162 protein-coding genes and 3 pseudogenes are annotated in these 206,793 nt (G+C 71.7%); 87 read left to right on the forward strand and 78 right to left on the reverse strand.

Annotation, left to right across the window (positions count from 1 at the left end):
* A pseudogene (locus ACIBA9_RS16865) lies at positions 1-95 on the forward strand (IS5/IS1182 family transposase); the annotation flags it as partial.
* Positions 96-326: 231 nt separating this feature from the next.
* Here the strand turns inward: ACIBA9_RS16865 and ACIBA9_RS16870 are convergent.
* Both ACIBA9_RS16870 and ACIBA9_RS16875 read right to left on the reverse strand, forming a co-directional pair.
* Complete coding sequence (locus ACIBA9_RS16870; protein ID WP_399363632.1) at positions 327-1,028, reverse strand: 2'-5' RNA ligase family protein; 702 nt, start codon at positions 1,026-1,028, stop codon at positions 327-329.
* Positions 1,015-2,376 carry a helix-turn-helix domain-containing protein gene (locus tag ACIBA9_RS16875; RefSeq protein WP_399363634.1) on the reverse strand — a complete coding sequence of 454 codons (1,362 nt, stop codon included), beginning with the start codon at positions 2,374-2,376 and terminating at the stop codon, positions 1,015-1,017. The genes ACIBA9_RS16870 and ACIBA9_RS16875 overlap by 14 nt, the downstream gene beginning before the upstream one ends.
* Before the next feature lie 350 nt (positions 2,377-2,726).
* On the opposite strand from ACIBA9_RS16875, the gene ACIBA9_RS16880 reads away from it, so the two are divergent.
* The 7 genes from ACIBA9_RS16880 to ACIBA9_RS16910 all read left to right on the forward strand — a co-directional run bounded on the left by ACIBA9_RS16880 (position 2,727) and on the right by ACIBA9_RS16910 (position 9,904).
* Positions 2,727-3,620 (forward strand): phosphotransferase, encoded by an 894-nt coding sequence (locus ACIBA9_RS16880; RefSeq protein ID WP_399363635.1) that lies wholly within the window; start codon positions 2,727-2,729, stop codon positions 3,618-3,620.
* 78 nt (positions 3,621-3,698) lie between these two features.
* Positions 3,699-4,949 carry a methionine adenosyltransferase gene (locus tag ACIBA9_RS16885; protein ID WP_399363637.1) on the forward strand — a complete coding sequence of 417 codons (1,251 nt, stop codon included), beginning with the start codon at positions 3,699-3,701 and terminating at the stop codon, positions 4,947-4,949.
* Entirely contained in the window at positions 4,949-5,872 is a 924-nt protein-coding gene (locus ACIBA9_RS16890; RefSeq protein WP_399363639.1) for an aminoglycoside phosphotransferase family protein, read from the forward strand. Before ACIBA9_RS16885 ends, ACIBA9_RS16890 begins: the two co-directional genes overlap by 1 nt.
* Entirely contained in the window at positions 5,869-6,579 is a 711-nt protein-coding gene (locus ACIBA9_RS16895) for a histidine phosphatase family protein (protein WP_399363641.1), read from the forward strand. Before ACIBA9_RS16890 ends, ACIBA9_RS16895 begins: the two co-directional genes overlap by 4 nt.
* Entirely contained in the window at positions 6,572-7,864 is a 1,293-nt protein-coding gene (gene serS / locus ACIBA9_RS16900; protein WP_399363643.1) for a serine--tRNA ligase, read from the forward strand. The genes ACIBA9_RS16895 and serS overlap by 8 nt, the downstream gene beginning before the upstream one ends.
* A 1-nt stretch (position 7,865) precedes the next feature.
* Positions 7,866-8,888 (forward strand): glycosyltransferase, encoded by a 1,023-nt coding sequence (locus ACIBA9_RS16905; RefSeq protein ID WP_399363645.1) that lies wholly within the window; start codon positions 7,866-7,868, stop codon positions 8,886-8,888.
* Positions 8,882-9,904, forward strand: coding sequence for a hypothetical protein (locus tag ACIBA9_RS16910; RefSeq protein ID WP_399363647.1), 1,023 nt, complete (start codon positions 8,882-8,884; stop codon positions 9,902-9,904). The genes ACIBA9_RS16905 and ACIBA9_RS16910 overlap by 7 nt, the downstream gene beginning before the upstream one ends.
* 107 nt (positions 9,905-10,011) lie before the next feature.
* Here the strand turns inward: ACIBA9_RS16910 and ACIBA9_RS16915 are convergent, their stop codons facing one another.
* Positions 10,012-10,743 carry an HAD family hydrolase gene (locus ACIBA9_RS16915; protein WP_399363649.1) on the reverse strand — a complete coding sequence of 244 codons (732 nt, stop codon included), beginning with the start codon at positions 10,741-10,743 and terminating at the stop codon, positions 10,012-10,014.
* 101 nt (positions 10,744-10,844) lie between these two features.
* Here ACIBA9_RS16915 and ACIBA9_RS16920 point away from each other — a divergent pair, with 101 nt between their 5' ends.
* Complete coding sequence (locus tag ACIBA9_RS16920) at positions 10,845-11,126, forward strand: hypothetical protein (protein WP_399363651.1); 282 nt, start codon at positions 10,845-10,847, stop codon at positions 11,124-11,126.
* 92 nt (positions 11,127-11,218) lie between these two features.
* Here the strand turns inward: ACIBA9_RS16920 and ACIBA9_RS16925 are convergent, their stop codons facing one another.
* A complete protein-coding gene (locus ACIBA9_RS16925) occupies positions 11,219-11,878 on the reverse strand; it encodes a hypothetical protein (protein WP_399363653.1) in 660 nt (219 codons plus the stop codon).
* A gap of 468 nt (positions 11,879-12,346) precedes the next feature.
* On the opposite strand from ACIBA9_RS16925, the gene ACIBA9_RS16930 reads away from it, so the two are divergent.
* From ACIBA9_RS16930 to ACIBA9_RS16945, 4 genes are all read left to right on the forward strand, one after another.
* Positions 12,347-12,541: a hypothetical protein gene (locus ACIBA9_RS16930; RefSeq protein WP_388967310.1), complete on the forward strand. Its 195-nt coding sequence runs from the start codon at positions 12,347-12,349 to the stop codon at positions 12,539-12,541.
* A 213-nt stretch (positions 12,542-12,754) separates the two neighbouring features.
* Entirely contained in the window at positions 12,755-13,759 is a 1,005-nt protein-coding gene (locus ACIBA9_RS16935; protein WP_399363655.1) for a hypothetical protein, read from the forward strand.
* A gap of 79 nt (positions 13,760-13,838) precedes the next feature.
* Positions 13,839-15,368, forward strand: coding sequence for an amino acid permease (locus ACIBA9_RS16940; protein ID WP_399363656.1), 1,530 nt, complete (start codon positions 13,839-13,841; stop codon positions 15,366-15,368).
* The gene (locus ACIBA9_RS16945) at positions 15,368-16,798 is read left to right on the forward strand and encodes a glutamine synthetase family protein (RefSeq protein WP_399363658.1); all 1,431 of its coding nucleotides are present in this window, start codon (positions 15,368-15,370) and stop codon (positions 16,796-16,798) included. Before ACIBA9_RS16940 ends, ACIBA9_RS16945 begins: the two co-directional genes overlap by 1 nt.
* A gap of 286 nt (positions 16,799-17,084) precedes the next feature.
* Here ACIBA9_RS16945 and ACIBA9_RS16950 read toward each other — a convergent pair whose 3' ends face one another.
* The 4 genes from ACIBA9_RS16950 to ACIBA9_RS16965 all read right to left on the reverse strand — a co-directional run bounded on the left by ACIBA9_RS16950 (position 17,085) and on the right by ACIBA9_RS16965 (position 21,108).
* Positions 17,085-17,870, reverse strand: a complete 786-nt coding sequence (locus ACIBA9_RS16950) for a hypothetical protein (protein ID WP_399363660.1) — start codon at positions 17,868-17,870, stop codon at positions 17,085-17,087.
* Positions 17,871-18,387: 517 nt separating this feature from the next.
* Positions 18,388-19,566, reverse strand: coding sequence for a cytochrome P450 (locus tag ACIBA9_RS16955; RefSeq protein ID WP_399363662.1), 1,179 nt, complete (start codon positions 19,564-19,566; stop codon positions 18,388-18,390).
* 4 nt (positions 19,567-19,570) lie between these two features.
* Positions 19,571-20,761, reverse strand: coding sequence for an MAB_1171c family putative transporter (locus tag ACIBA9_RS16960; protein ID WP_399363664.1), 1,191 nt, complete (start codon positions 20,759-20,761; stop codon positions 19,571-19,573).
* Positions 20,758-21,108: a hypothetical protein gene (locus tag ACIBA9_RS16965; RefSeq protein WP_399363666.1), complete on the reverse strand. Its 351-nt coding sequence runs from the start codon at positions 21,106-21,108 to the stop codon at positions 20,758-20,760. The genes ACIBA9_RS16960 and ACIBA9_RS16965 overlap by 4 nt, the downstream gene beginning before the upstream one ends.
* 28 nt (positions 21,109-21,136) lie before the next feature.
* Between ACIBA9_RS16965 and ACIBA9_RS16970 the strand changes: the two genes are divergently transcribed.
* Positions 21,137-24,892, forward strand: coding sequence for a hypothetical protein (locus ACIBA9_RS16970; protein WP_399363668.1), 3,756 nt, complete (start codon positions 21,137-21,139; stop codon positions 24,890-24,892).
* Between the two features lie 470 nt (positions 24,893-25,362).
* On the opposite strand, the gene ACIBA9_RS16975 is transcribed toward ACIBA9_RS16970, so the two are convergent.
* Positions 25,363-26,892 (reverse strand): UDP-N-acetylglucosamine 1-carboxyvinyltransferase, encoded by a 1,530-nt coding sequence (locus ACIBA9_RS16975; RefSeq protein WP_362152902.1) that lies wholly within the window; start codon positions 26,890-26,892, stop codon positions 25,363-25,365.
* Positions 26,893-27,404: 512 nt separating this feature from the next.
* On the opposite strand from ACIBA9_RS16975, the gene ACIBA9_RS16980 reads away from it, so the two are divergent.
* A complete protein-coding gene (locus tag ACIBA9_RS16980; protein ID WP_399363670.1) occupies positions 27,405-30,200 on the forward strand; it encodes an aconitate hydratase in 2,796 nt (931 codons plus the stop codon).
* A 299-nt stretch (positions 30,201-30,499) separates the two neighbouring features.
* Here the strand turns inward: ACIBA9_RS16980 and ACIBA9_RS16985 are convergent, their stop codons facing one another.
* Complete coding sequence (locus tag ACIBA9_RS16985) at positions 30,500-33,193, reverse strand: SpoIIE family protein phosphatase (RefSeq protein WP_399363672.1); 2,694 nt, start codon at positions 33,191-33,193, stop codon at positions 30,500-30,502.
* A gap of 396 nt (positions 33,194-33,589) precedes the next feature.
* On the opposite strand from ACIBA9_RS16985, the gene ACIBA9_RS16990 reads away from it, so the two are divergent.
* Positions 33,590-36,859 carry a GH92 family glycosyl hydrolase gene (locus ACIBA9_RS16990; RefSeq protein WP_399363674.1) on the forward strand — a complete coding sequence of 1,090 codons (3,270 nt, stop codon included), beginning with the start codon at positions 33,590-33,592 and terminating at the stop codon, positions 36,857-36,859.
* Positions 36,860-36,917: 58 nt separating this feature from the next.
* On the opposite strand, the gene ACIBA9_RS16995 is transcribed toward ACIBA9_RS16990, so the two are convergent.
* Positions 36,918-40,721, reverse strand: coding sequence for a GH92 family glycosyl hydrolase (locus tag ACIBA9_RS16995; RefSeq protein WP_399363676.1), 3,804 nt, complete (start codon positions 40,719-40,721; stop codon positions 36,918-36,920).
* A 341-nt stretch (positions 40,722-41,062) separates the two neighbouring features.
* On the opposite strand from ACIBA9_RS16995, the gene ngcE reads away from it, so the two are divergent.
* The 10 genes from ngcE (at position 41,063) to ACIBA9_RS17045 (ending at position 54,779) form a co-directional block, all read left to right on the forward strand.
* The gene (gene ngcE, locus ACIBA9_RS17000) at positions 41,063-42,508 is read left to right on the forward strand and encodes an N-acetylglucosamine/diacetylchitobiose ABC transporter substrate-binding protein (RefSeq protein ID WP_399363678.1); all 1,446 of its coding nucleotides are present in this window, start codon (positions 41,063-41,065) and stop codon (positions 42,506-42,508) included.
* A gap of 29 nt (positions 42,509-42,537) precedes the next feature.
* Positions 42,538-43,464 carry a sugar ABC transporter permease gene (locus ACIBA9_RS17005; RefSeq protein ID WP_362152917.1) on the forward strand — a complete coding sequence of 309 codons (927 nt, stop codon included), beginning with the start codon at positions 42,538-42,540 and terminating at the stop codon, positions 43,462-43,464.
* Positions 43,465-43,468: 4 nt separating this feature from the next.
* Positions 43,469-44,398 (forward strand): carbohydrate ABC transporter permease, encoded by a 930-nt coding sequence (locus ACIBA9_RS17010; RefSeq protein WP_399363681.1) that lies wholly within the window; start codon positions 43,469-43,471, stop codon positions 44,396-44,398.
* A gap of 226 nt (positions 44,399-44,624) precedes the next feature.
* Positions 44,625-45,824: an ROK family transcriptional regulator gene (locus ACIBA9_RS17015; protein ID WP_399363683.1), complete on the forward strand. Its 1,200-nt coding sequence runs from the start codon at positions 44,625-44,627 to the stop codon at positions 45,822-45,824.
* Between the two features lie 133 nt (positions 45,825-45,957).
* Positions 45,958-47,061, forward strand: coding sequence for a substrate-binding domain-containing protein (locus tag ACIBA9_RS17020; protein WP_393899902.1), 1,104 nt, complete (start codon positions 45,958-45,960; stop codon positions 47,059-47,061).
* 181 nt (positions 47,062-47,242) lie between these two features.
* A complete protein-coding gene (locus ACIBA9_RS17025) occupies positions 47,243-48,031 on the forward strand; it encodes an ATP-binding cassette domain-containing protein (RefSeq protein ID WP_362152926.1) in 789 nt (262 codons plus the stop codon).
* Positions 48,028-49,320, forward strand: a complete 1,293-nt coding sequence (locus tag ACIBA9_RS17030) for a sugar ABC transporter permease (RefSeq protein WP_362152929.1) — start codon at positions 48,028-48,030, stop codon at positions 49,318-49,320. Before ACIBA9_RS17025 ends, ACIBA9_RS17030 begins: the two co-directional genes overlap by 4 nt.
* Positions 49,321-49,462: 142 nt before the next feature.
* Complete coding sequence (dxs, locus tag ACIBA9_RS17035) at positions 49,463-51,391, forward strand: 1-deoxy-D-xylulose-5-phosphate synthase (protein ID WP_362152931.1); 1,929 nt, start codon at positions 49,463-49,465, stop codon at positions 51,389-51,391.
* Between the two features lie 343 nt (positions 51,392-51,734).
* The gene (locus tag ACIBA9_RS17040) at positions 51,735-53,258 is read left to right on the forward strand and encodes an amino acid permease (RefSeq protein WP_399363687.1); all 1,524 of its coding nucleotides are present in this window, start codon (positions 51,735-51,737) and stop codon (positions 53,256-53,258) included.
* Positions 53,259-53,330: 72 nt separating this feature from the next.
* Entirely contained in the window at positions 53,331-54,779 is a 1,449-nt protein-coding gene (locus ACIBA9_RS17045; RefSeq protein WP_399363688.1) for an ArnT family glycosyltransferase, read from the forward strand.
* A gap of 10 nt (positions 54,780-54,789) precedes the next feature.
* On the opposite strand, the gene ACIBA9_RS17050 is transcribed toward ACIBA9_RS17045, so the two are convergent.
* A complete protein-coding gene (locus ACIBA9_RS17050; RefSeq protein ID WP_399363690.1) occupies positions 54,790-55,182 on the reverse strand; it encodes an NTP pyrophosphohydrolase in 393 nt (130 codons plus the stop codon).
* Between the two features lie 154 nt (positions 55,183-55,336).
* Between ACIBA9_RS17050 and ACIBA9_RS17055 the strand changes: the two genes are divergently transcribed.
* Positions 55,337-56,440, forward strand: a complete 1,104-nt coding sequence (locus tag ACIBA9_RS17055; RefSeq protein WP_399363692.1) for a hypothetical protein — start codon at positions 55,337-55,339, stop codon at positions 56,438-56,440.
* A gap of 51 nt (positions 56,441-56,491) precedes the next feature.
* Here ACIBA9_RS17055 and ACIBA9_RS17060 read toward each other — a convergent pair whose 3' ends face one another.
* Positions 56,492-57,592 (reverse strand): LCP family protein, encoded by a 1,101-nt coding sequence (locus ACIBA9_RS17060; protein ID WP_399363694.1) that lies wholly within the window; start codon positions 57,590-57,592, stop codon positions 56,492-56,494.
* 369 nt (positions 57,593-57,961) lie between these two features.
* Between ACIBA9_RS17060 and ACIBA9_RS17065 the strand changes: the two genes are divergently transcribed.
* Positions 57,962-61,855, forward strand: a complete 3,894-nt coding sequence (locus ACIBA9_RS17065) for a CDP-glycerol glycerophosphotransferase family protein (RefSeq protein WP_399363696.1) — start codon at positions 57,962-57,964, stop codon at positions 61,853-61,855.
* A gap of 94 nt (positions 61,856-61,949) precedes the next feature.
* Here the strand turns inward: ACIBA9_RS17065 and ACIBA9_RS17070 are convergent, their stop codons facing one another.
* Positions 61,950-62,861, reverse strand: coding sequence for an endonuclease/exonuclease/phosphatase family protein (locus tag ACIBA9_RS17070; RefSeq protein ID WP_399363698.1), 912 nt, complete (start codon positions 62,859-62,861; stop codon positions 61,950-61,952).
* 94 nt (positions 62,862-62,955) lie between these two features.
* On the opposite strand from ACIBA9_RS17070, the gene ACIBA9_RS17075 reads away from it, so the two are divergent.
* Positions 62,956-64,500 (forward strand): hypothetical protein, encoded by a 1,545-nt coding sequence (locus tag ACIBA9_RS17075; protein WP_399363700.1) that lies wholly within the window; start codon positions 62,956-62,958, stop codon positions 64,498-64,500.
* A gap of 92 nt (positions 64,501-64,592) precedes the next feature.
* On the opposite strand, the gene ACIBA9_RS17080 is transcribed toward ACIBA9_RS17075, so the two are convergent.
* The 5 genes from ACIBA9_RS17080 to ACIBA9_RS17100 all read right to left on the reverse strand — a co-directional run bounded on the left by ACIBA9_RS17080 (position 64,593) and on the right by ACIBA9_RS17100 (position 71,195).
* The gene (locus ACIBA9_RS17080) at positions 64,593-66,722 is read right to left on the reverse strand and encodes a 3-hydroxyacyl-CoA dehydrogenase NAD-binding domain-containing protein (protein WP_362152957.1); all 2,130 of its coding nucleotides are present in this window, start codon (positions 66,720-66,722) and stop codon (positions 64,593-64,595) included.
* Positions 66,719-67,939, reverse strand: coding sequence for a thiolase family protein (locus ACIBA9_RS17085; protein ID WP_399363702.1), 1,221 nt, complete (start codon positions 67,937-67,939; stop codon positions 66,719-66,721). Before ACIBA9_RS17085 ends, ACIBA9_RS17080 begins: the two co-directional genes overlap by 4 nt.
* Positions 67,940-68,142: 203 nt before the next feature.
* A complete protein-coding gene (locus ACIBA9_RS17090) occupies positions 68,143-69,432 on the reverse strand; it encodes a ribonuclease D (protein WP_399363704.1) in 1,290 nt (429 codons plus the stop codon).
* A 147-nt stretch (positions 69,433-69,579) separates the two neighbouring features.
* Entirely contained in the window at positions 69,580-70,239 is a 660-nt protein-coding gene (locus ACIBA9_RS17095; protein WP_362152966.1) for a response regulator transcription factor, read from the reverse strand.
* A 284-nt stretch (positions 70,240-70,523) separates the two neighbouring features.
* Positions 70,524-71,195, reverse strand: a complete 672-nt coding sequence (locus tag ACIBA9_RS17100) for a DUF3000 domain-containing protein (RefSeq protein WP_362152969.1) — start codon at positions 71,193-71,195, stop codon at positions 70,524-70,526.
* A gap of 98 nt (positions 71,196-71,293) precedes the next feature.
* Between ACIBA9_RS17100 and hemE the strand changes: the two genes are divergently transcribed.
* Positions 71,294-72,361 carry a uroporphyrinogen decarboxylase gene (gene hemE / locus ACIBA9_RS17105; protein ID WP_399363707.1) on the forward strand — a complete coding sequence of 356 codons (1,068 nt, stop codon included), beginning with the start codon at positions 71,294-71,296 and terminating at the stop codon, positions 72,359-72,361.
* A 13-nt stretch (positions 72,362-72,374) separates the two neighbouring features.
* On the opposite strand, the gene ACIBA9_RS17110 is transcribed toward hemE, so the two are convergent.
* Entirely contained in the window at positions 72,375-73,196 is an 822-nt protein-coding gene (locus ACIBA9_RS17110) for a rhomboid family intramembrane serine protease (RefSeq protein WP_399363709.1), read from the reverse strand.
* Between the two features lie 92 nt (positions 73,197-73,288).
* On the opposite strand from ACIBA9_RS17110, the gene ACIBA9_RS17115 reads away from it, so the two are divergent.
* Positions 73,289-73,576 carry a hypothetical protein gene (locus tag ACIBA9_RS17115; protein ID WP_362152976.1) on the forward strand — a complete coding sequence of 96 codons (288 nt, stop codon included), beginning with the start codon at positions 73,289-73,291 and terminating at the stop codon, positions 73,574-73,576.
* 15 nt (positions 73,577-73,591) lie between these two features.
* Here ACIBA9_RS17115 and ACIBA9_RS17120 read toward each other — a convergent pair whose 3' ends face one another.
* Both ACIBA9_RS17120 and ACIBA9_RS17125 read right to left on the reverse strand, forming a co-directional pair.
* On the reverse strand, positions 73,592-74,986 hold the full coding sequence (locus tag ACIBA9_RS17120; RefSeq protein ID WP_399363711.1) for an FAD-dependent oxidoreductase: 1,395 nt from the start codon (positions 74,984-74,986) through the stop codon (positions 73,592-73,594).
* 32 nt (positions 74,987-75,018) lie between these two features.
* On the reverse strand, positions 75,019-75,987 hold the full coding sequence (locus ACIBA9_RS17125; protein ID WP_399363713.1) for a DUF4349 domain-containing protein: 969 nt from the start codon (positions 75,985-75,987) through the stop codon (positions 75,019-75,021).
* Between the two features lie 179 nt (positions 75,988-76,166).
* Here ACIBA9_RS17125 and hemG point away from each other — a divergent pair, with 179 nt between their 5' ends.
* Both hemG and hemQ read left to right on the forward strand, forming a co-directional pair.
* Positions 76,167-77,666 (forward strand): protoporphyrinogen oxidase, encoded by a 1,500-nt coding sequence (gene hemG, locus ACIBA9_RS17130; RefSeq protein ID WP_399363714.1) that lies wholly within the window; start codon positions 76,167-76,169, stop codon positions 77,664-77,666.
* A gap of 5 nt (positions 77,667-77,671) precedes the next feature.
* Positions 77,672-78,403, forward strand: coding sequence for a hydrogen peroxide-dependent heme synthase (gene hemQ, locus ACIBA9_RS17135; RefSeq protein WP_399363716.1), 732 nt, complete (start codon positions 77,672-77,674; stop codon positions 78,401-78,403).
* A 37-nt stretch (positions 78,404-78,440) separates the two neighbouring features.
* Here the strand turns inward: hemQ and ACIBA9_RS17140 are convergent, their stop codons facing one another.
* From ACIBA9_RS17140 to zapE, 13 genes are all read right to left on the reverse strand, one after another.
* On the reverse strand, positions 78,441-80,099 hold the full coding sequence (locus ACIBA9_RS17140) for an alpha/beta hydrolase (RefSeq protein ID WP_399363718.1): 1,659 nt from the start codon (positions 80,097-80,099) through the stop codon (positions 78,441-78,443).
* A 148-nt stretch (positions 80,100-80,247) separates the two neighbouring features.
* Positions 80,248-81,039, reverse strand: coding sequence for a TIGR04222 domain-containing membrane protein (locus ACIBA9_RS17145; protein ID WP_399363720.1), 792 nt, complete (start codon positions 81,037-81,039; stop codon positions 80,248-80,250).
* 97 nt (positions 81,040-81,136) lie between these two features.
* Positions 81,137-81,886, reverse strand: a complete 750-nt coding sequence (locus tag ACIBA9_RS17150) for a DUF4142 domain-containing protein (protein ID WP_399363722.1) — start codon at positions 81,884-81,886, stop codon at positions 81,137-81,139.
* A 156-nt stretch (positions 81,887-82,042) separates the two neighbouring features.
* Positions 82,043-83,401, reverse strand: a complete 1,359-nt coding sequence (locus ACIBA9_RS17155; RefSeq protein ID WP_399363724.1) for a DUF692 domain-containing protein — start codon at positions 83,399-83,401, stop codon at positions 82,043-82,045.
* Between the two features lie 129 nt (positions 83,402-83,530).
* A complete protein-coding gene (locus ACIBA9_RS17160) occupies positions 83,531-84,244 on the reverse strand; it encodes a peptidyl-tRNA hydrolase (RefSeq protein WP_399363726.1) in 714 nt (237 codons plus the stop codon).
* Between the two features lie 64 nt (positions 84,245-84,308).
* On the reverse strand, positions 84,309-85,157 hold the full coding sequence (locus tag ACIBA9_RS17165; RefSeq protein ID WP_399363728.1) for a polysaccharide deacetylase family protein: 849 nt from the start codon (positions 85,155-85,157) through the stop codon (positions 84,309-84,311).
* Between the two features lie 93 nt (positions 85,158-85,250).
* On the reverse strand, positions 85,251-86,777 hold the full coding sequence (locus ACIBA9_RS17170) for an FAD-dependent oxidoreductase (protein ID WP_399363730.1): 1,527 nt from the start codon (positions 86,775-86,777) through the stop codon (positions 85,251-85,253).
* A 17-nt stretch (positions 86,778-86,794) separates the two neighbouring features.
* Positions 86,795-87,652 carry a PPK2 family polyphosphate kinase gene (locus tag ACIBA9_RS17175; protein ID WP_399363732.1) on the reverse strand — a complete coding sequence of 286 codons (858 nt, stop codon included), beginning with the start codon at positions 87,650-87,652 and terminating at the stop codon, positions 86,795-86,797.
* A gap of 177 nt (positions 87,653-87,829) precedes the next feature.
* On the reverse strand, positions 87,830-88,741 hold the full coding sequence (locus ACIBA9_RS17180) for a slipin family protein (RefSeq protein WP_399363734.1): 912 nt from the start codon (positions 88,739-88,741) through the stop codon (positions 87,830-87,832).
* Positions 88,742-88,888: 147 nt separating this feature from the next.
* Positions 88,889-90,400 carry a SulP family inorganic anion transporter gene (locus ACIBA9_RS17185; protein WP_399363736.1) on the reverse strand — a complete coding sequence of 504 codons (1,512 nt, stop codon included), beginning with the start codon at positions 90,398-90,400 and terminating at the stop codon, positions 88,889-88,891.
* A gap of 8 nt (positions 90,401-90,408) precedes the next feature.
* Complete coding sequence (locus ACIBA9_RS17190; protein ID WP_362153019.1) at positions 90,409-90,987, reverse strand: carbonic anhydrase; 579 nt, start codon at positions 90,985-90,987, stop codon at positions 90,409-90,411.
* 85 nt (positions 90,988-91,072) lie between these two features.
* A complete protein-coding gene (locus ACIBA9_RS17195) occupies positions 91,073-91,468 on the reverse strand; it encodes a hypothetical protein (protein WP_399363739.1) in 396 nt (131 codons plus the stop codon).
* Between the two features lie 160 nt (positions 91,469-91,628).
* Positions 91,629-92,732: a cell division protein ZapE gene (gene zapE, locus ACIBA9_RS17200; RefSeq protein WP_399363741.1), complete on the reverse strand. Its 1,104-nt coding sequence runs from the start codon at positions 92,730-92,732 to the stop codon at positions 91,629-91,631.
* Positions 92,733-93,057: 325 nt separating this feature from the next.
* Here zapE and ACIBA9_RS17205 point away from each other — a divergent pair.
* The 9 genes and pseudogenes from ACIBA9_RS17205 to ACIBA9_RS17245 form a co-directional block, all read left to right on the forward strand.
* Positions 93,058-93,816 (forward strand): annotated as a pseudogene (locus ACIBA9_RS17205) (pyrimidine reductase family protein); the annotation flags it as partial.
* Between the two features lie 158 nt (positions 93,817-93,974).
* Positions 93,975-94,448 (forward strand): indole-3-glycerol phosphate synthase, encoded by a 474-nt coding sequence (locus ACIBA9_RS17210; RefSeq protein ID WP_399364120.1) that lies wholly within the window; start codon positions 93,975-93,977, stop codon positions 94,446-94,448.
* Positions 94,449-94,531: 83 nt separating this feature from the next.
* Positions 94,532-95,923 (forward strand): UDP-N-acetylmuramate--L-alanine ligase, encoded by a 1,392-nt coding sequence (gene murC, locus ACIBA9_RS17215; RefSeq protein WP_399363743.1) that lies wholly within the window; start codon positions 94,532-94,534, stop codon positions 95,921-95,923.
* A 24-nt stretch (positions 95,924-95,947) separates the two neighbouring features.
* Positions 95,948-96,355, forward strand: a complete 408-nt coding sequence (gene msrB / locus ACIBA9_RS17220; protein ID WP_362153028.1) for a peptide-methionine (R)-S-oxide reductase MsrB — start codon at positions 95,948-95,950, stop codon at positions 96,353-96,355.
* 123 nt (positions 96,356-96,478) lie between these two features.
* Complete coding sequence (locus ACIBA9_RS17225) at positions 96,479-97,768, forward strand: PP2C family protein-serine/threonine phosphatase (RefSeq protein WP_399363745.1); 1,290 nt, start codon at positions 96,479-96,481, stop codon at positions 97,766-97,768.
* 99 nt (positions 97,769-97,867) lie between these two features.
* Positions 97,868-98,998, forward strand: coding sequence for an ABC transporter ATP-binding protein (locus ACIBA9_RS17230; RefSeq protein ID WP_399363747.1), 1,131 nt, complete (start codon positions 97,868-97,870; stop codon positions 98,996-98,998).
* Complete coding sequence (locus tag ACIBA9_RS17235; RefSeq protein WP_362153036.1) at positions 98,995-99,648, forward strand: ABC transporter permease subunit; 654 nt, start codon at positions 98,995-98,997, stop codon at positions 99,646-99,648. Before ACIBA9_RS17230 ends, ACIBA9_RS17235 begins: the two co-directional genes overlap by 4 nt.
* Entirely contained in the window at positions 99,645-100,313 is a 669-nt protein-coding gene (locus tag ACIBA9_RS17240) for an ABC transporter permease (protein WP_399363750.1), read from the forward strand. The genes ACIBA9_RS17235 and ACIBA9_RS17240 overlap by 4 nt, the downstream gene beginning before the upstream one ends.
* Before the next feature lie 146 nt (positions 100,314-100,459).
* On the forward strand, positions 100,460-101,419 hold the full coding sequence (locus tag ACIBA9_RS17245) for an ABC transporter substrate-binding protein (RefSeq protein WP_399363752.1): 960 nt from the start codon (positions 100,460-100,462) through the stop codon (positions 101,417-101,419).
* Between the two features lie 105 nt (positions 101,420-101,524).
* On the opposite strand, the gene ACIBA9_RS17250 is transcribed toward ACIBA9_RS17245, so the two are convergent.
* The 4 genes from ACIBA9_RS17250 to ACIBA9_RS17265 form a co-directional block, all read right to left on the reverse strand.
* Entirely contained in the window at positions 101,525-101,980 is a 456-nt protein-coding gene (locus ACIBA9_RS17250; RefSeq protein WP_362153045.1) for a TerB family tellurite resistance protein, read from the reverse strand.
* Positions 101,981-102,188: 208 nt separating this feature from the next.
* On the reverse strand, positions 102,189-102,845 hold the full coding sequence (locus ACIBA9_RS17255) for a class I SAM-dependent methyltransferase (protein ID WP_399363754.1): 657 nt from the start codon (positions 102,843-102,845) through the stop codon (positions 102,189-102,191).
* 170 nt (positions 102,846-103,015) lie between these two features.
* Positions 103,016-103,477: a DUF6114 domain-containing protein gene (locus ACIBA9_RS17260; RefSeq protein ID WP_399363756.1), complete on the reverse strand. Its 462-nt coding sequence runs from the start codon at positions 103,475-103,477 to the stop codon at positions 103,016-103,018.
* A gap of 5 nt (positions 103,478-103,482) precedes the next feature.
* A complete protein-coding gene (locus ACIBA9_RS17265; RefSeq protein ID WP_399364122.1) occupies positions 103,483-104,175 on the reverse strand; it encodes a DUF6230 family protein in 693 nt (230 codons plus the stop codon).
* 681 nt (positions 104,176-104,856) lie between these two features.
* On the opposite strand from ACIBA9_RS17265, the gene ACIBA9_RS17270 reads away from it, so the two are divergent.
* Positions 104,857-105,516, forward strand: coding sequence for a Tat pathway signal sequence domain protein (locus ACIBA9_RS17270; RefSeq protein WP_399363758.1), 660 nt, complete (start codon positions 104,857-104,859; stop codon positions 105,514-105,516).
* A gap of 18 nt (positions 105,517-105,534) precedes the next feature.
* Here the strand turns inward: ACIBA9_RS17270 and ACIBA9_RS17275 are convergent, their stop codons facing one another.
* Positions 105,535-106,467 carry a lytic polysaccharide monooxygenase gene (locus ACIBA9_RS17275; protein ID WP_399363760.1) on the reverse strand — a complete coding sequence of 311 codons (933 nt, stop codon included), beginning with the start codon at positions 106,465-106,467 and terminating at the stop codon, positions 105,535-105,537.
* A 307-nt stretch (positions 106,468-106,774) separates the two neighbouring features.
* Here ACIBA9_RS17275 and ACIBA9_RS17280 point away from each other — a divergent pair, with 307 nt between their 5' ends.
* Positions 106,775-107,422 carry a ScbR family autoregulator-binding transcription factor gene (locus ACIBA9_RS17280; RefSeq protein WP_362153051.1) on the forward strand — a complete coding sequence of 216 codons (648 nt, stop codon included), beginning with the start codon at positions 106,775-106,777 and terminating at the stop codon, positions 107,420-107,422.
* Positions 107,423-107,444: 22 nt separating this feature from the next.
* Entirely contained in the window at positions 107,445-108,644 is a 1,200-nt protein-coding gene (locus ACIBA9_RS17285) for a damage-control phosphatase ARMT1 family protein (RefSeq protein ID WP_399363762.1), read from the forward strand.
* On the opposite strand, the gene ACIBA9_RS17290 is transcribed toward ACIBA9_RS17285, so the two are convergent.
* The gene (locus tag ACIBA9_RS17290; protein WP_399363764.1) at positions 108,621-109,883 is read right to left on the reverse strand and encodes a cytochrome P450; all 1,263 of its coding nucleotides are present in this window, start codon (positions 109,881-109,883) and stop codon (positions 108,621-108,623) included. The genes ACIBA9_RS17285 and ACIBA9_RS17290 overlap by 24 nt on opposite strands.
* Positions 109,880-110,698, reverse strand: coding sequence for an alpha/beta fold hydrolase (locus ACIBA9_RS17295; RefSeq protein ID WP_399363766.1), 819 nt, complete (start codon positions 110,696-110,698; stop codon positions 109,880-109,882). The genes ACIBA9_RS17290 and ACIBA9_RS17295 overlap by 4 nt, the downstream gene beginning before the upstream one ends.
* Positions 110,699-110,866: 168 nt before the next feature.
* Here ACIBA9_RS17295 and cyc2 point away from each other — a divergent pair, with 168 nt between their 5' ends.
* The 4 genes from cyc2 to ACIBA9_RS17315 all read left to right on the forward strand — a co-directional run bounded on the left by cyc2 (position 110,867) and on the right by ACIBA9_RS17315 (position 116,888).
* Positions 110,867-113,056 (forward strand): germacradienol/geosmin synthase Cyc2, encoded by a 2,190-nt coding sequence (cyc2, locus tag ACIBA9_RS17300; RefSeq protein WP_399363768.1) that lies wholly within the window; start codon positions 110,867-110,869, stop codon positions 113,054-113,056.
* A gap of 944 nt (positions 113,057-114,000) precedes the next feature.
* The gene (locus ACIBA9_RS17305; protein ID WP_399363770.1) at positions 114,001-114,567 is read left to right on the forward strand and encodes a PDZ domain-containing protein; all 567 of its coding nucleotides are present in this window, start codon (positions 114,001-114,003) and stop codon (positions 114,565-114,567) included.
* A gap of 204 nt (positions 114,568-114,771) precedes the next feature.
* The gene (locus tag ACIBA9_RS17310; protein WP_399363772.1) at positions 114,772-115,899 is read left to right on the forward strand and encodes an aminopeptidase P family protein; all 1,128 of its coding nucleotides are present in this window, start codon (positions 114,772-114,774) and stop codon (positions 115,897-115,899) included.
* 53 nt (positions 115,900-115,952) lie between these two features.
* The gene (locus ACIBA9_RS17315; RefSeq protein ID WP_399363774.1) at positions 115,953-116,888 is read left to right on the forward strand and encodes a phosphotransferase family protein; all 936 of its coding nucleotides are present in this window, start codon (positions 115,953-115,955) and stop codon (positions 116,886-116,888) included.
* Between the two features lie 132 nt (positions 116,889-117,020).
* Here ACIBA9_RS17315 and treZ read toward each other — a convergent pair whose 3' ends face one another.
* Positions 117,021-118,769, reverse strand: coding sequence for a malto-oligosyltrehalose trehalohydrolase (gene treZ / locus ACIBA9_RS17320; RefSeq protein WP_399363776.1), 1,749 nt, complete (start codon positions 118,767-118,769; stop codon positions 117,021-117,023).
* Positions 118,770-118,944: 175 nt separating this feature from the next.
* Between treZ and ACIBA9_RS17325 the strand changes: the two genes are divergently transcribed.
* Both ACIBA9_RS17325 and ACIBA9_RS17330 read left to right on the forward strand, forming a co-directional pair.
* Positions 118,945-119,514 (forward strand): FHA domain-containing protein, encoded by a 570-nt coding sequence (locus tag ACIBA9_RS17325; protein WP_399363778.1) that lies wholly within the window; start codon positions 118,945-118,947, stop codon positions 119,512-119,514.
* 89 nt (positions 119,515-119,603) lie between these two features.
* Positions 119,604-120,017 carry an SSI family serine proteinase inhibitor gene (locus ACIBA9_RS17330; protein WP_399363780.1) on the forward strand — a complete coding sequence of 138 codons (414 nt, stop codon included), beginning with the start codon at positions 119,604-119,606 and terminating at the stop codon, positions 120,015-120,017.
* A 104-nt stretch (positions 120,018-120,121) separates the two neighbouring features.
* Here ACIBA9_RS17330 and ACIBA9_RS17335 read toward each other — a convergent pair whose 3' ends face one another.
* A complete protein-coding gene (locus ACIBA9_RS17335) occupies positions 120,122-121,372 on the reverse strand; it encodes a M14 family zinc carboxypeptidase (protein WP_399363782.1) in 1,251 nt (416 codons plus the stop codon).
* Between the two features lie 131 nt (positions 121,373-121,503).
* On the opposite strand from ACIBA9_RS17335, the gene ACIBA9_RS17340 reads away from it, so the two are divergent.
* Positions 121,504-121,680, forward strand: coding sequence for a hypothetical protein (locus tag ACIBA9_RS17340; RefSeq protein ID WP_399363784.1), 177 nt, complete (start codon positions 121,504-121,506; stop codon positions 121,678-121,680).
* Between the two features lie 75 nt (positions 121,681-121,755).
* Here the strand turns inward: ACIBA9_RS17340 and treY are convergent, their stop codons facing one another.
* A complete protein-coding gene (gene treY / locus ACIBA9_RS17345) occupies positions 121,756-124,149 on the reverse strand; it encodes a malto-oligosyltrehalose synthase (RefSeq protein WP_399363786.1) in 2,394 nt (797 codons plus the stop codon).
* 420 nt (positions 124,150-124,569) lie between these two features.
* Positions 124,570-126,681: a glycogen debranching protein GlgX gene (glgX, locus tag ACIBA9_RS17350; RefSeq protein WP_399363788.1), complete on the reverse strand. Its 2,112-nt coding sequence runs from the start codon at positions 126,679-126,681 to the stop codon at positions 124,570-124,572.
* 200 nt (positions 126,682-126,881) lie between these two features.
* Between glgX and ACIBA9_RS17355 the strand changes: the two genes are divergently transcribed.
* The 4 genes from ACIBA9_RS17355 to ACIBA9_RS17370 all read left to right on the forward strand — a co-directional run bounded on the left by ACIBA9_RS17355 (position 126,882) and on the right by ACIBA9_RS17370 (position 131,307).
* A complete protein-coding gene (locus tag ACIBA9_RS17355; protein ID WP_399363789.1) occupies positions 126,882-127,697 on the forward strand; it encodes a Tat pathway signal sequence domain protein in 816 nt (271 codons plus the stop codon).
* 59 nt (positions 127,698-127,756) lie between these two features.
* Complete coding sequence (locus tag ACIBA9_RS17360; protein WP_399363791.1) at positions 127,757-129,103, forward strand: copper amine oxidase; 1,347 nt, start codon at positions 127,757-127,759, stop codon at positions 129,101-129,103.
* 103 nt (positions 129,104-129,206) lie between these two features.
* A complete protein-coding gene (locus ACIBA9_RS17365; RefSeq protein WP_399363793.1) occupies positions 129,207-130,445 on the forward strand; it encodes an SAV2148 family HEPN domain-containing protein in 1,239 nt (412 codons plus the stop codon).
* Between the two features lie 139 nt (positions 130,446-130,584).
* A complete protein-coding gene (locus ACIBA9_RS17370; RefSeq protein WP_399363795.1) occupies positions 130,585-131,307 on the forward strand; it encodes a 3'-5' exonuclease in 723 nt (240 codons plus the stop codon).
* 94 nt (positions 131,308-131,401) lie between these two features.
* Here ACIBA9_RS17370 and ACIBA9_RS17375 read toward each other — a convergent pair whose 3' ends face one another.
* Complete coding sequence (locus tag ACIBA9_RS17375) at positions 131,402-132,268, reverse strand: phosphotransferase enzyme family protein (protein WP_399364124.1); 867 nt, start codon at positions 132,266-132,268, stop codon at positions 131,402-131,404.
* Between the two features lie 249 nt (positions 132,269-132,517).
* On the opposite strand from ACIBA9_RS17375, the gene ACIBA9_RS17380 reads away from it, so the two are divergent.
* From ACIBA9_RS17380 to mgt, 4 genes are all read left to right on the forward strand, one after another.
* Positions 132,518-133,429, forward strand: a complete 912-nt coding sequence (locus ACIBA9_RS17380) for a carbohydrate ABC transporter permease (protein ID WP_399363797.1) — start codon at positions 132,518-132,520, stop codon at positions 133,427-133,429.
* Positions 133,426-134,259 (forward strand): carbohydrate ABC transporter permease, encoded by an 834-nt coding sequence (locus ACIBA9_RS17385; RefSeq protein WP_399363799.1) that lies wholly within the window; start codon positions 133,426-133,428, stop codon positions 134,257-134,259. Before ACIBA9_RS17380 ends, ACIBA9_RS17385 begins: the two co-directional genes overlap by 4 nt.
* Entirely contained in the window at positions 134,259-135,533 is a 1,275-nt protein-coding gene (locus ACIBA9_RS17390) for an ABC transporter substrate-binding protein (RefSeq protein ID WP_399363801.1), read from the forward strand. The genes ACIBA9_RS17385 and ACIBA9_RS17390 overlap by 1 nt, the downstream gene beginning before the upstream one ends.
* A gap of 83 nt (positions 135,534-135,616) precedes the next feature.
* On the forward strand, positions 135,617-136,876 hold the full coding sequence (gene mgt, locus ACIBA9_RS17395; RefSeq protein WP_399363803.1) for a macrolide-inactivating glycosyltransferase: 1,260 nt from the start codon (positions 135,617-135,619) through the stop codon (positions 136,874-136,876).
* Positions 136,877-137,004: 128 nt separating this feature from the next.
* Here the strand turns inward: mgt and ACIBA9_RS17400 are convergent, their stop codons facing one another.
* The gene (locus ACIBA9_RS17400) at positions 137,005-139,248 is read right to left on the reverse strand and encodes an MMPL family transporter (RefSeq protein ID WP_399363805.1); all 2,244 of its coding nucleotides are present in this window, start codon (positions 139,246-139,248) and stop codon (positions 137,005-137,007) included.
* A 425-nt stretch (positions 139,249-139,673) separates the two neighbouring features.
* Here ACIBA9_RS17400 and ACIBA9_RS17405 point away from each other — a divergent pair, with 425 nt between their 5' ends.
* Entirely contained in the window at positions 139,674-140,225 is a 552-nt protein-coding gene (locus tag ACIBA9_RS17405; RefSeq protein ID WP_399363807.1) for a DUF1697 domain-containing protein, read from the forward strand.
* 698 nt (positions 140,226-140,923) lie between these two features.
* Complete coding sequence (locus ACIBA9_RS17410; protein ID WP_399363809.1) at positions 140,924-141,226, forward strand: hypothetical protein; 303 nt, start codon at positions 140,924-140,926, stop codon at positions 141,224-141,226.
* 34 nt (positions 141,227-141,260) lie between these two features.
* On the opposite strand, the gene ACIBA9_RS17415 is transcribed toward ACIBA9_RS17410, so the two are convergent.
* The 15 genes from ACIBA9_RS17415 to ACIBA9_RS17485 form a co-directional block, all read right to left on the reverse strand.
* Positions 141,261-142,001, reverse strand: a complete 741-nt coding sequence (locus ACIBA9_RS17415) for a sirohydrochlorin chelatase (protein WP_399363811.1) — start codon at positions 141,999-142,001, stop codon at positions 141,261-141,263.
* Between the two features lie 6 nt (positions 142,002-142,007).
* Positions 142,008-142,886: an ABC transporter permease gene (locus tag ACIBA9_RS17420; protein ID WP_399363813.1), complete on the reverse strand. Its 879-nt coding sequence runs from the start codon at positions 142,884-142,886 to the stop codon at positions 142,008-142,010.
* A complete protein-coding gene (locus tag ACIBA9_RS17425; RefSeq protein ID WP_362153115.1) occupies positions 142,873-143,676 on the reverse strand; it encodes an ABC transporter ATP-binding protein in 804 nt (267 codons plus the stop codon). Before ACIBA9_RS17425 ends, ACIBA9_RS17420 begins: the two co-directional genes overlap by 14 nt.
* An 11-nt stretch (positions 143,677-143,687) precedes the next feature.
* The gene (locus tag ACIBA9_RS17430; RefSeq protein ID WP_399363815.1) at positions 143,688-144,791 is read right to left on the reverse strand and encodes an aliphatic sulfonate ABC transporter substrate-binding protein; all 1,104 of its coding nucleotides are present in this window, start codon (positions 144,789-144,791) and stop codon (positions 143,688-143,690) included.
* 234 nt (positions 144,792-145,025) lie between these two features.
* Positions 145,026-146,360: a sulfate adenylyltransferase subunit 1 gene (locus ACIBA9_RS17435; protein WP_399363817.1), complete on the reverse strand. Its 1,335-nt coding sequence runs from the start codon at positions 146,358-146,360 to the stop codon at positions 145,026-145,028.
* 2 nt (positions 146,361-146,362) lie between these two features.
* On the reverse strand, positions 146,363-147,298 hold the full coding sequence (gene cysD, locus ACIBA9_RS17440) for a sulfate adenylyltransferase subunit CysD (protein ID WP_399363819.1): 936 nt from the start codon (positions 147,296-147,298) through the stop codon (positions 146,363-146,365).
* Positions 147,295-147,861, reverse strand: coding sequence for an adenylyl-sulfate kinase (gene cysC, locus ACIBA9_RS17445; RefSeq protein ID WP_399363821.1), 567 nt, complete (start codon positions 147,859-147,861; stop codon positions 147,295-147,297). The genes cysD and cysC overlap by 4 nt, the downstream gene beginning before the upstream one ends.
* Positions 147,858-148,571 carry a phosphoadenylyl-sulfate reductase gene (locus ACIBA9_RS17450; RefSeq protein WP_399363823.1) on the reverse strand — a complete coding sequence of 238 codons (714 nt, stop codon included), beginning with the start codon at positions 148,569-148,571 and terminating at the stop codon, positions 147,858-147,860. Before ACIBA9_RS17450 ends, cysC begins: the two co-directional genes overlap by 4 nt.
* Entirely contained in the window at positions 148,568-148,750 is a 183-nt protein-coding gene (locus ACIBA9_RS17455) for a hypothetical protein (protein WP_399363825.1), read from the reverse strand. The genes ACIBA9_RS17450 and ACIBA9_RS17455 overlap by 4 nt, the downstream gene beginning before the upstream one ends.
* On the reverse strand, positions 148,747-150,444 hold the full coding sequence (locus tag ACIBA9_RS17460) for a nitrite/sulfite reductase (RefSeq protein ID WP_399363827.1): 1,698 nt from the start codon (positions 150,442-150,444) through the stop codon (positions 148,747-148,749). The genes ACIBA9_RS17455 and ACIBA9_RS17460 overlap by 4 nt, the downstream gene beginning before the upstream one ends.
* Before the next feature lie 124 nt (positions 150,445-150,568).
* On the reverse strand, positions 150,569-150,652 hold the full coding sequence (locus ACIBA9_RS17465; RefSeq protein ID WP_309486338.1) for a putative leader peptide: 84 nt from the start codon (positions 150,650-150,652) through the stop codon (positions 150,569-150,571).
* Positions 150,653-150,779: 127 nt separating this feature from the next.
* The gene (locus tag ACIBA9_RS17470; protein ID WP_399363829.1) at positions 150,780-151,352 is read right to left on the reverse strand and encodes a GNAT family N-acetyltransferase; all 573 of its coding nucleotides are present in this window, start codon (positions 151,350-151,352) and stop codon (positions 150,780-150,782) included.
* Positions 151,353-151,474: 122 nt separating this feature from the next.
* Positions 151,475-152,809 (reverse strand): hypothetical protein, encoded by a 1,335-nt coding sequence (locus ACIBA9_RS17475; protein ID WP_399363831.1) that lies wholly within the window; start codon positions 152,807-152,809, stop codon positions 151,475-151,477.
* A 158-nt stretch (positions 152,810-152,967) separates the two neighbouring features.
* Positions 152,968-154,311 carry a GAF domain-containing protein gene (locus ACIBA9_RS17480; RefSeq protein WP_399364126.1) on the reverse strand — a complete coding sequence of 448 codons (1,344 nt, stop codon included), beginning with the start codon at positions 154,309-154,311 and terminating at the stop codon, positions 152,968-152,970.
* 568 nt (positions 154,312-154,879) lie between these two features.
* Positions 154,880-156,517 (reverse strand): acyl-CoA dehydrogenase family protein, encoded by a 1,638-nt coding sequence (locus ACIBA9_RS17485; RefSeq protein ID WP_399363833.1) that lies wholly within the window; start codon positions 156,515-156,517, stop codon positions 154,880-154,882.
* A gap of 198 nt (positions 156,518-156,715) precedes the next feature.
* Between ACIBA9_RS17485 and ACIBA9_RS17490 the strand changes: the two genes are divergently transcribed.
* The 3 genes from ACIBA9_RS17490 (at position 156,716) to ACIBA9_RS17500 (ending at position 159,488) form a co-directional block, all read left to right on the forward strand.
* The gene (locus ACIBA9_RS17490; protein WP_362153142.1) at positions 156,716-157,897 is read left to right on the forward strand and encodes a YihY/virulence factor BrkB family protein; all 1,182 of its coding nucleotides are present in this window, start codon (positions 156,716-156,718) and stop codon (positions 157,895-157,897) included.
* A gap of 470 nt (positions 157,898-158,367) precedes the next feature.
* Complete coding sequence (locus tag ACIBA9_RS17495) at positions 158,368-159,231, forward strand: oxaloacetate decarboxylase (protein WP_399363835.1); 864 nt, start codon at positions 158,368-158,370, stop codon at positions 159,229-159,231.
* Positions 159,228-159,488: a hypothetical protein gene (locus tag ACIBA9_RS17500; protein WP_399363837.1), complete on the forward strand. Its 261-nt coding sequence runs from the start codon at positions 159,228-159,230 to the stop codon at positions 159,486-159,488. Before ACIBA9_RS17495 ends, ACIBA9_RS17500 begins: the two co-directional genes overlap by 4 nt.
* A gap of 98 nt (positions 159,489-159,586) precedes the next feature.
* Here the strand turns inward: ACIBA9_RS17500 and ACIBA9_RS17505 are convergent, their stop codons facing one another.
* Positions 159,587-159,790, reverse strand: a complete 204-nt coding sequence (locus tag ACIBA9_RS17505) for a hypothetical protein (protein WP_399363839.1) — start codon at positions 159,788-159,790, stop codon at positions 159,587-159,589.
* A 304-nt stretch (positions 159,791-160,094) separates the two neighbouring features.
* Here ACIBA9_RS17505 and ACIBA9_RS17510 point away from each other — a divergent pair, with 304 nt between their 5' ends.
* Positions 160,095-161,663 (forward strand): carboxylesterase/lipase family protein, encoded by a 1,569-nt coding sequence (locus ACIBA9_RS17510; RefSeq protein WP_399363841.1) that lies wholly within the window; start codon positions 160,095-160,097, stop codon positions 161,661-161,663.
* An 863-nt stretch (positions 161,664-162,526) separates the two neighbouring features.
* Here the strand turns inward: ACIBA9_RS17510 and mmuM are convergent.
* Entirely contained in the window at positions 162,527-163,447 is a 921-nt protein-coding gene (mmuM, locus tag ACIBA9_RS17515) for a homocysteine S-methyltransferase (protein ID WP_399363843.1), read from the reverse strand.
* A 151-nt stretch (positions 163,448-163,598) separates the two neighbouring features.
* Between mmuM and ACIBA9_RS17520 the strand changes: the two are divergent.
* Positions 163,599-165,312 (forward strand): annotated as a pseudogene (locus tag ACIBA9_RS17520) (DUF2264 domain-containing protein).
* Here the strand turns inward: ACIBA9_RS17520 and ACIBA9_RS17525 are convergent.
* The 3 genes from ACIBA9_RS17525 to ACIBA9_RS17535 all read right to left on the reverse strand — a co-directional run bounded on the left by ACIBA9_RS17525 (position 165,257) and on the right by ACIBA9_RS17535 (position 169,638).
* Complete coding sequence (locus ACIBA9_RS17525; protein WP_399363845.1) at positions 165,257-166,006, reverse strand: alpha/beta fold hydrolase; 750 nt, start codon at positions 166,004-166,006, stop codon at positions 165,257-165,259. The pseudogene ACIBA9_RS17520 and the gene ACIBA9_RS17525 overlap by 56 nt on opposite strands.
* Positions 166,003-166,641, reverse strand: coding sequence for a TetR-like C-terminal domain-containing protein (locus tag ACIBA9_RS17530; protein WP_399363847.1), 639 nt, complete (start codon positions 166,639-166,641; stop codon positions 166,003-166,005). The genes ACIBA9_RS17525 and ACIBA9_RS17530 overlap by 4 nt, the downstream gene beginning before the upstream one ends.
* A 78-nt stretch (positions 166,642-166,719) precedes the next feature.
* Positions 166,720-169,638, reverse strand: coding sequence for a glycoside hydrolase family 2 TIM barrel-domain containing protein (locus tag ACIBA9_RS17535; RefSeq protein WP_399363849.1), 2,919 nt, complete (start codon positions 169,636-169,638; stop codon positions 166,720-166,722).
* A 352-nt stretch (positions 169,639-169,990) separates the two neighbouring features.
* Between ACIBA9_RS17535 and ACIBA9_RS17540 the strand changes: the two genes are divergently transcribed.
* The 6 genes from ACIBA9_RS17540 (at position 169,991) to ACIBA9_RS17565 (ending at position 178,672) form a co-directional block, all read left to right on the forward strand.
* A complete protein-coding gene (locus ACIBA9_RS17540) occupies positions 169,991-170,998 on the forward strand; it encodes a hydroxyacid dehydrogenase (RefSeq protein ID WP_399363851.1) in 1,008 nt (335 codons plus the stop codon).
* A gap of 161 nt (positions 170,999-171,159) precedes the next feature.
* Positions 171,160-172,539, forward strand: a complete 1,380-nt coding sequence (locus ACIBA9_RS17545) for a radical SAM protein (protein ID WP_399363853.1) — start codon at positions 171,160-171,162, stop codon at positions 172,537-172,539.
* 166 nt (positions 172,540-172,705) lie between these two features.
* Positions 172,706-174,208, forward strand: a complete 1,503-nt coding sequence (locus ACIBA9_RS17550) for a cellulose binding domain-containing protein (protein ID WP_399363855.1) — start codon at positions 172,706-172,708, stop codon at positions 174,206-174,208.
* Positions 174,209-174,560: 352 nt separating this feature from the next.
* Positions 174,561-175,676 carry a ribosome small subunit-dependent GTPase A gene (rsgA, locus tag ACIBA9_RS17555; RefSeq protein ID WP_399363857.1) on the forward strand — a complete coding sequence of 372 codons (1,116 nt, stop codon included), beginning with the start codon at positions 174,561-174,563 and terminating at the stop codon, positions 175,674-175,676.
* A gap of 1,113 nt (positions 175,677-176,789) precedes the next feature.
* Positions 176,790-178,181 carry a DNA-3-methyladenine glycosylase 2 family protein gene (locus ACIBA9_RS17560; RefSeq protein WP_399363859.1) on the forward strand — a complete coding sequence of 464 codons (1,392 nt, stop codon included), beginning with the start codon at positions 176,790-176,792 and terminating at the stop codon, positions 178,179-178,181.
* Positions 178,178-178,672, forward strand: a complete 495-nt coding sequence (locus ACIBA9_RS17565; RefSeq protein WP_399363861.1) for a methylated-DNA--[protein]-cysteine S-methyltransferase — start codon at positions 178,178-178,180, stop codon at positions 178,670-178,672. The genes ACIBA9_RS17560 and ACIBA9_RS17565 overlap by 4 nt, the downstream gene beginning before the upstream one ends.
* 34 nt (positions 178,673-178,706) lie before the next feature.
* Here ACIBA9_RS17565 and ACIBA9_RS17570 read toward each other — a convergent pair whose 3' ends face one another.
* Entirely contained in the window at positions 178,707-178,832 is a 126-nt protein-coding gene (locus ACIBA9_RS17570; RefSeq protein ID WP_399363863.1) for a hypothetical protein, read from the reverse strand.
* A gap of 169 nt (positions 178,833-179,001) precedes the next feature.
* On the opposite strand from ACIBA9_RS17570, the gene ACIBA9_RS17575 reads away from it, so the two are divergent.
* Positions 179,002-180,189, forward strand: coding sequence for an SGNH/GDSL hydrolase family protein (locus ACIBA9_RS17575; protein ID WP_399363865.1), 1,188 nt, complete (start codon positions 179,002-179,004; stop codon positions 180,187-180,189).
* 55 nt (positions 180,190-180,244) lie between these two features.
* Here the strand turns inward: ACIBA9_RS17575 and ACIBA9_RS17580 are convergent, their stop codons facing one another.
* Positions 180,245-181,234: a helix-turn-helix domain-containing protein gene (locus tag ACIBA9_RS17580; RefSeq protein WP_399363867.1), complete on the reverse strand. Its 990-nt coding sequence runs from the start codon at positions 181,232-181,234 to the stop codon at positions 180,245-180,247.
* 457 nt (positions 181,235-181,691) lie between these two features.
* Here ACIBA9_RS17580 and ACIBA9_RS17585 point away from each other — a divergent pair, with 457 nt between their 5' ends.
* Positions 181,692-183,191, forward strand: a complete 1,500-nt coding sequence (locus ACIBA9_RS17585; RefSeq protein ID WP_399363869.1) for a protein phosphatase 2C domain-containing protein — start codon at positions 181,692-181,694, stop codon at positions 183,189-183,191.
* A gap of 74 nt (positions 183,192-183,265) precedes the next feature.
* Entirely contained in the window at positions 183,266-185,008 is a 1,743-nt protein-coding gene (locus ACIBA9_RS17590; protein ID WP_399363871.1) for a pyruvate dehydrogenase, read from the forward strand.
* A 2-nt stretch (positions 185,009-185,010) separates the two neighbouring features.
* On the opposite strand, the gene ACIBA9_RS17595 is transcribed toward ACIBA9_RS17590, so the two are convergent.
* Positions 185,011-186,372, reverse strand: coding sequence for a helix-turn-helix domain-containing protein (locus ACIBA9_RS17595; RefSeq protein WP_399363873.1), 1,362 nt, complete (start codon positions 186,370-186,372; stop codon positions 185,011-185,013).
* A gap of 181 nt (positions 186,373-186,553) precedes the next feature.
* On the opposite strand from ACIBA9_RS17595, the gene ACIBA9_RS17600 reads away from it, so the two are divergent.
* On the forward strand, positions 186,554-187,039 hold the full coding sequence (locus ACIBA9_RS17600; protein ID WP_399363875.1) for a hypothetical protein: 486 nt from the start codon (positions 186,554-186,556) through the stop codon (positions 187,037-187,039).
* Between the two features lie 306 nt (positions 187,040-187,345).
* The gene (locus ACIBA9_RS17605) at positions 187,346-187,819 is read left to right on the forward strand and encodes an ATP-binding protein (protein WP_362153190.1); all 474 of its coding nucleotides are present in this window, start codon (positions 187,346-187,348) and stop codon (positions 187,817-187,819) included.
* A 269-nt stretch (positions 187,820-188,088) separates the two neighbouring features.
* Here the strand turns inward: ACIBA9_RS17605 and ACIBA9_RS17610 are convergent, their stop codons facing one another.
* Entirely contained in the window at positions 188,089-189,129 is a 1,041-nt protein-coding gene (locus tag ACIBA9_RS17610; RefSeq protein WP_399363877.1) for a DUF2637 domain-containing protein, read from the reverse strand.
* Positions 189,130-189,445: 316 nt separating this feature from the next.
* On the reverse strand, positions 189,446-190,288 hold the full coding sequence (locus tag ACIBA9_RS17615; RefSeq protein ID WP_399363879.1) for a (2Fe-2S)-binding protein: 843 nt from the start codon (positions 190,286-190,288) through the stop codon (positions 189,446-189,448).
* 162 nt (positions 190,289-190,450) lie between these two features.
* On the opposite strand from ACIBA9_RS17615, the gene ACIBA9_RS17620 reads away from it, so the two are divergent.
* A complete protein-coding gene (locus tag ACIBA9_RS17620) occupies positions 190,451-191,257 on the forward strand; it encodes a GntR family transcriptional regulator (protein WP_399363881.1) in 807 nt (268 codons plus the stop codon).
* Between the two features lie 180 nt (positions 191,258-191,437).
* Here the strand turns inward: ACIBA9_RS17620 and ACIBA9_RS17625 are convergent, their stop codons facing one another.
* Both ACIBA9_RS17625 and ACIBA9_RS17630 read right to left on the reverse strand, forming a co-directional pair.
* On the reverse strand, positions 191,438-192,211 hold the full coding sequence (locus ACIBA9_RS17625) for a hypothetical protein (protein WP_362153199.1): 774 nt from the start codon (positions 192,209-192,211) through the stop codon (positions 191,438-191,440).
* Between the two features lie 151 nt (positions 192,212-192,362).
* Entirely contained in the window at positions 192,363-194,036 is a 1,674-nt protein-coding gene (locus ACIBA9_RS17630; protein WP_399363883.1) for a PucR family transcriptional regulator, read from the reverse strand.
* Between the two features lie 345 nt (positions 194,037-194,381).
* Here ACIBA9_RS17630 and ACIBA9_RS17635 point away from each other — a divergent pair, with 345 nt between their 5' ends.
* From ACIBA9_RS17635 to ACIBA9_RS17660, 6 genes are all read left to right on the forward strand, one after another.
* Complete coding sequence (locus tag ACIBA9_RS17635) at positions 194,382-195,275, forward strand: FAD binding domain-containing protein (protein ID WP_399363885.1); 894 nt, start codon at positions 194,382-194,384, stop codon at positions 195,273-195,275.
* On the forward strand, positions 195,275-195,865 hold the full coding sequence (locus ACIBA9_RS17640) for a (2Fe-2S)-binding protein (RefSeq protein WP_399363887.1): 591 nt from the start codon (positions 195,275-195,277) through the stop codon (positions 195,863-195,865). Before ACIBA9_RS17635 ends, ACIBA9_RS17640 begins: the two co-directional genes overlap by 1 nt.
* Position 195,866: 1 nt before the next feature.
* Positions 195,867-198,251 carry a molybdopterin cofactor-binding domain-containing protein gene (locus ACIBA9_RS17645; RefSeq protein ID WP_362153208.1) on the forward strand — a complete coding sequence of 795 codons (2,385 nt, stop codon included), beginning with the start codon at positions 195,867-195,869 and terminating at the stop codon, positions 198,249-198,251.
* Positions 198,252-198,460: 209 nt separating this feature from the next.
* Positions 198,461-199,918 (forward strand): NCS2 family permease, encoded by a 1,458-nt coding sequence (locus ACIBA9_RS17650; protein ID WP_399363889.1) that lies wholly within the window; start codon positions 198,461-198,463, stop codon positions 199,916-199,918.
* Positions 199,919-199,962: 44 nt separating this feature from the next.
* The gene (locus ACIBA9_RS17655) at positions 199,963-201,114 is read left to right on the forward strand and encodes an XdhC family protein (RefSeq protein ID WP_399363891.1); all 1,152 of its coding nucleotides are present in this window, start codon (positions 199,963-199,965) and stop codon (positions 201,112-201,114) included.
* Between the two features lie 65 nt (positions 201,115-201,179).
* A complete protein-coding gene (locus tag ACIBA9_RS17660; RefSeq protein WP_399363893.1) occupies positions 201,180-201,824 on the forward strand; it encodes a LysE family translocator in 645 nt (214 codons plus the stop codon).
* 61 nt (positions 201,825-201,885) lie between these two features.
* Here ACIBA9_RS17660 and ACIBA9_RS17665 read toward each other — a convergent pair whose 3' ends face one another.
* The gene (locus ACIBA9_RS17665) at positions 201,886-202,326 is read right to left on the reverse strand and encodes an SRPBCC family protein (protein ID WP_399363895.1); all 441 of its coding nucleotides are present in this window, start codon (positions 202,324-202,326) and stop codon (positions 201,886-201,888) included.
* Positions 202,327-202,463: 137 nt separating this feature from the next.
* On the reverse strand, positions 202,464-203,282 hold the full coding sequence (locus ACIBA9_RS17670; RefSeq protein ID WP_399363897.1) for a polysaccharide deacetylase family protein: 819 nt from the start codon (positions 203,280-203,282) through the stop codon (positions 202,464-202,466).
* 127 nt (positions 203,283-203,409) lie between these two features.
* Here ACIBA9_RS17670 and ACIBA9_RS17675 point away from each other — a divergent pair, with 127 nt between their 5' ends.
* Entirely contained in the window at positions 203,410-204,051 is a 642-nt protein-coding gene (locus ACIBA9_RS17675) for a phosphoribosyltransferase (RefSeq protein ID WP_399363899.1), read from the forward strand.
* A gap of 45 nt (positions 204,052-204,096) precedes the next feature.
* Here ACIBA9_RS17675 and ACIBA9_RS17680 read toward each other — a convergent pair whose 3' ends face one another.
* Entirely contained in the window at positions 204,097-205,245 is a 1,149-nt protein-coding gene (locus ACIBA9_RS17680) for a magnesium and cobalt transport protein CorA (RefSeq protein ID WP_399363901.1), read from the reverse strand.
* Positions 205,246-205,509: 264 nt separating this feature from the next.
* Here ACIBA9_RS17680 and ACIBA9_RS17685 point away from each other — a divergent pair, with 264 nt between their 5' ends.
* Entirely contained in the window at positions 205,510-206,655 is a 1,146-nt protein-coding gene (locus ACIBA9_RS17685) for a winged helix DNA-binding domain-containing protein (RefSeq protein WP_399363903.1), read from the forward strand.
* The last annotated feature ends 138 nt before the right edge of the window (positions 206,656-206,793 follow it).

Here is a 206,793-nt window from a genome sequence, read left to right on the forward strand (position 1 = left end):
ACAGCACCGTGCTGTCGATCGACCGCATCGCCGCAGACCGGCCGTACTACTCCAGGAAGAATAGGCACCAGGGGATGAACGTGCAGGTCCTCGCCAGGGCGACAGAACCCGGCGTACAGCCCGACTCGTCTGCCGCCACCTGCGACTTTGCCTTGGGAAGGGCCTCCGACCTGCGTCGGAGGCCCTTCCCGATCTCTTAGGAGCTTGCCGTGTTAGGCGGCCGAAAGTCCCTCGGACAGAGCTGAAAGTCCCTGAAAAGTCCCAGGAGCGGAGAGGCGGGGGGCGCCTCTGAGCTGGTACGTCTGCGAAGGGTGCCGGGGATGCGATCAGTTCAGAGCCAATCGATCGATGGTGCGCCAGCGATAGGCGCGGTCTTCGCGACGCAGTTCGACCAGTTCCAGGTGGTCGACCGGGACGCCGACGCTGTCCATGTCGCGGAGCGGGCGGATCGCTTCCCGGACAACGCAGGCATCCGCGGGGCGGTTGCAGTACGCGATGCCGATGTGCGGCCGCAGCACCGCGGTCGGCTTCCGCAAAGGCAGCTGGCATTGCGCGGTGGTGGCGGACAGCTTGGAGTGGAGGTCGAGCACGGGAGTCCACGGGGCGATGCTGTAGCGGACCGCGCCGCGGGATGCGGTCATCGGTATGGCCTGGAGCCGGAACCTGGCTGTAGGTATCGCGGCTGTGGTGGCGAGCAGTGTGTCCAACTGCTCCAGCGTGACGTCGTCGGTGGTGCCGATCCGGCCGAGGGTCAGGTGCAGACCGTCCGCGTCGATGGAGTCGAAGTTCAGGTTTCGGATCTTGTCTTGGCAGTGTCGAGCGTGCTCGGCGAGCGCCGATTCGGCGGGGAAGCTGAGCATCCAGTAGTAGGCCCGCGTCGATGGAGTCCACCCAGCCCGGTCCCAGTGGTTACTCATCTCCTGCACCCGGTCGAAGGCCGCCCAGTCGTGTGTCGCGATGACCTCGGGGTCATCGACGCTCGGCGGCGGGGCGGTGGGAAACGCGCTGGGATCCTCAGTCAGCAGCACTCGGTGCCCTTCTCGTACGGCTATCGCTCAAGCGTGCCATCTTGGCAAAGTTGGTCACCGCTCGGGTTAACGGGGTGGTGTGCCAAGTGCGTAGCGCCTCGGCGTAATCCCTGACGACAGGTAGCTGGTGCCACGATGCTGCACGGGTGTGGAGTTCACCAGCTCGCTGGATGACCGATCGGATCGGCGGGCCACCCCCGGCTTCGAGAACCTGCCTGCCGAGCACCATGGCCTGCTCCACATCCGGCCGAGGCCCTGCGAGCAGAGCAGTGGCCACGTCCAGGCGGACCAAGGCCCGGCTCCAGTCGGAGTCGGACTGCTCTATGAGTTCGTCGACCTGCTCCGCGTACTCGATGACGTCCCGTGTGTTGCCGAGGGCGACATGGGCGGTAGCGGCGTTCGCCAGTGTGCGGGCGATGCTGTACGGGGCGAAAGAGATGCACGGTGTCAGCCCGCCCGGGAGCCGGTGGTTACTGCTGAGGTCCTCGGCCTCTGCGATGGCCCTCTGCGCGCCCACGGCGTCGCCGAGCTTGCCGAGAGCACGTGCTCGGCCGTTAGCAAGCAGCCGGATCGCCTGCGCGTTGTCGCGATCGATGGCCAAGCCGGCATCGGCCCATTCGAGCGCCTGGTCGTAGAGGCCCGCGTAGTACGCGCCCAGAGAACGGGTGCCGAAGATCCACATCATCAGCTCCAGGTCGTCGATCTCCTGGGCGAGCTGGAGGGCTTCGGTGCTGTAGGCCTCGGCGATGGCCTCGTGACCCGCGTTGACCGCCATGTAGCTGAGCAGGCCGGAGGCTTGGGCTGCAAGACGGAAGAGTTCTGCCCGCTGTCCAGGCGGCTGGCGCCCTTCCAGCAGTGTCTGGATGAAATTACGCAACTCGGCAGTCTTGGGGGCGAGTTGGTGCGGACCGTCGGCCTCGTACCGGTCCACTATGGCGCCCACCTGCTGGACCAGCACGGTCAAGGTGGTGGGGTCGGTGTTGGACGAGATGGTCGTGCTCAGGCGCCTCGCCACGTCGAGCGGGCTCTCCCAAGGTTCCCGGGCAGCTGTCTCGCGGACAGGTTCCGGGTGCCGGTGAGCTTCCTCGATCGGCTCGGGAGCGTTCCGAGCAAATAGCTGCGGCAGCGCGTGCGGCGGCACGGCCAGCCGCTCCAGCACGGTCACGATCTTGTCGAAGTTGGTCAGCCGCCTCGAACCGGACTCGAGAGCGGAGAGGAAGGGCTGGCTCAGGCCCGTGAGACGGGCCATCTCCTCTTGCCGTAAGGAGGCCAGCTTGCGCACGCGGGTGAGAGCCGTCCCAAAGTCGCCGTCCCGCAAGGCCATGACGACCTGCGCGTCCTGCCACACGTGGTTAGGCACCCGGACCGGGTCCGGCTCGGCGGCCGTCAGCAACCGGCTGCAAGGGGCACAGCGCGGCTCACGGTTGTACCGGCTCAGCACAAGCCCGCACCCCTCGCACCGTCCTGGTTTGCCTGCCACCGCTACCGCCGCCCCTCCATTGCCACTTTCTTGCGGGCCTTCAAGAGTCTGATCACCCAAGTGATATCACCGCCGGAATGTGCCATCAGCCGGTTCCTGCCACATCGTTGATGGCCACAGCCAGCCCGCATTCCCTGGCCGCTGATCAACACTCAGGTCGTTGCGGACCCCTGCCTGGAAAGGGCGAATGTCAAGACCCTGGCTACAGGAGGTGACTTGTGCCCGACGTTGACACGACGATGCACGCGATCGAGCTCAAGCACGGTCCATTCGGCCGTGCGATCACGAAGCCGTTCGCCAGAACGCGGCGGGCAGTCGACGAACGGTCTCTGCTCAAGGTCTACATGGGGATTGATCCCGAGGGCCGCCGTAAGCGGGAGGTGGAGTCAGTGGAGCGCGCCGCTCACTTGGGTCTGTCGGTCCCCGAGGTCCTGGCCACGGGCACGGGGGAGGACGGATCTTGGACGGTGTTCGGTATGTTGCCGGGCGTGCCCTGTGGGGTGCGTACCGGCCGGGCAATCGAGGGGTACCTTGGTCACGTTCTTAACCTGACCCACCGACTCCACCGGTCTTCGGCCAGTCTTGCACCCGGCCTCGGCTGGGAGAACCGCCACGGTCGCCTTGTGCCCCAACACCGCTTCCTGCTCGACCAGTTCTCTCCACGCTGCCGACTACGACCGTGGTGGGAGGCGTTGACCGAGGCCCTTCAACCGCTTGAATCGCATCCGGTCGTCCACCTGCATGGCGACCTCAAGCCCGAGCACCTCTTGGTCGACGACGACCGAGTGCAGGTCGTGGACTGGGAAGCCAGCGCCCGAGGCCCCGCCGTCGTCGACTACACCGACGTGGTGTTCCACCTTGTACGTGACCTGCTGTACGAGGGCGTGCCACCCCAAGACGTCCCAGTCGGCCTCTTGACCCGGTTGCCGTTCAGCGGTCCTGTGCTGGCCTGGCGCTTGCTGCTCTGGCTCGATCGCCGTCGTCCTGAGGACATCGACCTCGTCACGGCCCGCGAAGTCGGCCGCCTCACGGCCGAGGAGCAGGCTCCAGCTGCCTACGCGGCGTTGGCTCGGACCGTCTCACTCCTGCGTGCCGTCGGCGTACCTCGCTGATTCCTTCGCGCATCGCCCGTCCAGGCGTGCTGACGCCTGCGCTCATTCACCTTTCTGTCCCCCTGAACGGAGTTCGTGATGCCTCGTACGAGCACGATCATCAACAACAGTCACCTCGTCATCGACACCGCCATGGCCAAGCCGGATACGACGACCATCGTCGAGCGGAAGGGCCTCGGACACCCGGACACCCTGGCTGACCACCTCGCCGAGCGACTGTCCCGTGCCTACAGCCACCACACCGTCGCGCGGTTTGGCGCCGTGCTTCACCACAACTTCGACAAGCTCGCCCTCCTCGGTGGGGGCAGCGAGGTCCGATACGGCGCCGGCAGGATGACAGCTCCGGTGCGTGTCCTGGTCAATGGGCGGGCAGCACCCATGTGCGGAGGCGAGAAGATCCCGGTCGAGGAGATCGTCGAGACTGAGGTCAGGGCGTTCTTCGCCGAACGGCTCCCCGAGGTGTCGGACCACCTCGACATCGTCTTCAACATCACCAGCAACTCCAGCCCGGGCGCGGTCCTCACCGGCGACGGGGTCCCGGACCGTACACGCTGGTTCAATCCGCGCTCCGTCGATGACCTGCGGGAGCGGCGGGTGCGGCTGTCGAACGACACCTCACTGGGGACCGGCTGGGCTCCGGAGAACGCTTTCGAGTCGTTCGTCCGTGAGCTGGTGAACCACTTCTCCGGCGAGAGCGTTTTCACTCGCGCCCATGCCTGGTGCGGGTCCGATGTCAAGCTCATGGGCTACTGGGACGGCGATCAGGCCGACGTCGTGCTGTGTGTTCCGCAGAAATCGCGCCACGTCGCCAGCCGGGTCGAATATGTCCGCAACGCGGAGAGCGTCCTGGCCGAGTGCCACCGGCTGGCGGGCCTTCGGCTGCCTGGTGCTCAGGCGCGCTTCCGGCTCAACGCCCGCGACGTGCCGGAGAAGGACGAGTTGTACCTGACCTACACCGGAAGCTCGATCGAGTCGGGGGACGAGGGTGTCGTCGGGCGCGGCAACCGAGTCAACGGCTTGATCACGCCGCTGCGTCCGATGAACCTGGAGGGAGCCAACGGCAAGAACCCCGTTTACCACGTGGGCAAGCTCTACAACATCGCCGCCCAGCGCCTGGCCGAGCGCCTGCACGAGAGCACGAACGGGCACGTGGAAGTGCACCTGGTCAGCACCACCGGGCAGCGCCTCGATCAGCCGTGGCGCATCCTGGTCCGCCTCTCGGCTCCCTACGCCGAGATCGACAAGGTGCAGGCCCTCGTAGCGGAGACGCTGGGAGAGTTCCCGGCGCTGACCGACGAGTTGGTCTCCGACGGGATCGTGCTGAGCTGATGACGAAGCGGACGCTCGGAGAGATCCCCGCAGGGTGCCGACGGCGATTACTTGCGCACTACGGGCCTGCTGCCCAGCGGTGGCTCGATGCCGCGCCGGGGCGGCTGGCACGTGCGGCGGAACGCTGGAAGCTGTCGCTTGTGTCCTATCACGACGCCGGACACGCCTCGGTGATCGCGACGGCGACCTGCCTTGACGGGTGTCCGCTGCTCCTCAAGGCGTGGTTCGATCCCACCCGCTACCGCCGTGAGGTGGACGCGCTACGACTCTGGTCCGGCGGACCGACAGTCGGCGTCGTGGAGGCCGCGGACGACCTGGCTGTCGCCGCACTCGAACTCGTCGGAGGACAACCCGGTGGCGCGGAGTGGCCAAGGCGGGAGATCCAGATCGTGGCTGCGGCCCTCCAGGGGCTGCACGTCTTTGGGCAGCGCAGGCGCCGGCCGGAGAGTCTGCCGCGCCTCGCAGACTACCTCGCGCAGGAAATCCGGCCCCGGATCGAATGGCGGCTACAGAAACTCGATCTCGGCGGCTGGCGCTCCCTCGCCGAAGCCGGGCGCCCTGCTGCCGACCTGGAGGAGGGCCCCCGCCGGGCGACGGTGCTGCACGCGGACCTGTACCGGGAGAACGTACTGTTCGACCGGCTGGGTCACCCCCGGCTGATCGATCCGCTTCCCATGGTGGGTGACCCGGCGTTCGACTGGGCGTTCTGGACCGTCTACTACGACCTGGGGCGCGATACCGACAGGCGGCTGGCCACCGCCTCACGCGTCTCCCGGATTCCCGTCCCGGTGCTCGCACCCTGGTGCCGTCTCCTGGGCGTCGACGGCCTCCTTTTCTACGTGGAGTCCGGCGACCCACGAGCGGACCTTATGGCGGAAGTGCTCACCCACCTCTTGGCGCCAACCTCTTGGAGTGGATCGTGACGACGTACATCCTCCGCCATGGCCAAACGGACTGCAGCAAGCGGTACCTCGTCAACGGCGACCCATCCCAACCCATCCACCTGACCGATGAGGGGCGGCAATCGCTGAGCTTGAGCCGCTCCACTCTCCCCCTCCACACCGTACAGACGTGGTTGACCAGCGAATTCCCGCGTGCCCAGCAGACAGCTTCTCTACTCATGGATGTGTCGGCGGCGGACCTGGTCATCGATCCTCGGTTGAACGAACTCGACTATGGAGAGTTCGAGGGCCGCCCGTTCCTGGAGTACGCGGTCTGGCTTGACGGCCAGGGTCCGGGCGAGCGGCCAGCGGGTGGCACCGAGTCACAGCGCGACGGCATTCGGAGGATGCTCACGGGAGTCCTGGCGGCCCTGGAGCACCCAGGCCCCCGTGTCCTCGTAGGCCACGGCCTTTTGGTCTCCGTACTCCTCTGGCACCAGTGCCGATCGTCGATGGAGGCCATGCCGCTCTTCTTCCCGGAGGCGCCGTACGTCGAGCCGATCGCCATACCCGACGACGAGCTGCCTGACTGGGGCTCGGCGCTGCTGAGCGATCTTGACAGAGATGTTCCCCGAGGTCGCGTCGACCGCGGTGGCGTGGACATATTCCGGATCGACGAGGGCTCGGCGCTTGCTACCGTCGATTCCGTATCCCACCCGCCGGATCAAAAGGATCTTCCTCATGCATGATGCCCGCGCCCTAATCGAAATGGGTGCCGAAGCGGTTCGTCGGCTCGCTCGTCGCGGTTACTCTCTGGACCTGTCCGAGCTGGAGTCCCTCCAGTCTCGTCGAAACCAGAACATCCGTTCGGCTGACGAGCTGCGGGCTGAGTCCAAGCGGGTGGCGAGCGAGGTCCAGCAGACGGCCAAGCAGGGTGGCGACATCTCCAAGCTGAAGGATCGGGCTCGCGAGCTGAAGGAGCAGATCCGGGACATCGAGACCGGTCAGAGCCAGATCGAGGAGCAGCTTCGCGACCTCCTCCTCAGCATCCCGAACCTGCCGGACGAAGCGGCCCCAGACGGCGATTCCGAGGACTTCGCGGTCGAGGTCCGACGGGTCGGTACTCCGCCGGCCTTCCCGTTCGAGCCGAAAGACCACGTTGACCTCGGCGAGGGCATGGGGATCCTCGACTTCGCGCGGGCTACGAAGCTGTCCGGCCCCCGCTTCGCGGTCTCGCGCGGCGCCGGGGCAGCCCTGGAGCGTGCCCTGGCCACGCTCTTCCTCGATCTGCACACTCGTCGGCACGGGTACATCGAGCACGCCGTCCCGTACCTGGTCACCCGCAAGACGATGACCGGCACTGGGCAGCTGCCGAAGTTCGAGGAGGACCTGTTCAAGACCGGCGTCGCCGACCGCGAGCTGTTCCTGATCCCGACCGCCGAGGTGCCGCTGACCAACCTCTACGCCGACGAGATCATCCCTCCGGCCGAGCTGCCGCTGGCGCTCACGGCGCACACGCCGTGCTTCCGGTCCGAAGCAGGCTCGTACGGTCGTGACACCCGGGGCCTGATCCGCCAGCACCAGTTCGCCAAGGTCGAGATCGTCCAGATGGTCGACCCGGTCGACGCGGACGCAACGCTGGAGACGATGGTCGGCCACGCCGAGGCGTGCCTGAAGGAACTCGGCCTCGTCTACCGCGTCGTCAAGCTGGCCGCCGGTGACACGGGCTTCTCAGCGCAGCTCACGTACGACATCGAGGTCTGGATCCCGAGCCAGAACACGTACCGCGAGATCTCCTCGGTCTCCAACTTCGGCACTTTCCAGGCCCGCCGGGCCAACATCCGGACCCGCGGCGAGGACGGCAAGCCCAAGCTCGTCGCCACCCTCAACGGCTCCGGCCTCCCCGTCGGCCGCACCCTGGCCGCTCTCCTTGAGCAGTGCCAGCAACAGGACGGCTCCATCGTCCTGCCCGCATCTCTCGTCCCGTACCTCGGCTTCCGCCGTATCTCGGCGGACGGAACACCGGAGGCATAACGTGCTCGTCGGCGTCTGCGACTTCCCCAGTAGCTACGCCTTTCCACCCGCCGGTTACGGCGGGATCGAACGATGGCTGTGGGCGGTCGCCGTAGGCGCCCGAGCCGCAGGCGCCGACGTACACCTCCTCGGGCCGGGCTGGCTCACGAACCTGGAGAACGACTGGGTTCGTCGGCCGGTCCGCCTGGAGGACACCACCACCGGGTCGCTCGCCTCGCGCGATCTCCGCAGCACCGGATACGACCTCCTGGTCGTGGGGCACGAATACCCGTCGCTGCCGGCCTGGACGCGTACCTGGAACGACCTGGACTGCGACGTTGCCACGTTCCAGCACTCGCCCGTCTTCGAGCACGCCGATGCGGCCTTCGACGGCAAACGGTCACGGCTCTACTGCTACTCGCCTGAGATGGTCGAGCGGTACGCAGACCACCAGCCGATCCCTGAACTCGCTGTACACCTCGGCCTGGACGAGGAAGAGCCGCCGGCCGTCGCCGGTGACGACCTCGTGTGGCTCGGCCGCATAGACGAGGAAAAGGCGCCCCACATCGCTGTCCGAGCCGCCCAGATCCTCCGCCGCCGGATACAAATCGTCGGCCCGGTCTTCGACCAAGCGTATGTACAACGCCACGGACGCCTCTTCAGCGCGGACCACGTGAAGTGGGCCGGTGAACTCGGCGGTCCCGCCAAGACCGCCGCCATCCGCGACGCCTCCGTCTTCGTCTACACCTACGCCCGTACCTACGTGGAGGCCGGCGCCGCCGTTTTCGGCGAGTCCCTCCGCACCGGCACCCCTATGGCTGCGCTCACATGGCGCGAGGGGACCTGCGCCGAGGCGGCCCTGTGTGAACGGACAGGCGTGATTACGGTGGCCGATGCCGACGAGGACGACGAAACCGCTGCGGAGCTTCTCGCCCTCGCGATTGAGCAGGCCGAAGAACTCAACCACACGGAGACCCAAGAGATCGGAATGCATCGCTTCGATCCGGCCCGCCACTTTACGGCGATGTCGACTCGGCCATGCTGACGAGCGGTCTCGGAGAGCTTGCGCCCGGTCCGCCGACCGATACAGAGGGCCGCTTACCTGCGGTCCTGCGCCAAGCTCTGGGACCCCACTGGGAGTTCACCATCGCCGACGGGCGGATTGCAATCGAGCACGCCCAGAGAGGCTCGCCGTACCGTCCGCCCCGCCAAGCCCCGTCGTGGGAGGGGCTGCTGGCGGAACTGAAGGCAAGTTTCGCCGCCCAGGGCGTCCCGCAGGACGCCTGCCTGCCACTTCGGTGGGGCCGCGAGACCGAGCTGACGATCTCGGCCGTCCAAGCCCTCGACCCCCTCCTCAAAGATGGGCGTCCGCTGACCTACCGCAGCGGCTTCCTGCCTCAGCCTGTTGTCCGTTTCACCGGGCAACGCGACGCATCGGGCGACCTCCGGGATGGATTTCTGACCTCGTTCGTCAACGTTTCCCGTGTCCAGCCAATTCAGCGCATGGACGAATACGGTGTGATCCTGGATGGCTGGCTCAGTGTGCTGTCGCGATTGGGTTTCCACGCGCGCCACATCAGCGTCCAAGGAAAGCTGGCAGCATGGCGACGTCGCCAAGTCGAAGGCGTCACCCTTCGCTTCAACCATCTCGACCTGTCTCTCGGCGACATCGTCCTTCTATGGAACGCCGACAACCCTGCGCGAATGGCGGTAGACCTCGGCACCGGATTGGAGCGGTTGGCCTGGGCACGTACGCGGCTGGGGTGGATGGACCTCGTCTTCGGCAGGTTCGCGCCCCTGGCGCCCCCACCGACTCTGGACGCCGTCCGCACCGCCACTCTCCTCCTCGCGCACGGCATCCGTCCCACCGCGCGAGGGGCTGGCGGAATCACACGCCGGGTGATCGGAACGATCGACCCTGATTCGGCGAGGTTGGGCGTCAGCTCCCTGGTTCGTGCCTCGTATCGCTATTGGCGACTGTTCGGTGAGCCGAATGTCCCATGGCCAGCCGTGGCCATGGCGATTGAGGAGGAGCTCGGCACTCCCTCTCTGTCAAAGTAGATCGAGTCAGGCATACTGGATGATTTATTGAGTCGAGGGCGGAGACGCGAGTGCCGGTATCACTCATGTAATACGGGAAGTTGAGGCCCCCTGGCGGGCAGCTGTCATCAGTTGCGGTCGTGGGTCGTTTTGACGATCGCGTCCAGGAGCCGTGGGACGTCTTCGAGACTGTCGAGGACCACGTCGGCTCCGGCCGTGGAGAGTTCGGCGGCGGTGGTCTTGCCGGATGCGACTCCGATCACAGGAGCGCCGCCTTCAAGCCCGGTACGGACGTCTTCGAGGGAATCTCCGATGATGACCGTGTTGGAGCGGCTGAAGGTGGTGGTTCCGTACTTGGCCTGAGCTCGCTCCTGTGCGACGGCGACGAGAGCTGGGCGGTGGTCGTCGTCCGAGGAGTATCCGCCGATCTCCGTGTCAAGGAACCCGTCGAGGTGGAACGCTTCGAGCTTCAGCAGTGCGTTGGGCTTGAGGTTTCCCGTGACGACGGTAGGAACGCAGCCCGGTTGTGCGTGCACGGCCTTGAGCGCGTCCACGGCGCCAGGCAGGAGCACGCCTCGCTCACGAAGGTCGTCGACGTGCGCGGCGAGACGCCGCGGCAGGAGTTCCACCATGCGCGGCACCAGGCCGGGGACGTCTGCCTCGGGGACGCCGTTGTCCAGGAGCAGGGACCGAATCGCGAGGGGCATGGTGACGCCGGTGCCGCGGGCTGGAAGGTGTTCCACGGGACGTCCGACGATCTCCGTGAAGGTCTCCCGGTACACCTGCCGGTCGATGTCACCGACGTACAGCAGGGTACGGTCGATGTCCCACAGCACGAGAATCTGCCTGGCGTCGGTCAAGTTCGGCTCCCTGCTGCTGCCATGGTGGCGCGTCGCTCCAGTACGTCTTGAGCGTACGGGCTGTGGGCGACGGGGCGGAGTTGTTGGATCACGCTCGTGACGTGACTGTCGAACCGTGCCGACTGAAGATTCTCGGCGAGGTCGAGGACCTCGTGTGCCGTGGCGCAGCCGGCTTCGAGGTCGCCCTGCTCGATGTGGGCCGTTGCGGCTCGGGAGAGGAACAGACCTCTGGTGCGGTGGTCCGCCGGGTTGAGTGCCTTCCGGGCCTTCGCGAAGCTGGCGACGGCGCCGCGGGCGTCGCCGAGGTCCAGGTAGCAGCTGCCAGCCTGTCCGTGGATCTCGCCCTCGTTGATCCAGTACAACCACTCGCGGTCGTGCTCTGAGCGCCCTTGAGCGCAGAGTTCAGCTGCCCGTCCCAGCGCGGTAGGCGTCGCTTGCCGCTCGCCGAGTTTCGCGTGTCCGCGGGCCTGTCGGGTCAACAGCATGGCTTCGAGGGCGGGCGTGCCGAGCTGCTTGATTCTTTCGCGGGCTCGTCGTGCTGCGGTGACAGTGTTGTGCGGTGCCCCGGTGGAGTAGCCGTGGATGGGCATGTAGGACAGTGCGTCGGCGCCGAGCCGGATGTCTCCTGAGGCCTTGGCTGCACGGAGCGCGGCATACAGGTATCCGAGCGTTCGGTCGCGCTCGCCGGAGTCGAAGGCGAACCATCCTGTTTGAAGGCGGTGTCGGCGATGATCGCGGCGAGCCGTCTGCCTGTCGCCTCGTCGTACGAGGTCTGTTTCACGAGGCCCTTGAGTAACTGCAGGTGCGCGTCGCCCAGCTCCGTGAGGGTGCCGCTGCCGTCGCTCGCGTCCATGGTCCGCAGGCTGTCGGTGGTGCGCTGGAGGCCATCGAGCAGTTCGTGGGAGAGGCGGCTTCCGCCTGCCGAACGGTGGAGGGGTTCGGTTTCGGTGATGTCCCGTTGGTTCACGAAGGCGGTAAGCGCTATGGACATAAATGCCTGGCTCAGGCCGGTGAGTTGTGCCATGTCGTCCTGCCGAAGGGCGCCGCGTAGTCGGATCAGGCGGCTGGCTCGGCCGAAGTCCCATGCCGTGAGTGCCTTGCGGACGTCTGGATCGAGCCATACGTGTTCCGGCACGATAGGTGTGTGCTCTTCCAGGACCCTGGAGCGGGTGCATGCGAAACACAGGGTTTCGGTGTTGTAGCTGCTTAGTTGGCTACCGCACCGGGCGCAGCTTCGCAGCGACTGCTGATGTACCTTATGCCTCCCCGTGAGTGAGTGTGCGCAACCTCAATTACTGCTGGTGGAGCGGGAATCACACAAGTGATATCACCCTGGGAATGTGTGCGCGGGATGTTTTGCCGCCAGTGTTGGGGGAGTCCCGCAGTACGACATGGAGACGAACTGGCCGAGAGCATGGTCATTCGGCCGAGCTGGAGCTTGTCGTGTTGCAGGGAACGCGAAGCTGTTGTTGCTCTCTTCCAACGGAGTCTACGTTGTCTTCCGCCACACGAGCGGGGTCGGCCCGGAGCCCGCTCCTGTCGCTCCGTCGCCCGCATGATGCAACCCACCCGTCAGGAGTGCACTGTTGCTGGACGGTGTGCGGTGGCCATTAGTATCTCCGCCGTCGTGCTCCTGGGCATTCTCGTTTTCGTCTTCGTCAGGAAGAGTGGCCTGAATGCGGCGCACGCAATTGTGTGCAGCCTCTTCGGGTTCTTCTTGGCGAGTACCTCGATGGCTCCGAGCATCAACCGGTTCGTCAACGGTGTTGCGGACATGATCGGCCAGATTCGCTTTTGAGGCCGTACATCCTGTGGGCGAGGTGTTTGTCGTTCGCCCCGAACCAGTTCGCGCCATCCATTCTGTGGCTCACTCACCCCCCATCCTTCTGAGGCCCCCGATGACATACGCGATCAATTTGAGAAGCCCGTCGCATCGCACCGTCCGTGTTCCTCAGGCGGGCAGTCCTGTTCCTGCTTCAGAACGTCGTCGTTCCCGGTTCGAGGAGCGGTGATGCGTCTCGTGTATCACCCGGCCGGCCATGACGACGAACTCCGTGTCGCCTTGGTCGAACTGCAGGCGGGACGTTGGAAGACGGCGCGGGGACTGCTGTTGGACACGGGCACGCACTGGACATTGCGAACGTCACGTACCCAGCTCTTGGCGGTGGCGGCAGCCCGATCGGATGTGGTCGGCGTGTGGCTTGCGGAAGAGCCCGGTAGTTACGACGCCCAACTGATGGGGGTTCGCGTGGCCGTCGAGCGGGCCTTGCGTGCGCACCGTCAAGAACATCCACAGACTTTGGAGTTCGAGATGAGGGCGCGGCGTGAGGCCCGGCTGGCGGCTCGTCGTGCGCCGCACGATCCCGTGCCGTGGGTGTGCCTTGTCGCGTTGGCACAGATCGACACGCGGCAGCTGCGCCATGAACATCGCCTGAGGCCCGCCGAGCCGATGCTGCCAGCGGGGCCGTGGGGGCTGCTCTACGAGGTCAACCAGCGTGATCCGTACAACCGTGAGGCCTACCACCGCGTCCTGCAGTTCCTGCTCGCCCTTGAGGGGCCGCGCGCGGCTTCCTTGGCCGCGATCTTTGACTTCGGACGGTGGATCGCGTCGCAGCGGCCCGTCGGATCGCCACTGTTGCTTCTGCCCGCGTACGCGCAGATCGAGCAGCGACGGCGATCGCGGGCCGATCCGCTGTGGCGGCGCCAGTGGGCGCAGGAGTCGACGCTCGACTGCACGTTGAACGCCTTCCACGACTGGTTCCAAAAAACGACGGTCAACCAGTGTTCGGTGGCTGATCTGAACCTTCTCGCCTATGCGTTGTGGGCTGGCCACCAGTATCTGGAAGCAGCCGAGGTCTTCGAGGCGATGGACCCGTATGCAGCCCGTGAGCCGTGGACTTCGGTCCATGACGGGGTCGCGGGACCGGACCCCGGCGAGACGCTGCTCCTTCGAGCACGCGCCGAGTCTCTTTCCTTCGCCCGTACCCACAGGCCGCGCACCGGGCGGCACCCGTGATCAGTATCGGCCACCCACCATCCGCAGATTGGCATGAACCTGCCGAGTGTTTCACTTTCTCTGAACCTAGGAGCTGTCCATGTCTCGTGTGAGTCCCACCCACCGTGCGGTGCCTCGAAAGCCGGACGATACGTATCTGCGGGAGCTCGGCTACGAGCCCGTGCTGACCCGGCGCATGGGGCCGTTCGGGAACTTCGCGATCTCCTTCTCCGTCATCAGTGTCCTGTCCGGATGTATGACGCTGTACGGATTCGGCCTGAACACCGGCGGTCCCGCCGTGATGCTGTGGGGCTGGGTGCTCATCGGTGCCATGGTGATGTTTATCGGTGCCTCGCTGGCCGAGGTGACCTCCGCCTATCCCACATCTGGAGCCCTGTACTACCAGGCGGAGCAACTCGGCGGCCGCAAGTGGGGCTGGTACACGGGCTGGCTGAATCTGCTTGGGTTGCTCGGCGCGATCGCCGGCATTGACTACGGGGCCGCCCTGTTCACCGGCGCCTTACTGAACCTGCAGTGGGGCTTCGAGCCGACGCCGGGCAAGATCATGATGATCTACGTGTGCATCCTGGCCCTGCACGCCACCTTGAACCTGTTCGGCGTCCGGCTGGTCAGCATTCTCAACAACATCAGCGTCTGGTGGCACCTGGGCGGCGTCATAGCGATCGTCGGCGCACTGGTGACCGTGCCCTCCCACCACCAGTCCGTCGACTTCATGTTCGGCGAGTTCGTCAACAACACCGGCTGGTCCAGCCCCCTGTACGTGGCGGTGCTCGGTCTGCTGCTGGCCCAGTACACGTTCTGCGGCTACGACGCCTCCGCGCACCTGTCGGAAGAGACCACGGACGCCCAGGTGTCCGCACCCCGCGGGATCATCCATTCGATCGGATGGTCGTGGCTGGCCGGATTCGTCCTGCTGGCCGGGCTCACGTTCGCCATCCAGGACTACGCGGGCACCGTGGGGACAGCCACGGGCGTCCCGCCGGCACAGATCTTCCAGGACGCCCTGGGCCTGGCCGGGGCGAAGGCACTGCTCCTGGTCGTGATCATCGCCCAGTTGTGCTGTGGCAATGCCGAGACCGCTGCCGCCTCTCGGATGGTGTTCGCGTTCTCCCGCGACGGGGCGCTTCCGGGCTCGCACCTGTGGCGGCAGGTCGACCGACGCACCGGTACCCCGCGCAAAGCCGTGCTGCTGTCCGTCGTGTGCGCTGCCCTGCTCGCCCTGCCGAGCCTGTACAGCCCGGTCGCGTACGCGGCGATCACCAGCATCAACGTGGTCGGCATCACGCCGGCGTACGCCCTCCCGATCTACCTGCGTATCAGGAACCGGGACCGGTTCCAGCCCGGTCCGTGGAACCTCGGCCGCTGGGGCGTGACGGTCGGCACGATCGCCGTCATCTGGGTGGTGTTCGTGACGGTGCTGTTCTGCCTGCCCCAGACCCGCCCCGGCGGCGCCCTGGTGTCCGTCGAGACCTTCAACTACGCGCCGGTCGCTTTGCTCGTCGTCCTTGCGCTGGCTTGGGGATGGTGGCGCAAGCAGGGCAGCTCGTACGAAGTCCCGGCGCAGAACTTCGACCGCTCCGCGAGCACGTACGAAGACGAGGTCGTGTGATGACGGGGGCCGCGACGAGCAACGGCGCTCTGGCGCGCCTCAGCGCGGCAGCCGCTCCTGCTTCGGACGGGCGCTCGGAGAAGGCATTCTCGCTGACTGACCTGCGGAACCTCGTCAAGGCCGGCGCGATCGACACCGTGCTGCTGGCCGTTCCTGATCTGCAGGGCAGGCTGAAGGGGAAGCGGTACGACGCGAACCACTTCCTCAGGCGCGTCGCACATCAAGGCGCCGAGGTATGCGCCTACATCCTGGCCACCGATCCCGAGATGAGCCCGGCGGACGGCTTCGCTCTGACCTCGTGGGAGACCGGCTACCAGGATCTGTCCGTGCAACCGGCTCTGGCGACCCTGCGCGTCGTGCCGTGGCTGCCGCGCACCGTCGTCGTGCTCGGCGACGCCGTGCACGACGACGGAACACCCATCGAGATCGCGCCTCGCCAGATCCTCCACCAGCAGATGACCCGGCTGTCCCGGCACGGTCTGCACCCCAGGGCAGGGATCGAAACCGAGTTCGTTCTTTACAAGGGCACGTACGCGGACGCGGACCAGGCCGGCTATCAGGGCCTGCGGCCGTTGACGACGGGGAACCTGGACTACGCCCTCGACCACGACCCTGTGTCCGACCAGTTCTTCCGACGTCTTCAGCGGGCGCTGGCAGGCGCCGGGATGCCCGTCGAAGCCATCAAGACCGAGGCCGGCCCCGGACAGGTCGAGGTGACCTTCCCGTACGGCGGCGCACTCACCGCCTGCGACCGGCACCTGCTCTTCAAGCACGCGGTGCGCACCCTGGGCTCGCGCGCCGGTCTGGCACCCACGTTCATGGCGGCCCCGGAAACCGGCCGAGCCAATGGCCTGCACCTGCATGTGTCGCTGTGGTCGAAGGCCATCAGCCAGCTCAACGAGCCCGGCAGCGAACACGAACTGTCCCGGACCGGTCAGCATGCCGTTGCGGGTCTGCTCGACGGCTTGCCCGAGCTGACCCTGTTCTACGCGCCCAGCGTCAACTCCTACAAGCGGTTCACGCCCGGCTCGTTCGCACCGACCACCTTCACCTGGGGCCACGACAACCGCACCTGCGCGGTCCGCGTCGTCGGCCGCGGCGAAGGCCTGCACCTGGAGATCCGTGTGCCAGGTGCGGATGCCAACCCGTACCTGGCCCTGTCTGCGGTCCTGGCGGCCATCGACCACGGTCTCGAGCGGAGGCTCGCCCTTGGTCCCGAAGAGACCGGTAACGCCTACCGCGCAGGCGGTCCCCCCGTTCCGTCCACTCTCGGCCAGGCTCTGACCGCCTTCCAGAACAGCGCCCTCGCGCAGGAAGCCTTCGGCGCCGAGGCGGTTGAGCACTATGCCCGGCTCGCCCGACTGGAACTCGACCACGACCAGCGCCTGGTCACCGATGCCGAGCGGCAGCGGTGGCTGGCCCGGGCCTGACACCCCCTCTCCCCAGAAAGGATCTACACCCGTGAGTGCCCGACTGACTCGCCCTCCCGCGACGCTGCTTGATCTCACACCGGCACAGCTTCGGATCGCCGACAAGATCGCGCAGGGCCGGAGCACCGAAACGATCGCCTCCGACCTTTCGGGCCCGTGAACTGTACGAACTCCTCTAACTGCCCAACGACGAGACCTACGTGAACACCATCCGAAGCCGCCTGGACCGACTCGTCCGCCAAGGCATCCTCTCCCAACCCGGACGAGGTATCTACCAAAAACGGACTTAACGTTCTTCCAGAGCCCTCATGCCGATGCGCTGGAGAGAGTCTCGACTCGTTGATCCCTCCAGCGACATCTCTTCGCTGAGAACTTCCGGATGAGTTTCGACCATCAACCTGATGCCATTCCGAAGCTGCTCAAGCGTCAGTCCTCCCATTGCGCTGCTCAGTTCGAAGGAGTCGGCGTCATCCGTGATCCGGGCATTGCGCAGCACTCTCAACTGCTCGTCGCTGAACAGCCTGGCCTTCAGGGCCGCGACAAGGCGCTCTCGCGCTTCTGTGCTACTCATATCGACTCGATGTTCTTCGGCCGGGGCTTCGACCGCGGCGTCCGCCGCAACGGCTGCGGAGCGGCTGTCGTCCTTGCGGGCTCTGGCGACTCTGTCCCACGTCGACTTCACGACCGGGAGCGCCTGCTGGTTCCACCACGCCCTGGCCTGGGGCGCGATCCTCTCCGTCCACTTGGCGATGGAGTAGAGAAGCTCCAGGAGTTCGATGATCTCCTCAAGCTTCAGCTGCTCATCGTCCCGTGAATCCGACGCGCGCTCATCGGTGACGTAGACGAAGACCGGCGGCGGATCCGGGATCGAACCGGCTTCATCCTTGTCGTCATCGCCGACGGGAAATAGCGTGGCATGCGTTTCGAGATCATTCGTCTCGACGTCGCGCGCAAGCGAGCTGTATCCACCGGGAGTTCGCGACTTCGAAAGGCGCGTTCCGGCTGGATACTCGACCCACATCTTGATTCGGGTTTTCTCTCCGGCGGATGCGATCGGTTCTTCCAGAGCCATGTCCCAACGGTACTTGCGACCACTGACGATTTCACCCGGATCCATCGATGATCTTGAGCCGGGCCAACCGGTCGCCGGTGTTCCCCGCTGTGATCGCCAACGCCGAGACAGCCGCCGCTGATCCACGCCGGTTCGCCCTGAAGTAGTAAAACACCGCCGACCACGGCGGCAGGTCATGAGGCAGATGGCGCTACTGGCAGCCCTGCGGTTCTGGTCGAACAGCGCGTTCACCGCCTTGCGCAGGTTGTAGGAGCCCGCACCCCCGCTTGCCAGCCGTGTGCCACCCGCTCCAGTTTCCACGCCGTGACCGGCGGTTCGATCAACGCTCACTGATTATCTGTCAGGTCACTGAGATACTCCTGTCGTTCCACGTTTCCATGGCATCGCCCTCGTCCCGGCAGGTGCCCCGAACCTGCGGGTAACCCTCGCTTACAGGCGACGTCAGACCGTCAAGAACAGGACTTAACGCCCTCTCGGATTAGGCACATCCCGTGCCGGAAACCCGCCGACCTCATGACTAGGTCAGGACGGGCAGTGAGGCCAGCCCGCGCACAAGGCGGGTGCGCCGCCGGTCCAGTTGATCAGGCGATACGGCAAGCCGGATCCCAGGGAAGCGGGACAGGATCGCGCGCAGGGCGATGTCGGCTTCGGCTCTGGCGAGGGGAGCGCCGACGCAGCGATGGATGCCGTGGCCGAAGCTGAGGTGGCCGGCGGCTTCCCGGTCCAGATTGAGCTGGTCCGGCGAGGGGAATCGCTCCGGGTCTCGGTTGGCGGCTCCAAGAGCGACCATTACCGGGACACCGGTGGGGATCTTGGCGCTGCCGAGCGTGACGGCTTCCGTGGTGAATCGGAAAGTGGCCGTGCTGACGGGCGAGTCGAAGCGAAGCAACTCGTCCAGCGAGGCAGGGATGTCCTTCGGGTTGCTGCGCAGGCGCTCCAGCTCGGCTGGGTGCTGGAGGAGCGCCAGGGCGGCGTTGCCGAGGAAGTTGGTCGTGGTCTCATGTCCGGCGACGAGCAGCAGCACGCTCAGGGAGACCAGCTCCTCCTCGCTGAGGCGGTCGTTGCCATCGCGCGCTGAAATGAGGCGGTCGAGGAGAGAGCCACCGGGTCGCAGGCGCTTGGCGGCGATCAGGCCGGTCATGTAGTCGGCCACGGCGTGCGAGGCCGCGTCGATGAGGTCGGGCTTTCCGGCGGCGAACAACTCGGCGGACCAGCGCTGGACCTCGGGCCGGTCGCCCTCCGGGACCCCCAGCAGTTCGCAGATCACGATGATTGGTAGGGGCACCGCCAGGCCGGCGACGAGGTCGACCTGCTCGCCGACGGGCCACTCGTCCAGCAGCGCGTCGGTCACCTGGGCGATGAACGGCCGCAGCTCGGCGACAGCGCCCGTCGTGAAGGCATTGGTCACCAACTTGCGCAGGCGGGTGTGCTGGGGTGGATCGCTGGCCAGCATGTTGTGCGCGACCGCAGGGTGCAGACGGCGCCTCGACCCCTTGTTGGCGAAGAAGGCGCCCGTGTTCTTCGAGAGCCGCGGGTCGCTGAGGGCTTGTCGGGCCTCCGCGTATCCGGTGACCAGGTAGCTGCTGTGCCCGTTTGCGCCGGTGGGAACGGCCTGCACGGGGCACGCGGAGCGCATGGCCGCATAGGTGGGATAAGGGTTGTGCAGGAAGCGAGGGTCTTGGATCGGGTTGTCCATGCTGTCAGGCTCCAACTGGTTCCGGGTGGCCGTCGCCGGCGACACGCACCGGGACGTGGTGCACGTAGGCATCGGTGACCTGTAGAAGCCACTGCGTGTCCGCGCGGAGGTCCTTCCGCGAAGCGGCGTCCACCGCCGACGGCGCAGCGACGTCGTCGACGAGGTGACCGACCTGCAGCGCGGCCAGCGCTGCCTTGACGACAACGGCCTCGATGATCGCGGCACCTTCATCCGTTCCGGCGTCGACAGTTCGCTGGGCGGCCTCTTGGACGAGCTGGGAGCGGTAGGGCCGAAGGGCGAGGATGCCGTCGCTGATCTCGATGACACGCCGTTGAAGGCGGAAGTCGGAGTCGCTCGCCGCCTTCTCGTCGAGGCCTCCTGATGGCAGAACGATTTCCGGCATTGCGGCCGAGAGGTCCTGCCAGAGAGGGCCGAGCGCGTTGAAGGAGCGCACCTCCCAGCGGTGGAGGCGGGTCTGACTGATCGGATACACCACGGCGGGCATTGTGAGGCCGAGGCAGATCAGCAGCACGGCGAGCGCTGGGGAGGTCACGCTGAAGACGCAGGGCGATGTGACCAGCGAGGAGCACTGCGCGTGGTCGGGTATGAGGTGAAGGCCCAAGCCCAGAGAGAAGAGGACCGTGAGCTTGTACGCGGCGTAGACCAGGGCGAACGCGCAGCCCGCCGCTGCTATCCGGAGACCGATCCGAACGCTGCTTCTGCGGGTCGACTTCGACTGCCGCACGGCCTGCCGCAGAAAGTCGACGATGGCGAAGCCCAGGTAGGAGATCAAGACGAGCAGGTAGAGCGCGTACACCTGCGGGGAACGGTGCGTCATCTGCTCGTACACGAACAACACCGTCATGCCGAAGACCGAGGCGGCGAGGAGGACGAGGCGCAGGTGGATGCGGCGCCGCGCCTCCGCAGGTTGCAGATTGACCTGGAAAGAGACAGCGAGGACCGAAGTGGCAGCCGACAGAGAGGCGGAGTTGCTCAGGAGCCGAGCCACGTGCGGCACGACTGCCTCAACCGCGTTCTCGAACAGCGGCGCGTAGGAGGCGAAGGCCAGGGCGAACGAGGCGAGGAGAGCACCCATGGCCCACGTTCCGGCGGGGCGAGGTGTGCCCCGACCGAGGACCCAGTAGCTGGCAGCTGCTGCGAGTAGGCAGGCCATGCCAAGAAAGAGGGCATTCATCGTGAGCGGAATCGACCTTTCTTGATGGGCTGGGCGAAGAGTGCATCCCAGCTATCCGATCCTTTTTCGGGTTGACGGGAAGGGGATTCACGTTCGCGGTAGATGCGCTGGCGAATGATGGTCGCCATCAACTCCGCTTCCCGTTCGTCGGCCGTCGAGTAGCTCGTGCGCCCCGACATGCGCATCACCAGCGTGGGATTCACTCCGAGGGAATGAGCCGTTTCGGCGTCGACTTCTAGGCTCCCTGGATGGTCGCAGTACACGTGGCACAGCTCATGCGTGAGAATGTGCCGCTGGTGATGCACGGAAGTCCCCTCCTCGTAATAGAGAAGATCGACTTCCGGCATCTCTAGACGTGCCCGGGGCGCCGCGCTGGTGGGGCTGGCCCGCATCCAGCAGACCGACTGCGCGGCCGTCACCCTCACCGACGGTCTCGGCGGGCGCGACACCGTCCTGCTCATCTCCCCGACGCACCCCCTCCGTGCACTCTGGCTAGCGACCTGGTCGGCCCTGGGCCGGGATTGGGCCGCGCGCCTCGCCGGCGAGGACAAGCGCCGGGTCATCGCCGCGCGCGACTCCTTCCTTCAGGCCCTCTCACCCTTGGGTTTCCCGTTCGCCGTCCCGCGCCAGGACGGCCGACTCATGACAGCTGCGGACAACCTCACCCCGTACTGGGCCGCCTACCTGCCCAGCGAGACCGCCGACCCCCGTGGCCTGCTCGGCCGACTCACCACCGCGTTGCACCTCCCGGCTGTCGGCCCCCGTGCCGCAGGCGGAGCCGGTGCGTTGTCCGGTACGGCGCTCGCCGACCGGATCGAGCGGTACGTACGCCTCCACCCGTACGTCCGCACGCTGGTCATGAACGTCGTCAATGCAGGCCGCGCGGAGATCGTCGCCGACGCCCTCCTCGAACTGCAGCGTCGCACCCCCACCCGGGACCTCACCTACGACATTCGGCTGTGCGTGTCCGACCCGGAAGCCCCCGAGTCCGGTGCGGCGCTGGGTGAACTGATCAGCGCACAGAGCCAGTTCACCTCCACCGAGGCGGAGGCGTTCTTGCATGCCGCGGAAGGCACCCGGAGCGCGAAACTCGTCTACTCCGTCCGCTCGGTGGAGGAATTCAGCGAACCCGGAGCCGAGTTCGACGCCCATCTGACCGTGCTCATCGACGCCTTCGGCGGGGAACAGCACGGTTCTGTCACACGCCACGACATCGCGCACGCCCCAGTCCTCGGCCTGGTACAGGCGACGTCCTCCACGTACGAGGACAACGAGCAGCAGATCGTGTGGCGGACCATGCCACGCCACGGCATCGCCATGCCCGTCGAGGACGCGGAGGACCTTGCCAATCTCCTGAGCCGGCTGCCCGGACTCCTTGCCGGCGCCGCGGCCAACGTCGCCACCGCGGGACAGGCGCCGCGCCATGTGCCGTGCACCGTCCTTTCCCTCGACAACACCGACCGGGCCTTGCTCTACCGGGCCCACCAGGTCGGCGACTGGGTCGTCACCATCGACCGGACCCTCGGCTTGGAGTACTTCGACCACGCCGGACAACGCGACCGACCCGAGTACGTCATCGACTACGCGCCCTCGCTGGACAGCGGCCTCGGCCACCAGATCATGGTCAGCTCGAACTCGGTCGACGAACTGCGCACCCTGCTCGGACCGACCGCCCAGCAGCACGGGCTCGACGTCGAACAGCGCCACCTCAACACCTTCTTCGAGCAACTGCGCCTACTCTCTGGCAGCCTCGCCTTCAAGCTGGCCTCCACCGCCCCCACCCAGCGCACCGAAGTACTTGGCCTCGCCCTGGCCCGTCTCTACCTGGACTACCAGGACGCCCTGCACAACCAGATCGTGGTCCCTCTGGACGCCCACCCCGAGCTGTACGCCGAAGTCCGTCGCCAGGCCCGGGAACTTGGCGACGCCTTCTCCTTCCAGCGCAGCGACCTAGCCCTGTTCCACCTCGACATGCGGACACGGACCGTCACCTGCCGCCTTGTCGAGGTCAAGTGCTATACGGCGCTCGACGACATCGGCGCCTACCAGCGTCTCAAGGCCAAGGTCACTCAGCAGCTCGGACGGAGCCAGACCGTCCTCACGGAGTCCTTCGATCCGACCCACATCAACCCGGACCGGGTGGACCGGCCGGTCAAGAACCTGGCCCTCGGCTCCCTGCTCCGCTTCTACCTGGAGCGGGCGGCACGCCACGGGATCATGGGGCACGCTCCCAGGGCGGAGGCCCACGCGCTGCTAGACAGCCTCGACGACGGCTACGCCCTCCACTTCACTCGCAGCGGCCTGATCTTCGACCTTGCCCGCGAGGGAACCGACCGCGAACTCGATGACGAGGTGGAGTTCCACCGCATCGGCAGCGATCTGATCACCGAGCTGATCAATGCGATTCCCACTGTTCGGCCGGGCGTACCCGCGCCCACGGACCCAGCCGTTGAGGAGCAGGAGGAGAACGGAGCGGCCACCGCTCCCACCCTGGCACTGTCGCAGTTGGCTGTGCCACGGCTCTCCGACGCCGAGTTCCGGGCACCTGACGTACAGCACGAGGGGGATGCCAAAGATGCTCAGGAGGAAGACCGCGGGCAGGCCGGTGGGGGTACGGCAGTGCCCATCCTCGACACGGACGAGGTCGCGAACGGCAACGAGACCACGCCACTCACCGCACCTGAGCGTGCGGGCCGTGAGGCAGGTCCAGCCCAGTCCGTGGCAACTTTGACCGTGCCTGGTGCCGATGCGGCGGGGGCGGTCTCGGTGTCTCTTTCTCCGGAAGGAATCTCATCGGCTGCTCTTCCTCCGGGCGGTACCGGAAATCCGCTGCGGGCGGGCACCGTCCCTGAAAGCCAGGGCTTTCACGAGTCGACGACCATCGATGCCCAGTCCACCTCTGTCACACCGGGATCGGCTTCACCAGAGGGCCTCCCCGAGATCTTCCTCGGCGTCACGCGCCCCTCCCCACAACACGGTGTACTCGGCGAAGTGGCTGGCCGGAAAGTCGCGGTCGATCTCGACGAAACCCACACCATCAGCCTCTTCGGCGTACAAGGAGGCGGCAAGAGCTACACCCTGGGCAGCATCATCGAGATGGCCTCGCTGCCCGCCCCGCCGGTCAACGAACTTCCCCGTCCTCTCGCAACCGTGGTGTTCCACTACAGCCGCACCATGGACTACGCGCCGGAGTTCACTTCCATGGCGCGCCCAAATGATGACCAGGCGCAGCTCCAGGTCCTGAAGGAGCGCTACGGAGCCGACCCCCAAGCGCTGTCGGACGTGCTGCTGCTCGCCCCCGCCGACCAGGTCGCCGACCGCCGACGGGAATTCCCCGGCATCGACGTCCAGCTGCTCGCCTTCTCCTCCGCCGAACTCCAGGCATCCCACTGGCGCTTCCTCATGGGAGCGGTCGGTAACCAGTCAACGTACATCCGGCAGCTGACCCGCATCATGAAGTCGAACCGCAACAACCTGAACCTCGGCGTCATCCGGCAGGGCGTGGCCGATTCCGATATGCCCGACCACGTCAAGCAGCTGGCCCAGGAGCGGCTCAACCTCGCCGAGGACTACATCGACGACAATGCCCGGCTCACCAGCCTCATCCGACCCGGCCGACTGATCATCGTTGACCTCCGCGACGAGTACATCGAGAAGGACGAAGCACTCGGCCTCTTCGTCGTCCTGATGCAGCTGTTCGCCGAGGCGCGCAGCGGGGACGAACACTTCAACAAGCTGGTCGTCTTCGACGAAGCGCACAAGTACATCGACAGCCCGGACCTCGTCGCCGGCCTAGTCGAGACCGTCCGCGAGATGCGCCACAAGGGAATGAGCATCCTGGTCGCCAGCCAGGACCCGCCCTCCGTACCGATCTCCCTGATCGAACTCTCCGACCACGTTATCCTGCACAAGTTCACCTCGCCGGCCTGGTTGAAGCACCTCCAGAAGGCGAACACCGCCTTCGCCAGTTTGCGCTCTGAGCAGATGGCGCAGCTTCAGCCTGGCGAGGCGTACGTGTGGGCGAGTAAGTCCACTGACCCGGCGTTCACTCACGGAGCTGTCCGAATGCGATGCCGTCCTCGGGTGACCCGGCATGGCGGAGGGACGAAGACGGCGACGGGCGGACAGTGAGCTGGCAGCACGTCGTCACAGCGGGTGCTCCCACGAGGTGGGGGCAGGCTCAGCCCGTCACGGCGCCCGTCTACAACAGAGGACCCGCGCCTGCGTGGCGCGGGTCCTCTTCTGCGTGGCGAGGCGGTCAGCCGGAGGACTCGGATGCGCGGTCGGATTCCAGGCTGCGTCGCGAGGCCGGAGACGTCGGGCAGATGGCGGTTCACCTCGTCGACCAGGCATGGTCGGCGTGACACGACCGACATCGGACGTTGTCAGGCACTTCGGCGACAACTCTCCGTGACGGCGGACGGATACTCAAACGTCTCTGACGTACCGTCAACCATTCAAGATCATCTTGCACCTGCGTTGCACAAGGTGTTGAAAAACAACAGTGATCAGTGGAGGGCTGCGAAGGCAGGTATCCGCAGGTCAGCTCGCAGATTGAAGTGTCGTGCCCTTTGCCTCCAAGGGGCACGACACCTCGCCCGTCAGATGTCCCGGAAGATCTCGATCTGGGCGCCGACCGAGTTCAGGCGTTCGGCGAGATCCTCGTAACCCCGGTTGATGACATACACGTTGCGCAGTACCGACGTGCCCTCGGCCGCCATCATCGCCAGCAGGACGACCACGGCCGGCCGGAGGGCCGGAGGGCACATCATCTCGGCGGCGCGCCAGCGGGTCGGGCCCTCGACCAGGACCCGGTGGGGGTCCAGGAGTTGCAGGCGGCCGCCGAGGCGGTTGAGGTCGGTCAGATAGATCGCGCGGTTGTCGTAGACCCAGTCGTGGATCAGGGTCTGGCCCGAGGCGACCGCCGCGATCGCCGCGAAGAACGGGACGTTGTCGATGTTCAGGCCCGGGAAGGGCATGGGGTGGATCTTGTCGATCGGCGCTTCGAGCTTGGAGGGCCGCACCGTGAGGTCGACCAGACGCGTACGGCCGTTGTCCGCGAAGTACTCGGGGCTGCGGTCGTGGTCGAGCCCCATCTCCTCCAGGACCGCCAGCTCGATCTCCAGGAACTCGATCGGCACCCGGCGCACCGTCAGCTCGGACTCGGTCACCACGGCCGCGGCCAGCAGGCTCATCGCCTCGACCGGGTCCTCGGAGGGGGAGTAGTCGACGTCGGCGTCGATGTTCGGCACGCCGTGCACGGTGAGCGTGGTGGTGCCGATGCCCTCCACCTTCACGCCGAGCGCCTCCAGGAAGAAACACAGGTCCTGGACCATGTAGTTGGAGGAGGCGTTGCGGATGACGGTGACGCCGTCGTGCCGGGCGGCGGCCAGCAGGGCGTTCTCCGTCACGGTGTCGCCGCGCTCGGTCAGCACGATCGGGCGGTCCGGGCGCACCGTGCGGTCGACCCGCGCGTGGTACTGGCCCTCGGTGGCCGCGATGTCCAGACCGAACCGGCGCAGCGCGATCATGTGCGGCTCGATGGTCCGCGTGCCCAGGTCGCAGCCGCCGGCGTAGGGCAGCTTGAACTGGTCCACGCGGTGCAGCAGCGGACCGAGGAACATGATGATCGAACGGGTGCGTACGGCCGCTTCCGCGTCGATCGCCGCCATCTCCAGCTCGGCGGGCGGTACCAGCTCCAGGTCCACGCCGTCGTTGATCCAGCGGGTGCGGACACCGATGGAGTTCAGCACCTCCAGCAGGCGGTACACCTCCTCGATCCGCGCGACCCGGCGCAGCACCGTGCGCCCCTTGTTGAGCAGCGAGGCGCACAGCAGGGCCACGCAGGCGTTCTTGCTGGTCTTCACGTCGATGGCGCCGGACAGCCGACGGCCGCCGACCACGCGCAGATGCATCGGACCCGCGTAGCCCAGCGACACGATCTCGCTGTCCAGGGCCTCACCGATGCGGGCGATCATCTCAAGGCTGATGTTCTGGTTGCCGCGCTCGATGCGGTTGACCGCACTCTGGCTGGTGCCGAGAGCCTCCGCGAGCTGCGTCTGCGTCCAGCCGCGGTGCTGCCGCGCGTCACGGATGAGCTTGCCGATGCGTACGAGGTAGTCGTCTGACATGAGGTCGAGGTTATCTCAGATATGAGATGGCGCCTCTTGGGGGGTCCATTCGGGTGACGGCGGTGACGGACCGTCAACGGCCCCTCCGGATACGGGTCCCGTGCCTCCCGAAAGATCCGGGCAAATCAATCGATGTCGTACGACGTCCCGCAATCGCTGTGAGTGTGGAGCGGGCCGTGCGCGGATCCCGGTCTCCCTCGGGTACCCCGGGCGGCCCGGGTGAGGGCGCGGCGCCCGCATCGCGCCGGCGTCCACGGAGGCCGGGCGGCCGCGTCGACCGGTCGGCACTGTGAGCCGCGCCACGGGAATTCGCGCGCGCTCGACCCGGTCCGGGCATGACCATCCAGCGCCCATGTACTAGAGTTATCTCGACATCGAGATATCTGCCGAGGCGCACCGTAGCCGCCACCCCAGTAAGGGTTACCTAACTTAGCCTTACCTTAGCGGATCGGCCAAGCCGGCGTGGCGGCAGGATTGACGGTGGTACGCGCACATCAATGAAGGAGACTGTCGTGTCGGCGAACAGCTTCGACGCCCGCAGCACGCTGCAGGTGGGCGACGAGTCGTACGAGATCTTCCGGCTGGACAAGGTGGAGGGCTCGGCCCGCCTGCCGTACAGCCTCAAGGTCCTGCTGGAGAACCTGCTCCGCACGGAGGACGGCGCGAACATCACCGCCGACCACATCCGTGCCCTCGGCGGCTGGGACTCCCAGGCCCAGCCCAGCCAGGAGATCCAGTTCACGCCGGCCCGCGTGATCATGCAGGACTTCACCGGCGTTCCCTGTGTCGTGGACCTCGCGACCATGCGTGAGGCCGTGAAGGAGCTGGGCGGCGACCCCGCCAAGATCAACCCGCTGGCGCCGGCCGAGCTGGTCATCGACCACTCCGTGATCGCCGACAAGTTCGGCACCCACGACGCCTTCCAGCAGAACGTCGAGCTGGAGTACGGCCGCAACAAGGAGCGCTACCAGTTCCTGCGCTGGGGCCAGACCGCCTTCGACGAGTTCAAGGTCGTCCCGCCCGGCACCGGCATCGTCCACCAGGTCAACATCGAGCACCTGGCCCGCACGGTCATGGTGCGGGGCGGCCAGGCGTACCCCGACACCCTCGTCGGCACCGACTCGCACACCACCATGGTCAACGGTCTCGGCGTCCTCGGCTGGGGCGTCGGCGGCATCGAGGCCGAGGCGGCCATGCTCGGCCAGCCGGTCTCCATGCTCATCCCGCGCGTCGTCGGCTTCAAGCTCACCGGTGAGCTCCAGGCCGGCACCACCGCCACGGACCTCGTGCTCACCATCACCGAGATGCTCCGCAAGCACGGTGTGGTCGGCAAGTTCGTCGAGTTCTACGGCGAGGGCGTCGCCGCCACCTCCCTGGCCAACCGCGCCACCATCGGCAACATGTCGCCGGAGTTCGGCTCCACCGCCGCGATCTTCCCGATCGACGACGAGACCCTGAACTACCTGCGCCTGACCGGCCGCAGCGACCAGCAGGTCGCGCTCGTCGAGGCGTATGCCAAGGAGCAGGGCCTCTGGCTGGACCCGAAGGCCGAGCCCGACTTCTCCGAGAAGCTCGAGCTGGACCTGTCCACGGTCGTGCCCTCCATCGCCGGCCCGAAGCGCCCGCAGGACCGCATCGTCCTCGCCGAGGCCGCCCAGCAGTTCGCCAAGGACGTCCTCAACTACGTCGAGGCCCCCGTCGCGCCGCAGTCCGCCGCCGCGGCCTCCCCGGTCGACGAGGCGAGCGCCGAGTCCTTCCCGGCCTCCGACGCCCCGGCCTACGGCAGCCAGGAGAACGGCGCGGGCGCCCCGCAGCACGGCCAGGGCACCGGCGCCGTACCGTCCAACCCGGTCCGGGTGACCGCCCCCGACGGCAGCACCTACGAGCTGGACCACGGCGCGGTGACCGTTGCCGCGATCACCTCCTGCACCAACACCTCCAACCCGTACGTCATGGTCGCCGCCGCGCTCGTCGCGAAGAAGGCCGTGGAGAAGGGCCTGACCCGCAAGCCGTGGGTCAAGACCACCCTCGCCCCGGGTTCGAAGGTCGTCACCGACTACTTCGACAAGGCCGGTCTGACCCCGTACCTCGACAAGGTCGGCTTCAACCTGGTCGGCTACGGCTGCACCACCTGCATCGGCAACTCCGGCCCGCTGCCGGACGAGGTCTCCAAGGCGGTCAACGACCACGACCTCGCGGTCACCTCGGTCCTCTCCGGCAACCGCAACTTCGAGGGCCGGATCAACCCCGACGTCAAGATGAACTACCTGGCGTCCCCGCCGCTGGTCGTCGCGTACGCCCTCGCGGGTTCCATGAAGGTGGACATCACCCGGGACGCGCTCGGCACCGACCAGGACGGCAACCCCGTCTACCTGAAGGACATCTGGCCCTCCGAGGCCGAGGTCAACGACGTCGTGGCGAACGCCATCGGCGAGGACATGTTCAACAAGTCCTACCAGGACGTCTTCGCGGGCGACGCCCAGTGGCAGTCGCTGCCCATCCCGACCGGCAACACCTTCGAGTGGGACGCGGAGTCGACCTACGTCCGCAAGCCCCCGTACTTCGAGGGCATGGAGCACGAGCCGTCCCCGGTCGCCGACATCGCCGGCGCCCGCGTCCTGGCCAAGCTGGGCGACTCGGTCACCACCGACCACATCTCCCCGGCCGGTGCGATCAAGGCCGACACCCCGGCCGGCCAGTACCTCACGGAGCACGGCGTCGAGCGCCGCGACTTCAACAGCTACGGCTCCCGTCGCGGCAACCACGAGGTCATGATCCGCGGTACGTTCGCCAACATCCGCCTGCGCAACCAGATCGCGCCGGGCACCGAGGGCGGCTACACCCGCGACTTCACCCAGCCCGACGGCCCGGTGTCGTTCATCTACGACGCCTCGCGCAACTACATCGAGCAGGGCATCCCGCTGGTCGTCCTGGCCGGCAAGGAGTACGGCTCCGGCTCGTCCCGCGACTGGGCGGCCAAGGGCACCGCGCTGCTCGGCGTCAAGGCCGTCATCGCCGAGTCCTACGAGCGCATCCACCGCTCCAACCTCATCGGCATGGGCGTCCTGCCGCTGCAGTTCCCTGAGGGCCAGAACGCCGAGTCCCTCGGTCTGACCGGCGAGGAGACCTTCTCCTTCACCGGCGTCGAGGAGCTCAACAACGGCACCACGCCGCGCACGGTCAAGGTCACCACCGACACCGGTGTCGAGTTCGACGCGGTCGTCCGCATCGACACCCCCGGTGAGGCCGACTACTACCGCAACGGCGGCATCATGCAGTACGTGCTGCGCAGCCTGCTCCGCAAGTAACCGGCACGCCACGGTCACCGAGGGCCGCATCCCCGCTTCCGGGGGTGCGGCCCTCGCACCTTTCCCGCCCCCGTGGCGTCTCGTCGGCCGGGGGTGCCGCCCTGCGGCCCGCCACCCCCTTCGGTGCCCCTCGGCCCCACCGCAGTGGCCCCTCACGTCCCCCCACGGCCTCTCGGCGGCCCCGCGCGCCACCCCGCCGGCAACCTGTCGCGGCCTTCCGGCGCAGATCCCTCAGCACCCCTCACGCGGCCTGACGCGGCCTGACACGGCCAGGCGCCACCCGCGGCCGGCGCACCCGTTCACTCCGCCAGGAGCGCGTCCAGGTCCGGGATCGCCAGCTCGGCCCAGATCACCTTGCCGTGCGGGGTGTACCGGGTGCCCCAGCGCTCGGCGAGCTGGGAGACCAGGAACAGGCCCCGGCCGCCCTCGTCGGTCATCGCGGCGTACCGCAGATGCGGCGAGGTGCTGCTGCCGTCGGCCACCTCGCAGATCAGCGTGCGGTCGTGGATCAGCCGCACATGGATGGGATCGGAGGCATAGCGGATGGCGTTGGTGATCAGCTCGCTGAGGACGAGTTCCATGCCGAAGCCCAGCTCGGACAGGCCCCACTCCTCGAGCGTGTCGGACACCGCGAGACGCATGCCCGACACGGCCGCCGGGTCCCGCGGCACGTCCCAGTCGGCCACGCGCTCGGCCGGCAGGGCCCGGGTGCGCGCGATGAGCAGCGCGATGTCGTCCTTGGGACGCTCGGGCAGCAGCTCGTCCAGCACCGCCTGACAGCTCTCCTCCGGCGTTCGGTCGGGGTGTCCGGCCAGGGCCAGGCGCAGCAGCTCCATGCCCTCGTCCAGGTCCCGTGCGCGGTCCTCGATGAGGCCGTCGGTGTACAGCACGAGCTGGCTGCCCTCGGCCAGCTCCAGCTCGGCCGTCTGGAACGGCAGACCGCCGAGGCCCAGCGGCGGCCCGGCCGGCACGTCGAGGAACGCGACACTGCCGTCCGGCGCGACCAGCGCGGGCACCAGATGCCCGGCCCGGGCCATGACGCAGCGGCGCGTCACCGGGTCGTAGATCGCGTACAGACAGGTGGCGCCCACGATCTCGTCGGCCGTCTCCGGACAGGCCTCGTTCTGGTCGATGCGGCCGACCAGCTCGTCCAGATGGCTGAGCAGCTCGTCCGGCGGCAGGTCGAGGGTGGAGAAGTTGTGCACCGCCGTCCGCAGCCGCCCCATGGTCGCCGCCGCGTGCAGACCGTGACCGACGACGTCGCCGACGGACAGCGCCACCCGGCCGCCGGGCAGCGGGATCACGTCGAACCAGTCGCCGCTCACGCCAGACTGGGCGGGCAGATAGCGGTAGCCGACGTCGAGGGCGCTCTGCTCGGGCAGGGCCCGGGGCAGCAGACTGCGCTGGAGGGTGACCGCCAGCGCGTGCTCGCGGGTGTACCGGCGGGCGTTGTCGATGCTGACCGCGGCCCGAGCCACCAGCTCCTCCGCCAGGGACAGCTCCTCCTCGTCGAAGGGTTCCCGTTTGGAGCGCCAGAAGTTGGCCATGCCCAGCACCACACCGCGGGCCTGGATCGGGGCGGCGATCAGCGAGTGGATGCCGTAGTCCAGGATCCGCCGGGTCCGGTCCGGGTCCTGGACCAGCCAGCCCTCCGCGGTCGACAGGTCGGGCACCAGTTCCGAGCGGCCGGAGCCGTAGCCGCGCGCCTGCGGTGTGGACGGCAGGAAGTCGATCAGCCGGCCCTGTTCGTACAGCGGATGGTCGTCCTGGATGCCGCTGACGGCGACGCGCCGCACCTCCGTCGCGGTGGGCAGCGGTTCCTCGCCGTGCAGCACGGCGTCGGCCAGGTCCACGGTGACGAAGTCGGCGAACCGCGGGACGGCGACCTGCGCCAGCTCGTCGGCCGTGCGGACCACGTCGAGGGTGGTGCCGATGCCGAGACCCGCGTCGTAGAGCAGCTCCAGCCGCTCCCGGGTGACCTCCGCCCGGCCCGACACCGCCTGCAGCTCGGTGGAGTCGCGCAACGTCACCACCGTCCCCCGGGGACCGCCGGCGCCGTCCGTGGGCCGCTGGTTGACCGCCAGCAGCCGCCCCCCGGCGAAGTGCACCTCGTCGCTGGCCTCGCGCCCGGAGACGAGCAGCTCGACCGTGGCGGGGTCGAGGTCCGACAGCTCCCGCACGTTGTGCCCCTCGGCCTCGGCGGGCAGCTCCAGCAGGCGTCTCGCCTCGTCGTTGGCGAGCAGCAGCCGCCCGTCGTCACTGACGATGAGCACCCCCTCCCGCACGGAGTGCAGCACGGTGTCGTGGTGCTCGTACATACGGGTCATCTCGTCGGGGGCCAGGCTGTGGGTCTGGCGCCGCAGCCTCCTGCCCACCAGGGCCGTACCGCCGGTCGACACCACGAGCGCCCCGGCGCCGGCGGCCAGGATGATCGGCAGCTGCCGGTCCACCTGGCTGGTCACGTTCTTCACCTTCAGCCCGGCGGAGACCAGGGCGACCACCCGGCCGTGGGCGTCGACGACGGGGACGGTCGCCTGCTCCTCGTGGCCGAGCGGGCCGTGGACGCTCTCCGTGTAGACCTTCCCGGCCAGCGACGGACCGATCGTGCCCACGAACCGCTGGCCGATCTTGCTCGGAATGGGGTGGGTGTAGCGGATGCCCTTGGTGTCCATGACCACGATGAAGTCGACGCCCGCGGTCTTGCGGGCCGCCTCGGTGAGCGGCTGGAGTTCCTTCGACGGGTCGGGGGAGTGCACCGCCTGCACGAGCCCGGGGGAGTGCGCGAAGGTCTGCGCCACGGCTATGGATCGCCGCCTGGCCTCCACGCTGCTGTCACGTTCCGACTGCAGGACGAGAGCGATGACGCCGCAGACGACGAGCAGGACCACCAGTACCACCTGAACGAGCAGCACCTGCCCGGCGACGCTGCGCGGGCTCCTGCCGACCACGGCATGCCATGCCATACGCCTGAATCGGGCGAATCGGTCCGACATGCGGCATTTGTAGCACCGGTACATGTCTGTGACTACGTCGGTCCACGAGATGGACGCAGGTTTTGCTCCCCCATGAACCCCGGTGACTCACTGCTGTCACAGGAGCCACTTCCGTGTCCCTCCCGTGCGGGTGCCGCTACGGAACGCGCTCGGAGCGGAAGCGCGGCTTGTGCGCCGACTTCGTGCGCGACAACGTTGTCTTCTGTTCTGTACATGACCTTACCGCGTCAACCGACAACGATGTCAACCCACTTGGTGTAACCCGACCGGACGGTCCCGGCGCGCGCCGCCGCGGGCGCGGGCGGTCTTCCGTGGTACCGGTGGCACACGCTACTGTCCCTGCGGCTTGTGCGACCGGTGGTGCGCGACCCGTCCGACTCCAGGAAGGGCCGCGTGATGCGTTTCCGACCCATGTCCCTGCTGCTGGCCGCGCTGCTCGCGACCGGCGGCGCCGCGACCCCCGCCCTCGCGGCGACCGCCGCGCCCCCCGGCCTCGTCGGGGACCCCACCCCCTACGTCGACCCGCTGATCGGCACCGCCAACGGCGGTGACGTCTTCCCCGGCGCCGTGGTGCCGTTCGGCATGCTCTCCTGGAGCCCGGAGAACACCCGGGGCGACGCCACGAGAACCGCGGCGCCGGGCGGTTACCGGTACGACGCCACCCGCATCCGGGGTTTCGGCCTCACCCACATGTCCGGCACCGGCTGCGCGGGCGGCGGCGGTGACATCCCCTTCTTCCCGTACGCCGGCGAGGTCACCTCCTCCCCGGCGAGCGACACCGGGGACGCCCTGTACGCCGCCGACTTCACCCACGCCCACGAGACGGCCGAACCCGGCCACTACAAGGTCTCGATGTCCTCCGGCGTCACCGCCGACCTCACCGCCACCACGCGCACCGGCTCCGCCCGCTTCGCCTTCCCGGCCGGCAAGCCCGCCTCGCTGCTGGTGCGCACCGCCAATTCCGAGGTCGGCTCGGAGGACTCGACGATCAGCATCGACCCGGCCACCCGTACTGTCTCCGGCTCGGTCACCTCCGGCAACTTCTGCGGCTACCTCGACCCCGAAGGCCGCCGCGCCTACTACACCCTGTACTTCACCGCCCGTTTCGACCGCGCCTTCAAGGCCGTCGGCACCTGGCGGGACGACAGGCTCGACCCCGGCTCCACCCGGGCCTCCGGCGGCACCGGCGGCTTCTCGCACGACGGACGGCCCGTCGCCGGCAAGGGCGCCGGGGGCTATGTGGAGTTCGCGCCCGGCGAGCGGCCGGTCGACGTCAAGGTTGGCATCTCCTACGTCAGCCGGAAGGCCGCCGAGGCGAACCTCGCGGCCGAGAACCCGCCGGGCCGCTCCTTCGGCGCGGTCGAGCAGGCGGCGCGCCGGGCTTGGCGCGAGCGGCTGGGCGCCGTCCGGGTCGGCGGCGGCACGGACGCCGAGCGCACCACCTTCTACACCGCGCTCTACCACTCGCTGCTGCACCCGAACGTCATCAGCGACGCCGACGGCCGCTACCGCGGAGCCGACGGCCGCCCGCACGCCGTGGGCCGCCGGCAGCACGCGCAGTACGGCACCTTCTCGGGCTGGGACGTCTACCGCGACCAGGTGCAGCTGCTGACCCTGCTGGACCCGCGCACCGGCTCCGACATCGCCCAGTCGCTGTACCAACTCGCCCGGCAGAACGGCGGGGTCTGGGACCGCTGGCTGCACGGCGCGAGCGGCACCCATGTGATGAACGGCGACCCCTCGCCGACCGCCCTGGCCGGCATCCGCGCCTTCGGCGGCACCGGCTTCGACCTCGACGGAGCCCTGGACTCGCTGGTCCGGGCGGCGACTGTGCCCACGAAGCAGGACCTGTCCGCGGCCGGCAAGCCGGTGCTGTCGGTGGGGCAGCGCCCCTCGCTCGACAAGTACCTGGCGCTGCACTACATGCCGAGCGTGTCCAACGCCTGGGGCGGCGCCGCCGAGACCCTGGAGATGTCCACGGCCGACTTCTCGATCTCCCAGCTCGCCCGGGCGGCGGGAAGGAAGGACATCGCCGACGGCTTCGCGCGCCGGGCCCAGTGGTGGCAGAACAGCTTCGACGTCGCGGCCGACCCGGGCGGCGGCTACATCGCCGACCGCAAGGCCGACGGCAGCTGGGTCACCGGCTTCACCCCCGGCACCGGCACCGGATTCGTCGAGGGCACGTCGGCCCAGTACACCTGGATGGTGCAGCACGACCCGGCGGGCCTGTTCGCGGCGATGGGCGGCCGGGACAAGGCCCTGGCCCGGCTGGACGACTTCTTCCACGACGCCGACGGCGACTGGGCCTTCACCGGCCACGGCGGCACCAAGTCCGAGCTGGACAACGAGCCGTCGATCAACGTGCCCTACCTGTACGACTACGCAGGCGCCCCGTACAAGACACAGCAGACCGTCCGCGCGGTGATGCGGCGGTTGTGGTCCACCGAGCCCGGTGGCATCCCGGGCAACGACGACCTCGGCGCGATGTCGTCCTGGTACGTCTTCTCCGCCCTCGGCATGTATCCGCAGGTGCCCTCGCGGGCCGAACTGGTGCTGGCGTCACCGCTGTTCGAGCGGGTGGAGATCCACCGCCCGGGCGGCAACGACATCTCCGTCCACGCGGCCGGGGCCGCGGCCGACGCGCCCTACGTCCAGTCACTGAAGGTCGACGGCCGCGCGTTCGGCCGGCCCTGGCTGCCGGCGTCCTTCGTCCGGGACGGCGGCCGCCTCGACTACACCCTGTCCACCGTCCCGAACCGCGCCTGGGGCGCCGACAGCCCGCCGCCGTCCTTCCGGGAGGGCGAACAGCCGTACCAGATCGGGGTCGGTCCGACCGCCGCCACCATCGCGCCCGGGGGCAGCGCGAAGATCGTGGTCCGGGCGCTGTCGCTGAACGGCGGCACCGGTCCCGAGGTGCGCTTCCGTGTGCGGACCCCGGCCGGCGTCACCGCGACGCCCGACGAGGGCACGGTGACCGAAGGCGCCCGGGAGATCACCCTCACGGCTGCCGGGGACGCCGCCCAGGGCTTCGCCGACGCCCAGGTCACGGTGGTCTCGGGTGACACCGAGTACCGGCAACCGGTCGCCCTGACCGTGGCCGCCCCGGGCACCCTCCTCGCCGCCTACGACACCACCGGCGTCTCCGACGACGAGGGCGACCACGCCGAGGCCGACTTCGACGGCGGCGGCTGGAGTTACTCCCGCCAGGCCCTCGCCGCGGCAGGCCTCACCCCGGGCGGCCGGGGCACGGCCCGCGGCCTCGCCTTCACCTGGCCCGACTCGCCCGCCGGCCGCCCCGACAACGCCTCGGCGTCCGGCCAGACCATCGAACTGACCGCACCCGCACAGGAGTTGTCCTTCATCGGCAGCGCGGTCAACGGCGACCAGCGGGCCGAGGCGACCGTCACCTACACCGACGGCACGACCGGCACCGTCGACCTGTCCTTCACCGACTGGACGGAGGGCGGCGGAGGCGGCGGCGTCCGGTACGGCAACGAGGTCGTCGCCCGGACCGCCTACCGCAACGTCGCCGGCGCGGACAGGGACCCGGTCGCCACCTACGTCTTCGCGACCAGGCCCGTCACCGCCCCCGACGGCCGGGCCTTCCGGAGCGTCCGGCTGCCGCGCGACACGGACCTGCACGTGTTCACGCTCGCCACGCGCTGACCACCGGCACGACGAGGGGGCGGACCCGGACGGGCCCGCCCCCTCGGTCGTGCCCGGCTCAGGCCAGCAGCTCCACCTCCGCCAGCGTGGACTCGCCGTCCAGGACCAGGCGGTAGCGGGTGTACGTCCCGGGCGCGGCGATGCCGAAGGCCCGGGTCTGCCGGTCCCAGGCGAACGTCTCGCCGGAGCGATGGTCCAGGGTCCGCCAGGCGGTGCCGTCCGTGGAGCCCTGCAGGGTCCAACCGGTCGGCGCCTTCGTGTGGTCCGCCGCCGAGGTCAGCGTGTACTGCACCGGCCGTGCGGCGCCGGAGACCGGCAGATCCACCGAGGTCACCGTCGCGCTCGTCGCCGAGGTGTTGTCGGACAGGGCTCCGGCACCCTCCACGATGTCCGCGCGGGGCGTGGGCACCTTGTCGTCCCGGGTGATGGAGACCGGGGCCGCGTCCTTGCCCGTACCCCAGGTGGAGGGCTTGTCCCCCATGGAGAACTCCAGCACTCCGCCCTTGGACAGCAGCGAGTGCGGCAGCGAGGTGGACCTCCAGGGACGGCCGTCGAAGCTCACCCCCTGCACATAGACGTTCTTCGCGCTGTTCCGCGGAGCCTTGACCACCAGGTCCCGGCCGTTCTCCAGGTGCACGGTGACCTTCTTGAACAGCGGGGAGCCGATGGAGTACTCACCGCTGCCCATGACCAGCGGATAGAAGCCGAGCGCGGAGAACAGGTACCAGCCCGACTGCTCGCCGTTGTCCTCGTCCCCGTGGTACCCCTGCCCGATCTCGCTGCCGGTGTAGAGGCGGGCGAGCGCCTCGCGCACGTACGCCTGCGCCTTCCAGGGCTGGCCGGCCGCGTCGTACATGTAGATCACGTGGTGCGCGACCTGGTTGGAGTGGCCGTACATGCCCATCCGCACATCCCGCGCCTCGGTCATCTCGTGGATGACACCGCCGTAGGAGCCCACGTAGTCGGGGGAGGCCGTCTCCGGTGTGCCGAAGTACTCGTCCAGCTTGTCCCCGAGGGCCTGCCGCCCGCCGTAGAGGTTGGCCAGGCCCCGGCTGTCCTGCGGGGCGGTGAAGGCGTAGCCCCAGCCGTTGGTCTCCGTGTAGTCGTAGCCCCACACCCGCGGGTCGTACTTCGAGGAGTCCACGCGCCAGTCGCCCTTGGCGTCCCGGCCCTGGAAGAAGCCGGACCCGGAGTCGAACAGCTTCACGTAGTCCTGGGCCCGGTTGAGGAAGTACCGCGACTCCTCCCGGTAGCGCTTCTCGCCCGTCTCGCGGTACAGCCCCTCGCCCATCCTCGCGATGCCGTAGTCGTTGACATAGCCCTCCATCGCCCACGACAGGCCCTCGCCCGTGTCGGTGCTGGTGTAGCCGAGGAAGGGCGAGGTGCTCATGCCCTTGCGGCCCACCCCGGAGGCCGGCGGGACGACGGTCGCGTTCTTCACCGCCGCGTCGTAGGCCGCCTTCGCGTCGAACTTCACACCCTTGACGTACGCGTCCGCGAACGCCACGTCGGAGGAGGTGCCGGTCATCAGGTCCGCGTAGCCGGGGGAGGACCAGCGGGAGGTCCAGCCGCCGTCCTTGTACTGCTGCACGAACCCGTCGACCATCTCGCCCGCCTGCGACGGTGTCAGGAACGAGTACGCCGGCCAGGTGGTCCGGTACGTGTCCCAGAACCCGTTGTTGACGTACACCTTGCCGTCGACGATCTTCGCCCCGGTGTGCGTGGGGGTGTCCGGACCCGGCATGGGGGAGAACGGCGAGGCGTAGCGGTCCTTGCCGTCGACCTGCTCGAAGCCGGAGTTGGGGTACAGGTAGAGCCGGTACAGGCCGGAGTACAGCGTGGTCAGCTGGTCCGGCGTCGCGCCCTCCACCTCGACCTTGCCCAGCAGCCTGTCCCAGGTGCGCTGGGCGCGTGTGCGGACCGTGTCGAAGGACGTGCCGTCCGGCACCTCCCGACGCAGGTTCTCCTTCGCCTGGTCGATGCCGACGAGCGAGGTCGCCAGCCGCAGGGTGACGGTGCGGTCGGCGCCCGCGTCGAAGCGCAGGAAGCCCTTCACGCCGCTCGACGCGCCGTCCGTCACCGGCTTGTCGAACTCGCCGTACACGAACAGCCGGGTGGCGCCGGCGGACAGGCCCGACTTCACGTCCGAGTAGCCGGTGACGATCCCGTGCTCCTTGTCGAGCGTCAGTCCCGCCTGCTCGGTGACGTTGTCGAACAGGACGCTCGCGTCGTCGCCGGGATAGGTGAAGCGCAGCACCGCCGCGTGGTCGGTCGGTGTCATCTCCGCCTTGAGCCCGTTCTCGAACCGGACCCCGTAGTAGTACGGCCGCGCGGTCTCGTTCTCGTGCCGGAAGGCCAGCTCGCGCGCGTCGCGACCGGTGTCCGGGGTGCCGGACGCGGCCGACGGCATCAGCTGGAAGGTCTGCCGGTCACCCATCCAGGGGCTCGGCTCGTGGCTCGCGCTGAACGCCTGGATCGTCGGCAGGTTGTCGTCGTTGTTCGCACGCGCGTACTCGTAAAGCCAGCTCAGCGAAGACGCGTTGGTCACCGGCGTCCAGAAGTTGAAGCCATGGGGGAGTGCCGTCGCCGGGAAGTCGTTGCCGCGCGAGAAGCTGCCGCTGGAGTTGGTGCCGCGGGTGGTCAGCGCGTAGTCCGACAGGTGCGCCTTGGGCCGCTCGGGCGCCACCGGCCGCAGGGCCACGTCGTCTATCCAGCCGCGGAACTTCGCCGGCCCGTCGGGGGAGTCGTACGCCACCAGGATCCGGTCGACCGTCTTGCCGGCCGCCACCGAGCCGATCCGCGAGGCCACGTCGTTCCACTGGTTGACGTACAGGGACTTCGACGCGCCCTGACCGCGCGGAGACAGCGGGAAGCCGTGCTCGTCCAGCGCGCCCAGGCCGCTGAGGTAGGTGCCGTCGGTGAAGGCCAGGTCGACGGAGACGTTCGTGGCGTCGTAGTCGAGGTCGCCGTCGGCCATCGAGGGGAAGACGCGGTACGACAGCCGGGTGTCGCGGCCGACCCGCACGTTCACGTCGAAGACCTTGTTGTACGAGTACGCCCGGCCGCCCGCCGTGTGCCGCCCGGCGTAACGCAGGGCACGCTTTCCGGTGAAGCCGGCCCGGGCCTTGGCGGTCGGGGAGCCGCTCGGGCCCTTGTCGACGAGGGTCAGCATGTCCTGCGGCACCGGTCCGCCCCCGCCGCCGGTGGAGAACTGCACGTCGGCCAGTTGCAGGATGTCCGGGGCGCCGTTGTTCCGGGTCACCTCCAGCCGGAAGTGCTGGTACTCGGCCGGCTGCGCGAGGTCGTAGGACTTGGTCTGGAACCGCTCGGTGAAGTTCTCGCCCGTGCGGGTGTCGAGGGTCTTCCAGTCCTTGCCGTCGGCGGAGCCCAGCAGGGTCCAGTCCTTCGGGTCCCGGGTGTCGTAGTCGTTGGCCGACGTGAGCGCGTACGTCCGCAGTCCGATGGGTTTGTCCAGATCGAACTCCGCCCAGCCGGTGGGGGCGAAGGTCAGCCATTTGGTCCCGGGCTCACCGTCGACGAGGTTCTCCTTCACCTCGCCGGCGACCGCGTTCTCCCCGCTCGCCCGCACCTCGGTGACATGGTCGGTCACATTGCCCGGAATGCCGGTGCTGTAGCCGCCGTCGACACCCGAGGCGCGCTTGGCGCCGTCCGCCGAGGTGTCCACGGTGTTCAGCCAGTCCGGCGCCGGATCGCCCGCCTCGAACGAGGAGGCGAACTCCTGTCCGGCGGCCGGAGCCTTGGCGGGCAGGGCGACCGCCGCGCCCTGGGCGCCGGCGGCCATGACGAAGGCGGCCGTGAGGACGACCGCCGGACTCCATCTGTGCCGAGTTCTCCGGTGCATCTACGGAATTCCCCTCCTGTGACCGGGTGGACAACGTTGTCAGGATCGGTGCGCAGGAACCAGTAGGTCGTCAAGTGACCACTGATGTCAAGGGTGTTGAGTGAGCCATTCAGGGGCTTGTGTCGCGGATTTTTCCGGCGAAGCGCGCACTGGCCCCTCATATTTCCGAGAGGTCTCAACTCGGAAAAGACCCACCGGGAACCTTGCATTCGATCTTGCTCCGTCGGCGTGAAGTGGACTATACCTGTCGGCGTTTCCCGCATGACCCTGCACTACCCGACAGCGGTGCCGGGGAGGATCCGGTTCACCGCCTGAGTCCTGGAGAAGGCGAGGACTTGAGCATGGGATCCACAGCGCACCACGGTGGGGACGGCGTCGGCCGCCGCGATCTGATCAAGCGTTCGGCCGCGCTCGGCCTGGTGGCCGCCCCCGGCATGGGCCTGCTGTCCGCCTGCGCGAGCAGCGGCGGCGACGGACAGGACAAGGCGAAGGCCGGCAAGAAGAGCGCGAAGAACCCGCTCGGCGTCAACGACAGCGCCCGCATGGAGTTCGTCCTCTTCGACGGCGGTTTCGGCCAGGAGTACGCCCAGGACGCGGTGAAGATCTACCAGAAGGACTTCCCCAAGGCGAAGGTGAAGTTCGCGGCCACCCAGAAGATCCAGTCCACCCTGCAGCCCCGGTTCAATCAGGGCAACCCGCCGGACCTCATCGACAACTCCGGCGCCGAGCAGATGGACATGGGTGTGCTCGTCGGCAAGAAGCAGCTGGCGGACCTCACCCCGCTGCTGGACGCCCCCTCCTACGACGACCCCGGCAAGAAGGTCCGCGACACGCTGCGCCCGGGCATCGTGGAGATGGGCCAGTTCGACGGCAAGCCGGTCTGGATCCTGTACTACGCCTACACGGTCTACGGCGTCTGGTACTCGCAGAAGGCCCTGGACTCGCTGGACGCCACGTACCCCGAGACGTGGGACGAGATGCTCGCGGTCTGCGCGAAGGCCAAGAAGAAGGGCATGGCGGGCTGGACATACGCGGGCAAGTACCCGTACTACCTCCCCTTCTCCCTGTACCCGATGATCGGCAAGGTCGGCGGCCGCGAGGTGCTCGACGCCATCGACAACCTGGAGCCGAACGCCTGGAAGCACCCGGCCGTCAAGGCCTGTTTCGAGGCCTACTACGAGCTCTACAAGAAGGGCTACATCCTGCGCGGCACCCCGGGGCTTGACCACATCCAGTCGCAGACCGCCTGGGCCAAGGGCAACGCGCTGTTCATCCCGAACGGCTCCTGGGTGGAGAACGAGTCGGCCAACGTCATCCCCTCGGACTTCAACCTCGCGGTCTCCGCGCCCACCGGGCTCGACGGCTCCGACAAGCTGCCCTTCGGGACCATCTGGGCCTCCGGCGGGGAGCCCTTCATCGTCCCGGCCAAGGCGGCCAACGGCGAGGGCGGCATGGAGCAGCTGCGCATCATGCTCTCCGAGGCGTCCTCGAAGAACTTCACCGCCAAGGTGAAGTCGCTGACCGCGTACAACGGCGGCACTTCCGGTATCAGCCTCACCCCGGGTCTGAAGTCGGGCGTGGCGGCGCTGGACAAGGCCGGATCGAATGTGGTGAACCCGCGGCTGCAGGACTGGTACGTGCAGTTGCAGAAGGAGAAGATCGGGGTGGCCGGCCTCGGCGAGATGATGGCCGGCCGGCTCACCCCGGCCGAGGCCATCAAGAAGATCCAGGGCTTCGCCGACGAGACGGCCAAGGACACCTCGATCAAGCACTACAAGCACCAGTAACCAGCACCCCCGACAGCACCGGAGTGACGATGCAGCACGGCAAGTACCGGTTCATCGTGGGGTTTCTGGCAGTGCCCCTGGGACTGTACGCGCTCTTCGTGGTCTGGCCGTTCATCCAGTCCATCTACTACTCGTTCACGGACTGGACCGGCCTCAGCCCCGAATTCAAGATGGTCGGCTTCGACAACTACAAGAGGATGTTCCACGACGACATCTTCTGGAAGTCGTTGCAGCACAGTCTGCTGTTCGCTCTGGTGCTGCCGGTGGTGACGCTCGGTCTGGCCCTGTTCTTCGCTTTCATGATCAATGTGGGTGGCCGCCGGAGAAGGGGCGGCCCCGTGGTCTCGGGTGTCCGGGGCTCCTCCTTCTACAAGATCGTCTATTTCTTTCCGCAGGTCTTGTCCATCGCGATCGTCGCGCTGCTGTTCGCCTTCGCGTACAACCCCGACAGCGGCGCGATCAACTCGGTGCTGCGCGGTATCGGCCTCGACAGTGTCCAGCCGCTGTGGCTGGGTGATCCGAGCCTCGCGCTGTGGTGTGTGATGGCGGTCCTGGTGTGGTCCACGGTCGGCTTCTTCGTGGTGCTGTTCTCCGCGGGCATGGCCTCGATCCCGGCCGAGCTGTACGAGGCGGCCCTGCTGGACGGGGCCGGCCGCTTCACCACCTTCTCCCGCATCACCCTGCCCCTGCTGTGGGACACCGTGCAGTCCGGCTGGGTCTACATGGGCATCCTCGCGCTCGGCGCCGAGTCGTTCGCGGTCGTACAGATCATGACGACCGGCCCGGGCGGCCCCGACTACTCGACCACCGTGATGGTCCTGTACGTGTACCAGAAGGCGTTCCGGGACGGTCAGGCCGCCTACGCCACCACCATCGGCGTCGCCCTGCTCGTCGTCACGCTCGCGTTCGCCGCGGTCGTGATGCGGCTGGGCCGTCGCGAGCGGCTGGAGTTCTGAAGCGATGAAGACGACCGAGACCCCCGCCCCGCTGCCGGCCGAGTCCGGCGCGAGCGTCTCCAAGGTGGACACGCCGCCCTCCGCGCGGCCCCCCGCGAAGAAGAAGAGGGAGGGCGGCGTCCTCAACGTCTTCTCCCACGGCATGCTGATCATCTGGGCGATCATGGTGGTCATGCCGCTGCTGTGGGCGGTGATGACGTCCTTCAAGGACGACAGCGCCATCTTCGGCTCGCCCTGGTCGCTGCCGCACAGCCTGCACTTCGACAACTGGTCGCGGGCCTGGACCCAGGCCAATATGAGCGACTACTTCCTGAACACCGTCCTGGTGGTCGGCGGCTCGCTGATCGGCACCCTGGTGCTCGGCTCCATGGCCGCGTACGTGCTGGCCAGGTTCGACTTCCCGGGCAACCGGTTCATCTACTACCTGTTCGTCGGCGGCATGAGCTTCCCGATCATGCTGGCACTGGTCCCGCTGTTCTACGTCGTGAACAACATGGGCCTGCTGAACACGATCCACGGGCTGATCCTCGTCTACATCGCCTACTCGCTGCCGTTCACGGTCTTCTTCCTCACGGCGTTCTTCCGCACCCTGCCCACCTCGGTGGCGGAGGCGGCCTTCGTGGACGGTGCCTCGCACACGCGTACGTTCTTCCAGATCATGCTGCCCATGGCCAAGCCGGGCCTGATCAGCGTGGGCATCTTCAACTTCCTGGGCCAGTGGAACCAGTACATGCTGCCCACGGTGCTCAACACCGATCCCGACAAGCGCGTCCTGACCCAGGGCCTGGTCCAGCTGGCGGTCAGCCAGGGGTACAAGGGCGACTGGTCGGGACTGTTCGCGGGCCTGGTCATGGCGATGCTGCCGGTGCTCGCGGCGTACGTCGTCTTCCAGCGGCAGGTGGTGCAGGGGCTGACCGCGGGGGCGCTGAAATAGGGGCGGCACCCGGCGGGGCGGCCCCCCGCGGGTGTGTGGACGCACACCCTCCGACGCGCACCCTCCCGTCCCCGGGAGGGTGCGCGTCGGAGGGTCCCGGTGTGTCGAGGCTCCCGGAAACGGCTCAACCTCTTGACGGAAGACACCCCGAACGGCTCAGCTTAGAGTTCACTAGTTGGACATACACGGGGCCTCGCCGAAGCGGCCCCGCGCTCAGGAGGTCGTCGTGGAGACTCCAGGGTCGCAGTCATCACTGCACCGAGCCAACCTGGAGCGGGTCGTCCGGGCCGTACGCCTGGCCGGGTCCCTCACGCAGGCGGAGATCGCGCGGACGACCGGTCTGTCCGCCGCGACCGTCTCCAATATCGTGCGGGAACTGAAGGACGGCGGAACCGTCGAGGTCACGCCCACCTCCGCGGGCGGGCGGCGGGCCCGCAGCGTCAGCCTGAGCGGCGACGCCGGCATCGTGATCGGCGTCGACTTCGGGCACACCCATCTGCGGGTGGCGATCGGCAACCTCGCCCACCAGGTGCTGGCCGAGGAGTCCGAGCCCCTGGACGTCGACGCCTCCTCCGCGCAGGGCTTCGACCGGGCCGAGGAGCTGGTCAGCCGCCTGATCGCGGCCACGGGCGTGGACCGCTCGAAGGTGGCCGGCGTGGGGCTCGGCGTGCCCGGGCCGATCGACGTGGAGTCGGGCACGCTCGGGTCCACCGCGATCCTGCCCGGCTGGGGCGGCACCAAGCCCGCCGAGGAGCTGCAGGGCCGGCTCGGCGTGCCGGTGCACGTGGACAACGACGCCAACCTCGGCGCCCTCGGCGAGCTGGTCTGGGGCAGCGGCAAGGGGGTCCGTGATCTTGCCTACATCAAGGTCGCGAGCGGTGTCGGCGCAGGTCTGGTGATCGACGGGAAGATCTACCGCGGCCCGGGCGGCACGGCCGGGGAGATCGGGCACATCACCCTCGACGAGTCCGGCCCGGTCTGCCGGTGCGGCAACCGCGGCTGCCTGGAGACGTTCACGGCGGCGCGCTACGTGCTTCCGCTGCTCCAGCCCGGTCACGGCCCCGACCTGACCATGGAGGGCGTCGTACGGCTGGCCCGGGACGGGGACCCCGGCTGCCGCCGGGTGATCGCCGACGTCGGCCGCCACATCGGCAGCGGCGTGGCCAATCTGTGCAATCTGCTGAACCCGAGCCGGGTGGTCCTCGGCGGTGATCTGGCCGAGGCCGGTGAGCTGGTCCTCGGGCCCATCAGGGAGTCCGTCGGCCGGTACGCGATCCCCAGCGCGGCGCGTCAACTCTCGGTGCTCCCCGGGGCACTTGGCGGCCGTGCGGAGGTGCTCGGGGCGCTCGCCCTCGCGCTCAGCGAGATGGGCGATTCAACCCTTTTGGAGGGAACGCTGTCCGCAGCGGCGCCTGCCTTCACTTAGAGAACGGATGGCACCGTTGCCATCTCGTTAAGGATTTACTTCTTGACGTCGCACGTGTGGCCGAGTTGACTTCCAGCCACCTCGGCCGCAACGACGCGGCCTCGTCAGGGAGGTTTCTGAAGTGAACGCACGTATGCGTCGTGCCGCCGTTGCGGTTGCCGCCGGAGCGATGGCCGTCTCGCTGGCCGCCTGTGGCAGTGCCAAGGAGTCCAAGGGCGGCAGCGACCACTCCGGCTCCGGTTCGAAGAAGGGCGACGCCATCACGGTGGGTCTGCTCCTTCCGGAGAACCAGACCGCGCGTTACGAGAAGTTCGACAAGCCCATCATCGAGAAGCAGGTCAAGGACCTGACGAACGGCAAGGGCAAGGTCGTCTACGCGAACGCCAAGCAGGACGCCACCACGCAGAACCAGCAGGTCGACACGATGGTGACCAACAAGGTCGACGTGCTGATCGTGGACGCGGTGGACTCCAAGGCCATCGCCAGCTCGGTCAAGAAGGCCAAGGACGCCGGCATCCCGGTCGTCGCCTACGACCGTCTGGCCGAGGGCCCGATCGACGCCTACACCTCCTTCGACAACGAAGCGGTCGGCCACACCCAGGGCAAGGCCCTGCTGAAGGCGCTGGGCGACAAGGCCAAGCCCTCCTCGAAGATCGTCATGATGAACGGCGCGATCACCGACCCGAACGCCGCCTTCTTCAAGAAGGGCGCGCTGGCGGAGCTCAAGGGCAAGGTCGACATCGCCAAGTCGTACGACACCAAGGAGTGGAAGCCGGAGAACGCCAACGCCAACATGGAGGGCGCCATCTCCGCCCTCGGCAAGAAGAACATCGTGGGCGTCTACTCCGCCAACGACGGCATGGCCGGCGGTATCATCACCGCACTCAAGGCCGCCGGCATCAACGTCCCGGTCACTGGCCAGGACGCCGAGCTGGCCGGTGTGCAGCGCATCGTGACGGGCGACCAGTACATGAGCGTGTACAAGTCCTACCCGCAGGAGGCCGCCGTGGCCGCCAAGATGGCCGTCGCGCTGGGCAAGGGCGAGAAGCTCGACTCCATCGCCACGAGCAAGGTCGACAGCCCGACCACGAAGCAGGTCCCCTCGGTCATCGTCCCGGTCATCTCGCTGACCAAGGACAACATCAAGGAGACCGTCATCAAGGACGGCTTCTACACGATCAGCGACATCTGCACCGACAAGTACAAGTCGGCCTGCGCCAAGATCGGTCTGAAGTAAGCAGCCGCACCACCCTTACCCCAGGCGCGACTTCCCCGGAGGATCCCCCCGGCGGACGCGCCCGGTGACAAGCCCCTCCGGCGCCCCGCATCCACCAGCCCCGCAAAGCTCGGGCGGGGCGCCGGACGGACCCCCTTCCAAAGTTCTGCACAACCTCCCGCCGGGTCAGGCGGCGAAGGAGATGGTTCACGTGTCCGCTACGCCCGTGCTGGCGTTGCGCGGGGTCTCCAAGCGGTTCGGTGCCGTCCAGGCGCTCACCGACGTCGAGCTTGAGGTCCACGCCGGTGAAGTGGTCGCCCTGGTGGGCGACAACGGCGCCGGAAAGTCCACGCTGGTCAAGACGATCGCCGGCGTGCATCCCATCGATGAGGGTGTCATCGAGTGGGACGGCAAGGCCGTACAGGTCAACAAGCCGCACGACGCCCAGAACCTGGGCATCGCGACCGTCTACCAGGACCTCGCGCTGTGCGACAACATCGACGTCGTCGGCAACCTCTACCTGGGCCGGGAGCTGCGCAAGCGCGGCGTCCTGGACGAGGTGGAGATGGAGCGCCGCTCCCGTGAGCTGCTCACCACGCTGTCGATCCGCATCCCCAGCGTGCGCATCCCGATCGCCTCGCTCTCCGGCGGTCAGCGCCAGACCGTGGCCATCGCCCGCTCCATGCTCGGCGAGCCCAAGCTGGTCATCCTCGACGAGCCCACCGCGGCGCTCGGTGTCGAGCAGACCGCGCAGGTCCTCGACCTGGTGGAGCGGCTGCGCGAGCGCGGCCACGCCGTCATCCTCATCAGCCACAACATGGCCGATGTGAAGGCCGTGGCGGACAAGGTCGCCGTGCTGCGCCTGGGGCGCAACAACGGCGTGTTCGAGGTCAAGTCCACCTCGCAGGAAGAGATCATCTCCGCCATCACCGGTGCCACGGACAACGCCGTGACCCGCCGTGCGGCGCGCAACGGGGAGGCTCAGAAGTGAGCATCGACAAGACCTCCACCCCTGCCGGTCCGCAGACCGCGGAGAACCCGGAGGCCGCGGCCGGTTCGGACGTGGCCGTCGACCCCCGGCTGCTCGTGCGCGAGCAGGGCTTCGCCGGCTACGTCGGCGAGTTCAAGCGCAAGATCCGCGCCGGTGACCTCGGCTCCATCCCGGTCGTCGTCGGCCTGATCGTCATCTGGGCGATCTTCGCGAGCCTGAACTCCAACTTCCTCACCGCGGGCAACCTGTCCGACATCTCCGTGGCCATGGTCGGCACGGGCATGATCGCCGTCGGTATCGTCTTCGTCCTGCTGCTCGGCGAGATCGACCTGTCGGTCGGTTCGGTCAGCGGTGTCGCGGGCGCCACCTTCGCCGTGCTCAACATCACGCACGGCATGGCCGAGTGGCTGGCGCTCATCCTCGCCATCCTCACCGGCGCGGTGGCGGGCGCGATCCACGGCTTCTTCTTCGCCCGGGTCGGTGTCCCGGCCTTCGCCGTCACCCTGGCCGGTCTGCTGTTCTGGAACGGCTTCATGCTCCAGATCCTCGGCAGCAACGGCACCATCAACCTGGACGACAGCGGTCTGGTCGCCAAGCTCAGCGGCTACTACTTCAGCGACGTGGCGGCCGCCTACGGCCTCGCCGTCGTCGCCGTCGTCGTGTTCTTCCTCACCGCGTTCTTCGACAACCGCCGCCGCGAGGCCGCGGGTGTCCCGTCCCGTCCGCTGAGCGAGATCATCGTCCGCACGGTGCTCCTCGCCGTCGTGGCCTTCGCCGCCGCCGCCGTCTTCAACCAGTACAAGGGCCTGCCGCTGGCCGTCGTGCTGTTCCTGGCGGTCCTGGTGATCACGGACTTCGTGCTGCGCCGCACGGCGTACGGTCGCAAGATCTTCGCGCTCGGCGGCAGCATCGAGGCGTCCCGCCGGGCCGGCATCAACGTCGCGGCGGTCCGGATCTCGGTCTACGCGATCTCCGGCACCTTCGCCGCCATCGGCGGCCTGTTCATCGCCTCCAAGATCACCTCGGCCAACCAGGGTGCCGGCGGCGGTGACCTGCTGATGAACGCGATCGCGGCGGCCGTGATCGGCGGCACGTCCCTCTTCGGCGGCCGCGGCCGGACCTGGAACGCGCTCCTCGGCGTGCTGGTGATCGTCTCGATCCAGTACGGCCTCGCCCTGCAGGGCATCGCCTCCCCGGTCCAGTACATGATCACCGGCGGCGTCCTGCTGGCCACCGTCGTCATCGACGCGGTGACCCGCAAGACCCAGAAGTCGGCCGGGCGCGCCTGACACCCGCAAGACCCCAGTGCCCGGCGCCCTTCGGGGCGCCGGGCACTCCCGTGTCTTACACCCGGACACCACCAGCGAAGCCGGAACATTAGACTCGACAGGCCCGGCAAAGCTCGATCAGCTCTACTGCAAGGAGGCACGGGTGCCGCTGCTGACCCGCATCAGGGGACCGCGCGATCTGGACCGGCTCAGCCTGGAGGAGCTGGACCAGCTGGCCGAGGAGATCCGGGGCTTCCTCGTCGACGCCGTCTCCAAGACCGGCGGCCACCTCGGCCCCAACCTCGGCGTGGTCGAGCTCACCATCGCCCTGCACCGCGTCTTCCACTCCCCGAAGGACAAGGTGCTGTGGGACACCGGCCACCAGTCCTACGTGCACAAGCTGCTCACCGGCCGGCAGGACTTCTCGCGGCTGAAGATGAAGGGCGGCCTGTCCGGCTACCCCTCGCAGGCCGAGTCCGAGCACGACGTCATCGAGAACAGCCACGCCTCCACGGTCCTCGGCTGGGCCGACGGCATCGCCAAGGGCAACGAGCTGAAGAAACGGGACAGCCGCGTCGTCGCCGTGATCGGTGACGGCGCGCTGACCGGCGGCATGGCCTGGGAGGCGCTGAACAACATCGCCGAGGCCAAGGACCGCCCGCTCGTCATCGTCGTCAACGACAACGAGCGCTCCTACGCCCCGACCATCGGCGGCCTCGCCAATCATCTGGCGACCCTGCGCACGACCGACGGCTACGAGCGCTTCCTCGCCCGGACCAAGGACATCCTCGACCGCACCCCGGTCGTCGGCAAGCCGCTCTACGAGACCCTGCACGGCGCGAAGAAGGGGCTGAAGGACTTCATCGCCCCGCAGGGCATGTTCGAGGACCTGGGCCTCAAGTACGTCGGCCCGATCGACGGGCACGACATCGAGGCGCTGGAGTCGGCCCTCGCCCGCGCCAAGCGGTTCGGCGGACCGGTCATCGTGCACTGCCTGACCGAGAAGGGCCGCGGCTACCAGCCCGCCCTCCAGGACGAGGCCGACCGCTTCCACGCCGTCGGCAAAATCCACCCCGACACGGGCCTGCCGATCGCCTCCTCCGGCGCCGACTGGACCTCCGTGTTCGGCGAGGAGATGGTCCGGCTCGGCGAGGAGCGCGAGGACGTCGTCGCCATCACCGCGGCCATGCTCCAGCCGGTCGGCCTGGACAAGTTCGCCAAGCGCTTCCCCGACCGGGTGTACGACGTCGGGATCGCCGAGCAGCACGGTGCCGTCTCCGCGGCGGGCCTCGCGCACGCCGGGGTGCACCCCGTCTTCGCCGTGTACGCCACCTTCCTCAACCGCGCCTTCGACCAGGTCCTCATGGACGTGGCCCTGCACAAGTGCGGGGTGACCTTCGTGCTCGACCGGGCCGGTGTGACCGGCACCGACGGCGCCTCGCACAACGGCATGTGGGACATGTCGCTCCTGCAGGTCGTCCCGGGACTGCGGCTCGCGGCCCCACGCGACGCCGACCAGGTCCGCGCCCAACTGCGCGAGGCCGTCGCCGTCGACGACGCGCCGACCGTGGTGCGCTTCTCCAAGGGTGCCGTCGGCCCCGCCGTACCGGCCGTGGGCCGCGTCGGCGGGATGGACGTGCTGCGCGAGCCCGGCACCGACCGGCCCGACGTGCTGCTCGTCTCGGTCGGCGCCCTCGCCCCGATGTGCCTGGAGATCGCCGGCCTGCTCGAACGGCAGGGCATCTCCACCACCGTGGTCGACCCGCGCTGGGTCAAGCCCGTCGACGAGGCCATGGCCCCGCTGGCGGAGCGTCACCGGGTCGTCGTCACCGTCGAGGACAACAGCCGGGTCGGCGGGGTCGGCTCCGCCGTCGCCCAGGCCCTCAGGGACGCGGGCGTGGACGTGCCGCTGCGCGACTTCGGTATCCCGCCGCGCTTCCTCGACCACGCCTCCCGCGCCGAGGTGATGGCCGAGATCGGACTGACCGCGCCCGACATCGCCCGCCAGGTCACCGGCCTCGTCTCCAAGCTCGACGGCCGCTTCGACCGTACGGCGCAAGCGGTGGACTCCGTGGAGCCCGCGCGCGACTAGGGCCTGTCTGACATTCGCGTCGTCGCCCGAAGGGCGGCCGCGCGGCGTCAGGTGCGTGCTCTCGGCGTGCCGGCCGCAGGCCCTTGTACTGGACGTACTCGGGTCTGGGGCCGGTGCGGCGAGTGGGGGTCCCCCCGGCCGAAGGCTGGGGGAGCGTGCATGGCGTCGCGCGGCAGACGCGAATTGTCAGATAGGGCCTAGGTCCTCCGGCTCGTCCGGGCCGGTTCCGCCGCTGTTCCCAGGTGGCGGAACCGGCCCTTCTGCGTGAACCTGCCTGTGCCGGGGCATACGCATCCCGACCCTCTCGATCATGTCGAGGACGACAAGCGTGGGAGGCAGGACAGTGAGCAGCGCGCTCTTTCGGACGAAGAACGTAGAGCAGTCCATCCAGGACACCGAGGAACCCGAGCACTCGCTCAGGAAGTCGCTGACCGCCCTCGACCTGACCGTCTTCGGCGTCGGTGTCATCATCGGCACCGGCATCTTCGTCCTCACCGGCACGGCCGCCAGGAACACCGCGGGCCCCGCCGTCTCCCTGTCCTTCGTCGTGGCCGGTGTCGTCTGCGCCCTGGCCGCCCTGTGCTACGCCGAGTTCGCCTCCACCCTCCCGGTGGCGGGCTCCGCCTACACCTTCTCCTACGCCTCGCTCGGTGAACTGCCCGCCTGGATCATCGGCTGGGACCTGGTCCTGGAGCTGGCGCTCGGCACGGCGGTGGTCGCGGTCGGCTGGTCCGGCTACATCCACTCGTTGCTCGACAACGCCGGCTGGCAACTGCCGGAGTCGCTCAGCGGCCGGGACGGCGCCACCGGCTTCGGCTTCGACATCCTCGCCGCCGCCCTCGTCCTGGTGCTCACCGCGATCCTCGTCGTCGGCATGAAGCTCTCCGCGCGGGTCACCTCCGTCGTCGTCGCCATCAAGGTCGCCGTCGTCCTCGTCGTGATCATCGCCGGCGCCTTCTTCATCCGCGGCGGCAACTACCACCCGTTCATCCCGAAGGCGCAGTCCGCGGCGGCGGCGGGCAATCTCAAGGCCCCGCTCATCCAGCTGATGTTCGGCTGGGCGCCCTCCAGCTTCGGCCTCATGGGCATCTTCACCGCGGCGTCCGTGGTCTTCTTCGCCTTCATCGGCTTCGACGTCGTCGCCACCGCCGCCGAGGAGACCCGCAACCCGCAGCGTGACGTGCCGCGCGGCATCCTGGGCTCCCTGGTCATCTGCACCGCCCTGTACGTCGCGGTGTCGATCGTGGTGACCGGCATGCAGAAGTACAACCTGCTCTCCATCAAGGCGCCGCTGGCGGACGCCTTCAAGGCCACCGGCCACCCCTGGTTCGCGGGCCTGATCAGCTTCGGCGCCGCCATCGGTCTGACCACGGTGTGCATGATCCTGCTGCTCGGCCAGTCCCGGATCTTCTTCGCCATGAGCCGCGACGGCCTGCTGCCCCGCTTCTTCTCGCACACCCACCCCCGCTTCCGCACCCCCTACCGGCCGACCATCCTGCTCGGCGTCGTCATCGCGGTCGTCGCGGGCTTCACCAGCCTCAGCGAACTCGCCGAACTGGTGAACATCGGCACGCTCTTCGCCTTCGTCGTCGTCGCCATCAGCGTGATCATCCTGCGCCGGACCCGCCCCGACCTGGAGCGCTCCTTCCGCACCCCACTGGTGCCCGTCGTCCCGATCGTGTCGGTGTGCGCCTCGCTGTGGCTGATGCTGAACCTGCCCGCCGAGACCTGGCTGCGGTTCGCGGTCTGGATGGTGATCGGCTTCGGCGTGTACTTCCTGTACGGCCGCTCGCACAGCCGTCTGGGCCGGCGCGAGGCCGCCGCGGCCGCCTCGGCCCCGCGGCCGCCGACCGGGAAGACCCCGTAACGCTCCGTCAACATCCCCGGCCCCGTATGTTCCGCTTCGGGCGGACCCGCGGGGCCGGATAGCGTGCTCCCCATGCTCGCCGTCCCGCTCGCCCCCGCACGGTCCGTGACCAACCGAACGGCGTACTGGGGCCGGCTGTCACCCGCGCTCGCCGCACTGGCCTGTCTGACCCGCGTCCCCTCCTTCGTCCGGCCGCTGTGGAACCCCGACGAGGGCTACCTCGCCGTCCAGGCGGGCCTCCTCGCCCAGGGCGGTCACCTCTACGACACGGTCGTGGACCGCAAGCCGCCCCTGCTCCCCTGGCTGTACGAGGCCGCCTTCGCGGTGTGCGGAGCGGGTTCCCTGACGCCGCTGCGGGTGCTGGCGGTCCTCGCCCAGCTGCTCACCGCGGTGCTGCTCGCCTCGCTCGCCCGGCGCCGCTGGGGCGACGGCGCGGGCTGGACGGCCGGGGTGCTGTACCTGCTGGTCTCGGTCGGGCTCAACCCCGAGGACGCGCAGGCGGCCACCTTCGAGGTGTTCATACTGCCCTGCACCGCCGCCGCCGTGTGGTGCGCCGACCGCGGGCGCTGGACCGCGGCCGGGGCCGCCGTCGCCGCCGCGTTCCTCACCAAGCAGACCGGCGGCGCGGTCCTGCTGCCGGTGGTCTGGCTGCTGCACCGCCAGGGCGCCACGCGGACCGGCCTGCCGCGGCTCGTGGCCGGGTTCGCCGTGCCGGTGCTGGGCGCGGCCCTGGTCACCGACCCGGCCGGATTCCTGTTCTGGACGGTGACCGGCTCGGCCGCCTACGCCGCCTTCGCCGGATCCGAACTCCATGTGCTCGTCCGGGCGTCGGTCAACACCGCGATCCTGGGCTGCGCCTCGGCCGGTCTGCTCGCGCCCGTCGTACGGGCCCTGCGGGTCGCCCGTACCGGTGCGACGGACCTGTGGCTGTGGCTGGCCTCCTCGGCCGGCGCCGTGGCCCTCGGACTGCACTTCTTCGGGCACTACTATCTCCAGCTCACCGCGCCGCTCGCGCTGCTGGCCACCTGGGCGCTGCGGATCCTGCCGGCGGAGCGCCGCGTGAGCGCCGTGCTCACCTCGGCCTGCTGCTGTTCCCTCTTCCTCGCCTGGGGCCTGTTCGCCCCGCGCCCCGAACTCGCGCACGCCCAGCGGCTCGCCGGCGCCCTCGAACGCCGTACCGGGCCCACGGACCGCGTCGTCGTCTGGGGGATACACCCCGAGACGTACTGGCTGGCCGGCCGCAGTCCCGCCACCCGCTATCTGACCGCCGGGCTGCTCACCAACTACAGCGGCGGCCGGGACGGCTCGCAGGTCGGTGAGAAGTTCGCCGTCGCCGGGGCCTGGCCCGTCTTCCGGCGGGAGATGGACGCGCACCGCCCGGCGCTGGTCGTCGACGACTCCCGCGGCAAGCCGTACGCCGCCGACCGCGTCCCCAGCCTGCGCCGCCTGCTCGCGGCACGCTACGAGGAGGTGGGCACGGTGGACGGGGCCGTGCTGTACGCCCGGCTGCCCAGGGAGTAGCGGGAGCGGCTCAGCCCAGCACCGCGCGCGGGCCCGCCACCTCGGCGCCCAGTTCGGTGACCCTGCGCCGCAGTTCGCGGTCGGCGGTGATCACCAGCCGGTCCCGGTCGCCGTGCTCGGCGGCCAGTTCCACGATCCGGTCGTCACCGCTGCCGGGCGCCGCCTCCACCCGTACGCCCGGCACCGGCGTCACGTCCCGGGCCGCGCCCTCGACCACGAGCACGATCTCCACCGGTTCCGCGCGGCCGGGCAGCCCCGTCTCGGCCAGCCGGTCGCGCAGCCGCTCGGCGGCCCCCGCGCGGTCCCGCCACCAGCCGTCGGGCCGCGATCCGACGACGTTCGCGCCGTCCACGATCACCAGCAGCGGGTGGTGCGGGGGCGCGGCGTCGCGGGCGTCGTCCATGCCGCCAAGGGTGCCATGCCCGAAGGCTCCGGGGCGGCAGGTCCCGTCAGGGGGACGGCTGGGGAACAGGTGCTCGAACAGCATATGATGTGCCGAGTTTTTTCAGGGTTCCCGTGCCCGTGATGCGGCGGACTTCAGGAAGGTGCACGAGGCCATGCGGAGAAGGCCGGCAGGCCCCGTGGACGCCGTCCGCCCGGCCGGGCGCACGCGCGAGGAGCAGGGACGGTTCGCGTCCGGCGTCGCGTACGGCGACTGGCTCACTCTGGGCAAGGACGGCCGGCTCACGCTGTACGCGCCCACGGACGGCGGACTGCTGAGGTGGACGGAGACCACGGCCGGCGGCCCGGCCTGGAGCGGCCCGCACTTCGTGGCGGTGCCCGGGCTCGCCGAGCTGACCGTGGTGCAGGGCGCCGACACCTATGTGCACTTCCTCGGCCGCCGGGAGCGCACCGCGGCCGACGGCTCGCGCGGCCTCGACGTCGTCCACGCCATCCAGTACCAGACCGGGCTGGCCTGCACCGACTGGCGTTCGCTGGGCAACCCGCACCCGGGCGGGGATCCGGGCCGCCCGGTCGGCGCCGTCGCCCCGGACGGCACGGTGCACGTCTTCGCGCGCGGCGCGCAGGGCGCCCTGATGCTGCGCCGGGAGGCCGCGAACGGCAAATGGCGGGCATGGGAGAACCTGCGCGGCGGCGGCATCGACGCGCCGCCCGCGCCGGTCGCGCTCGCCGACGGCAGGGTGGAGGTCTGCGCCGCCGCGGAGACCGGCGTGCTGGTCTGGCGCCAGTCCGCGCCCGGCGGCGACTTCGGCGGCCCGCGCGGGTTCGCGCTGCGGGCCGCGCCGGGTACGGTCGCCGCGGCGGAGACCGCGCCCGGCCGGGCCACGTTCTTCTGGACGGACGCCGACAGCGGTGCCGCCGCGGCCTGGCGGCTCGGCGGCTGGCCGAGCCCGCTCGGCGGGTCCCCGGCGAAGCGGCCGTACGCCGTGCTGCGCACGCCGTTGGACGGCTACGACTGCCTCGTCCTCGCCTACCGCGACCCCGACGGCTCGGCCGTGCTGGGCATGGGCGGCACCGAGAGCGAGGAGGCCGGCTTCTGGTGGTACGCGCTGGCCGAGTCCTGCCAGGGCGCTCCGGCCCTGGCCCGGGACGGCCACGGGCGCGTGGTCATGGCACTGATCGGCGCCGACGGGGTGCCGAAGGTGGCCCGCCAGGAGGACGGCGCCGGACTCTCCCTCACCCACTGGCAGACGCTGTGAGGCACTGACGGTGCCGGCCGCCCGCTCGGCGGCCGGCCGGCACCGCGGGCGTCAACCGCCCGTCGCCGGTGACTTCTTGGCGGACTCCGGGATCGTGTCGTCGGAGCGGATCGCCTTCCACAACTGCGTGGCCTGCGGCTCGGCGGCCACGACCCGGTTGGGGTCGACCTTGTCGTACGCCACGGGCAGCATGATCGTTTCCATGGTGGACGGGTCGACGCCGTTCAGACTGCGGCCGAACTCCGCCAGCTTGCTCAGCGAGGCGAGTTCGGAGTCGGTGGTGAGCGCGGCGGTCAGTTCGTCGGCTATCCGGTAGGTCTTGGCCGGGCTGCCCAGCAGATCCTGCTTCTTGATCTCGGACAGCAGGGCGATCATGAACTGCTGCTGCAGTCCGATACGGCCGAGGTCGCTGCCGTCCCCGATGCCGTGCCGGGTGCGGACGAACTGCAGCGCCTGCGTGCCGTCGAGCCGGTGCGTGCCGGCGGCCAGGTCAAGGCCGCTGGAGGAGTCGTGGATGTCCCGGTCGACGGTGACGCTCACCCCGCCTATGGCGTCCACCAGCCCCTTGAAGCCGGCGAAGTCGATCTCGACGTAGTGGTCCATGCGGACCCCGGAGATCTGCTCGACGGTCTTGACCACACAGGCCGGACCCGCCTGGGAGTAGATGGAGTTGAACATCACCCGTCGCGCCGAGGCCACTTGGGAGCCGTCCGCCTTGGTGCACTGCGGCCGGGTCACCAGGGTGTCGCGCGGGATGCTGATGGCGACGGCCTTCGTGCGGCCCTCGGGTATGTGCATCACCAGCGCGGTGTCCGAACGCGCCCCGGAGACGTTGCCCGTGTGCAGGGCGGCGTTGGCGCCGGCGCGCGAGTCGGAGCCCAGGATCAGGATGTTCTGGCCCGAGGTCGGCAGCTTCTGCGGGCGGTCGTCGCCGATCGCCTTGTCGATGTCGACGCCCTTGATGTTGTTGTCGAGGTCGCGGTAGAGCCAGTAGCCGACGCCACCGGCGGCCAGCACCAGGACGAGGACGGACAGCAGAACGATCCGGCCCCAGCGTCTCCTTGGGCCCTTGCCGCCCCGCGGCCGGCGCCGCCCCCCGGTCGAGGGGGCCTTGCGGGCACCCCGGGGCTCGGTGGTGGCGCTGTGCGTCATCGCCTTCGGTTCCTCTCCTCACGGGCTCCGCTTCGCGGAGGTTCGGGGGCGGTGGGGGGAGGCCGACCCTCTGAAACTATGAATGCAGTAAGAGAACTATAAGCTTTGCGACTAGGGCATTTGGGGAGTGGGTGGGGTCCGCAAGGGCCGGAGATGTATGGCACATGAATAAGTCTTGACCACAGGTAAGAATCACATAAGATGTGTCGGACCTGTGAACGCCGGTGGAGGGGGGCTTCGCCGCGCTCGCGGGCAGGGCAACGCCGGTCGGCAAGGGAGCCGACGGGGATACGCCGCTGCGAGGGGTGGACATCCGCGCGGAAATCGTTTGTTGGCGCGTCGGGTGAAATGTGCGGGTTGGAGTGCGAGTTGGCGGATCATCCGCGTCTGAGTATCGTCGTCCCCTTTCAGGACGTCGAGATCTACCTGACCGAATGCCTGGAGTCGATCGCGCGTCAGTCGTTCGCCGACTTCGAGGTGATCCTCGTCGACGACGGCTCCAGTGACGGTTCCCTGCGCATCGCGGCCGACTACTGCGCCGCGGACCCGCGCTTCAGGCTGATCCGCCAGCACGCCCACGGACCCGGTCACGCCCGCAACGCCGGGCTGCGGTCCCTGCATCCGCGCGGCGAGTTCCTCGCCTTCGTGGACGGCGACGACGTCATCCCCGAATACGCCTACGAGCTGCTGATCCGCACCCTGGAGGAGTCCGACTCGGACTTCGTCTCCGGCAACGTGCAGATGATGAACTCCACCAAGAAGTGGCAGTCGCCGCTGCACAAGGGCCCCATGCAGAAGAACCGGCGTGGCACCCACATCACCCGGTTCGACGCGCTCATCTACGACCGCACCGTCTGGAACAAGGTCTTCCGGCGCTCCTTCTGGGACCACCACGACATCCGGTTCCCCGAGGGCGTCATGTACGAGGACTCCTGGGTCAACATGTACGCCCACTTCCGTGCCGACAAGGTCGACGTCGTCACGGACGTGATCTATTACTGGCGCCGCCGCGAGGGCGGGGCCGCGCCCTCCATCACCCAGCGCTACACCGAGCTGTCGAACCTGTGCGACCGCGTCTCCGCCGTGCAGTCGGTCAGCCGGTTCCTCGCCGACCGGCGCTCGCGCCAGTACGAGGACAGCAAGCGCAAGTACGACCTCGCCTGTCTGAAGTCCGACCTGATGCTGCATCTGAAGGTGCTGCCGGACGCCGACGAGGAGTACCGGCAGACCTTCATGGAACGGGCCCGGGAGTTCCTCGACGAGGCGGACCTCTCCATCATCGGCGAACTGCCCGCGGACGCCCGGGTCAAGTGGCTGCTGGTGTGGGAAGGGCGGCTGGCCGAGCTGCTCGAGGTCATCGAGTTCGAGCGCCGCGGCGGCCCGATGCCGGTGCAGCGGCGCTTCCGCCGCTATCTGAACTACCCCTACCTGGGGGACCGGCAGGTCGGTCTCGACAAGAAGGCGTACCGGCTGGACAAGGAGTTCTCCCTGCACGGCGCGCTGACCGGTGCCCGCTGGAGCCCCAACGCCGACCTGCTCACGCTGGAGGGGACGGCGTACGTCCGCTTCATCAACGTGCACAAGAAACATATGTCGGTGAAGGCCATCGCCCTGCGCAACAAGAAGCAGGGGCGGATGGTGATCACGCCGGCGAGGACCACGTATGCGCCGCAGGCCACGGAGAACTCGGGGCAGAATCGTTACTGCTACGACTGGGCCGGCTTCGAGACCCGCATCGACACCACCCGACTGAAGCAGAAGGGCAAGTGGGTCGAGGGCACCTGGGACGTGGCGGCCGGCGTGCTCAGCCGCGGGCTGTTCCGCTACCGGGGCATCAGCCGGGGCGGCGCGGGCGGCGCGGCCAATCCGCCCTACCGGTATGTCGACAAGAACACCCGCATCCTTCCGCTGTTCCTGCAGGACAAACTGAAGCTGCGGGTCGAGGTCGTGCGCTGCCGGATCACCGGCCACCGGCTCGTCGGGGACCGGCTGGAGCTGCGCGGCGTCTACCTCGGCCCCACCGTGCCGGAGTGGGGCAAGCTCCGGGTGACCAGCATGAACGGCGCCGGACGGCACGACGCCCGGGTGACCTTCCAGCCCGGCGGCGAGGGCTGGTGCACCTTCACGGCCCGCGTCCCCTTGCGCTCCCTGGTCCCCCGGTTCCGGGCGGACGCCGAGGCGGGCGTGGAGGTCCCCCAGTCCTGGAGCATGGGCAGCAACGGCTGGAAGACCACCTTCCACGTCGAGGGCCGCAAGATGACCATGTACCCGGTCATGGCGGAGGACACGACCGACGGCTTCTACCGCATGCCCACCGCGCTGCAGACCCGCGAGGGCGACCGCGAGATCGTGGTCCACCGCAACGGCTCCGGCTACCTCGTGCTCTTCGAGCGCGCCGCCCTGCCGATCGCCACCCGGGTGGCCTGGCGGGAGGACGGCGCGCTGGAGATCGAGGGCCGCTACGACACCGCCGACCGTCTGACCCCGCAGCAGTACCGCGCCGCCCACCTGGTGGTGCGCTCGCGGGCACACGGAGCGGAACGCGACATCCCGCTGACCTGGGACCGCACCCGCTTCAGCTGTGTCCTGACCCCCGCCGCCATGCACACACTCGCCGGCCGGATCCCGCTCGCGGCCGGCCGCTGGGACTTCTTCCTGCGGCGCCAGGACCTGTCGGCGGTGGCCCGCGAAGACCGGCTCGAAGACCTGATGGTCAAGCTCGAACAGGACCACATCGGCGCGTTCCCGCAGGAGTACGAGCACGCCGAGCGCCGCTACGAACTCCAGGCGGAGGCCTACGACCGGCTGTCCCTGCTGGTCCACTCGGCCATGCCCGACCACGCGCGCGGCCCCTACCGCCAGAAGCAGTTGCGCACCAAGGCCTACCCGGCGGCCCGCCGCGAGCGGGTGCGTCCCGCGGTCCTCTTCGACGCGTTCAAGGGAACCCAGTACTCCGACAGCCCCCGGGCCCTGCACGAGGAACTCGTGCGCCGCGGCGCCGGTCTGGAACACCTGTGGGTCGTGCGCGACGACCAGGTCCAGGTCCCGGCCACGGCGAAGGCCGTCCGTATGTGGTCGCCCGAGTGGTACGAGGCCCTCGCCACGAGCAGATACGTCGTCGCCAACAACCACCTCCCCGACTGGTTCCGCAAGCGGGACGGCCAGGTCGTCGTGCAGACCTGGCACGGCACCCCGCTGAAGAAGATCGGCCACGACATCGAGGCCATCCACTTCGCCGACCAGCGCTACCTGGAGCGGGTCGAGACGGAGGTGGAGAACTGGGACATGCTGGTCTCGCCCAACAGCTTCTCCACCCCGATCCTCAAGCGGGCGTTCGGCTTCCCCGGGGAGATGGTGGAGTCCGGCTACCCGCGCAACGACATCCTGCGCAGGTCCGGCACCGAGGAGCGGGAACGGGAGATCCGCGGGCGCATCGGCCTGCCCGAGGGCAAGCGCGTCGTGATGTACGCACCCACCTGGCGCGACGACCAGTTCCACGCCCCGGGCAAGTACAAGCTGGACTTCCGGGTCGACCTCGACGACGCGCGGCGCCGCCTGGGCGCCGACCACGTCCTGCTGGTCCGCCGTCACCCCAACGTGGTGGACCCGGTGCCGGGCGCGGGCGACGGCTTCGTCTTCGACGTCTCCGACTACCCGGACATGGCCGACCTGTCCCTCATCACCGACGTGATGATCACGGACTACTCGTCCCTGATGTTCGACTACGTCAACACCGGCCGGCCCATCCTCTTCTTCACCTACGACCTCGACCACTACCGCGACACCCTGCGCGGCTTCTACTTCGACTTCGAGAACAGCGCACCCGGGCCCCTGCTGTACACCTCCGAGGACCTGGTGACGGCGATCCGGGACGTCGACCGGATCCAGGACACCTACGCCGAGCGCTACCGCTGGTTCCAGCGGGAGTTCTGCGACCTCGACGACGGATACGCCGCCGCGCGGCTCGCCGACCGCATGCTCGTCGCGGGCGGCGACCTCGCTCCCGGGGACGCGAACGCCCCGGCGGTCGGTACCGTCGACACCCGCCACGCGGCGCGGCCCCTGGCCCCCCTCCCGTGGCAGGGCCAGGCCTGGTTCTCCCCGCAGCACCGCGTCGTGCACCAGCGCCGGCCGGAGACCGGCCACCTGATGGACGCGATGCCCGGGCAGCCCCACCCCGACATCCGTACCGCACCGGCCGGGCCGCACATGCCCGAAAGCCGGACGTACGAGGGCCGGACGTACGAGGGCGTGGTTGTGTGACCGCCGGACCTGCCCGCGGGCACGCCCCCCGGTGAGCGCGCCCGCGCCGGTCCGCACCGACCGGCCGCCGACCGTCCCGTCCGGGTGGCGCGGTTCAGCGCGTCCGCACCCGCAGCACCAGGGCGTAGTGGTCGGAGGCGCCGGTGTCCCGCACCGAGCAACCGGCGCGCGGCAGACCGGTGAACAAGTAGTCGATCTTGTGCCGGGACCGGTGCGTGGGCCGGCCGTAAAGCGACGACGCGGAGGGCTGGTCGCACTCCTCGTAGGCGTGGTACGGCTCGGCCGGCCAGACCCAGGCAGCCGGGTTGTGCGCGGCCGGCGGGTCCACGTTCAGATCGCCGCCGAAGACCGTGCGCCGCGCGGGCACCGCGGAAACCAGCGCCCTGAGCTGGTCGTCCCGCAGTTCCCAGCGCGGATGGGCGCGGTCGCTGCCCGGGGGACTGAGATGGGCGACGCACAGCCGGACGTCCAGCGCCGCGACCGTCGCGCACAGGATGCCGCGGCGCAGGCCGACGGTGGGCTGCTGCGCGGCCACCGGGGCGACGGCCGAGAGGTCGTAGGCGGAGAGCAACGCCGTACCGGCGGCCCCCTGCCCGGCTCCGGCGCACCGCACCGTGCTCGTACGGCCGGCGGCGGTGCGCCAGGTGTAGGCGTGGAACGCGCTGTGCCAGGACGCCCCGAGCCGCGCGCTTACGGCCCGCACGTCACCGGCGCAGGACTCCTGGAGGAACACCACCCGGGCACCGGTGCGGGCGACCAGGTCGCTCAGCGCGCGCCGCTTGACGGCCGGACTCCCGGTGCCCTCGCAGTTCCACCGCTCCACACCGCACATGTTCCAGGTCGCCACGGTGAGGGTCCGCCCGGTGGCGGAGGAGGGGGCCTGCCCGGACATCAGGGACCACGTCAGGGCGGCGGCGAGGCCCAGCAGCGCCCCCACGGCGGCCGCACGGCCGCGCCTTCGCCATCCACCGGCCCGGACCGCCGACTCGGAGCGGGTCGGAAACATCACGTCATCATGTCCGATCAGCCGACCGTACGCCAATCCTCCGGTACGCCGCACCTGACCGGCTTCGAAGCACATCCGACAGTGGAGTGAGTACATGTCCAAAGCGCCCGCGACGGGGCGGCAACTGGTCAACGGGATCGAAGCCTCCGGTGCGTTCCCCGTCGAATACCGCTTCGCCCACGCCAAGAACGGCAACCGGCACCTCGTCGTCGTCTTCGCCAACTTCTCGGCGCCCGACGACTACGGCTGGTCGAACGGTGTCTTCGACAACGTGCGTGCCAACATCCTCTGGATCCGTGACCGCTTCCAGGGCATGAACAGCTACTACCTGTGCAAGGAGATGGACTTCTCGCTGGAGCAGTCCGTCGCCACGCTGATCTTCAACGTCATGAAGGCGCTGTCCCTCACGCCGGAGGACGTCACCATGTGGGGCGGCTCCAAGGGCGGCAGCGCGGCCCTGTACTTCGGGCTGCGCTACGGCTTCCGGAACATCGTCTCCCTCGTGCCGCAGTTCCACATCGGAACGTATGTGCAGAAGGTGCACCCCAAGGTGGCCGGCTTCATGCTGGGCGAGGGCATACCGCAGGAGAACGTGCGGGCCGTCGACGCGATCCTGCCCGATCTGGTCCGCTCCGAGGTCAACCGCACCGCCAACATCTATCTGCTCTCCTCCCCGCAGGACGAGCAGTACCCGGAACAAGTGGAGCCGTTCCTGGGCCTGTTCCAGCGGTACGAGAACTTCAACTTCATCTTCAGCGAATCGCCGTTCATCACCGGCCACACCCAGGTCACCCGGCGCAACGTGCCGGCGCTCATGGGCCTGGTGAACCTTCTCGCCGACGGCATGCCACCGCGCCTGGGCTTCGTGCGCAACGGCTACGAGGAGCCCGACCGCGACACGTCGGCCATCAGCGCCTACCTCTCCGCCACCTCCCAGGTGAAGGACGCCGCGGCCTTCCCGCCCCCGGTGGTGACGAGCCCGCCGTACAACGGGGAGGTGCCGAGGACCGGGGCCCACTTCTCCGGCGTCGCCGTCGGAGCCGTGCGCGTCAGCCTCTGGGAGCACGGCAAGTTCCTCGGCTCGCCCGCCGTGGCGCCCGACGGCAGCTGGACCTGGGAGCTGGGCAGGCCCTGGTCCCCGGGCAAGCACCTGGTCAGGCTGTTCGCGGTGGACCCGGGCGGCTTCCACTCCGAGCGCACCGAGGTCCCCTTCACGGCGAGTGACACGCCGGCCGGGGCCGCGCCGGGTCAACTGCCCGGCGCAGGGGTTGCGATGACGGGCTGGGACGGCGGCCCGGTGCCGGCCACGGTGGGACAGGGCGAGGCCGCGCCGACGGTGCTGGAACCCGTGGCCCACGAGCAGGTGCCGACCGCGCGCGTGGTCTTCACCGGGTCCTCGCCCGGGGCCGCGCAGGTGGGCTTCCGGGAGAACGGCGTGCTGCTGGGCGGCACCGCCGTCGCCCCGAACGGCGGCTGGTCCTGGGACGGGGGCTGGGAGTGGTCGGCGGGCGCGCACGTCGTCGACGTGTTCGCGGTGGACGCCTCAGGCGCCGAATCCCCTTTCACCCAGGTGCCGTTCACCGTGATGGGCGCCTCGGCCGGGGCGCCGGCGGCCGCGTTCTACGGCGGCGGCTACTGACCGGGTGAGCGGACCACGAGGAAGAGGGCCCCCGCGGTGTGCGGGGGCCCTCTTCATGTGTGCTTCAGCGGTGCTTCAGCGGTGTGGTGCGATCACGCCGGGACGGACGCCACACCCGGAGCCAGGAACTTCTTGCCGTTCACGCGCTCGGAGACACCCTCGCGGTCCAGGTACGGCGTGATGCCGCCCAGGTGGAAGGGCCAGCCGGCGCCCGTGATCAGGCACAGGTCGATGTCCTGGGCCTCGGCGACGACACCCTCGTCGAGCATGAGCCCGATCTCCTGCGCCACCGCGTCGAGCACCCGCGCCCGCACCTGCTCCTCGGTCAGCACGACGTCGCCCTGCTTCAGCAGCGCGGCGACCTCCGGGTCCAGCTCCGGCTTGCCGCTGTCGTAGACGTAGAAGCCGCGCTTGCCCGCCTTGACGACGGCCGCGAGGTTCGGGGAGACCGTGAAGCGGTCCGGGAAGGCCCGGTTGAGGGTCTCCGAGACGTGCAGGCCGATCGCCGGACCGACCAGCTCCAGCAGCACCAGCGGGGACATCGGCAGCCCGAGCGGCTCGACGGCCTTCTCGGCGACGGCGACCGGGGTGCCCTCGTCGATGACGTTCTGGATCTCGCCCATGAAGCGGGTCAGGATGCGGTTCACCACGAAGGCCGGGGCGTCCTTGACCAGAACGGCCGTCTTCTTCAGCTTCTTGGCGACCGCGAAGGCGGTGGCCAGCGAGGCGTCGTCCGTCTGCTCGCCACGGACGATCTCCAGCAGCGGCAGCACCGCGACCGGGTTGAAGAAGTGGAAGCCCACGACCCGCTCGGGGTGCTTGAGCTTCGAGGCCATCTCCGACACCGACAGGGAGGAGGTGTTGGTGGCGAAGATCGCGTGCGCCGGGGCGACCGCCTCGACCTCCGCGAACACCTTCTGCTTGACGCCGATCTCCTCGAAGACGGCCTCGATGACGAAGTCGGCGTCCGCGAAGCCCTCGGCCTTGTCCAGCACACCGGTCACCAGCGCCTTGAGGCGGTTGGCCTTGTCCTGGTTGATGCGGCGCTTGCCGAGCAGCTTGTCGATCTCGGCGTGGACGTAGCCCACGCCCTTGTCGACGCGCTCCTGGTCGATGTCGGTCAGCACGACCGGCACCTCCAGGCGGCGCAGGAACAGCAGGGCCAGCTGCGAGGCCATCAGACCGGCGCCGACGACGCCCACCTTGGTGACCGGGCGCGCCAGGTTCTTGTCCGGGGCGCCCGCGGGACGCTTGCCGCGCTTCTGCACCAGGTTGAACGCGTAGATGCCGGAGCGCAGTTCGCCACCCATGATCAGGTCGGCGAGAGCCTGGTCCTCGGCGTCGTAACCCTGCTGGAGGTCGCCGTTCTTGGCGGCCGCGATGATGTCGAGGGCGCGGTAGGCGGCCGGAGCGGCCCCGTGCACCTTGGAGTCGGCGATGAACCGGCCCTTGGCGACGGCCTGGTCCCAGGCCTCGCCGCGGTCGATCTCCGGACGCTCGACCCGGACGTCGCCCTTGAGTACCTGGGCGGTCCAGATCAGCGACTGCTCCAGGAAGTCGGCACCCTCGAAGAGGGCGTCGGCGATGCCCAGTTCGAAGACCTGCTTGCCCTTGAGCTGCCGGTTCTGGTTCAGCGAGTTCTCGATGATCACCGAGACGGCCTTCTCGGCGCCGATCAGGTTCGGCAGCAGGGCGCAGCCGCCCCAGCCGGGGACCAGGCCGAGGAAGACCTCGGGCAGCGAGAACGCCGGGATCGCGCCGGAGACGGTCCGGTAGGTGCAGTGCAGGCCGACCTCGACGCCGCCGCCCATCGCCGCGCCGTTGTAGTACGCGAAGGTCGGGACCGCGAGGCCCGCGAGGCGCTTGAACACCTCGTGGCCGCCCTTGCCGATGGCGAGAGCGTCCTCGTGCCTCTTCAGCAGCTCGACACCCTTGAGGTCGGCGCCGACCGCGAAGATGAACGGCTTGCCGGTGACACCGACGCCGACGATCGTGCCCTCGGCCGCCTCCTTCTCCACCTGGCCGATCGCGCTGTCGAGGTTGGCGAGCGACTGCGGCCCGAAGGTGGTCGGCTTGGTGTGGTCCAGGCCGTTGTCCAGCGTGATCAGCGCGAACCGACCGGCACCGAACGGCAGGTCGAAGTGGCGTACGTGCGCCTGCGTGACGACCTCGTCCGGAAACAGCTCGGCCGCGCCCTTCAGGAGTTCAGCGGTGGTGCTCACTTGTCGCCTCCGTCGAAGTGCGGGTTCTCCCAGATGACCGTCGCGCCCATGCCGAAGCCGACGCACATGGTGGTCAGGCCGTAACGGACCTGCGGCTGCTCCTCGAACTGGCGGGCCAGCTGCGTCATCAGACGGACGCCGGAGGAGGCGAGCGGGTGGCCGTAGGCGATGGCGCCGCCGTACTGGTTGACGCGCTCGTCGTCGTCCGCGATGCCGTAGTGGTCGAGGAAGGCCAGGACCTGTACGGCGAAGGCCTCGTTGATCTCGAACAGGCCGATGTCGGAGATGGACAGACCCGCCTGGGCGAGCGCCTTCTCCGTCGCCGGGATGGGGCCGTAGCCCATGACCTCGGGCTCGACGCCCGCGAAGGCGTAGGAGACCAGGCGCATCTTGACCGGCAGGTTGTTCTCGCGGGCGAAGTCCTCGCTCGCGATGATCGACGCGGTGGCGCCGTCGTTCAGACCGGCCGCGTTGCCCGCGGTGACCCGGCCGTGCACGCGGAACGGCGTCTTCAGACCGGACAGGTTCTCCAGGGTGGTGCCCGGGCGCATCGGCTCGTCGGCCGTGACCAGGCCCCAGCCGGTCTCGCCGGCCTCGGCGTTCGTGCGGCGCACCGAGATCGGCACCAGGTCCTGCTGGATCTTGCCGTTGGCGTACGCCTTGGCGGCCTTCTCCTGCGAGCGCACCGCGTACTCGTCGGCACGCAGCTTGGTGATCTGCGGGTAGCGGTCGTGCAGGTTCTCCGCGGTCATGCCCATGAACAGGGCGGACTCGTCGACCAGCTTCTCGCTGACGAAGCGCGGGTTGGGGTCCACGCCCTCGCCCATGGGGTGGCGGCCCATGTGCTCGACGCCACCGGCGATCACGGCGTCGTAGGCGCCGAAGGCGATCGAGCCCGCGGTGGTCGTCACCGCGGTCAGGGCGCCGGCGCACATGCGGTCGATGGAGTAGCCGGGCACCGACTGCGGCAGGCCCGCGAGGATGCCGGCGGTGCGGCCGAGGGTCAGGCCCTGGTCGCCGATCTGCGTGGTCGCGGCGATGGCGACCTCGTCGATCTTCTTGGGGTCCAGCCCGGGGTTGCGGCGCAGCAGCTCCCGGATCGCCTTCACGACGAGGTCGTCGGCGCGGGTCTCGTGGTAAATGCCCTTCGGGCCCGCCTTGCCGAACGGGGTGCGGACGCCGTCTACGAAGACGACGTCCCTGACGGTACGAGGCACGATGGCTCTCCTCCAGGTGCGGGGTGGCACTGCTGCGTTGCGCTGAGCGCGCGCTCAGGACCCATGCTACTTATGAGTAACGTAGCTGCACAGTCCTGCCGGGGGGAGCGGCGAACGTCACACCACCACCGGCGGCGGGATGGCTTGATTACGACGTACCCCTCGGCGCCCCCGGTCCCGGCCGGCCTGACGGGGGAAAGGCCCTAGGCGCCCGCGGCCGACAGCGCGCCGACCAGTATCGGGGTGACCAGCTCGATCTGCCACGGCCGCGCACCGTACCCGGCGAGCGCGGTGCTCACCGACTCCGCGTCCAGGTCGGCCGGCGGCTCCCAGCAGATGCGTCGCACCGAGTCCGGGGACATCAGGTTCTCCTGCGGCATGCCGAGCCGCTCGGCCAGCGCCGTCACCCCGGCCCGGGCCGCGGACAGCCGGGCCGCCGCGGCGGGATCCTTGTCGGCCCACGCGCGCGGCGGCGGCGGTCCGGTCACCTGCTGCCCGGGCTGCGGCAGCGCGCTCTCCGGGAGCGCCTTGGCCCGGTCGACCGCGGCCTGCCACTGCTCCAGCTGGCGCCGGCCCGTGCGGTGCCCGAAGCCGTTCAGCGCCGCGAGCGCGTGCACGCCGGCCGGCAGGGCGAGCGCCGCCTCGACGATGGCGGTGTCGGAGAGCACCTTGCCCGGCGAGACGTCCCTGCGCTGGGCGATCTGGTCCCGGGTCTGCCACAGCTCGCGCACCACCGCCAGCTGCCGGCGCCGGCGCACCTTGTGCATCCCGGACGTGCGGCGCCAGGGGTCCTTCCTCGGCTCGGCGGGCGGCGCGGCCGCGATCGCGTCGAACTCCTGCCGGGCCCACTCCAGCTTGCCCTGGCGGTCCAGCTCCTTCTCCAGGGCGTCCCGCAGGTCGACGAGGAGCTCCACGTCCAGCGCGGCGTAGCGCAGCCACGGCTCGGGCAGGGGCCGGGTGGACCAGTCGACGGCGGAGTGGCCCTTCTCCAGGACGTAGCCGAGGACGCCCTCGACCATGGCGCCGAGGCCGACGCGCGGGAACCCGGCGATCCGGCCGGCCAGCTCGGTGTCGAAGAGCCGGCTCGGGATCATGCCTATCTCGCGCAGACAGGGCAGGTCCTGGGTGGCCGCGTGCAGGACCCACTCCACGCCGGACAGCGCCTCGCCGAGCGAGGACAGGTCGGGGCAGGCGACGGGGTCGATCAGCGCGGTGCCGGCGCCCTCGCGGCGCAGCTGCACCAGATAGGCGCGCTGGCCGTACCGGTAGCCGGAGGCGCGCTCGGCGTCCACGGCGACGGGGCCGGAGCCGGCGGCGAACGCGGCCACCACCTCGGCCAGCGCGGCCTCGTCGACGATCACCGGCGGAATGCCCTCGCGGGGTTCGAGCAGCGGGGTCGGCGCCTCCGTCACAGAAGATCCGGCGTCGTCCGGAGGTGTGCCTCCGGTGGTGCGCAGGGAGCTGTCTGCTGCGGTGTCTTGGGCGTCGGTCACCTGTCAAGGGTATCGGTGTACGGACGGCGCCCGTCGCCGGAACGTTCCGTCGACGGGCGCCGCAGGGTCGTAAACCAGTCAGGCCGGTGAAACTTCCGGTTCACGCGGGTGAACCGGTGATGCCTTTGCCGTGGCGGTGCGTCGGACTCAGTGGATGATCCCGGTGCGCAGCGCCACGGCCACCATGCCGGCGCGGTCGCCGGTGCCCAGCTTGCGGGCGATGCGGGCCAGGTGGCTCTTCACGGTGAGGGCCGACAGGCCCATGGAGACGCCGATCGCCTTGTTCGACTGGCCCTCCGCGACCAGCCGCAGCACCTCGACCTCGCGCCCGGACAGCTCGCGGTAGCCGCCCGGGTGGCTCGGGGCACCCGGGGGGCGGCGGTGCATCCGGGCGGCGGCGCCGAGGGGGGTGGCACCGGGCCGGCTGGGCAGACCGATGTTGGTGCGGGTGCCGGTGACGACGTAGCCCTTGACCCCTCCGGCCAGGGCGTTGCGGACCGCGCCGATGTCGTCGGCGGCGGAGAGGGCCAGGCCGTTGGGCCAGCCCGCGGCGCGGGTCTCGGAGAGCAGGGTCAGGCCGGAGCCGTCGGGCAGGTGGACGTCGGCGACGCAGATGTCGCGCGGGTTGCTGATGCGGGGACGGGCCTCCGCGACGGACGAGGCCTCGATGACGTCGCGCACACCGAGCGCCCACAGATGGCGGGTGACGGTGGAACGGACGCGCGGGTCGGCCACGACCACCATGGCGGTCGGCTTGTTCGGGCGGTAGGCGACCAGGCTTGCGGGCTGCTCGAGGAGAACGGACACCAGGCCTCCTGGGTGGGGGGACGGGGGGCCGGCTGGTGGGGGAGTCAGCCGGGACGAACCGTGCTTTCAAGGTCACAGTCGTCTTCGGCAGCAAACTCGTCCGCCTTTAGAGAATGATCACGATCTAGTGAGTAACAATCCGTGCAATTCGGACACGCGATCGATCATCCGAAGATCGAGTCGGTTCGTGCGAGTGCCATTCGAGTACGGAAAGTGGCCGTATCGACAAAGACATGGTCAATAAGGCGCCCATGCGAATGATGGCGCCCCGACCGGGCCTCAGGTCACCGTGACTGGGGGTCGCGACGCTGCGGCAGGGTGACCACCGAGGCATCGCCCGGACCGGCCGGCGGCAACCCCCCGACCTGCGCCAGCAGATCGCACCAGGACGCCAGGTGGGCGGCCGTGTCCGGCACCCCGCCCAGGCCCTCGCGAGGTGTCCAGGACGCCCTGATCTCGATCTGCGAGGCGGCCGGCCGCTCCGCCAGCCCGCCGAAGTAGTGCGAGCTGGCCCGCGTGATCGTCCCGCTCGGCTCGCCGTAACCGAGCCCGCGCGCCTGCAGCGCCCCGGTCAGCCACGACCAGCACACCTCGGGCAGCAGCGGATCGGCCGCCATCTCCGCCTCCAGCTCGGCGCGCACCAGCGTCACCAGCCGGAACGTGCCCCGCCAGGCCTCGTGCCCGGCCGGATCGTGCAGCAGCACCAGCCGCCCGTCGGCCAGCTCCTGCTCGCCGTCGACCACCACGGCCTCCAGCGCGTGCGCGTACGGGGCGAGCCGCTGCGGCGCGGGCGTCGGCTCCACCTCGACCTGCGGCCGCACCCGCGCCGTGCGCAGCGCGTCGACCGCCGCCCGGAACGCGGGCGGCAGCCCACCGCCCGACCGCCCCTGCGCGGTGTCCTTCGCGTCGTCCATTCCGTCAGCGCCGTCCGACAGTCGTCCCTGAGCCGCAGCCATGCGGGGAAGAGTAAGGGGAACCGGGCCCGCGTGCAGGGAGGGACACCCCCGAAGGGCAGCCGCACTTCCGCGCCGACGGCCATGCGAGACTTGCCGTCGTGAGTGCCAACGGAAGCCCCTCGGGCCAGCAGCCGACCGCGACCTACGACAGCGCCTTCCTCAAGGCGTGCAGGCGCGAACCCGTGCCGCACACCCCCGTGTGGTTCATGCGCCAGGCCGGCCGCTCCCTGCCCGAGTACCGCAAGGTGCGCGAGGGCGTCCCGATGCTCGAGTCCTGCATGCGGCCGGAGCTGGTCACCGAGATCACCCTGCAGCCGGTGCGCCGGCACGACGTGGACGCGGCGATCTTCTTCAGCGACATCGTCGTCCCGCTCAAGGCCATCGGCATCGACCTCGACATCAAGCCCGGCGTCGGCCCGGTCGTCGAGCAGCCCGTCCGCACCCGCGCCGACCTGGCCCGGCTGCGCGATCTCGGTCCCGAGGACGTCTCCTACGTCACCGAGGCGATCGGCATGCTCACCCGCGAACTGGGGGCCACCCCGCTGATCGGCTTCGCCGGCGCCCCGTTCACGCTCGCGAGCTACCTGGTCGAGGGCGGCCCCTCGCGCACGTACGAGAACGCCAAGGCGATGATGTACGGCGACCCGGAGCTCTGGGCCGACCTGCTCGACCGTCTCGCCGACATCACGGCGGCCTTCCTGAAGGTGCAGATCGAGGCCGGCGCCAGCGCGGTCCAGCTGTTCGACTCCTGGGCCGGCGCCCTGTCCCCGGCCGACTACCGCAGGTCGGTCATGCCCGCCTCGGTCAAGGTCTTCGAGGCCGTCGCCGGCTACGGCGTCCCGCGCATCCACTTCGGCGTCGGCACCGGCGAACTGCTGGGCCTCATGGGCGAGGCCGGGGCGGACGTCGTGGGCGTCGACTGGCGCGTCCCGCTGGACGAGGCCGCCCGCCGGGTCGGTCCCGGCAAGGCGCTCCAGGGCAACCTCGACCCGACCGTCCTGTTCACCGACAAGGACACCGTCGAGGCCCAGGCCGCCGAGGTGCTGGCGGCGGCCGCCGGCCTGGAGGGCCACGTCTTCAACCTCGGCCACGGCGTCATGCCGAGCACCGACCCGGACGCGCTCACCCGGCTCGTGGACTACGTCCACACCGCCACCGCGCGCTGAACCACCGGGAGAACTACCAGGAGTAGTGGGGCCGCGCCCGCCTGCCGAACAGCAGGCCGGGCGGCTCCGGCGGGGGAGGCGTGCCGGGCTTGAGCGGCCAGGCCAGCAGCATGCCGGCCACGAAGCCCATCACATGGGCCGCGTAGGCCACGGTCCCGCCGGAGACGCCGTGCCCGGAGGAGTACATCGCCTGCAGCGCGAACCAGAAGCCCAGCACCAGCCAGGCGGGCAGTCTGAGCGGCAGGAAGACCAGGAACGGGACGAGAACCCAGACCCGCGCCCTCGGATACAGCATCAGATAGGCGCCGAGGACCCCGGCGATGGCGCCGGACGCGCCGATCAGCGGGTCGCCGGAGCCGGCGTTCAGCAGGGCGAAGCCGTAGCCGGCCGCGTAACCGCAGACGGCGTAGAAGAGGAGGTAGCGGATGTGTCCCATCCGGTCCTCGACGTTGTTGCCGAAGATCAGCAGGAAGAGCATGTTCCCGAGCAGGTGCAGCCAGCTGCCGTGCAGGAACATGGCTGTGAAGACCGACAGCGCCGGTGACTTGTCGTAGCCGGGCGGGCTCACGAGACAGCCCGGGCCGTGCGGGCCCACACCCACCCCGCCCGTGGGGACCACCCGGGGCAGCTGGTGGTGGATCAGCTCGCGCGGGATCGCCGCGTAGTGATCCATGAAGGCCTGGAGCCGGCACAGCTGCGAAAGGTCGCTGTGACCCGCCACCGATCCGGCTATACCGGGCGTGGTGATGAACACGAGGACGTTGACGGCGATGAGCGCGTACGTCACCCAGGGGGTGCGGCGCACCGGGTTCACGTCATGGACGGGTATGACCACACAGGAGTACTGCCCGCGATGCGGTGCGCGAATCGGTGAACGCCACCGCCCGGCCGCGCGTATCCCCTGTCAACCGACGTGAGGATCAGGCGATGACGAATGCCGCGCAGGTTCCGGCGATGCACGCTCTGCCCGATGGCGAGGCGGAGCTGTCCTTGGTGATACGGCTTCCCTGGGAGGATGTCGCGCGCCTCGGCCAGGAGGCGGGACGGCTCGCCTCCCAGATGCAGCGCCCGGTGACCCTGGACGAGGCGGTCGGCTACCGGCTGCGCACCACCCGGCCACCGGCCTCGCACGCCAAGCCCGCCGGCGAGCAGCCCGCGGCCATGGCAGCGAGCGCGGCGGTCACCTCGCTGCCCCGGATCAGCGGCTCGGCGTAGACCCGCGCGGGCCCGTCACCCGCCGCGCACCTTCGAGGTCGCCTTCCTCGCCGCGACCAGGACCGGGTCCCACACCGGTGAGAAGGGCGGGGCGTAGCCGAGGTCCAGGGCGGTCATCTGCTCCACCGTCATCCCCGCGGTCAGCGCCACCGCGGCGATGTCCACGCGCTTGCCCGCGCCCTCCCGGCCGACGATCTGGACTCCGAGCAGGCGTCCGGTGCGGCGTTCGGCGATCATCTTGACCGTCATGGCGGAGGCACCGGGGTAGTACCCGGCCCGGCTGGTCGACTCGATGGTGACCGTCTCGAACCGCAGCCCCACCCGACGGGCGTCCTTCTCGCGCAGCCCGGTACGCGCGATCTCCAGGTCGCAGACCTTGCTGACGGCCGTGCCGACGACGCCCGGGAAGGTGGCGTAGCCGCCGGCCGCGTTGGTGCCGATGACCTGGCCGTGCTTGTTGGCGTGGGTGCCGAGCGGGACGTACTGCTCCTGGCCGGAGACCAGGTTCAGCACCTCCACGCAGTCGCCGCCCGCCCAGATGTTCTCGTGACCGCGCACCCGCATCGCGAGGTCGGTGAGCAGGCCGCCGTGGGCGCCGAGGGGCAGACCGGCCGCGCGGGCGAGGGCGGTCTCCGGCCGGACGCCGATGCCGAGGACCACCACGTCCGCCGGGTACTCGGCGTCCTGGGTGGCCACCGCGCGGACCCGGCCGTCCTGCCCGGTCAGCAGCTTGGTGACCTCGGCGTCGTTCACCATGGTGATGCCCAGACCCTCCATGGCCCGGTGCACCAGGCGGCCCATGTCCGGGTCGAGTGTCGACATGGGCTCCTTGCCGCGGTTGACGACCGTCACCTCGAAGCCGCGGTGGATCAGCGCCTCCGCCATCTCCACACCGATGTACCCGGCGCCCACCACCACCGCCCTGCGGCCGCGCGTGCGGGCCAGCGTCTCCAGCAGGGTCTCGCCGTCCTGCAGGGTCTGCACGCCGTGCACCCCGGGGGCGTCGGCGCCGGGCAGGTCCGGGCGGACCGGGCGGGCCCCGGTGGCGATGACGAGCTTGTCGTACGACGTCCACGACTCGGCGCCGGAATCGATGTCACGCGCGCGGACCCGCTGCCCGGCCACGTCGATGGCGGTGACCTCGGTGCGCAGCCGCAGGTCGATGCCGCGCTCCCGGTGCTGCTCGGGCGTACGGGCGATCAGCCGGTCGCGTTCGGGGACCTCGCCGCCCACCCAGTAGGGGATGCCGCACGCCGAGTAGGAGGTGAAGCGGCCGCGTTCGAAGGCCACGATCTCCAGCTCCCCGGGCCCTTTCAGCCGGCGTGCCTGTGACGCCGCGGACATGCCCGCGGCGTCACCGCCGATCACGACCAGTCGTTCCCCGCCGTCCCGCCCACCGCTCATGCTCATGGGAAACACGCTACGGGGTGGGGCGGGTCCGGTCAGTCGCGGTCCGCCTCGCCGGCGGAGCCCGGCACGGGGCGGGCCGACGGCAGCGGCCCGAGCGCGGTCACGGGCGCGGCGGGCGCGGGGCGGGGCCGGCGCGGCAGCCGGGGGCGCACCACCCGCAGCCACAGCAGCGCCGACAGGGCCGCGAAGGCCGCGAACGGCAGGGCGGCGCCCAGCGCGAGGGCGATCCAGCGCAGCGTCGCGGCGAACACGTGCCAGCCCCCCGCGAGCGCGTCCACGAACCCCGGCGTGCCGTCACCGGCCGCCTCCTTGACGGGTGTCTCGGACAGCGTCAGCGTGATGGTGGCCAGCTCCGTGCGGTCCTTCAGGGAGGCCTGCCGGGCCAGCAGTGCCTCCAGATCCGCCTGGCGTCGACTCAACTCGCCCTCCAGCGTGACGACGTCGCCCAGTTTGGCCGCCCGGCCCATCAGCGCCCGGATCCGGTCGACGCCGGCCCGCTGCGACGCGATCCGGCTGCCGACGTCCACGACCTGGTCGGTGACGTCCACCGCCTTGGCGGTGCGGTCGACCAGCCGGCCCGTGCCCTGCAGTGCGGTGAGGACCTCGTCGTACCTGCCGGAGGGCACGCGCAGTACGACCCGGGTGCGCTCGTGGCCGTCGGCGTCCCGGGACGTGTCCTCCTGGCCGACGTAGCCGCCCGCGGCCTCGGCCCTCGTGCGGGCCCGGGCCAGGGCCTTGGGCACATCGCGGGTCTCCACGGTGAGGGACGCGGTGCGGACGATCGCGTCCGGGGAGGTGCCGGGCGCCGTCTTCCCTTTCTCCGCGGCGGGGCCCGACGCGCCGGAGACGTCCGCCCGGCGGCCGTGCGCGCCCGCGTCGGACTTCGCCGAGCCGCCGCCGACGTCACCCCCGCCGCCACACCCGGCCAGCGCGAGCGACGCGGTGAGCAGGACAGCGGCCAGGACGGACGGAGCGGATCGTGGGGAACGCGGTATGCGCATGGGCGGTACTCCCGGGCTCTGGGACGGATGACGTACCTACGACGGCGCGGCCGGCCGGGACGTTGGTGATCCCCGGTCCCGAAGCGGTCACGGTCCGGACTCGGCACGGCCACCGGCCCGCCGCGAGGGCGCCGCGGCTCGGCCGGGGGAGCGCCGGCGGGGTCTGAGAGAGTGGGGGCATGAGCGCAACGGGTAGCCCCGCGGGGCATGTCGTCGTCATCGGAGCCGGAATCGCCGGCCTGGCCGCCGCCCACCGGCTGCTGACACTGGGCGCTCGCGTGACCGTGCTGGAGGCCTCCGAGCGGGTCGGCGGCAAACTGCTCCCCGGCGAGATCGCCGGCGTGCGCGTCGACCTGGGCGCCGAGTCGATGCTGGCCCGCCGCCCGGAGGCCGTGGCCCTCGCCCGCGAGGTCGGCCTCGGCGAGCGGCTCCAGCCGCCGGCCACCGCGAGCGCCTCCCTCTGGACCCGCGGCGCGCTGCGGCCCATGCCCAAGGGCCATGTGATGGGTGTCCCCGGCACCGCCGCCGCGCTCACCGGCGTCCTGTCCGACGAGGGACTCGCCCGTATCGAGCGCGACGCGGACCTGCCCCGCACCGAGGTCGGCGACGACGTGGCCGTCGGCGAGTACGTGGCGGCCCGGCTCGGCCGCGAGGTCGTCGACCGGCTGGTCGAACCCCTGCTCGGCGGGGTCTACGCGGGCGACGCCTACCGCATCTCGATGCGCTCGGCCGTCCCGCAGCTCTTCCGGGCGGCGCGCGCACACGCCTCCCTGACCGAAGCGGTCCGCCGGATCCAGGCCCAGGCGGACGCGGCCCGGCAGACCGGCCCGGTGTTCATGGGCATCGAGGGCGGTGTCGGCCGGCTCCCGCTCGCCGTCGCCGATTCGGTCCGGGCGCGCGGCGGCGAGATCCTCACCGGCACGCCGGTGAGGGAGCTGCGCCGGGACACCGCGCCGGAAGCGGACACCGCGCCCGGGGCGCACGCCGCGCGGCCGGCCTCCACCTGGCGCGTCGTGGCCGGTGACCGGGTGCTGCGTGCGGACGCCGTCGTCCTCGCCGTGCCCGCCCGCGCGGCCGCCGACCTGCTGCGCGCCGAGTCCCCGGAGGCCGCCGCCGATCTCGCCGCCGTCGAGTACGCCTCCATGGCACTGGTCACCCTCGCCTACCGGCGCGCCGAGCTGGACCTCCCCGAGGGGAGCGGCTTCCTGGTGCCGCCCGTCGACGGCCGCACCATCAAGGCGTCGACGTTCGCCTCCCGGAAGTGGGGCTGGATCGCCGAGGAGGATCCCGACGTGGTCGTCCTGCGCACCTCGGTGGGCCGCCACGGCGAGGAGGAGATCCTCCAGCGGGACGACGCCGGCCTCGTCGAGGTCTCCCGGCGCGACCTGTCCGACGCCGTCGGCCTGAACGCCGCGCCCCTGGCGACCCGGGTCACCCGCTGGACCGACGGCCTGCCCCAGTACCCGGTGGGCCACTACGCCCGCGTGGCCCGTATCCGCGAGCACGTCGCCAAGCTGCCCGGACTCGCGGTGTGCGGCGCGCAGTACGACGGTGTCGGCATCCCGGCCTGCGTCGCGAGCGCGAACGCGGCGGCCGATCAGCTCCTCGGCGACCCGACGGCCGCCGAGGAGCTGACCGCCAACCCGGTGCAGAGCCTGCACGGCGGAGCGGGAGAATAGGGACCATGAGTGACGACGCCCCCATCACCGAGTCCGGCAGGATCCCCAACAAGGGCAAGCTGGCCAAGGACCTCAACGAGGTCATCCGCTACACCCTCTGGTCGGTCTTCAGGCTGAAGGACGTGCTGCCCGAGGACCGTGCGGGATACGCCGACGAGGTCCAGGAGCTGTTCGACCAGCTCGCCGCCAAGGACGTGACGGTCCGCGGCACCTACGACGTCTCGGGCCTGCGGGCCGACGCCGACCTCATGATCTGGTGGCACGCCGAGACCAGCGACCAGCTCCAGGAGGCGTACAACCTGTTCCGCCGCACCCGGCTGGGCCGCGCCCTCGAGCCCGTGTGGTCGAACATGGCGCTGCATCGCCCCGCCGAGTTCAACCGCTCGCACATCCCGGCGTTCCTCGCCGACGAGACGCCCCGCAACTACGTGAGCGTGTACCCCTTCGTGCGCTCCTACGACTGGTACCTGCTGCCCGACGAGGACCGCCGCCGCATGCTCGCCGACCACGGCAAGATGGCCCGTGGCTACCCGGACGTGCGCGCCAACACGGTCGCCTCGTTCTCCCTCGGCGACTACGAGTGGATGCTGGCCTTCGAGGCCGACGAGCTGTACCGCATCGTCGACCTCATGCGCCACCTGCGCGCCTCCGAGGCCCGTATGCACGTCCGCGAAGAGGTCCCGTTCTACACGGGCCGCCGCAAGGACATCGCCGACCTGGTCGCCGGGCTGGCCTGACGGGTGCCGCCCCCGGGCGGCCCGGCCGGTCAGGCGCTCAGCGCCGCTCGGCCTCGCCCCTGAGGGCGTCCCGCCGGGACTCCTCGCCGGCCCTCGGGGCGTCCGGCTTCGGCTCCGGGCGCGGCGCGCAGGACGCGTGCCGCGCCGGGAGGCGTCCCTCCAGCAGATAGGCGTCGAAGTAGGCGTCGACGCACTTGTTGGGGCCGCCGCCGATGCTGTGCGTGCCCGCGTCCCGCTCGGTGACCAGCACCGAACCGGCCAGCCGCCGGTTCATCTCCACCGCACCCGCGTACGGCGCGGCCGCGTCCCGCTCGGCCGCCAGGATCAGCACCGGCGGCAGCTCACCCGGCCCGGTCCGCACGTCCAGCGGCTGCCGCCGGGGCGCCGGCCAGTAGGCGCACGGCAGGTTCATCCACGCGTTGTCCCAGGTCTCGAAGGGCGCCACCCGGGCGAGCCGGGTGTTGTCGCGGTCCCACACCGCGAAGTCCGTCGGCCAGGGCGCGTCGTTGCACTCGACGGCCGTGTACACCGCGCGGCCGTTCTCCGCCTCGGTGGCCGTGCCGGGGTGCGGAGCCGCCACCCGGACCAGCGGGGCGGGGTCGCCGTGCAGATAGGCCGACAGGGCGCCGGCCCGGCTGGGCCAGAAGTCGTCGTAGTAGCCGGCCGTCAGAAACGCGTTCTGCAACTGGCCCGGGCCGACCTTCCCGCCGGCCGCCTTCCGGGCCAGCCGCTCCCGGGCGGTGTCGTAGGCGCGCTGCACCCGCCCCGGCGTGGCACCGAGCCGGTAGACGTCGTCGTGGCGCGCGATCCAGTCCCGGAAGTCGGCCCAGCGCTCCTCGAACGCGGCCGACTGGTCCAGGTTGTCGGCGTACCAGACCTTCGCCGGGTCGGGGTTCACCGCCGAGTCCAGCACCATCCGCCGCAGATGCGAGGGGAACATCGCCGCGTACAGCGCGCCGAAGTAGGTGCCGTACGAGGCCCCCATGAACGTCAGCCGGTCCTCGCCCAGCGCGGCCCGCAGGACGTCCAGGTCACGGGCGTTGTCGAGCGAGGTGTAGTAGCGCAGCCTGCCGCCGGAACGCTGGGCGCAGCCGCGCGCGTACTCCTTGGCCCGGGCCACGCGTTGCCGCTTGTACGCCTCAGACGGGTGCGTCGGCGCGGCGCTGGGCCCCTTGAAGAACCCCTTGGGGTCCTCGCAGGACAGCGGTGCCGAACGGCCCACCCCGCGCGGCGCGTAGCCGACCAGGTCGTAGGCGGCGGCGATCCGCTGCCAGTCCGGGAGCGCGCCGACCAGCGGGAAGTACATGCCGGAGGCGCCGGGGCCGCCCGGGTTGTAGACGAGGGCGCCCTGCCGGGGGACCTTGCGCTTGCTGTTGCGTGGGTCCTTCTGCGTGGCACGGGTGCGGCTCACGGTGAGTTCGATCTGCTTGCCGTTCGGGTGGGCGTAGTCGAGCGGGACCGTCACCGTGCCGCACCGCAGCTCGTCCGGTGCCTGAGGCACATCGGCCGCCGCGCACGCGCCGAAGTCGATACCGGCCGCTCGGGCGCGGGCCACGGCCACCGCGGTGCCGCGCAGCTCGGCGGTGCCGGGCACCCCGGGTGCCTCGGGGCGAGTGGGCGTGCCGCCCGCCGGGGTCGCGGCCAGGGTGGTCAGAAGCAAGGATCCGGCGGCCGAGTACAGGGCGGCAGCTCTCATCGCGTATCCCTTCGGTGCGCGGCGGCGATGGCACGACTGCCACGGCCCGGCGGCGACAGAAGGGATGTTTCGGTCGGCCGTGGGTGAAGGCAAGCACCGTCCGGCCGGTGTCGGCGCCAATGCCCCTTGTGCGCCCCCGGGAACGCCCTCACTCCCGCCGCGGCTGCTCGCGGTGGGCGAAGGCCGCGCGCAGCTCGGGTCCACCGCTCGCGCGGACGCCGCGTACGGCGACGGAGGTGAGGAACGACCGCTCCTCGCCGGCCGGCCCCCAGGTGAGCGCGTCCAGCAGCCGCTGCCCGGCCGGGGAGGCCCACCGCGAGTACGGATGCGCCTCCCAGCGGGCGAGGGCGAGACAGCTCAGGGACAGGGTCAGGGGCAGCGCGAACCACAGGGCGACCAGGAGCCGGGGCGTGTCGCTCGGGACGGGCAGCAGCAGCGCGGTCACCCCCAGCACCGCCACGCCCAGCGTGGCGGCACGCACCCGGCGCACCGCGGCCCCCACCGTCGTACCGGCGCCCTCGGGTACCGCGAGGCCCGCGCGCACCAGTCCGTCGGCCACCCGGCGCACCGCTTCCGCGCCCGCCACACGCGCTCGTACGGGAGCGATCCGGGACTGGCCCTGAGGGCCTATCGCCCCTATGACGGACCGTTCCATCTCGTCCCGGCCCAGCGGGTCCACCACCGTGGCCCAGCCGGTGTGGGCGAGCAGCAGCCGCCGCTGCCGGGCCATGGCCACCAGGGTCACCTCGGCGACCCGCGCCGGTCCGCCGGACAGGAAAGCCGCCTCGTACAACGTCAGTCGGCGCTCGGGGGCTGTCGCCGTGACGGCGGAGGCGTCCGCCGCGTCCGCGTCTGCGGCGCGGACGGCGGCCAGGCACAGCCGGACGCACGCGGTGCCGGCGAAGGCCCAGGCCAGGAGAAGGAGAAGGACCCAGAACATGACGTGTTTCTATGCCGACGACGAGGCGAAAGGCCATGCCCTGTTCACGATCCGGACAGAGAGTCGCCGGTATGTGACGTTCCGCTTTCCGCGCAGGTCAGGGAGTGCTCGTCGCGGGCGGCAGGGAGTACGTCGGGTCCGGCGGGGGAACGACCGGGACGGCGGCGCCCGGATCGACCACCGGCGGCGACGGCACGGGCGTGGCGGAGGCGGCCAGGTCGCGCGAGAGCGCGGCGAAGTCGACGTAGCCCGTCGCCTCCAGGATCCTGATGTGGTCCAGGACGGTCGTGTTGGCGTCGTCGGCGAGATCGCGGACCAGGGAGTTCTGGGTGCCGGCCCGGACCTGTGCGACCAGGGAGAACACCCGGCCGTGTGCCAGCCGCAGGATGCCGGCGAACCGGCGGTCGAAATCCTGGCCCCGGGCCGACCTCAGGGTGGCGAGCCACTGCTTCTGCTGCTCGTTGGGTTCGTTGGGCATCGGGATGCCCAACTGGATGGCGACGGTGCGGTCGTGCGCGTCGAGGGAGGTGTGCCCGTCGACGAGGTGCCGGCCCGCCGTGCGCACCGCGGGGGTGGTTCCCTCGCGCTCCGCCAGCTGTCCGGCGGGCAGTTCCCACAGCCCCGCGAGCCGGACCTTGGTGACGAAGTCCCGGTCCTGCGCGGACAGCGGGCCGTACGGGGTGGTCACGGTCCGCGCGCTCAGCACGTTCGCGCCGGCCGTGTCCTGCCGGTCGGCGTACGACCAGAGCGGGAACAGCAGCGCCGCGGCGGTCGCGGCGAGGCCGGTGATGATGAGCCCGGTCCCGCTGAATATGCCTCGGCCCTTGATCGGGGCTCGCGGTCGCATGGCGCCTCCTGTACGGCACCGCACACCGGGTGCTGGGGATGGGTGGGTGCGGCTTGGCATATTACTGCGGCGGCGGAGGGCCGGTTTCCGGTTGCGATCCGGTGCGGGGGCGGGCGCGGGGTGTGTGGTGGTTGCCGACGCCAGGCGCGACAGGCCCTAGGAGGTCGCCCCCGATGGTCGCCGCTGGAGTGCCGTGATGCGGCGCAGCAGGTCGCGGGCCGTTCTCGCCACTCGGGTGACGCGACCCGATGATCTGGGGGCCGGGCCCGCTCGGTCCAGCCACCACTCGCGGAGGGCTTCGCGGCGCTCCGGCCGGTCCTTCCCCAGGAGGTGTTCGGCGAAGTCCAGAGCGTCCCGGCGGTACCCGCCCGCCATCGGCCGCTGCCGGGCGTACGCCAGGAAGGCCGGTCGGTACTCCGCTCCCAGAATCACCGGCAACTCGGGCGCCACCCTGGCCACCACGTCCGCCCGCTTCGCCGCGAGGGCCCGCGCCTGCACCCCCATCCGTACCCGGTCGAACCCCTCCGGCACCGGCGTCCCGGCCATCAGCGCGGACAACACCGCGGCCTGGGCGACCCCGAGCCGCTCCCGGGCCGCCTCCCGCGTGCGCACACGGGCCACCGGTCGTACCCGCACCGCGACACCCCCGCCGCTCCCGGCGGTCACGGCCGTGCCCGCGGCCGCCCGTTCGCGTCCCCCGCGCACGGCGCCCGCGATCGCCGCCAGCTCCCGCTCCAGCTCGGCCGGCTCCGGGAAGTCCTCGTCCCGTTCCAGCAGGACGCCGGGCGGGTCGGTACGGGAGGCGAGGTCGGACAGGACGGCGAGCACCGGGGGCGGCACCGGATGCGCGTGACTGTCGTGCCAGACGCCGCCCCGTTCGAAACCGCCCGCGACATGGACGTAGGCGATCGCCTCCAGTGGCAGCGCGGCCAGCGCCTCGGCGGGGTCCTCGCCCCGGTTGACGTGGTTGGTGTGCAGGTTGGCCACGTCGACGAGCAGCCGTACGCCGGTCCGCTCGACCAGCTCGGTGAGGAACTGCCCCTCGGTCAGCTCCTCACCCGGCCAGGAGAACAGCGCGGCGATGTTCTCGACGGCCAGCGGCACCGGCAGCGCCTCCTGCGCGATGCGGACGTTCTCGCACAGCACGTCCAGCGCGTCCCGGGTGCGCGGCACGGGCAGCAGATGCCCGGCCTCCAGCGCGGGGGAGGCGGTGAGCGCGCCGCCCGCCCGGACGAACGCGACGTGCTCGGTGACCAGGGGAGCGCCGAGCGCCTCGGCCCGCTCGGCGAGGGCCGTCAGACGGCCCGCGTCGGGGCGGTCCGCGCCGCCGAGGCCGAGGGAGACACCGTGCGGGATCACCGTCACACCGCGCCCGCGCAGCCGGAGCAGCGACTCGGGAAGGTGCCCGGGGCAGATGTTCTCGGCCACGACCTCCACCCAGTCGATGCCCGGCATGCGTTCCACGGCCTCCGCGATCTCCGGCCGCCAGCCGATGCCCGTCCCCAGTCGCCGCATGCGCGTCCCCCTCCTGCTCGGCCTGGTGCCCGTACGTCGAGTGACGGGGGTATGGCCCCGGTGAGCGGCCCCGAACCCCGCGGGGGGAGCGTTCAGAGCAACATTTGAGGTTTCGTCCGCGGCGCCGCGTCAGCGCAGCGCCGGATGGTCGGCGACCACCGTGCAGGAACCCGGCGCGATCTCCGTGAAGCCGGCATCGCGCACCAGCGGCAGTCCGCCGCCGGTCAGCCGGGGCCAGTCGGCGGGGGCGGCGGTGCGGACGGCGAGCGGGAAGCCGGCGTCGCGCCAGGCGGCCCGCTCGGTGCCGGACAGCGCCCACCAGGCCAGTTGGGCGCCGTGCCCTGCCTGGGCCATCGCCTTGCCGGCCGACATCTCCAGTTCGGGGTTCAGCCACAGCACCGGCTGGACCGGGTCCGCCGGGGCGGGCGGCTCCGGGTCGTCCAGCTCGGTGCCCGACACCTGGAGCTTGGCCAGGTCCTTGGGCCAGCCGTCCAGCGGGATCGGCGGGAAGACCCGGACCTCCGCGGACTTGCCCGTCACCGTGATCCCGGGCAGCGTCCCGGCCCGCCGCCACTCGGCGCCCCGGGCCCGGCGGACGACCTTGCGGATCCGGGCGTCCTCCCAGTTCCGCACGGCCTCGGCCCACTCGCCGTCGCCGTGCGCCCGTTCGTCACCGAGGAGGCGGAGCACGGCCCGGGCGGCCGTCTCCAGCGCGTCGGTGCGGGCGGGCGGCGCGCTCCGCTCGATGCGGACGACGAGCGGCAGCACGAACTGCGGTGCCTCGTCGCGTGGCGTGCGCTCGGCCTGGAAGGGACTGTCACCGGAAACTGGAACGTTGCTCACGACAGCCCAGCCTACGAAGCCGGGATCACCCCGATCAACGCGCCTCCCGCGTCACCCGCGCCGCTCAGCGGTGTCCGCTGGTCTCGCCGATCAGCTCGGAGACCTTCACGAACCGGTACCCGAGCTTGCGCAGCTCCGGCACGACCCTGCGGACGACGCTCTCGGTCGTCGGGGCGGCGCTGCGGGTGCAGTGCATGACGACCACCGAGCCGGGCTTCACCCCGTCCAGCACCTGGCGGACCACCGCGTCGGCGTCGGTGGCGAACGCGTCGCCGCTCACCACGTCCCACTGCACCGCGGTCACCCCGAGCCCGCTGAGCGCGCGGCGGGACCGCTCGTCGTAACAGCCGCCGGGGAAACGGAAGTACGGCATCGGCTTCGGTACGCCCGCCTTGCGCAGGGAGGTGTACGCGCGCTCGACGTCCGAGCGCATCCGGTCCGCCCCGACCGTCGGCAGGCCGTAGCAGTCGTCGGTGAAGGCGTAGTGGCTGTAGGAGTGGTTGGCGACCTCGAACCGCGGGTCGTGACCGAGACTGCGGGCCTCGGCCGGGTACTGGTCGGCCCAGCGGCCGGTCATGAAGACGGTCGCCGGGACCTTCAGCGTGCGCAGGGCGGCGATGAGACCCGGATTGTCGAAATGCTCGCCGGAGGCCGCGCGGGGGCCCTCGTCGGCGGTCATGTCGGCGTCGAAGGTCAGCGCGACCTGCTTGCCCAGGGTGCGGGGGCCGTGCTCGAAGACCGGGGTCAGGCCGCCCGGGCCCGGGGTGAGCACGGGCGGCCGGGTGGCGGAGGGGGAGGCGGACACGGAGGGCTTGGCCACGCCCGACGGGCCCGCGGTGCCGCAGGCGGCGAGGGCCGCGCCCAGGACGCAGACGGAGGTGACGGCGGCGATACGGCGTGCGAGTGGGATCACCGGACGAGCGTAGGACCGTATGTCCATTTGTATGGTGATACGACTCGGAGTGTGGCGGTAAGGTCACCCGCGCGGCGGGCGGCGGATCACCGCTCACTCCAGTTCGCGCTGTTCCAGCGGCCGGACCGCCGGCCCCTGGAGCACCTCGCCGTCGACGCCGAAACGGGAGCCGTGGCACGGACACTCCCAGGCGCACTCGGCACGGTTGAACGCGACCAGGCAGCCGAGGTGGGTGCAGCGGGCCGACACGGCGTGCAGGGCTCCCGCGTCGTCGCGGTGCACGGCGAGCCGGTCACCGCCCACCCGGACCACCGCGCCGTCACCGGGCGCCAGGTCGTCCACCGAGGCCGGCGTCTTCAACCGGTCCCCGACGAAGTGCCGGGCCACCTTCGCCTGCGTCTTCAGCAGCGACGGAGCCTCGCGCACCACCGACTTCAGCCGGCGCGGGTCGTACAGCTCCCGCCAGGGGCTGTCGCCGCCGGTGATCAGGGAGGTGAGCAGCAGCCCGGCCATGATCCCGCCACTCAGTCCCCAGCCGCCGAAGCCCGTGGCCACATAGGTGTGCCGGGCGCCCGGGTGGAAGGGGCCCACCAGCGGGACGGTGTCGGTCGACTCGTTGTCCTGGGTGGCCCAGGCGTGCTCCAGACGCACTCCGGGGAAGTGCTCCCGGGCCCAGGCGGCGAGCCGGTCGAAGCCGGCCCGCGGATCGCCGGTACCGGGCGTGAAGTGCTCACCGGTGACGACGAGCAGCCGTCGGCCGTCCTCGCCGTACGGCGCGGTGCGCACCGAGCGGGTGTTCTCCTCGGGCGTGATGTACATGCCCTCGGGATCCGGGCCGTCGCCCAGCGGGCCCGCCACGACCAGTTCCCGGCGCGGGGACAGCCGGGAGAACAGCAGGGCCCGGTCGAACACCGGATAGTGGGTGGCGACCACGACGTCCCGGGCGGTCACCGTGTGGCCCGATTCCGTCGTCAGCCGGCAGGTCTCCCCGCCCTCGTCCAAACCGACGACCCGCGTCCCCTCGTACACCTGGCCACCGCGCGCGATCATGTCGTCGACGAGCGCCCGCAGGTACCGGACCGGGTGGAACTGCGCCTGCCCGGTCACCCGGACCGCGCCCGCCACCGGGAACGGCAGCCCGGTCCCGGTCGTGAACGTGGCCGGCAGCCCCGCCTCCCGCGCGGCCTCCGCCTCCGCCCGCACCTCCTCGACCCGCGACTCGTCCCGCACGTACGTGTAGGCGTCCCGCTCCTCCCACTCGCAGTCGATGCCCAGCTCGGCGACGAGCGCCCCCGCGTGCTCGATCGCCTCCGACTGCGAACGGGCGTACAGCCGCGCGCCGTCGGGCCCACGGGTACGCCGGAGCCGGTCGTAGACGAGGGTGTGCTGGGCCGTCAGCTTGGCGGTGGTGTGACCGGTGACCCCGGACGCCACCCGCCCCGCCTCCAGCACCGCCACCCGCAGCCCGGCCCGGGCCAGCTCGTAGGCGGTGCTGAGCCCGGCCATACCCGCGCCCACGACGGCCACATCGACCTCGGTGTCCCCGGTCAGAGCCGGGTACGACGGCCCGGGAGCGGTCCGCAGCCAGTACGAATCGGTGACTTTCCGCTGCTCGTGCATGGCCGCCGGGTACCCGGTCAGGCCTCGTTCAGCAGTCGCTCCCGGCATTCCGCCACATCGAAACCGGCCTTCGGATAGTGCGGGTCCAACGCCCGCAGCTCCTCCAGCAGAAGTCGGCTGACGGCCCAGTTCCGGTACGACTTGCGATCCGCCGGGACCAGGTACCAGGGCGCCCGCGCGCTCGCGCAGTGCTCCAGCGCCCGCTCGTACGCCTCCTGATAGGCGGGCCACAGGGCCCGGTCGTCGATGTCGCCGGGCTGGAACTTCCAGTGCTTGTCCGGGCGGTCGAGGCGACGCAGCAGGCGGCGCCGCTGCTCCTCGTAGGAGATGTGCAGGAAACACTTGACGACGGTCGTCCCGTCCTCGGCGAGCTCCCGCTCGAAGTCGTTGATCAGGCCGTACCGGCTGCCGATCTCGGCGGGCCGGGCGAGATGCCGGACCCGGGCGACCAGCACGTCCTCGTAGTGCGAGCGGTCGAAGATGCCGATCTCGCCCGGTTCGGGCAGCGCGCGCCGCACCCGCCAGAGGAAGTCGTGCGCGCGCTCCTCCTCGGTGGGCGCCTTGAACGCCCTGACCCGGCAGCCGGAGGGGTTGAGATTGCCGATGACGTGCTTGACCGTGCCGCCCTTGCCACTCGTGTCCATGCCCTGGAGTACCAGCAGCACCCGGTGCCGGTCACCCGCGGTGCCCGCCGCCCACAGCCGCTCCTGCCACCGGGCCAGCTGCCCGCCCATGCGCGCGGTGTCCGCGACGGTGGCGCTCTTGCCGCCCGGGGCGCCGGGTGTGGCGCGGGCGTCGTAGGAGGCCAGGTCCACCGGCTCGCCGGGCGGGAGACGCAGCGCCTCCCGGAGGCTTCGGACACCCTTCTTCGGCACGGCGCACTCCTTCGCTCGGTTCTCGGTTCCCACGCTCGTGCGCCGCGCCCTACGCCCGTGCCGGGCGGGGGCGGTGAGCGTCGAACGGCCGGCGCCGCCGAACCCGTAGGGGCCCGGCCCCGATCAGGTTTCCAGGAGTTCCGGGTGGACACCTCCGGGGCCGAGGTGGTGGTTCCGCTACGGCTCCGTCTCCGGGAGTGCGGCCGTTCCCCGCTGTGTCGCGTCGCCGTTCGGCCTGGGCGGCAGCGGTGCGGTGTCCAGGAGTGCGCCGGGCTCCGGCGCGGCCGCCGTCTGCGGCGACCGGGTGCCGGCGTTCGGCGCTGCGGGCTGCTGGTTGCCCCGCTCCAGGAAGTGCAGCAGTTCCACCGGGATGGGCAGGACCAGCGTGGAGTTCTTCTCGGCCGCCACCGCCATCACCGTCTGGAGCAGCCGGAGCTGGAGGGCGGTCGGGGTGTCGGCCATCTGCTGGGCGGCTTCGGCGAGCTTCTTGGAGGCCTGCAGCTCGGCGTCGGCGTTGATGATCCGGGCCCGCCGTTCCCGGTCGGCCTCGGCCTGCCGGGCCATCGACCGCTTCATCGTGTCCGGCAGGGACACGTCCTTGATCTCCACCCGGTCGACCTGGATGCCCCAGCCGACGGCCGGGCTGTCGATCATCAGCTCCAGGCCCTGGTTGAGCTTCTCGCGGCTCGAGAGCAGATCGTCCAGGTCGCTCTTGCCGATGATGGAGCGCAGGGAGGTCTGCGCCATCTGCGACACCGCGAACCGGTAGTCCTCCACCTTCACCAGGGCGCTCGCCGCGTCGACCACCCGGAAGTACACGACCGCGTCCACGCGGACGGTGACGTTGTCGCGGGTGATGCCCTCCTGCGCCGGAATGGGCAGCGTCACGATCTGCATGTTGATCTTCCGCAGCCGGTCGACGAAGGGAATGATCAGGGTGAGGCCCGGCGCGCGTACCTCACCCGCGAGGCGCCCGAGCCGGAACAGCACGCCGCGTTCGTACTGCTTGATCACGCGCGCCGCCGCGGCCAGGTAGACGATGCCGACCGAGCCTGCGGCTGCCACGGCCACCACAAGGTCCTGGACCATGGTGACCTCCTCGTGCAGAGGTCTGTTTTGTCTGTCGCTGTAACGATATGCCCGGCCAGGTGTGGAAGCCATGGACGTGATGGGCGGTGCCGTCGCCGGCACCGCCCACCCCCTCCCGACGCGGCCGTCACCCGGCCGTGGACGCGGTCATGCCGCCGTCGCCCTCGCCGACCGGGTGCGCGCCGCGGGAACCGTGAGCCTCACCGGTTCGGTGTCCGCGTCGCTGTGCCGCTCGGCCCAGCTCTCCAGGGCCGTGCGGCAGGCGTGGTCGAGGTGGTGGACGCCGGAGAGGTCCAGGCGGACCGGACGGTTGCGGGGGAGGGAGTCCAGGCTGTCCAGGATCCTCGGCAGCCGCAGGAAGGTCGCGTTGCCCACCAGGTACGCCTCGACCGGGCCCGCCCCCTTGTCGACGACCTCCAGCCTGATGTGCGACGCCTCCCAGGCCGTCTTGACCACCGCCAGCGCCAGCCCGATCAGCACGCCCTCGAACATGCTCACCGCGACGATGGAGACGGCCGTGACCGTCAGGATCAGCGCCTCGCCCCGGTTCTCGCGCCACAGCACCGTCAGCGTCCGGACCGGCACCAGTTTGGCTCCCGCGTGGATCAGGATGCCGGCGAGGGCCGGGATCGGGATCCAGGCGAGCACGCCCGGCAGCAGCGCCGCGAACAGCAACAGCCACACGCCGTGCAGCACCCGGGATGCCTTGGTCCGGGCGCCCGCCTGGACGTTGGCGGCGCTGCGCACGATCACCGCCGTCATCGGCAGTGCGCCCAGCAGCCCACACACCGTGTTGCCGGCGCCCTGGGCGAGGAGTTCCCGGTCGTAGGCGGTGCGCGGCCCGGAGTGCAGCCGGTCCACGGCCGCCGCGCTGAACAGCGACTCCGCCGACGCGATCAGGGTGAAGGCGAGGACCGTGCCGAGCGCGCCGACACCGGCCAGCTCGCCGAAGGCGCTCAGCGGCGGCGGCTGGACCGAGCCCAGCAGCCCCCGCACCTCGATGGTGGCCACGGGCAGGTCCAGCGCGAACCCGGCCAGTGTGGCCAGGCCGACCGCGGCCAGCGGGCCCGGCAGCGCGCGCAGCCGGGCCGGAGCGAGCCGCCACAGCAGCAGTACGGCGATCGTGCCCGCGCACACCGCGAGGGAGGCGAGTGCCCGCCCGGCGCCGAGGGCGTCCACGAAGGCGCCGGGCAGTCCGGCGATCCTGCCCAGGCCGGAGTCGGGGGCCTTGGCCGCCAGCGCCGGATAGAGCTGGCCGGCGATGAGGACCAGACCGATCCCGGCCAGCATGCCCTCGACGACGGACACGGAGATGGCCCGGAAGTAGCGGCCCAGCCGCAGGGCGCCCATGGCCACCTGGAGCAGACCGGCCGCGAGCACGATCGCACCGAGCACCGGCAGACCGAACTCCTTGACCGCCTCGAAGACCAGCACGGTCATGCCGGCGGCCGGACCGGACACTTGCAGGCTGCTGCCGCGCATCAGCCCGGTGACGATGCCGCCCACGATGCCGGTGACCAGGCCCAGTTCGGCCGGCACCCCGGAGGCGACGGCCACGCCCACGCACAGCGGGAGCGCGACCAGGAAGACCACGAGGGAGGCGGCGAGATCCTGCCTGAGATGGGGGAAGCGGGATATGAGGGTGTGCTTGCTGGTCATCGGCGCGCTCACAGGGACTCGAAGGTGTCGGTCTGCGGGCGGTGCGTCCGTACGGCGCCGGTGTGCACCTCGTAGTACCAGGCGTGCAGGGCGAGCCGGCCCTCCGTCAGTCCCCGTTCCACGCAGGGGTAGGAGCGCAGGCGCAGCAGCTGGGTCAGTACATGGCTCTGCACGCCCTCGGCGACCTCCGGGTCCTCGGCCGCGCCGGTCGGACGAGGGGTCGCGTGCGCGAGCCAGTCGCGCACGGCGGGTACGGCGGTCAGGTCGTCGCCGCGCACCAGCGCGCCGACGGCGCCGCAGTGCGAGTGCCCGCAGACGACGATGTCGCGGACGCCGAGCACCTCCACGGCGTACTCGATGGTGGCGGCCTCGGCGGTGGGGTGTCGCGAGGCGTGCGGCGGCACGATGTTGCCCGCGGTGCGCAGCTCGAACAGCTCGCCGGGGCGGGCGCCCGTGATCAGGGCCGGTACGACCCGGGAGTCGGAGCAGGTGATGAAGAGGACCTGAGGGGACTGGCCTTCGGCGAGTTTGGCGAACTCCTCAGGGCGCTGTCCGAAGACACGGGCGTTGTCGATGAGGGGCTGCATGGCTGTGGGTTCCTCCTGGCGCGCCGCACCGGCGCGTCGGGCTCGAGCGGTGTGGGGGGAGTGGGAGCCGCGCGCGGCCCGCCCCTCAGCGGCGGAAGACCTGAAGTGCCGCCTGGGTGTGGGCTCTGGCGGATCCCGGGGCGCGGTGCCACCGCGTGCCGGAGGTGTCCGACGGGTCCGCGGCGGCCGTCCGGCCGGCTATGAGCGGGTGTTCCGGCGCCCAGCCGGAGGCCGAGCCGCGCTGCCGGTCGCGTACGCGCGGGGCGCCCAGGGGCTCATCCGGGCGTCCCTCGTCGCGGACGGTGTCCGCTCCGACGCGCGGCGGTAGGGCGGGGGAGCTGATTTCGGGCGCGGCTTTGGCCAACGCCTGGCCGATCGTGTGCGCGGGTGCGAAGGGTCCCGTGGGAATGAGGAGCTGGAAGGCGAGCTGTGTCAGGGCGAGGAGCGCGAGCAGTGCCCGGGCCGTCGTACCTCGGAACATGCGCCCCCCTTCGCCACGTTCACATCTCTTGTAAGCACCAAGCACTGGTCAATGACTGGTCAAGAAATACGTTAACCGTGCGGAGGCCTTTGCAGGGTTAACTGCGCGTTACGCCCACAAGAGAGCGTGAAAAGTGCGGGTGGCGTGGCGTGAATTCGCCCTAGGAGTCGAGCAGCCCCTTGGCGTCGCGGGCCAGCGCGGTGAGCCGGGATATCGCGCGGAAGTACTTCTTGCGGTAGCCGCCGTTCAGCATCTCCTCGCTGAACAGCCGGTCGAAGGGCTGCCCCGAGGCCAGCACCGGGACCTCGCGGTCGTAGAGCCGGTCGGCGAGCACGACCAGCCGCAGCGCGGTCGACTGGTCCGGCACCGGCCGCACCCCGGTGAGGCAGACCGCCCGCAGACCGTCGGTCAGCGCCCCGTACCGGCTCGGGTGCACCTTGGCGAGGTGCTCCAGCAGCCGCGGGAAGTCGTCCAGCGAGGCGCCCTCGGTCGCGTACGCCGCCTTCGTCACCTCTTCGTCGGTGAACGGGGCCGGCGCCTCGGGCAGACCGCGGTGGCGGTAGTCCTCGCCGTCGATGCGCAGGGCGCGGAAGTGGGCCGACAGGCCCTGGATCTCGCGCAGGAAGTCGGCGGCGGCGAACCGGCCCTCGCCCAGCTTGCCGGGCAGCGTGTTGGAGGTGGCGGCGAGCGCGACGCCCGCGTCGACCAGCTTGCCGAGCAGCGTGGACACCAGGACCGTGTCGCCCGGGTCGTCCAGCTCGAACTCGTCGATGCACAGCAGGCGGTGGCCGCTGAGCGTCTGCACGGTCTGCTGGAAACCGAGCGCGCCGACCAGGTTCGTCAGCTCCACGAAGGTGCCGAACGCCTTCAGCGCGGGCTCGGCCGGGGTGGCGTGCCAGAGCGAGGCGAGCAGATGGGTCTTGCCGACGCCGTAGCCGCCGTCCAGGTACACCCCGCGCGGTCCGGCCGGGGTCTTGGGCGCCCTGCTCCTGCCGAAGCCGAGGAAGCCGCGCCTGCCGGCGCCGGAGGCGTGCGCCCCGCCGAGCCCGGCCGCGAACCCCTCCAGCACCCCCACGGCCTCGATCTGACTGGGCTGGTTCGGGTCCGGGATGTACGTCGAGAAGCGGACCGAGTCGAAGCGCGGCGGCGGCACCATCTCGGCGACCAGCCGGTCGGCGGGCACACGGGGCTCACGGGCGCACAGGGAGAGGGGGCCCGCGTCGGCCGGCGAGCCGGATGCTGGGGCGGAGGTGGAGGACGACACGGTCAACCATGCTAAGCGCCGTGTCACACTGCACCACATGCGACGCCTGTTCCCTGTGACCGACGAAACAGCAGCCCAGGCCTCCACCGGGCGCCCGCCGGAGGCCGAAGGGGCCACCGGGGACGCGGGGACGGTCGGGGCCCGGGGGGCCACCGGCGCGGCGGAGGCCGATCGGGTCGCCGGTACCGGTGCCTCCGGTGCCCGTGCCGCGTCCGGCGTTCCGGGAGCGCCCGGCGCCCCCGGACCCGCCGGTTCCGTCGATGCTCGCGGCGCCGCCCAGGCCCCCGGTCCGGTCGCGGCCGCCGGCGACCCCGGCCCCGCCACGACGGTCGGCGCGCCTGCGGCGGGGCAGGCGCGGGAGTGGAGTCTCGCGGAGTTGGCCGCGGCCTACGCCTACCCGGAGCCCGGTCCGCGGGGCCCGCGGCCGTGGCTGCGGGCCAACATGGTCTCCTCCCTCGACGGCGCCGCCCAGCACGACGGCCGCTCCCAGCCCATCTCCAGCGCGGCGGACATGCGGATCTTCGGCACGCTGCGGGCGCTCGCGGACGTCGTCGTGGTGGGGGCGGAGACGGTACGGCAGGAGGGGTACCGCCCGGCGAAGGAGCGCGCCGAGTTCGCCGATGCCCGCAAGGCCGCGGGGCAGGCCGCGGTACCCGCGATCGCGGTCGTCAGCGCGAGCCTGGAGCTGGACTTCTCCCTTCCCCTGTTCACCTCGCCCCTGGTCCCCACCCTCGTGCTCACGGGCGCCGCGGCCGCCCCCGACCGGGTGGCCGCCGCCGAGAGGGCCGGAGCCCGGGTGGTGATCGCCGGCGACGGCATGGGCGTCGAGCCCGCGCGAGCGGTACGCGCCCTCGCCGCCCTCGGCCACACCCGGCTGCTCACCGAGGGCGGCCCCCGGCTGCTCGGCCAGCTCATCGCCGCCGAGGTGCTGGACGAGCTGTGCCTGACGCTCTCCCCGACGCTCACCGCGGGGGACGCGCAGCGCATCGCCGGCGGTCCGTCGGTCGCCGTGCCGCACCGGTTCGGTCTCGTCTCCCTCCTCGAGGAGGACGGATTCCTCTTCGGTCGTTACCGTCGGTCCTGAAGTGCCGCTCCTGAGCCGTCGGTCCGGAAATGAGTGGAATATTCCATTCCGACCGGTTGTCGACAGGCAGACTTGATCCGGCAGTACCCGTGCGATCACGGGGAAGGATGGTTTCCGCAGGGGCCCGGTCCGGGCCCACGGAGGAGAAGAGGCGTTTGGTGTTCACGAGCGTGTTGATGATCGAGAAGGCCTTGACGTCCGCCGACGTGGAGTTCGTCACCACGTTGCACGGGGACGAGCCGGTCGCCTTCCATGTGCTGCTGCAGCCGCGCGGCGACCAGGCGGACCGCCTGCTGCGGGCCATCGACGACATCGCGCTCGGTGAACTCGACGACGCCGTGCGCGAAGGGGACACGCCCGAGGGCGACGAGGCCCGCAGCGTCGGCCGTCAGGCCCTCGACGTGTCGTTGCAGGCCCTGCGCGCGGCGGGCAGCCGGGCGGAGGGGCGGCTGGTCGAGGACCACCCGCTGGACGCGCTGAAGGCGCTGGTGGCCGAGGTGGGGGCCGACGAGGTGATCGTGCTGACCGATCCGCACTACGTGGAGGAGTTCTTCCACCGGGACTGGGCCTCGCGCGCCCGGCACAAGGTGGGGGTGCCGGTGCTGAAGCTGTTCTCGCACAGCAAGGCGTAGCCGTGGTCCTCCTGCGCGGAGCCCGGCACGCCAGCGCATAGGCTAGGGCTGCTCTGGCACGCACCGTCTCTGGGGAGAAACACATGGCACCCGGCCTTCCTGCCGCCATGGACCGACCGCACTTCATCGGCATCGGCGGCGCCGGGATGTCGGGCATCGCCAAGATCCTCGCGCAGCGCGGCGCCGCGGTGGCCGGGAGCGACGCCAAGGACTCGGCGACCGCCCAGGCGCTGCGGGCGCTCGGCGCCACCGTGCACATCGGGCACGCCGCGGGGCACCTCGCCGAGGACGCGAGCTGTGTCGTCGTCTCGTCGGCGATCCGCGAGGACAACCCGGAGCTGGCCCGCGCCGCCGAGCTGGGCATCCCGGTGGTGCACCGCTCCGACGCGCTGGCCGCGCTGATGGAGGGGCTGCGCCCGATCGCCGTGGCCGGTACGCACGGCAAGACCACCACCACGTCGATGCTGGCGGTCTCCCTGACCGAGCTGGGCCTGAAGCCGTCGTACGCGATCGGCGGCGACCTGGACGCCCCCGGCTCCAACGCCCTGCACGGCGAGGGGGACCTCTTCGTGGCGGAGGCGGACGAATCGGACCGCAGCTTCCACAAGTACGCGCCCGACGTCGCCATCGTCCTCAACGTCGAACTGGACCACCACGCCAACTACGCCTCGATGGACGAGATCTACGAGTCCTTCGAGACGTTCGTCGACCGGATCACCGAGGGCGGCACGCTGGTCGTCTCCGCGGACCAGGAAGGCGCCCGGGAACTCACCCGCCGCGTCGCCGGCCGCGATGTGCGGGTGGTGACCTACGGCGAGGCGGACGACGCCGCCGTACGGGTGCTCTCCGTGGTGCCCCAGGGCCTCAAGAGCGAGGTGACGGTCCTCCTGGACGGACGCGAGCTGACCTTCACGGTCTCCGTCCCCGGCCGCCATTACGCCCTGAACGCCGTCGCCGCGCTCGCCGCCGCCGCGGCCCTCGGCGTCCCGGCCGACCGGCTGGCCCCCGCGCTCGCCGCGTACACCGGGGTCAAGCGCCGGCTCCAGCTCAAGGGCGAGGCGGCGGGCGTCCAGGTGATCGACTCCTACGCCCACCACCCGACCGAGATGAGCGCCGACCTGGAGGCCATGCGGGCCGCCGCCGGCGACTCCCGCATCCTCGTCGTCTTCCAGCCGCACCTGTTCTCCCGCACCCAGGAGCTGGGCAAGGAGATGGGCCAGGCGCTGACGCTGGCGGACGCCTCCGTCGTGCTCGAGATCTACCCGGCCCGCGAGGACCCGATCCCCGGGGTGACCGCCGAGCTGATCATCGAGGCCGCGCGCGCCGCGGGCGCCGACGTCACCGCCGTGCACGACAAGGCGGAGGTCCCGGCGGTGATCGCGGGAATGGCGAAGCCCGGTGATCTCGTTCTCACCATGGGCGCGGGTGATGTGACCGACCTGGGCCCGCGGATCCTGGACCGCCTGTCGCAGTGAGTAGTAGTAAAGGGGCTGAGGCTCATGTCGTACGACGTCGAGAAGCCGGACGAGCAGTGGCGGGCGGAGCTGTCTCCGGCCGAGTTCTCCGTGCTGCGCCAGGCCGGTACCGAGCCCGCCTTCACCGGTGAGTACACGGACACCAAGACCAAGGGTGTCTACTCCTGCCGGGCCTGCGGTGCCGACCTGTTCACCTCCGACACCAAGTTCGAGTCGCACTGCGGCTGGCCGTCCTTCTACGACCCCAAGGACACCGACGCGGTCGAGCTGATCGAGGACCGGTCCCACGGGATGGTCCGGACCGAGGTGCGCTGCGCCCGCTGCGGCTCCCACCTCGGGCACGTGTTCGAGGGTGAGGGGTACGGGACCCCCACCGACCAGCGGTACTGCATCAACTCGATCTCTCTGCGGCTGGCCCCCGCCGAGGACTGACCGTCCCGGACGGCCGCCCGGGACGATGGGACCCGAGTGGCCGCGGTGGCCGAAGCGAGAGCGGGGCACCCTGTGACCGGTGCCCCGCTCGCCATGTTTTGAGACTCTGTGAGGGTGTTGGGTGTGGCGCGCTGGATCCGGTCCCGCCGCGGGCCCGTGGCCGTCGACGGCGACCGCGGTGGGTATCGCGGTGCCGGGCGGGCGGAGGAGCCCACGGCGCGGCTGGACACGCTGGGCGCCGCCCTGGCCGGGATCGGGACCACCCTGGACGAGGCCACGACCTGCGCCGAGCTGACCCGCGCCGCCGTTCGGCTGGCCGGCGGAAGCGCGGCCGTCATGCGCCGGGTGGGGGAGACCATCTCCGGCTACGACGCGATCACCGGGGACGCCGATGTGCTGCCCGACGCCCGCTGGGCCACCGCCGTGGTCCGCGAGAGGAGTTCGCCGACCGCCGGCGTCGGCACCGAGCCCTGGCTGGAGCACCCGGCCGGCAGCGGGACGGGAGGCGCCCTGTGCGCGCCGCTGACCAGCGGGGACGACATGTACGGCGTCCTGGTGTGGGCGCGCGAGGGACGACCGCCGCGACGGTTCGAGGCCGAGCGGCTCGTCCTGCTCGCCGAGCGCGGTGCCTCCCACCTGCGGCACGCCCGTGCCTACGAACGGGTCAGCCGGACCGCCGGCGATCTCCAGCGCGCCCTGCTGGCGGCACCGGGCCGCCCGCACCCCAACCTGGACGTCGCCGTCCGCTACCTGCCCGTCGGCGGGAGCGCGCTGGTCGGCGGCGACTGGTGCGAGACCGTACGCCTGCACTTCGGCCGCACCCTGCTGGTGGTCGGCGATGTGATGGGACACGGTCTGGAGGCCGCCGTCGACATGAGCGCCTACCGCTCCTCGCTGCGCTACATCGCCTCGGCCGATCTGCCCCCGCACCGGGTGCTGCGGCAGATGGACGACATCGCCGCCGGGGAGGACGAGCGCCGGCCGGCCACCTGTCTGCTCGCTCGCGTCGACCCGGGCCGGGGCCAGGTGACGCTGGCCAGCGCCGGCCATCTGCCGCCCGTGCTCATCACCGAGGACGGTGCGGCCTCGCTGCTGCCCGTCCCGGTCGGGCCGCCGCTCGGCACCGGACTGGGCGGGTACGAGTCGGCCACCCACGCCCTGGCACCCGGCTGTACGCTCGTGCTGTTCACCGACGGACTCGTGGAGCGCCGCGGCGAGGACATCGACCACTCGCTCGCCCGTCTGGCCGCCCTCCGCTTCACCGGCGGCAACGGCGTCGACGAGGTGCTGGAGACGATCGTCGGTCGGCTGGACGCGCGCCGCGCGGAGGACGACGTCGCGGTCCTCGCGGCCCGGCCGCACCCGCGCAAGGACGAGGAGCCGCCACCGCCCGCTCTCCCGCCAAAGTCCTGAAACACTCGCGGTCTAGACTCTTTCCGCAACGGGCTGCGCCTCGAAGACCGTGGCCGATAACGGGCGGAATACCGCCAAACCCGAAGGGTATTCGGCGTTTTGATACGGATAGACTCAGTCACGAAGCGGTATCCGGACGGCACGGTCGCGGTCGACCGGCTGTCGCTGGACATACCGGACCGCGCGATCACGGTCCTCGTCGGGCCCTCGGGGTGCGGTAAGACGACGACCCTGCGCATGATCAACCGGATGGTGGACCCCAGCGAGGGCAGCATCCTCCTGGACGGCGCCGACATCCGGCAGCAGCCGGTCAACACCCTGCGCCGTTCGATGGGTTACGTCATCCAGAACGCCGGGCTCTTCCAGCACCGCACCATCCTCGACAACATCGCCACCGTGCCCCGCCTGCTCGGCTGGAGCAAGCAGAAGGCGCGCTCCCGGGCCGCCGAGCTGATGGAGCGGGTCGGGCTCGACACCGCGCTGGCCAAGCGGTACCCGTACCAGCTCTCCGGCGGCCAGCAGCAGCGCGTCGGCGTGGCCCGCGCGCTCGCCGCCGACCCGCCGGTGCTGCTGATGGACGAGCCGTTCTCCGCGGTCGACCCCATCGTGCGCAAGGGCTTGCAGGACGAACTCCTGCGCATCCAGGACGAACTGGGCAAGACCATCGTCTTCGTCACCCACGACATCGACGAGGCGATCAAACTCGGCACGATGGTCGCCGTCCTGCGCACCGGCGGCCGGCTCGCCCAGTTCGCACCGCCCGCCGAACTGCTCAGCGCGCCCGCCGACGCGTTCGTCGAGGACTTCCTCGGCGCCGACCGCGGCATCCGGCGGCTGTCCTTCTTCCCGTCCGAGGGGATCCGCCTGGAGACCGAGCCGATCGTCGGCATCGACGCGGACGCCGACCGGCTCGCCGCCCGCGCCGCCGCCCCCTACCTCCTCGTCACCGACCCCGACGGCCGGCCCCTCGGCTGGGCCGAGCCGGACCGGCTCACCGCCGGCGCCATCGACCCCGGGGAACTCCTGGCGTGCGGGCGGCCGTTCGTGCCCGGCACCGACTCGCTGCGCACCGCGCTCGACGGCGCCGTGCTCTCGCCGACCGGCTGGGCCGTCGCGGTGGACGGCGAGGGCCGCGCCGTCGGCGTCGTGTCCCAGCAGGTCATCGGCGAGGCGATCCGCGACGCCCACAGCCGAGTCACCGGACGGACCGACGTGAAGGCCGGGCGATGAACGGCTTCTTCGACCTCCCGAGCGACCTCCAGCACAGCTACCTCGGCCTCGTCGGCCTGCATCTGCGCGAGGCGCTGCTGCCGGTGCTGGCCGGCCTGCTCGTCTCCCTGCCCCTGGCCCAGCTCTGCGTGCGGTTCCGCTGGATCTACCCGCCCGTCCTCGGTGTCACCACGGTGTTGTACGCCGTTCCCTCGCTGGCCTTCTTCGTGGTGCTCATCGACTACTTCGGGCAGAGCGAGACCACGGTGATGATCCCGCTCGCGGTGTACAGCCTGGTGGTGCTGGTGCCGGCCATCGTGGACGGCGTCCGCTCGGTCCCACGGGAGACCCTGGCCGCCGCCCAGGCCATGGGCTTCGGCCCGGTGCGCCGCTACCTCCAGGTCCAACTGCCCATCGCCGTGCCCGCGATCATCGGCGGCCTCCGGGTCGCGACCGTGTCCAGCATCTCCCTGGTCAGCGTCGGCATGCTCATCGGCAACCAGGGCGCCCTCGGCAACATGCTGTACGACGCCAACGTCTACCACCGGCCCGCCCTGGCCGTTAACTCGGTGCTGACCATCGCGGTCCTCGGCATCCTCGCCGACGCCGTACTGGTCCTGATCCGGCTCCTCCTCACCCCCTGGATGCCACGCAAGGGGGCCACCCGATGAACGTCCTGGACTTCGCCCACGCCTTCTTCACCGACAGCGCCAACTGGCACGGCTACGACGGCATCCCCACCCGGCTCGTCGAGCACGTGCACTACTCGCTCGAAGCCCTGCTGCTCGCCGCCGTCATCGGGCTGCCCGTCGGCCTGGTCACCGGGCACTACGGGCGCGGCGGCAACGTCCTCGCGCTGATCGCCACCGCCGGCCGGGCGCTGCCCAGTTTCGGGCTGCTGGTGCTGATGTTCATCTGGATCGGGTTCGGCCTCGGGCCGGTGATGATCCCGCTGGTGGTGCTCGCCGTACCGCCGATCCTGGTCACCACCTACGAGGCGATCCGCTCAGTCGACCCCTCGCCGGTGGACGCCGGGCGCGGCATGGGAATGTCCGAGGCGCGCGTGCTGTGCCAGGTCGAGGTGCCGGTCGCGCTCCCGCTGATCCTGAGCGGCCTGCGCACGGCGGCCATCCAGATCATCTCCACGGCCACCATCGCCGCCTACGTCAGCCTCGGCGGTCTCGGCCGCTACATCATCGACGGCCTCTACCAGCGCAACTACGAGAAGGTCGTCGGCGGTGCCACCCTGGTCGCGGCTCTCGCGCTCGCCACTCTCGCCTTGTTCTGGGCGGCGTCCCGGCTCGCGGTGTCGGCCGGAGTACGCCGAAGCGGCTGACGAGCGCCCGGCAGGCGTTCGGCGCGGCTTTCATCAAGAACTCGTTACAAAGGGCCCGCTCAAAGGGCACGACTGGTCACAGACCCCGACGTATCGGTGATCTGATGCTCTTGACCGACCGAGAACCGGCTGGATTGGATCGACGCGTGACTTCCACAACCCACATCAGCAGGCACATCCGGAGCAACCGAGGCGCGGCGGTGGTCGCCCTCGCGGCAGCCACGGCTCTGCTGACGGGCTGCTCCTCCGACGACGGCAAGTCCGACAACCCCCTGACGGGTGGCAAGGCGAGCGGCGACAGCGTCGTCGTCGGCTCCAACAACTTCTACGAGAGCACCCTGCTCGCGGACATCTACGGCGAGGCCCTCAAGGCCAAGGGGATCAAGGTCACCTACAAGCCGAACATCGGCAGCCGCGAGACCACCTACGGTCTGCTCAAGAACGGCTCCGTCTCGGTGCTGCCCGAGTACAACGGCGCCCTGCTCGCCTACCTCGACCCCAAGGCGGCGCCGAAGAGCACCGAGGCGACCACCGAGGCCATCACGGCGAAGCTGGGCTCCAAGCTGACCGTGCTGAAGCCGTCGCCGGCCCAGGACAAGGACTCGGTGACGGTCAACGCGGACACCGCGAAGAAGTACCACCTCACCGGGAAGTCCTCCATAGCCGACCTCAAGGACATCGCCAAGGACCTGGTCATCGGCGGCTCGCCGGAGTTCCAGACCCGCCAGCAGGGTCTCGTGGGGCTGAAGTCCGTGTACGGCGTGGAGTTCAAGTCCTTCAAGGCGCTGGACGTGGGCGGCCCGCTCACCCAGGCGGCACTGAGCAAGAACGCCGTCCAGGCCGCGGACATCCTCACCACGGACCCGAACATCGCCAAGGAGAAGTACGTCGTTCTCCAGGACCCGAAGAACCTCTTCGGCTTCCAGAACGTCCAGCCGCTCGTCTACAAGAGCGCGCTGCCGCAGAAGGGCGTCGACGCGCTCAACGCCGTCTCGGCCAAGCTCGACACCACGACCCTGCTGAAGCTGGGCGCCCAGATCCAGGTGGAGCACAAGGACCCGCTGGACGTCGCCAAGGCCTGGCTGAAGTCCGCCGGTCTCGCCTGACCCCGTCGCCCCGTGTGCGCGGCCCCGGCGGCGCACCAAACGACCGTCGGCACGACGTGGGTGCCCGCAGCCCCGGGAGCACCCACGTCGTGCCGGGCGGCGACGTCAGAGGTCGAACTCGTGCGGCGGCAGGTCCAGCGTGAAGCACGCCTCGCGCACCACCGCCTGCTCGGTCTTGTCGAAGTCGCCGTCCGCGCCGCCGATCACGATCCCGATCTGGATGACGGCCCGCGCCTCGGCGGGCTTCTTCTTCGCCTTGGCGATCTCCTGCAGCACGCTCACCTTGCCGAAGGCGAAGTCGGTCGTCAGCTTGTTCAGGTTCTCCTCGAAACGGCGCCGCAGGTCGTCGGCCGGGAAGTTCTGCAACACCTCGTTGGTCCCGATGAGCTGGGCCACCCGCTGCCGCTCCGAGGGGTCGACGGTCCCGTCGGCGGCGGCCACGAGCGCGCACATCGCCATGCTGGCGTCGCGGAACGCGCCGCTCTTCAGGTCGTTCTTCTTCGCCACCAGCTGCGTCTGCATCTGCGACGCCGACTCCTTGACGCGGTCCCACAGGGCCATGTGCACTCCTTGTCATCCCGGCCGGGTGCTGCCCCCAGCACCATGGAAACTCGCGGCACGACCGGGAAGTTCCGCAGCACCGGACCAGATCCCCGGCCACAGACGCGGCACAGCGAGCTCCCGCCGGGGGTGACAGTCGCGACAACTCGACCTCGCCGGGCCGATCCGCGCCCGCCGCGAGGGCCTGGTCGAGGAGGCCACGGGCCACTCAGGGCTGCTTCCATACAAGCGTGTAGCGCCAGAACAACCGCCGTCGGAGCCGAGCGCCGGGCAGGACGGCTCCGGCTTCGCGGAGGATGTCGTCGAAGGTCATGTCCGCTGGGCGAGTCGGGGCGGTCATGGAGACGGGCCGCGGCGAGGGGCGACCCTTGTTCTTCAGCCACCCCATGGCGGCGTTGGCTGGGATGGCGACGGCACCGAGCAGGTGGTCTGCCGGAGTCTGGGCGCGGGACAGGCCGACGATCACCAGGGTCCCTCCTGGCGCCAGATGACGGCGGAAGCGGGTGAGCGCCTGGGTGAACGGCAGGTGGTGGATCGTGGCGACGCACGTGATGACGTCGTAGGGGCCGGCGGGGAAGTCGGCGATCGCATCCGCGACGGTGAAGGTGACGGGGAGCGCGGCAGGAGTCAGCTTCCGGGCCTGGGCAGTGATCATCGGATCGGAATCGACGGCCTTCACGGCGTCGGCTCGTTCGGCCAAGAGCCTCGCAAGATCACCGCTGCCCGAACCGACGTCCAGGGCGCGGTGGAAGCGCCTCGGCAACTGCCGCAGGATCCAGCGATGGTAATGGGTGTTGTGATCCCAGGGATAAGCGGAGTTGAACCGTTCGAGAGCTCGCAGGACACGAGGCGACAGGATCTTCATCGCCCCAGTGCATCAAGCCCCTGCGGCCTGCACACCGCGTTCCGAGACAAGGATCAGCCGCTCCCGGACTGCCGCACGCGGTCCGGGGAGGCGAGTCGGCACACACCTACCGAACCGCCCCGAGTCCTGTATCGGCCCGGCCGTCCCGGTGGACGGGGGCGGTCGAGGTGTCAGGCTGCTTCTTCCACTTCCTCCGGCAGGGATTTCCTCGCCGCCGCCCGCTCGGCTCGTGCGCGTTTGCGGCGCCTGCGCCGGCTCAGGCGGGGTTCCTGGTCCGGGAGCCAACCGAAGGCGAGGCAGCTTCCGGTGGCGCCGAGGAGGAGGCCGATGAAGAAGCCGCCCAGGTTGGAGGTGAGCCAGGTGCCCAGGGAGAGCAGGATCCCGGTGATGGAGTAGAAGAGGCGCTGCGCGGGGTTGACGAGGATCAGGACGCCGAGCAGCAGCATCAGCGTCGGCAGCAGATAACCGGCCAGGCCCTGCATGCCGATGTGCATCACGACCTTCAGCGAGGCCTTCTCGGTGAGCAGGATCTCGCCGCCGCCCAGGGCGAGCAGCAGCCCGCCCCAGAACGGCCGGCGGGCCCGCCATCCGCGGAAGGCGAGCCTTGGCCCCTGACGAGGACGCTCCGGCACGCCGATCAGCACCCCGAGCTGCTGAAGCCGAGCTTGAGGCCCGGCAGCTTGAACACCCCGGCCGTCGTCGCGTAGTTGACCTGACGCAGGTTCGCGATGCGCACGGTGTCGGCCTGCTGGCTGAAGACGCCGATCGGGCCCTTCACCCGCGCCTTGTCCAGTGTGCTCGCGTCGTTGCCGATCTCGATGTGGTTGAACGACGCGTCGCCCGACAACTCGGTGGAGTCGGTGGTCAGATCGGTCGCCGACACCTTCTCCTTGCCGCCGCCCGCCCGGATCAGCAGGTTGGTGCCGCCCAGGTCGACGCTCTGGCACAGCTTGGTGAGCGTGGCGTTCCTGATCGCGGAGGTGACGACGAGTACCTGGCCGCCGGTGTCGCCGGCGTTGGGGCTGCCGTCCGCCATGTTGTCGAGCGCGCCGAACTGCTCGAAGCCGGTGCCGTTGAGTTCGGTCGCGGTGACGGTGAACGGCATGCCGGAGATCGCGAACTGCACGCCCAGCGCACCCTGCGCGGTGAGAACCGCGAGGCCGGCCGCGATGAGGGTGGCGGGCACCGCCATCACCGCCGCCCGGCGCGCCCGGACGCGTCCGCGCCTGTCGCCGACGCCGCTTTCGGTCTTCGGTGCTTCGGACGGTGAACCGCTACCCGGGTTCTCGGGGATGTTGCCTTCGGACGAGACGTCCGGGGACGAGGCCATGTCTGCTCCCATGGGCATAAATCAATGCGGGTTGGGCTTCAGTGGCGCGGTGTCCTGGCGCGGACAGCGGCTGTCGCGCACGCTCCTCGCACTCCCGGCGGATGCAAGGGCTTTCTCGTTACGCGACAGTAGCCTTTGAGGAAGTTACCGCCGGTTACAACAAGGGGTCAAGGGAGATGTGAAAATGGGGTGTCGGATGTGCGTAGCTGACGTTTCCTGAGAGCAACTCGCCCTCGACGCCTTGACGTTGATGGTTGACGAGGTTTACAACTTCCCGTGTTTCCCGGATCCGTGGCGCCGGATCCGCCGAGCGGCACCGGCCGCGTTCCCGGCCCCGTCACGGCAGCCGTTCGCGTCGCCCCGCAGCAACCGCTCACCTCGGCTCACGCCGGTTCACGGTGACCTCACGTCGGCTCCGGCCGCCCGTGCGGGGTCACCGTCCTTTCTGTCCGGCCCACCGGCCCCCCGGCCTTGCCCCGAGGCTCGTCGGCCCGGTGCCCGGCTCGCCGCCGTCGCGTGTCCGTCGCGTACGGAGAAGGCGCGACGTCCCCGCGTCGGCGGCATCGCTCGTACCACCGCACGGTCCGCACAACCGCACGGCCGCACCACCCGCACGGTCCGTACGACCCGGCCACCCCCCATCGCACTCGTCCGAACCCCACTCAGGAAAGAGGCACCCGCATGCGTACGCGATCTCTGCTCGCCCTCGCCGGTACCGCCACCGCGCTCGCCCTCACGGCCGCGGCACCCGCCTTCGCCGGCGCATCAGCCGGTTCCGTCCTCACCAAGGGCAGCGCCGGCGGCACCGCCGTCGCGGTCGGCGACACCCTGACCGCGCCCCTGGCCTCCGGCACGGCCGCCACGTTCTACTCCAGCGCGACCGGCACCAGTGGCGTCAAGTGCACGGCCTCCCAGTTCACCGCCAAGGTCACCGGCAACCCGACCGCCCCGGGGACCGCCACCGAGTCCGTCACCGGGCACACCTTCGACAGCACCACCTGCACCAGCAACGTCACCGGCGTCCTCGGTGTCAACGGCATCACCATCGACAACCTGCCCTACTCGGCGACGGTCGCCTCCAGCGGCACCCTGAGCGTCCAGCCGCCGAGCGGCTCCGTCATCCAGGCCACGGTCAAGCTGCGCACCCTGCTGGGCAGCGTCACCTGCGTCTACCAGGCGCCCGGCCTGACCGGGAAGGCCGCCAACGCGGACAACAGCATCACCTTCACCAACCAGCAGTTCACCAAGAGCTCCGGCTCGTCGCTGTGTTTCGCCAACGGGTACTTCACGGCCAAGTACGCGCCGGTCACCGACGGCGGTGTCAACGTCTTCGTGAACTGATCACGAGGAGCGGGTAGTTCAGCGTCGTCGTAGACGCAGCGCGAAGGCGGCGCCCCCGGTGAGCAGCAGCACCGCGGCGGCGCCGCCCGCGAGCAACGGGGCCGAGGGCCCCGAGCCGTCGTCTGTCGACTCCGCCACCGGAGCGCTGCCGGCGGCGGCGTTCCGCTTGCGTGAACTCGCGTTGGCCGAGGCGGCACTCGGGCGCGGGGCGGGCGTACCATGTCCGGACGCGGCGCCCGTCGGGGCCCTCCCCGGCGCCCGCTTGGGTCCTGACGCCCCTTCCGCCCCCGATGCGCCCGGCGTTCGTCCGCCGGTCGGGAAGTCGACGTCGGAGCAGGAGTAGTACGTGTCCGTCGTGCTGGTGTTCCGCCAGATCGTATACAGGATCTGACGCCCCGTCCGGTCCTTCGGCAGCGTCGCGCCGATGTGGTACGCCCCCTTCTCCAACGGGGGGTCCGTGACCTCGGCGAAGGGACGTTCCGGCAGGTCGGACCAGTTCAGGGGCTTGGCCGGGTCGTAACCGGGCTTCGTCAAGTACAGCTCGAACTTACCCGTGTGCGCGATGGTCGAGGCGTACGTCATGGTCAGCCGGGCGCCGGGCGTCAGCCGTGTCGCCGGCCAGTCACGCCGGGGCAGATCGAGGCCCCGGTACGCCGGCAGTCCGCCGCTGCACAGTTCGCCGTCCGCGATCACCTGCCGGTCGCGGCCCGCCACCCCGGCCACCCGCAGGTTGTCCCACGCGGTGAACGGGCCGCCGTTCGCCGCGATCGCCGCCCGGCAGGCCGCGGAGCGTGCGGCGGCGCCGCCCTCCGGGGAGCAGGCGTACACCCGGCTGACCGGATCCGTGGGAGCGCCGTGCGCCTGGGCGGGCCCGGCCGCCAAGGAGAGCAGCAGGAGCGGGGCCGCCGCGGCGGCGGCCACGGCGCTCGGGCGGGCGGTCATCCGAGTCATGCGGGACGTCTCCTCGGCGGGGGCGGGAACAGGGCGTGCGGTGTCCAGTACGGCGCCCACGTCCGCCGTGTTCATCCGGCCGGCCTGTCGGCGCGGGACGCAAAGCACAGACTGCCCGGGCTGTTTCGCACCATCCGCGCAGCCTCGACGAGGGTTCACGCGTCCTGCGGCGCCGGACGCGTGAGCGGTGCCGCTGCACCGCCGTTCCGGGCGCCGACTCCCTTCGACGCGCCGTGAGTTATCGTGTGGACAGGCGAAAAACAAACCGCATGTCCCGTTCGTTCAAGGCGCAAGGAAGGGTCAGACGATGGCGAGGCAATTACGCGCTGAACAGACCCGGGCAACGATCATCACGGCCGCCGCCGATCTGTTCGACCGGCACGGCTACGAGTCCACCAGCCTGAGCGACATCGTCGCCCACGCCAAGGTCACCAAGGGCGCGCTGTACTTCCACTTCGCCGCCAAGGAAGACCTGGCCCACGCCATCCTTGAACTTCAGGCCGCGGTGGCCCAGCAGCTCGTCGCCGACGTCGAGAGGCGCGGCTACTCCTCGCTGGAGACCCTGATGCGCACCACCTTCGGCATCGCCCGGCTCGCCGTGGAGGACCCGGTGCCACGGGCCGGACTACGGCTGGCCAGCGCGGACATCGCCGTACGGCCGCCGCTGCGGCACCCCTTCACCGAATGGCTGGAGTTCGCCACCCGGAAGTTCGGCGGAGCGGTCCGGGAGGCCGATGTGCACGGCGATCTCGACGTGGGCGCCATCGCGCACTCCCTCGTCTGCTTCTTCGTCGGCACCCGGGTCGCCGGCCGCACGATCGAACCCGTGGGGCGGCTGCCGCGCCGGGTCGCGGAGATGTGGCACCTGATGATCCGGGGCCTGGTCCCGGTGCACCGCCGCCCCCGCTACGTCACCCTCGCCACGCAGCTGGAGCGGGAGATCAGAACCGTCTGACGCGCGCGGTACGGTGACGGACATGCCCGACACCCCCCTCGCGCCCGTGCTCCTCGGCAACACACCGGGCTCGTTCCCGCACAGCGTGCTGGCCGAGCGGCACCCCGCGATCATCGGACAGGTACGCGACGCCTTCCCCTACGGGCCCGGGCAGCACCGCGCGCTGGACGAGCTGCTGGCCGCCTGTGCGGACGGGGTGATCGAGCCGCTGCCCGCCGACGCCCCGGACCGTGACCGCTGGCGGCAATGGGACCTGCCCGACCACGAGGGCAGGTCCTGGTACGACGTGCCGTGGCTGTGGGCCGAGAGCTACTTCTACCGCAGGTTGCTCGACGCCGTGGGCTACTTCGGCTCCGGCGCCTGGCGGGGTGTCGACCCCTTCCGCCCGTTCAAGCGCGCCGAACTCGACGCGCCCGAGACCGACGAGGAACTGGCCGCCCTGGACGCCCTGGGAGAGCTGCCGGAGCAGGAACGGGCGCGCGCCCTGCTGCACGGATCACTGTGGGGCAACCGCGCCGACCTCGGTTTCCGGCTCTCCGCCGCGGGCGCCGAGGCCCGCGAGCCGGTCCCCGCGCTGGTCGCCGACGACAGCGACATCCTGTGGTCGCTGCTGCCACCCGGCGGGGCGGGCACGCTCGTGCTGGTCGCGGACAACGCCGGCCGCGAACTCGTCCCCGATCTCCTGCTGATCGCCCACCTCCTCGCCGAGAAGCGGATCGCGCGGGCCGTGCTGCACGTCAAGCCCTACCCGTACTACGTCTCCGACGCCACCACCGCCGACGTGGTCGACGCTCTGAACCGGCTGCGGGCGGCGCCGGGCGCGGCCGGTGTGTACGGGCGCGCGCTCTGGACGGCGATGGCCGACGGCCGGCTCGACGTGACGGCCCACCCCTTCTCCTGCGCCCCGCTGCCCTTCGCGCGCATGCCGGACGACCTGCGCGCCGACTTCGCCGGGGCGACACTGACGATCGTCAAGGGCGACCTCAACTACCGTCGACTGGTGGGCGACCGGCGGTGGCCGCCCACCACGCCGTTCAGTGAGGTGACCGCCGGCTTCCCCGGCGCGGTCGCCGCACTGCGCACCCTGAAGTCCGAGGTGATCACCGGGCTGTCCGTACAGACCGAGGCCGCCCTGGTGGCGGCGGAGGATGAGCGCTGGCGCACCAGCGGCACCCACGCGCTGATCCAGGTCCGCCCGTCACCCGAGGCGCAGCGGCAGTGACTTGACCCCGTTGATGAAGTTGGACACCAGTCTCCCCGGCGGCCGGGCGAGCCGCGGCTCCGGCAGCAGGCGCAGTGCCTCCTCGTAGAACAGGCGCAGTTGCAGCCGCGCGAAATGGGCGCCCAGGCACACGTGCGGGCCGTTCCCGAAGGAGACGTGCGGGTTGGGGGAGCGCGCCGGATCGAGCCGGCCGGGGTCGGTGAAGACCCGCTCGTCCCGGTTGGCGGAGGCATGGAACACCACGACCTTGTCACCGGCCCGGATCCGCCGCCCCGCCAGCTCGGTGTCCCGCACGGCCGTACGGCGGAAGGTCAGCACCGGCGGATGCCAGCGCAGCAGCTCCTCGACTCCCGTACGCAGCCCCACCTTCCCCTCGCGCAGCAGCCGGTACGCCTCCGGGTGCTCGACGAGGGCCAGCAGCCCGCCGGGAGCCGCGCCGCGCACCGTGTCGTTGCCCGCCACCGTGAGCAGGAAGAAGAACATCTCCCGTTCGGCGTCGGCCAGTTCGTCCTCGTGCGCGAGCGTCGTCAGGATGTCGTCGGCGGGATGGCGCCGTTTGTGTGCGGCCAGCTGCCGGGCGTACCCGAACATGTCCCGCAGCAGCGCCGGAGAGCGCGGGTTCACCGGCTCGCCCGCCCCGTCCAGCACCGCCAAACCCGCCTCGTCCGGGTCCTGGTAGCCGATGACCCGCTGCGTCCAGTGCAGCAGCAGACCCCGGTCGCTCTCCGGAACGCCCAGCAGATCGGCCAGGTTGAGCAGCGCGTACTCGTCGGTGACGGCGGCCACCACATCGACCGTGCCGTCCCCGTCCCGCGCCCGCCGCACCGCCCCGGCGAGCAGCGCGCGCGCCCGCCCCCGGGCGACCGCGGCGAACCGGTCCACGCGCGCGGGGGTGAACGCCCGGCTCACCAGCCGCCGTAGCCGGCCGTGCCCCGGAGGATCCTGGTTGAGCATGGTGCGGCGGATGAACGGCAGGTCCTCCGGATCGGGGTCCCGGATCTGGGTCGCGCCGAGGTACGAGGAGAACGCCGCCGCGTCCTTGAGTACGCGCACCACGTCCGCGTGCCGGGTCACCGCCCAGAACCCGGGGCCGGCCGGCCAGCCCAGCACCCGCGGTTCCTCCTGCCAGGCGACCGGATGGTGGTCGCGCAGGACGCGGTAGTCGTCGTAGGGCACCCCGACGGCGTACCGGCGGGGGTCGAACACGTCGGGCACCGGGGGAGCGGCTCGGACGCTCACGCCTGTTCGCCGATGACGGCCGTCTCCAGCGCGTCCCCGGCAGGCGCGGTGTCCGCCCGCAGGAAGTCCTCCACCACCCGGATCAGTTCGAGCGGGGTCTCGTCCATCGCGTAGTGCCCGGCGGACGGCAGCTCGGCCAGTTCGGCCCGTGGATACCAGGACAGCCAGGTCGCCCGCAGGACCGCCGGCGACAGGGCCGGGTCGAGTGCCCCGGCCACGGCCAGCGCGGGCACCTCGCTGCCCGCCACGTCGGCGTGGAAGTCCTCGCCCGCCCACGAGTCGAGCCACGCCCGGAACGCGCCGGCGTCACTGCGCTCCAGCGAGCGGTCCACCATCCGGTCCAGCCAGGCGGCCGGCCGGCGGCCCCCGGTGGTGAAGTCGATGATCGCGCGCCGGTTCTCCGGCCGGTGCGCCGCGTCCGCGAACAGCACGTCCTGCCCGTCGGGCAGCGGCATCCCCGAGGCCGGCACCGGGGAGACGCCCGCGATTCGGCGCAGCCGGTGCGGGGCGACGGCCAGCAGCCGCTGCGCCACCGCCCCGCCCATGGAGTGCCCGATCACCGAGAACCGCTCCCAGCCGAGCAGATCGGCCAACCGCACCAGGTCCAGGGCGGCTTCGGCCGTCGTGTACGAGCCGACGGCGTCCCGGGCCGCGCCGTAGCCGCGCAGGTCGACCAGGGCGTAGGTGAAGGCGGTGCGGTCGAGATCCGGCAGGACGGCCGCGAAGGCGGACCGGTCGGCGAACCAGCCGTGCACGGCGAACACCTTGTGGGCGCCGTCGCCGTGCACCTCATGGGGCAGTACGAAGGAGGTCATGGGCCTACCGTGGCGCCCGCGGGACGGCCACGGCAAGAGCGCCGCCCGAGCCGACCGGCAGCACACGCGAACGGCCCTGGGGCCGGTGTTTCGGAAGCAGTTCACGCGATGGTGTGATCATGTGCGGCGCCGTGGATGGGGCCGAGGGCCCACGGGTAGGGCCCGGCCATGACGCAGCCGTTCGAACTCCCGCACTTCTACATGCCGTATCCCGCGCGGCTCAACCCCCACCTCGACGAGGCCCGTGCCCACTCGACGCGGTGGGCACGCGAGATGGGCATGCTGGAAGGGTCCGGGATCTGGGAGCAGGCCGACCTGGAGGCGCACGACTACGGGCTCCTGTGCGCCTACACCCACCCCGACTGCGACGGCCCCGCCCTCTCGCTCGTCACCGACTGGTACGTGTGGGTCTTCTTCTTCGACGACCACTTCCTGGACATGTACAAGCGCACCCCGGACCGCGCCGCCGGAAAGGCCCACCTGGAGCGTCTGCCGCTGTTCATGCCGCTCGACCCGTCGACTCCCGTGCCCGAGGCCGCCAATCCGGTGGAGGCGGGCCTGAAGGACCTGTGGGCGCGCACGGTGCCTTCGATGTCCGTGGACTGGCGCCGCCGCTTCTCCGTGGCCACCGAGCACCTCCTCAACGAGTCGATGTGGGAGCTGTCCAACATCGACGAGGGGCGGATCGCCAACCCGGTCGAGTACATCGAGATGCGCCGCAAGGTGGGCGGCGCCCCCTGGTCGGCGGGGCTGGTGGAGTACGCGACCGCCGAGGTGCCCGCCCGCGTCGCGGGCACCCGCCCGCTGCGCGTCCTGATGGAGACCTTCTCCGACGCCGTCCACCTGCGCAACGACCTGTTCTCCTACCAGCGCGAGGTCGAGGACGAGGGGGAGAACAGCAACGGCGTGCTCGTCCTGGAGCGGTTCTTCGACTGCACCACCCAGCAGGCCGCCGACACCGTCAACGACATCCTCACCTCGCGTCTGCACCAGTTCGAGCACACGGCGCTCACCGAAGTCCCGGCCGTCGCCCTGGAGGCGGGCCTCGCCCCGCACGAGGTCGCCGCGGTCGCCGCCTACACCAAGGGGCTCCAGGACTGGCAGTCCGGCGGCCACGAGTGGCACCTGCGCTCCAGCCGGTACATGAACCAGGGCGCCCGCAGCGGCTCGCCGTGGCAGGCCCCGAGCGGTCCCGGCACCTCGGCCGCCGACGTCGGCGCGCTCCTCGCCGGCGCGGCCCGGGACCGCCTGCGCGCCTACTCGCACGTGCCCTACCAGAAGGTCGGCCCCTCGCTGCTGCCAGAGTTCCACATGCCCTACCGGGTGGAGCTGAGCCCCCACCTCGACCGGGCCCGCCGCAATCTCCTCGCCTGGACGCACCAGGTCGGGATCCTCGAGGAAGGCGTCTGGGACGAGGAGAAGCTCGCCGCGTACGACCTCGCGCTCTGCTCCGCCGGCCTGGACCCGGACGCCACCCCCGAGGCCCTCGACCTCAGCGCCCAGTGGCTCGCCTTCGGCACCTACGGGGACGACTACTACCCCCTCGTCTTCGGCCACCGCCGGGACCTGGCCGCCGCCCGGCTGACCACCGCCCGGCTGTCGGCGTGCATGCCCGTCGACGGCGAACCGGTCCTCGTCCCCGGCAACGCCATGGAGCGGTCGCTGATCGACCTGTGGGCGCGCACCACGGCCCGGATGGCGACCGGGCAGCGGCGCACCCTGAAGACGGCCGTCGACAAGATGACCGAGAGCTGGGTGTGGGAGCTGTCCAACCAGCTGCAGAACCGTGTCCCCGACCCCGTCGACTATCTGGAGATGCGGCGCTCCACCTTCGGCTCCGACCTCACCCTCAGCCTGTGCCGGATGGGCAACGACCCCGCGGTCCCGCCGGAGGTGTACCGCAGCGGCCCGGTGCGCTCCATGGAGAACGCGGCCATCGACTACGCCTGCCTCCTCAACGACATCTTCTCGTACCAGAAGGAGATCGAGTACGAGGGCGAGATCCACAACGCGGTGCTGGTCGTGCAGAACTTCTTCGGCGTGGACTACCCGGCCGCGCTCGGCGTCGTCCACGACCTGACGACCCAGCGCATGCAGCAGTTCGAGCACGTCATCGCGCACGAACTGCCCGTGCTGTACGACGACTTCCAGCTGTCCGGGGAGGGGCGGGCGGCCATGGACGGCTACGTCCTCGACCTGCAGAACTGGCTGGCCGGCATCCTCAACTGGCACCGCGAGGTGGACCGCTACAAGGCCGAGTGGCTGGGCCGCCGCGCCCACGGTTTCCTGCCCGACCGCGCCCCGGCGCCTCCCACGCTGCCCGCGTCGCCCGCCTTGCCCGTTCAGCTCGTCGGCTGACCTCGCGCCGGCCACGGCCCCGCGCCGGCCACGGCCCCGCGCCGGCCACGGCCCCGCGCCGGCCGCGGGGCCGCGGCCGCTCACGCCATGATGTCGCCCCGTATGCCCGGAAGCCCGCCTCAGGGCCGCCGGGGCGACCGCGCCGCGCGGCCGACGGCCGCCCCGCCGGCGCCCGGACCACCGGCTACGGCACCGACCCGTCACCGGACGGCTCCGGCTGGAACAGCGTGGCCAGGAAGAAGGGATGCCCCCCTCCTCCTCGGCCGCCCCGGACCGCGGCTGGGGGCCCTCGGTGACGCCCGCCGACTCGAGGCGGCCCCCCGGCTGCCGCCCCCGCCGGCGGCCGGACCACCGGCTACGGCACCGACCCGTCACCGGACGGCTCCGGCTGGATCAACGCGGCCAGGAAGAAGGGATGCCCCCCTCCTCCTCGGCCGCCCCGGACCGCGGCTGGGCGCCCTCGGCGACGCCGGCCAGCTCGACGCGGCCCCCCGGCTGCCGCCCCCGCCGGCGGCCGGACCACCGGCTACGGCACCGACCCGTCACCGGACGGCTCCGGCTGGATCAACGCGGCCGGGAAGAAGGAGTGCCCCCCTGCCCCCTCGTCGGCCGCCCCGGACCGCGGCTGGGCGCCCTCGGCGACGCCCGCCGGCTCGAGGCACTCGACGCGGCCCTCCCGCTCACCCGGCCGCGCGCGGCGGTCGGCGGTGGCGCGTTGCGACTCGCCCCGCGCTACGGGGGCGCCGATCCGTGCGCCCTCACCGCCCTCACGGCCGCCGGGAGCCGTACCCGGTGCCGCGCCGGTCGGCCGCCGCGCCGGGGGCGAGGTGATCGTGTCTCCACCGCCATGGCTACCCCACGCGACCCTTCGGCCAGTCTCACTCGTTCGTGTCTCGTCGCGACCCGGCGCCCCGGGTAGAGCACCAGCCGGAGGCGAGCGAACCATGGAACAGACTGCGTTGCGTCCCAAGCCGATGCCCGGCCAGGACCGTCGGGACGAGGACGACACCCCCGCCCCGGCCCGCCGTCCGCACGCCGCGCCCCGACGCGCGCGGCGGCTGCGGACCCTGCTGTGCGGCTTGTTCGCCGGCACCGTCCTGCTGCTCGCCGGCGTCGGCATCGGCTCCGTCGGTGCCACCGTGATCGGCATGAGCAGACTCGCCGAGCTGCGACGCCAGGCCCCGCCGCCCGCCCCCTGGGCCAAGGCCACCCCCGCCACCACCCTCGACCCGGTCTCGGCCCGGGCCGGGGCGACCCTGGGCGTGGAGGCCGTCGACGCCGAGAAAGCGGGGGCGGTGGTGATCGCTGTGCACGTGCCCGGACCGGGCTACACGGCCGGCCTCGTCCGTGGGGACGTCCTGCTGCAGTTCGGCGCCACCCGCGTCGACACCGCCGCCGACCTCGTCCGGGCCGTCGCCCACGCGCGGCCCGGCAGGGGCGTACTCCTCACCGTGCGTCACATCAGCGGCGGCTACCAGCAGTTGACGGTGGTCCCTGGGATCGTGACCTGAGCGCGGCCGGCCCACGGGGTCGCCTCCCACCGCCCGCGCGCGTGACCGCCGTCGGCCGGTGACACCGGGATTTCCACGGATCTCCGCCCGCCACCCCGGCCGACCCGCTGGTGACCGTCCGCCCCGCGCGCCATGATGGCCCCAGGGCGCGTCCCCGCACGGGACGGCCCAGCACGTTTCCCCACCCCGCGCCCGGAGGCCCGGATGACCGGCAGTACGCCCGCGCCCTTCACCGCAGCCGACTACGGTGCCCGCATGGAGCGTGCCGCGCGTTCGGCCGCCGAGGCCGGTCTCGCGGGGCTGCTCGTGGCGCCGGGACCGGACATGGTCTGGCTGACCGGGTACACGCCGACCGCCGTCACCGAACGGCTCACCCTCCTCGTCCTCGTCCCCGGCAGCGACCCCGTCCTCGTCGTGCCCGCCCTGGAGGCCCCGGACGGCGAGAGAGCCACCGGTGACGGTGGGCCGGCCCTGCGCGACTGGACCGACGGCAAGGACCCCTACGCCGTCACCGCCGCGCTCCTCGACGGCCGGGGCCGGTTCGGTGTCAGCGACAACACCTGGGCCATGCACCTGCTGGGCCTCCAGCGGGCCCTGCCCGATACCTCGTACGCCGCTCTCACCGACGCCCTGCCCATGCTGCGCGCGGTGAAGGACGCGACGGAGGTGGAGCTGCTGGCCGCCGCCGGCGCGGCAGCCGACGCGACGTTCGAGGAGATCCGCGAGGTCCCCTTCGCCGGCCGCCGCGAGTCGGACGTCGGCCACGACCTCGCCGACCTGCTGCGCCGCTTCGGCCACTCCCAGGTCGATTTCACGATCGTCGGTTCCGGACCCAACGGCGCCAACCCGCACCACGAGGTCGGCGACCGCGTCATCCGGCCCGGGGACATGGTCGTCCTCGACTTCGGCGGCCTCAAGGACGGCTACGGCTCCGACACCACCCGTACCGTGCACGTGGGCGAGCCCACCGAGGAGGAGCGCCGGGTCCACGACGTCGTGCGCGCCGCCCAGGAGGCCGGCTTCCGGGCCGTACGGCCCGGCGCCGCCTGCCAGGAGGTCGACCGCGCCGCGCGCGCGGTGATCACCGACGCCGGGTACGGCGCGTACTTCATCCATCGCACCGGGCACGGCATCGGCGTCACCACGCACGAGCCGCCGTACATGATCGAGGGCGAGGAACAGCCCCTCGTGCCCGGGATGTGCTTCTCCGTGGAGCCCGGTGTCTATCTGCCCGGCCGGTTCGGTGTGCGCATCGAGGACATCGTCACGGTCACCGCCGACGGGGGCCGCCGTCTCAACAACACCACCCGTGAGATGGTCATAGTGGACTGAGAGACCCAGGAGACTCATCCACGACGACACCCGGAACGGCACACGCGCGACCCATGACCCAGGCATCGACACCCACCGCGGACACCGTCCGCAGACTGGTCCGCTCGCTGCTCGACGAGGGCACCGGCGGCACCGGCGGGCCGAAGGTGCGGCCCGTCGGGGAAGGCCATGAGTACACCTGGTGGGTCGGCGCCCGCCATGTGCTGCGACTCGCTCCCGACCGCGCGGCCTCCGTCCGCCGCCGCCGCGAACTGCGGCTGCGCGACCTGCTCCGCTCCCATCTGCCCGTCGCCCTCCCCACCAGCGTGGCGCACGGCGACTGGGCGCCCGGCCTCGCCTTCACCCTGGACGCCCTGGTGCCCGGCGGCACGGCCGAGGAGCACGACGTCTCCGCCGTCGGCGAGGCCGACCTCGCCGGACTGCTCACCGGACTGCGCGCGGTGCCCGTACGACAGGCCGAGGCGATCGGGGTGCCGCGCGGAGCCCCGCGCTCCCTGGAGGCGCTGCGCCGGATGGCCGTGCACGCGGCCGAACGGCTCGCCGCGGCCGACGAGTTCGACGCCGCCCGCCTCCATCAGCTCACCCCGCCCGGTGCCGCGCAGCTCGCCACGCAGCCCGGCGCCGCCGTCCTCACCCACCACGGTCTGACCGGCGAGCACGTCGTGGTCAGCGCCGACGGGCGGGTGCGCGCCGTCCTGGACTGGACCGAGGCGGTGATCGGCGACCCGGCCGAGGACATCGCCGGGCTTGCCGTCTCCGTGGGCTCGCCAGCGGCCGTGCGCGCCGCCACCCTGGCCGGCTACGGCCCCCGCCCCTGCCTGCGCGGCCTGTGGCTCGCCCGCTGCGACACCGTCATGCGCCTCACCGACCACCTCGACGGCCGTACAGGAGACACCGTGGCCCTGCTGCGAACCCGGCTGCGGCGCGCCTGGGAGCCGATCCTGCTGGAGCGGGTGACGGCCTTCGAGGGCGACGAGCCGGAGCCGTGACGCCCGGAGCCGTGACGCCCGGAGTCGTGACGCCCGGGGCCGACGGCCCCGCCGAGGCGCGTCGCCCGCGCGCGTGGTCCCGGCGCCGCGCCCGCCTCCGAGCCGTACCGCCCCTCTCGCCCCCGCCGCCCCTCACGTCTGCGTCAGCACTACACAGGACTCGCCGGGCAGCTGGAGGAGGCCGGTCGGGCCCGGTGCCCCGACCGGTTCCCACGCGGCCAGAACCTCCACCCGGCCGGTGCCCAGCGGGATCTCCGCCGGGTCCTTGGCCAGGTTCACCGCCACCCGTACGTCACCGCGCCGGAAGGCGAGCCAGCGGGCCTTCTCGTCGTACGCCACCTTCGTGTCGGCGAGATCGGGATCGGTGAGGTCGGGCTGCTCGTGGCGCAGGGCGATCAGCCTCCGGTACCAGTCCAGCACGCGCGCGTGGGGCTCGCGTTCCGGCTCCGCCCAGTCAAGGCAGGACCGGTCCCGGGTCGCCGGGTCCTGGGGGTCGGGCACGTCCTCCTCGGCCCACCCGTGCGCCGCGAACTCCCGCCGCCTGCCCCGCCGCACCGCCTCGGCCAGCTCGGGATCGGTGTGGTCGGTGAAGAACTGCCAGGGGGTCCCCGCGGCCCACTCCTCGCCCATGAACAGCATCGGCGTGAACGGCGCCGTCAGCGTGAGCGTCGCCGCGCAGGCCAGCAGGCCGGGGGAGAGGGTGGCGGACAGCCGGTCGCCCTGGGCGCGGTTGCCGATCTGGTCGTGGGTCTGGCTGTAGCCGACCAGCCGGTGCCCGGCCACGCGCGCGCGGTCCAGCGGACGGCCGTGGCGCCGGCCCCGGAAACTGGAGTACGTGCCGTCGTGGAAGTAACCGCCGGTGAGCGTCTTGGCGAGTGCGGCGAAGGGGGCACGCGCGAAGTCGGCGTAGTACCCCTGGGCCTCCCCGGTCACCGCGGTGTGCAGGGCGTGGTGGAAGTCGTCGTTCCACTGCGCGTCGAGCCCGAGGCCGTTCTCCGCGCGCGGGGTGATGAACCGAGGGTTGTTCAGGTCGGACTCGGCGACCAGGAACAGCGGCCGCCCCGACTCCTCGGCGAGTGCGTCCACGGCCGCCGACAGCTCCTCCAGGAAATGACGGGCGCGCGTGTCGTACAGCGCGTGCACCGCGTCCAGGCGCAGCCCGTCGACGCGGTAGTCCCGCAGCCACGAGAGCGCGCTGCCGACGAGGAACGCGCGCACCTCGTCCGAGCCGGGCGCGTCCAGGTTCATCGCCGAGCCCCACGGAGTGTGATGCGTGTCCGTGAAGTACGGCCCGAACGACGGGAGATGGTTACCGGACGGACCCAAGTGGTTGTGCACGACGTCCAGGACGACCCCCAGACCGAGTTCGTGCGCCCGGTCGACGAACCGCTTCAGCGCCTCGGGACCCCCGTACGGCTCGTGCACCGCCCACAGCGACACCCCCTCGTACCCCCAGCCGTGCCGCCCCGGGAAGGGACACAGCGGCATCAGCTCCACGTGCGTGACACCCAGCTCCACCAGGTGCTCCAGCCGTGCGGCGGCCGCGTCCAGGGTGCCCTCGGGCGTGTACGTGCCGACGTGCAGCTCGTAGAGCACCGCACCCGGCAGCCCGCGGCCCGCCTCCTGCGCCGTCCGCCACGCGTACCGGCCGTGGTCGACGACCGCGCTCAGGCCGTCGGGGCCGTCCGGCTGGCGGCGCGAGCGCGGATCGGGCAGCACCGGACCGTCGTCCAGCGCGAACCCGTACCGGGCGCCGTCCCCCGCCTCCGCCTCTCCCGTCCACCAGCCCACGCGCACGGTGTCACGCGCCAACGCGCGCTCACCGCCCTCGCAATGGAGCGTCACTCGATCTGCCTGCGGTGCCCACACCTCGAACTGCACGGACGGTTCCCCTTCGTCTGCTGACCGTGATGTCCCGCGTCTCATCGTGCCGCCCGCGCGGGCGATCCGCTTTCGAATCCGCCCATTCCCAGCGGGTGTCGCGCAACGACCCGCGCCCGCACACCGATTCCGCGTCTTCTGGACACTCGCGGTTCACTGCCCGACAATCACTCGCGTGACGTCGTCCTTCGAGTTCTCCACCTACCCCGCTCGCCTGTCCGACGTGGAGCGGGACAAGGCGCTGCAGGTGCTGCGTGACGGCGTCGCCATGGGCCGGCTGTCGCACGACACGTTCGTACGCCGCATGGAGCTGGCGCTCGCCGCGCGCCGCTCCGACGAGCTCGCCGCCCTCGTCGCCGACCTGCCCCGGGAGAACCGTCTCTCCCGCGCGGTGCTCGGCTCCGTCGAGGCCGTCTCCGGGTTCACGGTACGGCTGCGTCGCGCCTGGCAGGCCGAGCGGCTGCCCAAGCTGCTGCTGCCGCACCCCGCGCACGGCGGGCCGCTGCGCATCGGCCGCGACCCGTCCAGCGGGCTGCGGCTGAACCACGAGACGGTGTCCCGGGCGCACGCCGAACTGAGCCGGCAGGGCGGCCTGTGGGTGCTGAAGGATCTCGGCTCCACCAACGGCACCACGGTCAACGGCCGCCGGGTGACCGGCTCGGTCGTCGTCCGCGAGGGCGATCAGGTCGCCTTCGGCAGGATGGCGTTCCGGCTCTCCGCGACCCGGGTCCACGGCGGGGCGTGAGCGCGGCGGCCGGTCGAGCGCGCGTACGCACCCTCCCGATCGGGTGAGCGGGACTGTGGAAGCGGGGCCGCCGTGCCGATGCAACGGGCATGACGCACCTCACCAGAGCGACAGCGACGGCCGGCGCCCTGCTGGCGGCCGCCGGTCTCCTCGCCGCATCCCCGGCCCGGGCCGAGTCCCGTGCGGCCGTCCCCGGCAACTGGCTCTATCTGACGGTCACCCGGGGCGACGCCCACTCCGGCGACACGCGCGGCACCCTGCTGCTGTGCGATCCGCCGCAGGGCCACGCGCACGCGGCCCAGGCCTGCGCCGAACTGGCCGACGCCGACGGGGAGATCGACCGCATCCCGGCCCGCGGCGGTTTCTGCTCCATGATCTGGGCCCCGGTCAGGGCCCAGGCGCGCGGGGAGTGGAACGGCCGGCCGGTGCGGTTCCAGGAGACGTACTCCAGCCGGTGCGTCATGACCGCGCGGACCGGCTCGGTCTTCGCTCTCGACGGCTGAGCGCCACCGCTCCCCGCCGCCCGGAGCCCCGTACACCCGCGCGGCCCCCGTACGACTCCCGCGGCGTGCGCGGCCCATGCGGTGGGGGCGCCCGCCGTGCGGCTTCACGGCATCTGCTCCCGGGCCTGCTGCGCCGCCACCAGCACCGTCCGGGACTGGTGTTCCACCTGGTGCTCCAGCGGCACCCAGCGGGCCCTGAAGCGCGCCGCGAACGAGTCGCACCAGTCGGCGACGAGGTGCTCCAGACCCGGCGCCGCGCCGTCGTCCGCCTCCCGTAGCACCCGCAGCAGCATCGCCGCCGCCCGCAGCGGCAGACGGCGCCCGAAGGCGTCCACGCTGCCGACGTAGGCCATGGTCGTGCCGGCGGGCGCGGTGTGGGTCCAGTCCGCCGCCAGGCCCGGAATCAGGTCCAGCGCCCAGCGCGCCGCCCGCAGCAACGGCCCCTCGGCGTCGTGCAGCCGGGGCAGGGCCTCGGCGAGGATCCGCTCCACCTCCAGCGAGTCCCGCAGCAGCCGCCGGGCCAGGCGCCGTATCGCCGCCGCCGGTGCCGGGTGCGGTGCCGGATCGTCCACCAGGTCGCTCGCCCACATCGGCACCTCCACCACGGCCGTCAGACCGCCGTGGCGGTGCGTGTGGTACCAGGTGCTGCGCCGCGCGTCGTCCGGCATGCTCGGGTACGCGACCCCCGACTCAGGGCCCGGCATCACATGCACCCCCGGCCCGGAAGCCGGCCAGCCCGCCGCGTCCGAGGCGCCCGTCTCCACCGGGATGTGCAGCTGGGCCGCCGACTTGGCGAACGGTTCCGCGAGGCCCGGCACGTCCCGCGTCAACTGCACCCAGCTGCCGCCCAGATCGGTGCCGTGCAGGGTCACCTGGAGGTAGGGGCGCACCTCGTCGATGACGGCGGTCAGCGCCCGGGTCTCGGGCGGCAGCCGGTCCGGCGGCAGCACCGACGGCGACCACTCCGGCTGCTCCGCGCCCGTCGGCCGGTAGAAGCCGAGGTGGTAGTCGAGCAGACTGCGCGGCGCCGGGGTCGTGTGCAGGCTCGCCCCGTCCGGATCCGCGCACAGCAGGAAGTGCCAGGACGTGTCCGTCCGCAACTCCCTTTCGGACAGGACCCGTTCCGCGAGCACCCGCAGCGTGGAGCCGCCCGTCGGCTCGTTGGCGTGCGCGCCCGCCACCACCAGCACCGACCGCTCGGCGTGCCCCACGGACAGCAGGTGCAAGGGTCTTCCCGCGCGCGAGCTGCCCACCTGCCGCAGCGTGCACAGCCCGGGCGCCCGCGCGGCCAACGCGCACGCGAAGGAGACCAGTTCGGGAACACTGGGGTAGCGCAGCTCCGGCAGGAGACTCACCCCCGACTTGGTTTCCGACCGGCTTCGCACTCCAAGTCCCGCACGGGATGGGTGAACTGTCAAGCATGCGCGTGCCGTCACCGCGGGCGCCCGGACGCAGTGACCGGCGGGCTCGCGCGCCACTGCGTTCCGTGGGCTCACTACTGGTGCAGGCCGCGTCTTGGAAGCGCTCCCTGGCCGTCTACGCGCGCGTGTCGCCCACCGGGGGCGCCGAGGCCTTCGTGGCCCTCCTGCGCGCCACATGGGCCGCTCCAGGGGTGTCGGGAGCGGACGAGGCCTCCACCTCGTCCGCGGCCCCGGACGGATGAGCCACAGGCGCGGGCGTCCCGGCGGCCCGGCGGCCACGGCGTCGGGCCGCCGAGCCGCCGGTCGCCGCCCCCGGCTCAGCCTTCCGTGACGCCTTCCGTGACGCCTTCCGCGACCCGTTCCAGCAGGGCCACCGGGCGTTGTTCGAAGAGGTCCGCCACGCGTGCGTGGCCGGTGAACTCGCGGCCCGGGGCGAGTACGTCCGCCCAGCGGCCCGGCGGCAGCGGCAGGCGTGTCTCCTGCCAGCCGCCCGCCTCCGCGAGCCGCAGCGACAGTCGGGTGACCGCGGTGATCACCTCGCCCGAGCGGTCGAACGCCAGACAGTGCCCGGCCGCCGGGCCCTCGGCGGTCAGCGGGGCGTATCGCGCGCTCACGCCGAAGGCCTCGGGCCGCCGGGCCCGCAGCCGCAGCGCCGCCGCCGTGAGCGCGTCCTTCTCGCCGGGCGCCTCGGGCGGGTACGGCACCGGCCGACGGTTGTCCGGGTCCACCAGCGCCCGATACTCGCTCTCCGTGCCCTGGTACACGTCCGGCACCCCCGGCATGGTCAGGTGGACCAGCGCGGTGCCGAGGACGTTGGCCCGCACATGCGGGTCCAGCGCCTTGCGGAACGCCGCCACCTGCTCGCCGGGCGCACCGCACGGCCCCGCGGCGACGAAGGCCGTCACCGCCTCCTCGTACGGCGCCTCCTGCTCCGTCCAGCTGGTGTACATGCCCGCCTCGCGCACGTGCTTGAGCAGCGCCGCCCGCACCCGCTCCTCCTCGGCCGGCCCCAGCCCGAACACCGTCTGCCAGGCCGCCCAGGCCAGCTGCCCGTCCGGTACGCCCCCCTCGGACCGGGTCACCTCGGCGAGCAACCGCGCCCAGCGCTCCGGGCACTCGGTGAGTACGGCCAGCGCGGCCCGAACGTCGGCGCTGCGCTTGGTGTCGTGCGTGGTGACGACCGTGCCGGTGCCGGGCCAGTCGCGCTGCACGCGCGCGCAGTACGCGTGGAAGTCGTCCGGCGACACACCGGGACTGCCCGGGTCTCCGCCCACCTCGGTCGTCGACAGCAGCGGCACGTACCGGTAGAACGCCGTGTCCTCCACGGACTTGGCGCGCAGTGCCGACGCGGTCTGCGCGAACCGGGCGCGGAACTCCACCCGGTCGGCGTGGTCCGGCGCCGACGGGCCGCCGGGCGGTTCGACCAGCAGTCGGCGTACGATCCCGACCGCCTCCGCCTCCTCGGCGACGACGAAGGCCAGCCGGGCCTCCTGCGCGGCCTCCTCGGTGACGACGGCGGAGGCGTCACCGGCCGCGTACGGCCGGTAGACCCGCATCCGCACCAGCAGCTCCTCCAGGGCCGTGCGCAGCGCCCAGGGCGCCCGGTCGCGCAGCGCGAGATCCGGTGAGGCGGCGCACAGCCGTACGGCCACCCGGGTGAGCCGGTCGGTCTCGGTGGCCAGCTCGTGTGTGAGCACCTTGTAGGCGGCCCGGCGGACCGTGGCCTCCCAGTTGCCGCCGCGGTCGGTCTGCGGCGCCGCGAACGCCCGGTAGCGGCCGAGCAGCTCGTATGCCCCGGTGCGGTCCGTGAACAACCCGTCGACGTGCCGCAGGGCGTCATAGCCCGTGGTCCCGGCGACCGGCCAGGTCTCCGGCAGGTGTTCGCCGTCGGCGAGGATCTTCTCCACCACCGTCCAGCGACCGCCGGTGGCCTCGTGCAGCCGGGCGAGATAGCCGTCGGGGTCGGCGAGCCCGTCGGGGTGGTCGATCCGCAGCCCGTCGACCACGCCCTCGTCGAGCAGCTGGAGGATCTTGGCGTGGGTGGCGTCGAAGACCTCCGGGTCCTCCACCCGCACGCCGATCAGCTCGGAGATGCTGAAGAACCGCCGGTAGTTCAGCTCGGTGCGCGCCAGCCGCCACCACACCGGGCGATACCACTGGGCGTCGAGCAGCTCCGGCAGGGGCAGCCCCGCGGTGCCGGCCCGCAGCGGGAAGACGTGGTCGTGGTAGCGCAGGACGTCGCCGTCGACCACGAGGTGGTCGCGCTGGGAGCGGAGCGGGCCGCCCAGCACCGGCAGCAGCACCCGGCCGTCCTGCGCCGCCCAGTCGATGTCGAACCAGCGCGCGTACGGCGACTCGGGCCCCTCGCGCAACACCTCCCACAGGGCGTGATTGTGCCGGGGAGCCATGGCCATGTGGTTCGGCACGATGTCCACCACCAGGCCGAGGCCGTGCTCCCGCGCGGTCCGCGCCAGCGCGCGCAGCCCCTCCTCACCGCCGAGTTCCTCGCGCACGCGCGCGGGGTCCACGACGTCGTACCCGTGCGTGGAGCCGGGGACGGCCTCCAGCACGGGGGAGAGGTGCAGGTGTGAGACGCCGAGCGACGCCAGGTACGGTACGGCCGACTCGGCGGCCGCGAAGGGAAACGCGGGCTGGAGCTGCAGCCGGTAGGTGGCCGTGGGCACCCGTGGTCCGGGTCGCGCAGAAGTCATGGGAACCTACGTACCCAGCCTGCCGTCTTTCGTGTCATCAACGCCCGCACGGACCCCCGCACGCGTGCATGGTTTCGGACGACGGGAAGCGCGGGGACGGACGCGACGGGCAGGGCGGGGGCGGGTACGGCGGGGGCCGGCGCCGCCGGTGGACGGGGCCGGGGCCGTACCCGGGACACGTACCGCCAGGTGAGCGCCCTGACCGGTCCGCCGCTGCCGGGCGTGTCGTTCCTCGGGCGGCTGCCGACGGCCATGGCGTGCCCCGCCACGGCGCTCATCACCCCCATGGCGGTGTGGACGACCCGCGCGCGTGCCCGACCGGCGCGCCGGCACGGACACCCGCCCGTCCGACCGGCTCCCGCCGCCCCTGCCCGGCGGGGTACGGCACCGGGCAGGGTCCGGTGCCGTACCCCGCATCCTCTACGCCGGCCGCTGCAGCACGGTGAGACTGCGGTCCGGCAGGGTCAGGTGGTCGCCCGCCGCGACCTTCGGGCCGGTTCCCGGTGGGACGCCGTCCGCGCGGGACGTGTCGACCACGACCTGCCACTGCTCTCCGTGGTCGACCGGCACCTGGAAGTCCAGCGGCTCGGGGGAGGCGTTGAACATCAGCAGGAAGGAGTCGTCGGTGATCCGCTCCCCGCGCGGGCCCGGCTCGGAGATGGCGTTGCCGTTGAGGAAGACCGTCAGCGCGGACGCCGGCGCCGAGTCCCAGTCCCGCTGCGCCATCTCACCGCCCTCGGGGGTGAACCAGGCGATGTCGGACAGCTCGTCGTGCGTTCCCTCCACCTGGCGGCCGTGGAAGAAGCGGCGCCGCCGGAAGACCGGGTGGTCCCGGCGCAGCCAGACCATCGCGCGCGTGAACTCCAGCAGACCCTGGTCGTCCTCCTCGGGCCACCGCACCCAGGAGATCTCGTTGTCCTGGCAGTAGGCGTTGTTGTTGCCGCGCTGGGTGCGCGCGAACTCGTCACCGTGGCTGATCATCGGCACGCCCTGGGACAGCATCAGCGTGGCGATGAAGTTCCGCATCTGGCGGGCGCGCAGCCGCAGCACGTCCGGATCGTCGCTGTCGCCCTCCTCCCCGCAGTTCCAGGACCGGTTGTGGCTCTCGCCGTCCCGGTTGTCCTCGCCGTTGGCCGTGTTGTGCTTGTCGTTGTAGGACACGAGGTCGTGCAGGGTGAACCCGTCGTGACAGGTGACGAAGTTGATGGAGGCGAGCGGGCGGCGGCCGTCGTCCTGGTAGAGGTCGGAGGAGCCGGTCAGCCGGGAGGCGAACTCGGCCAGTGCCCGCGGCTCGCCCCGCCACAGATCCCGGACGGTGTCCCGGTACTTGCCGTTCCACTCGGTCCACAGCGGCGGGAAGTTGCCCACCTGGTAGCCGCCCTCGCCGACGTCCCACGGTTCGGCGATCAGCTTCACCTGGGAGACCACCGGGTCCTGCTGCACCAGGTCGAAGAACGACGACAGCCGGTCCACCTCGTGGAACTGCCGGGCCAGCGTGGCCGCGAGGTCGAAGCGGAAACCGTCGACGTGCATCTCGGTGACCCAGTACCGCAGCGAGTCCATGATCAGCTGGAGCACGTGCGGGGACCGCATGAGCAGCGAGTTGCCGGTGCCCGTGGTGTCCATGTAGTAGCGCGGGTCGTCGGTCAGCCGGTAGTACGAGGCGTTGTCGAGCCCCTTGAAGGACAGCGTCGGGCCCAGGTGGTTGCCCTCGGCGGTGTGGTTGTAGACGACGTCGAGGATGACCTCGATCCCGGCCTCGTGCAGCGCCCGGACCGCCGACTTGAACTCCAGGACCTGCTGGCCGCGGTCGCCCCAGGAGGCGTACGCGTTGTGCGGGGCGAAGAAGCCGATGGTGTTGTAGCCCCAGTAGTTGTTCAGGCCCATGTCGACCAGCCGGTGGTCGTTGACGAACTGATGGACCGGCATCAATTCCAGGGCCGTCACCCCCAGCTCCGTCAGGTGTTCGATGATCGCCGGGTGGGCGAGCGCCGCGTACGTGCCGCGCAGCTCCTCCGGGAGGCCCGGGTGCCGCATGGTCAGGCCCTTGACATGGGCCTCGTAGATCACCGTGTGGTGGTACCCGGTGCGCGGGGGCCGGTCGTCGCCCCAGTCGAAGTACGGATTGATCACCACGGAGGTCATGGTGTGCGGCGCCGAGTCGAGGTCGTTGCGCCGCTCCGGCGCGCCGAAGTGGTAGCCGTACACCTCCTCGCCCCAGCGGACCGAGCCGCTGACCGCCTTGGCGTACGGGTCGAGCAGCAGCTTCGCCGAGTTGCAGCGCAGCCCGCGCCCGGGGTCGTACGGGCCGTGCATGCGGAATCCGTACCGCTGTCCGGGCATCACGCCCGGCAGGTACGCGTGCCGCACGAACGCGTCGCTCTCGCGCAGTTCCACCGCCGTCTCCGAGCCGTCGTCGTGCAGCAGACACAGCTCTACTCGGTCCGCGGCCTCCGTGAAGACCGCGAAGTTGGTTCCGGCGCCGTCGTACGTGGCGCCGAGCGGATACGCCTCTCCAGGCCAGACCTGCATGGGCACGACTCTCCCAGGTGCGCCGCCCCCCAGGGGCCGCGTTGACTGCCGAGTCCCCCCCGAAAGTGGGGGAACCTTCCGTGACTTACGTCCCTCTTACCCAGCGACCAGTGTGTACGGCGGCTCTTGTACCCGCCGTGCGCCGAACCAGTGGGGCAATCACGTACTCCCGGGGATGTGTGGGGGAGTAGGGGGAAGATGTGCGCGAGATAGTGCACCGCCACCTGGGCAAGGTGGTGGCCGGTGCGGCCCTGGCGGTGGCGGGGACCGCCGCCATGGTCGCGATCACCCTGCCCGGCACGGCAGGAGCGGACGAAACGGGAGGCAGCCGGGGCGGCGCGGCACAGGCCGCCGCCTGGGCGGGACATGGGCCGGGCGCGGCCCCGCCGGGCGTCGTCGAGCAGGCGCCGGCCGAGGGCGCGAAGGGCACGGGGCGCGATCCGCTGACGGACGACGAGATCCGCCGCGTGGAGAAGATCGCTCTCACCGGGCCGTCGGCGGCCGCGGGCGAGACCGTGGACGGCCGGCACGGTCTCCAGCGGCTCGGCACCGACCTCGCCGACCCCGAGGCGAACGAGCTGGACGACCCGAAGGCGCCCCGCCGGGCGGACGTCACCTTCTACGACTACAAGACGGACCGGCTCATCACCAAGACGGTCGACCTGGCGACCGGCAAGGTCGAACGGTCCGGTAGCCAGCACGGCGTGCAGCCGCCGCTGAGCCGTGAGGAGAACGCCGAGGCGGCGCGGATCCTGCTGGCCGACCCGCTGGGCGCGGGCCTCAAGGCGGACTACAAGGACGCCACCGGCCACGACCTGACCTCCCCGGACCAGCTCCTGCTCAGCAGTGCCGTCTACCGCGCCACCCCGGGCGGCAGGCCCGCCGCGCTCGACGCGTGCGGCGAGCACCGTTGCGCGCGGCTGTTTCCCAAGGTGAAGAACGGCCCCTGGATCGACGCCCGGTGGCTGATCGTCGACCTGAGCGCCCGCAAGGTCGCCGAACTCGACGGCCACTGAGCCCCGTCCGCCCCTTCACCCTTTCCGACGTGCGCGTTCTGCAAGGGAGCCACTTCCTCATGCGCGAAAACAGAATCACCCGTACCCGTACCCGTATCAGCGGTGCCCGCGGGCGGGTGGCCACCGGTCTCACCCTGGCCGCGCTGGCCGCCGGCGCGACGGCCGGCGCCGGACCGGCCGTCGCCAGGCCCGCCACGGCGCCCGTGGCATCCGCCGCGGCCGCCGACTGCAGCGCCGCCTACCGGATCGAGCAGAAACTCTCCACCGGCACCACCTGGCGGATGTGCTGGCGCTACGACAGCAAGGCCGGGCTCACCCTGGAGCACGTCTCCTACCAGCCCAAGGGCGAGAGCAGGCCCATCAAGGTGCTCAACAGCGCCCGCCTGGCCCAGATCGACGTGCCCTACGACAACGGCAGCGTCGAGTACGACGACCTGACCGGCTTCGGCTTCGCCCAGGGCCTGGTCGACCTGGCGCCGGGCGAGTGCCCCGGCGGCACCATCAAGACCGTCAAGGTCCCCCAGGGCGACCCGCGGCACCCGAACGTCAAGGGCCTGTGCACCACCACCCGTTCGCGCGGCCACGCCTACCGCATGCAGCAGGACGCCACGAACAAGGTCTACCAGGCGCAGGGCAAGGACCTGCTCGTCTACACCGTCAACAAGGTCGGCTGGTACGAGTACATGACCGAATGGCGGTTCCAGGACGACGGCACCGTCAACATGAACGTCGGCGCCACCGGCAGTCTCTCCCCCTACGACTACGACGCCCGCGACGGCCGCGGCTGGCCCATCGGAAAGGGCGCCGACGCCTACGCCACCAGCCACAGCCACAACGTCTTCTGGCGCCTGGACTTCGGCCTCGACGGCTCCTCGAAGACGAAGATCGAACAGTACGACTCGACGGTCAAGGCGCCGGCCGGGCCGCAGCAGGCCCCCACCACCAGGACCACCCGCACCAAGGTCACCAGGGAACTCGCCGGCGACTACAAGACCTACCGCTGGTGGCGGGTGGTCAGCGCGACCGGCAAGAACAAGGACGGGCACGCCCGTTCGTACGAGATCGTCCCCGGCGCCACCACCAAGTACCCCGGCCGCAGCTTCACGAAGCACGACATGTACTTCACCGAATACAACCCGTGCGAGAAGTTCGCCAGCAACAATCCGGGCAACTGTCCGGCCGGGGCCGGCAAGTCGGTCGACAAGTGGGTCAACGGCCAGACGCTCACGCACCCGGTGGTCTGGATGAACGTGGGCTTCCACCACATCGCCCGGGACGAGGACCAGCAGCCCATGCCGATCCACTGGCAGGGCTTCTCCATAGCCCCGCGGGACGTCACGGCTATGAATCCGCTCACCCCGGCCGATCTGGCATGGCAGAACGGGCACTACGAGCCGCGTAGTTGAGAAATCCGACCTGTCCATCCGGCTGCACCGCCGACCGCTCGCGGAGTACCCTTCCTTGATCGTTGAGACGGGAAAGGCCCGGGGGGCGGAAGGCGGTGCACGGGTGGGCTCGGGAGGGCTGGAGCTGCCCCCTGGTGACGAGGGTCACGAGGGAAACTCCACAGACGTCCCGCCCGGCGCGGTGTCCCTGGCCCGGCCGATGGACGCGGGGACCATCGGGCCGGAGCTGGACTGGGACGCCGACGCCTGGCGCGAGGTGCGCACCCGCGCCCAGCGGGCGGGCCGGGCCTATATTTGGCTGAACCTCGTCGAACAGCGGCTGCGCGCCGTCGTGGCCGCCGTGCTGCGGCCCGTCTACGAACCCGTCCACGGCGACGACTGGGTGGTCGCCGCGGCGGGGCCGGCCGGACAGGAGTGGGTGCAGCGCGCGGTCGCCGTCCGCGAAGTCAGCCGTCGCAAGGGCTATCTGCTCGACCCGGCCGACGACAACGTGCTCAGCTTCCTCACGCTGCCCCAGCTGCGCGAGCTGGTGGTGCAGCACTGGCCGTGCTTCGAGCCGTACTTCGACGAGCGCCGCGACCTCGAACTCGCCCTGGACGAGCTGGAAGTGACGCGCAACGTCGTCTCCCGCAACCGGGCCCTGTCGCAGGCGGTGCTGGGCCAGGCCGAGCGGGCCTCGGCCCGGCTGCTGGACATGCTCGGCGCGGGCGGTGACGTGCCCTCCGCGCGCCGGCTGCCCGTGGACGCCGTCGAGGACCTGGTCGGCGACCGCTACGCCGACGTCGTCGCCGTCCACCCCGACCGGGTGCGGCTGATGCGCCAGTTCCCGGCCGAGGACATCTTCGACGGAGCCCGCCGCCTCGACGCCATCGGTATCGGCCTCAACCTGCTGGTGCAGAACTTCTCCGGCCGCCGGCTGCTCCGGCTGGCCGAGTCCGGCTGCCGGGTGCGGCTGCTCTTCCTCAACCCGGCCTCCAGCTCGGTCAAGCGGCGCGAGCGCGAACTCGGGATGAAGCGGGGCGAACTGAGCCGGTCGGTCGAGATGAACATCCTGCACATGCGCCGGGTGCGCTCCCGGCTGCGCGACCCGGGCGCCTTCGAGATCCAGGTGTACGACGAGACACCGCGCTTCACCGCCTACCTCGTCGACGGCGACGGTGCCGACGGCATCGCCGTGGTGCAGTCCTATCTGCGCGGGGCCCGGGGGATGGAGTCGCCGGTCCTCGTGCTGCGCAACGGTGGTCGACTGATCAAGTCGGACGATGCGGTCAATGCCGGCCTTTTCCCGACATACCGCGAGGAGTTCGAGCTCGCCTGGGCGGACTCGCGCCCGGTGTCCTGACCCCTTGCCGAGCGAGCCGGACCGGCCGGACGGCCGGTCCCGCACGCGGGGGCGAGCGGAACGCGGTCCCCGGATTGTCAGTGCCGCGTGCGAGGGTGAGAACCACTGGGGGAAAGCACCACGAGAAGGGGGGCCGCCCATGGGCTGGCACCGGGAGCTGCTGATCGGCTTCGACCTGGAGACGACCGGGACCGATCCGCGCGAGGCACGCATCGTGACCGGCGCGGTGATCGAGGTCCGGGCCGGTGAGCCCGCCGGACGCCGGGAGTGGCTGGCCGACCCGGGCGTGGAGATCCCGGCCGACGCGGTCGCCGTGCACGGCATCACCACCGCGCGAGCGGCGGCGCAGGGCCGTCCGGCCGACCAGGTCGCCGACGCCATCGCGGGCGTACTGGTCTCCTACTGGCAGGCCGGTGTCCCGGTCGTCGCCTACAACGCGGCCTTCGACCTCACCCTGCTCTCCGCCGAACTGCGCCGCCACGACCTGCCGTCGCTCGCGGACCGGCTGGGCGGCGCGCTGCCCGCCCCGGTCATCGACCCCTACACCATCGACCGCTGGGTCGACCGCTACCGCCGCGGCAAGCGGAACCTGGAAGCCGTCTGCACCGAGTACGGCATAGCGCTCGACGCGGCGCACAACGCCTCGGCGGACGCCCTCGCCGCGGCCCGCCTGGCCCACGCGATAGCCGACCGCCACCCGAAGATCGCGTCCCTGGGCGCCGCCGAACTGCACCAGCGGCAGATCGAGTGGTACGCGGCCTGGGCGGCGGACTTTCAGGCGTTCCTGCGCCGCAAGGGCGACGCGGACGCGGTGGTGGACGGCGTGTGGCCCCTGCGCGAGCCGGCGGACGAGCGGGTCTGAGAGAGCGGGTAGACGGTCCGGGCGGTACCGGGTCGGACGGGTACCGGCCGATGCGGGTACCGACCCCAGGGGGCCTGCCCGGACGCGTGGCGGCTCAGAACGGATACCAGCGCACCGTCTCGTCCCCGGCCCGCAACGACGCCACCCGCCGCCGGAACTCCGCCAGCGCCATGGGGTTGGACGGCGCGTGCTGGGCCACCCAGGCGCAGCTGGCCGTCTCCCGGGCGCCCCGCAGCACCGAACAGCCCTCCCACTCCCGCACGTCCCACCCGTAGGCCTCGGTGAACGCCTCGTACGCCTCGGTGGGCAGACCGTACCGGTCGCGGGAGAGCGCCATGACCACCAGATCGTGCTCGCGCAGATCGGTGGAGAAGGTCTCCAGGTCGACCAGGACCGGCCCGTCCGGCCCGATGTGCACATTGCGGGGCAGCGCGTCACCGTGGATCGGTCCAGGCGCCAGACGTGGCGTCAGCGCCGCCGCGGCCGCCGCGAAACCGTCCCGGCGCTCACGCAGGAAGGCGGCGTCCGCCGGGTCGATCGCCTCGCCCGCGAGCCGCAGCCAGCGCTCCACACCGCCCAGCAAGGCGCGCGGCGGCAACACGAAGGGAGGAGTGGGCAGTGCGTGCACGATCCGCAGCAACCGCGCCAGATCCCGCGGCTCGGCCGGCCGCACCGGCTCGGGCAGCCGATGCCACACGGTCACCGGATGCCCCTCCACCAGCCGGGGCCGCGGCTGAGCCGCCCGCACCGCCGGCACGCCCTCCTCGGCGAGCCAGCCGGCGATGTCCAGTTCGCGCCGGGCCCGCTCCAGCAGCTCGGCGTCGCGGCCCACCTTCACCACCAGGTCACCGGCGGCGAACACCGCGTTCTCGCCGAGGGCGAGCAGCCGCGCCTGCCCGGCCGCGCCCGCCGGCAGCACCCCCGCGCCCGCCAGTACGTCCCGCGCCCGTGCCTCGTCCATCGTCATGCCTCCGTGCCGTCTTCCCGCGCGCCGACCTCCCGCGCGTCCTCGCGGGCGGTCCTCGCGACGCCGTCTTCCCGTGCCGGCCCCGGGGTGGTCCGCTCCCGGGGTCCGCGGGTCCGGGTCCGGGTCGTTCCCCGGTCAGTCTCGCATTCGCACAGGTCGGCCCGTGTGCGCGGTCCCTTGACGAGGTCTCGGGCCTTTACAACCATGAACACGCCAACCGGTGCCGGCAAAGGGGCTGATTCCGTGACAGCAGTGGCCGAAACGCGGCGGCCCGCCCGTCGCCGGAGCGGCGATCACGGCGCCTGGTTCCTGGTGTTGCCCGCCCTCGTCCCGATCCTCGTGCTCAGTGTCGGCCCCCTGCTCTACGGCGTCCTGCTCGCCTTCACCGACGCCCAGTCCGGCCGCACGGCCGCCACCCGGTGGATCGGTGCCCTCAACTTCCGGGACCTGCTGCACGACACCCTCTTCTGGGAGTCGTTCCGGATCGGGCTCGTCTGGGCGGCCGGAGTCACCGTGCCCCAGTTCCTGCTCGCCCTCGGCCTGGCCCTCCTGCTCGACCGGGACCTGCGCCTGCGCACGGTGGCCCGCGCCCTGGCGATCGTGCCCTGGGCGATGCCCGAGGTCGTCGTCGGCATCATGTGGCGGCTCGTCTACAACCCGGACGCCGGCGTGCTCAACGAGACCCTGCGCGACCTCGGCATCGGCAGCGGCCGGGACTGGCTGAGCGGACTGGCCACCGCGCTGCCCGCCGTCATCGTCGTAGGCGTCTGGGCGGGCCTGCCGCAGACCACGGTCGCCCTGCTCGCCGGACTGCAGAACGTGCCGCGGGAACTCCACGAGGCCGCCGCCGTGGACGGCGCGGGCGCCTGGCGCCGCTTCCGCGCGGTCACCTGGCCCGCACTCCGACCGGTGGCCCTCGCGATCACCGCGCTCAATCTGATCTGGAACCTCAACTCCTTCGCCCTGGTCTACGTCCTCACCAGCGGCGGACCCGGCGGAAAGACCCGGTTGCCCATGCTCTTCGCCTACGAGGAGGCCTTCCGCTACGGCCAGTTCGGCTACGCGGCGGCCATGGGCTGCGTGCTGGTCGCGGTCGTCGCGGTCCTGCTCGCCGTGTTCCTGGCAGGCCGGCTGCGAGGCGGTGACGACGCGTGAGGTTCCGCCGCACCGCCCGCGCCGGTCAGTACGCCGCCCTGCTCGGCTATCTGCTGTTCCTGGCCTTCCCCCTGCTGTGGCTGCTGTCCACCGCGCTCAAGTCCCCGCGCGAGCTGGGCAGTCTGCACCCGACCTGGATCCCGCGCCACCCCACCCTGGCCAACGTCCGGCAGGCCTTCACCGAACAACCGCTGGCGCACGCCGCCCTCAACTCCCTGCTGGTGGCGCTCTGCACCGCCGCCGTCGCCGTACTCGTCGCGACCCCGATGGCCTACGTCATGGCCCGGCGGCGCACCCGCCTGGCCCGGGCCGCCACGGGCTGGGTGGTGGTCAGTCAGGCGTTCCCCTTCGTGCTGCTGATCATCCCGCTGTTCCTGGTGCTGAAGAACCTGCGCCTGATCGACTCCCTGACCGGGCTGGTGCTGGTGTACGTGGTGTGGGCGATGCCGTTCGCGCTGTGGATGCTCGTCGGCCACGTCCGGGCGGTGCCCGTCGAACTGGAGGAGGCGGCGGCCGTCGACGGCGCCGGACGGCTGCGCACCCTGGTGTCGGTGACGGCACCGCTGCTGGCGCCGGGCATCGCGGCGACCGCGCTGTTCGCGTTCGTCACCGCGTGGAACGAGTTCTTCTTCGCGCTGGTGCTGCTCAAGAGCCCCGGCAGACAGACCCTCCCGGTCGTCCTCACCCACTTCATCGGCGCCGAGGGCGTGGCCGACCTCGGCCCGCTGGCCGCGGCCGCCTTCCTCGCCACCCTGCCCTCCGTGGCCGTCTTCGCCCTCGTCCAGCGGCGGATCGCCGGCGGCCTGCTCACCGGGGCGGTGAAGAGCTGATGAGGACCCCCGCCAAGGTGCTTCTGGCGCTCCTGCTGCTCGTCGCCGGCTGCTCCTCACCAAGGCACGCCGGCGGCCCGATCACCCTGCGCTTCCAGTCCCTGGCCTGGCAGCCGGAGTCCGTCGCCGCCAACAAGGACCTGGTGAGGCAGTGGAACGCGACCCACCCGGGCGTCAGGGTCGAGTACGTCCAGGGCAGTTGGGACAGCGTGCACGACCAGTTGCTCACCTCCTTCGAGGGCGGTCAGGCGCCGGACGTCATCCACGACGCCTCCGACGACCTCGCCGACTTCGCCTACGGTGGCTACCTCGCCGACCTGACCGGCCTGCTGCCCGCCCGGCTCCGGTCCGACATCCCGAGGCGCGGCTGGCAGGCGACGACCTTCGGACACGGCGTCTACGGCGTTCCGTTCCTCCAGGAGCCCCGGGTGCTGATCGCCGACGCCGCCCGGCTGCGCGCCGCGAGGGTCCGCATCCCGACACCGGAACACCCCTGGAGCTGGGCGGAGTTCCGGCAGGTCGCCAAGGAGCTGAGCGGGCCCGGGACATACGGGGTGGCCTGGCCGCTCAAGGAGCCCGTCTCCGCCACGCTCAACCTGTCGCTGTCGGCGGGTGGCCGGCTCTTCCACCGGGGTGCGGACGGCAAGGTCGCCGTGCGCTTCACGACCGGCGACGAGGTCGTGCCGCGCACCGTCCACGAACAGGTCGCCGTCGACCACAGCGCCCCCGCCTCGACGCTCGGCAGCGGCGGCTCCGACACACTGCCCGGCCTCTTCGGCGGCCGGTACGCGATGGTCCCGCTGGGCTTCTCCTACCGCCAGCAGATCGTGCGGCAGGCTCCGAAGGGATTCAGCTGGGAGGTACTGCCCGCCCCGGCCGGCTCCGACGGGCTCACCCAGGGCGTGTCCCCGCAGACCCTGTCCGTCTCCGCCGACTGCCCGCACAAGAAGGAGGCGGCCGCCTTCATCGACTTCCTGCTGCGGCCCCGGAACATGGTCCGCCTCGCGCTCGGCGACTGGATGCTCCCCACCGGCACCCGGGCGCTCGCCGATCCCGCCCTGCACACCGCGAAGTACGGGTGGGCGACCGGCACCGCCCTCGCCGCCCGGCTCCGCACGGCGCCCGCGCAGTCCGTCCGCGGCTACCCCGAGTGGAAGGACAAGGTCGCCACCCCCGCCTACCAGGAGTACTACAGCGGCGCGATCTCCCTCACCGAGCTGCGCCACCGTCTGCAGAGGGACGGCAACCTGGTCCTGGCCCGCTATCAACGCTGAGCCGGCGAACCGTCCGGCAGGTGCGTGGCCCGGCACGGAAAACGAGGTAGACGAGACGTCTCGTCTTGCGTAGGGTCCTTCCCATGACCACGACCTCGCCCCGGACCACGCCCGCGCGAAGCGCACTCGCCACGCCCCCCGCCACCCCCGCCCACATCGCCATGTTCTCCATCGCCGCCCACGGCCATGTGAACCCCAGCCTGGAGGTGATCCGGGAGCTGGTGGCCCGCGGGCACCGGGTCACCTACGCCGTCCCGCCCGCGTTCGCCGACAAGGTGGCCGCCACCGGCGCCCGCCCGGTGCCCTACACCTCGACGCTGCCCGGCCCCGACGCCGATCCCGAGGCCTGGGGTTCGACCCTGCTCGACCATGTCGAACCGTTCCTGGCGGACGCGATCCAGGCGCTCCCGCAACTGATCGAGGCGTACGAGGGCGATCGGCCCGACCTGGTCCTGCACGACATCGCGTCCTATCCGGCCCGCGTCCTCGCCCACCGCTGGGGCGTCCCGGCGATCTCCCTGTCCCCGTGCCTCGTCGCCTGGGAGGGCTACGAGGAGGAGGTCGCCGAGCCGATGTGGGCCGAGCCGAGGAAGACCGAGCGCGGGCGGGCCTACTACGCCCGGTTCGCGGCCTGGCTGGCGGAGAACGGGATCACCGAACACCCCGACTCCTTCGTCGGCCGTCCCGCACGCTCGTTGGTGCTCATCCCCAAGGCCCTCCAGCCGCACGCCGACCGGGTCGACGAGCGGGTCCACTCCTTCGTCGGCGCCTGCCAGGGCGACCGGAGCGAGCAGGGCGACTGGCAGCGGCCCGCCGGTGCCGAGAAGGTCGCCCTGGTGTCCCTCGGCTCGACCTTCACCAAGCAGCCCGGCTTCTACCGGCAGTGCCTGCGTGCCTTCGGGGACCTGCCCGGCTGGCACCTGGTCCTGCAGATCGGCAGGCAGGTGGACCCGGCCGAGCTGGGGGACCTGCCGGACAACGCCGAACTGCACTCCTGGGTGCCGCAGTTGGCGATCCTGCGACAGGCCGACCTGTTCGTCACGCACGCGGGCGCCGGCGGCAGCCAGGAGGGTCTGGCCACGGCCACCCCGATGATCGCCGTACCGCAGGCCGCCGACCAGTTCGGCAACGCCGACATGCTCCTGGCGCTCGGCGTCGCCCGGCGGCTGGCCACCGAGGAGGCCACCGCCGACCGCCTGCGCGAGGCCGCCCTCGCCCTGGTGGACGACCCCGAGGTCGCCCGTCGACTGAAGGCGATCCAGGCGGACATGGCCCAGGAGGGCGGCACCCTGCGCGCGGCGGACCTCATCGAGGCCGAGCTGCCCGCGGACCGCCACCGATAGCGGACCGTCTCCGACGGCCCGCGATGCCGAACCGCCCGGTACCGGCCGGGTGTCGAAACCGCCGGGGACGGGGCGGGGCCCGTCGATCCCCCCGTGGAATCGACGGACCCCGCCCCGGCCGGGAGGCGTCAGACCGGAACCCGCTCGCCCTCCTCGGGCACCGGCCGCGCGATCGTCTCGGGCGCCTCGTCGTGGGTGAGATCCGGCAGTCGGTGCAGCCACCTGGGCAGATACCAGTTGCGCTCACCGAGCAGCGCCATCACCGCCGGCAGCAGTACCCCGCGGATCACGGTCGCGTCGATGAGGACGGCCGCCGCCAGACCCACACCCATCTGCTTCATGGACTGCATGGACAGGGTGCCGAAGATCGCGAACACGGCGACCATGATGACCGCGGCGCTGGTGACGACCCCCGCCGTGGTGACCACCCCGTGCCGGATCGCGTCCCTGGTGTCCCGGCCGCGCAGCCGTGCCTCGCGGATCCGGGAGACCACGAACACGTGGTAGTCCATGGACAGCCCGAACAGGATCACGAAGAGGAACAGCGGCAGCCAGGTCACGATCGCGCCGACGCCCTCCGCGCCCACCAGCGAGGCACCCCAGCCGTGCTGGAAGACGGCGACGAGCACACCGTAGGCGGCGGCCACCGACAGCAGGTTCAGCACGATCGACGTGATCGCGATGGTCAGCGAGCGGAACGACAGCAGCATCAGCAGGAAGGCGAAGACGACCACGAACGCGAAGACCGGGACGACCGAGCCCATCAACTGGTCGTTGAAGTCGTGGTTGCCCGCGACCTGTCCGGTCACCGGTGCCCGCACGCCGTCGACCTTGCCGAGCGTCGCCGGGCGCACCTCGTCGCGCAGCTTCTCCAGACTCCGGGTCGCCCTGTCCATGTCCGAGCCGCCGACCAGCGGTACCGACACCAGGGCCACGTTGCGCTCGTCGTGCAGCTTGATGTCTATCGGGCCGCGCGAGGCGCCCGAGGCGATCGCCTCCTTCTTGAAGTCCGCCAGCGCCCGGCGGACCTCGGGGGCGTTGATGTCCTTGGCCTGGACGACGACCTGGGCGGGTTCGCTGCCGCCCGGGAAGGCGTCGTTGACCCGGTTGTAGGTCTGCACCATGGGGAGCGAGTCGCCGAACTCCTGGTCCAGCGTGAGCTGCTGGGTCTTCATGCCCACCGCGGGCGCGGCGATCGCCAGCAGCGCGCCGGCCGCGACGACGACCGACACCAGCGGCCTGGCCAGCACGACCCGCAGGACGGCCGACCAGAACCGGCTGCCGTCCTGCGCGCCGCGCTGCCGGCGCCGGCGCCCGAGGAACGGAAGGCGCCCCTTCTCGACCCGCTCGCCGAGCAGCGACAGCAGCGCGGGCAGGACCGTCACCGATCCGACCATGGCGACCGCCACCACCATCAGCGAGGCCAGGCCCATCGCCTCGAACTCGGCGAGGCCGGTGAACAGCATGCCCGCCATCGCCACGCACACGGTGACGCCGGAGACGACGATCGCCCGGCCACTGGTGGCGGCGGCGATTCGCAGCGCGGTGTCCGCGTCCCGCCCGGCGGCCCGTTCCTCCCGCTCGCGGCGCAGATAGAACAGGCAGTAGTCGACGCCCACGGCCAGACCGACCAGCAGCATCACGGAGTTGGCGGTGTCGCTCATCGGCTGCAGATGGCTCACCAGGCCCATCAGGCCCATCGTCGCCATGATCGCGGTGATCGCGAGGGCCACCGGGAGCAGCGCGGCCACCAGCGCCCCGAAGGCGATCAGCAGGATGCCGAGGGCCACCGGCACGGCCGAGTACTCGGCCTGCTGGAAGTCGTCCCCGAAGGCGTCCTGGTACTGCTTCTGCATGCTGGCGCCGCCGATCTCCTCGATCCGCAGGCCCTCGTGCCGCTGCTGCACCCCGGCGACGGCCTTCAGCACCGGCTCGATCCGGTCGGCGGCCGTCTTCGCGTCACCGCGCAGGTCGAACCGCACCAGCGCGCTGCGGCCGTCCCGGGAGACGGTGTGCGTGTCGTACGGTGAGGTCACCGCCGTGACCTCGCCGGTGCCGTCGACGGCCTTGACGACATCGGCGACGGCGGCCCGGAACGCGCCGCTCGTGGCGGTGACGGCACCGCCCTCGGACTGGATCAGGACGGTCTCCCCGGCCGGCTCCTTGATCCCCGCGTCGTCGATGATCCGTGCCGCGGTGTGGGTCTCGCCCGTGAGCTGATTGCCCTCGTCCACGTCGACCCGGCCCGCCGCCGAGCCGAGTCCCATCGCCAGGACGACGAACAACACCCATATACCGACGGCCGCCCAGCGGTGCCGGGCGCTCCAGCCGCCGGCGCGGGCGGCCAGTCCCCGCACCTGTGTCTTCCCCATGGCGGGCATCCCCCTCGTGTGCGGTGACGGCCCCCTGCCGCCACACCTGCGCTTGCTCCGCTACGACGGTAGGGGGCCGGAGGGGGGCGTCTCGTCGTGCTGCCCGGTGAGGTGCGGCGGCCCCGGCTCACCACTGGGGAGGACGGCGGCCCCTTACATCTATCGCCGGTTCTCCGGGACACCACTCAGGGGCGCGGTCCGGTGATCCTCGCTCTGCCGCTCACCTCGCCGCCCATCCGCGTGTCCGATCCGCCGACAGAGATCCACTTTGTGATTACGGAACCTTGTTGAACAAGTCACAGCTGCGTGTAGGAGTTGATCCGCACCGGGGTGATCGGCCAGAGTTTCGCGCAACCGGCACGCGCCGGTCCCGCGGTCGTCGTGCCCGCCCCCACGGGGCACGGCGACCGTTCTAGGGTGGCCGGATGACCACCTATGCGGCGCTGCTGCGCGGAATCAATGTCGGCGGCGGCAGAAAGCTCCCCATGGCCGAACTGCGCACGCTCATGACCGGGCTCGGCCACACCGGCGTCCGCACCCATCTGCAGAGCGGCCAGGCGGTCTTCACCACCGACGACGGTGACACACAGTCGCTGGCGGAGCGGCTGAGCCGGGCGATCGAGGAGCGCTTCGGCTTCGCGGTCGACGTGCTCGTGCGCGACCACGCCTATCTGAGCGCCGTCGCCGAGGCCTGTCCGTTCCCGGCCGCCGACCTCGAAGCCAGGCAACTGCACGTCACCTACTTCTCCGCGCCCGTCACCCCCGACCGGTTCGCGGAGATCGACCAAGCCGCCCGTCTCCCCGAGGAGTTCCGGCTCGGCGACCGCTGCCTCTACCTGTACGCCCCGGACGGCCTCGGCCGCTCCAAGCTCGCCGAGCAGCTGGGCCGCCCGCGGATCACCAAGGGTCTGATCGCCACCAGCCGGAACTGGAACACCGTGCTCAAGCTCGTCGAACTGACCGCTCCCCAGGCCTGACGCTCCGGTCCCCGACCGGCCGGCCCTCACCTTCGGTCGGCCTTCACCTTCGGCCGGCGTTCACCTGCGTTCCCCTTCGGCGCGGACGGCCGGATCAGGGCCGCCAGCCGAGCCGGGCTCGAAGTGGCCGATAACCGTCCCTCCGTCGGCCCGGGTGCCGTCGCGGGTGTGACGCGCGGGCCGGGACCGGCGCAGAACGAAGAGCCACCGCGGTCCGACGCCACAGGGGAGCGCCGGATCGCGGGGCCGTTACCACGTGCCCGCCGTCGACGGGCCCGGCTCGTCGAACTCCGCGAAAAGTCCGGCACCTTCTTCCTAGGCTGAAGCGCGCGCAACGGCCGAAGCGGAACGGACGAAGGAGACGGGCGGCCCATGACCCTCACGCAGCCGCAACTCTCGCCGTTCCCGGCGGCGTCCGGTGCCCGGTCAACGCACACCGGTCACCCGGATGGGTGGCGATTTTCGGCCCACTCGGCGCCGTCACCACCGCACGGGCCGACCCGGCCAGACCAGGGCGCCGATCAACGCCCGCCCCGCCGTCACCCGGACGCCGCACGCGTACGGACCCCCCGCGCGCGAACCACCGGGATCGGTAACGTCAGCGGCCCGGGCCCGCCCGCACCGAAGCCGCGGCGCCCCCGGCCCCGACGGCTGCTCAGGACCGGTAGCCCCCTGACGAACACATGCGAGGACACCACATGAGCACGTACAACTTCGGACACGTCAACGGATCGGCCGGCTTCGGCGACATCAACGGACCCGACCTGGAAACCCTCATGGACGTCGCCGACCGGCTCACCGCGACGCTGCACGCCGAGTACCCCGAACTCGTCGACCAGGGCGAGAGCATCCAGCACGAACTCGGCCTGTCCGCCGAGGACGGACTGCCGCCCAACCGCGGCCGGATCCGTTCCGCGCTGGAGAACATCGCCATCAGGGCGGCCGCCGGCACCGGCAGCCTCACCTTCACCCAGCACCTCACGCACGCCCTCGGCCTGTGACCGCACCGGGCCGGCCCGAAGGCCAGCGCCCTGCTCAGGCGCCGAGCGCGGCGAGTGCCGGCCGACGGGCGGCGTCGTAGCGGCGCAGCAGCAGTCGCGCCACCTCGGGGGCCGGCCCCAGTACCTCCGCCAGCAGGTCCGCCTCGGCCGCGCCCCGCGCGATCCGGTCCGGCAGGAAGCCGGGGGCCAGGACATAGGGCGCGACGGCGACCCGCTCGCAGCCGAGGGCGCGCAGCGCGCGCACCGCGTCCTCGGTGCGCGGCAGGGACGCCGAGGCGAACGCGCACCGCACGGCGCGCCAGCCGGTGCGCCGCCACTCCCGCGCGACACCGCGGACCACCGCGATCGCCGCCGGGTCGCTCGACCCGGCCGCGGCCAGCACGACCCCGGTCGAGGACCGGTCGGCCGGCGTGAGTCCCGCCTCGGACAGACGCCGTTCCAGTGCCGACAGCAGCAGCGGGGACGGGCCGAGCACCTCCGCCTGCCGGATCCGCAGCCGCGCCGGCGCCTCCCGTAGTACGGCCGGGATGTCCGACTTGGCGTGGAAGGCGCGGGTCAGCAGCAGCGGCAGGGCGACCACGTCCCGCACCCCCTCGGCCGCCAGCGACTCCAGCAGCCCGCGCACCGAGGGCACGCTGAAGTCCAGGAAGCCGGTCTCCACCCGCAGCCCCGGCCGCAGCGACCGTACCCGCTCCACCAGGGCGTGCACGGTCGCCGCATGCCGCGGATCACGGCTGCCGTGGGCGATGACGAGGAGAACGGGCTGTGTGGACACGAGACCTCAGCTCTTCACCAGCAGACCGCGACTGCGCAGCACCCACCGCTCCAGCGGGCTGAAGATCAGCAGGTCGATCGCGATACCGACGAACAGGATGAGCAGGATCGCCTCGAACACCATCGCCATGTCGCTGGCGGTGCGGGCGTTCTCCAGCAACTGGCCGAGACCCACGCCCAGATCGGGGAACTGGGCGATGATCTCCGCGGCCATCAGCGAGCGCCAGGAGAACGCCCAGCCCTGCTTCAGGCCCGCCACATAGCCGGGCAGAGCCGCGGGAAGGGTGACGTGCCAGACGCCCTTGACGCCCGTCGCGCCCATCGTGCGGCCCGCACGCAGGAAGAGCGGCGGCACCTGGTCGACTCCGGACACCAGGCCGTTGGCGATGGAGGGGACCGCTCCGAGCAGGATCACCGCGTACATCATGGAGTTGTTCAGTCCCAGCCAGATCACGGCCGGGGGCACCCACGCCACCGAGGGCAGCGACTGCAGTCCGGACAGGATCGGGCCGATGGCCGCGCGCACGAACTTCACCCGGGCCACCAGCAGACCCAGCGGGGTGCCGATGAGCAGCGCGAAGAAGAAGCCCAGCAGGCCGCGCGAGACGCTGGTCCAGATGTAGCCGACCAGGTCGCCGCGCAGCCAGGCGTCCTGGAACGCGTGGCCCACCGCCGCCGGCGAGGGGAGCTTGGCCGGGTCGTCGACCACCGGGTACAGCAGGGTCCAGGCGACCAGGACCACCGCGACGGCGACGATCGGCGGCAGGATCTTGCCGACGAGCGTCTGCCGGAGCGTCGGCCGGCCGGTGGCCGTGGTCTCCAGCGCGTCCAGGCCCGCCTCCACGCTCCCGGCGTCCGGGACCGGTGTCGTCTCAGTGCTGGCCATGACGGCGGATCTCCCCACGCAGTACATCGGTGATCTCAAGGGACAGTTCGGCCACGGGCGCGTCCTCGATCCGGCGCGGCTGCGGGATGTCGACCGTCCACTCGCGCGCGATCCGGCCCGGGCGGGAGGACAGCAGGACGACCCGCTGCGCGAGCCGGACCGCCTCGCGCACATTGTGTGTGACGAACAGGACCGACACACCCGTCTCCGCCCAGATCCGGGTGAGCTCGTCGTGCAGTACGTCCCGGGTGATGGCGTCCAGCGCCGCGAAGGGCTCGTCCATCAGAAGGATCTGGCTCTCCTGCGCCAGCGCCCGGGCCAGCGCCACCCGCTGACGCATACCGCCGGACAGCTCGTGCACCCGCTTGCCGTACGCGCCGCCGAGCCGGACCAGTGCGAGCAGCTCCTCGGCCTTGCCACGCCGCTCGGGCTTGGGAACTCCCCTCAGCCTGAGGGCGAGTTCGATGTTCTTGCCGGCGGTCAGCCACGGGAAGAGCGCGTGTTCCTGGAACATCAGGGCCGGGCGGCCGTCCGTGGCGATGGAGCCGGCCGTCGGCCGGTCGAGGCCGGCCACCAGGTTCAGCAGTGTGGACTTGCCGCAGCCCGAGGCCCCCAGGAGGGTGACGAACTCGCCCGGCGCGACATCGATGCTGATGTCGTCCAGGACGAGCTGCTGTCCGCCCGGCGTCGCGAAGGACTTCGAGACATGCTCGAGGCGTGCGGCGTACTCGACCGACTCGGCGGTCTTGGTGAGAGTCGTGGCCATGGTCGTCACCTCCTGGGAACTCATCGGGACTCGCGTCAGCTGCTGCCGAGACCGGCGGCGTCGACCGGGCTCGCGCCCTGCGCCTTGAGGACCTTGTTGAGAAGCGTGAGGTCGTAGATCCCCTTCAGGTCCGGCTTCTTCAGCAGCCCGGCCTTGACCGCGTGGTCGGCCTCGGTGCGGAGCGTGGAGGCGAGCGGGTCGTCGATGAACTGGATCGACTTCCAGGCCGGGTCCAGGACGGCGGCCGGCAGCGCCTTGCCGGAGTCGGCCTCCAGCTGCTTGTTCGCGGCGGCCTTCGCCTCGTCCGGGTTGGCGTTGATCCACTTGTTGGCCTCGACCGAGGCCTTCAGGACGGCCTCGACCGCCTTCGGGTGCTCCTTGAGGAAGGCCTGGCGGACGATGATGTTGGTGATCACGAACTTCTTGCCCGGCCACAGCGTCGACTCGTCCAGCAGCACCTTGCCGCCCTCGGCGACCAGCTTCGACGCGGTCGGCTCCGGCACCCACGCACCGTCGACGGACCCCGACTTGAAGGCGTCCGGCGTGATCTTGTTGTCGGTGCGGACGACCGTGACGTCACCCTTGCCGCTCTGTGCGTCGACCTTCCAGCCCTGCTCGGCGGCCCAGTTCAGGAACGCCACGTCCTGGGTGTTGCCCAGCTGCGGGGTGGCGATCCGCTTGCCCTCCACGTCCTTCAGGGACTTGATCTTGTCGGGGTTCACCACGAGCTTCACACCGCCCGACGCCGAACCACCGATGATCTTCAGGCTCTTGCCGTCGGACTTGGCGTAGCCGTTGATGGCGGGGGAGGGGCCGATCCAGCCGATGTCGATGGACCCGGAGTTCAGCGCCTCGATCTCCGAGGGACCCGCGTTGAACGTCGCGTACTTGGCCTCGGTGGCGCCCAGCTGCTTCTGGAAGAAGCCCTTCTGGTTGGCGACCAGGGCGGTTCCGTGGGTCAGGTTGCCGAAGTACCCGATCTTGACTGAGTCGAGACCGTCGATCTTCTTGGCCCCGGCGGCGACCTTGGCGGTGTCGTTCTTCTTGGCGTCGGACCCGTAGCCGCAGGCGGCCAGGGTGAGCAGGGGCAGCGCGGCTATCACCGCGAAGGTACGGCGGAAGGTTGTTGTTGCAGGCACGGGAGGTGTTCCTCTCGGAGGCCCGGCGGTCACGGTCTCTCAGGTCGCGGCCGGGAGGTCGGCAAGGGTCTTCGTCGCTTCCTCGACGTCGGGTGGGGGGACAGGGCGCGCAAGCGGTGCGCGTACGTCAGCGCACACATCGCGCGACTCCCCCCTGCCCGCTGCCGAGGACGCCGCTGCCGACGCGGCCGCCCTCCTTGGCGAACGATGAGTAGACATCCGTCGTCTTCACGTTCAGAAGTCCCAACCCTCTTCCTCGGCCACGTCCTTGACGAGCGCGGGTGACGCGAACGACTCGCCGACCATGCCCGCGGTGAGCGTGGTGCCGTCGGCCGGGTCGATGAGGATGAAGGAGCCGGTGCGCCGCGAGTCGGCGTAGGAGTCGGCCGGCAGCGGCTCGGCGGTGCGGATCTTCACCCGGCCGATGTCGTTGGCGACGAGCTGTCCCGGGTGCGGGTGCAGGGACAGGTCGTCGAGCGTCAGCCGGGACGGGATGTCCCGCACGATCGCCTTGACCGTCCGCGTGCCGTGCTTGAGCAGCACCCGGTGCCCGACGGTCAGCGGGGCGTCGGCGACATGGCAGACGGTCGCCTCGATGTCCTGCGTGGTGGCCGGCGCGTCCTTGGTCGGCACGATCAGGTCACCGCGCGAGACGTCGATGTCGTCCTCCAGCAGGACCGTCACCGACTGCGTCGTCCACGCCACGTCGACCGGCTCGCCCAGCAGGTCGATGGCGGAGATCCGCGTGGTCCGCCCGGACGGCAGGACCGTGACCTGCTCGCCGACCCGGAAGGTGCCGGCCGCGATCTGGCCCGCGTACCCCCGGTAGTCGGGGTGCTCCGCGGTCTGCGGCCGTATCACGTACTGCACGGGCAGCCGGGCGTGGCAGTGCGCCAGGTCGTGGCTGACCGGCACGGTCTCCAGGTGCTCCAGCACGGTCGGACCGCCGTACCAGTCCATGTGCGCGGACGGCTCCACCACGTTGTCCCCGACCAGTGCCGAGATCGGGATCGCGGTGACCTCGGGGACGCCCAGCTCGGTGGCGTACGCCGTGAACTCCTCGGCGATCGCGGCGAACACGTTCTCCTCGTACCCGACGAGGTCCATCTTGTTGACGGCGAGGACGACGTGCGGGACGCGGAGCAGGGCGGCGATCGCCGCGTGCCGGCGGGTCTGCTCCACCACGCCGTTGCGGGCGTCGACGAGGACCACCGTCAGCTCGGCGGTGGAGGCGCCCGTCACCATGTTGCGGGTGTACTGCACATGGCCCGGGGTGTCGGCGAGGATGAACCGGCGCCGGGGCGTGGCGAAGTAGCGGTAGGCCACGTCGATGGTGATGCCCTGCTCGCGCTCGGCGCGCAGGCCGTCGGTGAGCAGCGCGAGGTCCGGGGCCTCCTGGCCGCGGCTCGCCGAAGCGCGCTCCACGGCCTCCAGCTGGTCGGTGAGGATCGACTTGGAGTCGTGCAGCAGACGGCCCACCAGCGTGGACTTGCCGTCGTCGACGGAGCCGGCGGTGGCGAACCGCAGCAGCGTGGTGGCCGAGAGGGCCTCGGTCGTGATCGTGCTCATGCTTAGAAGTACCCCTCGCGCTTGCGGTCTTCCATCGCGGCCTCGGAGAGCTTGTCGTCGGCGCGGGTGGCGCCGCGTTCGGTGAGCCGGGAGGCGGTGATCTCGGCGATGACGGCGTCCAGCGTGGTCGCGTCGGAGTCGACGGCGCCCGTGCAGGACATGTCGCCGACGGTCCGGTAGCGCACCAGGCGCTTCTCGACGGCCTCGCTGTCCTTCGGGCCGCCCCACTCGCCGGCCGTCAGCCACATGCCGGCCCGCCGGAACACCTCCCGTTCGTGCGCGAAGTAGATCTCCGGCAGCTCGATGCCCTCCCGGGCGATGTACTGCCAGACGTCCAGCTCGGTCCAGTTGGACAGCGGGAAGACCCGGACGTGCTCGCCCGGCGCGTGGCGCCCGTTGTACAGGTTCCACAGCTCGGGGCGCTGGCGGCGCGGGTCCCACTGGGAGAACTCGTCGCGCAGGGAGAACACGCGCTCCTTGGCGCGAGCCTTCTCCTCGTCGCGGCGCCCACCGCCGAAGACGGCGTCGAACCGCTCGCTCTGGATCCGCTCCGTCAGCGGAACGGTCTGGAGCGGGTTGCGGGTGCCGTCGGGCCGCTCCTTGAGCACACCGCGGTCGATGTAGTCCTGGACGGAGGCCACATGGAGGCGCAGCCCATGTGCGGCCACCACACGGTCCCGGTACTCGAGGACCTCGGGGAAGTTGTGTCCGGTGTCCACATGCAGCAGCGAGAAGGGGACCGCGGCCGGCCTGAACGCCTTCAACGCCAGGTGCAGCATGACGATGGAGTCCTTGCCGCCGGAGAACAGGATCACCGGCTTCTCGAACTCGCCCGCCACCTCACGGAAGATGTGCACCGCCTCGGACTCCAGCGCGTCCAGGTGCGAGAGCGCGTACGGGCTGTCCGTGCCGTCCGTGACCTCTGCGCTCGCGGTCATGCCAGTCCCCTCTCGGTCAGCAGCGCGTGCACGGACGCGGCGGACTCCCGAACCGTCTGGTGCTGCGACTCGATCCGCAGATCGGGCGTCCGCGGCTCCTCGTACGGATCGTCGACCCCGGTCAGGCCGGTCAGCTCGCCCGCGGCCTGCTTGGCGTACAGCCCCTTCACATCACGCTCGCTGCACACCTCGACCGGCGTCGCCACATGGATCTCCAGGTACGGCGTGGCGTTCTTCGCGTGCCGCTCCCGCACCGCGTCCCGGCTGTCCGCGTACGGGGCGATCACCGGCACCAGCGCCTTCACGCCGTTGCGGGCGAGCAGTTCGGCGACGAAGCCGATGCGCTGCACGTTGGTGTGCCGGTCCTCCCGGGTGAAGCCGAGGCCCGCCGAGATGAACGCGCGGATCTCGTCGCCGTCGAGCACCTCGGCCCGGTGGCCCTCGGCCCGCAGCCGGTCCGCCAGCTCGTGGGCGATGGTGGTCTTGCCGGCGCTCGGCAGACCCGTGAGCCAGACGGTGGCTCCGGTCGTCACGTGGTTCTCCTGAGTCTGATCGTTCGTCATCCGTGCAGTCCGCACTCGGTCTTGCCCCGGCCCGCCCAGCGGCCGGCGCGCGCGTCCTCGCCCTCCAGGACCCTGCGGGTGCAGGGGGCGCAACCGATGGAGGGGTAGCCGTCCATCAGCAACGGGTTGGTGAGCACGCCGTGTTCGGCGATGTAGGCGTCCACGTCGGTCTGCGTCCAGCGGGCGATGGGGGAGACCTTGACCTTCCGCCGCTTCTCGTCCCAGCCGACGACCGGGGTGTTCGCCCGGGTCGGGGACTCGTCGCGGCGCAGGCCCGTCGCCCACGCCTGATAACCCCTCAGTCCCTCTTCCAGGGGCTGGACCTTGCGCAGCTTGCAGCACAGGTCCGGGTCACGGTCGTGCAGCCTCGGGCCGTGCTCGGCGTCCTGCTCGGCGACCGTCCGCTTCGGCGTGAGGGTGATGACGTTGACGTCCATCACGGCCTCGACGGCGTCCCGGGTGCCGATGGTCTCCGGGAAGTGGTAGCCGGTGTCGAGGAAGACCACGTCGACGCCCTTGGCCACGCGCGAGGCGAGGTGGGCGACGACGGCGTCCTCCATGGAGGAGGTGACGCAGAACCCCTTGCCGAAGGAGTCCACCGCCCACCGCAGGATCTCCAGGGCGGAGGCGTCCTCCAGGTCGCGGCCCGCCTGCTCGGCGAGGGCCTTGAGCTGCTCGGTCGTGCGGTGCCGTTCCTGAGCCGTCGTCATGACCCGCTCTCCCCCTCGTTGTCGGCTCGCTGCAGACCCCGGGACAGCAGCCCGAGGAACTTCAGCTGGAATGCGCGGTTGCATGCCCCGCATTCCCAGGCGCCGTGACCCTGCTCGTTCGGACGCAGGTCCTCGTCACCGCAGTAGGGGCAGTAGAAGGGTGCGGCTCGCTCGCTCATGACAGCGCCTCCTCGGAGGCCCGCGACGCCCAGGCGGCGAACCGCTCGCCTTCCTCGCGTTCGGCCTGGAACCGCTTCAGCACCCGCTCGATGTAGTCGGGCAGCTCCTTCGAGGTGACCTTCAGCCCGCGCACCTTGCGGCCGAAGCCGGGCTCCAGCCCGAGCGCGCCGCCCAGATGCACCTGGAAGCCCTCGACCTGGTTGCCGTCCCCGTCCAGGACCAGTTGGCCCTTGAGACCGATGTCCGCCACCTGGATACGGGCGCAGGCGTTCGGGCAGCCGTTGAGGTTGATGGTGATCGGCTCGTCGAAGTCCGGGATGCGGCGCTCCAGTTCGCTGATCAGCGAGATGCCGCGCGCCTTGGTCTCCACGATGGCGAGCTTGCAGAACTCGATGCCGGTGCACGCCATGGTCCCGCGCCGGAACGGCGACGGGGTGACCGTGAGTCCGAGCGCCTCCAGCCCCGCGACGAGCGAGTCGACCTGGGCCTCCTCGACGTCCAGCACGATCATCTTCTGTTCGACCGTGGTGCGGACGCGGCCCGAGCCGTGCGCCTCGGTGACGTCGGCGATCTTGGTCAGCAGCGTGCCGTCGACCCGGCCGACGCGCGGCGCGAAACCGACGTAGAAGCGGCCGTCGTTCTGCCGGTGCACACCGACGTGGTCACGCCAGCGCTCCACCGGCTGTGCGGGGGCCGGGCCGTCGAGCAGCTTCCGCCCCAGGTACTCGTCCTCCAGCACCTGCCGGAACTTCTCCGCGCCCCAGTCGGCGACCAGGAACTTCAGCCGGGCCCGGGTGCGCAGGCGCCGGTAGCCGTAGTCGCGGAAGATCGAGATGACGCCTTCGTGGACGTCGGCGACCTCCTCCAGCGGGACCCAGGCGCCCAGCCGCACGCCGATCTTGGGGTTGGTGGACAGTCCGCCGCCGACCCACAGGTCGAAGCCGGGACCGTGCTCGGGGTGGTCGACGCCGACGAAGGCGATGTCGTTGATCTCGTGCGCCACGTCCAGCAGGGGCGAGCCGGAGACCGCCGACTTGAACTTGCGGGGCAGGTTCGAGAAGGCCGGGTTGCCGACGATCCGGCGGTGGATCTCGTCGATGGCGGGGGTGCCGTCGATGATCTCGTCCGCGGCGATGCCGGCGACCGGGGAGCCGAGGATCACGCGGGGGGTGTCACCGCAGGCCTCGGTGGTCGACAGGCCGACGGCCTCCAGCCGGTTCCAGATCTCGGGCACGTCCTCGATGCGGATCCAGTGCAGCTGGATGTTCTGCCGGTCGGTGATGTCGGCGGTGCCGCGCGCGAACTCCTGCGAGATCTCGCCGATGACCCGCAGCTGCTGCGTCGACAGCCGTCCGCCGTCGATCCGGACCCGCAGCATGAAGTACTTGTCGTCCAGCTCCTCCGGCTCCAGGACCGCGGTCTTGCCGCCGTCGATCCCGGGCTTGCGCTGGGTGTACAGCCCCCACCAGCGCATCCGGCCGCGCAGGTCGTTGGGGTCGATGGAGTCGAACCCGCGCTTGGAGTAGATCGTCTCAATGCGTGTCCGCACATTGAGACCGTCGTCGTCCTTCTTGAACTGCTCGTTGCCGTTGAGCGGGGTGAGGTGACCCACGGCCCACTGACCCTCGCCGCGGTGACGGCTGACCCTGCGGCGGGGCGCGGAGGCGTCGGGGTTCGGTGGGGTGGCGGCCATGGTTCTACGTCCTTCGGGACAGGCGGAAAGCGGCTCTGACCTGCACATTCAAGCGCACGCCGACAGGGTGGCGCGGCCGTGCGCGAGCGGAATCAGGTGCGGGGATCTCGGCGGTGCTGAAGTGTCAGCTCGCCGGACAGATGGCGCTGGACATGCGGCCGAGATCGACGTGCCGCCGACTCACCAAGGCAATTCCAGTTCCGGACATGGCGAAAGCGTGTCACGGCGATCTGAACAGAGTCCAGCTTCGTCCGGCATTCGGACATCCGGGTCTCGAAGAGCGAGACGGGCGTGTCGTCGCTCACATGCGCTGCGCGGAGGCTTGTCCCGCCAGCTCAGGCGGGGTATGCGCCGGGCCACGGCCCGGGCGTCGCCACCTCGGGCTCCAGCTCCACCTTGGTGTCGAACAGCTGGAACCCGCGCCGCAGATAGTTGTCCATCGCGTGCTCGCCGTCCTTGCTGCAGGTGTGCAGCCACACCCGCTTGGTCGGCGTACGCCCCGGCCAGCGCTCCGCCAGGTCCCAGGCACGCGCCGCGCCGTGCGTCAGCAGGTGACCGCCGACGCGCCGGCCGCGGAAGGCGGGCAGCAGTCCGAAGTAGACGATCTCGACCACACCCTCGTCCTGCGGCTCCAGCTCCACATAACCCGCGGGGGTGCCCCGGTCGTAGGCGACCCAGGTCTCCACGCCCGGCCGTTCCAGGTACTCCCGCCACCGGGCGTAGCTCCAGCCGAGCCGGTCGGTCCAGCGGATGTCGCCGCCGACGGAGGCGTACAGGAAACGGCTGAACTCCGGGGAGGGCACCTCGGCGCGCACGATCCGGACGTCGCCCTCGGGCGCGGCGGCGGGCAGCAGATCGGCCGACGACGTCTGCTGCAGGGACCAGGTGGTGACAGGGGCGCTGCTCATGCGGGCCAGGGAACCATCTCCCGCGCCGGTCTGTCGATCGACCGGCGCACACACCGCGCTGAACCGCGGGGCCTCGGAGGATGGGTTCGGCGACCGGTCGCGCGGCCCGGCGGCCCGGCCGGTCAGTTCAGCGATCGGTCGAGCGAGGCGAGCGGCAGGGCGAAGAGCATCCGGTCCGACAGGGACCACACCTCACCCGTCTCCTGCCAGAAGGAGAGGGAGCCCGCCGACCGTGCCCAGCAGTGGTGCGAGGCGTCCGCGCCACAGTGGGCGGCCCGCGCCCCCTTGCCGTCCTGCCGCCACAGAGCGCCCCGACCGTCCCGCGAGCTGGGCAGTCGTCCCACATACCAGGACGCGGTGTCCGTTCCGGGCCGCCGGTACGACAGCACCCCGCGGATGCCGGCCGCCCGGGTCCGGTAGGCCTCCACCGCGTCCGCCCGTCCGGCCCGGTCGGTGGCGAGCAGCCCGCCGCGTGCCGGGTCGGAGCTGAACGCGTACCGCCACAGCCGGGCCTTGCGGTCGCCGTCGGGTGCGGTCCACTCCGCGGCGACCAGGCTGTCCGGCGAGGTGCCGCGGTCCAGGGCGAGCGCGCCGGGGCAGGGCGGCCCGGAGGCCGAGCAGCGGCCGGAGGTGAAGCGGTAGGAGCCGACCGCGGGCATCACGTACCGATAGCCGTCGGCCGACCAGCCGCCGGGCACCCGGCCGATCGCGGGCCCGTCGACCGTGGTGCGCTGGATGCGGTCGAGGTCGTAGACGTAGAGCGCCTCGGCACCGCCCGTGGACGTCGTGACCAGCAGTTTGTTGTGGTGCCAGACCATGCCGGAGACATCGGAGGTCAGACCCCGGTAGTCCCGGCCGCCCTGGACCGGTATCACCAGCAGCACCCAGCGGTAGGCGAGCCGCCCGGGGTCGTCGGCGTCGACGAAGGCGACCCGGGCGAGGCCCCGCTCGGTGGCGCGGCCGGTGGTGGCGCTGTGGGTCCAGCCGGCCAGGACGACCCGGTGCCTGCCCCACACGCCGTCCTCGTCGGCGTCGCCGGAGGTGGTCACGGAGGCCGGCCGCCAGGCGCCGGACGTGGTGTCCGCCGGGTCCCAGCAGTAGGCGCGGGCGGGAGAGGGGGCGACGGGCAGCGACGCGCGGTCGTCGGCGGAGCAGGCGGACCCCTCGCGCAGGGCGCGGTCGGTGTCGTCGATCACGGTGCTCACGCCGGCCGCACCGCCCATCGCGGCGGAGAGCCGGTCCAGGGCGCGGGCCGGGATCAGGTGCTCCTGGAGTCGGAGCGGAGCGGTGTCCGCCGCGGCGGACAGTGGCTTGAGAGCGCCCGGGTCCCCGGTCACCTCGGCCTGGGACACGCTGATCAGGGTGGCCGTCGCGGTGAGCGCCAGCGCGGTCCCGGTCAGTACCGCGCGCAGCGCCGCGCCCCGTCTGCGTCGGCGGTGTCTGCCGCGTTGCTTCATGCTTCCTCCCGAGCGGGCCAACTGCGGCGTGCGATCCGTATGTTGATCGGGGAGCAGGTGGGGAGGCCCGTAGGGGATGCTACGGCAGCAACGGGCCGCGCAGGGCGAAGACCCCGCAAATATGCGGAAGACACACGCAGGGGGCAGGCGTACGGCTCTCACGCGCCCGGGCGGCCGCCGGCTGTCCGCCGGTCGTCCGCCGGCGCCGCCCTTCCGTCCGCCACCGCCCCTCTGTCCGTCCTCGCCGGCGCCACCCGTCTGTCCGCCACCGCCGGTGCCGACGACCCGGGCAGCAGGTCACGAGGGTCCTCGGGGAGCAGCACCGCGATCTCCGCGTCGCCGCTCAGGCGGTAGGGCCGGTGCGAAAGCAGTTCGCCGAGATAACGCCGGACGCGCGAGATCTCCGCCCGTACGGTCACCGTCCTGGACGGGTCGCCGAACAGGTCCCGTGCGAGGCTCGCCGCACCGCGCCCGGACGGGTGTTCGGCGAGCAGGAATAGCAACTCGGCGTGGCGGGGACTCAGTTCACGCGACCAGGAACCCGCCGACGTCTCGACCGTCAGCACACGCCGGCCCGGCCGCGTGAGGTCCAGCACGATCCGGGCGGCGCCGGACGCGGACGGTTCGCCCTCGGCCCGCAGCAGCCAGCCCCCGGCCAGCGGCTCCACCGCGCACGCGCCGAGCACGGGCAGCCACCGGCGGCCCGGAACCAGCGACTTGGGCAGCCCGACCCGCCGCACGTACGGCATCCCGGTCACCGCCGCGGCCCAGCCGTCGCGGTCCACCACCAGCGCGCGCCCGCCCAGCCGGGCCAGCACGGGCGCCGACGTCGCCCGCAGCCGCTCCAGCGAGGCCAGATGCAGCTCCCGCAGCCGCGCCTCCGCCAGCTTGGCCACCGAGTCCACCCAGGCCAGGGTCGCCGGATGCACGGTCGCCAGCGGTCCGCTGACGTCCACGACCCCGATCAGCCTGCCGTCCCGGGGATCGGTGACCGGTGCGCCGGTGCACGTCCAGGAGGCGTGCGAGCGTACGAAGTGCTCGCCGGCGAAGACCTGCACGGGTCGTCGTACCACCGCCACGGTGCCCACGCCGTTGGTGCCGACGACGTCTTCCCGCCAGTCCGCGCCGAGTTGCAGACCGAGGCCGTCGGCCTTGCGCAGCACCGGCCGCGACCCTTCGCGCCACAGCACGCGCCCCTCGGCGTCCGCGACGACCATGATGTGCTGGGCGACGTCGGCGACCGAAAGCAGACCCTGGCGCAGCACCGGCAGGGCATGCCGCAGTGGTGACTCCTCCCGTCTGCGCCGTACCTCGTCGCGGGGCAGCAGGCTCGATCTGACGTCGTGATCGGGGTCGACCCCGTTGCGCAGCATCCGGCCCCAGGACTGCTCGATCACCGGCCTGGGCGCGATAGGCGCACGCTGTCCCGCGAGTGTGGCCTCGCGCACCTCGTGCAGCACACGCGCTGCCTGCGCCGTGTCCAGGGCGGCCAGGCGCGTCATGCTCAGCGCCACGTCCAGCGCCGCGTCCGTCGGCGGGTTCACCACTGGGGCCTCCCGGGAAGGGGCATCGAAGACGCTTGTCAAGTCGTCCGGGTGGCGGTTTCCGGTCCGACTGTGCCTCTCATACTGCCGCTCCGGGCAGGCCGGAGGCACACACTCCGCGCATGTGCGCCGACAAGTTGCAACCTCTTGCAACCCTGGTGAACCGCCGTACGGTGGCCGAGACTTGACTGTGGCGCCGTCTGCGGGCGGCGTCCGCGGCCTTCAACGGGCCCAGGAGGCGGGGGTGGTGCCGTGTCGGCGCAGCACCACCCCCGCCGGGGGCCGATCGGCCGGAAGTTCGCCGGTCGCTCTCCCGGGCGCGGACGTGGACGCGGGGGCGTGGAAGCGCCCGGCAAGCGCGGGCGCTCGCGCCTCCTCGAGCCGGTGGTGAGGCTCGGGAGAACGCGGAAAGCAAGGCTTCGCGCCCCCTTCAGGCCGACCGGACGGCGGGGCGGCAGGGCGGCAGGGCGGCAGGCCGAAAGGGCCAACAGGCCGACAGGCCGACAGATGGCGGCGCGGCCCGTGCTCAGGGGTTCGGGCGGGCCCTGTCCACCACCCGGGCCAGATCCAGGCCCGCCGGCAGGGTGCCGAAGGACGCGCCGTGGTCGCCGCCCAGCCGGGAGGCGCAGAACGCGTCGGCGACCTCCGGCGGGGCGTGCCGCACCAGCAGCGAGCCCTGCAACGCCAGGGCCAGCCGCTCCACCAGCCGCCGGGCCCGCCCCTCGACGCCCTCCAGGTCGGCCAGTTCGGTGAACAGGGCCTTCACCGCCCGGTCGAGCCGGTGATCGGCGCCGTGCGCCCGGCCGATCTCGGTGAGGCAGGCGTCCAGCGCTGCCGGCTCACGCCGCAACGCCCTCAGCACGTCCAGCGCCTGGACGTTCCCCGCGCCCTCCCAGACGGAGTTCAGCGGCGACTCGCGCACCAGCCGGGGCAGGCCCCATTCCTCGACGTACCCGTTGCCGCCCAGGCACTCGGCGGCCTCCACGGCCACCGGCGTACACCGTTTGGTGATCCAGTACTTCGCGGCCGGCACCGCGAGCCGCAGGAGGGCGCGTTCCTGTTCACCGCCGTCGTCGTAGGCGGCGGCGAGCCGCAGCGCGAGCGCGGTCGCCGCCTCGGACTCCAGCGCGAGATCGGCGAGCACGTTGCGCATCAGCGGCTTGTCGATCAGCTTGCCGCCGAACGCCTCCCGGTGCGCGGTGTGGTGGATCGCCTGGGCCACCGCCTGCCGCATCAGGCCCGCCGAACCGAGCGCGCAGTCCAGGCGGGTCGCGGCGACCATCCCGATGACGGTCGGTACCCCTCGCCCCTCCTCACCGATCCGGCGTGCCCAGGTGCCGTCGAACTCGACCTCGGCGGAGGCGTTGGACCGGTTGCCCAGTTTGTCCTTGAGCCGCTGGATACGGAAGACGTTGCGGGTGCCGTCGTCGAGGACGCGGGGGACCAGGAAGCAGGTCAGGCCGTCGGGCGCCTGGGCCAGCACCACGAAGGCGTCCGACATGGGCGCCGAGCAGAACCACTTGTGGCCGGTCAGCACATAGGTGTCGGCCTCGGCCAGGGGCCGCGCCACGGTGGTGTTCGCGCGTACGTCGCTGCCGCCCTGCTTCTCGGTCATGCCCATACCGAAGACCGCCCCCGGCTTCTCTCCGGCGGGCCGCAGCTCACGGTCGTAGATGGTGGAGGTCAGCCGGGGCTCCCACACGGCGGCGAGCCGCGGGTCGGCGCGCAGCGCGGGGACGGCCGCGTGGGTCATCGACAGCGGGCAGCAGTTGCCCGCCTCGACCTGGGTCCACACGAGGAATCCGGCCGCCCGGCGCACATGTCCGGCCGGTCGGCTCCAGGCCCCGGTCAGCCCCGCGGAGACGCCCTTGCCGAGCAGCCGGTGCCAGGCCGGATGGAACTCGACCTCGTCGATCCGGTGCCCGTACCGGTCGTGGGTGCGCAGCCGGGGCGGGTGCTCGTTCGCCTGTACCGCCCACTCCTCCAGCTGAGCGGAGCCGGCGGCCTGCCCGAGCGCCGAAAGCTCGGCACGCACCTCCTCCAGCACGGCCGGGTCGGTGTGCCGCTCGACCGCCTCGACGAGAGCCCGGTCGGCCGTGAAGACGTCGTACCCGATCAAGGGGGGCGGCTGATTCGTCACGGTGTGGGTGGGGGTGCCTGCCATGGTTGCGAACCTACCCGGGACGGCGGTGATGATGGCCTCCAGGCCGGTACAGCTCCTTCGACGAGCGCGCCCGGTCACTCCTTGTGGCCCGGGTGATCCCGTCCCGCGACGGGCATGATCCCGGTCCGCGGGCCGCCTGATCGGATTCCCGGGCCCCGGAAGGTGAGGGCGGTGCGGTGCTGCGGATACCGTTGGGTCGTGCAGCCAGCAAGTGACACCTCCGAGCGGCCCGCCGGCCGGCTCCATCGGGCCAGGGCCCTCTACCGGAACGTCTCCAAGCGCAGGACCGCCTGGCTGCTGCTGAAGGACACCGTCAACTCCTGCATGGAGTACCGCATCCTCGGTCTGGCGGCCGAGGCGGCGTTCTTCACCCTGCTGTCCGTGCCGCCGCTGCTGCTGAGCCTCATCGGCCTCCTCGGCTACGTCGACGACTGGACCGGCGCCGACACCATCCACAGCCTGGAGAACAACCTTCTCGAGGCCTCCCGCACGGTGCTGTCCGACAAGGGCGTGCGGGAGATCGCCCAGCCGATCCTGCACGACGTGATGCGCGGAGGCCGGCCCGACGTCATCTCCATCGGCTTCCTGTTCGCCCTGTGGTCGGGCTCGCGCGCGGTGAACGTCTTCATCGACACCATCACCGTCATGTACGGCCTCGACGGCGTCCGGGGCATCGTCAAGACCCGCATCATGGCGTTCCTGCTGTTCATCGTGGCGCTGCTGATCGGCTCGGTCGCGCTTCCGCTGATGGTGGCGGGACCGGACGCGGTGGTGCGGATCGTGCCCTGGTCGGAGACGGTCGTCCAAGTCCTGTACTGGCCGGTCGTCATCGTCCTGTCCATCGCCTTCCTGACGACCCTGTACCACGTCTCGGTGCCGGTCCGCTCGCCGTGGATCGAGGACGTCCCCGGCGCCCTGGTGGCCCTCGCCATGTGGGTCCTGGGCAGTTTCCTGCTGCGCATCTACCTCACCCACACCATCGAGGGCGCCACCATCTACGGCTCCCTGGCAGCCGCCGTCGCGGTGCTGCTGTGGATCGGTGTGTCCGCCTTCGCCGTGCTCGTCGGCGCGGCGGTGAACGCGGCGATCGACCGCGTCTGGCCCGCCGCCGCCACGGCGGCCGCCCGTGAGGCGAACGGCCGTATGCGTGAGGCGCAGGTCGCCGAGTACGTCGCGCGTGCCGCGGCGGCCGCCCGCGAGGCCGACCCGGACGATCCCGACATGCCCTCCGAGTTCCCCGAGCGCTGGTCCCGCTTCCTGCCCCCGGAGGACGTGACGGCCCGCCTGCGCGCCCACGCGAAGAACCCCCACCACTCCCGGCACTCCCACCAGCCGCATCGGACCGACGGTCCCCATCCCGGAGACACGAGCCACCGGTAGTCGTCAGGTAGGAGTCGGGCACCGGCGGTGTGTCCCGGCCCCGCCGCTCCGGGCGGGCGGCGCCCCGGCCCGGCCCGTTCGGCGCGAGGTGTCGGGCCACCAGGCACCCCGTCGGCTGCCCGCCGACGAGACGTCGTAGGACGGCGGCGGGATGGGCGCCGGCCATCCGCCGGCCTGATGTCGTGAGCAGGGCGACGAAGGCGCACGGCTGTTCTACACGGCCCTCGGACACACCGCCGAGACCTGCCTCGACCCGGCCTTCCCGGCGCACCTCGACGGCGGCCTCGCCTGGGCGGGGCGGCTCGCCGAGTGACGTTTCTGCGGTGAACCGGTTGCGCCATTGAGGTGAGTAAAGCGCGCGTAGATGGAAGGTCACGTGAGTATCTAGAGATGCTCTTGTCTTGGCAAAGGGCGTCGAGACGCGCGGGCCCACCCGTCCCGCGTCACCCACCCACATGAGGAGCCGGACCTTGACTTACGGTAAGAAGCTGCGCGAGCGCATCGCCGGGCCCGGGACGACACCGCTGATCGGCGTGTACGACATGTACTCGGCGTCGATCGCGGCCAAGCACTACGACGGGATGTTCGTCTCGGGCTTCGGCTTCGCGGCCTCGTACTACGGGCTGCCGGACATCGGATTCATCGCCTGGCCGGACATGGTGGCCTTCGTCCAGCGGCTGCGGGGCGCGTTCCCGCACCACCATCTGCTGGTCGACATCGACGACGGCTACGTCGACGCCGAGGTCGCGTGTCACGTCGTCGAGGGACTGGAGCGCATCGGCGCCTCCGGCGTCATCCTGGAGGACCAGAAGCGGCCCCGCCGTTGCGGCCACGCCGACGGCAAGCAGGTCCTGCCGCTGGAGGAGTACCTGGAGAAGCTGCACCAGGTCCTGGAGACCCGCAAGGACCTGGTGGTCGTCGCCCGTACGGACGCCACCGACGAGCACGACATCCTGCACCGCGCCGAGCGGCTGGCCGCGACCGACGCGGACGTGGTGCTGGTCGACGGGGTGCGCAGCATCGAGTGGATCAAGCGCATCCGGGAGGTCGTCGGCAGCAAGCCGCTGCTGTTCAACCAGATCGCCGGCGGCAAGTCGCCGCGCCTGTCCCTCGGTGAACTGTCCGACCTGAGCGTCGACGTGGCGATCTACAGCACCCCGTGCCTGTTCGCCGCGCACGAGGCGATGGACAGCGCGCTCGCCGGTCTGAAGGCGGCCGACGGCCGGCTGCCGGAGGTGGACCCGGCGAGCGGGATCGGCGTGAAGGCCTCCACCACCCTGCTGGAGCGCAACATCGCCCGTGAGCGGCTCACCCCCGAGGGCGTGGGCGTGTGATCCGTGCAGTGCCCCGCCTCGGGGCGGTGGCGGCGGTCGCCGCCGCGCTCCTCGGCGCCGGTGCCGTACCCGCGTGCGCGTCGGGGGGCCTGGTCACCGTGATCGACAACTCGCACGCCGACTCGATCCTGGAGGTCGACCGCACGGCCAACCTGCAGACCGGCAGCGGCACCGCGGGCAGCGATCACGACGGCAGCGCCGTGGACGTGGTCGAGGCCATCTTCGGGTCGAAGGGGCCGGGCCAGGAGGAGGACTGACATCGACGGGCGGCGGATCGCGGCCCGTCGCCCGACCGGCGGACGCTCGCACACGGCGGCCGGGCACCCCTGCGGGTGGTGTCCGGCCGCCGGTGTGCTCAGTCCTCGCCGAGGTCGGGGCGGCCGTTCTCGTCGACCTCGACGTCCTCCTTCGGATCGTGCTCGTCGGCGGGCGCGGTTACGGTGGCGCGGTGCTGCCCGGGGGCGAGGGTGTGGCAGGCGGCGTGGGCCGTGCCGTAGGCGGTGACCAGGGCGACCGTGGCCCCGGCGAGGGCCGCGGCGGTACGCGTGGTGGGGTTCATGCCCGGCAAACGATCTTGACGGGTGCGGGTCACCGCCATGTGCCCGAACGGAACGGGCCCGTCACGCAGTTGGCCCGCGCGCGCTCCGCGGCCGTCGCCCCGGCGCGGCCGGTGCGCGGGGCGGCCGGTGCGCGGGGCGGCCGGTGCGCGGGGCGGCCGGTGCGCGGGGCGGCCGGGGTACGCCGAACGGCCCAGGGTGGGGCCCGTGCGGCGGAATACCTCCGCCCGCCGTGATGCTCTGGTGTGAACAGTGCACCGGTGCGGCTGTGCGGTCGCACGCGACCCCGTGAAGGGCTGGTGGGCGATGACGGCAGACCGGACGGCCCCCGTGGCCAGGACGCCCCAGGGGACCGTACGCGGCCGGTACGAGCACGGCATCGCCGTGTTCCGGGGCATCCCGTACGCCGCTCCGCCCTTCGGGCCACGCCGGTTCCGGCCGCCCGAGCCGCCCGAGCCCTGGGACGGCGTGCGCGACACGGTCGCCTTCGGGCCGACCGCGCCGAAACCGCCGTACTCCGCGGCCTTCGCGCTGTACCTGTCCGACCCGGAGATCCCCGGCGACGACTGTCTCAACCTCAACGTGTGGACCCCCGAGCCGGGCCCGGGCGCCCGGCTCCCCGTCCTGGTCTGGCTTCATGGCGGCGCGCTGACCAGGGGATCCTCGGCCGTGCCCGTGTACGACGGCAGTGCCTTCGCCCGGGACGGGGTGGTCTGCGTCTCCGTCAACTACCGGCTGGGCGTGGAAGGGTACGGGCTGTTCCCGGACGCGCCGCCCAACCCGGGCCTGCGCGACCAGTTAGCGGCACTGCGCTGGGTCCACGAGACGATCGCGGCCTTCGGCGGCGACCCGGACCGGATCACCCTGTGCGGCCAGTCGGCCGGCGCGATCAGCGTCGGCGCCCTGGTCGCCGCACCGCAGGCCCGGGGTCTGATCCGGCGGGCGGTCCTGCAGAGCGGCCCACCGGAGGCCCTGGACCGCGACAAGGTACGCCGCGTGGTCCGCCGTATGGCCAACCGGCTGAGGATCCCCGCCACCGCGGCGGCCTTCGCCGCCGTCGACCGCGACCTGCTGCTGCGCACCCAGGCCGAGGCCGGCCGGCTCGGCAGCCCGGTGCTGGGCGGTCCCGCGTTCGGCATCGTCGTCGACGGTGACCTCGTACCCCGCGATCCGCTCGAGGCACTCCTCGACGGCGGCACCGCGCCGGGCGTCGGCCTGCTGATGGGCTGGACCCGGGACGAGTACCGGCTGTGGCTGGTGCCGGGTGGACTGCTGGAGCGCGTCGACCGGCTCGGCCCCGTCGCCCTGGCCGGCGCGATGGCCCGCTGTCACGCCGGTCACGACCTGCCGCGCGGCTACCGCGTCCTGCGACCCGACGCCGGCGTCGCCGAGACCGTCGGCCAGATGGTCACCGACCACCTGCTGCGCCTCCCGCTGCACCGCCTCGCCGACGCCCGCCCCGGCACCTCCTACCTGTACGAGTTCGCCTGGCCGTCCGCCCTCCCCGGCCTCGGCGCCTGCCACGCCCTGGAACTGGGGTTCGTCTTCGACACCGGGAACGTGGCCGACGCCAGGAAACTGGCCGGCGAGGGCGCGCCGCAGGAGCTGGGCGACGCGATGCACGGGGCCTGGGTGCGGTTCGCGACGACCGGGGACCCCGGCTGGCAGGCCTGGGACGCCACACACCCCGTGCGGATCTTCGGCGACGGCGAACCGCACACCGCGTTCGGCCCCCGGGACGCCGAGCTGGCCCTGTGGACGGCCACCTCCTCCACCCGACAACCCCGCACCGACGCCGAGTTCCGCGCCCCCGGCACCGAACTGGCCTCGGCGGTAAGGCGTCTACGCCGCTCAACGGCCCCCCACCGCCACTGACGCCCCCACCCGCAGCCCCGGCGAGCCCTGCCACCCCGGGCCCCGCCGCCCAGGCCCCGCGACCGGGGCCTGTCAATCCGGGCCCGCCGATCGCGACCCGCGGGTCCGGGCCTGCTGCCCTGGGCCCGCCGACGCGGGCGCGCGCGTCCGAGCTTGCTGCCCGATGCGCCGGTCCGGGCTTGCTGCCCGATGCGCTCGTCCGGGCTTGCTGCCCGGTTCGCCGGTCCGGCTTGTTGTCTTGGTCCGCCGACGCGGGCCTGCCACCGGCCCGCCCGGCCCGACATCCGAGCCCTGCCAACCAAAGCCCCGCTGCCCAGGCCCCGCGACCGGGGCCTGTCAATCCGGGGCCGCCGATCGCGGCCCGCGGGTTCGGGCCTGCTGCCCTGGGTCCGCCGTCGCGGCCTGCTCGTCCGGGCCTGCTGCCCGGGGCCCTCCGACGCGGGCGCGCTCGTCCGGGCTTGCTGCCCGGTTCGCCGGTCCGGCTTGTTGTCTTGGTCCACCGACGCGGGCCTGCCACCGGCCCGCCCGGCCCGGCATCCAAGCCCTGCCAACACGGGCCCCGCCGCCCAGGGCCCGCGACCGGGGCCTAACAATCCGGGCCCGCCGATCGCGGCCCGCGGGTTCGGGCCTGCTGCCCGGGGTCGCCAACCCGGGTCCGCTGCCTTGGGCTCGCCAACCGGGGCCCGCCCCCTGGGCCCGCCAACCCGGCCCCGCCGACCGTGAGTCGGCAAAACGAGCCTGGCGACCGCAGATCCCGCGGCGTAGTCGCCCGCACGTGGGTCGGGTAGCGCACTGCACACCCCCTCTCCGCCGCACGCCCCGCGCCCGCCCCCCTCAACCCCCTAGCTGCGCAGCCGCGTCGCTCACTTCAAGGTGGAGGCGAGGTCGGTGATCGTCGGGGGGCCTACTCGGCAGCAGCCGCCGATCAGGCGGGCCCCCGCCGCGCGCCACGCCTCGACCTGTCCGGTGTCGAACGTCGAACGTCCCGTCCAGGCGCGCGCGTCGGCGTCCCAGGCCTCACCACTGTTGGGGTAGACCACGACCGGCTTGCCGGTGACCCGGGCCGCGATCTCCACCGCCGGCTCCACGTCCTCGGACGCACAGCAGTTGACGCCCACCGCGATGACCTCGTCCACGTCGGCGGCCGGGGCGAACGCCTCCTCCAGGGGCTGCCCGGCGCGGGTGTGCCGGCCGTGGACGGAGTACGACAGCCACGCGGGCACGCCCAGCCCCCGGACCGCGCCGAGCAGCGCGGCGCCCTCGTCGGCGTCGGGCACGGTCTCCAGCGCGAGGACGTCCGGCGCGGCCGCGGCCAGCACCTCCATCCGCGGCCGGTGGAAGCGCTCCAGCTCGGCGACGCCCAGCCCGTAGCGGCCCCGGTACTCGGAACCGTCCGCGAGCATCGCCCCGTAGGGCCCCACGGAGGCCGCCACCCACAACGGCCGGTCCACGCCGGCCTCCCCGGCCCGCCGGGCCGCCTCGCGGGCCAGCTCCACGCTGAGGGTGAGCAGCCGCGCCGCCTCCTCACGGCCGATGCCGCGCCGCGCGAACCCCTCGAACGTGGCCTGGTAGCTGGCGGTGATCGCCACGCTCGCGCCCGCGAGGAAGTAGGCGAGGTGCGCCTCGACGACGGCCTCGGGCCGCTCGGCGAGCAGCCGCGCGGACCACAGCGCGTCGCTCAGGTCGTACCCGGCCGACTCCAGCTGGTTGGACATGCCGCCGTCGAGCACGACCGTTCCGGTGGCGAGGGCGTCGGCGAGGGAGGGGGAGAGGGCGCGGGTCATGCCCCGACGCTAGTCCAAAGCCTCGCGCCGGTCAGCCCGCGGGCTCCCCGGCCCCGGCGGACGACCCCTGGTAAGCGCTTGCTGCAAGCGGTACGGTCTACCCGGCCTGGTCCGTGACGTGTGTGCCGCCGGAAGGAACGCCACCACCGTGATCGCACTGCCCGCCGAGGACCGCGCGTCCAGCCCGTACACCGGCTACACCCGCGCCCACTGGGAGGCCGCGGCGGACGCCCTGCTCGCCGCCGTGGCCCCGTACGCGACTCCCGACCGCGCCCTCTACCACCTGCCCGGCGACCATGTGAGCCACGCAGGCCACCTCTCCGACGGCCTGGAGGGGTACGCCCGGACGCTGCTGCTGGCCGCCTTCCGCCGCGACGAGACCATTCTCGGCAGATACGCCGAAGGGCTCGCGGCCGGTCCGGCCGGGGTCTGGCCCGTCATCGAGGACCGCGGCCAGCCGCTCGTCGAGGCCGCGTCGATCGCCCTCGCGCTGCGGCTGACCCGGCCGCTGCTGTGGGACCGCCTGGACCACCGGGTGCGCGAACGGACGGCCGACTGGCTGGCGGACGCACTCACCGCCCGACCCTGGCCGTGCAACTGGGAGTTGTTCCCGGTGACCGTCGGCGGCTTCCTCCAGGAGATCGGGCACCGGCCGAAGGCGGCGCGCGAGGCGATCGACCGCGGCCTGGCGCGGATCGAGGACTGGTACGTCGGCGACGGCTGGTACACCGACGGCGACGGCCGCAAGTTCGACCACTACAACGGCTGGGCCCTCCACCTGTACCCGGTCCTGCACGCATGGCTGGCCGACGACCACGAACTCCTCTCCCGCTACGGCGGGCGGCTGTCCCGGCATCTCGCCGACCAGGCCCACCTGTTCGGCGGCGACGGTGCCCCCGTGCGCCAGGGCCGCTCCCTGACCTACCGCTTCGCGGCCACGGCCCCGCTCTGGCTCGGCGCGCTGACCGGACACACCCCACTGGCCCCGGGCGAGACCCGGCGCCTGGGATCCGGCGCGCTGCGGTACTTCCTGGACGGTGGCGCGGTCGACGAACGGGGTCTGCTGCCGCTGGGCTGGTTCGGCCCCGACGAGTCCCTCGTCCAGGACTACTCGGGCCCGGCCTCGCCCTACTGGGCGAGCAAGGGCTTCCTCGGCCTGCTGCTGCCACCGGACCCACGAGGTGTGGACGGCGCGGGAAGAACCAGGACCGGTCGAGCGCGCCGACCGGGTGCGCCCGCTCCCCGCCCCCAACTGGCTGGTGCAGAGCACCCGTTCCGACGGCCTGGTACGGCTGCACAACCACGGCAGCGAGGACGTCCGTTACGACCCCTACTACACGCGGCTCGCCTACTCGACCGCGACCATGCCCGTACCGTCGTACGACAACAGCGTGATCGTCGGGGCGGACGCGAGCCGCACGGGGATCGAGCCGCTCGGTACGGGGGCGGGGTGGATCGCCTCCCGGCACACCGTGCGTGACGTGATCACGGTGACCAGCCTGGTGCTCGCCGAGGGCGCGGCGGAGGTGCGGGCCCATCTGGTCGCCGGAGCCCCGCCCGCGACCCCGGTACGGATCACGGGCTGGCCGGCGCGGGAGGGCGTCCGGGCCGAACTGGTGCCGGTCCATGGCCTGTCGGAGGAGTCGGCCGGGGAGACCGGGGAGGGCGAGGCCACGCTGTTCGTGGCGCTCGCGCGGCTGACCGGTGAGCCGCGGCCCCGCCCCCTCGCTGACCTGGTCTGCGTCGAGGTGCGGGAGGACCACGCGGTGTGCGTCCGCTGGGCGTCCGGCGCGAAGGCCGCGTTCCGGTTCACCCGGTCGTACGGACCGTCCGCGGCTCCTTCGTGGTCGGTGACCCGCGAGTGAGCGTGTCGGTGAGGAGGGCGGCGAACTCCTCCGGGTGTTCCAGCGTGCCGAGGTGACCGCCGGGGAACTCGGCGAACGCGCCGTTCAGCCGGTCGGCGAGCAAGTGTGCCGTGTCGTAGAGGAGTTGGCCGCGCGAGTCGGCTCCGGCGGCGACGGTGAGCCGGCCCGGGGGAGCGGTGAAGCCGGGCGCGTGGGCGGTGAAGGGGCGCAGGACGTGGGCCAGGAAGACGCCCATCGGCGTCGCCGACCCGCCCTCGGCGGGCGGCGGTTCGGGACCGTCCAGCCCGTCGATCAGCTCCGCCCGCCGCCGCGCCCCGTCGGGCAGCAGGGTCACGCACGGCGGTTCGTGCGCGACGACGTGCGCCAGCCGCCCCGGGTGCCGGGCGAGCAGATCCAGGACGGCGATGCCGCCGGAACTGGTCCCGAATACATACGCGGACTCGCCCGGCGGCAGCACCTCCTCCAGCACCCGGTGCGCTCCCTCGCTCCAGTCCGCCACCCGCTGTTCGGCGACCGGCCGGCCGAGCCGGCCGTGGGCGAGGCCCAGCGGGTCGTACGTCACGACGGTGAAGCGCGCGGCCAGTCGCTCGGTCAGCGGCCCGAGCCCCATCGGATGTCCGGCACCGCCCGGTGCGAGCAGCAGCACGGGACCGCTGCCGGTGATGTCGTGGGCGTGCGGAAACGTATCGGTCATCGTGTCTCCACCCTCTCCCCGGTCGGGTCGGTCGCACCGATTCCCCGGGGTTCGTTCGGCCCGCCGGTTTCCCGCGGCCAGTGCGCGAGGGCCAGGTGCAGGGCGTCGATCGCCTTGTCCCAGGACGCCTGGACGTCCCGGTCGGCGCCGAAGCCACCGGTGGACTCCAGCGCGCAGTAGCCGTGGAAGGTGCTGCGCAGCAGGCGTACCGCGTCCGTCAGGTCGGGTTCGCCGAGGCCGTAGGCGCGCAGCATGCCGTAGGTGATCTCGGCGGTGCGGCGCATCGCGGGGGAGTCGGCGATCAGGGACTGGTCGATACGGATCTGGGTGGCGGCGTAGCGGCCCGGATGCTCCAGGGCGTACGCGCGGTAGGCGCCGGCGAAGGCGGCCAGCGCCTCCTTGCCCGCGCGGCCGGCCACGGCCACCGCGATCCGGTCGATCAGCTCGCCCCCCGCGTACAGCGCGAGCCGGGTCCGCAGGTCCTCCAGACCCCGCACATGCGAGTACAGGCTCGCGTCCTTGACACCGAAGCGGCGGGCCAGCGCGGACAGGCCGACGTGCTCGAAACCCACCTCGTCGGCGAGCTCGGCGGCGGCCGCGACGACACGCTCGGCGTTCAGTCCCGCCCGGACCATCGCGGTGCCCCCTTCCCCAAGCCTTACCTAGGACCTCTAGGTTCTGACCTAGGTATACCAGGGAAGGGGGTTTCGGGCTCATTCCTTTTCGTCGACGGCGGTCTGCGCGTCCGGCGCCGGGGAGAAGACGAACGAGAACTCCGCCGGCTCGGCCCGCAGATGGTGGCGGGGCAGCGGGCCCGGGCCGCAGGACTGGGAGCCGATGCCGTGCTGGCCGTGGTCGAGATGGACCCAGACCGTCCCGCCCGGCACCAGATCGGCGCGGTGGGAGGCGGCGTCCAGTTGCTCGGTGGTCCACCGGCGGACGGTGAGGAAGAAGGCCGGGTCGCCCTCGATCCGCAGACCGCCCAGCTCCGCCCAGCGCACGTCGATCCGGGCGCCGTTCTCCTGCGGACGCACATAGGGGGTCTGCATGCGGTCGACGCTCGACCGCCAACGGCCGATCGCGGCCGCCGTCCTGGTGTCCGGGTACGCCTCGCCCGGGCCGCCGCCGAACCACCGCACCCGGTCGGCGGCGGACAGCCCGAGGCGGACGCCGAGCCGGGGCAGCGGCACCTTCCACTCGCCCTCCGGGACGACGGACACGACCAGCCGCAGGCGCTCCCCGTCCGACGTCCAGCGGAACACCGTCGACAGCCCCAGCTCCGTGGCGGCCGGCGCCACCCGGGTGTGGACCGTGAGCGCGTCCTCGCCGGTCTCCACCGCGTCCAGGCGGTGCCGCGCCCGGTGCAGGCCGAGCTCGCGCCAGGCCGGGCCGTAGCGCAGGTCGCGGCGCCGGCCGGCACCGTCGTCGTTGTCGGTGGTAGCGCGCCACACGTCCAGACGCGGCCCGGAGACGGGCACGCCGCCGATCGCCCGCAGGGCACCGGTGCGGGCGTCGAAGGCGCCGGGGCCGAGCGTGACCAGCCCGCCGGCGGGCACGGCCCGGGCGGTCGCGGTGACGCGCGGCACCCGGCGTGCCGAGACCGGGATCTGCCCCCAGGCGACGACGTGCCCGGCGGGCGCCCACGGGGTGTCGGCCGCGAGCACCGCCCGGACCGTCCAGAACGCCTCGCCGTCCGGCGCTCCGGGGGGCGGCACGGGCAGCTCGACGTCGGCCGCCTCGCCGGGCGCCAGCGCGGGTGGCGGCAGGGTGCCGGACCCGACCGGCTCCCCGTCGACCTCGTAGGACCAGACGAGGGCCAGCGCCGACAGGTCGGCGAAGTCGTACTTGTTGGTCACGCGGACGGTGCCGTCCCTGCCGTCGCCGGTGAGCGCGACCGGCTCGATCACCTTCTTGTACTCGACGAGGCCGGGTGAGGGCTCCCGGTCGGGGAAGAGCAGCCCGTCGCAGACGAAGTTGCCGTCGTGCAGCTCCTCGCCGAAGTCGCCGCCGTAGGCGTAGCCCAGTTCGGGGTGGGCGATGCCGTGGTCGATCCACTCCCAGACGAACCCGCCCTGCAACCGCTCGTGCGCCTCGAACAGCCGCTGGTAGTCGGCGAGTCCGCCCGGTCCGTTGCCCATCGCGTGCCCGTACTCGCAGAGCAGGAAGGGCAGTTCGCGGCGCCTTCGGGGGCCGCCGTCAAGACCGCGGCCGATCCGCGCGACCTCGGCGTGGTCGGCGTACATCCGTGAATAGACGTCCGTGTCACGGCAGTCGGGGTCACCCTCGTAGTGCACCGGCCGGGAGGTGTCCCGGCCGTGGATCCACTCGGCCATGGCGGTCAGACCACGGCCGGTGCCCGCCTCGTTGCCGAGGGACCACAGGACGACCGAGGGGTGGTTCTTGTCCCGCTCGACCATGCGCGCGGCGCGGTCCAGCAGCGCCGGGGTCCAGCGGTCGTCGTCCACGGGGTTGTCCCGCCAGCCCTGCCCGGTGAAGCCGTGCGTCTCCAGGTCGCACTCGTCGACGACCCACAGGCCGTACTCGTCGCACAGGTCGAGGAAGGATGGATGCGGCGGATAGTGGGAGGTGCGCACGGCGTTGACGTTGTGCCGCTTCATCAGCAGCACGTCCTCGCGCATGGTGGCGAGGTCCAGCGCCCGGCCCCGCTCCGGGTGCCACTCGTGCCGGTTGACGCCCTTGAACAGCACGGGTCTGCCGTTGACCTTGATCAGGCCCTCCGACACCTCCACGGTACGGAAACCGATGCGCAGTGGCACCCGTTCCCCCTCGGTGGCCAGCACGCCGTCGTACAGCCTCGGTGTCTCGGCCGACCACGGCTCGACCCTCGCGGTCGCCGACTCGCCGGTCGCGATGTCGATGCCGAGCTCCGGCACGGACACCCGGCCGGCCACCTCGGAGTCGACGCGTAGCGTGCCGGTGGCCTCGCGGTGGTCGTAGGAGGCGTGCACGAAGAAGTCCAGGACGCTGCCGGCCGGGCGGTGCAGCAGGGTGACGTCACGGAAGATGCCCGGCAGCCACCACTGGTCCTGGTCCTCCAGATACGAGCCGGCCGACCACTGGTGGACGCGGACCGCGAGCACGTTGCCGGCCGGCCTCAGCAGATGCCCGACGGCGAACTCGTGCGGCAGCCGGGAGCCCTTGAACTCGCCGAGGAGCATGCCGTTCAGCCACACCCGGGCGCAGGACTCCACTCCGTCGAAGCGCAGCGCCGCGCCACCGTCGGCCGGCCAGTGCGCGGGCAGGTCGAACACGCGCAGGTGGTCGCCGGTCGGGTTCTCGGTCGGTACGCGCGGCGGGTCGACCGGGAAGGGATAGAGGTGGTTGGTGTAGGCGGGGGAGCCGCGGCCCTGGAGGACCCAGTGGCCGGGGACGGAGATCTCCGTCCAGCTGTCGGCGTCGTGACCGTCCGCCGTGGGGGCGGCCGCCCACTCCGGCGGGGCGCAGGCGAAGGAGTCGTCCTCGGCGTCGGCCGTGTCCGACAGGCGGAAACGCCAGGTGCCGTTGAGGGAGAGGGACTCGGCGTCCGAGGACGCGTACCGGGCGCGGGGCGGCAGCGCGCCGCTGCCCGGCGAGACGTCCTCGACGTAGTCGGTGCTGGTGCGCGATGACATCGGTCTCCTAGCTCGGCCTGGGATGCCCGTCCGTGTGCCACCCGCGCACCGGCCGGCACCGGGAAGGACCGGGGGTGAGCCGGGTGCGTCCCTTCCGGCGGGCCGGCGGCGGTTGCGAGGGATGCCGGGCGCGCCGACGTACATCACTACCCGGCCTCGGTCGCCGCAGTCCCGGGCGAGCGGGGGCGGCCCGGGCACCGGCGAGGGCGCCGGGCCGGGGCGGGCCCGCTGGAGGCGGCCCGTCGGCCGCCCGCACCGCCGGCGCGTGCGTGTCCGTTGACCCTCCGCGTCACCCGGGCCTAGCGTAGGAAGCGGTTGCCGTCGTGCGTCAACGAACCGGAAGGTCCCGTCCTTGACCGAGCGTCCGCAGGCGCTGTTCGCCATGACGGCCCGGAACGTGCCGCACCTCTTCCCGCCGGACCTCCTCGCCCGTCTGCGCGCGTGCGTGGAGATCGATCCCGCCCTGGTGGCGCACGACCTCACCGAGCCGCGCGTACGCCGGACCCTGGCCCGCACCGAGGTGCTGATCACCGGCTGGGGCTGCCCCCGGCTGGACCCGGCGGCCCTGGACGCGGCACCCCGGCTGCGGGCCGTGCTGCACGCGGCCGGTTCGGTCAAGGGGTTCACCGGCCCCGAGGTGTGGCGGCACGGGATCGCCGTCTCCTCGGCCGCCGCCGCCAACGCCCTGCCCGTCGCCGAGTACACGCTCGCCATGATCCTGCTCGCCGGCAAGGACGTCCTCGCCCACCGCGACCTGCTGCGCACCCGGCGCGCGTTCCCCTACGGCGACATCCTCCCCGGCATCGGCAACCACGGCCGCCGGGTGGGCGTCGTCGGCGCCTCCCGCATCGGCCGCCGGCTGATCGAGCTGCTCCGCCCGCACGATCTCGCCGTCTTCCTCGCCGACCCCTACGTCGACCCGCCGGAAGCCGCGCGGCTCGGCGTACCGCTGCTGCCGCTCGACGAGCTGCTGCGCACCTGCGACATCGTCACCCTGCACGCCCCGCAGACCCCCGAGACCCGGCATCTGATCGGGGCCCGCGAACTCGCCCTGATGTCCACCGGGTCGGTGCTCGTCAACACCGCGCGCGGCGCCCTCGTCGACCACGACGCCCTGATCGAGGAACTGCGCACCGGACGCCTCGGCGCAGTCCTGGACGTCACCGACCCCGAACCGCTGCCCGCCGACTCCCCGTTGTTCGACCTGCCCAACGCGTTCGTCACCCCGCACCTGGCCGGTTCCCAGGGCAACGAGGTGGCCCGGCTGGGCCGCGCGGTCGTCGAGGAGGCCGAACGGCTGGCGGCCGGCGAGGACCTTCTCCACGCGGTCGACCAGGAGGGTCTGGAGCGGATGGCGTGACGTAGGACACCCGGGCCGGATCCGGTCGGCATCCTGCACCCTCCGTGTCCACCACTCCGCGCCGGGAGCGCGCCGCGCGCCCTGCGGGACCCGGCACGGCCGGACCGGAGGCGGGGGCATACGGTGAGAGACGAACGCCTGACCCGGGAGGAGACATACGGATGGGCAGTCGCACCGCGCTGGTCGAGGATCTGATGGAGCGGTTCCCTCATGTGCCACGTGAGGCCGTCTTCAAGGAGGACCTGCTCCGTGGCGGCGTCGCCTTCGACCCGTCCGCCCTCAGCGACAACGAGAGCGGCGAGGTCAAGCCGAAGTCGTACTTCATCTTCTCTTTCGACCACGGCACCCTGCCCGAGCTGGGCGAGGCCGCGCTGCGCCGGCCCCCGGAGGAGATCATCCTCACGGGCGGCCCCTACGACCTGCGCCGTACGGTCGTCTCCGTACGGGTGAATCCCGCCTCGCCCTACCGGGTCGCCGCCGACGAGGAGGGACTGCTCGGGCTCTATCTCGACGGCCGCCGCATCGCCGACGTCGGCGTGCCGCCGATGCCCGAGTACTACCGGCACACCCTGTCCAACGGGAAGTCGGTGATGGAGGTCGCCCCCACTATCCAGTGGGGTTATCTGATCTATCTGACCGTCTTCCGGGTCTGCCAGTACTTCGGCGCCAAGGAGGAGTGCCAGTACTGCGACATCAACCACAACTGGCGCCAGCACAAGGCGGCCGGCCGCCCCTACACCGGGGTGAAGGACGTCGAGGAGGTCCTGGAAGCCCTCGAGATCATCGACCGGTACGACACCCAGAAGGCGTCCACCGCCTACACCCTCACCGGCGGCGCGATCACCAAGACGGTCGCGGGCCGGGACGAGGCGGATTTCTACGGCCACTACGCCAAGGCCATCGAGGAGCGCTTCCCCGGCCGCTGGATCGGCAAGGTCGTCGCCCAGGCACTGCCCAAGGCGGACGTGCAGCGGTTCAAGGACTACGGCGTGCAGATCTACCACCCCAACTTCGAGGTGTGGGACCGGCGGCTGTTCGAGCTGTACTGCCCGGGCAAGGAGCGATACGTCGGCCGTGACGAGTGGCACAAGCGGATCCTGGACTCCACCGAGGTGTTCGGCGCGCGCAACGTGATCCCGAACTTCGTCGCGGGCGTGGAGATGGCCGAGCCGTTCGGCTTCACCACCGTGGACGAGGCCATCGCCTCCACCACCGAGGGCCTGCGGTTCTTCATGTCGCACGGCATCACGCCCCGCTTCACCACCTGGTGCCCGGAACCCACCACCCCGCTGGGCAAGGCCAACCCGCAGGGAGCGCCGCTGGAGTACCACATCCGGCTGCTGGAGGCCTATCGGGCCACCATGGACGACTTCGGGCTGTCCTCGCCTCCCGGCTACGGTCCGCCCGGGCCCGGCAACGCCGTCTTCTCCGTCAGCTCCTTTATGGACAGCCTGCCCGCGAACGAGCCGGCGGACGGCCCTGGGGGCAACCCGGCGAACGGCCCGTCGGGCGAGGCGGAGACGGCGCCGGCCGAGGCGTGAGACCGTGCGGGGCGCATCCGCTCACCACTGTCGGTGAGTGGATGTGCACAGGCGGCTTGTCAGTTGTGTCGAGGACGTGAAAGGCTCGGCGCACTGCCGCGAGGTCCTTGTACAACTCCCTTTTTCCCTGTGGTGAGTTGCCCTCGCCCGTGGATGCAGGAGTTTCATGCCCGACCTGCCGACCCCCCAGGACGTCACCGAGGCCGCGCTGTTCTCGGAAGGCTGGGACGCCGTCCTCTCGTACGCGGACCTGTGCACCGCCGGGTCCGTGACGGCCCATCAGCTGGCGACCGAGGCGTTCACGCTCGGTATGCGCGAGGTCCGCGCCGCGGCCAGCACCCACGTGCGCGGCGCCGGCCGCCGCACCGCACGGCTGCCGACGATACCGGCGCTGCTCACCGCCGTGCGCGACACCGCGGCCGCCTGGGAGGCCGGCGGACAGGGACACAAACTCGACCCCGACCTGCGACTGTGGCTCAACTCCGATACCCCGGACCGCTTTTCGGGGCCCCCGCTGCGGCGACCGGTCGCCCTGCGCGGTCTGAGGGACATGCAGGAGGCCGACGCCTCGCTGCTGTGGCTGGCCGAGGTGGAGGCGCTGCCGCTGCCCGCCGTGGCCCGCCGACTGGGCCTGGACCCGGCCGCCGTCGCCGGTGAACTCGACCAGGTCCGCGCCCTGTTCCGGGACCGCTGCCACCGCGCCCATCTCGACACCCCGATGGACGCGGAGTGCCGAAGCTACGCCCGGCTGCTGGACGCGGTCACCCGCTCGGCGGCCGTCGACACCCCCGAGGACCTCTCCCGGCACCTGGCGACCTGCGTACGGTGCGCCGAGGCCGCGGCCTGTCTGCGCCTGCACGGCGGCGGGCTGCCCGCCGCACTGGCCGGCGGGGTCGTCGGCTGGGGCGGCCTCGCCTACCTGGAGCGTCGCCGCCGCGCCGCCGAGGTCCGCCTCGTCGGCGCGGGCCGGCCCGGTGCCGACGCCGGCGCGGACCCCACGCAGGACGCCGGCCGCGGCAGGGCCGTGCGGCGCGGTCTGCTCGCCACGGCCGTGGTGCTCTCCGCGCTCGCCCTCGGCGCGTCGCTGGTGCCGTCCGGCGGTTCCGGCCAGGACATCGCCGCCGCCCGCGACGACCGCCGCCCGGTCGCCGGCCCCGGCGCCTCCCTCGGCACCACCCACCACCCGGTACCGGCCGGCACCTCCGCCCCCGCCCCTCCCGCCTCCGCCGCCCCCACCTCCGGGACCGGCCACCCGACGGCACCCGAGCGGCGCGAGCCGGACCCCGAACCCCAGGGCACCTCCTCGGCCACCCACCGCCCCGCCCGCACCGGCGCGCCCGCCCCCACCGAGGCGACCACCTGCCACGTCACCTACCAACTGGTCAACCAGTGGAACGAGGGCTTCCAGGCCACGGTCACCCTCACCACCGACCACGCCCTCGCCGGCTGGCAGGTCGCCTGGAGCTTCCCCGACGGCCAGCGGGTCGGCCAGATGTGGGACGCCACCGCCGGTGGGAGCGGTGCCCATGTCACCGCCACCGCCGCCGACTACGACAAGTCCGTCGCCGCCCACGCCTCCGTGTCCTTCGGATTCGTCGGCACCTGGCGGGAGCGCAACCGGGCACCGCACGGCTTCACGCTCAACGGCGCCCCCTGCGCCACACGGTGAGCCGGCGGCACGGCAACCGACCGGCAACGGGCGGCGCACCCAAGGCCGTTCGTGAGCCGCGGCTTCCCGGCACGTGGATGTGGGGGCGCGCCCACCGACACGGCCCGCGACGCCGCCGGAAAAGCGGTGGCGCTCGAATGCGGGCGCCTCTAGGGTGAGGCCCAGTGCACGCGGTGGCTGTCCGCCGCCGTTGTCGACCGAGTGAGGAACGGGAGGTGTGACCGATGGCTGTCTCTGTGATGGGCGCTGCCCGCGACCAGAAGATCGTCCACTCCACCTCCGTGGCCACCGGCTGACCTTTCTCACCGCACACGCGTGCGCAGAGCCGGGGCCGCCCTGTGAAGGGTTCCCCTTGAATCTCTCTTCCCTTTCGGCTTCTTCCGCTTCGTCGCACCCCCTGGCCCCGTACGGCTGGGACCAGGGCTGGGAAGCCGAGTTCGCCTCCCACGCCGAGCAGGGCCTGCTGCCCGGCCGTGTCGTACGGGTCGACCGCGGCCAGTGCGACGTCGTCACCCCGGCCGGCGTCGTCCGTGCCGACACCGAGTTCGTCGTCCCCCGCGACCCGATGAAGGTCGTGTGCACGGGCGACTGGGTAGCCGTCGACCCCGAAGGCGGCGACCCGCGGTACGTGCGGACGCTGCTGCCCCGCCGCACCGCGTTCGTGCGCTCCACCTCCTCCAAGCGGTCCGAGGGTCAGATCCTCGCGGCCAACGTCGACCACGCCGTCGTCGCTGTGTCCCTCGCCATGGAACTCGACCTCGGCCGCGTCGAACGCTTCCTCGCCCTCGCCTGGGAGTCCGGCGCCCAGCCCGTCGTCGTCCTCACCAAGGACGACCTCGTGCCGGACCCGGTCACCCGCGGCCACCTCGTCGAGGACGTGCAGACGAGCGCGCCCGGCGTGCCCGTGCTCACCGTCAGCGCCCTGCACGGCGAGGGCCTCGACACGCTGGTCGCGCTCGTCGGCTCGGGTACGACCGTGCTGCTCGGCCAGTCCGGCGCGGGCAAGTCCACCCTGGCCAACGCCCTCGTCGGCGCGGACGTCATGGAGGTGCAGGCCGCGCGGGACGTCGACGGCAAGGGCCGGCACACCACGACCACCCGCAACCTGCTGGCCATGCCCTCCGGTGGTGTGCTCATCGACACTCCCGGGCTGCGCGGGGTCGGCCTCTTCGACGCCGGAAGCGGCGTCGGGGCGGTCTTCGCCGAGATCGAGGAACTGGCCGCCCGCTGCCGCTTCAAGGACTGCTCCCACGAGGCGGAGCCGGGCTGCGCGGTGCGCTCCGCCGTCACCGACGGCGAGCTGCCGGCACGACGACTGGAGAGCTACCGCAAGCTCATGCGGGAGAACCAGTGGATCGTGGCCAAGACGGACGCGCGCCTGCGTGCCGAGATCAAGAAGGACTGGAAGCGCAGGGGGGCGGAGGGAAGGGCGGCGCTGCAGGCAAAGCGCGGCGGCCACCACCGCTGACACCGGGCCCACCCCGACCCGGTCGGCCACCGAACGGTCGCCCACCGGGCCGGGTCCCCGCCGGACCGGGTCCCCACCTGGACCGGGCCCGCGCTGGGCCCCCTGTTGGGCCTCGCCCCAAGGGTTTGCCCCCAGGGGGCGGCCCGACCCCGCCGGGCCGGGCCCCTGCTGGGCCGGGTCCCCACCGGGTCGGGTCCCCAACTGGATCGGGCCCCCGCCGGGTGGGGCTCCTGCCGGGCGGGGTTCTCTGTTGGGTCTCGTCCCAAGGGCTTGCCCTCAGGGGCCCGAACCCGCTGGTCCAAGCTCCCGCCGGGCCGGGCCCCCAGCGGCGGCCCGCCCCCGCCGGGCCGGGTTCCCGTCCGTCCGGGCTTCCTGCTGGGCCTCGCCCCAAGGGCTTGCCCCGAGCGGCGGCCCGCCCCCGCCGGGCCGGGCCCATGCTGGGCCTCGCCCTAAGGGCTTGCCCCGCAAGGGCGACCCTTGGAGGGCAAGCCCTTAGGGCGCCCCCTGCCGCCCCTGCCGCCCCTGCCGTGGCTGCCGTGGCTGGCGGCCCGCGCCCGGCCCCTTGACCGGGCCGGGTCGCCTGGACCGGGCTTTCTGGGCCGCCCCCCGGTCCGAGCCCCCTCTGCCGGCCCCCCCCGCGCCGGGCACCTTCGGCCGGCCTCTCGGGCAAAGGCGCCCGGACCGCCCATGGGGCCGGCCCCGGGAAGGCCTCCCAGGTCCAACCCCGGGGCTTCTGCCCCGACAAGCCACGGGTGTTCCTCGACGCCGCCAGGTTGCGGCGGCGCGCTGGCCTGGCCAGCTCCTGTCCCAGGGCAGGAGCCGGCCAGGTCTCCACCGCTTCCTGCCGGCCGCCGCCCCGGTCACGAGCGCCGCCCACTACGGCGGCAGGCCGGATGGCCCCGGCCCCGCGGGGTCGCCCCGGTCGCGAGCGCCGTCCACCCCAACGCCGGGATGGCGGGCCCGGCCCTGCGGAGCAGTCGGCTGGTGTGGGGGCGGAGGCTCGGGCGTAGTCGTCGCTCAAAGGGCCGGGAGGGGCGCGCGCCGGGGCCGGCAGCTTGGTGTCCGATTTCCGCTAGCCCCTCGCCCTCACCGCGTCCCACACTGGGACATGTGATGGACGAGGACAGCAGGTACGAAGCCGTGCGCAGCCGGGACGGAAGATTCGACGGGGCGTTCTTCTTCGCCGTCGAGACCACCGGCATCTACTGCCGGCCCAGCTGCCCGGCGGTGACGCCCAAGCGGTGCAACGTGCGGTTCTTCCCGACCGCCGCCGCCGCGCAGGGCTCCGGCTTCCGGGCCTGCCGCCGGTGCCGCCCGGACGCGGTGCCGGGCTCGGCGGACTGGAACGTCCGCGCGGACGTCGTCGGCCGTGCCATGCGCCTGATCGCCGACGGTGTCGTGGACCGCGAAGGCGTCGCCGGACTCGCCGCCCGGCTCGGTTACAGCGCCCGCCAGGTACAGCGGCAGCTCACCGCGGAGCTGGGCGCCGGACCCGTCGCGCTCGCCCGGGCCCAGCGGGCGCACAGCGCCCGGGTGCTGTTGCAGACCACCGACCTCCCGGTCACCGAGATCGCGTTCGCGTCCGGCTTCGCCAGCGTGCGTCAGTTCAACGACACCGTCCGGGAGGTGTACGACACGACACCGACCGAGCTGCGCGCCGCCGCCCCGCGAGGTCGTGAGGCACGCCGGGCCACTCCGGGCGCCGGCATCCCGCTGCGGCTGGCCTACCGCGGCCCCTACCAGGCGGCCGCCGTCTTCGACCAGCTGGCCCGGGAGGCGGTGCCGGGCGTCGAGGAGGTGACCGGCGCCCGGGGCGCCCGTACCTACCGGCGCACCCTGCGCCTGCCGTACGGCACCGCACTGGTCGCCGTCGCGGAACGCACGAGGGCACCTCGAACGGGCGGCGGCACCCGGCCGGGCGGCTGGCTGGACGCACGGCTGCACCCCACCGACCCCAGGGACCTCACCACCGCGGTGCAGCGGCTGCGCCGCCTGTTCGACCTGGACGCCGACCCCTACGCCGTCGACGAGCGGCTCGGCACCGACCCGCGGCTCGCCCCGCTGGTCGCCGCCCGGCCCGGCCTGCGCTCACCCGGCGCAGTGGTCCCGCTGGAACCCGCCGTCCGGGCCCTGGTCGGCACCGCTGGCGCCGGGATCCTCGTGCGCCGGTACGGCAAAGCGCTCGACGCGCCCAGCGGCAACCTCACCCACCTCTTCCCGGGACCGGCCGTCCTCGCCGAGGCCGAACCCGACGGCCCGCTGGGCGCGCTTTCCGCCGCCCTGGCCGACGGCACCGTACGGCTGGACCCGGGAGCCGACCGCGCCGACGCCGAGACCGCGCTGCGCGCCCTGCCCGGCATGGACCCGGCCACCGTGGCGACCCTCAGGGTCCGCGCCCTCGGCGATCCGGACGTGGCCCCACCGGACACGGAGGTGCCCGACGCGTGGCGGCCGTGGCGGTCGTACGGGGTCCGGCATCTGCGCGTGGCGGAGGCGAGCCGATGACCACCGTGTACGTCACCCGGCTCGCCGCACCCGTCGGACCGCTGCTGCTCACCGCCGACGCGGACGGGACGCTGACCTCGGTGTCCGTGCCCGGCCAGAAGGGCGGCCGGATCGCCCAGCCCGACTGGCGGCGCGACCCGGGCCCCTTCCGCGCCGCCGTCGAACAGCTCACCGCGTACTTCGCCGGCGAACTCGACGCCTTCCGACTCGCGTCGCGAGCCGAGGGCACCGAGTTCCGGCAGCGTGTGTGGGCGGCGCTGGACGAGGTGCCGTACGGCGCCACCGTCACCTACGGGGAGATCGCCGCGCGGATCGGCGCACCCCGCGCGGCCGTTCGCGCCGTCGGTGGCGCGATCGGCGCCAACCCCCTGCTGATCGTGCGCCCTTGCCATCGGGTCATCGGCGCCGACGGGTCGATGACCGGCTACGCGGGCGGACTCGAACGCAAGGTCTGGCTGCTCACCCTGGAGGGCGCGGTCGCCGCCCGCTGAGTCCCGCCGTGGATCGCCGTCCACCGCACTGACGTCACGATTCCTCGTCGAGCCCCCAGCCGTGCAGCCGGCGCGGATGGACGCGGATCGCCTCCTCGCCCAGATGATTCCCCAACTCGCGGAAAAGCAGGGGGAGTTCGAACTCGCCGGACTCGCTCATGACGGCAGCCAAACACGTCCGTCCGCCCCGCACATCGGCCCTCCGCCCCGCCCGTGGGCCCCTTACCGATTGCGCCGAGTGGGTGGACCGGCGCTGACGCTCCCCGGGTGCGGCCCGCGCGTATGGCACGGTCGCCTCCGACGAGCCACGGGGAAGGGCGGACGGACACATGGCCAAGCTCGGACGGGTCCTCGTGGCCCTGCTGCTGGCGATGCCAGCGGGCACGGCGGCGGCAGCCGGCACCGAACCGGCGCGGTCGCCCTGGACGGGCAGCTGGGAGACCGCGCCGTCCGGCAGCACGTCCGCGCTGACCGGCGCGGCCATCCGCAACGTCGTCCACCTGAGCGTCGGCGGCAGCGCCGTACGCGTCCGGCTCGGCAACCGGCTCGGCACCGCCCCCCTGCACCTGGGCGCGGTCACCGTCGCGCTGCGCCGGGGTTCCGGTCCGGACGCCGCACCCGGCACCCTGCGCACCGCCACCTTCCACGGCGCCCGCACCACCACCGTCGCCCCGGGCCAGGACGCCGTCTCCGACCCGGTGCCGCTGTCCGTCCCGGCCGCCGCCGATCTCCTCGTCACGGTGTACACACCCGGTGACAACGGACCCGCCACCTACCACGGCACCGCCCTGCAGACCAGCTACGTCGCCCCGGCCGGCGCCGGCCGGGCGGCCGACGAGGGCGGCGCCGCGTACACGAGGGCGATCAGCCGCTGGTACTACGTCACGGGCGTCGACGTCCGGGGGCCCGCCCAGGGCAGCGTGGTCGCCTTCGGCGACTCGCTCACCGACGGCACGGGCTCCACGCCCAACGCCAACCACCGCTGGCCCGACCGGCTCGCCGAACGTCTGCGCGCGGACCGGCTCGGCGTGCTGAACGCCGGGATCGCCGGCAACCGGCTGCTGCGCGACGGCACCGGACCCGGCGCCCTCGCGCGCCTGGACGCCGACGCGCTGGACCGGGCCGGAGTCCGCGCCCTGGTCGTCTTCGAGGGCATCAACGACATCAAGGGCACCCCGGCGGCCGACGACGCCGACGCGTACGCCGACGCCTACCGCGTCCTCGTCGCCCGCGCCCACGCCCGCGGCATCCGGGTCGTCGGCGTCACCCTCACCCCGTACCGCGGTTACCCCGCCTACACCGACGTCGGCGAGGCCGTGCGCCGGCGGGTGAACGCCTTCATCCGCACCGGCGGCGCCTTCGACGCGGTCGCCGACGCCGACGCCGCCGTACGCGACCCGGCCGCCCCCACCCGCATCCTGCCCGGCTACGACCCCGGCGACCATCTGCACTTCAACGACGCGGGCATGAAGGTCGTCGCGGACGCCGTGCGCCGGGCCCTGGGGCGGCGACCCTGATGACCCCTCACCACACCTGACCCGCCCGGGCGCCGGAACCGCGGTCGGCGCCGGCTCAGCGGGATGCGTGACGGGCCACCCAGCCCCGGTCACAGGCGTGCCAGCCCAGCTGCAACCGGGTCGTCACCCCGGCCAGCTCCATCAGCCGCTTCACCCGGCGCTGCACGGTCCGCAGACCCAGACCGAGCTGCTTGGCCACGCTCGCGTCGGTCAGCCCCGCGAGCAGCAGCGACAGCACCTGCAGATCGGTGGCGTCCGGGCCGTCCGGCCGCTCCTCGGTCACCCCGCACGCACCCAGGCGCAGCGGCAGCGCGTCCCGCCACACCGACTCGAACAACCCGGCCAGCAGCTCCAGCAGCCCGCTGGCGTGCACCACCAGCGCGGCGGGCTCGGCCGTCCGCCCGGTCAGCGGCACCATCGCGAGCGAACGGTCGGCCACCACCAGCTTCGTCGGCACCCGGTCCACCACTCGCACCCGCTCGTCCCGGCCGAGCGCCGCCGTCAGCTCGGTCAGTCCGTGCGGCTGGTCCAGCACCGCCCTCTCGACCACCACCCGGTAACGCACCCCGCGTCCGGCGGCCTGCTCCTCGGCGTCGTTCTCCATGCCGGTGACGGCAACCGGAGCGCCGGTGACCAGCGCGCACACCTCCTCGGTGGCCCCGAGCTGCAACTGCAGGAAGCGCTGGGTGACCGCAGGGGCGCCGGTCACCACCTCCACCAGGTCGTGCACCGCCGGTTCGGCCGCCGACGCCCGGTACTCCTCCGCGAGCAGCGCCGCCGCCAGCTCCGCCCGCTCCAGCTCGTGCCGCTGCTGGGTGAGCAGCGCCCCCAGGGCGACCCCGGGCGGTGCCGCCACCCAGCGGCCCGGGCGTGCCGTGGAGCGGGCCGCGAGTCCCTGCCGCTCCAGCCGGCGCAGCGCCCGCTCGGTGTCCGGCTCGGTGAGCGTCAGGCGCCGGGCCAGATCGGGCACTTCGGCGGCGCCCACGGACACCAGTACCCGGTACGCCGCCTCGTGCGTCTCGTCCAGCCCTATCGCTGCCAGCATCGACCCGCGTTCCTCCCCTGCGCTTGGTCCACCGGGGCGGGAAGCACCCTGGCGGAAACCGGCCACGGCGCAAACCCGCCGCGGAACATCATCGCCGTACGGGTGGTGACTCTGCCAAGGTGACAGGACCTCGGGACGCGAGGCCGTGTTCACGGCTCACCCTCGCGTCCCGAAACCAAGCCACCATCCGGCCATCCCTCCGGCGCCTCGCGGCCCGGTCACCGGATCGTGGCCCGTGCCCGAAGACGTGCGAGCACGCCTAGGGGATTCGGGCCGGGCCACTTCAGACGTCGCCGGGCGGTCCTCCCGTGGGGGGTGGGGCCGTCCGGCGACCAACAAACCACTCCCGTACGCCTGTTCACCCTGTCACCCGACACGCCGTTCGAGAGCCGTCGGGAGCGCCGGATTTTCCCGATGCCCCATTCCCCTACGGCCCGTACGGGGGACAATCGGGGGCATGAGCCAGCAGGGGGGAAGGCCCGCCCGTCATGAGGACGACTGGTGGGGGCAGCTGTACGACGACGGCGTCGCGGACACGGGCCCCACGGCCGCGCCGGATTCCCTGGACGACCGCTTCGCCTCGGCCAGGAGCACGGTGACCGGACGGCCGGGCCGGCCGCCGGGGGACGCCACGAGGCGGCCCGGCGACGACGGCGGCCGGGGCGGTGACGGCGACGGCGACGGTGGTGGCGTGGAGAGACCGGACCTCCGGGATCCGGTGGTCCCCCCGCAGCGCACCGCACGAGCCCCGCTCCCCCCACCACCGGCCGACCCACCCCCGCCCCCACCCCCGGCCCCGCCTCTGCCGCCGGCAGCGGAACCGCTCCCGCCGCTCCCTCCCCGGCCGCCCACCACGCCGTCGGTTGCCGCGGAACAGCCACCCCCGCCGCCGACACCCCCCACCCCGCCACCCGTCGCCGTCGAGCAGCCGCGCCCACCGGAAGAGCCGGACGAGGGCGACGGGCGCGTCACGCCGGTGGCGCCCGTGGCCACCGACTACGTGGGTTCCGGTCCGCCCACCTACGACCCCGAGCCCACCGCGCTGCCCGCCGCCGAGCCGGACGGCCTCGGCGAGCTGGTCGCCGACACCGTGCTGGACGGCGCCCGGTACGGCCCCTGCACGCTACGGGCGGTGTCGATGCGCGGGGACTCCGCCCGGTACCGGGGCGAGCCCCGCCGGGACGCGCTGCTCACCGCACGCTTCGGCAGCGGCGAACAGGCCCTCGTCCTCGTCGCGATGGCGACCGGCGCGCGGGCCGCACCGGACGCGCACCTGGCGGCGGCCGAGGCCTGCCGGTGGATCGGCCGGGCCGTCGGCCGCTCCCACCGACGGCTGACCGAGGACCTCCACGCGGCCCGCCGCGACGACCTCAAGTCCGGCCTGCAACGGCTGACCGACCGCAGCCTCGGCAGGCTCAGGGCGAGCGCGGCCGAGCGGGGCACCGACCCGCAGGAGTACACGGCGAGTCTGCGCTGTCTGCTGCTGCCCGCCGACCCGGGCTGCCGTATCCGGGTGTTCTTCGGCGTCGGCGACGGCGGCCTGTTCCGGCTGCGGGACGGCGAGTGGCAGGACATGGAGCCCGAGGTGTCACCCGCCCGGACCACCGGCGCACCGGTCGTCGGCTTCGGCTCACCGCCTGCGGACACCCCCGAGGGCGACCGGCTCACCCTGGACTTCGGCATCCCGAGCCCGCCGAGCCCCTACGAGCCGGCTCCGCCACCACCCCGCGATCCGTTCCGCTTCCGCGCCTCGGTAGCCCGCCCGGGTGATGCGCTGGTGATGTGCAGCCCGGGCCTGGCCGGCCCCCTGCGCGGGGAGCCCGCCCTCTGCGCCTACCTGGCCCGCCGCTGGTCCGGCCGGGCCGCTCCCGGTCTCGCGGCCTTCCTCGCCGACGCCCAGGTACGGGTGAAGGGCTACGCCGACGACCGTACGGCGGCGGCCGTGTGGGAGGCGTAACCGCCGTGCCTGTGAATTCATGGAACCCGAGACCGCCGGAGGGATTCGCGCAGACCTGAGGGGCAGACGAGACCATGGCCAGACAGAACGTAGCCGAGCAGTTCGTCGACATCCTCGTCCGTGCCGGGGTGCGCCGGATGTACGGCGTCGTGGGCGACAGCCTCAACCCGGTCGTGGACGCCGTCCGCCGCAACGCGGCGATCGACTGGATCCACGTCCGCCACGAGGAGACCGCCGCCTTCGCGGCCGGCGCCGAGGCACAGGTCACCGGCAAGCTCGCGGCCTGCGCCGGCTCCTGCGGCCCCGGCAACCTGCATCTGATCAACGGCCTGTACGACGCCCACCGTTCCATGGCCCCGGTGCTCGCGCTCGCCTCGCATATCCCGTCGAGCGAGATCGGGCTCGGCTACTTCCAGGAGACACACCCGGACCGCCTCTTCCAGGAGTGCAGTCACTACTGCGAGTTGATCTCCAGCCCCCGGCAGATGCCCCGGCTGCTCCAGACGGCCATCCAGCACGCGGTCGGCCGGAGCGGGGTGAGCGTGGTCTCCCTGCCGGGTGATATCGCCGCCGAACCCGCCCCGGAGAAGGCCGCGCAGAGCGCCCTGGTCGCCTCCCGGCCCACCGTCCGCCCCGGCGACGCCGAGATCGACAAGCTGGTGGAGATGATCGACGCGGCCGGCAGGGTCACCCTGTTCTGCGGCAGCGGCACGGCCGGCGCACACGCCGAGGTCATGGCGTTCGCGGAGCGGATCAAGTCTCCCGTGGGGCACGCCCTGCGCGGCAAGGAGTGGATCCAGTACGACAACCCGTACGACGTCGGCATGAGCGGGCTGCTCGGCTACGGCGCCGCCTACGAGGCCACCCACGAGTGCGACCTGCTGATCCTGCTCGGCACCGACTTCCCGTACAACGCCTTCCTGCCGGACGACGTGAGGATCGCCCAGGTCGATGTGCGACCCGAGGTGCTGGGGCGCCGCTCCCGGCTCGACCTCGCCGTGTGGGGGGACGTCCGCGAGACCCTGCGCTGTCTGATCCCACGCGTGCGGGAGAAGAGGGACCGGCGGTTCCTCGACAAGATGCTGAAGAAGCACGCCGACGCGCTGGAGGGCGTGGTCAAGGCGTACACACGCAAGGTCGACAAGCACGTACCGATCCATCCGGAGTACGTCGCCGCGGTCCTGGACGAAGTCGCCGACGACGACGCCGTGTTCACGGTCGACACCGGCATGTGCAATGTGTGGGCCGCCCGCTACCTCTCGCCCAACGGACGCCGCCGGGTGATCGGTTCGTTCTCCCACGGCTCGATGGCGAACGCGATGCCGATGGCCATCGGCGCTCAGTTCACCGACCGGAACCGGCAGGTGGTGTCACTGTCCGGTGACGGCGGATTCTCCATGCTGATGGGCGACTTCCTGACTCTCGTCCAGTACGACCTGCCGGTCAAGGTCGTGCTGTTCGACAACTCCTCGCTCGGCATGGTCGAGTTGGAGATGCTGGTCGCCGGTCTACCCTCCTACGGCACGACGAACGTCAACCCCGACTTCGCCGCCGTGGCCCGGGCCTGCGGCGCCTACGGGGTGCGGGTGGAGAAGCCCAAGCAGCTCGCCGGCGCGCTCAAGGACGCCTTCCGGCACAAGGGGCCGGCCCTGGTGGACATCGTCACCGACCCCAACGCCCTGTCCATTCCGCCGAAGATCAGCGCGGAGATGGTCACCGGGTTCGCGCTGTCCGCCTCCAAGATCGTGCTGGACGGCGGAGTCGGGCGCATGCTCCAGATGGCCCGCTCCAACCTCCGTAACGTGCCCCGTCCCTGAACTCAGTCGGCCAGCGGCACCCAGCGGCGCTCGCCGCCCTCGGAGCCGTACCAGTAGTGCGGCAGGCCCTTGATGGCGCTGGTCCGGAAGGGCCGGCCGTGGTCGTCGACGCGGACGGTTCCCGAGCGGCCCTCGGAGGACCAGTCCAGTTCGAGGTACCAGCGGCAGTCGCAGCCGTCGGTGCTCGCCATGACCAGCAGCACCTCCGGGTCCTTCGCGGAGACCCGGTAGGGCAGGGGGACGACGGGCCCGCGGGTGCCCTCGGCCGAGGCGGGGGCCGGGCGGGCGATCGGGCGGTCCTTGTCGAGGTCGACGGTGAAGTGGCGCGGGCTCATGTCGCCGCCGCACCCCTGGGCCATGGAATAGGCGTTGCCCCGCAAGGGTGCCGTACGGCCGACGACGCGCACCCGCAGCGCCTCCAGGACGACGGCGGTGCCGGACCGGCCCTGCACGGAGATCCGTACCTCGGTGTCGTGCCCGTGCACCGCGCCCTGCGTCGCCGCCCAGCCACCGGCGTCCTGCGGCGCGGGCGGCGGCGGCACGTCGGCCGGTTCCTTGGCGATGACGTAGTCGTGGTCGCAGCCCAGCTCCCACACCTGGGAGTCGGCGGTCCAGGTGAGCGGGACGGCGGGCGAGCCGGTGGTGCGGGTGGTGGCGGTGGTGGGGGAAGGGCCGGCCGGGGGAGCGGAGGCTCCGGGGCCGCCCGAGGGCGAGGACGAGGGCGAAGGCGAGGGCGACGAGGACCGGGAGGGTGTGCGGGGGCTCGGATGTCCGGCCGGGGTCCGCGCACCGGCCACGACGGACCGCCGCGCCGCAGGGCCGGGCGGGGACCCCTCAAAGGCCCGGACCGCCCACCCCGCGCCCAGCGCCATCACCAGCACGGCCGCCACCGCGCCGACCACACGCCTCCGCCCCCGGAACCAAGGAGCCCTCGCCGAGGCGGCTGAGACGGGCGGGGGCCGGTGGAGCGGGCCGGTGTCCGGCGGGCCGGGTGTCGGCCGCCCTGCCGGGGGCTCGGGGGCGGTGGCCGCCGGTTCCGTCGCGCGGGGTGGCCGCCCGTCCGTGGTCTGCTCGCCCGACCCGCGGGGCCGTTGCCGGGCCGTCAGGGCGTGCAACCACCGGCGATGGAGGTCCAGCCGTTCCTCCCGCGTGGCACCGCAGAACGCGGCGAGGCGCTCCACGGGGGCGAAGTCCTGCGGTACCGCCTCGCCCGCGCAGTAGCGGTGCAGGGTCGAGGTGTTCATCCCCACCCGCCGGGCCAGCGAGCCGTAGCTGCGCCCCGTACGGGTCTTCAACTCCCGCAAGCGCGCGGCGAACTCCTCGACGCTCCCGTCATGGTCCCGCCGAACCTCCTCGGCCGACACGCCTCCCCCTTCTCGCCTGGTGACCGTCCCACCCGGGACGCGTATCCCAGGCACTCCCTGTATCTGCACGTCAAAAGGGGTGGGATGGTTCCAGGGCCCCGGATCGTTGCGGGCGCCGGCCGGGACTGCCGATGCTCATGGGGCACGACCGACCGCACTCACCGGAAACGGGGAACCACACATGACCAGCGAGACCGGGCACAGCTCCGCCCGTACGCGCCGCCGCGCCGCCCTCACCGCCGTACTCGCCCTCTCCCTCGGACTCGGCGCCGCCGCGCAGGCCACCGCCGGCGGACCGCGGACGATCAGCGGAAAGCCGTCGGACCCGATCACCCGGATCGCCGACTTCTACGGCGCGTACGTCGACGCCCAGAGCGACCCGGACCATGGGGGCCGGCTCGCCAGGGAACTCCGCGCGAACTACATCGACGCGGCCTATCTGAAGGAGCTGAAGGCCTGGGAGGACCACAATCACGCCGACGGTGTGCTGCGCGCCCAGAACGTCCCGGTCGCCTGGGCCGTCACGGACAACGGCACCGCCGAGCACACCGAAGCCCGCATCACGCTGACCTGGGGCGGCGGCAAGACGACGAAGCTCGTCGTCGACATGGCCCGCGGCAGCCACAAAATCTTCCACATCGGAACGAAGGGCGTCGGCGTCAAGTAACCGTCCCAACCCCCCGTCAGGGGAAGCATTTCGGCCAGTTTCACGACGCGTGACGACATGCCGACCGCCCGTGCCGGGCGCGGGCGCGCGGCCGTCACGGGGCGTCAGTGACGCCCAGCGCCGGTCCGGGAGCCCGCGGTACGGGGGGCCGCGGGCCTCCGGACCCGGTGCGGCGTCCCGCCACGGTGGCCGAACCGCCGGTCATCGGGCATACGCCATGACTGCCCGTGAGCTCGTTGGGCAAGCATCCTCCGTGAACGTGTTCGACCAGGAGGGGCAGGGACCGGCGGCGTGCGGGCGGGGGTCATGAAGAGGCAGGCACGAGGGGGCGGTCCCGGGGTCATCGGGGCCTCTTCGGCGAAGACGGGGGAAGAGACCGACACCATCACCGAACAGGGGCACCGGCTCCGGCGCACGCTGGGCCGCGCCGATCTCAGGGCGGTGCCGGAGGCCCGCCGGGAGTTGCGGGAACTGCTGCGGCACTGGGGCAAGCCGGGCCGCTCGGAGATAGCCGAACTGCTCACCAGCGAACTGGTCACCAACGCGCTCGTCCACACCGACGACGACGCCGTTCTGACGGCGGTGGTGGAACCCGGCGGACTGCGGGTGGAGGTACGGGACTTCGTCACCCGCAGACCCGAGGTGCGCGTCCCGGTGACCGACGACGACACCCACGGCCGGGGTCTGATGCTGGTGCGCTCGCTCGCGGACGCCTGGGGGGTGCGGCCGCACGGGGTGGGCAAGTCGGTGTGGTTCGTGCTCGGCGCCGAGGCGGCCTGAGGAGCGCGGCGGGAGCGGCGGCGGGCCACCCGGGCGGCGGGCTGCGACCGGGGCGGGGGGGGGGGCCCGGGGGGCCCCCCCCCCCCCCCGGGGGGGGGGGCCCCCCCGGGGGCCCCCGGGCCGGGGGGGGGGGCGGGGGGCGGGGGGGGGGGGGGGGGGGGGGGCCCCCGGGGGGGGGGGGGGGGGGGGGGGGGGGGGGGGGCCCCGGGCCCCCCCCCCCCCGCCCCGTGGTGTCCGGCGCCGACCCGGGTCCCCGGGTCACCGGTCGGTCAGCCGAACTGCTGCTCCAGGTCCTTCAGCTTGCGCTCCAGGGAGTCCAGGCGCGGCAGGGCCATCGTGTCGTCCTCGGCGGTGAGGTCGACGGTCAGCGGTTCGGATCCGCTGCGGACCGGCTGCAGGGAGGGCCGGGCGCGTACGGGCAGTTGCTCCGCGGTCGATATGGCAGGCTCCGCGGTGGCCGCGGCGGACCCGCGTTCGACCGCCTGCACCTCCACCTCCCGGCCGGCCCGGCCGGCGAAGCCGCGGTGGCCCCGGCTGATGGCCTTCAGCTGGGCGCGCTCCACGCGCTGCTGGTCGCGCCGCCGCTGCCGGGTCTCCTCCTTCTGCCGCTTGTCCTCGCGGACCTCCTCGACCGCCTCGTCCAGGCTGCGGACGTTCTCCAGGAGCATCAGCGACCAGGCGCGGTAGGTCTCACGGGGGGCCCGCATCCAGCGCACGATGCGGATCTGCGGCAGCGGACGCGGCACCAGACCCTGCTCGCGCAGCGCGGCCCGGCGGGTCTGCTTCAGCGCGCGGTCGAACAGGACCGCCGCCGACAGGGACATGCCGGAGAAGAACTGCGGGGCGCCGTCGTGTCCCACGCCCCGGGGAGCGTGCACCCAGTTGAACCAGGCCGCGGCCGCGGCGAACATCCACACCAGTATCCGGGAGCCGAGCGCCGCGTCGCCGTGGCTGGCCTCGCGCACGGCGAGCACAGAGCAGAACATCGCCGCGCCGTCCAGGCCGAACGGCACCAGGTACTGCCAGCCGTCGGTCAGCCCCAGGTTCTGTTCGCCGAAGCCGACGAGCCCGTGGAAGGACAGGGCGGCCGCCACCGCCGCGCAGCAGAACAGCAGTACGTAGGAGGCCGTGCCGTAGACGGCCTCCTTGCGCCTGCGGCGTTCCTCGCTGCGCTCCCAGGAGTCGTCCGAGCCCGCGATCTCCCCGGAGGAGCGCTTTCCGCGCGCGAGCACCGCCACCGCCGCCAGCATGCCCAGGAGCAGCACGGCGCCCGGAAGCAGCCAGTTCAGCGATATGTCGGTCAATCTCATCAGGGGTCCCTTGCATTGGGATAGGGCGTAACGCCCGCCATAGTGGCCCACACCCGACGTCCCTCAGGGGGTTTCGGGGCAAGAGGCCGCCAATAAGGTGCAAGGGGATGCCCAAGGACGGCGTTCTGCTCGAACTGCCGCGTGAGGGGCGGGAGTTGAGTTCGAATAAGACTACCCGTACGAGTGGTTCCCCGGAAAGTTCCTGCGGTGGATGAGGAAGTGGTGCATCACCGGTCCGAGGCTCGGTCCGCGAGCGGGTGGCCTGATCGCCGTGATCCTAGTGGACGCGGGGGTGTGCTCCGTGCCTGACGATGCCTCAAGCGGCAGCTGTGGTAGTCAGTTTGGCGATCCGGTCGCTGTCGCAGGTGCGCGGGCAGGTGGCACAGGTGTCCGCGGGCCGCACGGTGTAGAACATGCAGCAGCTGGCCCGGTCCCGGGTGGGCAGCGGCTCGCCGTCCGGCCCGGTCAGCACCCGGAACGCGGCGGAGCCGACGTAGGGCCGGGTCGCGCCCGGCAGCAGCCGCTCCAGCTCCTGTACGGCCCGCGCCTCCTCCGTGGCGCCGAGCAGACCGGCGACGTACCAGAGCCCCTCCACCATCTCGTCGGTCGCCATGCCCCACAGGGCCCGCCCGCGCCGCCGCATGCGGGGTCCGAAGGCGGCGAGCACGGGGTCCAGGTGCTCGGCGACGGCCGCGCGCACCTCGGCCCGCAGCGCCTCCTCGTCGGGTACGACGACGGCGCCGGGCAGCGTGGCCGCGGGGTCGTCCGGCAGACAGGCGAAGGAACGGGGGCGTATCGCGATGCGGCCGGCCGCCCGGTCGTAGGAGACTTCGGTCACAGGCAGCCGGGGGACCCGGCGGTGCAGGAACCACGGAACGGTGATCATCAGGCAGGCCGGCCAGGCGTAGCGGTGCAGGCCGAAGCCGGCGACGACGTCCGGGCGGGCGGGGTGACCGTGGTCCCGCAGGATCTGGGCGTCGTCCCAGGCGAGGAACGCGTCGAGTTCGGCGCCGCCCTCCGCGAGCCCGGCGGCGCCGACCCAGTTCCCACCGCGCGGCAGCGGCTGCGCGGGGTCCAGGAGCTGTACGGCGAGGAACCCGGCACACGCCTCGGTGAGGCGGGTATACGCGGCGGTGAGCGGCGGGGCCGCAGCGGGCATGGCGGAACCACCGTTCCTCGGTCACGGGCGGGCCAGGTAAGCCTAACCTTACCTGGCCTGTGCGGAGTTTGAACTGCCACCCGGTACCCCTAAGGTGCTTGACGGACAAGCGACAACACGTCGTTAATGACCCCAAGTACCGACAAGCCGCCAGGAGGACCCGTGAAGCAGGGCGTGCAGGGCTCCGCCGGTGCGGGGGCACCGCAGGCCGGCCCGGCGGACCCCCTGGCGGGCATCCGTGAGCGGGACACCGCGCCGCACGCCGTACGGGGCGAGCACACCCACGCCGAACCGCCCGTCCCCGGGCCGCGGCCCGGGGCGCGGCCGTCGCCGGAGCGGCGGCCGTCGGTGCAGCGGTCGTCGGTGCGCGGGCAGATCCTGGGCGCGTTGCGCGCCGCGCTGGTGGCCGGGGAGCTGAAGCCGGGCGCGGTGTACTCGGCGCCGGTCCTCGGCGAACGCTTCGGGGTCTCGGCGACGCCCGTCCGGGAGGCCATGCAGCAGCTCGCCCTGGAGGGCGCCGTCGAGGTCGTGCCCAACCGGGGCTTCCGGGTGGTCGAGCGAGGGGCGCGCCAGCTCGCGGAACTGGCGGAGGTACGGGCGTTGATCGAGGTGCCGGTGATGCTGCGGCTCGCCCGGACCGTGCCCGCGCAACGCTGGGCCGAACTGCGTCCGCTAGCCGAGGAGACGGCACGCGCGGCCGCCTCCGGCTGTCCGGCCGTCTACGCCGAGTCCGACCGCGCCTTCCACGGGGCGCTGCTCGCCCTCTCGGGCAACGAGGAGCTGGTCCGTATCGCCGAGGACCTGCACCGGCGCTCGCAGTGGCCGCTGGTCGGTGGTCCCGTGCGGCACGGGCGGGCCGACCTCGTCGCGGACGCGGCGGAACACGCGGCGCTGCTTGAGGCGTTGATCGCGCGTGACCTCGATGTCGTGCGGGGGCTGGTGGGGGAGCACTTCGCCGGCGCGAGCTGAGCGGGGTTGCTTTGGGCGGGGCCGGGGGGCCCGCTCGTCGGGCGGCGGGCCTACGGGGGCTGGTCGCGCGGTTCCCCGCGCCCCTTGGGTGGTGGTCGTGCGTCGTTCGGTGGCCGTGGCACGGGGGCTGGTCGCGCGGTTCCCCTGCCCCCTCGGAGCGGGCCGTGGGCTGGCCGGGGGCTACGCCGTTGCCGCGCCGGGGGTCAGTTGGCCGGCCAGCCAGGTCGGTACGCCGCCGAGGAGCCGGAAGAGGCGGCCGGCCTCCTCGCGCAGTCGGGACGCCTCCGGTTCGGACTCGGCGTCGGCCAGGGAGGCCAGCGCGGGGGCGGTGCCCACCAGGTAGCCCAACTCCTCCCGGATCCGCAGGGACTCGGCGAAACCGTGCCGGGCCTCGGTCAACTCCCCTTCGCGCAGGGCGAGTCCGGCCAGGTGCCGCCAGGTGAAGGACAGCAGCAGCTGGTCGGCGCGGGAGGCGGCGCCGGCGTGCGCCCGTCGGTAGGCCGCTCGAGCCGCCTGCGGGGAGCGGGTGAGGTTCTCCGCGAGCAGTCCCCTGCGGAAGTCCAGCAGGGCCCGCCCGGCCGCCCCCGGAGGGATCAGCGCCGCCGCCCGGCCGAGCGCGGCCCGCGCCTCGTCGGCCCGGTCGCGCACCCCGTGCAGCGTCGCGGCGTAGGCGAGTTGACCGCGTTCGCAGGCCGCGGCGCCCCGCTCCTCGTCGCTGTGCGCGAGCGCCTCCGCCGTGCGCAGGGCGTCCTCCGCCTCCGCCCACCCGCGCTCGGTGTACAGACACCGCTCGACCAGCAGAGCGGCCCGCTGCAACGCCGTCACCGGGGTGTCGGGCGGCAGCAGGGCCGCCGCGTCGGCCCAGCAGGCCCGCGAGCGCAACCGCCATACCGCGGTCTGGAGCGGATCGTCACCGGCGGTCGTTCCGTTACCAGACATGGCGGAGTGCGCCACGTTGCCCTCCCCGAGCACGCCATCGAGCTGTTGAGTGGTGGCGGCATTCCAGCACCAATCACGGGGCCGGGCCAAGGGGGCGGGTGAAAGATTTCACAAAGTGGTGGCGCGAGGGCGTGGCCGGGTTCGACCGCCTCGCGCCCCGCTGACCTCAGCTCATGCGCAGCGCGAGGAAGAAGTCGAGCTTGTCCTCGAGCCGGGAAAGATCCCGTCCCGTCAACTGCTCGATCCGCCCGACCCGGTAGCGCAGCGTGTTGACGTGCAGGTGTAGGCGGGTGGCGCAGCGCGTCCAGGAGCCGTCGCAGTCGAGGAACGCCTCCAGGGTCGGGATCAGCTCGGCCCGGTGGCGGCGGTCGTAGTCGGTCAGCGGGTCCAGCAGGCGTGCCGTGAAGGCGCGGCGGACGTCGTCGGGGACGAACGGCAGCAGCAGGACGTGCGAGGCCAGCTCCTGGTGGCCGGCTGCGCAGACCCGGCCGGGGCGGGCCGCGGCGACCCGGCGGGCGTGCCGGGCCTCCTCCAGGGCCCCGCGCAGCCCCTCCGCCGAGTGCACGGCCGCGCTGACGCCGAGGGTGAGCCGACCGTCGTCGTTCAGGCCCGCGGAGAGCGGCTCGCGCACCGACCGCAGCAGCGAATCGGCCAGCAGGCCGGTCTCCGAGCCGTCGTGCTCGGCGGCGACGGCGGGCAGCGGAACCAGGGCGATCGCCTCGTCGCCGGTGTGCGCGACCGCGATCCGGTCGGACGGCTCGGGGCCGGTAGCCAGCGGATCGACCAGCACCTCCTCCAGCAGGGACTGGGCGACCGGACCGCCCTGGACCTCCTCGCCCTCCCACTCCACGCGGGCGACGACGACCTGCCAGTGCGGGGCCGCCCCGAGGCCGGGCAGCAGGACCGGCGCGGCCACCCGCAGCCGGGCCGCGATCTCGGCGGGCGCGGCACCCGTCTGGACCAGCTCCAGCACCTCCTGGGCGAGCCGGCGCCGCACCGTGCGGGCCGCCTCCCGGCGGTCCCGCTCGACCGAGATCAGCTGGGTGACGCCCTGGAGGAGGTCCAGGCGCTCCTCGGGCCAGTCCCCGGCGTCCGCCTCGACGGCCAGCAGCCAGTCCGACAGGACCGTCTCGCGCACGTCACGGGAGGCCTGCGGGGAGCGGCCGGAGGAACGCACCGGGAAGAGCGAGTACGTCGTACCGCCCAGCAGGACGCGGTGCGGGCCGCGCCGGCCGGTGCGGGCGGCCGCCAGGTGCTCGGCGGCGAGCTTCGCGCAGATCTCGGCGGGCAGCGCCGGGCCCGTGGTCTTCGACCCCGCTATCAGACGGCCGGTCGGGGACAGCACCCAGGCGCGCAGGTCCAGGTCGGAGCCGAGCAGGTCCAGCACCACGTCCGGGCCGCCGCCCGCCGGGCCCGAGGTCATCATCCTGCGGTGCCGGTCCACCACGGCCGCCAGATCCCCGGCCCGCTCGCCGGAGACCTGCCGTACGACGTGCTCGGTGATCGTCGCGAAGGCCACCGACTCGTGCACCGCGAACAGCGGCAGCCGGTGCCGCGCGCAGGCCAGCACCAGGTCCTCCGGCACATCGCCCAGCTCGGCCTCGCCGGCCGCGACGGCCGCCACGCCCGCCTGCACCAGGGTGCGCACGAAGGGCTCGGAGTCGTCGGCGTCCCGGCGCCAGGCCAGGCCGGTGAGGACCAGCTCGCCGCCGGAGAGGTAGCGGCTCGGGTCACGCAGGTCGGTGGTCATGACACCGCGTACCGCGCGGTCCAGCTCGTCCTCGCCGCCGAGCAGCCGCAGCCCCAGCGCGTCGGTGTCCAGCAGTGCGCGCAGCCGCATCTCGTCGCCGCCGTTCTTTGTCTCGAAACCTACGATGGATCTAGGAGGGTGACGGGGGAGCCACCCGGAACCGGTCGTACGGGGCGCAGTGCGGGGTTCGCGTGCTGTTTCCCGTGTTTCCCCAGGAAAACGGAGAGGTCACCTGCGACCCCCGTTCATACGAATCTACAAGATGCTCACGCTGGCCAGCGAACTCCTTCATGGTTTCGGTGACTGACCCCGCCGGAGTACCGAGCGGTGTACTGAGTCCACTCAGCGTTAACAGCACATGAACGAGCCGGGCCCGCCGCACACGGATTGGCTCAATCTGCACGACTCACGAGACGAAGAAGAAGAGAGCCGGTCATGGACTTCCTTCGCCCCGCCAGCTGGGAGGAGGCGCTCGCCGCGAAAGCCGAGCACCCCACCGCTGTGCCGATTGCGGGTGGCACCGACGTGATGGTCGAGATCAACTTCGACCACCGCCGGCCCGAGTACCTGCTCGACCTCAACCGCATCGGCGACCTCACCGAGTGGGAGGTCCGCGAGGACGCCGTACGGCTGGGCGCCTCCGTCCCGTACACCCGCATCATGGAGCACCTCCGTGCCGAGCTGCCGGGCCTCGCGCTCGCCTCGCACACGGTCGCCTCCCCGCAGATCCGCAACCGCGGCGGTGTCGGCGGCAACCTCGGCACGGCCTCGCCCGCCGGTGACGCCCACCCCGCCCTCCTCGCCGCCGGCGCCGAGGTGGAGGCGGAGTCGGCGGCCCGCGGCACCCGGCTGATCCCGATCGACGAGTTCTACACCGGCGTCAAGCGCAACGCGCTCCAGCCCGACGAGCTGATCCGCGCCGTCCACGTGAAGAAGGCGGACGGCCCGCAGCAGTACTCGAAGGTCGGCACCCGCAACGCCATGGTCATCGCCGTGTGCGCCTTCGGTCTCGCCCTCCACCCCGAGACCCGTACCGTCCGCACCGGCATCGGCTCGGCCGCCCCGACCCCGGTGCGCGCCAAGGCCGCCGAGGACTTCCTGAACGCGGCCCTCGACGAGGGCGGCTTCTGGGACAACGGACGGATCATCACCCCGTCGGTGGCCAAGCAGTTCGCGGACCTGTGCTCCGGCGCCTGCAACCCCATCGACGACGTCCGGGGCACCGCCAGCTACCGCGGCCACGCGGTCGGCGTCATGGCCCGCCGGACGCTCACCTGGACCTGGGAGTCCTACCGCGGTAGCCGCCGCGCATCCGAGGGAGCTGCGTAATGCGCGTCAACTTCACTGTGAACGGTCGTCCGCAGGAGGCCGACGACGTGTGGGAGGGCGAGTCCCTGCTGTACGTCCTGCGTGAGCGCCTGGGCCTGCCGGGCTCGAAGAACGCCTGTGAGCAGGGCGAATGCGGTTCCTGCACGGTCCGCCTGGACGGTGTGCCGGTGTGCTCCTGCCTGGTCGCGGCGGGCCAGGTCGAGGGCCGCGAGGTCGTGACCGTCGAGGGCCTCGCCGACTTCGCCAGGCAGCGCGCCGAGGGCGGCTGCGCCACCGGCGCCTGCGCTGCCAAGGGCACGTCGCTGGACGAGGCCAAGGGCTGGCAGGCCAAGGGCACCGACTCGCAGACCGGCGAGGGCACAGAGCTGTCCGCGATCCAGCAGGCGTTCATCGACGCCGGCGCCGTGCAGTGCGGCTTCTGCACCCCCGGACTGCTGGTCGCCGCCGACGAGATGCTGGAGCACAACCCCAACCCGACCGACGCGGACATCCGCGAGGCGCTGTCGGGCAACCTGTGCCGCTGCACGGGCTACGAGAAGATCATGGACGCGGTCCGCCTGGCGGCCGCCCGGCAGGGAGAGGCGGTCTGAGATGCCCACCACCGGCGCTCCCACCAAAATCACCCAGGGCTCCCAGACCAAGGGCGGCATCGGGGAGTCCACGCTCCGCCCCGACGGCACCCTGAAGGTCACCGGCGAGTTCGCGTACTCCTCCGACATGTGGCACGAGGACATGCTGTGGGGCCAGATCCTGCGCTCCACGGTCGCCCACGCCGAGATCGTGTCGATCGACACCGGCGAGGCCCTGGCCACGCCCGGCGTCTACGCGGTCCTCACCTACGACGACCTGCCCACCGCGGTGAAGAACTACGGCCTGGAGATCCAGGACACCCCGGTCCTCGCGCACGGCAAGGTACGCCACCACGGCGAGCCGGTCGCGATCGTCGCCGCCGACCACCCCGAGACGGCCCGCCGCGCCGCCGCCAAGATCAAGGTCGAGTACCGGGAACTGCCCGTCGTCACCGACGAGGCCTCCGCGACCGCACCGGACGCGATCCTCATCCACGAGGGCCGCGACGACCACCACGCGGGCCATGTCCCGCACCCCAACATCGTCCACCGCCAGCCGATCATCCGCGGTGACGCGGCGGCCGCCCGCGCCCGCGCGGACGTGATCGTCGAGGGCGAGTACACCTTCGGCATGCAGGACCAGGCCTTCCTCGGCCCCGAGTCCGGCCTCGCCGTGCCCGAGGAGGACGGTGGCGTCCACCTCTACATCGCCACCCAGTGGCTCCACTCCGACCTGCGCCAGATCGCGCCCGTCCTCGGCCTGCCCGAGGACAAGGTGCGCATGACGCTGTCCGGTGTCGGCGGCGCGTTCGGCGGCCGCGAGGACCTGTCGATGCAGATCCACGCCTGCCTGCTCGCGCTGCGCACCGGCAAGCCGGTGAAGATCGTCTACAACCGGTTCGAGTCCTTCTTCGGGCACGTCCACCGCCACCCGGCCAAGCTCTACTACGAGCACGGGGCGACCAGGGACGGCAAGCTCACGCACATGAAGTGCCGCATCGTCCTGGACGGCGGCGCCTACGCCTCCGCCTCCCCGGCCGTGGTCGGCAACGCCTCCTCGCTCGCCGTCGGCCCTTACGTCATCGACGACGTCGACATCGAGGCCGTCGCCCTCTACACCAACAACCCCCCCTGCGGCGCCATGCGCGGTTTCGGCGCGGTCCAGGCGTGCTTCGCCTACGAGGCGCAGATGGACAAGCTCGCCAAGGAACTGGGCATGGACCCGGTGGAGTTCCGGCAGCTGAACGCGATGGAGCAGGGCACGATCATGCCGACCGGGCAGCCGGTCGACTCCCCGGCCCCGGTCGCCGAACTGCTGCGCCGCGTCAAGGCGATGCCGCTGCCCCCCGAGCGCCAGTGGGAGTCCAGCGAGGGCGCCGACGTTCGGCAGCTGCCCGGCGGTCTGTCCAACACCACGCACGGCGAGGGCGTCGTACGCGGGGTCGGGTACGCGGTCGGCCTGAAGAACGTCGGCTTCTCCGAGGGCTTCGACGACTACTCCACCGCCAAGGTGCGCATGGACGTCATCAACGGCGAGCCGGTCGCGACCGTGCACACCGCGATGGCGGAGGTCGGCCAGGGCGGTGTCACCGTGCACGCCCAGATCGCCCGCACGGAGCTGGGTGTCACCCAGGTGACCATCCACCCCGCCGACACCCAGGTCGGCTCGGCCGGCTCGACCTCCGCCTCCCGGCAGACCTACGTCACCGGCGGTGCCGTCAAGCACACCTGCGAACTCGTCCGCGAGAAGGTCCTGGAGATCGGGCGCCGCAAGTTCGGCACCTACCACCCCGCCTGGGCGACCGCCGAACTCCTGCTGGAGGGCGGCAAGGTCGTCACCGACGGCGGCGAGGTCCTCGGCGACCTGGTCGACGTCCTCGAGGGCGAGAACGTCGAGATCGAGGCGGAGTGGCGGCACCGGCCGACCGAGGCCTTCGACCTGCGCACCGGCCAGGGCAACGGACACGTCCAGTACTCCTTCGCCGCACACCGCGCGGTCGTCGAGGTCGACACCGAACTCGGCCTGGTCAAGGTCATCGAACTGGCCTGCGCCCAGGACGTCGGCAAGGCGCTCAACCCGCTCTCCGTGGTCGGCCAGATCCAGGGCGGCACCACCCAGGGCCTGGGCGTCGCGGTGATGGAGGAGATCATCGTCGACCCCAAGACGGCGAAGGTCAGGAACCCCTCCTTCACCGACTACCTGATCCCGACCATCCTCGACACGCCGACCATCCCGGTCGACGTCCTCGAACTCGCCGACGACCACGCTCCCTACGGGCTGCGCGGTATCGGCGAAGCCCCGACCCTGTCGTCCACCCCGGCCGTCCTCGCGGCGATCCGGAACGCGACCGGGCTGGAGCTCAACCGCACTCCGGTACGGCCCGAGCACCTCACGGGGACCGCGTAACACCTCACAGCTCTCCGGGCGGCGCAGGGAACGTCACACACTCCGCCGCGCCGCCCGGGGGAACCCCTTTGAGTTCCGCACCGCTCGCGGTCCTTGAAGTACCCGGAAAACTCGTACGTCTCGGGCCGTCCCCCGGGTCGTCCATTCCCAAATCCCGTGGCCGCAGGAGCGGTTGGACGGGTGCCCCTGTGAACCTTGGGAGATGGCCCATGACCCAGCAGTCAGTGGAGCCCAGAACCGCGGCAGACGACGCGGGAGACGGCAGTCGCGTCCCCGCCGGGCGGTCCTGGCTCGACCGGTACTTCCACATATCCAGAAGAGGATCCACGGTCGCGCGTGAGGTGCGCGGCGGCATCACCACCTTCATGGCGATGGCGTACATCCTCCTCCTCAACCCCCTCATCCTGTCCGGCAAGGACGCGGCGGGGGACACGCTCGGCCAGAAGGCGCTGATCACCGCGACCGCGTTCGCGGCGGCCTTCACCACGCTGCTGATGGGCTTCGTCGGCAAGGTCCCGCTGGCGCTCGCCGCCGGCCTGTCCGTCTCGGGCGTGCTGTCCTCGCAGGTCGCCCCGAACATGACGTGGCCGCAGGCCATGGGCATGTGTGTGATGTACGGCGTGGTCATCATGCTGCTGGTCGTCACCGGCCTGCGCGAGATGATCATGAACGCGATCCCGCTCGCACTCAAGCACGGCATCACCATGGGCATCGGCCTGTTCATCGCCCTCATCGGCTTCTACAAGTCGGGCTTCGTGCACCAGGGCAAGGCCACCCCGCTCAGCCTCGGCCCCGTCGGTGAACTCGCCGGCTGGCCGGTGCTGCTCTTCGCCGGCACCCTGCTGCTGATCTTCATGCTGCAGGCCCGGAACGTCCCCGGCGCCATCCTGATCGGCATCGTGTCGGGCACGGTCGTCGCCGCGGTCCTCAACGGCCTCGGCGTCATCGCCCCCGAGCAGTGGGCCAACGGCGCCCCCCAACTGCACGGCACCGCGGTCTCCATGCCCGACTTCTCGCTCTTCGGGCACGTGGAGTTCGGCGGCTGGGGCAAGGTCGGCGCGATGACGATCGGCATGATCGTCTTCACGCTCGTCCTGGCCGGCTTCTTCGACGCGATGGCCACCATCATCGGCGTCGGCACCGAGGCCAACCTGGCCGACGACAAGGGTCGCATGCCGGGCCTGTCCAAGGCGCTGTTCATCGACGGCGCCGGCGGCGCGATCGGCGGTGTGGCGGGCGGCTCCGGCCAGACGGTGTTCATCGAGTCGGCCACCGGCGTCGGCGAGGGCGCCCGCACCGGCCTCGCCTCGGTCGTCACCGGCCTGTTCTTCGCCGCCTGTCTGTTCTTCACCCCGGTCACCGCGATCGTCCCGCAGGAGGTCGCCTCCGCCGCCCTGGTCGTCATCGGCGCCATGATGCTGATGAACGCCCGGCACGTGGACTGGGCCGACCGCGCGACCGCCATCCCGGTCTTCCTGACGGTCGTGCTGATGCCCTTCACGTACACCATCACCTCCGGCGTCGCCGCGGGAGTCATCTCCTACACCGCCATCAAGACCGGCCAGGGCAAGGCCCGTGAGATCGGCGCCTTCATGTGGGGTCTGACGGTCGTCTTCCTCGTCTACTTCGCCCTTCATCCCATCGAAGGCTGGCTGGGCGTTCACTAGCCCGCCCGGAGCCTCCCCCCGCAACCCCGTTAGGAGAGCGAGAGATGCTGGACATCGCCGAGGAGCTCGACCGGTGGGTCGAGCAGGGCCGTGACTTCGCCGTCGCCACCGTGGTGGCCGTCGGCGGCAGCGCCCCGCGCGGGCCCGGCGCCGCCCTCGCGGTGGACGCCGACGGCACGGCCGTCGGCTCGGTCTCCGGTGGATGCGTGGAGGGCGCCGTGTACGAGCTGTGCCGGCAGGCGCTCCAGGACGGCGAGACCGTGTCGGAACGCTTCGGGTACAGCGACGAGGATGCCTTCGCCGTCGGCCTGACCTGCGGCGGCGTCATCGACATCCTCGTCACACCGGTCCGGGCGGACGGTCCCGCCCGGCCGGTGTTCGCGGCGGCGCTGGCCGCCGCCGCGCGTGGGGAGGCGGCGGCGGTCACGCGGATCGTGGACGGCCCGGCCGAGCTGCGGGGCCGGGCCCTCCTGGTCCGCTCCGACGGCTCCTCCCTCGGCGGATTCGGCGCCCATCCCGAACTGGACCGCACGCTCGCCGCCGAGGCCGCCGCCTTCCTCGACGCGGGCCGCACCGGCACCCTGGAGATCGGCGAACAGGGTTCGCGCTGCGGGGCCCCGCTCACCGTGCTGGTCGAGTCCTCCGTCCCCGCGCCCCGCATGATCGTCTTCGGCGCGATCGACTTCGCCTCGGCCCTGGTCCGCGTCGGCAAGTTCCTCGGCTACCACGTCACCGTGTGCGACGCCCGCCCCGTGTTCGCCACCCGCACCCGCTTCCCGGACGCCGACGAGATCGTCGTCGAGTGGCCCCACAAGTACCTGAAGCGCACCGAGGTCGACGGCCGTACCGTGCTGTGCGTACTCACCCACGACGCCAAGTTCGACGTACCGCTGCTCGAACTGGCCCTGCGGCTGCCGGTCGGCTACGTCGGCGCGATGGGCTCCCGCCGCACCCACCTCGATCGCAACGAACGACTGCGCGACGTCGGCCTCACCGAACTGGAACTGGCCCGGCTGCGCTCCCCGATCGGCCTCGACCTCGGTGCCCGGACGCCCGAGGAGACCGCGCTGTCCATCGGCGCGGAGATCGTCGCGAACCGGCGCGGCGGCAGCGGGCGCGCCCTGACCGGCGCGCACACCCCCATCCACCACGACGCGACGTCCCGGCCTGCCGGACGGATCGGCTCCGTGGCCTGAGCCGACGGGCGTGCCACGGGAAATCCGCTTGCCGGGTGGCCCGCCTCCCGTGCTTGCATGGGCCCATGGTGTCCTCCGACCGGCTGGCCGCGTTCGCGGCGCTGTCGTTCCTGCTCATCGTGGTGCCCGGCCCCAGCGTGCTGTTCGTGATCGGCCGGGCGCTGGCGCACGGCCGCCGGGCCGCGCTGACCACGGTCGTCGGCAACACCCTCGGCGCCTACGTACTCGTCGTGGCCGTCGCGCTCGGCGTCGGATCGATCGTGGAGCGCTCGGTCCTCGTCTTCACCGCCCTGAAACTGGTGGGGGCCGCCTACCTCGTGTACCTCGGCGTCCGGGCCTGGCGGCGGCGCGGCTCGCTCCGGGACGCGTTCGCGCAGCCGGATGGCGGCCCGGCCCACGGCGGTCTGCGCACCCTGGGCGAGGGGTTCGCGGTCGGGGTGGCCAACCCCAAGACGATCGTGTTCTTCGCCGCCGTGCTGCCCCAGTTCGTGGACCCGGGCCGGGGGCAGGTGCCGGCGCAGATGCTGCTGCTCGGGCTGGTCTTCAACGTCATCGCGGTGGCCTCGGACAGCGTGTGGGGGCTCGTCGCCTCCGGCGCCAGGGAGTGGTTCGCACGCTCCCCGCGGCGGCTCGCCGCGGTCGGCGGGGTGGGTGGCCTGACGATGATCGGCCTGGGCGTGACCGTCGCCGCGACCGGCCGGAGCGACTGAACACCGCCGGACACCACCGGGAAGAGCCCACTGCCGGGGGCGGCCACCCGGGCGCCGGGTCTCAGGGCCGTTCGAGCAACCGGTCGGCCGCGCGGCCGAACATCGCGCGGGACGCCACCTGAAGGACGCCGTCGAAGGCGCGGGGCAGGAAGCGGACGCGCAGTTCCTCCCGCCACACCACCCGGCTACCGCCGTCGGGCCCCGGCCGGACCTCGATCTCCGCCCAGCCGAGGACCACCCGGCCGCGCTTCTCCAGCCGGCACAGACCGGGCTCGTCACCGGTGGGCGGATGCCAGACCGTCACCTCCATGACGTCGTCCACGGTCAGCGGACCGACGCCCGAGCGGGCCACGAAACGGCTGCCGTCCCGGGTCGGCCCGGGCGTGAGGACCCTGATCCGGGTCAGCGGCACCGCACCGGCGTGCCGGGGCCACAGGGTGAGCCGGCGCCACGCCTCGTCGAGGGGGAGCGGGACCGTGCGTTCGAGGCAGAATGTGGGCACGGCACGATCGTAGGCACCGGCGTGGGCCTTGGGCGTCGGTCACCCGCCGTTCGCCCGGCCCCGCCCCACCCGTACGGCCGGATGGCCCCGCCGGGGCGCGACCCACCCCGCCCCCCGGGCCGATCCGACCGACGAGGTCAGGGCCGGTACACCTTGCCGGGCTCGGGCTTGCCGGGCGCGAGCAGCTGAGGGACGGTCACGAAGACGTAGCCGCGCTCCTTCAGGGCGTCGATGATGCCGGGGACGGCGGGCACGGTCCCGGCGTACAGGTCGTGCAGCAGGATGATCCCGTCCCGGGAGGCCTGGTCGAGGACCCGCTTGGTGATGAGGGCGGAGTCGGTGGTCGCGTAGTCCTTGGCGGTCACGCTCCACAGCACCTCCGCCAGGCCCAGCTCCTTGGAGATCTCGTGCACGTTGGCGTCCGTACGGCCCTGCGGCGGACGCATCAGGATGGGCTTGCGCCCGGTGAGCCGCTCGATCGCGTCGTCGGGGCGCTTCAGCTCCTCACGTATCTGCGCGTCGGATATCCGGGTGAGGATCTTGTGGTCCCAGGTGTGGCTCGCGACCTCGTGACCCTCGGCCGCCATCCGCTTGACCAGCTCCGGGTACTTCTCGATGTGCCGCTTGCCCAGCAGGAAGAAGGTGGCCGGCACCTTCTTCTCCTTGAGGATGTCGAGCAGGCGCGCCGAGTTCTCGCTGGGCCCCGCGTCGAAGGTGAGCGCGATGCACTTGGCCTTGCGGCAGTCGACGGTCCCGAATCCCGCCGGTGCCCCGTGTGCCGCCTCGGCGCGCGCGGTGCTCGGCGAGGTCGTGTCGACCTGGGCGCAGCCGGCCAGGGTCAGCACCGCGCAGGCCACCGCCGAGAGGAGCGCGGTGGGACGCAACCTGCGGCGCCGTCCGCGCGTCTTTCCCGTCGCGTGCTTCGGCGTCGGGATCTTGTCGATCGAAAGAGGCATGCCGGGACTATACACTTAGTGTATAGATCGTATGTTCGATCCTCGGTTCCCCGCGCCTCGATCCCCGCTCCTCGGTCCCTCGGGCTGTAGCACCATGGGAGGAGGGGCTCCGCGGAGGAGGACGAGCATGCGCTTCCGGGACCGCGCCGAAGCCGGACGGGAACTCGCCGGACTGCTGAGCGACGCGCACGCGCGCGGCGACCTCGCCGACCCCCTCGTCCTCGCCCTGCCCCGCGGCGGTGTCGCCGTCGCCGAACCGATCGCCCGCGCCCTCGGCGTCCCGCTCGACGTCCTGATCGTCCGTAAGATCGGCGCCCCGCACCACCAGGAGTTCGCCGTCGGCGCGCTGGCCGCGGACGACCCGCCCCTCTTCGACCCGGACACCCTGGACCGGCTGGGCCTGACCGAGGCCTCCCTCGCCCCGGCGGTGGAACGCGAGCGGCGGGAGCTGCGCCGCCGCGAGGAGCGCTACCGCGGCGAGCGGCCGGCCCCGGAGCCGGCGGGCCGCTCGGTGATCGTGGTGGACGACGGGCTGGCCACCGGCGCGACCGCCCGAGCGGCCCTGCGTCACGTCCGGCGCCGGCGCCCCGCACGTCTGGTCCTCGCCGTGCCCGTCGGCGCCCCCGGCGCCCTGGACCTGCTCGCCGCCGAGGCGGACATCGTCCTGTGCCCGCACCGCCCGGCGGACTTCACCGCCGTCGGCCAGTGGTACGAGGATTTCGAGCAACTCGACGACGACCAGGTGCTGGCGGCCCTGCGGGACCGCTGACCTCCGTCACCCGCGCGATGTTCCCGCTCGGGCCGCGGACGTCCGCTACAGCCAGTCGCGCTTTTTGAAGATGACGTACAGGCTCACGCAGACCACTGCCATCAGCAGGATCGCGAACGGGTAGCCCGCCGCCCACCGGAGCTCGGGCATGTGCTCGAAGTTCATCCCGTAGATCGTCCCCACCAGCGTCGGCGCGAACAGGATCGCCGCCCAGGACGAGATCTTCTTGATCTCCTCGTTCTGTTCGAAACCCGCCTCGGCCAGGGCCCGCATCTCCGCGTTCTGCTGCTGGGTGACGAGGGTGGCGTTGACCGTGAGGATCTCGGTGAGGGCCTGGCGGAAGCCGTCGACGCGTTCGCTGGTGTGCGTGACATGGTCGGCCACGTCCCGCAGATAGCGCTGGAGCTCCTCGTCCGTCTCGTACTTGGCGAAGCCGGCCATCAACCCGTGCAGCATGCCGACGAGTGGCCGGGTGGCGCGCTGGAACTCGACCATCTCGCGGGAGAGTTCGTAGATCCGGCGGGAGACCTCGGGGTCGCCGCGGAACACCTCGGTCTCGATCTCGTCGATGTCGATCTGGACGCCGGAGACCACCGGGGCGTAGCCGTCGACCACCGCGTCCAGGATCGCGTACAGGACCGCCTCCGGGCCGAGGGCCAGCAGCTCGGGGGCGTCCTCCATGCGGCGGCGGACCGCCGACAGGTCGGGTGCCGCGCCGTGCCGGACCGTCAGGACGAAGTCTGGGCCTACGAAGACGTGCAGCTCCGCGAACTCGACCTCCTCCGGGGCGTCGAGATAGCGGGCGGCGCGCAGCACGACGAACAGCGTGTCGCCGTACCGCTCCAGCTTGGGTCGCTGATGGGCCTCCATCGCGTCCTCGACCGCCAGCGGATGCAGGTCGAATTCGGCGGCCAGCGACTGCAGTTCGGCCCCCGTGGGGCGGGCGAGACCGATCCAGGCCATGCCCGGGGCCTGTTCGCGCAGCGCGCGGTAGGTCTCGGCGAGCGTGGCGGGGGAGGAGACGCGGACCCCGTCGCGGTAGAGCACCGCCTGGACGACGCTCGCCGGCTCGGCGGGCTCCGCCTCGGCCGCGGTGGGTACGGGCGAGGCGGAGGCGGGGGAGTGGGGCGGGGTGAGCGCACGGCGCCAGACCGACCTGCGCCCGCCGTTCCTGCCACCTGATCGCTCGGACATCGCCTGCCTCTCCGTCGAACCTGTGTGCGGTCGTGATCACTCAGCGGGCGTGGGAGAAGGATATCCGCGGCCGACCGATCGGCACCTGACCGGAGAGCGCGGAGCCGTGTCGGGGCCGGTGTGCGGGTCAGGGGCGGGTCAGGGGGGCAGGGGGGGGCTCAAGTCAGGTCAGGGCAAGTCAGGGGCAGGTCAGGGCAAGTCAAGGGTGAGTCGGGGTCCGGAAAGCGGACAGGATCTGGCCGCTTTCCAGGGCAGTATGCCGGTATGACGAACAGCAGCGTGCGCAAGCGCGGCGCGGCGAGCGCTCCCGTCCTGGACGCCCGCGCCCTGAACCGCGCCACCCTCGACCGGCAGCTCCTGCTGCGCCGTTCCGAGAGGTCCGCCCTGGACGCCGTACGCCATCTGCTCGGTCTCCAGGCGCAGAACGTCGAGCCGCCGTACCACGCCCTCGCCGCACGGCTGGACGGATTCGCGCCCGAGCGGCTGTCCACGCTCATGGCCGGCCGCGAGGTCGCCCGGATCGTCACCCTGCGCTCCACCCTGCACACCCACACCGCCGACGACTGCCTCGCGCTGCGCACGTTCGTCCAGCCGGCCCGCACCCGGGAACTCGCGGCCTTCCGCGCCGGCCTGACCGGCGTCGACCTGGACCGGCTGGCCGCACTCGGCCGCGAACTGGTCGAGACCGAGCCCCGGACCATGGCCCAGCTGCGGCGGACCCTCGGCGCCGAGTGGCCGGCGGCCGATCCGCAGGCGCTCGCCGTCGCCGCCCGCTGCCTGCTGCCGCTCGTCCAGGTCACCCCGCGCGGAATGTGGGGCGTGAGCGGCCAGGTCGCCCTCACCACCGCCGAACACTGGCTGGGCCGCCCCGCCGGGCCGGCCCCCGCGCCGGAGTCCGTCGTCCGGCGCTACCTCGCCGCCTTCGGCCCCGCCTCCGTGCGGGACATGCAGACCTGGGCCGGACTCACCCGTCTGCGGGACACCTTCGAGCGGCTGCGTCCGGAACTCCTCACCTTCCGGGACCCGCGCGGGACCGAGCTCTTCGACCTGCCCGACGCCCCGCGCCCCGACCCGGCCACCCCGGCCCCGCCCCGCTTCCTGCCCGAGTACGACAACCTCCTGCTGGCCCACGCCGACCGCACCCGCGTGGTGCCGGCCGCCCACCGGGGCCGCAACCGCCAGGGCAACCAGGCCCACCGGACGCTCCTGGTCGACGGCTTTCTGGCCGGCCTGTGGCGGCTCGACGGCGCCACCCTCGTGATCGAGCCCTTCGGGAAGCTGACCGGGGCTCAGCGGGAGGAGGTGGCCGAGGAGGGGCAGCGGATGCTGCGCGTCCTGCGGCCGGAGGCGGCCCACGACATCCGGTTCGCGGCCGCCGCCCGGCACAACACCCCCGGCGACCAGGGGTGAACGTGGATAGGGAGGCGTGGGGGGGCGCGCGGGGGGGGGCGCCCCCCCCCCCCCGCCACAAACCCGCGACGAGGGGGGGGGCAGCAAGGGGGCCAGGTGTTAAAAGGCGGGGCACAGCCACACCATCTGGTGCGACCG

The organism is Streptomyces sp. NPDC051452 (assembly GCF_044454765.1).
GTDB lineage: Bacteria > Actinomycetota > Actinomycetes > Streptomycetales > Streptomycetaceae > Streptomyces.

Bases quoted from the DNA above. Each gene is read 5' to 3' on its own strand.
- ACIBA9_RS16885 (WP_399363637.1), top strand. From the start codon at position 3,699: ATGCCTCGTACGAGCACGATCATCAACAACAGTCACCTCGTCATCGAC.
- ACIBA9_RS16890 (WP_399363639.1), top strand. From the start codon at position 4,949: ATGACGAAGCGGACGCTCGGAGAGATCCCCGCAGGGTGCCGACGGCGA.
- serS (WP_399363643.1), top strand. From the start codon at position 6,572: ATGCATGATGCCCGCGCCCTAATCGAAATGGGTGCCGAAGCGGTTCGT.
- ACIBA9_RS16910 (WP_399363647.1), top strand. From the start codon at position 8,882: ATGCTGACGAGCGGTCTCGGAGAGCTTGCGCCCGGTCCGCCGACCGAT.
- ACIBA9_RS16935 (WP_399363655.1), top strand. From the start codon at position 12,755: ATGCGTCTCGTGTATCACCCGGCCGGCCATGACGACGAACTCCGTGTC.
- ACIBA9_RS16940 (WP_399363656.1), top strand. From the start codon at position 13,839: ATGTCTCGTGTGAGTCCCACCCACCGTGCGGTGCCTCGAAAGCCGGAC.
- ACIBA9_RS16945 (WP_399363658.1), top strand. From the start codon at position 15,368: ATGACGGGGGCCGCGACGAGCAACGGCGCTCTGGCGCGCCTCAGCGCG.
- ACIBA9_RS16950 (WP_399363660.1), bottom strand. From the start codon at position 17,870: ATGGCTCTGGAAGAACCGATCGCATCCGCCGGAGAGAAAACCCGAATC.
- ACIBA9_RS16955 (WP_399363662.1), bottom strand. From the start codon at position 19,566: ATGGACAACCCGATCCAAGACCCTCGCTTCCTGCACAACCCTTATCCC.
- ACIBA9_RS16960 (WP_399363664.1), bottom strand. From the start codon at position 20,761: ATGAATGCCCTCTTTCTTGGCATGGCCTGCCTACTCGCAGCAGCTGCC.
- ACIBA9_RS16965 (WP_399363666.1), bottom strand. From the start codon at position 21,108: ATGCCGGAAGTCGATCTTCTCTATTACGAGGAGGGGACTTCCGTGCAT.
- ACIBA9_RS16975 (WP_362152902.1), bottom strand. From the start codon at position 26,892: ATGTCAGACGACTACCTCGTACGCATCGGCAAGCTCATCCGTGACGCG.
- ACIBA9_RS16985 (WP_399363672.1), bottom strand. From the start codon at position 33,193: ATGTCGGACCGATTCGCCCGATTCAGGCGTATGGCATGGCATGCCGTG.
- ACIBA9_RS16990 (WP_399363674.1), top strand. From the start codon at position 33,590: ATGCGTTTCCGACCCATGTCCCTGCTGCTGGCCGCGCTGCTCGCGACC.
- ACIBA9_RS16995 (WP_399363676.1), bottom strand. From the start codon at position 40,721: ATGCACCGGAGAACTCGGCACAGATGGAGTCCGGCGGTCGTCCTCACG.
- ngcE (WP_399363678.1), top strand. From the start codon at position 41,063: ATGGGATCCACAGCGCACCACGGTGGGGACGGCGTCGGCCGCCGCGAT.
- ACIBA9_RS17005 (WP_362152917.1), top strand. From the start codon at position 42,538: ATGCAGCACGGCAAGTACCGGTTCATCGTGGGGTTTCTGGCAGTGCCC.
- ACIBA9_RS17010 (WP_399363681.1), top strand. From the start codon at position 43,469: ATGAAGACGACCGAGACCCCCGCCCCGCTGCCGGCCGAGTCCGGCGCG.
- ACIBA9_RS17020 (WP_393899902.1), top strand. From the start codon at position 45,958: ATGCGTCGTGCCGCCGTTGCGGTTGCCGCCGGAGCGATGGCCGTCTCG.
- ACIBA9_RS17025 (WP_362152926.1), top strand. From the start codon at position 47,243: ATGGTTCACGTGTCCGCTACGCCCGTGCTGGCGTTGCGCGGGGTCTCC.
- ACIBA9_RS17045 (WP_399363688.1), top strand. From the start codon at position 53,331: ATGCTCGCCGTCCCGCTCGCCCCCGCACGGTCCGTGACCAACCGAACG.
- ACIBA9_RS17050 (WP_399363690.1), bottom strand. From the start codon at position 55,182: ATGGACGACGCCCGCGACGCCGCGCCCCCGCACCACCCGCTGCTGGTG.
- ACIBA9_RS17055 (WP_399363692.1), top strand. From the start codon at position 55,337: ATGCGGAGAAGGCCGGCAGGCCCCGTGGACGCCGTCCGCCCGGCCGGG.
- ACIBA9_RS17060 (WP_399363694.1), bottom strand. From the start codon at position 57,592: ATGACGCACAGCGCCACCACCGAGCCCCGGGGTGCCCGCAAGGCCCCC.
- ACIBA9_RS17070 (WP_399363698.1), bottom strand. From the start codon at position 62,861: ATGTTTCCGACCCGCTCCGAGTCGGCGGTCCGGGCCGGTGGATGGCGA.
- ACIBA9_RS17075 (WP_399363700.1), top strand. From the start codon at position 62,956: ATGTCCAAAGCGCCCGCGACGGGGCGGCAACTGGTCAACGGGATCGAA.
- ACIBA9_RS17100 (WP_362152969.1), bottom strand. From the start codon at position 71,195: ATGGCTGCGGCTCAGGGACGACTGTCGGACGGCGCTGACGGAATGGAC.
- ACIBA9_RS17115 (WP_362152976.1), top strand. From the start codon at position 73,289: ATGACGAATGCCGCGCAGGTTCCGGCGATGCACGCTCTGCCCGATGGC.
- ACIBA9_RS17120 (WP_399363711.1), bottom strand. From the start codon at position 74,986: ATGAGCATGAGCGGTGGGCGGGACGGCGGGGAACGACTGGTCGTGATC.
- ACIBA9_RS17125 (WP_399363713.1), bottom strand. From the start codon at position 75,987: ATGCGCATACCGCGTTCCCCACGATCCGCTCCGTCCGTCCTGGCCGCT.
- hemG (WP_399363714.1), top strand. From the start codon at position 76,167: ATGAGCGCAACGGGTAGCCCCGCGGGGCATGTCGTCGTCATCGGAGCC.
- hemQ (WP_399363716.1), top strand. From the start codon at position 77,672: ATGAGTGACGACGCCCCCATCACCGAGTCCGGCAGGATCCCCAACAAG.
- ACIBA9_RS17140 (WP_399363718.1), bottom strand. From the start codon at position 80,099: ATGAGAGCTGCCGCCCTGTACTCGGCCGCCGGATCCTTGCTTCTGACC.
- ACIBA9_RS17145 (WP_399363720.1), bottom strand. From the start codon at position 81,039: ATGTTCTGGGTCCTTCTCCTTCTCCTGGCCTGGGCCTTCGCCGGCACC.
- ACIBA9_RS17150 (WP_399363722.1), bottom strand. From the start codon at position 81,886: ATGCGACCGCGAGCCCCGATCAAGGGCCGAGGCATATTCAGCGGGACC.
- ACIBA9_RS17155 (WP_399363724.1), bottom strand. From the start codon at position 83,401: ATGCGGCGACTGGGGACGGGCATCGGCTGGCGGCCGGAGATCGCGGAG.
- ACIBA9_RS17170 (WP_399363730.1), bottom strand. From the start codon at position 86,777: ATGCACGAGCAGCGGAAAGTCACCGATTCGTACTGGCTGCGGACCGCT.
- ACIBA9_RS17180 (WP_399363734.1), bottom strand. From the start codon at position 88,741: ATGGTCCAGGACCTTGTGGTGGCCGTGGCAGCCGCAGGCTCGGTCGGC.
- ACIBA9_RS17185 (WP_399363736.1), bottom strand. From the start codon at position 90,400: ATGACCAGCAAGCACACCCTCATATCCCGCTTCCCCCATCTCAGGCAG.
- ACIBA9_RS17190 (WP_362153019.1), bottom strand. From the start codon at position 90,987: ATGCAGCCCCTCATCGACAACGCCCGTGTCTTCGGACAGCGCCCTGAG.
- ACIBA9_RS17195 (WP_399363739.1), bottom strand. From the start codon at position 91,468: ATGTTCCGAGGTACGACGGCCCGGGCACTGCTCGCGCTCCTCGCCCTG.
- murC (WP_399363743.1), top strand. From the start codon at position 94,532: ATGGCACCCGGCCTTCCTGCCGCCATGGACCGACCGCACTTCATCGGC.
- msrB (WP_362153028.1), top strand. From the start codon at position 95,948: ATGTCGTACGACGTCGAGAAGCCGGACGAGCAGTGGCGGGCGGAGCTG.
- ACIBA9_RS17235 (WP_362153036.1), top strand. From the start codon at position 98,995: ATGAACGGCTTCTTCGACCTCCCGAGCGACCTCCAGCACAGCTACCTC.
- ACIBA9_RS17240 (WP_399363750.1), top strand. From the start codon at position 99,645: ATGAACGTCCTGGACTTCGCCCACGCCTTCTTCACCGACAGCGCCAAC.
- ACIBA9_RS17250 (WP_362153045.1), bottom strand. From the start codon at position 101,980: ATGGCCCTGTGGGACCGCGTCAAGGAGTCGGCGTCGCAGATGCAGACG.
- ACIBA9_RS17255 (WP_399363754.1), bottom strand. From the start codon at position 102,845: ATGAAGATCCTGTCGCCTCGTGTCCTGCGAGCTCTCGAACGGTTCAAC.
- ACIBA9_RS17265 (WP_399364122.1), bottom strand. From the start codon at position 104,175: ATGGCCTCGTCCCCGGACGTCTCGTCCGAAGGCAACATCCCCGAGAAC.
- ACIBA9_RS17270 (WP_399363758.1), top strand. From the start codon at position 104,857: ATGCGTACGCGATCTCTGCTCGCCCTCGCCGGTACCGCCACCGCGCTC.
- ACIBA9_RS17275 (WP_399363760.1), bottom strand. From the start codon at position 106,467: ATGACTCGGATGACCGCCCGCCCGAGCGCCGTGGCCGCCGCCGCGGCG.
- ACIBA9_RS17280 (WP_362153051.1), top strand. From the start codon at position 106,775: ATGGCGAGGCAATTACGCGCTGAACAGACCCGGGCAACGATCATCACG.
- ACIBA9_RS17285 (WP_399363762.1), top strand. From the start codon at position 107,445: ATGCCCGACACCCCCCTCGCGCCCGTGCTCCTCGGCAACACACCGGGC.
- ACIBA9_RS17295 (WP_399363766.1), bottom strand. From the start codon at position 110,698: ATGACCTCCTTCGTACTGCCCCATGAGGTGCACGGCGACGGCGCCCAC.
- cyc2 (WP_399363768.1), top strand. From the start codon at position 110,867: ATGACGCAGCCGTTCGAACTCCCGCACTTCTACATGCCGTATCCCGCG.
- ACIBA9_RS17305 (WP_399363770.1), top strand. From the start codon at position 114,001: ATGGAACAGACTGCGTTGCGTCCCAAGCCGATGCCCGGCCAGGACCGT.
- ACIBA9_RS17310 (WP_399363772.1), top strand. From the start codon at position 114,772: ATGACCGGCAGTACGCCCGCGCCCTTCACCGCAGCCGACTACGGTGCC.
- ACIBA9_RS17315 (WP_399363774.1), top strand. From the start codon at position 115,953: ATGACCCAGGCATCGACACCCACCGCGGACACCGTCCGCAGACTGGTC.
- ACIBA9_RS17330 (WP_399363780.1), top strand. From the start codon at position 119,604: ATGACGCACCTCACCAGAGCGACAGCGACGGCCGGCGCCCTGCTGGCG.
- treY (WP_399363786.1), bottom strand. From the start codon at position 124,149: ATGACTTCTGCGCGACCCGGACCACGGGTGCCCACGGCCACCTACCGG.
- glgX (WP_399363788.1), bottom strand. From the start codon at position 126,681: ATGCAGGTCTGGCCTGGAGAGGCGTATCCGCTCGGCGCCACGTACGAC.
- ACIBA9_RS17360 (WP_399363791.1), top strand. From the start codon at position 127,757: ATGCGCGAAAACAGAATCACCCGTACCCGTACCCGTATCAGCGGTGCC.
- ACIBA9_RS17370 (WP_399363795.1), top strand. From the start codon at position 130,585: ATGGGCTGGCACCGGGAGCTGCTGATCGGCTTCGACCTGGAGACGACC.
- ACIBA9_RS17375 (WP_399364124.1), bottom strand. From the start codon at position 132,268: ATGGACGAGGCACGGGCGCGGGACGTACTGGCGGGCGCGGGGGTGCTG.
- ACIBA9_RS17390 (WP_399363801.1), top strand. From the start codon at position 134,259: ATGAGGACCCCCGCCAAGGTGCTTCTGGCGCTCCTGCTGCTCGTCGCC.
- mgt (WP_399363803.1), top strand. From the start codon at position 135,617: ATGACCACGACCTCGCCCCGGACCACGCCCGCGCGAAGCGCACTCGCC.
- ACIBA9_RS17400 (WP_399363805.1), bottom strand. From the start codon at position 139,248: ATGGGGAAGACACAGGTGCGGGGACTGGCCGCCCGCGCCGGCGGCTGG.
- ACIBA9_RS17405 (WP_399363807.1), top strand. From the start codon at position 139,674: ATGACCACCTATGCGGCGCTGCTGCGCGGAATCAATGTCGGCGGCGGC.
- ACIBA9_RS17410 (WP_399363809.1), top strand. From the start codon at position 140,924: ATGAGCACGTACAACTTCGGACACGTCAACGGATCGGCCGGCTTCGGC.
- ACIBA9_RS17420 (WP_399363813.1), bottom strand. From the start codon at position 142,886: ATGGCCAGCACTGAGACGACACCGGTCCCGGACGCCGGGAGCGTGGAG.
- ACIBA9_RS17425 (WP_362153115.1), bottom strand. From the start codon at position 143,676: ATGAGTTCCCAGGAGGTGACGACCATGGCCACGACTCTCACCAAGACC.
- ACIBA9_RS17435 (WP_399363817.1), bottom strand. From the start codon at position 146,360: ATGAGCACGATCACGACCGAGGCCCTCTCGGCCACCACGCTGCTGCGG.
- cysD (WP_399363819.1), bottom strand. From the start codon at position 147,298: ATGACCGCGAGCGCAGAGGTCACGGACGGCACGGACAGCCCGTACGCG.
- cysC (WP_399363821.1), bottom strand. From the start codon at position 147,861: ATGACGAACGATCAGACTCAGGAGAACCACGTGACGACCGGAGCCACC.
- ACIBA9_RS17450 (WP_399363823.1), bottom strand. From the start codon at position 148,571: ATGACGACGGCTCAGGAACGGCACCGCACGACCGAGCAGCTCAAGGCC.
- ACIBA9_RS17455 (WP_399363825.1), bottom strand. From the start codon at position 148,750: ATGAGCGAGCGAGCCGCACCCTTCTACTGCCCCTACTGCGGTGACGAG.
- ACIBA9_RS17460 (WP_399363827.1), bottom strand. From the start codon at position 150,444: ATGGCCGCCACCCCACCGAACCCCGACGCCTCCGCGCCCCGCCGCAGG.
- ACIBA9_RS17465 (WP_309486338.1), bottom strand. From the start codon at position 150,652: ATGTCCGGAACTGGAATTGCCTTGGTGAGTCGGCGGCACGTCGATCTC.
- ACIBA9_RS17470 (WP_399363829.1), bottom strand. From the start codon at position 151,352: ATGAGCAGCGCCCCTGTCACCACCTGGTCCCTGCAGCAGACGTCGTCG.
- ACIBA9_RS17475 (WP_399363831.1), bottom strand. From the start codon at position 152,809: ATGAAGCAACGCGGCAGACACCGCCGACGCAGACGGGGCGCGGCGCTG.
- ACIBA9_RS17480 (WP_399364126.1), bottom strand. From the start codon at position 154,311: ATGACGCGCCTGGCCGCCCTGGACACGGCGCAGGCAGCGCGTGTGCTG.
- ACIBA9_RS17485 (WP_399363833.1), bottom strand. From the start codon at position 156,517: ATGGCAGGCACCCCCACCCACACCGTGACGAATCAGCCGCCCCCCTTG.
- ACIBA9_RS17505 (WP_399363839.1), bottom strand. From the start codon at position 159,790: ATGAACCCCACCACGCGTACCGCCGCGGCCCTCGCCGGGGCCACGGTC.
- ACIBA9_RS17510 (WP_399363841.1), top strand. From the start codon at position 160,095: ATGACGGCAGACCGGACGGCCCCCGTGGCCAGGACGCCCCAGGGGACC.
- mmuM (WP_399363843.1), bottom strand. From the start codon at position 163,447: ATGACCCGCGCCCTCTCCCCCTCCCTCGCCGACGCCCTCGCCACCGGA.
- ACIBA9_RS17525 (WP_399363845.1), bottom strand. From the start codon at position 166,006: ATGACCGATACGTTTCCGCACGCCCACGACATCACCGGCAGCGGTCCC.
- ACIBA9_RS17530 (WP_399363847.1), bottom strand. From the start codon at position 166,641: ATGGTCCGGGCGGGACTGAACGCCGAGCGTGTCGTCGCGGCCGCCGCC.
- ACIBA9_RS17535 (WP_399363849.1), bottom strand. From the start codon at position 169,638: ATGTCATCGCGCACCAGCACCGACTACGTCGAGGACGTCTCGCCGGGC.
- ACIBA9_RS17545 (WP_399363853.1), top strand. From the start codon at position 171,160: ATGGGCAGTCGCACCGCGCTGGTCGAGGATCTGATGGAGCGGTTCCCT.
- ACIBA9_RS17550 (WP_399363855.1), top strand. From the start codon at position 172,706: ATGCCCGACCTGCCGACCCCCCAGGACGTCACCGAGGCCGCGCTGTTC.
- ACIBA9_RS17560 (WP_399363859.1), top strand. From the start codon at position 176,790: ATGGACGAGGACAGCAGGTACGAAGCCGTGCGCAGCCGGGACGGAAGA.
- ACIBA9_RS17565 (WP_399363861.1), top strand. From the start codon at position 178,178: ATGACCACCGTGTACGTCACCCGGCTCGCCGCACCCGTCGGACCGCTG.
- ACIBA9_RS17570 (WP_399363863.1), bottom strand. From the start codon at position 178,832: ATGAGCGAGTCCGGCGAGTTCGAACTCCCCCTGCTTTTCCGCGAGTTG.
- ACIBA9_RS17575 (WP_399363865.1), top strand. From the start codon at position 179,002: ATGGCCAAGCTCGGACGGGTCCTCGTGGCCCTGCTGCTGGCGATGCCA.
- ACIBA9_RS17580 (WP_399363867.1), bottom strand. From the start codon at position 181,234: ATGCTGGCAGCGATAGGGCTGGACGAGACGCACGAGGCGGCGTACCGG.
- ACIBA9_RS17585 (WP_399363869.1), top strand. From the start codon at position 181,692: ATGAGCCAGCAGGGGGGAAGGCCCGCCCGTCATGAGGACGACTGGTGG.
- ACIBA9_RS17590 (WP_399363871.1), top strand. From the start codon at position 183,266: ATGGCCAGACAGAACGTAGCCGAGCAGTTCGTCGACATCCTCGTCCGT.
- ACIBA9_RS17600 (WP_399363875.1), top strand. From the start codon at position 186,554: ATGACCAGCGAGACCGGGCACAGCTCCGCCCGTACGCGCCGCCGCGCC.
- ACIBA9_RS17605 (WP_362153190.1), top strand. From the start codon at position 187,346: ATGAAGAGGCAGGCACGAGGGGGCGGTCCCGGGGTCATCGGGGCCTCT.
- ACIBA9_RS17610 (WP_399363877.1), bottom strand. From the start codon at position 189,129: ATGAGATTGACCGACATATCGCTGAACTGGCTGCTTCCGGGCGCCGTG.
- ACIBA9_RS17615 (WP_399363879.1), bottom strand. From the start codon at position 190,288: ATGCCCGCTGCGGCCCCGCCGCTCACCGCCGCGTATACCCGCCTCACC.
- ACIBA9_RS17630 (WP_399363883.1), bottom strand. From the start codon at position 194,036: ATGCGGCTGCGCGCACTGCTGGACACCGACGCGCTGGGGCTGCGGCTG.
- ACIBA9_RS17635 (WP_399363885.1), top strand. From the start codon at position 194,382: ATGGACTTCCTTCGCCCCGCCAGCTGGGAGGAGGCGCTCGCCGCGAAA.
- ACIBA9_RS17640 (WP_399363887.1), top strand. From the start codon at position 195,275: ATGCGCGTCAACTTCACTGTGAACGGTCGTCCGCAGGAGGCCGACGAC.
- ACIBA9_RS17645 (WP_362153208.1), top strand. From the start codon at position 195,867: ATGCCCACCACCGGCGCTCCCACCAAAATCACCCAGGGCTCCCAGACC.
- ACIBA9_RS17650 (WP_399363889.1), top strand. From the start codon at position 198,461: ATGACCCAGCAGTCAGTGGAGCCCAGAACCGCGGCAGACGACGCGGGA.
- ACIBA9_RS17655 (WP_399363891.1), top strand. From the start codon at position 199,963: ATGCTGGACATCGCCGAGGAGCTCGACCGGTGGGTCGAGCAGGGCCGT.
- ACIBA9_RS17660 (WP_399363893.1), top strand. From the start codon at position 201,180: ATGGTGTCCTCCGACCGGCTGGCCGCGTTCGCGGCGCTGTCGTTCCTG.
- ACIBA9_RS17670 (WP_399363897.1), bottom strand. From the start codon at position 203,282: ATGCCTCTTTCGATCGACAAGATCCCGACGCCGAAGCACGCGACGGGA.
- ACIBA9_RS17675 (WP_399363899.1), top strand. From the start codon at position 203,410: ATGCGCTTCCGGGACCGCGCCGAAGCCGGACGGGAACTCGCCGGACTG.
- ACIBA9_RS17680 (WP_399363901.1), bottom strand. From the start codon at position 205,245: ATGTCCGAGCGATCAGGTGGCAGGAACGGCGGGCGCAGGTCGGTCTGG.
- ACIBA9_RS17685 (WP_399363903.1), top strand. From the start codon at position 205,510: ATGACGAACAGCAGCGTGCGCAAGCGCGGCGCGGCGAGCGCTCCCGTC.